General features: G+C 70.7%; 217 protein-coding genes and 1 tRNA gene (1 of these 218 cut by a window edge). 103 read left to right on the forward strand and 115 right to left on the reverse strand.

Annotation, left to right across the window (positions count from 1 at the left end; translation table 11 throughout):
• The 3 genes from OG494_RS31790 to OG494_RS31800 all read left to right on the forward strand — a co-directional run.
• A protein-coding gene (locus OG494_RS31790; protein WP_328444993.1) for a glycosyltransferase family 2 protein crosses the window boundary here: on the forward strand, positions 1-293 show its 3' portion. The gene continues 661 nt to the left of window position 1, outside the view; only the last 293 of its 954 coding nucleotides appear in the window; its start codon lies off the left edge, out of view; the stop codon is at positions 291-293.
• A 114-nt stretch (positions 294-407) separates the two neighbouring features.
• Positions 408-2918: a glycosyltransferase gene (locus OG494_RS31795; RefSeq protein WP_328444994.1), complete on the forward strand. Its 2511-nt coding sequence runs from the start codon at positions 408-410 to the stop codon at positions 2916-2918.
• Positions 2911-3996: a glycosyltransferase family 4 protein gene (locus OG494_RS31800; protein WP_328444996.1), complete on the forward strand. Its 1086-nt coding sequence runs from the start codon at positions 2911-2913 to the stop codon at positions 3994-3996. The genes OG494_RS31795 and OG494_RS31800 overlap by 8 nt, the downstream gene beginning before the upstream one ends.
• Positions 3997-4012: 16 nt before the next feature.
• Here the strand turns inward: OG494_RS31800 and OG494_RS31805 are convergent, their stop codons facing one another.
• The 3 genes from OG494_RS31805 to rfbB form a co-directional block, all read right to left on the reverse strand.
• Positions 4013-6025, reverse strand: a complete 2013-nt coding sequence (locus OG494_RS31805; RefSeq protein ID WP_328444998.1) for a restriction endonuclease — start codon at positions 6023-6025, stop codon at positions 4013-4015.
• Positions 6026-6128: 103 nt separating this feature from the next.
• Positions 6129-7022, reverse strand: coding sequence for a dTDP-4-dehydrorhamnose reductase (gene rfbD, locus OG494_RS31810; protein ID WP_442874302.1), 894 nt, complete (start codon positions 7020-7022; stop codon positions 6129-6131).
• 5 nt (positions 7023-7027) lie between these two features.
• A complete protein-coding gene (gene rfbB, locus OG494_RS31815) occupies positions 7028-8017 on the reverse strand; it encodes a dTDP-glucose 4,6-dehydratase (RefSeq protein WP_328445001.1) in 990 nt (329 codons plus the stop codon).
• A 137-nt stretch (positions 8018-8154) separates the two neighbouring features.
• On the opposite strand from rfbB, the gene OG494_RS31820 reads away from it, so the two are divergent.
• A complete protein-coding gene (locus tag OG494_RS31820) occupies positions 8155-9699 on the forward strand; it encodes an LCP family protein (protein ID WP_328445002.1) in 1545 nt (514 codons plus the stop codon).
• Between the two features lie 37 nt (positions 9700-9736).
• Positions 9737-10993: an LCP family protein gene (locus tag OG494_RS31825; RefSeq protein WP_328445004.1), complete on the forward strand. Its 1257-nt coding sequence runs from the start codon at positions 9737-9739 to the stop codon at positions 10991-10993.
• A gap of 84 nt (positions 10994-11077) precedes the next feature.
• Here OG494_RS31825 and OG494_RS31830 read toward each other — a convergent pair whose 3' ends face one another.
• On the reverse strand, positions 11078-11914 hold the full coding sequence (locus tag OG494_RS31830; RefSeq protein ID WP_328445006.1) for an NAD(P)H-binding protein: 837 nt from the start codon (positions 11912-11914) through the stop codon (positions 11078-11080).
• A gap of 106 nt (positions 11915-12020) precedes the next feature.
• Here OG494_RS31830 and OG494_RS31835 point away from each other — a divergent pair, with 106 nt between their 5' ends.
• Entirely contained in the window at positions 12021-12731 is a 711-nt protein-coding gene (locus OG494_RS31835; protein ID WP_328445008.1) for a TIGR03089 family protein, read from the forward strand.
• 64 nt (positions 12732-12795) lie between these two features.
• Here OG494_RS31835 and OG494_RS31840 read toward each other — a convergent pair whose 3' ends face one another.
• On the reverse strand, positions 12796-13236 hold the full coding sequence (locus tag OG494_RS31840; RefSeq protein WP_328445010.1) for a DoxX family protein: 441 nt from the start codon (positions 13234-13236) through the stop codon (positions 12796-12798).
• Between the two features lie 245 nt (positions 13237-13481).
• On the opposite strand from OG494_RS31840, the gene OG494_RS31845 reads away from it, so the two are divergent.
• The gene (locus OG494_RS31845) at positions 13482-15347 is read left to right on the forward strand and encodes a translation factor GTPase family protein (protein WP_328445011.1); all 1866 of its coding nucleotides are present in this window, start codon (positions 13482-13484) and stop codon (positions 15345-15347) included.
• Here OG494_RS31845 and OG494_RS31850 read toward each other — a convergent pair.
• A complete protein-coding gene (locus tag OG494_RS31850) occupies positions 15344-16159 on the reverse strand; it encodes a DUF1206 domain-containing protein (RefSeq protein ID WP_328445012.1) in 816 nt (271 codons plus the stop codon). The two genes, OG494_RS31845 and OG494_RS31850, sit on opposite strands and share 4 nt — an antisense overlap.
• A gap of 79 nt (positions 16160-16238) precedes the next feature.
• Between OG494_RS31850 and OG494_RS31855 the strand changes: the two genes are divergently transcribed.
• Positions 16239-16640 (forward strand): hypothetical protein, encoded by a 402-nt coding sequence (locus OG494_RS31855; protein WP_328445014.1) that lies wholly within the window; start codon positions 16239-16241, stop codon positions 16638-16640.
• Here the strand turns inward: OG494_RS31855 and OG494_RS31860 are convergent.
• The 4 genes from OG494_RS31860 to OG494_RS31875 form a co-directional block, all read right to left on the reverse strand.
• The gene (locus tag OG494_RS31860) at positions 16637-17062 is read right to left on the reverse strand and encodes a hypothetical protein (protein WP_328445016.1); all 426 of its coding nucleotides are present in this window, start codon (positions 17060-17062) and stop codon (positions 16637-16639) included. The genes OG494_RS31855 and OG494_RS31860 overlap by 4 nt on opposite strands.
• 68 nt (positions 17063-17130) lie before the next feature.
• Positions 17131-18060 (reverse strand): esterase/lipase family protein, encoded by a 930-nt coding sequence (locus OG494_RS31865; protein ID WP_328445018.1) that lies wholly within the window; start codon positions 18058-18060, stop codon positions 17131-17133.
• A gap of 1042 nt (positions 18061-19102) precedes the next feature.
• Positions 19103-19759 (reverse strand): GNAT family N-acetyltransferase, encoded by a 657-nt coding sequence (locus OG494_RS31870; RefSeq protein ID WP_328445019.1) that lies wholly within the window; start codon positions 19757-19759, stop codon positions 19103-19105.
• A 156-nt stretch (positions 19760-19915) separates the two neighbouring features.
• Positions 19916-21073, reverse strand: a complete 1158-nt coding sequence (locus OG494_RS31875; RefSeq protein ID WP_247060937.1) for an acyl-CoA dehydrogenase family protein — start codon at positions 21071-21073, stop codon at positions 19916-19918.
• A 115-nt stretch (positions 21074-21188) separates the two neighbouring features.
• Between OG494_RS31875 and OG494_RS31880 the strand changes: the two genes are divergently transcribed.
• Positions 21189-22862 carry a class I adenylate-forming enzyme family protein gene (locus OG494_RS31880; protein WP_328445020.1) on the forward strand — a complete coding sequence of 558 codons (1674 nt, stop codon included), beginning with the start codon at positions 21189-21191 and terminating at the stop codon, positions 22860-22862.
• A 9-nt stretch (positions 22863-22871) separates the two neighbouring features.
• On the opposite strand, the gene OG494_RS31885 is transcribed toward OG494_RS31880, so the two are convergent.
• Positions 22872-23744 carry an Lrp/AsnC family transcriptional regulator gene (locus tag OG494_RS31885; RefSeq protein WP_328445022.1) on the reverse strand — a complete coding sequence of 291 codons (873 nt, stop codon included), beginning with the start codon at positions 23742-23744 and terminating at the stop codon, positions 22872-22874.
• Between the two features lie 237 nt (positions 23745-23981).
• Between OG494_RS31885 and OG494_RS31890 the strand changes: the two genes are divergently transcribed.
• Positions 23982-24683, forward strand: a complete 702-nt coding sequence (locus tag OG494_RS31890) for an SDR family NAD(P)-dependent oxidoreductase (RefSeq protein WP_328445024.1) — start codon at positions 23982-23984, stop codon at positions 24681-24683.
• A 150-nt stretch (positions 24684-24833) separates the two neighbouring features.
• On the opposite strand, the gene purE is transcribed toward OG494_RS31890, so the two are convergent.
• The 5 genes from purE to OG494_RS31915 form a co-directional block, all read right to left on the reverse strand.
• On the reverse strand, positions 24834-25331 hold the full coding sequence (gene purE, locus OG494_RS31895) for a 5-(carboxyamino)imidazole ribonucleotide mutase (RefSeq protein ID WP_328445025.1): 498 nt from the start codon (positions 25329-25331) through the stop codon (positions 24834-24836).
• 10 nt (positions 25332-25341) lie between these two features.
• Positions 25342-26526 carry a 5-(carboxyamino)imidazole ribonucleotide synthase gene (locus OG494_RS31900; RefSeq protein WP_328445027.1) on the reverse strand — a complete coding sequence of 395 codons (1185 nt, stop codon included), beginning with the start codon at positions 26524-26526 and terminating at the stop codon, positions 25342-25344.
• A gap of 12 nt (positions 26527-26538) precedes the next feature.
• A complete protein-coding gene (locus OG494_RS31905; protein ID WP_328445029.1) occupies positions 26539-27735 on the reverse strand; it encodes a glycosyltransferase 87 family protein in 1197 nt (398 codons plus the stop codon).
• The gene (locus OG494_RS31910) at positions 27710-29062 is read right to left on the reverse strand and encodes a glycosyltransferase 87 family protein (protein ID WP_328445031.1); all 1353 of its coding nucleotides are present in this window, start codon (positions 29060-29062) and stop codon (positions 27710-27712) included. The genes OG494_RS31905 and OG494_RS31910 overlap by 26 nt, the downstream gene beginning before the upstream one ends.
• Before the next feature lie 71 nt (positions 29063-29133).
• Positions 29134-29982 carry a GGDEF domain-containing protein gene (locus OG494_RS31915; protein WP_328445033.1) on the reverse strand — a complete coding sequence of 283 codons (849 nt, stop codon included), beginning with the start codon at positions 29980-29982 and terminating at the stop codon, positions 29134-29136.
• 269 nt (positions 29983-30251) lie between these two features.
• Between OG494_RS31915 and OG494_RS31920 the strand changes: the two genes are divergently transcribed.
• The 5 genes from OG494_RS31920 to OG494_RS31940 all read left to right on the forward strand — a co-directional run bounded on the left by OG494_RS31920 (position 30252) and on the right by OG494_RS31940 (position 35990).
• Positions 30252-32480, forward strand: a complete 2229-nt coding sequence (locus OG494_RS31920; RefSeq protein WP_328445035.1) for a sigma-70 family RNA polymerase sigma factor — start codon at positions 30252-30254, stop codon at positions 32478-32480.
• Between the two features lie 10 nt (positions 32481-32490).
• Entirely contained in the window at positions 32491-33000 is a 510-nt protein-coding gene (locus tag OG494_RS31925) for a GtrA family protein (protein WP_328445037.1), read from the forward strand.
• 38 nt (positions 33001-33038) lie between these two features.
• Positions 33039-33566: a GtrA family protein gene (locus OG494_RS31930; RefSeq protein WP_328445039.1), complete on the forward strand. Its 528-nt coding sequence runs from the start codon at positions 33039-33041 to the stop codon at positions 33564-33566.
• Between the two features lie 239 nt (positions 33567-33805).
• Positions 33806-35125: an MFS transporter gene (locus OG494_RS31935; protein ID WP_328445041.1), complete on the forward strand. Its 1320-nt coding sequence runs from the start codon at positions 33806-33808 to the stop codon at positions 35123-35125.
• A gap of 10 nt (positions 35126-35135) precedes the next feature.
• A complete protein-coding gene (locus tag OG494_RS31940) occupies positions 35136-35990 on the forward strand; it encodes an NAD(P)H-binding protein (RefSeq protein WP_328445044.1) in 855 nt (284 codons plus the stop codon).
• 20 nt (positions 35991-36010) lie between these two features.
• Here OG494_RS31940 and OG494_RS31945 read toward each other — a convergent pair whose 3' ends face one another.
• Positions 36011-37294: an ATP-binding protein gene (locus OG494_RS31945; RefSeq protein WP_328445046.1), complete on the reverse strand. Its 1284-nt coding sequence runs from the start codon at positions 37292-37294 to the stop codon at positions 36011-36013.
• Positions 37295-37297: 3 nt separating this feature from the next.
• Entirely contained in the window at positions 37298-37993 is a 696-nt protein-coding gene (locus tag OG494_RS31950) for a response regulator transcription factor (protein WP_155549497.1), read from the reverse strand.
• 42 nt (positions 37994-38035) lie between these two features.
• Here OG494_RS31950 and hisN point away from each other — a divergent pair, with 42 nt between their 5' ends.
• Both hisN and OG494_RS31960 read left to right on the forward strand, forming a co-directional pair.
• Entirely contained in the window at positions 38036-38821 is a 786-nt protein-coding gene (hisN, locus tag OG494_RS31955) for a histidinol-phosphatase (RefSeq protein WP_328445048.1), read from the forward strand.
• 137 nt (positions 38822-38958) lie between these two features.
• Entirely contained in the window at positions 38959-42204 is a 3246-nt protein-coding gene (locus OG494_RS31960) for a GH92 family glycosyl hydrolase (protein ID WP_328445050.1), read from the forward strand.
• Positions 42205-42265: 61 nt separating this feature from the next.
• Here the strand turns inward: OG494_RS31960 and OG494_RS31965 are convergent, their stop codons facing one another.
• The 5 genes from OG494_RS31965 to OG494_RS31985 form a co-directional block, all read right to left on the reverse strand.
• A complete protein-coding gene (locus tag OG494_RS31965; RefSeq protein WP_247060908.1) occupies positions 42266-42526 on the reverse strand; it encodes a hypothetical protein in 261 nt (86 codons plus the stop codon).
• A complete protein-coding gene (locus OG494_RS31970; RefSeq protein WP_328445052.1) occupies positions 42523-43482 on the reverse strand; it encodes a TNT domain-containing protein in 960 nt (319 codons plus the stop codon). Before OG494_RS31970 ends, OG494_RS31965 begins: the two co-directional genes overlap by 4 nt.
• A 110-nt stretch (positions 43483-43592) precedes the next feature.
• Positions 43593-44522: a hydroxymethylglutaryl-CoA lyase gene (locus OG494_RS31975; RefSeq protein WP_328445054.1), complete on the reverse strand. Its 930-nt coding sequence runs from the start codon at positions 44520-44522 to the stop codon at positions 43593-43595.
• Entirely contained in the window at positions 44522-45088 is a 567-nt protein-coding gene (locus OG494_RS31980) for a PH domain-containing protein (RefSeq protein WP_247060903.1), read from the reverse strand. Before OG494_RS31980 ends, OG494_RS31975 begins: the two co-directional genes overlap by 1 nt.
• Before the next feature lie 85 nt (positions 45089-45173).
• Positions 45174-45983 carry a biotin--[acetyl-CoA-carboxylase] ligase gene (locus tag OG494_RS31985; RefSeq protein ID WP_328445056.1) on the reverse strand — a complete coding sequence of 270 codons (810 nt, stop codon included), beginning with the start codon at positions 45981-45983 and terminating at the stop codon, positions 45174-45176.
• 81 nt (positions 45984-46064) lie between these two features.
• On the opposite strand from OG494_RS31985, the gene OG494_RS31990 reads away from it, so the two are divergent.
• Entirely contained in the window at positions 46065-47102 is a 1038-nt protein-coding gene (locus tag OG494_RS31990) for a C40 family peptidase (RefSeq protein ID WP_328445058.1), read from the forward strand.
• A gap of 1 nt (position 47103) precedes the next feature.
• On the opposite strand, the gene OG494_RS31995 is transcribed toward OG494_RS31990, so the two are convergent.
• Positions 47104-47532, reverse strand: a complete 429-nt coding sequence (locus tag OG494_RS31995; protein WP_328445060.1) for a hypothetical protein — start codon at positions 47530-47532, stop codon at positions 47104-47106.
• A gap of 118 nt (positions 47533-47650) precedes the next feature.
• Here OG494_RS31995 and OG494_RS32000 point away from each other — a divergent pair, with 118 nt between their 5' ends.
• Complete coding sequence (locus tag OG494_RS32000; protein WP_328445062.1) at positions 47651-47986, forward strand: VOC family protein; 336 nt, start codon at positions 47651-47653, stop codon at positions 47984-47986.
• Positions 47987-47991: 5 nt separating this feature from the next.
• On the opposite strand, the gene OG494_RS32005 is transcribed toward OG494_RS32000, so the two are convergent.
• Positions 47992-49050: an alkene reductase gene (locus tag OG494_RS32005; RefSeq protein ID WP_328445063.1), complete on the reverse strand. Its 1059-nt coding sequence runs from the start codon at positions 49048-49050 to the stop codon at positions 47992-47994.
• 64 nt (positions 49051-49114) lie between these two features.
• Here OG494_RS32005 and OG494_RS32010 point away from each other — a divergent pair, with 64 nt between their 5' ends.
• The 3 genes from OG494_RS32010 to OG494_RS32020 all read left to right on the forward strand — a co-directional run bounded on the left by OG494_RS32010 (position 49115) and on the right by OG494_RS32020 (position 51982).
• Positions 49115-49969, forward strand: a complete 855-nt coding sequence (locus tag OG494_RS32010; RefSeq protein ID WP_328445065.1) for a sigma-70 family RNA polymerase sigma factor — start codon at positions 49115-49117, stop codon at positions 49967-49969.
• 70 nt (positions 49970-50039) lie between these two features.
• The gene (locus OG494_RS32015) at positions 50040-50858 is read left to right on the forward strand and encodes a class I SAM-dependent methyltransferase (RefSeq protein WP_328445067.1); all 819 of its coding nucleotides are present in this window, start codon (positions 50040-50042) and stop codon (positions 50856-50858) included.
• 521 nt (positions 50859-51379) lie between these two features.
• A complete protein-coding gene (locus OG494_RS32020; RefSeq protein WP_328445069.1) occupies positions 51380-51982 on the forward strand; it encodes a TetR/AcrR family transcriptional regulator in 603 nt (200 codons plus the stop codon).
• Here OG494_RS32020 and OG494_RS32025 read toward each other — a convergent pair whose 3' ends face one another.
• On the reverse strand, positions 51983-52879 hold the full coding sequence (locus OG494_RS32025; protein WP_328445071.1) for a transglutaminase domain-containing protein: 897 nt from the start codon (positions 52877-52879) through the stop codon (positions 51983-51985).
• 20 nt (positions 52880-52899) lie between these two features.
• Complete coding sequence (locus tag OG494_RS32030) at positions 52900-53898, reverse strand: GlxA family transcriptional regulator (protein WP_328445073.1); 999 nt, start codon at positions 53896-53898, stop codon at positions 52900-52902.
• 71 nt (positions 53899-53969) lie between these two features.
• Between OG494_RS32030 and OG494_RS32035 the strand changes: the two genes are divergently transcribed.
• A complete protein-coding gene (locus tag OG494_RS32035; RefSeq protein WP_328445075.1) occupies positions 53970-54746 on the forward strand; it encodes an NAD(P)H-dependent oxidoreductase in 777 nt (258 codons plus the stop codon).
• A gap of 371 nt (positions 54747-55117) precedes the next feature.
• Here the strand turns inward: OG494_RS32035 and OG494_RS32040 are convergent, their stop codons facing one another.
• Complete coding sequence (locus OG494_RS32040) at positions 55118-55867, reverse strand: SDR family oxidoreductase (protein WP_328445077.1); 750 nt, start codon at positions 55865-55867, stop codon at positions 55118-55120.
• Positions 55864-56721 carry an NAD(P)-dependent oxidoreductase gene (locus tag OG494_RS32045; protein WP_328445079.1) on the reverse strand — a complete coding sequence of 286 codons (858 nt, stop codon included), beginning with the start codon at positions 56719-56721 and terminating at the stop codon, positions 55864-55866. Before OG494_RS32045 ends, OG494_RS32040 begins: the two co-directional genes overlap by 4 nt.
• Positions 56722-56803: 82 nt before the next feature.
• Here OG494_RS32045 and OG494_RS32050 point away from each other — a divergent pair, with 82 nt between their 5' ends.
• A complete protein-coding gene (locus tag OG494_RS32050) occupies positions 56804-57163 on the forward strand; it encodes a winged helix-turn-helix transcriptional regulator (protein WP_328445081.1) in 360 nt (119 codons plus the stop codon).
• Here OG494_RS32050 and OG494_RS32055 read toward each other — a convergent pair.
• Positions 57135-58325, reverse strand: a complete 1191-nt coding sequence (locus OG494_RS32055; RefSeq protein WP_328445083.1) for an FAD-dependent monooxygenase — start codon at positions 58323-58325, stop codon at positions 57135-57137. The genes OG494_RS32050 and OG494_RS32055 overlap by 29 nt on opposite strands.
• A gap of 74 nt (positions 58326-58399) precedes the next feature.
• Here OG494_RS32055 and OG494_RS32060 point away from each other — a divergent pair, with 74 nt between their 5' ends.
• The gene (locus tag OG494_RS32060; RefSeq protein WP_328445084.1) at positions 58400-58972 is read left to right on the forward strand and encodes a TetR/AcrR family transcriptional regulator; all 573 of its coding nucleotides are present in this window, start codon (positions 58400-58402) and stop codon (positions 58970-58972) included.
• On the opposite strand, the gene OG494_RS32065 is transcribed toward OG494_RS32060, so the two are convergent.
• Positions 58969-59532 (reverse strand): flavodoxin family protein, encoded by a 564-nt coding sequence (locus OG494_RS32065; protein ID WP_328445086.1) that lies wholly within the window; start codon positions 59530-59532, stop codon positions 58969-58971. The genes OG494_RS32060 and OG494_RS32065 overlap by 4 nt on opposite strands.
• A gap of 80 nt (positions 59533-59612) precedes the next feature.
• On the opposite strand from OG494_RS32065, the gene OG494_RS32070 reads away from it, so the two are divergent.
• From OG494_RS32070 to OG494_RS32100, 7 genes are all read left to right on the forward strand, one after another.
• Positions 59613-60029, forward strand: coding sequence for a MarR family winged helix-turn-helix transcriptional regulator (locus OG494_RS32070; RefSeq protein WP_328445088.1), 417 nt, complete (start codon positions 59613-59615; stop codon positions 60027-60029).
• Positions 60030-60085: 56 nt separating this feature from the next.
• Positions 60086-60883, forward strand: coding sequence for an SRPBCC family protein (locus OG494_RS32075; RefSeq protein ID WP_328445090.1), 798 nt, complete (start codon positions 60086-60088; stop codon positions 60881-60883).
• Between the two features lie 34 nt (positions 60884-60917).
• Positions 60918-62021, forward strand: a complete 1104-nt coding sequence (locus OG494_RS32080) for a sensor histidine kinase (RefSeq protein ID WP_328445092.1) — start codon at positions 60918-60920, stop codon at positions 62019-62021.
• The gene (locus OG494_RS32085; protein ID WP_328445094.1) at positions 62018-62659 is read left to right on the forward strand and encodes a response regulator transcription factor; all 642 of its coding nucleotides are present in this window, start codon (positions 62018-62020) and stop codon (positions 62657-62659) included. Before OG494_RS32080 ends, OG494_RS32085 begins: the two co-directional genes overlap by 4 nt.
• Before the next feature lie 40 nt (positions 62660-62699).
• Complete coding sequence (locus OG494_RS32090; RefSeq protein ID WP_328445096.1) at positions 62700-63908, forward strand: FAD-dependent monooxygenase; 1209 nt, start codon at positions 62700-62702, stop codon at positions 63906-63908.
• A gap of 162 nt (positions 63909-64070) precedes the next feature.
• Positions 64071-65708, forward strand: a complete 1638-nt coding sequence (locus tag OG494_RS32095) for an acyl-CoA carboxylase subunit beta (protein WP_328445098.1) — start codon at positions 64071-64073, stop codon at positions 65706-65708.
• Complete coding sequence (locus tag OG494_RS32100; protein WP_442874303.1) at positions 65705-65938, forward strand: acyl-CoA carboxylase subunit epsilon; 234 nt, start codon at positions 65705-65707, stop codon at positions 65936-65938. The genes OG494_RS32095 and OG494_RS32100 overlap by 4 nt, the downstream gene beginning before the upstream one ends.
• Here OG494_RS32100 and OG494_RS32105 read toward each other — a convergent pair.
• From OG494_RS32105 to OG494_RS32115, 3 genes are all read right to left on the reverse strand, one after another.
• Positions 65931-67313 (reverse strand): hypothetical protein, encoded by a 1383-nt coding sequence (locus OG494_RS32105; RefSeq protein ID WP_328445100.1) that lies wholly within the window; start codon positions 67311-67313, stop codon positions 65931-65933. The genes OG494_RS32100 and OG494_RS32105 overlap by 8 nt on opposite strands.
• A 133-nt stretch (positions 67314-67446) precedes the next feature.
• A complete protein-coding gene (locus tag OG494_RS32110) occupies positions 67447-67887 on the reverse strand; it encodes a MarR family winged helix-turn-helix transcriptional regulator (RefSeq protein WP_328445102.1) in 441 nt (146 codons plus the stop codon).
• Positions 67888-67896: 9 nt separating this feature from the next.
• On the reverse strand, positions 67897-68790 hold the full coding sequence (locus tag OG494_RS32115; protein WP_328445104.1) for an LLM class flavin-dependent oxidoreductase: 894 nt from the start codon (positions 68788-68790) through the stop codon (positions 67897-67899).
• Between the two features lie 226 nt (positions 68791-69016).
• Here OG494_RS32115 and OG494_RS32120 point away from each other — a divergent pair.
• The 6 genes from OG494_RS32120 to OG494_RS32145 all read left to right on the forward strand — a co-directional run bounded on the left by OG494_RS32120 (position 69017) and on the right by OG494_RS32145 (position 75645).
• Positions 69017-69085: transfer RNA gene (locus tag OG494_RS32120), tRNA-OTHER, on the forward strand.
• Positions 69086-69187: 102 nt separating this feature from the next.
• A complete protein-coding gene (locus OG494_RS32125; RefSeq protein ID WP_328445106.1) occupies positions 69188-70897 on the forward strand; it encodes a TROVE domain-containing protein in 1710 nt (569 codons plus the stop codon).
• Positions 70898-70944: 47 nt separating this feature from the next.
• Entirely contained in the window at positions 70945-71571 is a 627-nt protein-coding gene (locus OG494_RS32130) for a PadR family transcriptional regulator (RefSeq protein WP_328445109.1), read from the forward strand.
• On the forward strand, positions 71552-73171 hold the full coding sequence (locus OG494_RS32135) for a DHA2 family efflux MFS transporter permease subunit (protein WP_328445111.1): 1620 nt from the start codon (positions 71552-71554) through the stop codon (positions 73169-73171). The genes OG494_RS32130 and OG494_RS32135 overlap by 20 nt, the downstream gene beginning before the upstream one ends.
• Positions 73172-73562: 391 nt before the next feature.
• Positions 73563-74192: a Maf family protein gene (locus OG494_RS32140; RefSeq protein WP_328445113.1), complete on the forward strand. Its 630-nt coding sequence runs from the start codon at positions 73563-73565 to the stop codon at positions 74190-74192.
• A 100-nt stretch (positions 74193-74292) separates the two neighbouring features.
• Positions 74293-75645, forward strand: a complete 1353-nt coding sequence (locus OG494_RS32145; protein WP_328445115.1) for a dicarboxylate/amino acid:cation symporter — start codon at positions 74293-74295, stop codon at positions 75643-75645.
• Between the two features lie 11 nt (positions 75646-75656).
• Here the strand turns inward: OG494_RS32145 and OG494_RS32150 are convergent, their stop codons facing one another.
• Positions 75657-76379 carry a hypothetical protein gene (locus OG494_RS32150; protein WP_328445117.1) on the reverse strand — a complete coding sequence of 241 codons (723 nt, stop codon included), beginning with the start codon at positions 76377-76379 and terminating at the stop codon, positions 75657-75659.
• A 168-nt stretch (positions 76380-76547) separates the two neighbouring features.
• Between OG494_RS32150 and OG494_RS32155 the strand changes: the two genes are divergently transcribed.
• The 7 genes from OG494_RS32155 to OG494_RS32185 all read left to right on the forward strand — a co-directional run bounded on the left by OG494_RS32155 (position 76548) and on the right by OG494_RS32185 (position 82395).
• A complete protein-coding gene (locus OG494_RS32155; protein ID WP_328445119.1) occupies positions 76548-76832 on the forward strand; it encodes an SAV_915 family protein in 285 nt (94 codons plus the stop codon).
• A gap of 106 nt (positions 76833-76938) precedes the next feature.
• Positions 76939-78735, forward strand: a complete 1797-nt coding sequence (locus OG494_RS32160; protein ID WP_328445121.1) for an acetyl/propionyl/methylcrotonyl-CoA carboxylase subunit alpha — start codon at positions 76939-76941, stop codon at positions 78733-78735.
• A 58-nt stretch (positions 78736-78793) separates the two neighbouring features.
• Positions 78794-79345 (forward strand): DUF1707 SHOCT-like domain-containing protein, encoded by a 552-nt coding sequence (locus OG494_RS32165; protein ID WP_328445122.1) that lies wholly within the window; start codon positions 78794-78796, stop codon positions 79343-79345.
• Between the two features lie 7 nt (positions 79346-79352).
• Positions 79353-79742, forward strand: coding sequence for a DUF1707 SHOCT-like domain-containing protein (locus OG494_RS32170; RefSeq protein WP_328445124.1), 390 nt, complete (start codon positions 79353-79355; stop codon positions 79740-79742).
• Between the two features lie 18 nt (positions 79743-79760).
• Positions 79761-80951, forward strand: a complete 1191-nt coding sequence (locus tag OG494_RS32175; protein WP_328445126.1) for a sensor histidine kinase — start codon at positions 79761-79763, stop codon at positions 80949-80951.
• Positions 80948-81559, forward strand: coding sequence for a response regulator transcription factor (locus tag OG494_RS32180; protein WP_328445128.1), 612 nt, complete (start codon positions 80948-80950; stop codon positions 81557-81559). Before OG494_RS32175 ends, OG494_RS32180 begins: the two co-directional genes overlap by 4 nt.
• Positions 81560-81864: 305 nt before the next feature.
• Entirely contained in the window at positions 81865-82395 is a 531-nt protein-coding gene (locus OG494_RS32185; protein ID WP_328445130.1) for a GNAT family N-acetyltransferase, read from the forward strand.
• A 107-nt stretch (positions 82396-82502) separates the two neighbouring features.
• On the opposite strand, the gene OG494_RS32190 is transcribed toward OG494_RS32185, so the two are convergent.
• Positions 82503-82724: a hypothetical protein gene (locus OG494_RS32190; protein ID WP_328445132.1), complete on the reverse strand. Its 222-nt coding sequence runs from the start codon at positions 82722-82724 to the stop codon at positions 82503-82505.
• A 213-nt stretch (positions 82725-82937) separates the two neighbouring features.
• Positions 82938-84677 (reverse strand): glycerol-3-phosphate dehydrogenase/oxidase, encoded by a 1740-nt coding sequence (locus OG494_RS32195; RefSeq protein WP_328445134.1) that lies wholly within the window; start codon positions 84675-84677, stop codon positions 82938-82940.
• Between the two features lie 244 nt (positions 84678-84921).
• On the opposite strand from OG494_RS32195, the gene OG494_RS32200 reads away from it, so the two are divergent.
• Together OG494_RS32200 and glpK are read left to right on the forward strand one after the other, a co-directional pair.
• Entirely contained in the window at positions 84922-85671 is a 750-nt protein-coding gene (locus OG494_RS32200; protein ID WP_328445136.1) for an MIP/aquaporin family protein, read from the forward strand.
• Between the two features lie 30 nt (positions 85672-85701).
• Positions 85702-87216 carry a glycerol kinase GlpK gene (glpK, locus tag OG494_RS32205; protein ID WP_328445138.1) on the forward strand — a complete coding sequence of 505 codons (1515 nt, stop codon included), beginning with the start codon at positions 85702-85704 and terminating at the stop codon, positions 87214-87216.
• 50 nt (positions 87217-87266) lie between these two features.
• On the opposite strand, the gene OG494_RS32210 is transcribed toward glpK, so the two are convergent.
• The 5 genes from OG494_RS32210 to OG494_RS32230 all read right to left on the reverse strand — a co-directional run bounded on the left by OG494_RS32210 (position 87267) and on the right by OG494_RS32230 (position 91904).
• The gene (locus tag OG494_RS32210; RefSeq protein WP_328445140.1) at positions 87267-88070 is read right to left on the reverse strand and encodes a VOC family protein; all 804 of its coding nucleotides are present in this window, start codon (positions 88068-88070) and stop codon (positions 87267-87269) included.
• A 79-nt stretch (positions 88071-88149) separates the two neighbouring features.
• Positions 88150-88797 (reverse strand): class F sortase, encoded by a 648-nt coding sequence (locus tag OG494_RS32215; protein WP_328445142.1) that lies wholly within the window; start codon positions 88795-88797, stop codon positions 88150-88152.
• A 352-nt stretch (positions 88798-89149) separates the two neighbouring features.
• A complete protein-coding gene (locus tag OG494_RS32220; RefSeq protein ID WP_328445144.1) occupies positions 89150-89725 on the reverse strand; it encodes a hypothetical protein in 576 nt (191 codons plus the stop codon).
• Between the two features lie 247 nt (positions 89726-89972).
• Complete coding sequence (locus tag OG494_RS32225; RefSeq protein WP_328445146.1) at positions 89973-90428, reverse strand: hypothetical protein; 456 nt, start codon at positions 90426-90428, stop codon at positions 89973-89975.
• A gap of 72 nt (positions 90429-90500) precedes the next feature.
• Complete coding sequence (locus OG494_RS32230; protein ID WP_328445148.1) at positions 90501-91904, reverse strand: NAD(P)H-quinone dehydrogenase; 1404 nt, start codon at positions 91902-91904, stop codon at positions 90501-90503.
• 128 nt (positions 91905-92032) lie between these two features.
• On the opposite strand from OG494_RS32230, the gene OG494_RS32235 reads away from it, so the two are divergent.
• On the forward strand, positions 92033-92485 hold the full coding sequence (locus tag OG494_RS32235; RefSeq protein WP_247060826.1) for a gamma-glutamylcyclotransferase: 453 nt from the start codon (positions 92033-92035) through the stop codon (positions 92483-92485).
• A gap of 71 nt (positions 92486-92556) precedes the next feature.
• Here OG494_RS32235 and OG494_RS32240 read toward each other — a convergent pair whose 3' ends face one another.
• The 6 genes from OG494_RS32240 to OG494_RS32265 form a co-directional block, all read right to left on the reverse strand.
• Complete coding sequence (locus OG494_RS32240; protein ID WP_328459085.1) at positions 92557-93390, reverse strand: DUF559 domain-containing protein; 834 nt, start codon at positions 93388-93390, stop codon at positions 92557-92559.
• Positions 93391-93611: 221 nt separating this feature from the next.
• The gene (locus OG494_RS32245; protein ID WP_328445150.1) at positions 93612-94913 is read right to left on the reverse strand and encodes an amidohydrolase; all 1302 of its coding nucleotides are present in this window, start codon (positions 94911-94913) and stop codon (positions 93612-93614) included.
• Between the two features lie 226 nt (positions 94914-95139).
• Complete coding sequence (locus OG494_RS32250) at positions 95140-95442, reverse strand: hypothetical protein (protein ID WP_328445152.1); 303 nt, start codon at positions 95440-95442, stop codon at positions 95140-95142.
• A 59-nt stretch (positions 95443-95501) separates the two neighbouring features.
• A complete protein-coding gene (meaB, locus tag OG494_RS32255) occupies positions 95502-96497 on the reverse strand; it encodes a methylmalonyl Co-A mutase-associated GTPase MeaB (protein WP_328445154.1) in 996 nt (331 codons plus the stop codon).
• Positions 96498-96500: 3 nt separating this feature from the next.
• On the reverse strand, positions 96501-98669 hold the full coding sequence (scpA, locus tag OG494_RS32260) for a methylmalonyl-CoA mutase (protein ID WP_328445156.1): 2169 nt from the start codon (positions 98667-98669) through the stop codon (positions 96501-96503).
• On the reverse strand, positions 98666-100501 hold the full coding sequence (locus OG494_RS32265; RefSeq protein ID WP_328445158.1) for a methylmalonyl-CoA mutase family protein: 1836 nt from the start codon (positions 100499-100501) through the stop codon (positions 98666-98668). Before OG494_RS32265 ends, scpA begins: the two co-directional genes overlap by 4 nt.
• Positions 100502-100673: 172 nt before the next feature.
• On the opposite strand from OG494_RS32265, the gene OG494_RS32270 reads away from it, so the two are divergent.
• Positions 100674-102341: a serine/threonine-protein kinase gene (locus tag OG494_RS32270; protein ID WP_442874512.1), complete on the forward strand. Its 1668-nt coding sequence runs from the start codon at positions 100674-100676 to the stop codon at positions 102339-102341.
• 52 nt (positions 102342-102393) lie between these two features.
• Here the strand turns inward: OG494_RS32270 and OG494_RS32275 are convergent, their stop codons facing one another.
• A complete protein-coding gene (locus OG494_RS32275) occupies positions 102394-103029 on the reverse strand; it encodes a MerR family transcriptional regulator (protein ID WP_328445162.1) in 636 nt (211 codons plus the stop codon).
• Between the two features lie 136 nt (positions 103030-103165).
• Between OG494_RS32275 and OG494_RS32280 the strand changes: the two genes are divergently transcribed.
• Genes OG494_RS32280 through OG494_RS32290 form a run of 3 tightly spaced genes read left to right on the forward strand, consistent with a single transcriptional unit; the run spans position 103166 to position 105317 of the window.
• Complete coding sequence (locus OG494_RS32280) at positions 103166-104122, forward strand: hypothetical protein (RefSeq protein ID WP_328445164.1); 957 nt, start codon at positions 103166-103168, stop codon at positions 104120-104122.
• Positions 104122-104541 (forward strand): ABA4-like family protein, encoded by a 420-nt coding sequence (locus OG494_RS32285; RefSeq protein WP_328459086.1) that lies wholly within the window; start codon positions 104122-104124, stop codon positions 104539-104541. Before OG494_RS32280 ends, OG494_RS32285 begins: the two co-directional genes overlap by 1 nt.
• Positions 104538-105317, forward strand: a complete 780-nt coding sequence (locus OG494_RS32290) for a purine-nucleoside phosphorylase (RefSeq protein WP_328445166.1) — start codon at positions 104538-104540, stop codon at positions 105315-105317. The genes OG494_RS32285 and OG494_RS32290 overlap by 4 nt, the downstream gene beginning before the upstream one ends.
• 128 nt (positions 105318-105445) lie before the next feature.
• Here the strand turns inward: OG494_RS32290 and OG494_RS32295 are convergent, their stop codons facing one another.
• Positions 105446-106606 (reverse strand): glycosyltransferase, encoded by a 1161-nt coding sequence (locus tag OG494_RS32295; protein WP_328445168.1) that lies wholly within the window; start codon positions 106604-106606, stop codon positions 105446-105448.
• A 30-nt stretch (positions 106607-106636) separates the two neighbouring features.
• Between OG494_RS32295 and OG494_RS32300 the strand changes: the two genes are divergently transcribed.
• The 9 genes from OG494_RS32300 (at position 106637) to OG494_RS32340 (ending at position 115857) form a co-directional block, all read left to right on the forward strand.
• Positions 106637-108271, forward strand: coding sequence for a phospho-sugar mutase (locus OG494_RS32300; protein WP_328445170.1), 1635 nt, complete (start codon positions 106637-106639; stop codon positions 108269-108271).
• Positions 108271-108723 (forward strand): flavodoxin family protein, encoded by a 453-nt coding sequence (locus OG494_RS32305; protein ID WP_328445172.1) that lies wholly within the window; start codon positions 108271-108273, stop codon positions 108721-108723. Before OG494_RS32300 ends, OG494_RS32305 begins: the two co-directional genes overlap by 1 nt.
• Before the next feature lie 301 nt (positions 108724-109024).
• Complete coding sequence (locus OG494_RS32310; protein ID WP_328445173.1) at positions 109025-109432, forward strand: helix-turn-helix transcriptional regulator; 408 nt, start codon at positions 109025-109027, stop codon at positions 109430-109432.
• On the forward strand, positions 109429-109950 hold the full coding sequence (locus OG494_RS32315) for a hypothetical protein (RefSeq protein WP_328445174.1): 522 nt from the start codon (positions 109429-109431) through the stop codon (positions 109948-109950). Before OG494_RS32310 ends, OG494_RS32315 begins: the two co-directional genes overlap by 4 nt.
• Entirely contained in the window at positions 109947-111071 is a 1125-nt protein-coding gene (locus tag OG494_RS32320) for an MAB_1171c family putative transporter (protein ID WP_328445175.1), read from the forward strand. The genes OG494_RS32315 and OG494_RS32320 overlap by 4 nt, the downstream gene beginning before the upstream one ends.
• 1 nt (position 111072) lies before the next feature.
• On the forward strand, positions 111073-112239 hold the full coding sequence (locus OG494_RS32325) for an amidohydrolase family protein (RefSeq protein ID WP_328445177.1): 1167 nt from the start codon (positions 111073-111075) through the stop codon (positions 112237-112239).
• Between the two features lie 571 nt (positions 112240-112810).
• Positions 112811-113200, forward strand: a complete 390-nt coding sequence (locus OG494_RS32330; protein WP_328445179.1) for a hypothetical protein — start codon at positions 112811-112813, stop codon at positions 113198-113200.
• 25 nt (positions 113201-113225) lie between these two features.
• Positions 113226-114515 carry a histidine--tRNA ligase gene (hisS, locus tag OG494_RS32335; protein ID WP_328445180.1) on the forward strand — a complete coding sequence of 430 codons (1290 nt, stop codon included), beginning with the start codon at positions 113226-113228 and terminating at the stop codon, positions 114513-114515.
• Positions 114516-114573: 58 nt separating this feature from the next.
• Positions 114574-115857, forward strand: coding sequence for a hypothetical protein (locus OG494_RS32340; protein ID WP_328445181.1), 1284 nt, complete (start codon positions 114574-114576; stop codon positions 115855-115857).
• Between the two features lie 2 nt (positions 115858-115859).
• On the opposite strand, the gene OG494_RS32345 is transcribed toward OG494_RS32340, so the two are convergent.
• The 6 genes from OG494_RS32345 to OG494_RS32370 all read right to left on the reverse strand — a co-directional run bounded on the left by OG494_RS32345 (position 115860) and on the right by OG494_RS32370 (position 123002).
• Positions 115860-117068 (reverse strand): sensor histidine kinase, encoded by a 1209-nt coding sequence (locus OG494_RS32345; protein ID WP_328445182.1) that lies wholly within the window; start codon positions 117066-117068, stop codon positions 115860-115862.
• The gene (locus OG494_RS32350) at positions 117065-117712 is read right to left on the reverse strand and encodes a response regulator transcription factor (protein ID WP_326946167.1); all 648 of its coding nucleotides are present in this window, start codon (positions 117710-117712) and stop codon (positions 117065-117067) included. The genes OG494_RS32345 and OG494_RS32350 overlap by 4 nt, the downstream gene beginning before the upstream one ends.
• Before the next feature lie 64 nt (positions 117713-117776).
• The gene (locus OG494_RS32355) at positions 117777-119057 is read right to left on the reverse strand and encodes a cation:proton antiporter (protein ID WP_328445185.1); all 1281 of its coding nucleotides are present in this window, start codon (positions 119055-119057) and stop codon (positions 117777-117779) included.
• Positions 119054-120379, reverse strand: coding sequence for a cytochrome P450 (locus OG494_RS32360; protein ID WP_328445187.1), 1326 nt, complete (start codon positions 120377-120379; stop codon positions 119054-119056). Before OG494_RS32360 ends, OG494_RS32355 begins: the two co-directional genes overlap by 4 nt.
• On the reverse strand, positions 120376-121446 hold the full coding sequence (locus OG494_RS32365; RefSeq protein WP_328445189.1) for an alpha-hydroxy acid oxidase: 1071 nt from the start codon (positions 121444-121446) through the stop codon (positions 120376-120378). The genes OG494_RS32360 and OG494_RS32365 overlap by 4 nt, the downstream gene beginning before the upstream one ends.
• Complete coding sequence (locus tag OG494_RS32370; RefSeq protein ID WP_442874304.1) at positions 121446-123002, reverse strand: NAD(P)-binding domain-containing protein; 1557 nt, start codon at positions 123000-123002, stop codon at positions 121446-121448. Before OG494_RS32370 ends, OG494_RS32365 begins: the two co-directional genes overlap by 1 nt.
• A gap of 182 nt (positions 123003-123184) precedes the next feature.
• On the opposite strand from OG494_RS32370, the gene OG494_RS32375 reads away from it, so the two are divergent.
• Both OG494_RS32375 and OG494_RS32380 read left to right on the forward strand, forming a co-directional pair.
• Positions 123185-123949, forward strand: a complete 765-nt coding sequence (locus tag OG494_RS32375) for a DddA-like double-stranded DNA deaminase toxin (RefSeq protein ID WP_328445191.1) — start codon at positions 123185-123187, stop codon at positions 123947-123949.
• Positions 123946-124356: an Imm1 family immunity protein gene (locus tag OG494_RS32380; RefSeq protein ID WP_328445193.1), complete on the forward strand. Its 411-nt coding sequence runs from the start codon at positions 123946-123948 to the stop codon at positions 124354-124356. Before OG494_RS32375 ends, OG494_RS32380 begins: the two co-directional genes overlap by 4 nt.
• A gap of 37 nt (positions 124357-124393) precedes the next feature.
• Here the strand turns inward: OG494_RS32380 and OG494_RS32385 are convergent, their stop codons facing one another.
• Positions 124394-125320, reverse strand: coding sequence for an aldo/keto reductase (locus OG494_RS32385; protein ID WP_328459088.1), 927 nt, complete (start codon positions 125318-125320; stop codon positions 124394-124396).
• 50 nt (positions 125321-125370) lie between these two features.
• Positions 125371-125772: a MerR family transcriptional regulator gene (locus OG494_RS32390; protein WP_247060795.1), complete on the reverse strand. Its 402-nt coding sequence runs from the start codon at positions 125770-125772 to the stop codon at positions 125371-125373.
• Positions 125773-125856: 84 nt separating this feature from the next.
• Between OG494_RS32390 and OG494_RS32395 the strand changes: the two genes are divergently transcribed.
• The gene (locus tag OG494_RS32395; RefSeq protein ID WP_328445196.1) at positions 125857-126471 is read left to right on the forward strand and encodes a TetR/AcrR family transcriptional regulator; all 615 of its coding nucleotides are present in this window, start codon (positions 125857-125859) and stop codon (positions 126469-126471) included.
• Here OG494_RS32395 and OG494_RS32400 read toward each other — a convergent pair.
• Genes OG494_RS32400 through OG494_RS32420 form a run of 5 tightly spaced genes read right to left on the reverse strand, consistent with a single transcriptional unit; the run spans position 126444 to position 130294 of the window.
• Positions 126444-127682 (reverse strand): hypothetical protein, encoded by a 1239-nt coding sequence (locus tag OG494_RS32400; protein WP_328445198.1) that lies wholly within the window; start codon positions 127680-127682, stop codon positions 126444-126446. The genes OG494_RS32395 and OG494_RS32400 overlap by 28 nt on opposite strands.
• A complete protein-coding gene (locus OG494_RS32405; protein WP_328445200.1) occupies positions 127679-128254 on the reverse strand; it encodes an RNA polymerase sigma factor in 576 nt (191 codons plus the stop codon). The genes OG494_RS32400 and OG494_RS32405 overlap by 4 nt, the downstream gene beginning before the upstream one ends.
• Positions 128251-129195 (reverse strand): pentapeptide repeat-containing protein, encoded by a 945-nt coding sequence (locus tag OG494_RS32410; RefSeq protein WP_328445202.1) that lies wholly within the window; start codon positions 129193-129195, stop codon positions 128251-128253. Before OG494_RS32410 ends, OG494_RS32405 begins: the two co-directional genes overlap by 4 nt.
• Positions 129196-129227: 32 nt before the next feature.
• Positions 129228-129851, reverse strand: a complete 624-nt coding sequence (upp, locus tag OG494_RS32415) for a uracil phosphoribosyltransferase (protein ID WP_328445203.1) — start codon at positions 129849-129851, stop codon at positions 129228-129230.
• Positions 129852-129856: 5 nt separating this feature from the next.
• A complete protein-coding gene (locus OG494_RS32420) occupies positions 129857-130294 on the reverse strand; it encodes a protein-tyrosine phosphatase family protein (protein WP_328445205.1) in 438 nt (145 codons plus the stop codon).
• 93 nt (positions 130295-130387) lie between these two features.
• Here OG494_RS32420 and OG494_RS32425 point away from each other — a divergent pair, with 93 nt between their 5' ends.
• The 5 genes from OG494_RS32425 (at position 130388) to OG494_RS32445 (ending at position 135554) form a co-directional block, all read left to right on the forward strand.
• The gene (locus OG494_RS32425) at positions 130388-131002 is read left to right on the forward strand and encodes a DUF1707 SHOCT-like domain-containing protein (protein ID WP_328459089.1); all 615 of its coding nucleotides are present in this window, start codon (positions 130388-130390) and stop codon (positions 131000-131002) included.
• 84 nt (positions 131003-131086) lie between these two features.
• Complete coding sequence (gene deoC, locus OG494_RS32430) at positions 131087-132061, forward strand: deoxyribose-phosphate aldolase (RefSeq protein ID WP_328445207.1); 975 nt, start codon at positions 131087-131089, stop codon at positions 132059-132061.
• Positions 132061-133494, forward strand: a complete 1434-nt coding sequence (locus tag OG494_RS32435; RefSeq protein WP_328445209.1) for an aldehyde dehydrogenase family protein — start codon at positions 132061-132063, stop codon at positions 133492-133494. Before deoC ends, OG494_RS32435 begins: the two co-directional genes overlap by 1 nt.
• Entirely contained in the window at positions 133487-134353 is an 867-nt protein-coding gene (locus OG494_RS32440) for an aldehyde dehydrogenase family protein (protein ID WP_328445211.1), read from the forward strand. The genes OG494_RS32435 and OG494_RS32440 overlap by 8 nt, the downstream gene beginning before the upstream one ends.
• Before the next feature lie 133 nt (positions 134354-134486).
• Complete coding sequence (locus OG494_RS32445; protein WP_328445213.1) at positions 134487-135554, forward strand: beta family protein; 1068 nt, start codon at positions 134487-134489, stop codon at positions 135552-135554.
• Between the two features lie 9 nt (positions 135555-135563).
• Here the strand turns inward: OG494_RS32445 and OG494_RS32450 are convergent, their stop codons facing one another.
• The 3 genes from OG494_RS32450 to OG494_RS32460 all read right to left on the reverse strand — a co-directional run bounded on the left by OG494_RS32450 (position 135564) and on the right by OG494_RS32460 (position 137152).
• Entirely contained in the window at positions 135564-136226 is a 663-nt protein-coding gene (locus OG494_RS32450) for a GH12 family glycosyl hydrolase domain-containing protein (RefSeq protein ID WP_328445215.1), read from the reverse strand.
• A gap of 10 nt (positions 136227-136236) precedes the next feature.
• The gene (locus tag OG494_RS32455) at positions 136237-136392 is read right to left on the reverse strand and encodes a hypothetical protein (protein WP_328445217.1); all 156 of its coding nucleotides are present in this window, start codon (positions 136390-136392) and stop codon (positions 136237-136239) included.
• A 115-nt stretch (positions 136393-136507) separates the two neighbouring features.
• Positions 136508-137152, reverse strand: a complete 645-nt coding sequence (locus OG494_RS32460) for a TetR/AcrR family transcriptional regulator (protein WP_328445219.1) — start codon at positions 137150-137152, stop codon at positions 136508-136510.
• A 180-nt stretch (positions 137153-137332) separates the two neighbouring features.
• Between OG494_RS32460 and OG494_RS32465 the strand changes: the two genes are divergently transcribed.
• The 3 genes from OG494_RS32465 to OG494_RS32475 are packed head-to-tail and all read left to right on the forward strand — an operon-like array spanning position 137333 to position 140018.
• Positions 137333-138565 carry a cytochrome P450 gene (locus tag OG494_RS32465; protein ID WP_328445221.1) on the forward strand — a complete coding sequence of 411 codons (1233 nt, stop codon included), beginning with the start codon at positions 137333-137335 and terminating at the stop codon, positions 138563-138565.
• Positions 138566-138578: 13 nt separating this feature from the next.
• Complete coding sequence (locus OG494_RS32470; RefSeq protein ID WP_328445223.1) at positions 138579-139784, forward strand: cytochrome P450; 1206 nt, start codon at positions 138579-138581, stop codon at positions 139782-139784.
• Positions 139785-139823: 39 nt separating this feature from the next.
• A complete protein-coding gene (locus OG494_RS32475) occupies positions 139824-140018 on the forward strand; it encodes a ferredoxin (protein WP_328445224.1) in 195 nt (64 codons plus the stop codon).
• A 59-nt stretch (positions 140019-140077) separates the two neighbouring features.
• Here OG494_RS32475 and OG494_RS32480 read toward each other — a convergent pair whose 3' ends face one another.
• Genes OG494_RS32480 through OG494_RS32500 form a run of 5 tightly spaced genes read right to left on the reverse strand, consistent with a single transcriptional unit; the run spans position 140078 to position 145286 of the window.
• Entirely contained in the window at positions 140078-141151 is a 1074-nt protein-coding gene (locus OG494_RS32480) for an ABC transporter ATP-binding protein (protein WP_328445225.1), read from the reverse strand.
• A 2-nt stretch (positions 141152-141153) separates the two neighbouring features.
• The gene (locus OG494_RS32485) at positions 141154-142026 is read right to left on the reverse strand and encodes a carbohydrate ABC transporter permease (protein WP_328445226.1); all 873 of its coding nucleotides are present in this window, start codon (positions 142024-142026) and stop codon (positions 141154-141156) included.
• Entirely contained in the window at positions 142023-142955 is a 933-nt protein-coding gene (locus OG494_RS32490) for a carbohydrate ABC transporter permease (RefSeq protein WP_328445228.1), read from the reverse strand. Before OG494_RS32490 ends, OG494_RS32485 begins: the two co-directional genes overlap by 4 nt.
• Positions 142955-144295 carry an ABC transporter substrate-binding protein gene (locus OG494_RS32495; protein ID WP_328445230.1) on the reverse strand — a complete coding sequence of 447 codons (1341 nt, stop codon included), beginning with the start codon at positions 144293-144295 and terminating at the stop codon, positions 142955-142957. The genes OG494_RS32490 and OG494_RS32495 overlap by 1 nt, the downstream gene beginning before the upstream one ends.
• A complete protein-coding gene (locus tag OG494_RS32500; protein WP_328445232.1) occupies positions 144282-145286 on the reverse strand; it encodes a zinc-dependent alcohol dehydrogenase family protein in 1005 nt (334 codons plus the stop codon). Before OG494_RS32500 ends, OG494_RS32495 begins: the two co-directional genes overlap by 14 nt.
• A gap of 128 nt (positions 145287-145414) precedes the next feature.
• Here OG494_RS32500 and OG494_RS32505 point away from each other — a divergent pair, with 128 nt between their 5' ends.
• Together OG494_RS32505 and OG494_RS32510 are read left to right on the forward strand one after the other, a co-directional pair.
• Positions 145415-146395: a sugar-binding transcriptional regulator gene (locus OG494_RS32505; protein ID WP_328445234.1), complete on the forward strand. Its 981-nt coding sequence runs from the start codon at positions 145415-145417 to the stop codon at positions 146393-146395.
• A gap of 185 nt (positions 146396-146580) precedes the next feature.
• Positions 146581-147267 carry a hypothetical protein gene (locus OG494_RS32510; RefSeq protein ID WP_328445236.1) on the forward strand — a complete coding sequence of 229 codons (687 nt, stop codon included), beginning with the start codon at positions 146581-146583 and terminating at the stop codon, positions 147265-147267.
• On the opposite strand, the gene OG494_RS32515 is transcribed toward OG494_RS32510, so the two are convergent.
• A complete protein-coding gene (locus OG494_RS32515) occupies positions 147158-147481 on the reverse strand; it encodes a winged helix-turn-helix transcriptional regulator (protein ID WP_328445238.1) in 324 nt (107 codons plus the stop codon). The two genes, OG494_RS32510 and OG494_RS32515, sit on opposite strands and share 110 nt — an antisense overlap.
• Before the next feature lie 68 nt (positions 147482-147549).
• On the opposite strand from OG494_RS32515, the gene OG494_RS32520 reads away from it, so the two are divergent.
• The gene (locus tag OG494_RS32520; RefSeq protein WP_328445240.1) at positions 147550-148104 is read left to right on the forward strand and encodes an NADPH-dependent F420 reductase; all 555 of its coding nucleotides are present in this window, start codon (positions 147550-147552) and stop codon (positions 148102-148104) included.
• Here the strand turns inward: OG494_RS32520 and OG494_RS32525 are convergent.
• Both OG494_RS32525 and OG494_RS32530 read right to left on the reverse strand, forming a co-directional pair.
• Positions 148090-149133 (reverse strand): C45 family peptidase, encoded by a 1044-nt coding sequence (locus tag OG494_RS32525; protein WP_328445242.1) that lies wholly within the window; start codon positions 149131-149133, stop codon positions 148090-148092. The genes OG494_RS32520 and OG494_RS32525 overlap by 15 nt on opposite strands.
• A 39-nt stretch (positions 149134-149172) precedes the next feature.
• Entirely contained in the window at positions 149173-151683 is a 2511-nt protein-coding gene (locus tag OG494_RS32530; protein ID WP_328445243.1) for a DEAD/DEAH box helicase, read from the reverse strand.
• 151 nt (positions 151684-151834) lie between these two features.
• On the opposite strand from OG494_RS32530, the gene OG494_RS32535 reads away from it, so the two are divergent.
• On the forward strand, positions 151835-153100 hold the full coding sequence (locus OG494_RS32535; protein ID WP_328445244.1) for a primosomal protein: 1266 nt from the start codon (positions 151835-151837) through the stop codon (positions 153098-153100).
• Positions 153101-153316: 216 nt separating this feature from the next.
• Here OG494_RS32535 and OG494_RS32540 read toward each other — a convergent pair whose 3' ends face one another.
• Positions 153317-154528, reverse strand: a complete 1212-nt coding sequence (locus OG494_RS32540; protein ID WP_328459090.1) for an MFS transporter — start codon at positions 154526-154528, stop codon at positions 153317-153319.
• A gap of 110 nt (positions 154529-154638) precedes the next feature.
• Positions 154639-155733 carry an adenosine deaminase gene (locus tag OG494_RS32545; protein ID WP_328445246.1) on the reverse strand — a complete coding sequence of 365 codons (1095 nt, stop codon included), beginning with the start codon at positions 155731-155733 and terminating at the stop codon, positions 154639-154641.
• 212 nt (positions 155734-155945) lie between these two features.
• Between OG494_RS32545 and OG494_RS32550 the strand changes: the two genes are divergently transcribed.
• Positions 155946-157070: a PA containing protein gene (locus OG494_RS32550; protein WP_326955989.1), complete on the forward strand. Its 1125-nt coding sequence runs from the start codon at positions 155946-155948 to the stop codon at positions 157068-157070.
• Between the two features lie 181 nt (positions 157071-157251).
• Here OG494_RS32550 and OG494_RS32555 read toward each other — a convergent pair whose 3' ends face one another.
• From OG494_RS32555 to OG494_RS32580, 6 genes are all read right to left on the reverse strand, one after another.
• Positions 157252-158535, reverse strand: a complete 1284-nt coding sequence (locus OG494_RS32555) for a thymidine phosphorylase (RefSeq protein WP_328459091.1) — start codon at positions 158533-158535, stop codon at positions 157252-157254.
• Between the two features lie 26 nt (positions 158536-158561).
• Entirely contained in the window at positions 158562-158963 is a 402-nt protein-coding gene (locus OG494_RS32560; RefSeq protein WP_442874305.1) for a cytidine deaminase, read from the reverse strand.
• On the reverse strand, positions 158963-160240 hold the full coding sequence (locus OG494_RS32565) for an ABC transporter permease (protein ID WP_328445252.1): 1278 nt from the start codon (positions 160238-160240) through the stop codon (positions 158963-158965). The genes OG494_RS32560 and OG494_RS32565 overlap by 1 nt, the downstream gene beginning before the upstream one ends.
• The gene (locus tag OG494_RS32570) at positions 160240-161328 is read right to left on the reverse strand and encodes an ABC transporter permease (protein WP_328445253.1); all 1089 of its coding nucleotides are present in this window, start codon (positions 161326-161328) and stop codon (positions 160240-160242) included. The genes OG494_RS32565 and OG494_RS32570 overlap by 1 nt, the downstream gene beginning before the upstream one ends.
• Positions 161325-162914, reverse strand: coding sequence for an ABC transporter ATP-binding protein (locus tag OG494_RS32575; protein WP_328445254.1), 1590 nt, complete (start codon positions 162912-162914; stop codon positions 161325-161327). The genes OG494_RS32570 and OG494_RS32575 overlap by 4 nt, the downstream gene beginning before the upstream one ends.
• A gap of 80 nt (positions 162915-162994) precedes the next feature.
• Positions 162995-164137, reverse strand: coding sequence for a BMP family lipoprotein (locus OG494_RS32580; RefSeq protein ID WP_328445255.1), 1143 nt, complete (start codon positions 164135-164137; stop codon positions 162995-162997).
• 1129 nt (positions 164138-165266) lie between these two features.
• Between OG494_RS32580 and sdhC the strand changes: the two genes are divergently transcribed.
• The 5 genes from sdhC (at position 165267) to OG494_RS32605 (ending at position 169805) form a co-directional block, all read left to right on the forward strand.
• On the forward strand, positions 165267-165710 hold the full coding sequence (gene sdhC, locus OG494_RS32585; protein WP_086861784.1) for a succinate dehydrogenase, cytochrome b556 subunit: 444 nt from the start codon (positions 165267-165269) through the stop codon (positions 165708-165710).
• A 1-nt stretch (position 165711) separates the two neighbouring features.
• The gene (locus OG494_RS32590; protein ID WP_247060758.1) at positions 165712-166125 is read left to right on the forward strand and encodes a succinate dehydrogenase hydrophobic membrane anchor subunit; all 414 of its coding nucleotides are present in this window, start codon (positions 165712-165714) and stop codon (positions 166123-166125) included.
• Positions 166126-166144: 19 nt separating this feature from the next.
• Positions 166145-167899, forward strand: a complete 1755-nt coding sequence (gene sdhA / locus OG494_RS32595; protein WP_328445264.1) for a succinate dehydrogenase flavoprotein subunit — start codon at positions 166145-166147, stop codon at positions 167897-167899.
• Positions 167899-168669 (forward strand): succinate dehydrogenase iron-sulfur subunit, encoded by a 771-nt coding sequence (locus OG494_RS32600; RefSeq protein ID WP_328445266.1) that lies wholly within the window; start codon positions 167899-167901, stop codon positions 168667-168669. Before sdhA ends, OG494_RS32600 begins: the two co-directional genes overlap by 1 nt.
• A 254-nt stretch (positions 168670-168923) precedes the next feature.
• Positions 168924-169805, forward strand: a complete 882-nt coding sequence (locus OG494_RS32605; protein ID WP_328445268.1) for a hypothetical protein — start codon at positions 168924-168926, stop codon at positions 169803-169805.
• A gap of 55 nt (positions 169806-169860) precedes the next feature.
• Here OG494_RS32605 and OG494_RS32610 read toward each other — a convergent pair whose 3' ends face one another.
• Both OG494_RS32610 and OG494_RS32615 read right to left on the reverse strand, forming a co-directional pair.
• Positions 169861-171255 (reverse strand): S8 family peptidase, encoded by a 1395-nt coding sequence (locus tag OG494_RS32610; protein ID WP_328445270.1) that lies wholly within the window; start codon positions 171253-171255, stop codon positions 169861-169863.
• Positions 171256-171330: 75 nt separating this feature from the next.
• Positions 171331-171567 (reverse strand): SCO4848 family membrane protein, encoded by a 237-nt coding sequence (locus OG494_RS32615; protein WP_328445272.1) that lies wholly within the window; start codon positions 171565-171567, stop codon positions 171331-171333.
• A 43-nt stretch (positions 171568-171610) separates the two neighbouring features.
• Between OG494_RS32615 and OG494_RS32620 the strand changes: the two genes are divergently transcribed.
• Positions 171611-172861 carry a D-alanyl-D-alanine carboxypeptidase family protein gene (locus tag OG494_RS32620; protein ID WP_328445274.1) on the forward strand — a complete coding sequence of 417 codons (1251 nt, stop codon included), beginning with the start codon at positions 171611-171613 and terminating at the stop codon, positions 172859-172861.
• On the opposite strand, the gene OG494_RS32625 is transcribed toward OG494_RS32620, so the two are convergent.
• The 6 genes from OG494_RS32625 to OG494_RS32650 all read right to left on the reverse strand — a co-directional run bounded on the left by OG494_RS32625 (position 172858) and on the right by OG494_RS32650 (position 178258).
• Positions 172858-173304 carry a winged helix-turn-helix transcriptional regulator gene (locus tag OG494_RS32625; protein WP_328445276.1) on the reverse strand — a complete coding sequence of 149 codons (447 nt, stop codon included), beginning with the start codon at positions 173302-173304 and terminating at the stop codon, positions 172858-172860. The two genes, OG494_RS32620 and OG494_RS32625, sit on opposite strands and share 4 nt — an antisense overlap.
• Entirely contained in the window at positions 173301-174302 is a 1002-nt protein-coding gene (locus OG494_RS32630) for an NADP-dependent oxidoreductase (RefSeq protein ID WP_328445278.1), read from the reverse strand. The genes OG494_RS32625 and OG494_RS32630 overlap by 4 nt, the downstream gene beginning before the upstream one ends.
• Before the next feature lie 8 nt (positions 174303-174310).
• Positions 174311-175417, reverse strand: coding sequence for an acyl-CoA dehydrogenase family protein (locus OG494_RS32635; RefSeq protein ID WP_328445280.1), 1107 nt, complete (start codon positions 175415-175417; stop codon positions 174311-174313).
• A 56-nt stretch (positions 175418-175473) separates the two neighbouring features.
• Complete coding sequence (gene yhjD / locus OG494_RS32640) at positions 175474-176502, reverse strand: inner membrane protein YhjD (RefSeq protein ID WP_328445282.1); 1029 nt, start codon at positions 176500-176502, stop codon at positions 175474-175476.
• Between the two features lie 306 nt (positions 176503-176808).
• Positions 176809-177840: a tryptophan--tRNA ligase gene (gene trpS / locus OG494_RS32645; protein ID WP_328445284.1), complete on the reverse strand. Its 1032-nt coding sequence runs from the start codon at positions 177838-177840 to the stop codon at positions 176809-176811.
• Positions 177841-177886: 46 nt separating this feature from the next.
• Complete coding sequence (locus OG494_RS32650; RefSeq protein ID WP_328445286.1) at positions 177887-178258, reverse strand: hypothetical protein; 372 nt, start codon at positions 178256-178258, stop codon at positions 177887-177889.
• 564 nt (positions 178259-178822) lie between these two features.
• Here OG494_RS32650 and OG494_RS32655 point away from each other — a divergent pair.
• A complete protein-coding gene (locus OG494_RS32655; RefSeq protein ID WP_328445288.1) occupies positions 178823-179560 on the forward strand; it encodes a chitinase in 738 nt (245 codons plus the stop codon).
• Positions 179561-179613: 53 nt separating this feature from the next.
• Here OG494_RS32655 and OG494_RS32660 read toward each other — a convergent pair whose 3' ends face one another.
• Positions 179614-180111: a MarR family winged helix-turn-helix transcriptional regulator gene (locus OG494_RS32660; RefSeq protein WP_328445290.1), complete on the reverse strand. Its 498-nt coding sequence runs from the start codon at positions 180109-180111 to the stop codon at positions 179614-179616.
• Positions 180112-180175: 64 nt separating this feature from the next.
• On the opposite strand from OG494_RS32660, the gene OG494_RS32665 reads away from it, so the two are divergent.
• Positions 180176-180649: a cupin domain-containing protein gene (locus tag OG494_RS32665; protein ID WP_328445292.1), complete on the forward strand. Its 474-nt coding sequence runs from the start codon at positions 180176-180178 to the stop codon at positions 180647-180649.
• Here OG494_RS32665 and OG494_RS32670 read toward each other — a convergent pair.
• Positions 180646-181452 carry an exodeoxyribonuclease III gene (locus tag OG494_RS32670; RefSeq protein ID WP_328445294.1) on the reverse strand — a complete coding sequence of 269 codons (807 nt, stop codon included), beginning with the start codon at positions 181450-181452 and terminating at the stop codon, positions 180646-180648. The genes OG494_RS32665 and OG494_RS32670 overlap by 4 nt on opposite strands.
• 695 nt (positions 181453-182147) lie before the next feature.
• Here OG494_RS32670 and OG494_RS32675 point away from each other — a divergent pair.
• From OG494_RS32675 to OG494_RS32685, 3 genes are all read left to right on the forward strand, one after another.
• Positions 182148-182897, forward strand: coding sequence for an MBL fold metallo-hydrolase (locus tag OG494_RS32675; protein WP_328445296.1), 750 nt, complete (start codon positions 182148-182150; stop codon positions 182895-182897).
• Between the two features lie 745 nt (positions 182898-183642).
• Entirely contained in the window at positions 183643-184227 is a 585-nt protein-coding gene (locus tag OG494_RS32680) for a TetR/AcrR family transcriptional regulator (RefSeq protein WP_328445298.1), read from the forward strand.
• Between the two features lie 79 nt (positions 184228-184306).
• Positions 184307-184858 (forward strand): permease, encoded by a 552-nt coding sequence (locus OG494_RS32685; RefSeq protein WP_328445300.1) that lies wholly within the window; start codon positions 184307-184309, stop codon positions 184856-184858.
• On the opposite strand, the gene OG494_RS32690 is transcribed toward OG494_RS32685, so the two are convergent.
• Positions 184859-185155, reverse strand: coding sequence for an SH3 domain-containing protein (locus OG494_RS32690; protein ID WP_328445302.1), 297 nt, complete (start codon positions 185153-185155; stop codon positions 184859-184861).
• Between the two features lie 202 nt (positions 185156-185357).
• Positions 185358-186581, reverse strand: a complete 1224-nt coding sequence (locus tag OG494_RS32695) for an NADP-dependent isocitrate dehydrogenase (RefSeq protein WP_328445304.1) — start codon at positions 186579-186581, stop codon at positions 185358-185360.
• A 258-nt stretch (positions 186582-186839) separates the two neighbouring features.
• Here OG494_RS32695 and OG494_RS32700 point away from each other — a divergent pair, with 258 nt between their 5' ends.
• Genes OG494_RS32700 through OG494_RS32710 form a run of 3 tightly spaced genes read left to right on the forward strand, consistent with a single transcriptional unit; the run spans position 186840 to position 188364 of the window.
• Entirely contained in the window at positions 186840-187349 is a 510-nt protein-coding gene (locus OG494_RS32700; RefSeq protein WP_328445306.1) for a hypothetical protein, read from the forward strand.
• Positions 187350-187374: 25 nt separating this feature from the next.
• Entirely contained in the window at positions 187375-187755 is a 381-nt protein-coding gene (locus OG494_RS32705) for a DUF2203 domain-containing protein (RefSeq protein ID WP_328445308.1), read from the forward strand.
• Between the two features lie 9 nt (positions 187756-187764).
• On the forward strand, positions 187765-188364 hold the full coding sequence (locus OG494_RS32710; RefSeq protein ID WP_328445310.1) for a class I SAM-dependent methyltransferase: 600 nt from the start codon (positions 187765-187767) through the stop codon (positions 188362-188364).
• A gap of 77 nt (positions 188365-188441) precedes the next feature.
• On the opposite strand, the gene OG494_RS32715 is transcribed toward OG494_RS32710, so the two are convergent.
• Both OG494_RS32715 and OG494_RS32720 read right to left on the reverse strand, forming a co-directional pair.
• Positions 188442-188948, reverse strand: a complete 507-nt coding sequence (locus OG494_RS32715; RefSeq protein WP_328445312.1) for a hypothetical protein — start codon at positions 188946-188948, stop codon at positions 188442-188444.
• Between the two features lie 130 nt (positions 188949-189078).
• Positions 189079-189492, reverse strand: a complete 414-nt coding sequence (locus OG494_RS32720; RefSeq protein WP_328445314.1) for a DUF2000 domain-containing protein — start codon at positions 189490-189492, stop codon at positions 189079-189081.
• Between the two features lie 49 nt (positions 189493-189541).
• Between OG494_RS32720 and OG494_RS32725 the strand changes: the two genes are divergently transcribed.
• Together OG494_RS32725 and OG494_RS32730 are read left to right on the forward strand one after the other, a co-directional pair.
• Positions 189542-190321, forward strand: a complete 780-nt coding sequence (locus OG494_RS32725; RefSeq protein WP_328445316.1) for a helix-turn-helix domain-containing protein — start codon at positions 189542-189544, stop codon at positions 190319-190321.
• Between the two features lie 57 nt (positions 190322-190378).
• Positions 190379-190969, forward strand: coding sequence for an HhH-GPD-type base excision DNA repair protein (locus OG494_RS32730; protein WP_328445318.1), 591 nt, complete (start codon positions 190379-190381; stop codon positions 190967-190969).
• A gap of 291 nt (positions 190970-191260) precedes the next feature.
• On the opposite strand, the gene OG494_RS32735 is transcribed toward OG494_RS32730, so the two are convergent.
• The gene (locus OG494_RS32735) at positions 191261-192439 is read right to left on the reverse strand and encodes an MFS transporter (protein ID WP_328445320.1); all 1179 of its coding nucleotides are present in this window, start codon (positions 192437-192439) and stop codon (positions 191261-191263) included.
• A 110-nt stretch (positions 192440-192549) separates the two neighbouring features.
• On the opposite strand from OG494_RS32735, the gene OG494_RS32740 reads away from it, so the two are divergent.
• On the forward strand, positions 192550-192873 hold the full coding sequence (locus OG494_RS32740) for an ArsR/SmtB family transcription factor (RefSeq protein ID WP_328445322.1): 324 nt from the start codon (positions 192550-192552) through the stop codon (positions 192871-192873).
• 195 nt (positions 192874-193068) lie between these two features.
• Positions 193069-194262 (forward strand): MFS transporter, encoded by a 1194-nt coding sequence (locus OG494_RS32745; protein WP_328445324.1) that lies wholly within the window; start codon positions 193069-193071, stop codon positions 194260-194262.
• 55 nt (positions 194263-194317) lie between these two features.
• Here the strand turns inward: OG494_RS32745 and OG494_RS32750 are convergent, their stop codons facing one another.
• Both OG494_RS32750 and OG494_RS32755 read right to left on the reverse strand, forming a co-directional pair.
• Positions 194318-194641, reverse strand: a complete 324-nt coding sequence (locus OG494_RS32750) for a DUF3017 domain-containing protein (protein ID WP_442874308.1) — start codon at positions 194639-194641, stop codon at positions 194318-194320.
• On the reverse strand, positions 194638-195495 hold the full coding sequence (locus OG494_RS32755; RefSeq protein WP_328445325.1) for a bifunctional methylenetetrahydrofolate dehydrogenase/methenyltetrahydrofolate cyclohydrolase: 858 nt from the start codon (positions 195493-195495) through the stop codon (positions 194638-194640). The genes OG494_RS32750 and OG494_RS32755 overlap by 4 nt, the downstream gene beginning before the upstream one ends.
• Positions 195496-195683: 188 nt before the next feature.
• Between OG494_RS32755 and OG494_RS32760 the strand changes: the two genes are divergently transcribed.
• Positions 195684-198536, forward strand: a complete 2853-nt coding sequence (locus OG494_RS32760; protein ID WP_328445327.1) for a TNT domain-containing protein — start codon at positions 195684-195686, stop codon at positions 198534-198536.
• A gap of 56 nt (positions 198537-198592) precedes the next feature.
• On the opposite strand, the gene OG494_RS32765 is transcribed toward OG494_RS32760, so the two are convergent.
• Together OG494_RS32765 and OG494_RS32770 are read right to left on the reverse strand one after the other, a co-directional pair.
• Positions 198593-199180 carry a pentapeptide repeat-containing protein gene (locus tag OG494_RS32765; protein ID WP_328445329.1) on the reverse strand — a complete coding sequence of 196 codons (588 nt, stop codon included), beginning with the start codon at positions 199178-199180 and terminating at the stop codon, positions 198593-198595.
• A 53-nt stretch (positions 199181-199233) separates the two neighbouring features.
• On the reverse strand, positions 199234-199707 hold the full coding sequence (locus tag OG494_RS32770) for a VOC family protein (RefSeq protein ID WP_328445330.1): 474 nt from the start codon (positions 199705-199707) through the stop codon (positions 199234-199236).
• Between the two features lie 288 nt (positions 199708-199995).
• Here OG494_RS32770 and OG494_RS32775 point away from each other — a divergent pair, with 288 nt between their 5' ends.
• Positions 199996-200718 carry a class I SAM-dependent methyltransferase gene (locus tag OG494_RS32775; RefSeq protein ID WP_328445331.1) on the forward strand — a complete coding sequence of 241 codons (723 nt, stop codon included), beginning with the start codon at positions 199996-199998 and terminating at the stop codon, positions 200716-200718.
• Position 200719: 1 nt separating this feature from the next.
• Here OG494_RS32775 and OG494_RS32780 read toward each other — a convergent pair whose 3' ends face one another.
• The 4 genes from OG494_RS32780 to OG494_RS32795 form a co-directional block, all read right to left on the reverse strand.
• The gene (locus OG494_RS32780; RefSeq protein ID WP_328445332.1) at positions 200720-204040 is read right to left on the reverse strand and encodes an error-prone DNA polymerase; all 3321 of its coding nucleotides are present in this window, start codon (positions 204038-204040) and stop codon (positions 200720-200722) included.
• Complete coding sequence (locus tag OG494_RS32785; protein ID WP_328445334.1) at positions 204041-204691, reverse strand: hypothetical protein; 651 nt, start codon at positions 204689-204691, stop codon at positions 204041-204043.
• 2 nt (positions 204692-204693) lie between these two features.
• Entirely contained in the window at positions 204694-206259 is a 1566-nt protein-coding gene (locus OG494_RS32790) for a DNA polymerase Y family protein (protein ID WP_328459094.1), read from the reverse strand.
• Between the two features lie 415 nt (positions 206260-206674).
• Positions 206675-207385 (reverse strand): hypothetical protein, encoded by a 711-nt coding sequence (locus OG494_RS32795; RefSeq protein ID WP_328445336.1) that lies wholly within the window; start codon positions 207383-207385, stop codon positions 206675-206677.
• Between the two features lie 647 nt (positions 207386-208032).
• Here OG494_RS32795 and OG494_RS32800 point away from each other — a divergent pair.
• Together OG494_RS32800 and OG494_RS32805 are read left to right on the forward strand one after the other, a co-directional pair.
• The gene (locus OG494_RS32800) at positions 208033-208593 is read left to right on the forward strand and encodes a GNAT family N-acetyltransferase (RefSeq protein ID WP_328445338.1); all 561 of its coding nucleotides are present in this window, start codon (positions 208033-208035) and stop codon (positions 208591-208593) included.
• A gap of 45 nt (positions 208594-208638) precedes the next feature.
• The gene (locus OG494_RS32805) at positions 208639-209391 is read left to right on the forward strand and encodes a hypothetical protein (protein ID WP_328445340.1); all 753 of its coding nucleotides are present in this window, start codon (positions 208639-208641) and stop codon (positions 209389-209391) included.
• A gap of 7 nt (positions 209392-209398) precedes the next feature.
• Here the strand turns inward: OG494_RS32805 and OG494_RS32810 are convergent, their stop codons facing one another.
• From OG494_RS32810 to OG494_RS32850, 9 genes are all read right to left on the reverse strand, one after another.
• On the reverse strand, positions 209399-210163 hold the full coding sequence (locus OG494_RS32810; RefSeq protein WP_328445342.1) for a hypothetical protein: 765 nt from the start codon (positions 210161-210163) through the stop codon (positions 209399-209401).
• 27 nt (positions 210164-210190) lie between these two features.
• Positions 210191-211762 (reverse strand): bifunctional phosphoribosylaminoimidazolecarboxamide formyltransferase/IMP cyclohydrolase, encoded by a 1572-nt coding sequence (purH, locus tag OG494_RS32815; protein ID WP_328445344.1) that lies wholly within the window; start codon positions 211760-211762, stop codon positions 210191-210193.
• Positions 211752-212369 (reverse strand): phosphoribosylglycinamide formyltransferase, encoded by a 618-nt coding sequence (gene purN / locus OG494_RS32820; RefSeq protein WP_328445346.1) that lies wholly within the window; start codon positions 212367-212369, stop codon positions 211752-211754. Before purN ends, purH begins: the two co-directional genes overlap by 11 nt.
• Positions 212370-212448: 79 nt before the next feature.
• On the reverse strand, positions 212449-213951 hold the full coding sequence (locus OG494_RS32825; protein ID WP_442874309.1) for a cell division protein PerM: 1503 nt from the start codon (positions 213949-213951) through the stop codon (positions 212449-212451).
• Positions 213952-214097: 146 nt separating this feature from the next.
• Positions 214098-214883 (reverse strand): DUF5336 domain-containing protein, encoded by a 786-nt coding sequence (locus OG494_RS32830; RefSeq protein ID WP_328445349.1) that lies wholly within the window; start codon positions 214881-214883, stop codon positions 214098-214100.
• 207 nt (positions 214884-215090) lie between these two features.
• Positions 215091-215981: a succinate--CoA ligase subunit alpha gene (gene sucD, locus OG494_RS32835; protein ID WP_328445351.1), complete on the reverse strand. Its 891-nt coding sequence runs from the start codon at positions 215979-215981 to the stop codon at positions 215091-215093.
• A 1-nt stretch (position 215982) separates the two neighbouring features.
• Positions 215983-217152, reverse strand: a complete 1170-nt coding sequence (gene sucC, locus OG494_RS32840) for an ADP-forming succinate--CoA ligase subunit beta (protein WP_284745486.1) — start codon at positions 217150-217152, stop codon at positions 215983-215985.
• 119 nt (positions 217153-217271) lie between these two features.
• Positions 217272-217616, reverse strand: a complete 345-nt coding sequence (locus tag OG494_RS32845; protein ID WP_328445356.1) for a hypothetical protein — start codon at positions 217614-217616, stop codon at positions 217272-217274.
• Positions 217613-219436, reverse strand: coding sequence for a hypothetical protein (locus OG494_RS32850; RefSeq protein ID WP_442874513.1), 1824 nt, complete (start codon positions 219434-219436; stop codon positions 217613-217615). The genes OG494_RS32845 and OG494_RS32850 overlap by 4 nt, the downstream gene beginning before the upstream one ends.
• A gap of 1524 nt (positions 219437-220960) precedes the next feature.
• On the opposite strand from OG494_RS32850, the gene OG494_RS32855 reads away from it, so the two are divergent.
• Entirely contained in the window at positions 220961-221641 is a 681-nt protein-coding gene (locus tag OG494_RS32855) for a M23 family metallopeptidase (protein WP_328445360.1), read from the forward strand.
• 1382 nt (positions 221642-223023) lie between these two features.
• Here the strand turns inward: OG494_RS32855 and pcrA are convergent.
• Positions 223024-225441 carry a DNA helicase PcrA gene (pcrA, locus tag OG494_RS32860; RefSeq protein WP_328445362.1) on the reverse strand — a complete coding sequence of 806 codons (2418 nt, stop codon included), beginning with the start codon at positions 225439-225441 and terminating at the stop codon, positions 223024-223026.
• Positions 225442-225646: 205 nt separating this feature from the next.
• Here pcrA and OG494_RS32865 point away from each other — a divergent pair, with 205 nt between their 5' ends.
• The 3 genes from OG494_RS32865 to OG494_RS32875 all read left to right on the forward strand — a co-directional run bounded on the left by OG494_RS32865 (position 225647) and on the right by OG494_RS32875 (position 226910).
• The gene (locus OG494_RS32865; RefSeq protein ID WP_328445363.1) at positions 225647-226072 is read left to right on the forward strand and encodes a DUF1707 SHOCT-like domain-containing protein; all 426 of its coding nucleotides are present in this window, start codon (positions 225647-225649) and stop codon (positions 226070-226072) included.
• Between the two features lie 162 nt (positions 226073-226234).
• The gene (locus OG494_RS32870; protein ID WP_328445366.1) at positions 226235-226531 is read left to right on the forward strand and encodes a chorismate mutase; all 297 of its coding nucleotides are present in this window, start codon (positions 226235-226237) and stop codon (positions 226529-226531) included.
• 64 nt (positions 226532-226595) lie between these two features.
• Positions 226596-226910 carry a hypothetical protein gene (locus OG494_RS32875; RefSeq protein WP_328445368.1) on the forward strand — a complete coding sequence of 105 codons (315 nt, stop codon included), beginning with the start codon at positions 226596-226598 and terminating at the stop codon, positions 226908-226910.
• Positions 226911-227176: the final 266 nt, after the last annotated feature.

A 227176-nucleotide genomic window follows, 5' to 3' on the forward strand; every position in this document is an offset into this window, starting at 1 on the left:
ACCGCTGGAACGAGCGCAACCGGCTGCTCATGCTGCTGCGCTGCGCACCCCGCGGCGTCGCGCTGAACCAGCTGCTCCGGTTCGCCGTGTTGACAGCGGTGCTGCCGCTGCGGCCGGGCCGCCCGGCCGCAGCGAACTTCCGGTTCGGCCTGCGCTGCCGGGTCCTGGCCGAGGTCGGCGCGCGGTTGCCGGCGACGCTGCTGGCCCGGCGCCGGATCGGCCGTCGCGCGGCGCTGGGCCGAGGCGCGGTCTGGGAGGCGTGGGCCGGGGTTTGTCAATCCGGCCGAAAGTAGGCGGAGACGGACCGCAGCCGTCCTGCTTGTGCTGCCGGTTTCCGCCGTGGCTGCCGGTCTGATTGGCAACTACCGGCACAGTAAGCTGAGCGCAATCCGACGAAGGAGCTGGCTTTGGCGCAGGGGGAACAGCAACCGCTCGTCTCGGTGGTCGTGGTCAACTACCACGGCGCCGACGACACGATCACCTGCCTGCGCGCGCTCGCCGACCACGACTACGCCGACCTCGAGCTGATCTGCGTCGAGAACACCCCGGGCAGCGCGGACGCCGCGCGCATCCGCGAGGCCGTCCCCGGCGCGCGGGTCATCGAGGCCGGGCGCAACACCGGGTTCGCGGGCGGCTGCAACCTCGGCGCCCGCCACGCCAAGGGCACGGTCGTCGCCTTCCTCAACAACGACGCGCGCCCGGCGCCCGGCTGGGTCTCCGCCGCCGTCGCCGAGCTGCGCTCGCAGCCGCGTGTCGCTGCCGTGGCCAGCAAGGTCCTCGACTGGGACGGCACCGGCACCGACTTCGTCGACGGCGGCCTGACCTGGTTCGGCATGGGTTACAAGCGCCACGCCGGCAGCCCCCTGGCCGACGTCCCGGCCGCCGAGCACGAAGTCGCGAAGGACGTCCTGTTCGGCACCGGCTCGGCCCTGTTCGTCCGCGCGAGCGTCTTCGCCGAGCTCGGCGGCTTCGACGAGCGGTTCTTCATGTTCTACGAGGACGTCGACCTCGGCTGGCGGCTCAACCTGCGCGGCTGGCGCGTCCGGTACGTGCCGGAGTCGCTGACCTACCACCGCCACCACGGCACGATGACCTCGGTCGACGCGCCGGAGACCGGCCGCGAGACCTTCCTGCTGGAGCGCAACGCCCTGGCCGCGCTGTACAAGAACCTCGCCGACGAGACGCTCGCCCGCGCGCTGCCGGCGGCGCTCGCGCTGGCCGTGCGCCGGGCCACCGCCCGCGGTGACCTCGACGCGACCCAGCTCGACCTCGAGAAGGGCGTCGGCCCGATCGAATCCGGCGACGTCGCGATCCCGCGGACGACGCTGGCCGGGATCCTCGCGATCGACCAGTTCGTCGAACTGCTGCCGTCGCTGGCGGCGTCCCGCGCGGTCGAGCAGGCCGCGCGGGTGCGCACCGACGCCGATCTGCTTCCCTTGCTGCGCAAGGCGTTGGAGCCCGCGTACCCGCTGCCGCGCTACCTCGCCGCGCACGACATCCTCGTCGAGGCGTTCGGCATCGAGAAGGCCTTCGGACAGCGCCGCAAGATCCTGGTGATCACCGGTGACGCGCTCACCGAGCGGATGGCCGGCCCGGCGATCCGGGCCTGGAACATCGCGCTCGCGCTGTCGGCCGAGCACGACGTCCACCTCGTCACGACGAACCCCCTGGCCACGCCGCCGCCCGCGCCGTTCCGGGTCAGCGCCGGCAAGCGCCACGAGCTGGAAGCGCCGATCGTCTGGGCCGACGTCGTCGTGTTGCAGGGGCACGTGCTCGAACTCGCGCCGTCGCTGAAGAAGCAGCACTCGGGCAAGATCGTCGTCGCCGACCTCTACGACCCGATGCACCTCGAACTGCTGGAGCAGGGCAAGGGCGTCGCCGACGACAAGCGCGCGGCGGACCTCGTGGGCGTCACGAAGGTCCTCGACGCGCAGCTCGAACGCGGCGACTTCTTCCTCTGCGCGTCCGAGCGGCAGCGCCACTTCTGGCTCGGCCACCTGGCCGCGCTCGGCCGGCTCTCACCGCGGCTCTACGACGCCGACCCGACCACGCAGTCGCTGCTGGCGGTCGTCCCGTTCGGGCTGTCGCCGGAGGCGCCCGCCCGGACCGGGCCGGGTCTCCGCTCGGCGCTGGGCATCGGCGGCACCGACCACGTCGTGATCTGGGCGGGCGGGGTGTACAGCTGGTTCGACCCGCTGACGCTGGTGCGCGCGATCGACGAGCTGCGCCGCCGCCGCGGCGACGTCCGGCTGGTGTTCCTCGGGATGAAGCACCCGAACCCCGAGGTCGCCGAGATGGACATCGGCGCGCGGACGATCCGGCTGGCGGATTCGCTGGGGCTGACCGACAAGCACGTCTACTTCAACGAGCAGTGGGTGCCCTACCAGGAGCGCCAGAACTGGCTGCTGGACGCGAACTGCGGCGTCACCACGCACTACGAGCACGTCGAGACGACGTTCGCGTTCCGCACCCGGGTGCTCGACTACCTGTGGGCCGGGCTGCCGATCGTCACCACCGACGGCGACTCGTTCGCCGACCTGGTGCGGGCCGAAAAGCTCGGCGTCGTCGTGCCGGCCGAAGACGCCGGGGCACTGGCCGACGCGCTGGAAAAGTCGTTGTACGACGAGGAGTTCGCCGCGGGCTGCGTCGAGCGGATCGCCGCGGTGGCGCAGCGGTACGCCTGGCCGGAGGCGCTGAAGCCGCTGGTCGAGTTCTGCCGCGACCCACGCCCGGCGGCCGACCGGCTGCCCGGCTCGGCCGACCTGGTGACGACGCCGGCGGTGCGCGGCCGGGCGATGCTGCGCCGCGACACCGACCTGATCCGCGAGTACCTGGCCGACGGCGGGCCGTCCGAGCTGGCCCGGCGTGTCGGCGGCCGGGTCATCAAGGTTGCCAGGCAACGGATGCGTCGTGGCTAAACCGCTGCGCGTCCTCCTCGACGGCACGCCGTTGCTCGGTTCCCGCACCGGCATCGGCCGGTACACCGCCGCGCTGAGCGAGGAACTGGCGTCGAACCCCGAGGTGGACACCCGCGCGGTGGCGTTCACGCTGCGCGGCTGGCGGCGGCTGCGGCACGTGCTCCCGCACGGCGTGCGGGCCCGCGGGATGCCGGTGGCGGCGCGGCTGCTGCGGATGACGTGGCTGCGCTCGGACTTCCCGCCGGTGGAGCTGTTCGCCGGCTCGACCGACGTCGTGCACGGCACGAACTTCGTGCTGCCGGGCCGGTTCCGCGCGGCGGGCGTCGTCACGATCCACGATCTGGCCTTTTTTGACCATCCCGCCGAGCTCGCCCCGAGCGACCGCGACCTCCCGGAACTGGTCCGCCGCGGCGCGCGCCGCGCGGACGTCATCTGCACCCCGACCTCGGCGGTCGCGGACGCGGTGGCGACGCGGCTGGACGTCGACCGCGACAAGATCGTCGTGACGCCGCTGGGCGTCAACCCGGCGTGGTTCACCGCACGCCCGCCGGACGACGAGCGCCGCGCACGCCTGGGGCTCCCGGACAAGTACCTGCTGTTCGCCGGGGCGGCCGGCCCGCGCAAGGGCTTGGACTGGCTGGTCCGCACCCATGAGGCGGCCCCGGACCTGCCGGACCTGGTGTTCGCCGGCCCGGGCCCGTTCCCCCGCACGGCCCGGTCGCGCCAGACCGGCTACCTGTCCGATGTGGACCTGCGCACGGTGGTCGCGGGCGCGTCGGCGCTGGTGCTGCCCTCGCGCGACGAGGGTTTCGGGCTGCCGGTGCTGGAGGCGATGGCCTCGGACGTCCCGGTGGTGTGCACGGACATCCCGGCCCTGCGCGAGGTCGCGGGCGACTGCGCGAGCCTGGTCCCGTACGGCGACGTCGACGGCCTGGCCGAAGCCCTGCGCACCGCGGTGATCGACCCGCACGCGGTGGCGACGTCCGCGGCACGGCGCGCCCAGGCGGCGAACTTCACGTGGCACACGTGCGCGGAACTGACGGTGGGCGCGTACCGCCTCGCCTCAGGCCGCCACTGACCCGGCTTCGAATACGTCACTCCTTCGCTGTCACTCCATTTACCGCCGCGCCAAGGAAGCGCAAGCGCGCTGCCACTGACTCTGCAGGGAACCCCGGCAGGTATCCGTTCTTACCGTCGGGCCTGATCCCTTGGACGAGCGGCGAAGCAAGTAGGTTGAGTGCGTCTTGTACTTCAGTCATGTCAGGTGACGGCTCAACCGATCGCCTCAAGGCCCGGTGAATGTCTCGCGTGGAGAAATTTCCTCCGGTTTCCGCGACGTACTCTGACTCATCTTCAACAGCCACGATTACAGCCGCCATGATCTCAGCTCGCCGGTCGGCATCGGACCACAGTTTCTCTTTCATCGCTGGGACGAACATGTTCACGAGTTCAACGGGAGCCAGCGGCTCAACCCGGCAACGCTCGATCACGCCGATGAGTTCATCCACAGTGATCAGGGCTATCCCGGTGGCCGCAGCTCGACTCCTGACGCGCCCGGAGTCGAATCCGATCGCGACCAACGCAGCGTGGTCAGCTTGGTGTTGGCCACGATGCTCAACCAGCGTGGAAAAGTCCACCGCCCCCTCGTGAATAGCCTGGTTCTTGGTGGCTTTGGCGTCAACGATGATCCGGACCAGCTCAGTCGGACTTCGTCGGACCGTGATCAAGATGTCGGTGCGCCCAGAGCCGCCGAGATGCTCCGCATCGAGGCCGATCGACTGGAAAGCAGCCGTCAGTGCGCGTTCGAAGTTCTCGAAATGGGCGGTGTCGACTGCGGCATCGATAAGGTCCTGGACGACAAAGTCCAAAGTCCCACCGCGGCTCTCCTGCACTTCCTCCACCTCGGCAGAAATTTCGGACTCAAGCGGAAGTGTTCGCGCGAAGACGCACCCCCTCGCCGTGGCCCGGTACGAGCTGAACGAAGGCTGCATGACGAGGCCTGCTTCACGGAGCAGTTGAAGGCGGTTGCGCAACACCGGTGTCTTGAGCACCAAGCCGCCGAACCGCACACGCGCCATCTCCGCGAGTTCCCCGACAGTTCGGGTCTCTTCGAGCATGGGGAGCAGCTCACCAACACAACGGATACTGGCATGCACGACTCCGACCAGGTCCAGGACGGCATTCGACGCGCGCCATGCGCGCGCGGCCTCGGTCGCGGCGAAGGTGTCCCGTCCGATCTGAGCAACGAGTCCGGTGTTGCGCACGGTATCTAGCGCGGAACTCGAGGAGCTCGGCTTGGCCGTGAACTCGCGAGAACAGAAGTCCATGAAGTCACTACGCTCGATGGCAGGTGTCGCAGCATCCACCTGCGCAGCCAACGACTCCACCGTGCTGTATTGGCCACCCTTGGGAACGTAGCTCATACCCGCACCTACACGTCCGGCCAAACCTCGTCTCGCGGCGTCTTCGAGCAGTGCAGTAACAACGGGAGACAACTGTTCGAGCATTTCCGAATCCGGCTGGCCATCAACGAGCTCGAACTGGTCGCGCCCGGCGGTCGTGAGCCGAGCGAGAACCTCTCTTCCACGATCGGTGAGCACCACTTTCCCGGTGAAGAGAAGTTCCACAACACCCGTAGCACGCAGCCAGTATGTGCGCCGATTGATCTGATCGAGCGTCGCCCAATCCAGTTGGTAGTGGCGACGTGCTACTTCAGCGATCTCAGCACAGGTCAAACCCTCAACATCGATCTCGCTCAGCAACTCTCCCACGAAGCGGAGGTTGCGATGAAAGATCTCGACCAGAATCGAGGAATCGTCTGTCTCCAACCAGCGACGGGCTTCATCAGCGACTTCGACGGTGTCGTCTGAGTTCCTCAGCACAAGACCCGCCGGTGCAAGGTACTTCATCGCTTCCGAGGCCGGAATCAAGGAATCCGGGCCTCCCCAAGAGATCAAAGACTCCTTGGCGACCGGTGTAGTCATCGTCTTAAGCGCGGTCCGCAGCACCGCCAAGTAGTTCTCGTGTCCACCTGGCAAGAACGGAAAACTCCCCTTTCGACGCCCCCAGGGAGTACCGCCGCCGCTGAACAAATCACCGTCCGCCATGCCGGGTAGCCTACCGATGCCACCCAAGTCTTCATACCCGCCGATCGAGCCCTACGGATAATCGCCGGCGCAGGCCTCATTCACGAATTCGGCATTCAGCCGCTCACTCGGCCGCGAAGTACGCGTCCAGGGCTTCTTCCCACGGGCGCAGCGGCGTCAGCCACGCTTCCTTCCACGAAGCCGGTGACAGCACCGAGTACGCCGGCCGGGGCGCGGGGCGCGGGAACTCCTCCGTCGTACACGGCTTCACCCGCGACGGGTCCGCGCCCAGGTGGGTGAAGACGGCGCGGGCGAAGCCGCACCAGCTCACCGAACCCGCGTTCGTGCAGTGCAGGATCCGCTGCTCCGGGCCGTCGCCGGCGGCCGCGCGGGAGGCCAGTTCCAGCAACCCCGCCGCGAGGTCGGCCGTCCAGGTGGGACCGCCGACCTGATCGTCCACAACGGACAGTTCCGGGTTCGAGGCTTCCAGCCGGGCCATGGTCTTGACGAAGTTCGTGCCCGACTTGCCGTACAGCCAGCCGGTGCGGACGACCCAGGACGACGCGCCCGAGCCGAGGACCGCGTCCTCACCCGCCGCCTTCGTGCGGCCGTACGCGCTGCGCGGGCCCAGCTCGTCCGAAGGCTCGTACGGCGCCGAAGCGTCACCCGGGAACACGTAGTCCGTCGACACGTGGATCAGCGGCACCCGGCGGGACGCGCACGCCGCGGCGAGCACGCGCGGGCCGTCCGCGTTGACCGCGAACGCGCGCTCCTCGTCCGTCTCCGCCGCGTCGACCGCCGTGTACGCCGCCGCGTTGATCACGACCGGCGCCGCTCCCGCTTCGCGTGCCCGGTCGGCGAGCGCGCCGACCGCGGCCAGGACCTGGCCGGTCTGCGTCAGGTCCAGCTCAGCCGACCCCGGCGCGACGACATCCACGTCGCCGCCCGAAAACGCGGCGAGATCCCGGCCGAGCTGTCCGGAACCACCGGGCACGAGCACCGTCAGCCGCACGAGCACATCCTCTACTTCTTGAGCGCGGCCCGCTCCGCCAGGGGCTCCCACCACGCGCGATTGTCCGTGTACCAGGCCACTGTCGCGGCCAGACCGTCCTCGAAGGACACGCGCGGAGCGTACCCCAGCTCCTCACCGATCTTCGTGATGTCCACCGAGTAGCGGCGGTCGTGACCCTTGCGGTCCTCGACCGGCTCGACGCTGTCCCAGCCCGCGCCGACCGCGTCCAGGAGCCGCTCGGTCAGCTCGCGGTTCGTCAGCTCGATGCCGCCGCCGATGTTGTAGATCTCGCCCGCCCGGCCGGACTCGGCGACCAGCTGGATGCCGTGGCAGTGGTCGTCCACGTGCAGCCAGTCACGGACGTTGAGCCCGTCGCCGTAGAGCGGCACCTTCCGGCCGTCGAGCAGGTTCGTCACGAACAGCGGGACGACCTTCTCGGGGAACTGGTACGGACCGTAGTTGTTGGAACACCGGGTGACACACACCGGCAGCCCGTGGGTGCGGAAGAACGAGCGCGCCACCAGGTCGGAGGACGCCTTCGACGCCGAATACGGCGAGTTCGGCTCCAGCAGCTGGTCTTCGCGCCAGGAGCCGGTCTCGATCGAGCCGTACACCTCGTCGGTGGAGACGTGGACGAACTTGCCGACGCCGGCTTCCAGGGCCGCCTGCAGCAGGTTCTGCGTGCCCAGCACGTTCGTCAGCACGAAGTCGGCGGCGCCGAGGATCGAGCGGTCCACATGCGACTCCGCGGCGAAGTGCACCACGAGGTCCACACCACTCATGACCTCGGCGACCAGCGCGGTGTCGCAGATGTCGCCGCGGACGAACCGCAGCCGCGGGTCGTCGGCGACGGGAGCCAGGTTGGCCTCGTTGCCGGCGTAGGTGAGTTTGTCCAGCACGACCACCTCGGCGTCACGCAGCGCCGGGTACGCGCCGCTCAGCGCCTGCCGGACGTAGTGCGACCCGATGAAGCCCGCACCCCCGGTGACCAGGACCCGCATCTTCCCGCCTTTCCTCGGCCCCCATCGGGGGCAACCGGCCCCCAGCCTACGGAGGTCCCACAACACCCTCAGTAGAGTCCGGGGTGGAGCACAGGGGTGCCCTGGGGGAAGCACGGGGTTCACAGGGGAGGAAGCGCGTGACCGATTGGCCTGCGCCGCCCGTCCCGGCGCGCCGCAAGCAGGGCAGTGGCCACGGTGTCGCCATCCTCGCCCGCCGCGGCGCCAAGGTGGTCGTGTCGGTGCTCTCCGTCGCGATCCTGGCGCTGACCTGGTACGGCTGGCACTTCATCGGCGACCCGAACACCGGCCTGACCACCACGGACGTCTTCGCCGACACGTCGGCGCACGCCAAGCCGCTCGACGGCGCGGTCGACATCCTCCTGGTCGGCCAGGACAGCCGCACCGACGCGCAGGGCAACCCGCTGCCGCGCGAAGTGCTGGACATGCTGCACGCCGGCGTCTCCGACGGCGAGCTGAACACCGACACGATGATCCTGGTGCACATCCCCCAGAACGGGAAGCGTGCCGTCGCGATCTCGTTCCCCCGCGACTCCTGGGTCGAGCTGACCGGCGGTTACGGCAAGCACAAGCTCAACAGCGCGTTCGTCTACGCGTACACGGACACTTACAAAACGTTGCAGCGCCAGGGCATGACCGACCTGAAGCAGGCCGACGCGCAAGCGAAGGTCGCCGGGCGGAAGAACCTGATCGCGACGATCGAGAAGTTCATCGGCAAGCCCGGCATGATCGACCGCTACGCCGAAGTGAACCTGGCGAGCTTCTACGAGATCACGAAGTCGATCGGCGGCGTCGAGGTCTGCCTCAAGGGCCCGGTCAAGGAAACGAAGTCCGGCGTGGACCTGCCGGGCGGGCGCCAGACGATCGAGGGTGTGCAAGCGCTCGCTTTCGTCCGCCAGCGCTACGGCCTGCCCAACTACGACCTCGACCGGATCGCGCGCCAGCAGGCGTTCCTGTCCGGGCTCGCCCACAAGGTGATCTCGACCGACGTGCTGACCAGCCCGGGGAAGATCGCCGACCTGGTGTCCGCGGTGAAGAAGTCCGTGGTCCTGTCCCAGGGCTGGGACCTGAGCGAGTTCGCGGAGCAGATGCGCGGGCTGACCGGCGGCAACATCGAGTTCCACACCATCCCGACCCAGGGCAACGCGGTGATCGGCGGCGCCGACGTGCTGCGCGTCGACCCGGCCGCGGTGCAGGCGGAGGTGACGCGCCTGACGTCCGACGGCGACACCCCGGCCACCCCGGCGCCGGCGCAGCTGCCCGGCGCGAACGCCGTCACCGTCGAGCTGTTCGACGGCTCGGGCACGCCGACGCTGGCGTCCCAGACGCACTCGCTGCTGCAGGGCAAGGGTTTCACCCTCCCCGCCGACCAGAAGCTGAGCACCCGCGCCACCACCGTCGTCCGGTACAACCCGGCCGACGACACCGCGCTGGCCCTCGTCAAGCAGGTCCTGGGCACCGGCGTCCAGGCCGAACCGGACAAGGACGTCACCGCCGGGCACGTGCGCGTGCTGCTGGGCAAGGACTTCAAGAGCTCGGCCGCCGGCTCGGGCGGCGCACCCCAGACGACGCCGTCGAAGCCGCCGGTCCAGACCACCACCCCACCGAGTGCTCCCCCCGCCGCGCCGCCGATCACGGCGGGCGACGTCCCCTGCGTCAACTAGACTGAGTACTCAGTGTGCCCGGGGAGGGGAACAAGGGGTGGATGACGCGCAGGAACAGCCGGAACCGGCCGCCGAGGCGGTGACGCAGAGCGACGAAGCCGAGTGGAAGCCTTCGCCGTTCCCGCGCCGGACCGTCCCCGAAGAACCCGCGCCGTCCCGGGCCCGCCGCGCCGGCCGGGTGACTCGCCGGCTTGCCGTCGGCCTGGTCTCCCTGCTCGCCCTGGGCGCGAGCGGCTACGCCTACGTCACGAAGGACCAGCTGCAGAGCACCGTCCCGACGACCGACGCGCTGACCCCGCGGGCCGGCGAGCCCGCTCCCCCGCCGGCCGACGACGGCGCGGACGACATCCTGCTTGTCGGCAGCGACGCGCGGACGGACGCGCAGGGCAACGCGCTGCCGGCGCGGGTGCTGCGCGACCTGCGGACCGAAGCCAACAACGGCGCCGTCAACACCGACACCGTGATCCTGCTGCGGGTGCCGAAGGACGGCGGGAAGCCGTCCGCCGTCTCGATCCCGCGCGACACCTGGACCGAGGTCCCGGGCCGGGGCAAGGCCAAGATCAACTCGGCGTACGGCATCGCGAAGGCGCACTTCGCCCAGACGCTGCGGACACAGGGCGAGCGCGACCAGGCGAAGATCGAGCGCGACTCCGACACCGAGGGCCGCCGGGTCCTGGTGCAGACCGTGCAGGACCTCACGCAGGTGCGCGTCGACCACTACGCCGAGGTCAACCTGCTGGGCTTCTACCTGCTCACCGAGGCGCTCGGCGGCGTCAAGGTGTGCCTGAACCACTCGACCGAGGACAAGGACTCGGGCGCGAACTTCCGCCGCGGCGAGCAGACCGTCTCGGGCGGCGAAGCACTTTCCTTCGTTCGGCAGCGTAAGAACCTGCCGCGCGGCGACCTCGACCGGATCGTCCGGCAGCAGGCGTTCCTGTCCTCCGCGTTGCACCAGGTGCTCTCGGCCGGGACGCTGACGAGCCCGGGGACGCTGAGCAACCTGACGGACGTCGTCCACCGGTCGCTCACCCTCGACCCGGGGCTCGACCTGCTGCAGTTCGCGCAGCAGGCCAAGGGCATCGCGTCGGGTGAGCTGACGTTCGCGACGATCCCGGTGATCACCGCGAACGGCCGCAGCGAAGACGGCCAGAGCATCGTCGAGATCGACCCGCAGGCGGTCCGGCAGTTCGTGGCCGGCCTGGCCGGACGCAGCGCGGCTCAGCCCGCCGGCGGCGGCTCGAGCAGCGGCGCGGCCACCACCACAGCAGCCCCAACCGTCCCATGCGTCAACTAGAGCCCCAAAATCCGCCACTTTCCCTAGGAAAGATGCGTCGCCGGCCCCCGCGGACGCATCTTTCCTAGGGAAAGTGCGGCTTTGTCACGCAAAGTCGGCGCGGTGGTGTTCGGCCCACTGGCGGAAGGTGCGCGGTGCGTTCCCGGTGACGTCGTGGACGACGTCGGTGACCGCCGACGGCTCCCGGGACGTCCGGGCCCAGGCGCGCAGGATCTCCGGCGGCGCCTCGGGCGGCCAGCCCAGCGCGACCATCCGCGCGGCGGCCTGCTCCGCGGTCAGCTCCTCGACCCGCAGCGGCCGGCCGAGGACGTCGGCGAGGACGCCGGCCTGTTCGCGGAAGCTGATCGCTTCCGGCCCGCTCAACCGCAGGGCGGTGCCGACGTGCGAGCCGTCGGCGAGGATCTTCGCCGCGACGTCGGCGATGTCCCGCTCGTGGATCGCGCCGATGCGCGAGTCGGGGTAGGCGGTCCGGACCACGCCGTCGGCGATGTCCGCGCGCCAGCCCAGGGTGTTCGTCGCGAACGCGCCGGGGTTGAGCAGGGTCTCCCCGAACGACGCCGCGATCAGCGCCTCCTCGACCACGCGGTGCAGCTGGGCGATCCGGCTCCGCGCGGACTCCGGTTCGAGCGTCGCGCCCGACGACAGCAGCACGACGTGCCGCACCCCGGCCGCTTCGGCAGCCTTCACGAAGCCCTCGATCCCCTGGCGTTGCGTGTAGAGGAACACCGAGCTGACGCCGTTGAGCGCGGCGTCGAGGGTTTCGGGGCTTTCGAGGTCGGCGCTCACCGTCGCGACGCCGGCCGGGACGTCGAGCGCGGCGGCGTCACGGCTCGACGCTCGTACGTCCTGACCAGCGGAAACGAGCGCGTCGACGACGGCCCGCCCGACGTTTCCGCGCGCGCCGGTGACAAGGATGGTCATGGTCGTCCCCAGTCCGTCAATATATTTGCTTGCAAAGCAAAGTTACTCAGCGGCGTGATCCGGTGTCAACCGGCGAGGTCCGTGGTCCGCGCCTTAGCCTTGGCGCATGAGCCTCACCGACGAGCTGCTGCGGCCGCTGCAGGCCTCGCCCGCCAAGCCGTTGATCACCCACTACGACGACCAGCTCGGCAGCCGCGTCGAGCTGTCCGTGGCGACGACCGTGAACTGGGCCGCGAAGACGGCCAACTGGCTGACCGAGGAGTTCGACGTCGAGCCGGGTGACCCCGTCGCCGTGCAGCTGCCGGCGCACTGGCAGACCGTCGGCGTGCTGCTCGGCGCGTGGTGGTGCGGCGCCCGCGTGGTGACCGAGGGCTCGGGCGCGCGGGTGGCGTTCGTCGGGCCGGACGACCCGGAACCGACCGGCGCGGCCGCGACGGCCGTCGTGACGCTCGACCCGATGGGCCGCGGCCTCGACGAGCCGCCGGGCGGCGGCGCGTTCGACTACCTGACCGAGGCCCGGCTGGCGGGCGACCAGTACCGGCCGCTGTTCCCGATCCCCGGCGACACGGCGGCGCTGTTCGAGTCCACAGTGGACGAAATTCTCGCGGAAGCCCGCACCCGCGCGGCGAAACTCGGTCTGACCGCGGACGACCGCGTGCTGTCCACTCGCGACTGGAGCGGGCCGGAGGGCATCCTCGACGGCCTGCTCGTCCCCTTGGCGGCCGGCGCGCACCTGGTGCACGTCAGCAACGCGGACCCGGCCAAGCTCGCCGCCCGCCGCGACGCCGAGCGCACCACCACCGACCTCCCCGCCTGAAGTCCGTGAAGGCCTCCTTGAGGGACTCTGAGTCCCTCAAGGAGGCCTTCACGGACTTGCGCGGTCAGGCGTTCTGGAGGGTGCCGGCCTCGGCGGTGCGGCGGGCGCGGTTGCGGCCCCACAGCAGGTGGTCCAGCGTGAGGCGGCCGCCGTTGAAGCCCAGCGCCAGGCCGGCGAGCGCGAGCACCAGGACCAGCTCGTAACCGCCTTGGCCGGTGAGCCCGTTGTCGATGTGCACCGAGAGCAGCGCACCGACCGAGATCACGACGTAGCCGACGCCGACCAGCGGCATCAGGAACCCGGCGATGAACGCGATCGAGCCGAGGATCTCGACGGTCATCGCGAAGATCGCGGCGACCGTGGGCAGCGGGATGCCCGTCATCGCGAAGAACTTCGCGGTGCCGTCGACGCCGTTGTTCCACTTCTGGATCCCGTGCGCGAGGAAGACGACCGCGACGCCGATCCTCCCCAGCAACAGGGCCACGTCCTTGAATCGTCCGAACATCCGGTCCCACTCCCAAGTCGGTGAAATTTCAACTGACCCGACCCAAAGTAGGGCACCCGGCACCCGTGATCGAAGCTCCGGAGGGTGATCGACAGGGAACCGACAGGGACCGAATCCGGTTTCGCACGGCCCCTCGCGGAGCTATCGTCCCTTGATCCGCGTCCACGACCGTGAGGAGACCCCGATGCGCCGACAGACCGTCCGACCCGGCCTGTCCACCGCATCCGAGAGGATCTCCCGCACCCGTGAAAACCCTGAACATCGGCATTCTCGCGCACGTCGACGCCGGTAAGACCAGCCTGACCGAGCGCCTGCTCTTCGAAGCCGGCGCCATCGCCCAGCTCGGCAGCGTCGACGGCGGCGACACCCAGACCGACTCCCTCGACCTCGAACGCCGTCGCGGCATCACCATCCGCTCCGCGGTGGTCTCGTTCGTGACCGGCGGCACCCGGATCACGCTGATCGACACCCCGGGCCACTCCGACTTCATCGCCGAGGTCGAGCGCGCCCTGCGGGTGCTCGACGGCGCCGTCCTCGTGGTGTCCGCCGTCGAAGGCGTCCAGGCCCAGACCCGCGTCCTGATGCGGACGCTCCGGCGCCTCGGCATTCCGACGCTCGTCTTCGTGAACAAGATCGACCGGCCGGGCGCACGCGACCTGCTCGACGAGATCCGCGCGAAGCTGGCGCCGCGGGCGATCGCACTGAGCCCCGCCACGTCGGCCGACGAGCTGGCCGAACTGCTGGCCGACGGCGACGACACGTTCTTGGAGTCCTATGTGGACGACCGAGTCGACGCGGCGGCCTGCCGCGCCGAGCTGGCCCGGCAAGTCGCCCGCGGCACGCTGCACCCTGTGCTGTCCGGCTCGGCGATCACCGGCGCCGGCGTCGCGGACCTCGTCACGGCGATGGCCGAGCTGCTCCCGGCCACCGAACGCACCGGCGACGGGCCGCTGTCCGCGACGGTGTTCAAGATCGACCGCGGCCGCGCCGGCGAGAAGATCGCCTACGCGCGCCTGCACTCCGGTTCACTGGCCCCGCGGCAGCGGATCTCCTTCTACCGCGGGGAAACCGAGTTCACCGGACGTGTCTCGGCGATCGAAGTCGCCGGGGGCGGAATGGCGCTCGCCAGCGACGTCACCCGGGTGCGTGGCCTGCGTGACGTCCGGATCGGCGACCGGCTCGGCTCCCCCGGCGCCGCCGGCGACGGAGCGTTCGCGCCGCCCACCCTGGAGACCGTCGTGCGGCCGGTCCGGCCCGAGCAGGCCGCGGCCCTGTTCACCGCGCTGACCCGGCTGTCCGAAGAGGACCCGCTGATCGACGTCCGGCGCCGCGACCACGACGTCTCGGTGCGGCTCTACGGCGAGGTGCAGAAGGAGGTGCTGCGCTCGATGCTGGCCGAGGGCGCCGGGATCGACGCCGAATTCGAGCCGACGAGCACCCTGTACGTCGAGAAGCCGATCGGCACCGGCGCCGCCGTCGAGGAGATGGATCCCGCGCGGCGGCTGTACTTCTTCGCCACGGTCGGGCTGCGGGTCGAGCCGGGGCCGCCGGGCTCGGGCGTCACGTTCGGCCTGTCGGTGGAGCTGGGCTCGTTGCCACTGGCGTTCCACAAGGCGATCGAGGAGACCGTCCACAGCACGCTCGGACAAGGGCTGCACGGCTGGGAGGTGCTCGACTGCGCGGTGACCTTGACGCACACGGCGTACTTCAGCCCGCTCAGCGCCGCGGGCGACTTCCGCAAGATGACGCCGCTCGTGCTGATGGCGGCCCTGCGCGAAGCCGGGACACGGGTGTACGAGCCGGTGCACCGCTTCGAGCTGGAGATCCCCGCCCATGCCGTCAGCGCCGTGCTGCTCAAGCTCGCGGAGCTGCGGGCGGTCCCCGGCGAACCCGTCATGGGCCCGGCGTCGTGCACGCTGCACGGCACCGTCCCGGCGGGCCACGTCGACGAGTTCGCGCAGGCCCTGCCCGCGCTCACCCAGGGCGAAGGCGTCTTCCTGAGCGAGTTCGACGACTACCGGCGCTACCCCGGGAAGCCGCCGGCACGCCCGCGCACGGGCGAGAACCCCTTGGACCGCAAGGAGTATCTCGCCCGGCTGGCGCGGCGTTAGCGCTTGTGCGCCCAGGCCGCGCCGAAGCAGTAGGCGCCGAACGCGGCGAGGCCGAGTGCCACCACGCTGAGCAGCACGGTGCCGAAGGGCTGGGCGGCGAGCGTCTTCAGGGCGGCGTCCAGCCCGCCGGCCTTGTTCGGGTCGGCGTTGAACCCAGCGTAGGCGAGGAGGATCGCGACGATCGCCAGCACGACGCCCTTGGCGAGGTAGCCGGCCTGGCCGAGCCAGGTGACCCAGCGCTTGGTCTTGCCCGGCAGATCGGTCATGTCGAGGTCTTCGAGGAACTTCTTCTTCACGCCCTTGACGCCGGACGCGATCGCGACGCCGAGCACGGCCGCGGCGGCGATGACCACCAGCGCCGGCCCGAACGGGAGCTGGAGCAGCTTGGCGGTGAACTCCTGCTGGGTCTGGTTGCTCGAACCGCCGCTGCCGCTGCCGATGGCGATCTTGAAGGCGGAGAACCCGAGCGCGATCACGACGACCCCGCGGGCGCCGGCGCCGATCCGCTTGCGCGTCCGCTTACCGCCGCTGACCCACGTGTAGCCGACGGCGGCCATCATGAACTGCCACAGGCCGAAGAGCACCAGGCCGAGGGCGAGCACCCAGAGCAGGACCTGCCCGAACGCCGTCGAGCCGATCTCCTGCAGGGCGCCCTTCTGGTCGGCCTGCTCGCCGCTGCCGAACGCGACCTGCAGGGCGAGGTAGGCGAGGACCAGGTGGACCAGGCCGTAACAGGCCATGCCGACCCGGCCGAGCAATTGGGCGGTATCGGTCTTTTCGCCTCGTTGGGCCGTGGCCGCTGTCCGGTTCATGCCTGACGGGTACCCATTGTGAAGCCCGATCGGCTGCGCCATGCGGCCTAATCGCCCACGGTGATGGAACGATGCCCGCATGGATGCGCGACTGGTCGGCTACTGGTCGGAGTCGGCGCTGGATCCGGGCTCGCCCGAGTACACCGAGCTGGGGTTCCGCGCGGACGGCACCGGCTGGCAGTACTGGACGAGCTGGAGCACCGCGTTCGCCGTCCACCGGTTCCACTGGCACACGCCGGGCCCGGGCCGCCTCACCGCGCGGCTGCGGCTGGCGTTCGACGGTGTGTGGTCCCTCGACGGCCCGGACGTCGCGCACCGGATCGAACGCCGGGAGCACGTCGACACCGTCGTCGAACTCGGGTGGGTGCTGGGCCCGGACCGGCAGCTGACGCTGGATCAGCCGTTGGTCGACGTCCTGGGCGGCACGGAGTTCCTGCCCGTCGACGACGGCGGCACCGACCCGACCCTCACCGAGCCCTAGGCGGGCCGGCGGCGCACTTCGTCGAGGCGGGTCCAGCCGCCGTGGACGGCGAGCAGCGTCAGCACCTCTTCCGCTTGCTCGGCGAACCGCGCGAGGTCGTCGTGCAGCAGCGCCGCGCGTTCGCTGTCGAGCTGGTCGAAGTCGTCCCACCAGAGGCCGATCGCGGTGCCGGCGGTGACGACGAGCCCCTGCACGAGGCGCAGGAAGCCGGCCGACGGCGCGTCGGTGGCGGCGCGGTAGGACGTCTCGATCTCGTCGCAGGCCGCGAGGAGGTCGCGCAGCTGGGCGACGGCGCCGGCCGGGGTGCCGTCCCAGGCCGCGGTGGGCCAGGCGCGATCGGCCAGCTCGAGCCACAGCCGCCAGCCGGCGACCAGCTCGGCTTCGTCACGGGGTGTCCAGGACGCGGGGACCGGCCAGTACATGCTTCGAGCGTGACACCGCCGGGACGGAAATCCGCCCCGGCGGTGGGTTATGTCTCATGTGGCGTAGCTCAGCTGATCACCGGCGGCACCAGCACGCAGGGCGGCGTCTTGGCGTGCGCGGGGTCGAGCGCGTTGAGCACCAGTCCCTGGGCGACCGGGTCGTAGGTGATGCCGAGGTGGTCGGTGAAGTCGAGCCCGCAGACGTTCTGCAGCAGGATGTTCTTCACGTTCGGTTTCGCCGGCAGGAACGCGCTGGTGTACGGCGTCACGACGTCGTCGTAGCGGGTCTGGATGACGGTGTACTGGATGCCTTCGACGGTTTCACCACCCGCGTTGAGGTCGGTGAGGAAGGCCGACCCGACGGCCTGTTCGTTGCACGACTGGCACACGGTCCCGAGCACGGCCGGCACCCCCGGGATCATCTCGAGCGTGCTCAGCAGGCCGAAGAGATCGGTGCCGTGGTTGGACGGCGACAGCCCGACGAGCCGGCTGATCTTGCCCGCGCCGCCCAGGTACTTGATCCAGTACCGGATGTTCATCCCGCCCTGCGAGTGCCCGACGACGTCCAGCTTCTGCGCGCCGGTCGCGTTCAGGATCTTGTCCCCGAAGGCGGCAAGCGCTTTCGCGGTGTCGGCGATCGGCCCGACGGTCTGCAGGAACGTCCCGGGCGTACCGCCGAAGTTCCCGGCGAAGACGCAGTACCCGGCGTTGGCGAGCTTCCGGGAGAGGTTCGCCCAGTTCTCGTAGGCGTTGGCGGTGGTCCCGTTGGACAGCAGCACCGGATTCGGGTGCACGGCGCTCGGCTTGCAGTTCCAGTCGTTCGTCCCGGGCGGCGCGATGGTCGGCGCCCCCAGCGAGTAGACGGCGGCGGTGAGGATGTTGGGCTGCACGGGCCCGGTGGGTTCTCGTTCCGCGGCCTGGGCCGTGGTGGCCCCCAGTACGAGCGCGGCTGCCACGGCCAACCCGGCGACCAGCCGGCTGCGCGTCCTCAAGCCCATCCAATTCACCTCTCTGTGAACCGACGGTGACCTGCATCACCACACTCATTAACGCGCGGGTAACTTGTTCGGACACTCCCCCTGGTGAGTGATTTCCTTCCGAGCTCTGACCTGCTACAAGTCCCGCGCCCCGCCCACGCGCCCCGTCGTCCAGGAGACCGGAGGGGGTGGCAGGGTTCCGCGTGGCCGGTTTCCGGCCCCGCGGCTTGCCGGCCACTCCTTTCCGGGAAACGAAGGTGCTTGTGTGACCATCCGGCAGTTTCCGGCAGATCACGCGGCCTCCGGTGCAGATCTTGCCGAGGGCCGTGATCTTTTTCCGGCGGCGTAACAAACCGCGGCCCGCCTGCGACTCGCGTGCATGCAGTTGGCACTGAACGTCGCGCAAGTCGCCGAAACCGTCAAATGGACCGACGTTGTCGAATCCCTCGGTACCGTGGCCGGCGCGACCGGCACACTACTGACCCTGGTGTTCGTGGCACTCCAGCTGAAAAGACAGTCCGAGTCACTGCGAGATCAACGCGATGCGTCAATCCAAAGCTTGGACGCGGTCAGCAAGCAAATCGCCGCACAAGTGGAGCAGACGTCCTACGTGGCCGAACAAACCCGCCTCCAGACCAAGCAGGCGACCCATGTTGCCGAACAGACGGCCATCCTCGCGAAATCCAACAAGTCTCTGCTGTACCAGAACGTGACCCGGGAAATGCAGAACCTGACCACGGTTTTCCTGAATGACCCCGGCATGCGGACCTACTTCTACGACGACACACCTCCCCCGGACTCCGAAGAGCTGGGCCTGAAAGTACGCATCGTGAGTGAGATGTTCGTGGATCTCATGGCGTTCACCCTCAACACCGATGTCTTCTTCGACGAGGACAACCGAACTTCGTGGATCGTTTATTTCGAATACGTAGCGTCCAGAAGCCGGGCGATCCAGGACTACTGGACCGAGCACGGCGAATGGTACGAGCCTGTCGTCCGAAACGTTCTCGACCCCATCGTCGGTGCCGCCGTCGCCACACGGACGGCACCGCCGACACCGGGTCTAACCGCGAACCCGGCCCAGGATGTCGTTGAAAAAGCTCGGATCGGCGTACTGCGAGTACTCACTCTCGTAGATGTCGGACAGAGCATCTCGAAGGCGGTCCGATCCCGGCTGGCCGGCACCGCTCAACGACCGCCAGAGCAGAAGCATCGGCACGCGGCCGGGTGACGCCGAGGAGAAGTCGGCGATGAAGTACTCCTGCATGCGCATTACCGGCTCAGCGCCCCAGCGCAGGTAGAAGGCGTACCTCCGCTCGGTCTGCTGCCCGTCGTCCGGGCCGTCCAGCGGCTCGATCTCGATGTAGACGCCATCCAGCGCATTCCCCGAATCGCACAGGTCGCGTTCGATGCATGCCAGCAGAAGCGACCCGATTCCCGCCGACTGGAATCGCGGGACCACGGCGAGATACTGCAAAAGAGCGGCGTTCGCCGTCGGCAGCAAGGCCGCAGTCGCGAAGCCGGTCACCGTGTCATCGCTCTTCGCAACCCACAGCCAGTCGGACGTGGTCACGACTTCGGCGAGGACGCGCCGCTCGGTCGCCGGAAAGGCGTCTTCGTAAATGGCGCGGATCGCGTCGGCTTCAGCCTCGGTGAGCGAGCTCCAGGCAACGTTCCGGACGGAGCGCGATGCGCTCTTCGCGTCCTCAGGAGAAGTCATCTGTTCCCGACTCCGTCGTCCTCTGCCTCACGGCGAAAAAACCCACGAAGAGATCATCGCCTTCGACGGGACATCCGGGCAACCTGAGGCCGATGACGGCCCGCAAGGACCTGGCCACCGGCCTCAGGCTGCCCGAACTACCGGATCGAGATCGAATCAGCCCTTGAGCAGGGCCCGGGCCATGACGACCTTCTGGATCTGGTTCGTGCCTTCGTAGATCTGCGTGATCTTCGCGTCGCGCATCATGCGCTCCACCGGGAAGTCGCGGGTGTAGCCGGCGCCGCCGAAGAGCTGGACGGCGTCCGTCGTGACCTCCATCGCGATGTCCGACGCGTACATCTTCGCCGCCGAGGCCATGAAGCCCGCGCGCTTGTCGCCTCGCTCGGACGCCGCCGCGGAGGCGTAGACCAGGTGGCGGGCCGCCTCGATCTTGGTGCCCATGTCGGCCAGCATGAACTGGACGCCCTGGAACTCCGCGATCGCCTTGCCGAACTGCTTGCGCTCCTTGACGTACGCGATCGCCGCGTCCAGCGCGCCCTGGGCGATGCCCAGCGCCTGCGCGCCGATCGTCGGACGGGTGTGGTCGAGCGTGCGCAGCGCCGTCTTCAGGCCCGTGCCGGGTTCGCCGATGATGCGGTCCGCCGGGATCGTGCAGTTCTCGAAGTAGATCTCGCGCGTCGGGGAGCCCTTGATGCCGAGCTTCTTCTCCTTCGGGCCCACCGAGAAGCCCGGGTCGTCCTTGTGGACGACGAACGCCGAGATGCCGTTGGCCTTCTTCTCCGCGTCGGGGTCGGTCACGACCATCACGGTGTACCAGGTCGATTCACCCGCGTTGGTGATCCAGCACTTGGTGCCGTTGAGCACCCAGTGGTCACCGTCGAGCCGCGCGCGGGCGCGCATCGACGCGGTGTCCGAGCCCGCTTCGCGCTCCGAGAGCGCGTACGAAGCCGACGCCTCGCCGGACGCGATCGAGGGCAGGACCTGCTTCTTCAGCTCTTCCGAGGCCGACAGGATGATCGGCTGGGTGCCCAGCTTGTTGACCGCCGGGATCAGCGACGCCGACGCGTCGACCCGCGCGACCTCTTCGATCACGATGCAGGCGCCGACGGCGTCGGCACCCTGGCCGTCGTACTCCTCGCCGATGTGGACGGCGTTGAAGCCCGACTTGACCAGCGCGTTGTACGCCTCGATCGGGTAGCGCTCGTTCTCGTCGACCTCGGCCGCGTACGGCGCGATCTCCTTCTCGGCCAGGGCCCGGACCGCGGCCCGCAGCTCCTCGTGCTCTTCGGCAAGCTGGTACAGGCCGTCGGTCACTTCCGGTCACCTTCTCTACGACGTCGGGAGAGTTCCATCGATGTTAGCGCTCGTTCACTGACCGCGTCCGCCGTCGTCCTTGTGTCCTTGGCCGCAGAATTCGTATGGTCGAGTGATGCCGCTCACCGCGCCGACGACGCCGCCCGGTTTGCCCGCCTCCCTCGACTACCCCGAAATCCCGGTCGGTTCGATCCTCACCGCGGGCGCCACCCGCTGGGGCGACCGGACCGCCTTCGCCCAAGACGGCCGCAGCCTCACCTTCACCGAGACGTACCGGGCCGCCTGCCGGTTCGCGAACGCCCTGATCGACCGCGGCATCGGCCGCGGCGACGTCGTGGCGCTGCACCTGCCCAACTGCCTGGCCTTCCCGATCGCCTACTACGGCACACTCATGGCCGGGGCGACCTTCAGCCCGACGAACCCGCTGCTCCCGCCGGACGACCTGGCGTTCCAGCTCGCCGACTGCGAGGCCGCGGCCGTCGTGACGTTCGGGCCGGTCGCGGGCGCGCTGGCGAGCGTCGCCGGCCGGATCCCGGCGAAGTTCACGGTCGTCGTCAACCCCACGGGCGAGCTGCTCGACGGCCAGGTCGAGTTCGAGGCGTTCCACGCCGGCCGGCCGGAGACGCGCCCTGATGTCGCCATCGATGTCCACGCCGACCTCGCGCACCTCGCCTACACCGGCGGCACCACCGGCCGGTCGAAGGGCGTGCGGCTCACCCACCGCAACGTCGTGGTCAACACCCTCCAGCACTCGTGCTGGGGCTCCGGCTCGGTGCCGGCGCTGGACGCGGACGGCGAGATCACGATCGACCAGATCGGCAGCGAGGACGAGTGGCCCTCGCGGCTCGGCACCGGCGTCGCGATCAACCTGACGCCGTGGTTCCACGCGATGGGCATCATCGGCGGGATGAACGCGGCGATCATCGGCGGCACGACGACCGTGCTCCACGCGCGCTTCGACCCGGCCGCCTACATCGCCGACGCCGAACGCCTGCGGGTCACCGGCCTGGGCGGCGCGCCCGCGCTGTTCGCCGCCCTGCTCGCGACGCCGTCCTTCCACACCGCGGACCTGTCTTCGGTGCGGTCGATCGGTTCCGGCGCGGCACCGATGAACCACGCGATGATCAACGCGCTGCGCGAGCGCTTCCCGGGTGTCGTGGTGGCCGAGGGCTACGGCCTCACCGAGGCGACGATGGGCGCGGTGATCTCCCCGACGTACCGCTCGGGCACCCGCAAGGTCGGCTCGGTGGGCGTGCCGATCTTCGACACGCAGGTCAAGGTCGTCCCGGCCGAGGGCGGCGAAGACCCGGTTCCGGCGGGTGAACGCGGCGAGGTCTGCCTGCGCGGCCCGCAGATCATGCAGGGCTACCGCAACCGCCCGGAGGAGACGGCGGCCGCGTTGGTCGACGGCTGGCTCCACACGGGCGACATCGGCATCCTCGACGAGGACGGTTATCTGTCCATCGTGGACCGCAAGAAGGACATGCTGCTGTACAAGGGTTACAACGTCTTCCCCCGCGAGCTGGAGGAGCTGCTGATCACGATGCCGGGCGTCGCGGCGGCCGCCGTCGTCGGCCGCCCGGACACCGAGGTCGGCGAGCTGCCGGTGGCGTTCGTCGTCCCGCACGGCGAGCTCGACGCGGACGAGCTGATGGCCGCGATCAACGAAAAAGTCGTGCCCTACAAGCGGTTGCGGGAGATCCACGTCGTCGAGCAGATCCCGGTGTCCGCCGCCGGGAAGGTGCTCAAACGCCAGCTGCGGGAGCAGCTGCCGGCCAAGCTCGACTGAGGCCGGCTGTCAGGCCAGGCGGTCGCCGGAGAGGAGGGTGCCTGCCTGCTTCACGTGCCGGAGCAGCGGGGAGACCTCCATGCTCTGCAGGCCGGGCAGTGAGCCGACGTGGTCGGAGGTGAACTCGAACAGTTCGTCCAGGTCGCGGCAGTGGGCGACCGCGTGCAGGTTGTGCGGACCGGTCACCGCCGCGGCGAAGGCGATTTCGGGCAGCTGCGCCAGGGCCCGGCCCAGACTCTTGACCGCCGACGGGTGCACGCGCAGCAGGAGGTTCGCCCGCGCGTGATAGCCCAGCGCCGTCGCGGCGATCTCGACGTCGATGTGGACGGCGCGCCGCTCCAGCAGCGTCTGCAGCCGGCGCGACGCGCGCCCGGGCGTGAGGTCCGCCGCCGCGGCGAGGTCGACCAGGCTCGCGCGGCCGTCGTCGGCGAGCACGGCGAGCAGCCGCTCGTCTTCGGGCGTGAGGCGCACCGGCTCGCGGGCCACGACCGGGGCCTCGGTGAACGGCGCGCCGTCGATCCCCAGGGCGGCCTCTTGCTCCGGCGTCAACGTGCCGCGCAGCGCGGCCCAGTAGTGCCCGCGGCCGCCGATGAACTGGCGCAGCATGGCGGACGCCTGGATGTCCAGGACGGCCGCCGTGCGCGGGAGCTGCCGGCCGAGGAGGTCGTCACGCTGTTCCTGGGTGCGGGAGCGGACCGCGCAGGTGATCTCGGAGCCCGCCGCGCACAGCGCCACCCAGCTGACGTCTTCGCGCTTCGCGAGCGCGTCGGCGATCGCCGCGACGCTGCCCGGCCGGCAGCGCAGCCGCACCAGCCACTCGCTCTGCCCCAGCGCGCCCGGGTCGACGATGCCGGCGACCCGCACGACGCCGTCGGCCCGCAACCGCCGGTAGCGCCGGGCGACCGCGGCTTCGGTGAGCCCGAGCGCCCCGGCGATCGAGGCGAACGAAGCCGCGGAGCCACCTGGAGGGCCCGCATGAGACGCACGTCCTCGGGCGACGCGACGACGGATTCGGCCATCAGAACTCCTCCCGTCGAGGCAATCCTACAAATCACCCCGGCGAACACGCCTCGAAGACGTCATCGCGGCGAGACTCGAAGGACAACCCGAGGAGACGGAATGACCGAACCCAGCCCCACTGCCCTCATCGTCGGAGCGTCGCGCGGCCTCGGCCACGCGATCGCCACCGAACTCTTCGACCGCGGGTGGCACGTCATCGGCACGGTCCGGGACGTCACCGCCCGAACGCCCCTGCACGACCTGGCGGGCAAGTCGGACGAGCGCGTCGAGATCGAACACCTCGACATCACCGAACCCGAGCAGCTGCCACCGCTGCGCGAGCGTCTCGCGGACCGCCGGATCGACGTGCTCTTCATCAACGCGGGCACCACCAACAACCCGCAGACGCCGGTCGGCGAGGTCTCGACCGCCGACTTCGTCGACGTGATGGTCACCAACGCGCTCAGCCCGATGCGCGTCATCGAGGCCCTCCAAGACCTCGTGCCACCGGACGGGCTCATCGGCGCGATGTCGTCCGGCCAGGGCAGCATCACGAACAACACGGCCGGCTCGCGCGAGGTCTACCGGAGCAGCAAGGCCGCGCTGAACATGCTCATGCGCAGCTTCGCCGCCCGGCCGTCCGAGGCCGGCCGCGCGCTCGTCGTCGTGGCCCCCGGCTGGATCCGCACGGCCCTCGGCGGGCCGGACGCGCCGTTCACCATGGACGAGACCGTCCCGCTGATCGTCGACGTGCTCCTGGCGAAGCGGGGCAAGCCCGGCCTCGAGTTCCTCGACCGCAACGGCGAAACCGTGCCGTGGTGACCCGCCAGTGGCGCGCGTCGCAAGTTGTCCGACGCTGGAACGGCCGATCGCCGGCGGCCCGCAGTGAAAACGCGTGCAAGGCGGTGAGACGCAACCGAGGCCGCCTCGGGGCGCTGCCGGTCCCTGCCGACGAACCTCGGACGCGCGACTCTAGTGGCCGGCCTTCGCGCGCAGGGCGGCGTCCTTGTCCAGGACCAGCTTCTCCAGGTCCTGCTGGAACGTCACCATCTTCGCGCGCAGGCCTTCGTCGGACGCCGCGAGGATGCGGACCGCCAGCAGGCCCGCGTTGCGCGCGCCGCCCACCGAGACCGTCGCCACCGGGACACCGGCCGGCATCTGGACGATCGACAGCAGCGAGTCCAGGCCGTCCAGGTACTTCAGCGGGACCGGGACGCCGATCACCGGCAGGACGGTCGCCGAGGCGACCATGCCCGGGAGGTGGGCCGCGCCGCCCGCGCCCGCGATGATCACCCGGATGCCGCGGGCCACCGCCGACGTCGCGTAGTCCAGCATGCGCTGCGGGGTGCGGTGCGCCGAGTAGACACCGACCTCGTAGCCGACGCCGAACTCGTCGAGCGCCGCGCCGGCCGCTTCCAGCACCGGCCAGTCCGAGTCGCTGCCCATGATCACGCCCACCTGCGGCGCCATAGCTGTTCTCCTAGTGGATCTCGTGGCCGTCGAGCCAGACGGCGTGGGACAGCCAGTGCGCCGCGAGCAGCGCGCGGTTGCGCAGGTCCTCCATGCGCTCACCGGTGAAGTTCACGTGCCCGAGCTTGCGGCCCGGCCGCTCCTGCTTGCCGTACAGGTGCACCCGGGCTTCCGGGTACCGCGCGAAGAGGTGGTGCAGCCGCTCGTCCGGCCCCATCCCGGGCAGCACCGACGCGCCCAGCACGTTCGCCATCACGCACGCGGGCGCGACCATGTCGGTGCGGCCCAGCGGGTAGTCGAGGACCGCCCGCAGGTGCTGCTCGAACTGCGAGGTGCGCGAGCCGTCCATCGTCCAGTGCCCGGAGTTGTGCGGGCGCATCGCGAGCTCGTTCACCAGCAGGCCGGTGTCGGTCTCGAACAGCTCCACCGCCAGCAGGCCGGTGACGTCCAGTGTCGACGCGACGCGCAGGGCGAGGTCCTGCGCCTCGTGGACCCGGTCCTCCGAAAGGCCCGGCGCCGGCGCGAGGACCTCGGTGTTGATGCCGCCGGTCTGCACGGTCTCGACCACCGGGTACGCCGCGCCCTGGCCGAAGGGCGAGCGGGCGACGAGCGCGGCCAGTTCGCGCCGCATCACCACCTTCTCCTCGACCAGCAGCGGGGTGCCCGCTTCCAGGAGCTGCGGCACGGTCTCGCGGGCCTGCTGCGCGGTGTCGAGCATCCAGACGCCACGGCCGTCGTAACCGCCGCTGGACGCCTTGAGCACCACCGGCCAGCCGTGCTCGCCGCCGAACGCCAGCACGTCGTCCACAGTGGACAATTCGGCGAAGGCGGGGCCCGGCACGCCCATGCCGGCCATCATCTCGCGCATCACCAGCTTGTTCTGCGCGAAGCCGAGCGCGGACGGCGCCGGCCGGATGACGTAACCCTCCATCGCCAGGGTCAGCAGGTGCTCACCGGGCACGTGCTCGTGGTCGAACGTGAGCACGTCGACCGAGGCCGCGAACTGCCGCAGCGCCTCGAGATCAGTGTGGTGCCCCTGTACGACGTCACCCGCGACGAGCCCGGCGGACTCGTTTTCGCCCGCGGCGAGGACGCGCAGTGACTGACCGAGGGAGATCGCCGCCTGGTGGGTCATCCGGGCGAGCTGCCCGCCGCCCACCATGCCCACGACAGGCAGACCGGTGTGTTTGTCCATAGCCCGCTCAGACTAAACGGTGGCGACCTGCGGTGACCGCCGGACCAGCCGTAGCTCCCGCACCGCGAGCCCGACGATCCCGGCCGCCGCCGCGAGCACGTAGACGTTGCCGAGAACCGAGAGGCCCAGGCCCCAGCCGAACTCCGTGTCGCCGCCGTTGGGCACAAACATCACGATCTGCGAGACGAACAGCGCCGCGACCGCCGCCGCGGCCCAGCGCTTGCCCTTCACCAGCAGCAGCGTGAGCAACGGCACGCACCAGACCCAATGGTGCGACCACGACACCGGCGAGAGCAGCAGCCCGTAGAACGCCGTCACGAGTAGCGCCGCCGCGCTCTCCCCGCGCCGGTGCAGCCGCACCACCAGCCACACCGCGGGCACGGCCAGCACCGCCGCCACCCCGACCGCCACCGCCAGCGACCAGGGCGCGAGGTGCGAAGCCCGGCTGACCAGCCCGTTGAGCGACTGGTTGAAGATCCAGTGCACCGACCCGACCCGGCTCGGGTCGGTCGCCGAATCCCGCCAGAACCTCAGCGCGTCGACCGGGATGACCGCGAACATCACCGCTTCCAGCACGACGAACGTGCCCAGCGCGCGCAGCCCGTCCTTCCACCGGCCGGTGAAGAACAGGTGCGGCACGAAGATCAGCGGGGTGAGCTTGATCGCCGCCGCCACGCCGATCAGCACGCCCGCGAAACGCGACCCGCGCGCCGAGAGCACCAGGACGTCCAGCACCACGAACGCCATCAGTATCAAGTTGATCTGGCCCAGGAACAGCGTCTTCCACACCGGTTCCAGCGCCAGAGCGGCGGCCGTTCCCGCCGGCAGCGCCCACCACGCGAGTGAGCGCCCCGGCGACGACGAAACCACCGTGATCACGACCATAAGGGCGACCACCGACAAAAACGCGATCACGCCCCAGACCAGGCCGGACGGCACGAGGGCGAACGGCAGGAAGAGCGGCGCTGCGGCCGGGGTGTAGGTGAACGGCAGGCGCACCCAGTCGGGCAGCGCCGTCAGCACGTCACGGGTGTAGAGCGGGTCGCCGTGGACCAGGGTCAGCGCGCCGGCGCGGTAGACGGCGCTGTCCGCGCCCAGGTGCCAGCCCGCCAGCCAGGCGACCACCCCGAAGGCGAGAACGAGAAGCGCGATACCCCCGGCGAGCACCCGGCCGGTGCGGGCCTCAGACGCCGGTGGGGACGTCGCCATGCTCGCCGGCCGCCGCCTTCTTCTTCCGGGCCCGCCGCTGCAGGCCCCAGCGCAGGCCCAGGGCCAGCGCGAGCACGACCGGCATCAGGATGTACGCGTCGCCCAGGACGTTCTGCCAGACCGTCCAGTGCAGCTCGACGTTGCGCCCGTTGGGCAGGATCAGCAGCACGCAGCTGACGAACACGAACGCCGCCAGGAACGTCCCGACCCAGCGCTTCCACGCCGTCGCCGGGGTCGTCTTCGGCAGCCGCGACACCAGCAGCACGATCAGCGGGACCACCCACACCCAGTGGTGGGTCCACGAGATCGGCGAGATCAGCAGCGTCCAGAACGCGGTCACCAGCAACGCGGCCAGCGCCTGGCCCTTGCGGTGGAACCGCATGAGCAGCCACAGGGCCGGGATGGCGAGCAGGAAGCCGATGCCCATGGCCGCCTTGGACGCCCACGGCGCGAGGTCGGTGGCCCGGTTCATCAGCGCGTTCAGCGACTGGTTGCCCGCCCAGTGCACCGGGCCGATCCGGCCGGTGTCGGGCAGCGTGACGGTCCAGTACTTGGCCGCGTCGTGCGCGTTGATCAGGAACATCAGGCCCTGGAGCAGCACGAACGTCGCCAGCCCGCGCAGCGCGTCCTTGCGGCGGCCGGTGATGAACAGGTGGCCGAGGAAGACCAGCGGCGTGAGCTTGATCGCCGCCGCGACGCCCACCAGCACGCCGCCCCAGCGGCTACCGCGGGCGCCGATGACCAGCATGTCCAGCAGGATCATGGCCATCAGGATCAGGTTGATCTGGCCGAGGAAGATCGTCCGCCACACCGGCTCGAGACCGAGGAAGACCAGGAAGAACACGATGGTCGAGCGGGCGGGCGAGGCCCACCAGCGCGGCCCGTCGTCGGCCGGGCGGGGCAGGGCGCCGATCGCGATCCGGACCGAAAGGGCCATCGCCATCAGCGAGATCGCGGTGATCAGGCCCCAGGAGATCTGCGTCGGGAACGCCGCCAGCGGGACGAAGATCAGCGCCGCCGTCGGCGGGTAGGTGAAGGGCAGCAGCGCCCACCACGGCTCGTTGGCGAGGGTGTTCGCGTCGTAGAGGGAGTCGCCGTGCAGCAGGGTCAGCGCGCCCGCGCGGTAGACCGCGCTGTCGACGCCGAGCACCCAGTCGTGCTGCCAGCCCCAAAGGCCGTACCCGATCGCGACCAGCGGGATCACCGATAGGATCAAGATCGACCGCGGGCGCACGGACAGCCGGGCGAGCGACCTCCGGAGGGCCAGCCGGTGCGTGGATCTGGCCGCGACTTCGCCGTCGACGTCGGTGGATACGGTCCTGGTCACCGCACCAGGAAATCATGGCGGCCCGGGTCCAGGTCAGAAGGGTCCGGGCGGAACCGGACTTTCCGGGTGTTCTACACCCGGGCGAGCCGGGCCAGCAGGTCGCAGGCCGATTCGTGGGTGGCGGGCAGCCGCACCGCCGAGACGCGCGGCTGACCGGCGTCCGCGAGCTGGGCGTCGACCGACAGCCGCTCGTGCAACGCCCTTCGCAGCGCGACGCCGTGCGACGCGACCTTGTCGTCCCGCTGGACGAGCGCGGCGACGACCGACGGCCCGAGCGAAGCGACGCTCTGCCCGCTGTCGAACACCGCCCGCAGCGCGTCCGCGACCAGGATCATCCCGGTCAGCCGCGGGAACCCGGCGACGGTGCTGAGGTCCAGCGAGACGACCAGCAGCATGTGCTCCTCGGCCGCGGGGCGCTCGCGGGCCGCGGCGGCCTGGTAGACCTCGACCAGCCGCGTCCGCAGGTAGGCGGCCGAGGGCAGGCCGGTCAGCGGGTCGGTGACCTCGGTGTGCACGAGCTGGTCGGTGGCGACGTCCGCCCAGGCCAGCGCCGTCATCCGGAGCAGCCGCGACGGCGTCGCGTCGACGTCCGGTGAGACGAACCCGTCACCGCCGTGGTCAAGCACCGCGTGCAGCGCGGCCAGGTCGGCGAGGGTTTCGGCGAGGCCCGCGCCGGCCGCCGCACGCGCCCGGGCCAGCCCGGCCAGCGCGATTTCGGCGGCCTCGACGCGGCCCTTGTTCAGCACGGCCGCGCAGACGGCGTCGACCTCGGGCAACGCCCAGTCGCTCGGGAAGCGCCAGCCGGCGGCGAGGCTCGCCGTGCGCCAGCGGCCGCGCAGGGCCCGGAGGGTGCGGTCGCGCTCGGCGGTGGACGGAACGTCACCGGGGCCGGACCGCATACCGGTTGCCGGAACATCCACAGGCCACCGCCCCTTTCGTCCGGTCCGTGTCGATCTTGCTCGGTGCTTCACGATGAGGACGGTCGACGGAGTACCCCGTGACGGCGTACTCACCAGTTTTGTTAAGAAGCTTTTCTCCGGCGCTCGCCGGAGGCGGGTGATTTTCTTGCGCCGTCGGTGGCTTCACCCCCACCACGACGTGACCGCCCGGGGCGGGTCAGTCACACTTGCCTCGTGCCCCGGGCCCGCCTGTAATGGCAGGTCCAGGCCTTAGCCGACCGAGGAGTGCCGTGTCCACCATTCCCGCCGATCTCAGCGGAAAGAGTGACGCCGAGCTGATCGCGGAGGTCCGCGCCGGGAAGATCGCGTCGTACGGCGGTCTGTACGAACGCCACACCGGCGCGGCGCACAACCTCGCCCGTCAGCTGGCCCGCTCGAGCTCCGAGGCCGACGACCTGGTGTCCGAGGCCTTCGCGAAAGTGCTGGACACGCTCCGTGGTGGCAAGGGGCCGGATACCGCCTTCCGGGCGTACCTGCTGACCGCCCTTCGCCACACCGCGTACGACCGGACGCGCAAGGAACGCCGGATCGATCTCAACGAGGACATGACCGACGTCGGCGGCGCCGCGGGCGAGGCGCTGACCGTCCCGTTCTCCGACACCGCCGTCGCCGGGCTCGAGCGGACGATGGCGGCGAAGGCGTTCGCGCGGCTGCCCGAACGCTGGCAGGCCGTGCTCTGGCACACCGAGATCGAGCAGCAGAGCCCGGCCGAGGTCGCGCCGCTGCTGGGACTGACCGCGAACGGCGTCTCCGCGCTCGCCTACCGCGCCCGCGAAGGGCTGCGGCAGGCGTATCTGCAGGTCCACCTGCAGGAGAACGCCGAGGAACGCTGCCGCGCCTGCGCCGAGCGGCTCGGCGCGTGGACGCGCGACGGGCTGTCCAAGCGGGAGCGCGCCCAGGTGGAGAGCCACCTCGACGAGTGCGACAACTGCCGGGCGCTGGCCGCGGAGCTGGCCGACGTCAACGGCGGCCTGCGCGCGATCATCGCCCCGATCGTCCTCGGCGGCGCCGCGCTGGGTTACCTCGCGACCATCGGCGCGGCCAAGGCGAGCGCGGCCACCGCGGCCGCCGCCGGTGCGGCCGCCGCCGGAGCCGCGGCGGCCGGGGGCAAGGCGGGCGCCGCGGCCGGTGCCGCCGCCGCGGGTCCCCGTCAGTTCGCCGGGGTCGCCGCGTCCGGGACGGCGGTCGTCGCGGCCGTCGTCATCGCGCTGACGGCCGGAGGCGGGGCGCAGGAGGTCCCCGTCGCGGCCCAGGTGCCGCCGCCGGCGGTCGTCCAGCCGGTCCAGCCGCCCGCGCCGCCGAAACCCGCGCCGCCCGCGCCCCCGGCCCCACCGGCGCCTCCGGCCGCGCCGCCGGTCGAACCCCCGCCCGCGCCCGTCGTCCCGCCGCCGGCGCCCGCGCCCGCACCCGCTCCGGAGCCGGCTCCCACGCCGGCCCCGCCCGCCCCGGCGCCCGCGAAGATGTCCGCGACGACCCCGCCGGACGGCGTCGAGCTGCAGCCCGGCGCCGGGCCCGTCAGCCTGCCGATCACCGTGCGCAACGACGGCGGCAGCCCGTCCGAGCCGGTGGCCGTGGCCCTGAAGCTGCCGCCGGGCGTCCACGCCGTCGAGTCGGGCGGCGGCGGTGCGCCGATGGCGTTCGCGCAGGACGCGACGGCCCCGATTTCGGTGAACTGCCCCGGCGGCGAGGGCACGGTGACGTGCAAGACCGGCGCCGGCCTGCAGCCCGGCCAGAGCGCGACGCTCAACTTCCGGCTCGAGGCCGACGAGGACGCCCAGGGCGGCACGGTGACCGGCTCGGTCACCGCCGGTGTGCAGATCAACGTCGACGTCAGCGTCAAGGTCACCGTGAAGCAGCCGCCGGACGCCGTGGTCCTGGAAGCCCAGGGTGACGGCCTCTCGGCGTTCCCCTGGACCCGCAACCCGCTGGTCTACGTGCGCGTCCGCAACACCGGCGAGACGACCCGGCCGGTCACGGTCACCTTCGACCACGCGCTCTGGCAGTGGTGGAGCCTGCGCGGTTTCCCGTGCACGCCGACCGCCGCGGGCGCGAGCTGCACGACGACCGGCTCGGTGGCCCCCGGCCAGCACGTCAACCTGTGGGTGCGGCTGAAGGGCCGGCCCGACGACGGGCAGGTGACGATCGGCGCGCAGCTCGGCAAGGCGTCGGCGGGGCCGGTGACCGTCGACTTCGGCTGCTGGCACCACTGGTGCGGGAAGGACCCGCTGCCACAGCCGCCGACGCCCGGCCCCTCGACGTCGGCCACCACGACGACGCCGTCGAAGCCCAAGCCGTCGCACACTCCGTCCAGCACACCGCCGGTGACGAGCGAGCCGGAACCGACAAAAACCCCACCGTCGCCGTCGACGACCTCAAGCGCTCCACCGGTTCCCGGCAAACCGGGCGACAAGCAGCCGACGGTCACCCCCGAAAGGGCTTTCGGCTGGTTGACCGGGTAGCGTCCGCGCGGTGCGCGAGCTGCTGAAAAAGCATCGCGAGCTCCTCCGCTTCGCCGTTGTCGGCGGGATCAGCTTCGTGATCACGATGTCCGTCAACTACGGCTTGAAGTTCACCGTCCTGCGGACCCACCCGGTCACGGCGCTGATCATCGGTGTCCTGGTCGCGACGATCTTTTCCTACGTCGCCAACCGCGAATGGTCGTTCCGCGCCCGCGGCGGCCGCGAACGCCACCACGAGGCCGCGCTGTTCTTCCTGATCAGCGGCATCGCGCTGGGCCTGAACGCCTTGCCGCAGTGGTTCTCGCGGTACGTCCTCCACCTGCAGGCGCCGCAGCTCTCGCCGTTCGGCGTCGAAGTGGCCGACTTCGTCAGCGGCATCATCATCGGCACCCTGCTCGGCACGGCGTTCCGCTGGTGGGCGTTCAAGAAGTGGGTTTTCCCGGAGGAAGCCGCCCGGTCCGTGGCCGCGGCCGCGGAGACCGCGGACGATCCGGACATTCACGGCAGCAAGGCCGCCTGAGCCACAGGTCACGGCGGTGTGCTCCTAGACTGGGTCGTGTGACCGTTGTGGAGACCGTGCTCAAGCGCACGCCGGAGCCACTGCGTTCGGTGCTGATCAAGCACCGGGAGCTGCTCAAGTTCGCGATCGTGGGCGGTTCGACGTTCGTGGTCGACAACGGGGTCTGGTACTTCCTCAAGCTGAGCGTGCTCGAGTCGAAGCCGACCACCGCCAAGGCCATCGCGATCATCGTCGCGACGATCGTGTCGTACATCCTCAACCGCGAGTGGTCGTTCCGCACCCGCGGCGGCCGGGAACGCACCCACGAGGCCGCGCTGTTCTTCGTGATCAGCGGCATCGCGGTCGTGGTGAACCTGATCCCGCTGTACGTCTCGCGGTACGTGCTGGACCTCGAAGTCCCCCACGTGACGCGGCTGGTGCAGGAGGTCGCGGACTTCGCGAGCGGGTCGATCATCGGCATGCTGCTGGCGATGTTCTTCCGCTTCTGGGGCTTCAAGAAGTGGGTCTTCCCCGACGAGCTGGGCGAGCGCCGGCGCGACAACGGCGACGTGACCCGCCTGCGCTGAGCACTCTTCGAAAAGTGCTTGTCTCCTGACATGTAGTTGTCTACAGTCAACTTCGTCAGTGTTCCTTCGTGAGGACGCCGTCCGGGTTCGGCCGGGCGAGCGGGACGATTCGAGGTGGTTTCCGAGCGCGAAGAGGTCGCACCCGTCCGCGGGTGACGATGGAGCCTTTTCCCGACTCGACGGGACGCGTTTTCCTGCGCGTCCGGACATCTCTCGTCCCTTCTTCACGAGGACATCCCTTGAGCACAACCGCGCCTTCGCGCGCTCAAAAGCCGGCCCTCATCGGCCTGTTCCTGTCCGTTTTCCTGGCGATGCTCGACGCCCAGGTCGTCGCCACCGCGCTGCCGCGGATCGCCGCCGAGTTCGGCGGGACCGGGGCGTACGCCTGGGTCACCACCGCCTACCTGCTCGCCGGGAGCGCTACCGCGCCGCTCTACGGCAAGCTCGGTGACGTCTTCGGGCGCAAACGTGTGCTCCTGGGCGCACTCACCCTCTTCCTGCTCGGTTCGCTCGCCTGCGGCCTGGCGCCGTCGGCCGGCTTGCTGGTCGCCGGACGCGTCCTGCAGGGCGCCGGTTCCGGAGGTCTCTTCGTCTCCGTCGGCGCTTCGCTCGGCGAAATGTTCACGCCTCGCGAAGGCGCGAAGTATTTCGGATGGTTCTCGATCTGCTTCGCCGTCGCCTCCCTCGCGGGTCCGGTCGTCGGCGGGCTGCTCACCGGCCTGGCCGGGTGGCGGTCGATCTTCCTGGTCAACCTGCCGCTCGGGCTGGCCGCCGTCGCCTTGCTGCACCAACTCGACCTGCCGAGACGTCGTCGCGAAGCGCCGTTCGACTTCGCCGGGGTCGTCCTGCTCGGTTCGGCGATCACCGGGTTCACGTTGCTGACGCCGTGGTCGATCGCCTGCGGCGCCGCGGCCGCCGTCACCTTCGTCCTCGTCGAACGACGGGCGAAAGCGCCCGTGCTGCCGTTGCGGCTGTTCCGCGATCGGACCTTCACCGTGGCCGTCGTGCTCAGTGTGCTCACCGGGTTCGCCTTCCTCGGCTCGATCAACTACATCGCGGTCTTCCTGCAGGCCGACGCCGGCCCGGCGGAAGGCGGCCTGCGGCTGGTGCCGATGACGATCGCCGTGGCGGTCTCGTCGGCTGTCGCGAGCCGGATCATCGCCCGCACCGGCCACTATCGCTGGGCGCCGCGGCTGAGCACGGCGCTCGGCCTGCTCGCCGTGCTCGGCCTGACGACGCTCGGCGAACACCGCCCCCTCCCGGCGATCCTCGGCTGCCTCGTCGTCTTCGGTCTCGCGGCCGGACTCAACCTGCAGGTCCTCGCGATGGCCACGCAGAACACGGCGCCGGCCGCGGACCGGGGCGCGGTCGCCGCCGGCGTCAACCTCGCCCGCGCGCTCGGCTCGGCCCTCGGCCCGGTCGCGCTCGGCTTCGCCTACGGCGCCGGATCCTTCAGCGCCGGGACCCACGGCGTGTTCCTCACCCTGCTGCCCGTGCTCGCGCTCGCCCTCGTCACGGCGTTCGCGCTCCCGCACGTGCCGCTCCGCGACCACCACTAGGAGAATTCCGATGATCTTCGTCCTCGGCGCCACCGGCAAAGTCGGCCGCGCCCTCGTTCCCGCCCTGCTCGACGCCGGTGCCGCGGTCCGCGCACTCACGCGTGACCCGGCGAAGGCCCGGATCGACCCGCGCGCCGACGTCGTCCGAGCCGACCTCGACACCGCAGACCTGCCCGCGCTGCTCGACGGCGCGGACCGCGTTTTCGTGCTGACGCAAGGCGACAGCGTGACCCGCGAACGCGCGGTCGCGCACGCCGCCGCCCGTGCGGGTGTCAGCCACCTCGTCAAGCTGTCCACCACCGGTGTCCACTTCGGACAGAAGGATCCGATCACCCGCGCCCACGCCGAAGCCGAGCAGGCCGTCCGCGAAGCCGGTCCGGCATGGACGATCCTGCGGCCCGGCGCGTTCATGGACAACCGCTTCGCGTGGCTGCGCACGATTCGCGAAGAGAACGCTGTGTACGTGCCCGAAGGTGATCCGGCGGCCGCGCTGGTGCACGTCCGGGACATCGCCGCGGTCGCGACCCTCGCACTCACGACGTCCGGCCACGAAGGCGCGACGTACGAACTCACCGGCGGCGAAGCACTCACCACCGAACAGCAGGTCGCCGTCCTTTCCGAAGCGACCGGCCGCACGATCAAGTACGTCGAAGAGCCCGAAGCCACCGCTCGCGAACGCATGACGCGGATGTACGGCTGGCCCGCCGAAGCCGTCGACGGCTTCTTCGGGCTCAAGCGGGAGTCCGCCGCGCACGAGCACGTCGTCTTCGGCACCGTCGCGCGGTTGCTCGGCAGGCCGCCGCGAACGTTCCAGGATTGGGTGCGGGAGAACGCGGCCGCGTTCACCTCCCATTACCGGGAGTGACCGTTGCTGACCGACGTCGACTAACGCGGGACGCGCTCCGCGGGCCACCGCACCTCGGGGACGTCGCTCGGCTTGGGGACCTTGAGGAACAGGCTGAACACGGCCGGGCGGCGGTTCGACAGCTCCAGCCGGCCGCCGTCGGCCTCGACCAGCGCGCGCGCCAGCGCCAGCCCGACACCCGTGGAGCCGCCGCCGGAGAAACCGCGTTCGAAGATGTGCGGGGCGAGCTCGTCGGGGACGCCGGAGCCGGTGTCGCTGACCTCGATCACCACCGTGCCCTCGGCGTCGCCGCGGCGGGCGGCCACGCTCACCGTGCCCGAGCCGTGGCGCAGCGCGTTGTCCAGCAGGACGCCGACGACCTCGCGCAGGCGCCCGGGGGTGGCCCGCGCCATCAGCCCGTCGGCCACCCGCATCCGCAGGTTCCGGCCTTCCGAGCGGAGCAGCTCACGCCACTCCTGGGACATCTGGGGCAGCTGGTTCGGCAGGTCGACGGGTTCGGCGCCGACCTCACGCGCCGCGCGCGCCGCCGCCAGCAGCCCTTCGAGCGCCTCGGCGAGCCGGTCGGCCTGTTCCTGCGCGGCCTTCGACTCGTCGGCCACCTCGTCGTCCGGGTGCATGGTGAGCGGTTCGAGCCGCAGCTGCAGCGCGGTCAGCCGGCTGCGCAGCTGGTGCGAGACGTCGCCGACCAGCTGCCGTTCCCGCTGGACGAGCTGGGCGAGCGCGGTGCCGGAGGCGTCCAAGGCCTCGGCGACCATGTCGAGCTCGCCGACGCCGTAGCGGCTGGGGTCGGGCCGGAAGTCGCCGCCGCCGAGCCGGGACGCGCGTTCGGCGACGTGGCGCAGCGGCTTGGCCAGCCGCCGCGCCGTCACCAGCGCGACCACCGCGCCGGTGCCGATCGACAGCAGCACCAGCAGGATGACGACCAGCGTCACGGTCGTCTGCCGCTCGTGCATCGGGCCGGCCGGGACGGCGATCTCGACCTTGCCGTCGCGGGCCAGGTCGGCCGTCTCGGTGACGGTGTCGGCGCCCGGGTCGCTCCCGTAGCGCTTCTCGATCTGGTTGCTGGCGCGGACGGTCAGCAGCCCGTTGGCCGGGACCGCGGCCCGCACCTGGTCGAGGTCGATGTCCTGGCCGTTCGCGATCTCCGTGTCGAGGATCGCCGCCGCCGCGCGGGCGTTCTCCGCGAGTGTCTCGCGGTAGCTCGACTCGATCTGCCAGCTCGCGACGATGCCCAGCGGGATGCCGAGCACCGCCGCGGTGACCGCGACGGCGAGGAGGATGGCCAGCAGGATGCGGCGGCGCACGGCTTATTCGGCGTTGAAGCGGAAGCCGACGCCGCGGACGGTGGCGATCCGCCGTTCGCCGTCGTGGGTCTTGCTGGTGCGGCCGGCGGCCTCGTCGGCGGCGATGGCGAGCTTCCGCCGCAGCCACGACATGTGCATGTCGAGCGTCTTGGACGTCTTCGACTCGAGGTCGTTCCAGACCTCGGCGAGGATCTCGTCGCGGCTGACGACCTGCCCGGCCCGGCTCATCAGGACGCGCAGCAGCTCGAACTCCTTGTTCGCCAGCTGCACCTCGTGCAGGTCGACGGTCACGAGCCGGGCGCCGAGGTCCATCCGCACCCCGCCGGCCTCGAGCACCTCGGGCACCCGGCGGCGCAGCAGCGCGCGGATCCGGGCGAGGAGCTCGGCCAGCCGGAAGGGCTTGGCGACGTAGTCGTCGGCCCCCGCGTCGAGGCCGACGACGAAGTCGACCTCGTCCGTGCGGGCCGTGAGCATCAGGACGGGCAGCTCGGTGCCGTTGGCCCGGAGGCGCCGGCAGACCTCCAGCCCGTCCATCCCGGGCAGCCCCAGGTCCAGGACGAGCAAGTCGACGCGCTGGGCGGCGGTGGCGTCGAGCACCGAAGGGCCGTCGGTGACGACGTGGATCTCGTATCCCTCACGTTCGAGGGCGCGGGAGAGCGGTTCGGCGATAGCCGGATCGTCTTCGGCGAGTAGGACCATGCTCACCTGGCCAACTCTACGGCGGGGAGGCGTGAAACCATCGTGACCGTGCCTGGCTACGGAGATGATCTGGTCCTCGCCACCCGGCTGGCTGACGCCGCCGACGCGATCACGACGGCGCGCTTCCGCGCCCTGGACCTGAGGGTGGAGCGCAAGCCCGACCGCACCCCGGTGACCGACGCGGACACCGCGGTCGAAGACGCGATCCGCGCGGTTCTGGCGGCGGAGCGGCCGGAAGACGCGGTGCTCGGCGAGGAGCGCGGCGGCTCGGCCGCGACCGGCCGGGCCTGGGTGCTCGACCCGATCGACGGCACCAAGAACTTCCTGCGGGGTGTACCCGTCTGGGCGACCCTGATCGCCCTGGTGGTCGACGGCGACCCGGTCGTCGGCATGATCAGCGCGCCCCTGCTGGGCCGCCGTTGGTGGGCGGCTACGGGTTCGGGGGCGTTCTCTTCGGATTCCGCCGGGACCCGGCAGCTGTCGGTTTCCGGCGTTTCCTCCCTTTCGGACGCCTACGTGTCCACCACAGACATGAACTCGTGGCGCGAGTACCACTCGCGTGAGAAGTACCTGGAGCTGCTCGACGCGTGCTGGGAGTCCCGCGCGTTCGGCGACTTCTGGCAGCACGTCCTGGTCGCGGAGGGCGCGATGGACGTCGCGGCCGAGTGCATCGTGAACCCCTGGGATGTCGCGGCGGCGCAGGTGATCGTCACGGAAGCGGGCGGCCGCTTCTCGGACCTGGACGGCGCGGGCCGGTACGACAACGGGAGCGCGCTGTCGACGAACGGCCTCCTCCACGACGACGTCCTCGGGATCCTCAAGCGTTGACGGGATAGGCCGCTTGGCGGGCACTTCTTGACCGGCCGGAACCGCCGGTGATTCACTCCCAGTGCTCGCCGGGCCACCCCTGCTTTCTGACAACGTTGTCAGGCCCGTGGTGACCCGCTCACCCCGGGAGGAAGAGCATGCGCAGAGTCGTCACCGCGGCTTTGATCGTTCCCCTGGCCACAGCCGTGGCCACCCCCGCCTACGCCGAGCCCGCCCACGTCAAGGACCTCGCCGCCTACGTCAATCCCTTCGTCGGCGCCAAGGCCGGCGACACCCCCGAGACCAACACCTACGCCGGCGACACCTTCCCCGGCGCCGACGTCCCCTTCGGCATGGTCCAGTGGAGTCCCGACACGCCCCTGCAGCCCAAGCCGCCCGCCGGGCAGGGCCGGTACTACGCCCGCGACCGGGACGGCGGCTACGCCTGGGAAGAGAACCGGCTCCGCGGTTTCAGCCTCACCCACTTCAACGGCGCCGGCTGCGGCGGCGCGGCCGGCGACGTCCCGTTCCTGCCGTTCGCCGGGACCATCACGACGTCACCCGCCGTCGACGCCACCAAGTACTTCCCCACCTTCAGCCACGCCGACGAATCCGCGTCGCCCGGCTACTACAAGGTGAAGACCGACTCCGGCATCACCACCGAACTGACCGCGACGCAGCACTCCGGCCTCGGCCGCTTCACCTTCCCGAAGAACTCCCCCGCGACGCTCCTGATCGACGTCGCCCAGTCCGCGATGGGCAGTGACGACGCGTCGGTCACGGTCGACCCGGCCAAGCGGACCGTCGAAGGCTGGGTCTCGAGCGGGCACTTCTGCCGCGGCCCCAACACCTACAAGGTGTACTTCACCGCCTCCTTCGACCAGCCGTTCACGACGTCCGGCACCTGGCAGGACGCCGCCGTGACGCCGGGCGCGACCACCGCCCACGGCGGCGACCTGAGCAAGGCCACCTGGGACAAACAGGTCGTCACCGCCGACGGCGGCTCGGGCGCCTACCTGAGTTTCGACCCGGCCAAGCCGGTCCAGGTCCGCGTCGGCCTGTCCTATGTGGATGCCGCCGGTGCGCGGCTGAACGTCGCCGCGGAGCAACGTCACGACTCCTTCGAGACGGTCAAAGCCCAGGCCCGGCAGACCTGGAACGACCGGCTGAGGCAGATCACCGTCGAAGGCGGCACGGACGCGGCCACGCGCACCTTCTACACCGCGCTCTACCACACCCTCCTGCAGCCGAACGTCTTTTCCGATGTGGACGGTCGCTATCCGGGCTTCGACAAAACGATCCACCGCGCGAAACCGGGACACGCGCAGTACGCGAACTTCTCCGGCTGGGACACCTACCGCGACGAGGTCCAGCTGCTCTCGATGCTCGCCCCGCACGAGGCCGCCGACATGGCGCAGTCCATGCTCAACCAGGCGAACCAGGCCGGCGGCGTCTGGGACCGCTGGTCGCAGAACAACGACTTCATGGGCGTGATGGGCGGCGACCCGTACCACTCGATCATCGCCAGCACGTACGCCTTCGGCGCCACGGATTTCGACGCCGGCCAGGCGCTGAAGTCGATGGTCACCGGCGCCACCCGCGTCCAGCAGGCCGGCGAACGCGCCCTCGAACGCCCGGGCCTGTCCGACTACCAGACACTGGGCTACCACCCCAACAACGTCTCCGACATGCTCGAAGACACGACCGCCGACTTCGGTATCGCGCAGCTGGCGCAACGGCTCGGTCAGAAGAACACCTACCAGCAGTTCATGACCCGCGCGCAGTACTGGGAGAACGTCTACAACCCGGCCACCGGCTACCTGCAGACCCGGATGCGCGACGGGCGGTTCCTGTCGCCGTTCGATCCCGCGGAGTACCAGGAAATGCGTTACCAGGAAGGGAACGCGGCGCAGTACACGTGGATGGTGCCGTACAACGTCCGCGGCCTCTTCGACGCGATGGGTGGCGACGACGCCGTCAAGAAGCGTCTCGACTTCTTCTTCACGAAGCTGAACAGCGACGCGAGTTCGCCGTACGCGTTCATGTCGAACGAGCCGTCGTTCGAGGTGCCGTGGGAGTACGCGTACGCGGGCGCGCCGTCGAAGACGCAGGACATCGTGCGCCGCTCGGCGGAGCTGCTGTTCAAGCCGGGCGAGGACGGCCTGCCCGGCAACGACGACCTCGGCGCGACGTCGGCGTGGTACGTGTTCGCCGCGCTCGGCATGTACCCGGAGGCGCCCGGGCGCGCCGAGATGGTGCTGGCCAGCCCGATGTTCCCGAAGATCACGCTCACCCGGGCGACCGGGCAGCGGATCACGATCACCGCGCCCGGCGCGTCCAGCTCGGTGAAGTACGTGAAGAGCCTGAACGTCAACGGTGAGGCGAGCACGAAGCCGTGGCTGCCGGAGTCGTTCGCGGTGAACGGCGGCCGGCTGGACTTCAGCCTCGGCACGTCGCCGACGTCGTGGGGTTCGGCGAAGGGTGACGTCCCGCCGTCCTTCCGCGACGGCGAGGTGCCGGTGCGCGGCCGCGTCGGCCCGGGCCGGATCGTCGTCGCGCCCGGTGGCTCGACGCCGGCGACCGTGACGGCGGAAGGCATCACCGGCCAGGGCAAGGTGACCTGGCACGCGAAGCCGCCGGCCGGGATCACCGTGACGCCGTCGAGCGGGACGCTCACGGTGGGCGCTCATGGCACGTCTTCGCAGCAGGTTCGCGTTACCGCCGCCGCGGGAACGCCGGACGCGTACACGAGTGTGCCGGTGGAGTTCGGCGGGCAGCTGCCGTCGTACCTGCCGGTGACCGTCGGGAAGCCGGGGACGCTGCAGGCGGCGAACACGAACGTCGGCGTCACGGACGACCGGTTCGTCCAGTACGGCGACTTCGGCGAGACGGACCTCTACCCCGGCCAGTTCGCCTACTCCGCCCAGGGCCTGGCCACGAGCGGGATCAAGCCGGGCGCGAAGGTGCGGGAGTTCACCTGGCCCTCGAGCCCGGCCGGGTCACCGGACAACGTGATCGCCGCGGGGCAAACGCTTGCGGTCCAGGCCCCGGCGGGTGCGACGAAGCTGTCGTTCCTCGGTTCGGCGACCGGCGGTGACGCGCAGGGCGACGTGACCGTCACCTACACCGACGGCTCGGCGCAGCAGGGTTCGCTGGGCCTGTCGGAGTGGCTGCTCCAAGGCGGCACGGAGACCCCGCGGTTCGGGAACACCGTCGTCGCGCAGGTGCCGTACGTGAACTCGGCGTTCCCGCGGTACATGTTCCGGCTGTCGCGGCCGTACACGTCGTACCTGTTCGCCACGGCGCCGATCGCGCTGGACCCGGCCAAGCAGGTCCGCAGCGTCACCCTGCCGGCGTCCACCGGCGCCGGCGCCGCACACGTCTTCACCTACGCCGTGTCCTGAGCCCAAAGCCGTGAAGGCCTCCTTACCGGCTATAAGAGCCGGTAAGGAGGCCTTCACGGCTTTACTTGCCCGGCAGCAGGCCGACGGCGCCGCGGGCGACCTGCGCCCAGGCCAGCCGGCCGAAGAGGTAGTGGCACGCGACCTGTTCGCTGGTGAACCGGGCCCAGTCGTAGCGGTTGCCCTGTTCGCGCCAGAACACCTCCCACGCCCCGTCTTCGCCCTGCATCAGGCACCAGGCGTTGTCGACCTCGGCGCCGAGCGAGACGACCTCGGTCGGCACCCCCAGCACACCGAGCCAGCGCTGGATCGACTGCGTGTTCATGCGTCCTCCCCCTTGGCCTCGGCCAGGTAGCCGAGGGTGACGAGTTCGTCCGCTCCCAGCAGGGCCCGGTACCGGGTGCCACCGCCGACCTGACCGAACCAGTGCGCCGATTCCGAGCGCCACATCGGCACCTTGCGCACGACGACGTACCGCCGGTACTCGGCGTCGCGCGTGCCCGGCGGCAGCGAGCGTTCCCCGAACGGCGTGCCGTCGGCGGCGAAAACCCGCCCGTACGCCGGCCCGAAGCGGTCGAGCACGGTGTCGACCGGGACCATCACCGGCTCGGCGGGGTCCAGGCTGCCGTCGGGGTACTGCTCGCCCGGCGGCCAGGCGTACTCGGGCCCGAGCGGGCCGTCGCCGACGACGAACCGGCGGATCCACACGGCCTGCGTCGCGTGCGCGTACGGCACGTAGTCCACTGTGACGTACCGCGGGACCGGCAGCGGCGCCGCGGTCGGCGACCGGCGGAACCCGGCGGTGACGTTGGTGAGCGCCTGGTCGTCGAAGATCAGCCGGGCGTCCGGGTGGTCGTTCGGCGGGAAGCCGTCCGGGTCGTCGGGCAGCGGCAGCTGCAACGCGGGCCGGTCCATCGCGATCGGCAGGTGCCCGATCGGGAACATGTGGACCAGGAACAGCGCGACGACGCTTTCCCGTTCCGTGCGCGGCGAGCCGAGCGGCGGCAGCGGCGCGGGGGAGCCCGGGCTCATCGGCGGGCCCGCGACCGGCGGAGGCGGCCCGGCGGGCGCCGGCGGCGGTACCGGGGGTGCCGGGGGCAGCGGGAACGGCGGCAGCAGCGGCGACACCGCGTGCGGCCACGCCGAGGGGCTGCCCGAGGGCGGCGTCGGCGCCTCTTCGAACGCGCCGGAGTCCGTCAAGCCGTAACCGGGCAGCCGGATCGGCCCCGTGTCCAGATCGGCCTCGACCGGCTCGGAGCCCGCCTCGGAAGGCTCGGTCACACCCATCCTCCGGCTCGGTCGGTGCCCACGGGCACAGAACTCTTCGACGCGGCCGCGGCGCTGCCGGTCCCCCTTGATACCGCACCCCGCCACGGCCGGGTGAACCGAGGTCAGCTCAACGCGGCGACCACCCGGGACGGGCTCGGGCGACCGAGCTGTCCCGCCATCCACGTGCTGGTCGCCACCAGGGCGGCCAGGTCGACGCCGTGGTCGACGCCGAGCCCGTCCAGCAGCCACACGAGATCCTCGGTGGCGAGGTTGCCCGTGGCCGACTCGGCGTACGGGCAGCCACCGAGGCCGCCCGCCGACGAATCCACAGTAGACACTCCACATCGGAGCGCCGCCAGGGTGTTGGCCAGAGCCTGACCGTAGGTGTCGTGGAAGTGCACGGCCAAAGTACCGACATCGCCGAAGAGCCCGATCAGGGTCTCGACCTGCCCGGCCGTCGCGACGCCGATGGTGTCGCCGAGCGAGAGCTGCGTGCAGCCCAGTTCGAGCAACCGGCGGCCCGCGTCGGCGACCTGCTTCGCCGGCACGACGCCTTCCCACGGGTCACCGAAGCACATCGAGAGATAGCCACGGACGTCCAGGCCCGCCTCGCGAGCCCGCGTGACGACCGGCTCGAACATCGCGAACTGCTCGTCCAGCGACGAGTTGAGGTTCTTGCGCGCGAACGTCTCCGTCGCGCTCGCGAAGATCGCGATGTGCTCGACGCCGGCTTCGAGCGCGCGGTCCAGCCCGCGCTCGTTCGGCACCAGCACCGGGTAGCGGACGCCGTCGCGGCGGTCCAGCCCGGCCAGCAGCTGCTCGGCGTCGGCCAGCTGCGGCACCCACTTCGGGTGCACGAAGCTGGTCGCCTCCAGCGTTGTCAGGCCCGCCGCAGCGAGCCGGTCGAGGAACTCCAGCTTGACCTCGACCGGGACGATCGTCTTCTCGTTCTGCAGGCCGTCCCGCGGGCCGACCTCCCAGATCGTGACCCGCTCCGGTAACTCACCCGTGGCGGGGACCCGTTCCGGCAGGCCCAGTTCGCGCGTGCCCATCAGCGTCGTCGGTCGCCGCGCGGTTGCGGCGGCAACGGCTCGGTCTGCTGGGGCGCCGGCGCGTGGTAGTCGTCGTTCGGGTTGTCGTTGACCTCGCGGTAGATCACCGTGTGCACCCGCTCGACGTGCGGGATGTCCTCGAACCGCAGCGGCTCGTGCGACGCCGACTCGATGATCAGCGTGCCGCAGCCGAAGACCCGGTCGAGCAGGCCGTGCTCGAACTGGACGCTGTTGATGCGGCTCATCGGGATGTCGATGCCGGTGCGCTTCAGCACACCCTCGCGGGCGATCAGGCGATCGGTCGTCACGATGAAGTGGGTGGTGCGCCAGCGCACGAACGGCGTGAGGAACAGCCACACGACCAGCACGAGAGCGACCACCCCGATGGCGATCAGCCCGACCGTGTTCCACGGCGAGCCGGCGTCCCTCGCGAGGATCGCGAGCCAGGTGCCCGCGCCCAGGGTGACCAGCAGCGCGAGCGTCGGGAAGATCAGCATCTTGAAGTGCGGGTGACTGTGCACCACGACGTGCTCTTGCTCGCTGAGCAAATCGTCCGGATAAGCCACGGCGGACGCTCCCAAGGTCGGTGCGGCGGTGTCGTCCCACCGTACCGGCGAGACGCCTGGCCGGTACGTGCAACGCCCCAAACTTTCAGGCCGGGCGGACGTGCACCACGTCACCCGCGAACACGGTGTGCCGCTGACCGCCCGCCATGTCGACCTGGAGCTGCCCGGAGGCGTCGATGTCGGCGGCCCGGCCGACGAGGGACGTGCCGTCCGGCAGCTGCACCTCGACGTCCTGGCCGAGGGTCGCGCAGTGGGCGCGGTAGTCGCCGAGCAGGCCGGCTTCGGTGAGGTCGCCGGCCGCGTAGCGCCAGCGCCGTTCGAGGTCGTCGAACTCCGACAGCAGCGCGATGGCGACGTCGGTGCGGTCGGTGGTCGTGGCGCCGTGCTCGGCGAGCGACGTCGCGGGCAGCCCGCCGGGCCCCGGCCGGACGTCGCCGAGCGGCAGGACGTTGAGCCCGATGCCGAGCACGATCGAGGGGTCGGTGCCGCCTGTGCCGCCCACGGCCTCCGCGAGGATGCCGGCGCACTTCGCGCCGCCGATGAGGACGTCGTTCGGCCACTTCAGCACGGCGTCGACACCCAGACCGGCGGCGGCCGCGCGGACGGCGAGCCCGGCGACGACGGACAGTGACCCGAGGGCCGCGAACGACACGCCGGACGGCCGCAGCGCGACGCTCAGGTACAGCCCCGCGCCCTTCGGCGAACTCCACGATCGCGCGCGCCGGCCGACCCCCGCGGTCTGCGTCTCGGCCAGCAGCACGGTCCGGTCCGCGGCGCCGTCGTCGACGGCTTTGCGCAGGTCGGCGTTGGTGGACCCGGTCGTGTCGACGACGTCGATCTTCGCGTAGCGGTCCTTGAGCGCCGCGCTCAAGCGGGCGGCGTCGATCTCAGGCATGTGCCCACCATATGGGAGTCCCCCTAACGTGCAAGCCGCTCGCTCGTTCACACAGAGGTGCGCTCTTCTAAGTTGGACCCCGTGACGACCAAGCCGACCTCCTGGGCTCGTGGTGCGGTCCTGCGCGGCCTCGTCGCGCTCCCGCTCGTCGCCGGGCTGGTCACGGCGGGCTGGCTGCTGGCGGACCGCACCCCGGAGCCCGCACCGGCCCCCGCGCCGCTGCCGGTGGCCGACGGCGCGGCTTCGGGTCCTTCGGTGCTCGAAGTGAGCGCGCCGGTGAAGGCCCGGGAGCCGGGTCAGGGCGCGTCCGGCGCGGGCGGCAAATCCCCGCTGCAGCAGTGGGCCGACCAGCTGGCCGGGCCCCTCGACATCCCCGCGCCCGCGCTCATCGGCTACGCGAACGGCGAGCTGGCGCTGCGGCAGGAAGACCCGTCGTGCCACCTCTCGTGGGTCACGCTCGCCGGCGTGGGCTCGGCCGCGTCGAACCACGGTCGCGGCGGCGAGAACCTGCTCGGGCTGTCGGCGGCGCAGGCCAGGAAGTACGGCGCGACCCCGGATTCGTCGTCGGTCGCGGCCGGCCGCGCGCTCTGCGCGGGCGGCACCGACCTCGGCGCCGGCCCGGGCTGGTGGAAGGCCATCGCGACCTACCACCCGGGCAGCGAGAGCGAGCTGTTCCGCCAGCGCGTGCTCGGCACGGCCCAGCTGTACGCGACGCTCTCGCTCGACCCGTCCCGCGCGGATACCCCGTCGGTCCGGGCGGCCCGGTTCGCCCTCGGCCAGCTCGGCCTCCCGTACGTCTGGGGCGGCAACGGCCCGGACGCGGGCGCGGCCGGCTTCGACTGCTCCGGCCTGACGAAGGCGTCGTACGACAGCGCGGGCGTGGCCCTGCCGCGGACGGCCGACAGCCAGTTCCGGTCGATCCCGGCGGTCCCGCCTTCGCAGGAGCCGCGACTGGGCGATCTGGTGTTCTACGGCAGCCCGGCGACCCGGATCCACCACGTCGGGCTGTACCTCGGCAACGGCCTGATGATCAACGCGCCGACCGAAGGCCAGGCGATCCAGATCCACACGTACCACTCGAAGGGCGACGACTACGCGGGCGCGGGCCGCCCCGCCTGAGTCACGGCTTCTGCTCGATCGTCTCCGGCTTGTAAGCGAACACCGCGCCGCCGGTGGCGAAGACGTGCCAGTCCTCGCAGATCCGGTCGGTCCGGGTCTCCGCACCGCGCGGCCACCAGTCGGCGGTCAGCGTCGCCGCCGTCTTCGTCGGCGCGCCCAGCACGCAGGTGGCCGGCAATGCCGCCGTCGTGAACTTCAGGAGCCGCTCGGAACCGGTCGTCCGGATGACCTCGGTGACGGCCTTCGCCTGGTCCGGCACCCAGCCCGGCAGCCGCGCGTCCTGGTTCTTCTTGCCTTCCGCGCCACTCTCGTAGCCGACGGTCTTGACGTGCCCGTTCGCGTTCTCGTCGAGGCCTTCCTTCAGACCGCACCCGGTCAGGGTGACCACCAGTGCCGCGCCGACGCCGATCATCTTCGTGCTCGTGTTCATGGGACGAGCTTCGCGGGCCGCCGGCCTCGTCACATCGGTCGTCCGGTCGCGGACGAATGGCCATCCGGCCGATATCGCCGGCCGGTTTTTGTCGGTGGTCGCCGCTAGCGTCGGCGGCGTGTACGAAGTCGACTTCGTCGAGTTCCCGTCCACGTCGTCCGCGGCGTCGGGCCGGTTCTTCGAGCGCGCGTTCGGGTGGGCGGTCACGCCGTACGGCCCGGAGTACGCGGACGTCCGGGCCGCCGGGATCACCTTCGGGTTCCAGGCGGACGCGGCCGCGCAAGCCCCCGCGCCCCTGGTCACGATCCGCACGGACGACCTCGCGGCCGCCCGCACGGCCGTCGAGGAAGCCGGCGGGGTGGTGACGGTCGAACCGTTCGGTTTCCCCGGCGGGCGGCGGTTCCACTTCCGCGAGCCGGGCGGGAGCGAGCTGGCCCTCTGGTGCCCGGAATGACCGTCCTACCCGGACACGGCGGCGACCTCCGGGTGCTCGAGGTAGCCGGCGACCCCGCCGCCGTAGTACGTCGCCGGGTCGCCGGCGGCGAGTTCGCGGCCGAGCGCGAACCGCGTCACCAGGTCCGGGTTGGCGACGAAGTGGCGTGCGTACGAGACGGCGTCGGCGATCCCGGCCTCGACCACGGCGTTCCCCGAGTCCCGGTCGAATCCGTTGTTGACGATCACCGCGCCGTCGAACAGCCGCCGATAGCGGGCGAAGGCGGCGAAGTCCGGGCCGGTGTCCGGGCCGGTGTCCGGGCCTCGCAGGTGCAGGTAGGCGAGCCGGTCCAGGTCGCGGACCAGCTCGTCGAGGTCGGCCCGGAGTGCGTCGTCCACAGTGAACAGCCCGCCGGTCCAGTACGGCGCGAGCCGCACACCCACGGCGATCCCGGTCCCGGCCACGGCGTCGACCACGTCGAGGACCAGTTTCCGCCGGGCCCGCGCCGAACCGCCGTACGCGTCGCGGCGCCGGTTCAGCCGCGGGTGCAGGAACTGCGCGAGCAGGTAGACGCCGTGCGCGGCGACCTCGACCCCGTCGAACCCGGCGCGCCGGGCGTTCCCGGCCGCCGTCCGGTAGTCCTCGACGGTCCGCCGGATCTCGCCGGCGCTCATCTCCCTGGGCGTCACCGTGGGCCGCCGTCCGGTGGCCGTGTGGACGTACTCCTGCGGATCGACCGCGGACGGCCCCGCGGGCCGCGTGCCGAGGAGCTCCGCGTGCGACACGGCGCCGGTGTGCCACAGCTGCAGCACGATCCGCCCGCCGAGCGCGTGCACGACGTCGGTGACCCGCCGCCACCCGGCGACCTGCTCGTCGGTGTGCACGCCGGGGACGTTCGGGAAGCCGACGGCCCGTTCGCTCACCCAGGTCCCCTCGGTGATGACGAGCCCGGCGCCCGCTCGTCGCGCGTAGTACTCGGCCTGCAGGTCGGTGGGCACGCAGCCGCGGGCGCGGGTCGTCGGCGCCAGCACCACGCGGTTCGGCAGGCGCCAGCCGCCCAGGTCTGCGGGGGTCAGCAAGCTCATCGGTCACCTCGGGTCGCGGGGATTCGTCAGGATGGCGACGGCTGACGCGCGCGAAAGGTGACCGATGGACGAACTGGCGGAGCGGTTCGAGGCCGAGCGCGGCCGGCTGCGCGGGCTAGCCGGCCGGATGCTGGGCTCGGCGGCCGAGGCGGACGACGCCGTCCAGGAGGCGTGGCTGCGGCTGAGCCGCGCGGACGGCGTCGACAACGTCGCGGCCTGGCTGACCACGGTCGTCGCCCGCGTCTGCCTCGACGTCCTGCGGTCGCGGAAGGCGCGCCGGGAAGACCCCGCCGACCTCCTGCCCGAGCCGATCGCGGACGCCGACCCGGCGGGCGAGGTGGAGCTGGCCGACTCGGTCGGCCGCGCGCTGCTCGTCGTGCTGGACGCGCTCGGCCCGGCCGAGCGGGTCGCGTTCGTGCTGCACGACCTGTTCGCGGTGCCGTTCGACCGGATCGCACCGGTGCTGGATCGCACGCCGGTGGCGGCCAAGAAGCTCGCGAGCCGCGCGCGGCAACGAGTCCGCGGCACGTCTCCCCTGCCCGACGCCGACCTCACCCGCCACCGCCGGGTCGTCGACGCGTTCTTGGCAGCCGCCCGCGGCGGCGACCTCGACGAGCTGCTCACGGTGCTGGCCCCGGACGTCATCCGCCGCGCCGACGCGGCCGCGTTGCCGGTGGGCGCGGCGCTGGAAGTCCGCGGCGCCCGGGCGGTGGCCGAGGAGACGCAGGTGTTCGGAAAGCGGGCGCACTTCGCGGAACCGGCCCTGATCAACGGCGCTGTCGGCGTAGTCGTGGCCCCACGCGGCCGGCTGCGGCTCGCCTTGGTGGTGGCGATCGAGGGCGAGCAAGTGGCCGGCTACGACGTGATCGCCGACCCGGCACGGCTGGCGGCTCTGCGGATCACCTGTCCGTGGTCTTGACGTCTTCCCGGTGTTCGCGCGACCATGAACGTGTGTTCATGAACGTATGTTCATAACGAAGGGACGGGCGATGACCGAGGTCGTCAACACGGCGCAGGCAGAAGCATGGAACGGCTACGAGGGAGAGCACTGGGCGTCCCACGCCGACCGCTACGACGGCGTGAACGGCGGCTTCAACGCTTCCGTCCTGGACTTGGTAACCCGATCGGACCGAGTACTGGACATCGGCTGCGGCAACGGCCAGCTGACCCGCCTGGCGGCGGCCCGAGCCGCGTCCGCAACGGGCGTCGACTTGTCCGGCCCCATGCTCACGACAGCACGCGCGCGCTCGTCGTCGCTGACGAACATCACCTTCGAGCAGGGTGACGCCCAGATCCACCCCTTCCCGGAGGGCGCATTCGACCTGGCGACAAGCCGTTTCGGCGTGATGTTCTTCGCCGACCCGGTGGCGGCGTTCACGAACATCCACCGAGCGTTGCGCCCAGGAGGCCGCCTGGCGTTCCTGTGCATGACAGCGCTGGCGAACACCGACCTCGGCCGCGTGTTCGGCGCGATGGCGCCATACCTCCCCCAGCCGACCGGCCCGGACGGCAGCGGCCCGACGTCATTCGCGGACCCGTCCCACACCCGGGCGGTCCTGACGGAGGCGGGCTTCGAGGAGGTGGAGTCCACCCACGTCGAAGCGGACCAGATCTGGGGCCGGGACATCCCGGACGCAACAGCCTTCATCACGGACTGGGGCCCGGTCCGCCACCACCTGAGCCAGGTGGACCCGGACACAGCAGCCCAGGCAAGGAGAGCACTCACCGAAGCGCTGAAACCGTTCGCCGGGCCAGACGCGGTCAAACTCCGAGGCCAAGCCTGGCTCGTGACCGCAAGAAGGCCCTGACCCAACCCGGCCCACGCGACCACCCCGACCCGCGCTTCCCACCGCAGCCGCACCACAGCACATCGGCGCTTTCTCCACCGCGGCAGCCCAAATCCCGTCCATCCGACCATCCCGAGCGACGTCCCATCGCGGCCGCACCTACCGCGCATCGCGCACTTTCCTCCGCCGCGGTCGCCCGACCCACTCTCGCTCACACGACCACCTCCACCACGTCCAAGCCTCACTTCCCGCCACAGCCACACCCACGGGGGCATCGCGCGCATTCCTCCACAGCAGGCGCCCAGATCCCGTCCATCCGGCCATCCCGAGCCACTCCCCACCGCGCGTCCGCCCCTTCCCTCACGCAACCGCGCGCCCTCCAACCACCGCTCAACCCCAGATCCCAATCACCATCCGCACCGAAGCGCCTTCCCCGTCGCGGCCATCCCCGCGCGCCCTCCCACCACGCCCGCCCAACCCCAACCACCCGCCCCGGCTCGGCACCGAAAGGAACCCCCGCCCATGCCCCTACGATGGCGGTGATGTCACCGAGGAAAGCCGCGGCTCAGCGGGATGGGCAGTCGCTCCACGACCTGCTGATCGAGACCGCCGAGAAGATGATCGCCACGCACGGCACGACCGGCCTCACCGTGCGCGCGATCGCTCGCCAGGCCGGCGTCGCCGACGGCGTGCTCTACAACCACTTCTCCGACAAGGAGGAGCTGCTGGCCAGGGCCCTCCTGGAGCACGTCCAGCGCACCGAGGCGGACCTCGGCGAACTACCGGTGGCCGGCGAAGGCACTCTCGACGGCAACCTCCGCCGGCACCTGGAGTTCGGCGTCGCCCTGCACCGGGCGATCGTCCCGGCGTTCCGCGGTCTGGCCGGCCGTCCGTCGGTGCTGGAGCGGTTCGCGGAGATCAGCGAGCGCTCCGGTTACTGGCGAGATCGTCTGGTGGCCTACCTGCGTGAGGAGCGCGCCCTCGGCAGGCTGGCGCCGGAGTCCGAAGTGGACGCCGCGGCGGCCGTGCTGGTCGGCTTCTGCCACGAGTCGGTCCTGGGTGCGGTCTTCCCGCACACCGGCCCCCTCGACCCGCCCTCGCTGGAGGCCGTGGTCAAGACCGTCCTGCACGGCATCGCGCCTTAGTCACCGCAGCACGACCTCGACCGGGACCTGCCCCGGCGGGGTGACCGAACGGATCACCGGCGGCACCCGGACGTCGTCGGCTTCGTGCACCACCCGGAGCTGGTCGATGTCCGGGTCGGCCATCAGTTCGGCCAGTTCGTCGGCGCGGGCCAGGTCGGCCGGGGCGAGTTCGGCGGCGTCGTTGTCGATCACGCCCCAGATGTCCCACAGGATCATCTCGTGCTTGTTCAGCGCGGCGAGGTCGAGCACGAGGTTGTGCCGCGCGTACGGGAGGCCCCGCAGGAACGGCACGTCCAGGTCCGGCGAAACGACCACCCGGGCCGGGTCGACGTCGCCGGCGCGGGCGGCGGTCCACGCGTCCGCGCCGACCAGGAAGCGGTCGCGGGGGACGTCGAGGAGGTCGAGGGCCGAGCCGTCGACAGGGTCGCGGAAACCGGCGGGCATCTGCGGCTCCACCAGCCGCCAGGCGCCGTCGAGCCAGACCTCGGCGACGACGTGATCCAGGTACCAGCCGGGCACCAGGTAGCTCGCGAACCCGACGCGGGTGCGCGCCGGGATGCCGTGGTGGCGGGCCATCGAGACGAACAGGAGGGTGAAGTCGCGACAGCAGCCGACGATCCGGTGCAGCGGCCCGCGCGGGCCGCCGGGCGGCGTCGGGTCGAGTTCGCGCAGGCGGGCGAACATGTCCTCGGCGTAGCGCAGGTTGATCTCTTCGCCACGCGAAGCGGGGAAGCCGTGCTGCGTGATGTCGCCCTGGGCCCAGTAGTGGAAGACCAGCTGAGAGGAGGCTTCACGCAGAACCGCTACATCACGCGGGGTTCCGTCGAGCCAGCCCGCCTGCGGGCCCGGGTCGGTGAACCGACTGTGGCTGACGTAGAACTCGTCGCTGACGGACATGGCGGCCACGCTAGCCGGATTCACCCGGCCTGCGCTGCCAGTTCACCGCGGAACGTGCCACGGTAAGCGCTCGGTGAGACGCCGAGCGCCGCCTGGAAGTGCTGGCGCAAGGACGCCGCCGTGCCGAAGCCGGCTTCGGTGGCGACGCGGTCGACCGGCAGGTCGGACTCCTCCAGGAGCTGGCGGGCGCGTTCGACCCGTTGCTGCGTAAGCCATTGCAGCGCCGAAATGCCGACCTCTTCGCGGAACCGGCGGGTGAACGTGCGGGTGCTCATGGCCTCGCGGGCGGCGAGCTCGCGCAGCGTCAGCGGCCGGTGCAGGTTCTCCAGCGCCCACGCGCGGGCGACCTTGGTGGACGACGTCCGGGGCTCGGGCACCGGCCGCCGGACGAACTGGGCCTGGCCGCCTTCGCGGTGCGGAGAGACGACCGTGCCGCGGGCGACGTCGTTGGCGACGGCCGTGCCGTGGTCGCGGCGGATCATGTGCAGCACCAGGTCGATCCCGGAGGCGACGCCGGCGGACGTCAGCACGGTGCCGTCGTCGGTGTAGAGCACGCCGGGGTCGACCTCGACCTCGGGGAACCGGGCCTGGAGCTCCTCGGCGGAGCGCCAGTGCGTGGTGGCCGGGCGGCCGTCGAGCAGACCGGCCGCGGCGAGCACGAACGCGCCCGTGCAGATCGACGCGATCCGCGCGCCCGCCGGGATCAGGTCCAGCGCGGCCTTGAGCGGCGGCGTCAGCACCCGCGCCATCGGCTCGTACTCGGCCAGGGACGCCGGGACGATCACCGTGTCGGCCTCGGCGATGACCTCCGGCCCGCGGTCGACGGGGATGCTGAAATCGGCGTCAGTGCGGATCGGTCCCGGCTCGAGGGTGCAGGTCACGACCTCGTACAGGGGCTCGCCCGACGCCGAGCGAGCCTGCCCGAACAGGCGGTGGACGATGCCGAGTTCCATCACGAGCATGCCGTGCCGGACCAGCACGGCCACGTGGTGACGGTCGGGGTGCACGAATTCGGCCATGGCTCGATTCTTGCACAGGTTGGCCATCGGGCCACTCGATCGCGGCCGCGGGCGGCGTGATGATCGAGGTCATGAACGTCTTGTGGGTATTCGCGCACCCCGAGCCGCGCTCGCTGAGCGGGGTCCTCCGCGACGACGGCCTCCGGACGCTGCGGGCGCTCGGTCACGACGTCCGGGAGTCGGATCTGTACGCGATGAAGTGGAACCCGGTCGTCGACGCCGCCGACTTCGGCACCGCGGCCGGCGGCGATCGGCTGATCGTCGGAGCGACGTCCGCCCGCGCGTACGCCGGCGGCGAGCTGAGCGCGGACATCGTGGCCGAGCACGAAAAGCTGGCATGGGCGGACGCGGTCGTCGTCCAGTTCCCGCTGTGGTGGTACGGCCTGCCGGCGATCCTCAAGGGCTGGTTCGACCGGGTGTTCGTGAAGGGCTTCGGCTACGGCGTCCGCGCCGAGGACGGCCGCACCCTCCGCTACGGCGAAGGCAAACTGGCGGGCAAACGCGCGATGGTGATCCTGAGCGCGGGCGCCCGCGAACCCGCCCTCGGCCCGCGCGGGATCAACGGTCCCCTGAACGACGTCCTGTTCCCACTGCACCACGGGACGCTGTTCTACGCGGGCATGTCGGTACTGCCCCCGGTCGCGGTGTACGGCGCGGATCGTGTGTCGCCGGAGCACTTCGCGGAGGCGCAGGACCTGCTGCGCACACGCCTGAGCACCCTCGAGACAGCAGAACCACTGCCGTTCCGCACCCAAAACGGCGGCGACTACGACGACGACCTCGTCCTCCGCCCCGACCAAGCACCCGGTGCCACCGGCCTAGCCATCCACCTCGGCTACGTGCCATGAGGGGCACCCTCACGGCACGTAGTCCGTGAGGGTGGGCCCTTCCCCGCCGTGACGAGGCCTTCGAGCCGGCTACAGCCGTGAGGGGCACCCTCAGGGCACCTTCCCGCCGCGACGGGGCCTTCAAAGCCGACTAAGGCCGTGAGGGGGCACCCTCACGGCACGCAAGATCGTGAAGGGGCACCCCCACAACACCCAAGATCGTGAAGGGGCACCCCCACAACACCCAAGTCCGTGAAGGGCACCCCACAGCGCCCAAGGTCGTGAGGGGCACCCTCACAGCACCCAAGGTCGTGAGAGGCACCCCCCAACACCCAAGTCCGTGAAGGGCACCCCCACAGCGTCAAAGTCCACGAAGGTGCCCCTCACCGCAACTACGCGGGCAGGGTCAGGCGCTGCCCCAGGCCGCCGTCCACCGGGAGGTCCGCGCCCGTTGTGAAGGTCGCGTCGAACGCCAAGAACAGCACCGCCGCCGCCACCTCCTCCGGCGTCGCGTGGCGCTTCAACGGCGTCACCTCGTCACCGGTTGCCTTGAATGCCGCCAAAACGGAGGCAGGCACGCCCGTCACGCCCATCGTCGGCGTATCCGTGTAACCCGGGCTCACCACGTTCACCCGGATTCCGCGCGGCGCCAACTCGGCCGCGTATGTCCGGGCGAACGATCGCACGGCCGCCTTGGCCGCGGAGTACGGGCCCATTCCCGCTATCCCCGCCTCCGCCGCGACCGATGTCGTGAACACGAACGAACCTCCGCGCCGCACCAGCCCCGCCAACCGCTGGGCCGTGAAGTACGCGCCCTTCGTGTTGACGTCGAACGTGCGGTCGTAGACCTCGGGTGTCGCCGTTTCGTACGGTGTCAGCGTCGCGTAACCGACGTTGACGAACACCAGGTCCAGCTCGCCGAGCGTCTCCGCGGCGACCGTGCCCAGGGTGTCGATGTCGGCCAACCTGGCCGCGTCCGACGAGAGCAGGTGCGCCTTTCCCGGCAGCTTTCCGTGCAACGACGAGACGTCGCGGCCCGTCAGCAGGACTTCCGCGCCGCCGGCCAGCAGGGCGCGGACCACCGCCAGGCCCATTCCGTGCGTGCCGCCCGTGACGACGGCCTTCTTTCCCGGGTACTTCACCGGATCTCCTCGATGACACTGGCGATCGCGTGCGCGCCGTGGCCCGCGTCGACCGCGCGGGTGAACAGGTCCGCGAGCGGCGCCGGGACGTCCGTGCCGATGCCTTGCGCCCGGCTCGTCTCGACCAGCAACTTCAGCCCGGCCGCGTTGATGTCCAGGGCCGAGACGTCCGTGGTGTATTCGCCGCTCGCCACCTGCGCGCCGATGCCGGGCAGGAAACCGCCGACCGCCGAGAGCCACGACAGCGCCATCGGCGTGAACCGCTCCGGCGTGACGCCCTCGGTGCCGACCAGCGCGAGAGCGTGCAGGTAGCCGCTCATCGTCGACCACATGATGCCCAGCAGCGCCAGGTCGTACAAGGCCGCGAGGCCGGCGTCCTCGCCGAGGAACACCGGCTCCCCCAGCACTTCCAGCACATCGCGTTGCGCCTCGAACGCCGTCGGAGATCCGCCGTAGAGGATCCGGGCGCCCGGCGTGCCGATGCCCTGCGGGACGGCCATGATCACGCCGTCCACGTAGTCGATGCCCCGTGAGGCCGCCCACTTCGCGACGCCACGGGCCTGCTCCGGTGTGCCGGACGTCAGATTCACCAGCACAGCCGGAGTCACGGCGTCCAGCACCGGCTGTTGGGTGTCGTATGTGGACAGACAGCTGAGCACGACGTCGGCCGTGGCGACTTCGGCCGGTGTGGCCGCGAGCCGGGCGCCGCGGTCGAGCAGCGGGCCGGCTTTGAGCGGCGATCGGTTCCACACCACGACGTCGTGGCCCGCCCCCAGGAGCGCTCCGGCGAGGGCGGCACCCATCCGCCCCAGGCCGAGCACGCCCACCTTCTTGTTTTCTCTCGTTGAAGCCATGGACGTCATGCTGCTGAAGCGCTTTACACTGGACAAGTACCTACTAAATAGTCAGGTACCCACCAAAACGTAAGGATCCTGCATGCTGACCCGAAGCTACCGGTGCGGGCTGGACGCCGCGATCGACGTCGTCGGCGGCCGCTGGAAGGCCCTGATCCTGTGGGCGCTGCACGCCGAGCCGCTGCGGTTCGGCGAACTGCGGCGGAAGGTCACGGGGATCAGCGAGAAGATGCTGATCCAGGCGCTGCGGGAGCTGGAGGCGGACGAAGTCGTGCACCGCGAGGTGTTCCACGAGATCCCGCCGAAGGTCGAATACTCGCTGACCGGCCTGGGTCAGCGGCTGAACACCGCACTGTTGCCGCTGGGTGACTGGGGTGAGGAGAACATGGCCGGCATCGCGCAGCGCCGGGGCGTCACGCCGGCACCTTCGCATACTTCTTGAGCGTGATCGCGTTGCCGGCCTTGAGCGGCAGCTGCTCGATCACCTTGCGCCACGGCAGGTGCGGCAGCAGCCGCAGGTTGAGGTTGCGCATCCGGATCCACGCGCGGGTCGGCGGCACGAACCACTTCCCGTTGCCCTCCCCCAGTTTCTGGCACACGGCGACGAACTCGCGCATCTCCTCGTGGTAGGAGCCGAACGCCGTCACGTGGTCGCCGCCGGCCGCCGCGAGCTCGCCCGCCAGCACGTACGCGCCGACGATCGCCAGGCTCGTCCCCATGCCCGAGAGCGGCGCGGCGCAGTACGCGGCGTCGCCGACCAGCGCGACGCGGCCGTTCGCGTACGTGTCGAGCTTGATCTGGCTCGCCGAGTCGAAGTAGAAGTCCGGCGCCTCGCGCATCTGTTTGAGCAGCGTCGAGGTCTCCCAGCCGGTGCCCGCGAAGGCTTCCTCGACGATCCCGCGCTGCTGCTCGATGTCGCGGTGGTCGTACGCGAGAGGCTCGGAACCGAACCAGAACAAGGCTTTCGCTTCCGCGTTGTCGCGGGCGCTGTAGACGCCGATCGTGCGGTTCGGCTCGTTGTAGAACCGGCCGACGTGGTCGAGCCCGAGGTGGTTCGGCACCGTGAAGATCGAGACGTAGTAACCGAGGTCGCGGCGATACCGGGACTCGTCGCCGAAGACGAGTGAGCGCACGTTCGAGTGCAGCCCGTCGGCCCCCACGACCAGGTCGAACTCGCGCGGCGCGCCGTGTTCGAAGGTGACCGTGACGCCCGCGCCGTGCTCGGTGACGCCGGTGATCGAGTCGCCGAAGACGTACTCGACGTCGTCCTTCGTGGCGTCGTAAAGGATGCGCGAGAGGTCGCCGCGCAGGATCTCCAGCTCGCCGCTCTGGAACGTCGGTGGCGTGACGACCAGCGTCCGGTCATCGGCGTCCACATAGGACACTTCACCCATGTTGGTAGCCGCAGCTTCGACCTGGCCGAGCAGGCCCATCCGGTCGAGGACGCGCAGGGACGCGCCGCGGAAGTCGACGGCGTAGCCGCCTTCGCGGAGCCGAGGGGCGCGCTCGACCACTGTCGGGGTGAAGCCGTGGCGGCGGAGCCAGAAGGCCAGGGCGGGGCCGGCGACGCTGGCGCCGGAGATGAGGACTCGTCTGTTCTGCATGCCGAGAACGGTAACCCTGATTTGGGCGATCGCGCAAGGCGTTCGCCTAAGACGCTCGTGCTAACCTTTGGGACATGGGCAACAAGGAAGCATTGCTGGCGGGTGCGAAGCGCTGTCTCAACGAAAAGGGCTACGCCCGCACGACCGTGCGAGACCTGGCCTCGGCGGCGAACGTCAGCATGGCCGCGATCGGCTACCACTTCGGCTCACGGGAGGCGCTGCTCAACACCGCACTGATCGAGGCGAACGAGGAGTGGGGCGAGACGCTGGCGAAGACCCTGCAGGTCGAGACGCCGCCGGACGCGTCGCCGGCCGAGCGCTTCGAGCTGATCTGGCAGCGGGTGATCGAGTCGTTCCCCGCGCACCGGCGGATGTGGGCGATGACGTTCGAGGCCTGGTCGCAGCCGGATCTCGACCCGGACGTCCGCGCGCAGCTGGCGAAGGCGCTCGAACTGGCCCGCTTCGGGCTGGCGAACCTCTTCCAGGGCCTCGACGACGGCAGCGCCGAGGCCCGGGCCGTCGGCACCGTGCACCAAGCCCTGCTTTCGGGCGTGGTGCTGCAGTGGCTCGCCGACCCGGACCACGCGCCCTCGGGCGCCGACCTGATCCACGGCCTGCGCCTGCTCGCGACGGACGTATTGACTTAGGCGGTGACGAGGTCCGCGCCGGTGAAGAAGGTCGACGCAGCGGTCATGGCCGAGCCGTCGAGCAGGACGTCGCCCGGGCGGCTGCCGTTGCCCAGCAGGACGCCGCCCCAGTTCATGCCCAGGTACTCCGCGCACAGTTCGAGGGTGCCGATCAGTGGCTGGGCCTCGCGCGCGGTCTCGCTCAGGACGCTCACGCCCCACAGCGACTTGCCGGCCATCCGCGGCTTGAACTCGACCGGCAGGCGCATCCAGCCGGACCAGTAGTCCAGGTACAGCTTCACGCTCGCCGCGACCGAGTACCAGTACACCGGCGACACGATCACGATGTCCGTCGCGGCGAACGTCGCGTCCATCAGCAGCTGCTCGTTCCCACCCGGCGAAGGGTGCTCTCCGGCACCGTGACGCCGGTCTTCGAACGGCGCCAGCGGCACCTCGGGCAGCCGGATCCAGCGCTGGTCCGCCTCGCGCGGCAGTTCCCTCGCGGCCCGCCGGGCCAGCATCTCCGTGTTGCCCCCGGCCCGCGCGGCGCCGACCAGGAACAGGAAGCTGCGGTCACTCATGATCAAGTCCCTCCAGTTACTTGCATGTACATATAAAGAGTGTCCCTGCAGGTATCCTGAAGTCAAGAGGAGGTCGCGAGATGACCGTCGACGAACAGGCCTGGGGCCGCGTGCTCGTGCTGCACGCCCGCATCGAGCAGGAGCTGGGCAAGGCGCTGCACCGCCGCCACGGGCTCGGCCTGTCCGAGTACCGCGCGCTCGGCAAGCTGGCCGCGAACCCCAAGGGCGAACTGCGGATGCAGGAGCTCGCCGAGGCGATCGGGCTCAACCAGAGCTCGGTCAGCCGGATGTGCGCGCGACTCGAGGACGCCGGCCTGACCGTCCGCGACCTGTGCGAAGACGACCGCCGCGGCGTCTACTCCGTGATCACCGAAGCCGGGCGCAAGCGCTACGCCGAGACCGAGCCGACCTACGGCGACGTCCTGCGCACCGCGCTCGACAAGGCCGCGAGCGACCCGGAACTGGCCACCGCGGTCTCGGCCGTCCGCAGCTCTTGACCCTCATATTCCACGGTGGTTATATAACGGCACAGGCAACCTGACGGGAGGACGCCGTGTCCGGACGCGCGAAGCTGCAGACCGTCGACGAACGCCCCGCGCTCAGGCTCGAACGCCGCCTGAAGCACGCGCCGGAGAAGGTCTGGCACGCCCTCACCGACCCGGCCGAGCTGGCGCACTGGTTCCCGGCCGCGGTCGACGTCGACCTGCGGGCCGGCGGCGCGATCCGGTTCACCTTCCCCGGCGCGGACGACTCCACCACCGGGCAGGTGCTCACCGCCGACCCGCCACGCGAGTTCACCTTCGTCTGGAACGACGACACCCTGCGCTGGCTGCTCTCCCCGGACGGCGACGGGTGCCTGCTGGAGTTCACGCACACCTTCGGCCGCGGCGACCCGGCGATCGCGCGGCTCGCCGCGGGCCGCACCGCCACCGGCTGGGACGTCTGCCTCGACACCCTCGACGCCCGCCTCGCCGGGGAGACGCACGAGCCGCCGGAGAACTGGCACGCGCCGATGGCGTCCTATGTGGACGAATTCGGCCTCGGTGACGGCGAAGTCCTCGAAGACGGCACCATCCGCTTCCGCCGCGACCTCGTCTGGAAGCCCGCCGGCGAAGTCCGCGCACTGCTGCCGGACGAACCCGGCTGGCACGTCGTCCACGATCCCCTCGAAGGCACCCGCGTCGAGTTCACCGAGGCCCGCGAAGACGACGTCGCCGCGCAGCTGGCCCGGCGGCACGAGCAGCTCGACCGGCTGTTCGCCGCCGCCCACGGCGTCGACCTGCCGGACTGGCCGGCCGGCCGCGCCGAGGCCATGCGCAAGCACTACGCGGAGCGTCCGACCCAGGGTTGACGCGCGGCGCGGACGTCCGCATTACCTTCGGTGCATGCGAATCCGCGTGGTGCTCGACGTGCTGACGGCCGTCGTGCTGGGTTTCGGCGCGGGTGGCAACCTGGCGGCCGGCGCGTGGGCGCTGCCGCCGTGGCTCCCCGAGTGGCTCGGCTGGACGATCCTCCTGGTCAGCGTGGTCCCGATCGTGCTCCGGCGGTGGTGGCCGCTGGCCAGTTACGTACTGAGCCTGGTGCTGGCCGCGGCCGCCGTCCCGATCGGCGGGCCGGTGTTCGGCGTCGCCGTGGTGGGCGCGGGGTGCGCGCTCTACGTCGTCGTGATCCGGCTGGACAGCCTGATCGTCCGGCTCGGGTTCGCGGCGGGCCTGGTCGAGCTCGGCGTGCTGGCGTTCTCGGTACCGAACCCGAACGCCTCCACGACGGTGAACTTCAGCGCGACCGCGCTGATCGTCGGGTACGCGCTCGGCCTCACCGTGCGCGCCCGGCGCGAACACGCTGCGAGCGAGCGGGAAAGCCATGCGCAGCAAGCGGTTTCGGCGGAACGGCTGCGGATCGCGCGCGAGATGCACGACGTCGTCGCGCACAGCATGAGCCTGATCGCGGTGAAGGCGGCGGTGGGCAACCACGTCGCCCCCGACCAGCCCGGCGAGGCGCGGGAAGCGTTGCGCGTCATCGAAGAGACCAGCCGCGAGTCGCTGGCCGAGCTGCGGCGGATGCTGAGCGTGCTGCGTGATGGCACCGGCGTCCCGGCGCTGGCGCCCGTCCCGACGCTCGCCGACCTGCGCGCGCTCGCCGGACGCGCCGAGCAGGCGGGCCCGGCCGTCGACCTGGTCGTCGAAGGCCTCGACGAGCTGCCGGGCGGCGTCGGCCAGTCGGTGTACCGGATCGTGCAGGAGGCGCTGACCAACGTCGTCAAGCACGCGGGCGCGGCGACGTGCCGGGTCCGCGTCACCGGCGAGGAGGGCGCCGTGCGCATCGAAGTGCTCGACGACGGCCGCGGCGGCTCCGCGACGCCGGGCCACGGCTTGATCGGGATGCGCGAACGCGTGGCCGTCTACGGCGGCGAGTTCAGCGCCGGTCCCGGCGAGCACGGCTTCCGCGTCTTCGCGCGCCTGCCCTACGACCCGGCGGTGGCCGGATGACCCGCGTCCTCATCGCCGACGACCAGGCGTTGCTGCGTGGCAGTTTCCGCGTACTGGTGGACAGCGCGCCCGGGCTGACGGTGGTCGGCGAGGCGTCCGACGGCGTCGAAGCCGTCGCTCTCGCCCGGCACGAAAAGCCGGATGTCGTGCTGATGGACGTCCGGATGCCCGAGATGGACGGCATCGAGGCGACCCGCCGCATCTGCGCCGAAACCGAGGTGCGGGTGCTGATGCTGACGACGTTCGACCTCGACGAGTACGTCTACGCGGCCTTGCGCGCGGGCGCGAGCGGCTTCCTGCTGAAGGACACGCGCCCGGCGGACCTGCTGGCCGCGATCGAGATCATCGCGAACGGCGACGCGCTGCTGGCGCCGTCGGTGACCCGACGGCTGGTGGCGGAGTTCGCGCGGCTGCCGTCCGGCCCGGTGACGCGCCTGGCGGGGGTGACGGCTCGCGAGCAGGAGGTCCTGACGCTGATCGCGCGCGGCCTGTCGAACGACGAGATCGCGGAGCGGCTGCACCTGGGCATCGCGACGGTCAAGACCCACATCGGCCGCTTGCTGCACAAACTCGCGGCCCGGGACCGGGCCCAGCTGGTGATCGCGGCGTACGAGTCGGGCCTGGTCCACCCCGGCTGAAGCCCGCGAACGGCTACGGTGGGTTCAAGGGAGGTACACCTTGAGTCGTCGCAACATCCTGATCTCCGGTGCCAGCATCGCCGGTCCCACCTTGGCTTCGTGGCTTTCGCGGGCCGGCTGGGAGGTGACCGTCGTCGAACGGTTCGACCACGTGCGTGAACAGGGCCAGAACATCGACGTCCGCGGCGTCGGACGCCAGGTCATCCGCCGGATGGGCCTGGAGGACGCCGTCCGCGCCGCCCACACCGGGGAGACCGGCACGGACTTCGTCGACGAGCACGGGCGCGCGATCGCGTCCTTCGCCGGCGGCGAAGACGACACTTCCGGCGGAACGGCCGAGCTGGAGATCCTGCGCGGCCAGTTCGCCAAGATCCTCTACGAGCACTCGAAAGACGGCGCGGAGTACGTCTTCGGCGACCAGATCACCGCGCTGCACGACGACGGCTCCGGCGTGGACGTCGAGTTCCAGCGGGGTCCGAGCCGCCGGTTCGACGCGGTCGTCCTCGCCGAGGGCCTGCGCTCACGCAGCCGCGCGCTGATCATGCCCGACGCGCACATCCACGAACTGGGCCTCTACGACGCGTTCCTCGCGATCCCGCGCGCCGCCGACGACACCGACCGGTGGCGCGTACTGGCCTGCGGGCGCGGGCGGATGCTCTCGCTGCGCCCGGACAACCTCGGCACCACCCAGGCGTCCCTGAGCTTCATCTCCGACGTGCGCGGCCTGGACCGGCTCGGCCGCGACGACGTCGTCGCGGTCCTGCGGGCGACCTTCGCCGACGTCGGCTGGGCGGCCCCGCGGGTGCTGGCCGAGCTGGACAACGGCTCCCTGTACTTCGAGGACATCGGGCAGGCGAAGCTCGCCACGTGGAGCCGCGGCCGAGTCGCGCTGCTCGGCGACGCCGCGCACTGCGCGTCCCCGGTCAGCGGCATGGGCACCACCCTGGCGCTCGCCGGCGCCTACGTCCTGGCCGGGGAACTCGCCGGGCACGACGATCCGCGCGACGCCTTCGCCCGCTACGAGCAGGTGCTGCGTCCGCTGGTCACGAAGGCCCAGCAGCTCCCGCCGGGGGCGCCGCAGATCGCCCACCCGCGCGGCCGGCTGCAGCTCGCCGCGTTCCGGACCGCCGTGCGCGTGGCGTCGTCGCCACTGCTCGGCCGGGTCTCGGGACTGGCGGGCAAGTTCATGACACCCCCGGCCGAGGCGATCACGCTGCCGGAGTACCCGATCCCGGCGGCGGCCGGGTAGGTCAGCCCACCGCCCGGGTGAACCGAGGCGCGACCAGCACCATCGAGATCGACGTCACGCGATCGCGCGTCACCAGGAAGGTGGACACGGATCGGCGGGAAGGTCATGGACGTTGCCTACGCCACACGCGAAGTGACCGGCAAGTAGCTAAGCTCCCGTGGCATGAGCAGTGCGACGGAGCCGCTCGGGACGCCGCCCGAGGATGAACCGGACATCCACACCACGGCCGGCAAGCTGGCCGACCTGTATCGCCGGTACGACGAGGCGGTGCACGCGGGCTCGGCCCGTGCGGTGGAGAAGCAGCACGCCAAGGGCAAGAAAACCGCCCGCGAGCGCATCGAGCTGCTGCTGGACGAGAACTCGTTCGTCGAGCTCGACGAGCTGGCCCGGCACCGCTCGACCAACTTCGGCCAGGAGAAGAACCGGCCGTACGGCGACGGCGTCGTCACCGGTTACGGGACCGTCGACGGCCGGCCGGTGTGCGTGTTCAGCCAGGACGTGACGATCTTCGGCGGCAGCCTCGGCGAGGTGTACGGCGAGAAGATCGTCAAGGTGATGGACCTCGCGATCAAGACCGGCCGCCCGATCGTCGGCATCAACGAGGGCGGCGGCGCGCGCATCCAGGAGGGTGTCGTCTCGCTCGGCCTCTACGGCGAGATCTTCCGCCGCAACGTGCAGGCGTCCGGCGTGATCCCGCAGATCTCGCTGATCATGGGCGCGAACGCGGGCGGGCACGTCTACTCCCCCGCGCTGACCGACTTCGTCGTGATGGTCGATGAGACGTCGCAGATGTTCATCACCGGCCCGGACGTCGTCAAGACGGTCACCGGCGAGGACGTCACCTTCGAGGAGCTCGGCGGCGGCCGCACCCACAACACGAAGTCGGGTGTCGCGCACTACCTCGGTTCCGACGACGAGGACGCGATCGCCTACGTCAAGGAACTGCTCTCCTACCTGCCGCAGAACAACCTGTCGGACGCGCCGGTCTTCGAGCCGTCGGACACGCCGCCTGGGTTCTTCGAAGACGTCACCGACGCCGACCGCGAGCTCGACACGCTGATCCCGGACTCGCCGAACACGCCGTACGACATGCACGAGGTGATCAACCGCGTCGTCGACGACGGCGAGTTCCTCGAGGTCCACGAGCTGTTCGCGCCGAACATCATCGTCGGCTTCGGCCGCGTCGACGGCCAGAGCGTCGGCGTCGTGGCGAACCAGCCGACGCAGTTCGCCGGCTGCCTCGACATCGACGCGTCCGAGAAGGCCGCGCGGTTCGTCCGCACCTGCGACGCGTTCAACATCCCGGTGCTCACCTTCGTCGACGTCCCGGGCTTCCTGCCGGGCACCGACCAGGAGTGGAACGGCATCATCCGCCGCGGCGCGAAGCTGATCTACGCCTACGCGGAGGCCACGGTCCCGCTGGTCACGATCATCACGCGCAAGGCGTTCGGCGGCGCGTACGACGTGATGGGCTCCAAGCACCTCGGCGCCGACATCAACCTCGCCTGGCCGACCGCGCAGGTCGCGGTGATGGGCGGGCAGGGCGCGGTGAACATCGTGCACCGCAAGACACTGGCCAACGCGGCGAACGAGGGCAAGGACGTCGACGAGCTGCGTGCCGAGCTGCTCCAGGAGTACGAGGACACACTGCTCAACCCGTACGCGGCGGCCGAGCGGGGGTACGTCGACTCGGTGATCGTGCCGGCGCACACGCGCGGGCACGTCGCGCGGGCGTTGTCGCTGCTGCGCAACAAACGCGAGTCGCTGCCGCCCAAGAAGCACGGGAACATCCCGCTGTGAGCGAAGCGGTGAACGACGAAAAGCAGCGTCCCTTGCTGCGCGTGGTCCGGGGCAACCCGAGCGACGCCGAGCTGGCGGCGCTGACGGCGGTCGTCGCGGCCGCGTCGGCCGCCCGCGCTCCGGAGAAGCCGAAGCCGCGCACGTCGTGGTGGGGCGACCACGCAGCTTCACTGCGTAGGCCGCACCACCCCGGCGAAGGCGCTTGGCGCGCCTCGGGTCTGCCTAGCTGACGTTCAGCGCGGTGTCGTCCACGATGAACGACGTCTGCAGCTGCGAGCCCTCGACGCCGCTGAAGGCGAGTGTCACGGACTGACCCGCGTACGCGGACAGCGAGAAGCTTCGCTGCTGGTACCCGCCGGCCGCGTTGAGGTTGCTGTACGTCGCCAGCGTCGTGCTGCCCGCCTTCACGGTCAGCTTGTCGTACGCCGTCGTGCCCGTCTCGGCGGTGGTGATGCTGAGCCAGAACGAGAACGTGTACGACGAGCAGCCGGCCGGCAGCGTGACGGTCTGGCTCAGCGTGTCCGTGTGGGCGGTGCCGTAGCCGTCGAGCCAGGCGTTCCACGAGCCGCTGCGGGCGGGCGCGTCGGAGGCGTGCTGGCCGATGACGCTCGCCGACGCCGTCCAGCCGGTGTTGCCCGATTCGAAGCCGGGGTTGACGAGCAGCTGGCCGGCGCTGCAGCCGGTCGGCGGTGGGGTGGTCGTGCCACTGCCCGCGAGCCACGCCGTCGCGTTGAGGCCGAGAGCGGCGTTGTTGGCCGTGGAGTCGGTCCAGCCGTTGTAGAGCGTGTTGCCGGACTGGCCGGTGCCGTCGTCGATCGTCGAGCTGTCACCCCAGATCGCGACGCGGCCCGAGCCGAACGTGCTCGTCACGAAGAAAGCGTTGGTGTTGCCCGGGGACGACGTGCTCAGGTACGCGAGGCCCTTGACGTCCGGGTTGTCGGCGGGCTTGAGCGTGAACGTCGTGCCGTTGGCGATCAGGCTCTTCTTGACCGCGCCGAACGAACCGTTGAGCACCGGGTTCGAGGAGTCGGTGATGGCCACCGGATGGTCGCTGGCGACGTTCTTCAGGTCGACCGAAAAGCCGAACGGGTCGGTGTTGTCGACGCCGTTGTTCGTCATCAGGTCGTTGATGATCTTCGGCGAGTCCCAGCCGTCGTTGTTGCGGTCGCTGCCGGTGTGGTCCGAGATCAGGAACAAGCCGCCACCGTTCTGCACGAACTTCAGCACGGCCGTCTTTTCGGCGGCGCTCAAGACGACGTTCGGCTCCGGCAGCACGAATTCGTCGAAGTTCTTGAGGTCCAGCGCGTTCGACGTGCCGTAGGTGATCGTGTTGCCCGCGGGCAACGTCTTCAGGCTGTACTGCCCGGTCTTCTGCAGCGCGACGCCCCACGCCGAGAGCGCGCCGGTCCAGTCGCTTTCCTTCTGTGGCGCGGAGTTCTGCCCGGTCGGGTCGGGCTGCGACGTGCCGATGATCCAGTCGGCGTTGCCGGCGGTCTCGGCTTTGGTGTTGTCGAAGAGGATCCGGTGGGTGACGGCGGCGTGCGCGGGAGTGCTCAGCAAACCCGCGGCGAGCGTGGCGACAGCGAGCGGAATGAGGCGCTTCATAGGGGCTCCTCGGCGATGGGACCTGGGCGACATCACTGTGACGAGCGAAGAAGAGGTCCTCCCGGCGGTAGGTGCGAACCAGCCGGTGAACTTCCGGCAACGTACCCCCGCCACGCCCCGACGAAAGTCGGGATCAGCGCGCGTCGAGGAACACCGTCGGGACCTCGTTGTCCTGGACCACGCGCCCCAGCAGCGTCGCCAGCAGGTCGCGGTCCGCCGCCGGCAGGCCGGTCGCGAGTTCTTCGACCCGGCGGCACGTCGCCGCGTAGAAGTCCTCCGCCAGCTCGCGGCCTTCGCCGGTCAGGACCACCTGCACCGCGCGGCGGTCGTCCGGGACGGGCTCGCGGCGCACGAGCCCGCGCCGGACCGCGCGGTCGATCAGGCCGGTGAGGCTGGACTTCTCGAGGCCGAGGGTCGCGCCGAGGTCACCCATGCCGTACGGCTGCGCCATCAGCACGCACAGCAGCTGGCCCTGCTGCACGGTGAGCCCGTACGCGCGCGCGGACTCGGCGTAGACGGCGTTCACCAGGAACGACGACCGCACGAGTCCGGCCACCACACCGAGAGCCTCCATCAGGCCAGCCTACTTCGCGACGGCCTCGCGCACGGCGGGCGCGATCTCTTCCGCCCAGCGCGCGACGTCGTCGTCGGTGGGCGGCCGGCCACCGGGCCCGAACAGCACGAACCCTTCGGCGTGGTGCTCCAGAACCGCGCCGGTCAGCTCCTCGACCCACTGCGCCGGCGAGCCGCCGATCCACCGGCCGTCGTCACCACGGGTCTTCGTGAGCGGCTCGGCCGTGATGCGCCCGGGAAAGTTGTAGACGGTGACGACGTCCGCGGGATCGCGGCCCGCGTCCTGCGCGGCCTGATCGATCACCGGCCTCGACGTCTGGTAGCGCTCGCTGAGCCAGTCCGCGGCGTGGCCGGGCATCCACCCGTCGGCGACCCGCCCGGTGACGGCGAGCGACTTCGGCCCGACCGAGCCGGTCCACACCGGCGGAATCTTTTCTCCTGCGGGCGCCAGAGCGGTGACCTGGTAGAACTCGCCGTCGAAGGTCACCGGTTCCCCGCCGCCGCCGAGCGCTTTGACGAGCCGGATCCCCTCTTCGAACGCGCGCACGGCATCTCCCGGACCGAGCTTGGTCACGCCGAGCCGCGCGATGTCGTCCCAGAGCCCGCCGGCACCCATCCCCAGCACGATCCGCCCACCGCTCAGCGCGGACAGCGACGTGACGGTGCGAGCGAGCATCGGCGCGGGCCGCGTCGGCAGGTTGGTGACGCTGACCAGCCCGGAGATCCGTTCGGTGCGCCCGAGAACAACCCCGATCTCGGCGTAGGCGTCGAGGCGATCGGCGTTGTAGGGGTGATCGGAGACGGTGAACAGGTCGAGCCCGCTCCGGTCCGCGGCGACGGCCTGGCGCAGCGTCGCTGCCGCCGCGGATACCGCCGTCGAGCCGCCGATGCCGAAGAGCACCATGATTCCTCCCAGTTGTTAGTTCGTGCTACGAACTGACTATATGTAGTTCTTACCACGAATTACACGGCCGAGGCCACCGGTGGAGGCTCGCCGAAAAACCGGTCGCGCCCGCCGGGGCGGCCCGGTAACTTGGGTTTCGCCCGGTGCGAGGCCCACGGTTACTTCTTGCTGTAAACGAGAAACCGCGAGCCACACCAGATCTCGGGAGCCACGACTTCACCAGTGCCCGGTGCGCAGGCGAGGGTTACTTCCACTCCTAATGGGCAGGTTGGGGGTTCGAATCCCTCCCGGACCACTTCACGGTCCGGTAGCTCAACGGCAGAGCAGCAACCGTACCTTCACCGACTTCGATCTCGGGCACTGCTGTGTCGTGGCTCCCACCACAAAGGGGGGAGAAATGACCAAGTTCAACACCGCACGCGCGCCCGCCGCGACCTCGCCGGTCCGTGGCGAGGCCACGCCTTCCGGCGTCACCCACCAGGGCGGCGCCGGGTACGCGCGCGACACGCGGTCCGAGCTCTTCCTGCTCGCCGTGACCAACTTCGTCGGCGAGCACACCTTCTACGAGACCGCGACCACGCGCGACACCCGGTACGCCGAGCTCGTGCAGCGCGCCACCCTCGAGGATCCACAGTGGACGGCGCGGTTCCTGTGCTGGCTGCGCACCGAGGCGAACCTGCGCACCGCGGCGCTCGTCGGCGCGGCCGAGTTCGCCAAGGCGCGCCGGGACGCGGGACTCGAGGGGCTGGCCCGCCAGGTCGTCGACAGCGTGCTGCAGCGGGCCGACGAGCCCGGTGAGCTGCTCGCGTACTGGACTTCCGTGCACGGCAAGAACGTGCCGAAGCCGGTCAAGCGCGGCATCGCCGACGCGGCCGCGCGGCTGTTCGACGAGCGCGCCTTCGTCAAGTGGGACTCCGCGACGCGGGCGTTCCGCTTCGCCGACGTCCTCGAGCTGACCCACCCGGTCAAGCGCGACGACGCCCAGGGCGCGCTGTTCCGGCACGTCCTCGACGAGCGGCACGGCCGCGGCAACGCCGTCCCCGAAAGCCTCGCTGTGCTACGTGCGCGGGCCGAACTGCTGTCGTGGGACGCCGGCCGCCGCCGGGCGCTGTTCGACCGGCCGGACGCGGCGGACGTGCTGCGGAGCGCGGGCATGACGTGGGAGTCGGTCGCCGGCTGGCTGCAGGGTCCGCTCGGCGCGCGGGTCTGGGAGGCGCTGATTCCGTCGATGGGGTACATGGCCCAGCTGCGGAACCTGCGCAACTTCGACGAGGCGGGTGTCTCGGACGACGTCGCGCTGCGGGTCGCGCGGCGGCTGGCCGCGCCGGCGCAGGTCGCGAAGTCGCGGCAGCTGCCGATGCGGTTCCTGTCGGCCTACCGGGCGGCGCCGTCGCTGCGGTGGGCGTGGGCGCTGGAGCAGGCGATCTCGCACTCGCTGGCGAACGTGCCGGAGCTGCGGGGCCGCACGCTGATCCTCGTCGACACGTCGGCGTCGATGAACGCGGGCTTCAGCAAGGACGGCAGCCTGATGCGCTGGGACGCCGCCGCGGTGTTCGGGCTGGCGCTCGCGCGGCGGTGCGCGGACGCGGACGTCGTGTCGTTCTCGAGCCGCTTCGGGCCGCGGCCGGGCTCGAAGGTGTTCAAGCTGCGCAAGGGCGGTTCGCTGCTGTCCGACGTCGAGAGCTGGAAGTCCGGTGGTTACTTCATCGGCAACGGCACCGACACCGAGGCCGCAGTGAAGAAGTACTTCGCGCGGCACGACCGCGTGGTCATCCTCACCGACGAGCAGGCCTCGTACGGCGACGTCGGGCCGGCGTTGCCCGCCCAGGTGCCGCTGTACACGTGGAACCTGGCCGGGTACCGGCTCGGCCACGCGCCGTCCGGGACCGCGCACCGGCACACGTTCGGGGGCCTGACCGACCAGGCGTTCCGGATGATCCCGCTGCTCGAGGCGGGCCGGAACGCCGACTGGCCCCTTCTGAGAGAAGCCGTGAGGGGCACCTTCAGGGACGCTGAGTCCCTGAAGGTGCCCCTCACGGCATTTTCACGCCGTGTACGCACGGTCACAGAAATCGCCGTGGACTGCCGGATAGTCTGCGCCGTATAGTCCACGTGGAATAAACGACTCGGAGTCACCCGGAGGGACCAACGATCATGGCTTCGGCCAAGCTGACCCCCCTCGGCCTCGCCGTGCTGGAGCTGCTGCACGAGAAGCCCATGCACCCGTACGAGATGGCCCAGCTCATGCGCGAGCGGTACGTGAGCACCCGCGTCAACGTGAAGGCGGGCTCGCTCTACCACACCGTGGAGCGCCTCCAACGCGACAACTACATCCAGGTCGTCGACACGCAGCGCGACGGCCGGCGGCCCGAACGGACCGTCTACGGGATGACGCCGACCGGACTCGACGTGTTCAACCAGCGCGGCCGCGAACTGCTCGGCGACCTCGCCCAGGAGTTCCCCGCGTACCTCTCCGGGCTCGCCGTGATCGACGAACTGGGGCGCGAGACGTCACTCGTCGAGCTGGAGAACCGGATGGTGCGCCTGCGCGCCGCGGTCGCCGCCGACGACGCGGTCGTGCGGAGCCTCATCGAGGACAAGACGCCGGAGATCTACTGGCTGGACTGGCGGTTCAGCTGCGACCGCCGCAAGTTCGAGCTCGCGTGGACCGAGCGGCTCCACGAAGACCTGCGCTCCGGGCGGATCCCGTTCCAGGAGTGCGACCCACCGCACCTCACGCTCATCACCAGGGAAGACGACGATGAACGCAAGACAAGCTAACCCGTGGGCGGCGCTCAGCGCGCTGTGCCTCGGTTTCTTCATGATCCTGCTCGACACGACCATCGTGTCGATCGCGATCCCGACCATGCTGCGCGAGCTGAACGCCGGGCTGAACGCCGTGGTCTGGGTGATCAGCGTCTACCTGCTCACCTACGCCGTGCCGATGCTGTTCACCAGCCGCCTCGGGGACCGCTTCGGCCCGAAGCGCGTGTTCCTCGCCGGGCTGGTCGTGTTCACCGGCGCGTCGCTGTGGTGCGGCCTGTCCGGCAACGTTGAGATGCTGATCGCCGCGCGCGCCGTGCAGGGTCTCGGCGCCGCGCTGATGACGCCGCAGACGCTCGCGTTCATCACGCACCTGTTCCCGCCGGCCAAGCGCGGCCCGGCGATGGGCATGTGGGGCGGCGTCGCCGGGCTGGCGACGATCGCGGGCCCGCTGCTCGGCGGTGTGCTGGTGGACCACCTCGGCTGGGAGTGGATCTTCTTCGTCAACGTGCCGATCGGCGTGATCGCCATCGTCCTGACGGTGCTGCTGGTGCCGGACTGGCAGCCGAAGCACTCGCACGCGTTCGACGTCGTGGGCATCGTGCTCTCGAGCCTGGCGCTGCTCTTGATCGTGTTCGGCGTCCAGAACGGCCAGCAGTACGACTGGGGCACGGTCTGGGGCGGGATCACCGTGTTCGAGATCATCGGCGCCGGCGTGCTGCTGCTGGCGGCTTTCGTGGTGTGGCAACGGTTCAACAAGCGAGAGCCGCTCCTGCCGCTGCAGGTGTTCTCGAACCGGAACTTCTCGGCCGGGACACTGACCGCGACGACGGTCGGCTTCGCGATGACCGGCATGTTCCTGCCGCTGGTCATCTACATCCAGTCGGTGCTCGGGCTGACCCCGACCATGGCCGGCCTGCTGACCGCGCCGATGTCGCTGCTGTCCGGGATCGCGGCGCCGTTCGTCGGTCGCGCCTCGGACAGGGTCAACGGCAAGTACCTGGTGATGTTCGGGCTCGCCGCGCTCGCGGCCGGGCTGGGGATCATCGCGCTGCAGGCGTCGCCGGACAGCAGCCCGTGGTCGTTCATCCCGGCGCTGCTGGTGTGCGGCCTGGGCATCGGCTGCATCTTCTCGCCGATGAGCAACATGACGATGGGCTCGGTCGAGCCGCGGCTGGCCGGGACGGCGTCGGGCATCTTCAACACGTCACGCCAGGTGGGCGGTGTGCTCGGCAGCGCCGCGATCGGCGTGATGCTGCAGGCGCAGGTGAGCTCGTCCATCGCGGACGAAGCCACGAAGGCGGCTTCGCAGCTGCCGGAGCAGTACCGGGCGCCGTTCGCGGAGGGCATCGCCAAGGCCGCGGCGAGCACGGGTGAGTTCGGTTCGTCGGGCGGTCCGGCGCCGATGCCCGGGCTGCCGGCGGAGATCGCCGCGCAGGCCGGCCGGCTGGCCACCGAAGCGGTCCACAGTGGACTGACGGACGCGGCCCGCGCGACGATGCTGCTGCCGATGGGCGTGCTGCTGCTGGGCGTCATCTCGGCGGCGATGCTGCGGAAGGTCAAGCCGCGCTGGGAAACCGCGGCTCCGGCGGCTCCGGAAGCCGCTACCGCCACCTGAGGCTCGGAACGTTCGAAGGCCGGCATCCCGTGGGGTGCCGGCCTTCGTCGTCTCCGGTGGGTCTCGGAGAAACCGTGCGGACCCCCGGCCCGGGTGTCGGGTACCGGCCGGGGGTCCGCACGAACCGCGGGAGCGGTGGCTTGGTCCTCAGCTCGTCGCGGGTGGCGCCGCCGCGGGGGCCGAACCGGACGACGGGCGAGCCGCGGCCCGGGTCTTCGGCGTCCGGCGCTTCGTCCACCACGGGGATCGCGACGTCGCGGGCGAATCCGTCACACGCACGGTCATGAGCCACCTCCGCGCCATATGTTGCGAGCCACAACAAAATAACTCGCCCGGCGGTGTGGCGCCGGTCACAATTCGGTCACGACAGGCGTCCCGGTACGTTCCGGGGGTGCATTTCGTCCTCGCTTCGCAGTCCCCCGCCCGGCTCGCCCTCCTGCGCTCCGCCGGCCTCGACCCGGCCGTGTTCGTCTCCGGCGTCGACGAGGACGCCGTCGCCGCCTCGCTGCCCGATCCCACGCCCGCCGAGCTGGTCATGGCGCTCGCCGCGGCCAAGGCCGACGCGGTGCTCGACCAGGTCGCCGCGGCGCACCCGGACGCCGTCGTCGTCGCCTGCGACTCGATGCTGAACATCCACGGCGCCATGGTCGGCAAGCCGGGCGATCCGGACACCGCGCGGCGGCGCTGGGCGGCGATGGCGGGGACAACCGGTGAGCTCTTCACCGGGCACACCGTCATCCGGCTCGACGGTGGCGCGCGCTCGAAGGAGGCGTCCGGCTCGATGTCGACGACCGTCCGGTTCGGCACGCCGAGCGAGGCGGAGATCGACGCCTACGTCGGCACCGGCGAGCCGCTGCGGGTGGCCGGCGGGTTCACGATCGACGGCCTGGGCGGCTGGTTCATCGAAGGCCTCGACGGCGACCACACCAGCGTCATCGGCCTCAGCCTCCCGTTGACGCGCCGCCTGCTGGCCGAGGTCGGCGTGAGTGTCGTGGATCTCTGGCGGCCTCCCGCATCCTGAGAAACGCGCCACACGATGGGGTGATTTGGAAGAGTTCACTCCTGCCTGACGTCGGCTTTACCAGGCAGGCCAGGAAACTTTCGAACACCGGAGTCGCCCCGTGTCTTTCGTACGGACCTACACCAAACCGCGGGTGTTCGCGGCCGCGGTTCTCGGCTCGCTCGTCGTCGGCGCCCTCCTGGGCGTCGTCGCACGGCAGACCGAGGCCGGCTGGCTGACCGATCTCCTCGACCAGATCGGCACCATCTTCACCACGCTGCTGCAGGTCGCGGTGATCCCGCTGGTCTTCACGGCGATCGTGGTCGGCATCACCAGCCTGCGCGGGCTGGGCGGCGGCCGGACGGCCGCGCGCCTGGGCGGCAAGACGGTGCTGTGGTTCGCGATCACCTCGTTCATCGCGTCGCTGATCGGCATCGCCGTCGGCCGGATCTTCAACCCCGGCGCGGGTGGCCTCGGCGGCGCCGAGGCGACCGCGAAGAACGCCGACCGGGCCGCGAAGAGCGTCGACAGCTGGGGCTCGTGGAGCGCGTTCGTCAAGGGCCTGCTGCCGGAGAACTTCTTCAAGGCCTTCGCCGACGGCGAGACGCTGCAGGTGCTGTTCCTCGCACTGGTGCTCGGCGCCGCCGCGTACAGCCTGGGTGACCGCGCGAAGCCGTTCGTGGACTTCACGACGAGCGTCTTCGAAATCATCCAGCGCTACCTCGGCTGGATCGTCCGGCTCGCCCCGCTCGGCATCATCGGCCTGATCGGCGCGGCCGTGTCCAACTACGGCGACGCGCTGTTCCGCCCGCTGTTCTCGACGACGCTCGCGGTGTACGTCGGCTGCCTGCTCGTGCTGTTCGTCGTCTACCCGATCCTGCTGCGGTTCGTGGCGAAGGTCAGCCCGGTGAAGTTCTTCGCGAAGGCGGGCACGGCGATCCAGTTCGCGTTCGCTTCGCAGTCGTCCGCCGCGACGCTGCCGCTGACCCGCCAGTCCGCGGTGAACCTCGGCGTCCAGCCCGCGTACGCGGCCTTCGCGACGCCGCTCGGCAGCGCCACGAAGATGGACGGCTGCGCGGCGGTCTTCCCGGCGATCGCGGCGATCTTCGTCGCGAACCTGGCCGGGGTGTCGCTCAACTTCTGGCAGTACGCCGGGATCGTCGTGGTCGCGGTGGTCGGCGCGCTGGCGACGGCCGGGACCACCGGCTGGCTGACGGCGTTCACGCTGACGACGTCGTTCATCGGCCTCGACGCCAAGCAGGTGGCGATCGGCCTGGCGCTGATCTACTCGGTCAACCCGATCATGGACATGATGCGGACGGCCACGAACGTCGCCGGCCAGATCGCGGTGCCGGTGATCGTGGCGCGCGGTGAAGGCCTCCTCGACGACGAGGTCCTCAACGCGCCGACGGACAACCCGGAGCACAGCGACGACGGCACCGCGGCCCGCCAGACCGAGCCCGCCCACGCCTGACCCCGCTCGGGTCAGGGGCAGGCGCGCAGGTCGGCGCGGGTGAGGCGGACGTCCGGCCAGCCGCGCAGGTCCGACGGGGCCGTCACCTGGCGGGTGCAGCCGAGCGACGTGCCCGCCAGGTCGTACACCTCGCCCAGCACCTTCGACGCCTGGCACTGGGGCGTGCCCGACGCCGCGTCCGGGCAGTTGTGGCGGACCACGATCACGTCGGGCCGGCCGTCGGCCGTGACGTCGTAGAGCGAGAGGGTCCCGGCGTCGGCGAAGTACGGCTTGCCCGGGTCGCGCCACACGCCCCCGCCGCGCACCAGCAGCTCGCCGTAGGCCCCGGTGCCGTCGTCGCCGACGTCGCCGCGGATCAGGCACGCGGGCGCGGCGCCGTCGATGCAGGTCAGCGAGTTCGCGTCGAGCCGGGCGCCCAGCTGCGCGAGCGACAGGTCGAACACCGTGCCGGGCTCCGGGCCGACGCGCACCTGCGCCGAACCACCCGACGCGTCGGTCAGCAGCACCACCGGCGTCCCGCCGACGGTCATCGCCGCGAGCTGGCGGCACGGGCCGCCGCCGCAGGTCACGGCCGGGGGCGTGGTGCCGGCCGCGGGCTCGGTGACGGTGTCCGCGGGCGCGTCCGGGCGCGGGCGCAGCAGGAACACGGCGCCGATCGCGCCGAGGGTGACCACCGCGGCGAGCACGGCGGTGAGCAGCGCCGACCGAGGCGTCCGCACTGCCGAAGTCCGCATGAGACAGAGCGTAAGCCGCTTCGCCACCGTGCGTGGGCAGCGCCCCGGCGGGTGTGGCTGAAATCCCCCAGGGGTGGATCCCCGGGGCCCGCCACCCCGCGGCTCCACCAAAGGGTGACGCCCCGACGGGGCCACCGGTAGCGGAGAGTACCGGGTTATGTTGTCCGGGTGACGAACCCCAGCCTGCCTCCCGCTCTGTACCTCCCCACCGGCCCCGCCAGCCGCGCGGCCGGAGGCGCGTCGATCGAGCTGCGCCGCACGCCGGACGGCCGGACCGCGCTGGTCGCCTTCACCGCGCTGGACCGGCTGATCGACTGCTGCGGCGAGCACCAGCCGTGGGTGCTGGTCAGCACCGAGCACCTGCCGAAGGTCCACGCCGCGAACCCGTACGACGTGATCGTGCTCGACTCGCCGCTGCCGGCCGGGCTGCGGCACAGCCCGGCCCCCGTCTGAGCGTGGTTCAGCTCTCACTCAAGAGACTCGCGACGTCCTGTCCGTAGACTCCCCCGTACCGCGTGAGCGGTCAGCAATGCAGCTGTCGGGACGCAGGAGGTGCGGGGTGGCCGAGCAGGTCGGCGAATCCACCGGTGGTCCGGTGACCAAGATCCTGGTCGCCAACCGGGGCGAGATCGCGGTACGCGTGATCAGAGCCGCCAAGGACGCTGGCCTCGCCAGCGTCGCGGTGTACGCCGATCCGGACCGCGACGCACCACACGTGCGTCTGGCCGACGAGGCCTTCGCCCTGGGCGGCACCACGGCGGCCGAGAGCTACCTGTCCGTCGACAAGCTCCTCGACGCGGCGAAGCACTCCGGCGCCGACTCCGTGCACCCGGGCTACGGCTTCCTCTCCGAGAACGCGGACTTCGCCCAGGCGGTCATCGACGCCGGGCTGACCTGGATCGGGCCGAGCCCGCAGGCCATCCGCGACCTCGGTGACAAGGTCACCGCGCGGCACATCGCGACCCGCGCGGGCGCGCCGCTGGTGCCGGGCACCAAGGAGCCGGTGAAGGACGCGAGCGAGATCGTCGCGTTCGCCGACGAGCACGGGCTGCCGGTGGCCATCAAGGCCGCGTTCGGCGGCGGCGGGCGTGGCCTGAAGGTCGCGCGCACCCGCGAAGAGATCCCGGAGCTGTTCGAATCGGCGACGCGCGAGGCCGTCGCGGCGTTCGGCCGCGGCGAATGCTTCGTCGAGCGCTACCTGGACAAGCCGCGCCACGTCGAGGCGCAGGTGCTGGCCGACCAGCACGGCAACGCGATCGTCGTCGGCACCCGCGACTGCTCGCTGCAGCGGCGGCACCAGAAGCTCGTCGAGGAAGCGCCCGCGCCGTTCCTGTCGGACGACCAGCGCGCCCGGATCCACGAGTCGGCGAAGGCGATCTGCAAGGAAGCCGGTTACTACGGCGCCGGCACGGTCGAGTACCTCGTCGCCACCGACGGCACCATCTCGTTCCTCGAGGTCAACACCCGGCTGCAGGTCGAGCACCCGGTCTCCGAGGAGACCACCGGCCTCGACCTGGTCCGCGAGATGTTCCGCATCGCGCGCGGCGAGAAGCTCCGGATCACCGAGGACCCCGAGCCCCGCGGTCACTCGATCGAGTTCCGCATCAACGGTGAGGACGCCGGCCGCGGCTTCCTGCCCGCGCCGGGCACGGTGACGAAGTTCCTCGCGCCGAGCGGGCCCGGCGTGCGCGTCGACTCCGGCGTCGAGTCCGGCAGCGTGATCGGCGGCCAGTTCGACTCGATGCTGGCGAAGCTGATCGTCACCGGCTCGGACCGGAACAACGCCCTGGAACGCAGCCGTCGCGCCCTGGCCGAGATGGTCGTCGAAGGCATGGCCACGGTGCTGCCGTTCGACCGCGTGATCGTCGACGACCCGGCGTTCATCGGCGACGAGAACGGCTTCAGCGTGCACACCCGCTGGATCGAGACGGAGTTCGACAACAAGATCGAGCCGTTCGTCGCGCCCGACGTCGAGGCGCCCGAGGAGGAGCCCCGCCACAACGTCGTCGTCGAGGTCGGCGGGCGCCGCCTCGAGGTGTCGCTGCCCGGCGGGTTCGCGCTCGAAGGCGGCAGTGGCGGTGGCGGTACGGCCGTCAAGGCGAAGCCGCGCAAGCGCGCCGGCGGCGGCAAGGCCGCGGTGAGCGGTGACGCGGTCACCGCGCCGATGCAGGGCACCATCGTCAAGGTCGCCGTCGAAGAGGGCCAGTCGGTCGAGGCCGGCGAGCTGATCGTCGTCCTCGAAGCGATGAAGATGGAGAACCCGGTCACCGCGCACAAAGCGGGCACCGTCACCGGCCTTTCGGTCGAAGTCGGCGCCGCCGTGACGCAGGGCACGCAGCTTCTCGAGATCAAGTAGGACAGTTCGTTACAGATGTCGTGGTGGGCCGCCCCCCAGGCGGCCTACCATCGGCAAGGTGACCGAAGTCCCGTCTCCGCAGCTGCGGATCAGCGACCAGAACCGCGAGTCCGCGTTGACCGCGCTCGGTGAGCACATGACCGCGGGGCGGATCGACATCGACGAGTACGGCGAACGCTCGGCCCGCATCACCGCGGCCAAGACGCGCGGCGAGCTCACCGAGATCTTCGCGGATCTGCCCACCCCCCACCCCCGCTACGACGAAACGCCGCAGGCCGCCGTCGCCGCGTCCGAGCCGGACCAGCCGGCCGCGCCCGCGCGGCGGGGCTCCGGCTCGCCCGAGAACTGGGCACCGGCGCAGCGGTTCCTCGCCGCGATCGTGCCGCTGGCCTTCATCGCGGCGATCGCGCTGATCGCCACCGGCACGCTGGCCTGGCCGATCATCTTCGTCCCGATCGGGCTCACCGTGATCGGCAAGTCGATGTGGGGCCACGGCTGGAACCACGACCAGAACCACCACGACCACCACGAGCGGCACCTGCACGACCGGGAGCGCCGCCGCGAGATGCGGGACTCCTACCGCGACCGCCGGCGCGAACTGGGCCGCTGACCCAGCCGTGAGCGACATGCGCCTGAGCGACGAGGAGCGGCAAGACGCCCTCGACGTCCTCGAAGAACACGTCCGCACCGGGCGCCTCGACATCGACGAGTACGGCACCCGCTCCGCGAAGGTCACCGCGGCCAAGCGGGTCAGCGAACTCATCCCGCTGTTCGACGACCTGCCCTCACCCCGGCCCAGCGCCCTGGTGGGGGGCGCCGCCGCGCCCGGGGTCCCGGTCGTGACCGGCGAAAGCAACGTGACGCGCTTCCTGAACGCGAGCGCGGTGCCGATCGCCATCGTCGTCGCGATCGCGGTGCTCATCCTCAGCCGCGGGCGGCTGCTGATCATCTCGATCGCGCTGCCGCTGGTGATCGCGATGCTCGCGGGGCTCCGCCGCCGGCGCTGAACCTGCGAGAATCGGCCCATGATGGGCGTGGTGCCCGGCGCGCTCGACGCCCGGGGCGAGCGGCTGGCCGGGCCGATCTTCACCGGTGTCGGCCTCGTGGGGCTCGCCGTGTGCGCGTTCTTCGCGGCGGGTCGGGACGCGGACTGGGGTACCACGCTGGTCGTCGTCCTGCTCACCGCGGCGTGGCTGCCGCTGCTGATCCCGCTGTTCCCGCACCGGACGGCGCACCCGTGGCTGACCGCCGGCTACTACGCCGGGGTCCTCGCCGCCGCGCTCGTGCTGGTCGCGCGCAACGACGTGTTCACCGGCTTCGCGTCGTTCGGCTATCCGCTCGCGTTCGTGCTGTTCCCGGCCCGCTGGGGGTTCTTCGCGGTGGCCGCGACCGCCGTGCTGCCGATGCTCGTCACCGGCTCCGACCGGCAGAGCCCGGTGTGGGTGCTGGTCGCTTCGGTCGCCGGGCCGCTGCTGTACGCAGCCTGGTTCGTGGGCGCGGAAAGCGAAAAGCGGCGCAAGACGAACACCCGGCTGGAGGCCGCGCTGGCGGAGAACGCGGGCCTGCACGCGCAGCTGCTGACCCGGGCGCGCGAAGCCGGCGTGCTCGACGAACGGCAGCGGATGGCCCGCGAAATCCACGACACGCTGGCCCAGGGCCTGACCGGGATCGTCACGCAGCTGCAGGCCGCCGATCGCGAGGACGGCCCGGACCGCGACCGGCGGCTCGCGCAGGTGCGCACCCTGGCCCGCGACAGCCTCAGCGAAGCGCGGCGCGCGGTGCAGGCGTTGCGGCCCGAACCACTGGCCGGCTCCCGGCTGCTGCCGGAAGCGCTTTCCGACCTGGCGGACCGCGTCGCCGAGACGTCCGGAGTGGTGGTGCGCGCCGAAACCACCGGCGACGTCCGGCCGCTGCTGCCCGAAGTGGAGGTCACGCTCTACCGCGTCGCGCAGGAAGCGCTGGCCAACGCGGAGAAGCACGCGAAGGCATCCCGGATCGGGCTGACACTGTCCTATTCGGACGAAGTGGTGCTGCTCGACGTCGTCGACGACGGCGTCGGCTTCAGTCCCGGTGACCGCGGTGAGGGCACCGGCTTCGGGCTGGAGACGATGCGCCACCGCGTCCAGCGGGTGGCCGGGACGTTGTCGGTCGAGAGCGCACCGGGTAGCGGCACAGCGGTCAACGCCCAGGTCCCGGCCCTCCCTGCCATACCGTGATCCGGGTCCTCGTCACCGACGACCACCCGGTCGTCCGCGACGGCCTGCGCGGCGCGTTCACCGGCGAGCCGGACATCGAGGTCGTCGGCGAGGCGGCGTCCGGGCTGGAGGCGCTGGCCCTCGTGGCCCGGCACCACCCCGACGTCGTGCTGATGGACCTGCGCATGCCGGAACTGGACGGCGTCGGCGCGATCCGCCGGCTCGCCGTCTCCCACCCCGCGGTGCGCGTCCTGGTCCTGACGACGTACGACGCGGAGACCGACGTCCTCCCGGCGATCGAGGCCGGCGCGACGGGCTACCTGCTGAAGGACGCCCCGGTCGCGGACCTGCTGAACGCCGTCCGCGCCGCCGCCCGCGGGGAGCCGGTGCTGGCGCCGAGCGTCGCCGGCCGGGTGCTGGGTGGCTTTCGCCGGGCCGGCCCGCTGACCCGCCGTGAGCTGGAGGTCCTGCGGCTGGTGGCGGAAGGAGCCACGAACCGCGCGGCGGCGAGCCGGCTGTTCATCAGCGAGGCGAGCGTGAAGACCCACCTGCTGAACGCGTACGCCAAGCTCGGCGTGAACGACCGCGCGGCGGCGGTCGGCGAGGCCTACCGCCGCGGCTTGCTCTGACTCCGGCCGAACCACGTCTCGTTCCGCCGGTCCTCGCGGCGCTGACCCGTTTCGGCAGATTGCCGGTTCCGGTGCGGGCCGTGGCGCCTGTCGTGGTCCGGGCCCCGAGCGGCTACACCGTGCTCGAACCCCGCGTCGCGGCCGACGACGGCTCGCCGGTTTCGCGACGACGGATCGCGGGACCTGGGCGGGGTGCCGTGATCCGGCGCTCGCTGCCTGCGCAACCGGGCACGGTTCCTGCCTGGACAGCGCCTTGACCACCGGGCCGGGAGCACCGTGCTCCCGGCCTGGCTAGGCTGGATCGAGTGGAACCGGTGGAGATCAACGCGGGGACGTACTACCTGCGCCAGCTGCGCGCCGACCGGCACATCGACGATCGCGCGGTCCTGATGGAGGCGTTCGCCGATCCGACGCACCGCAAGTACGTCCTGAACTATCGCCTGCGCACCCTCGATGAAGCGACGGAGTACGTCACCCTGCGCGCGGCGCAGTGGGCGGGCGACGAGCGCTGTTCGTGGGCGATCGCGGAGCCGACGTCGGGACGGCTCCTGGGCGAAGTGGGCCTGCGCGAGCTGAACCTGGACACGGCCTACGCCGAGGCGACGATCTGGGTCCACCCGGCCGAGCGAGGCAAGGGCATCGCGACAACGGCGTTGAACGCGGCCCTGCGCTTCGGTTTCGGCGGCTTGGGGCTGACGGAGGTCAGCTACCGCTACGAGGAGAGCAACGCGGCATCGGCAATCGTCGCGGAGCGCTGCGGCTTCACATTGCTGGGCCCCGAAGACCACCCGGCCCCGACGGGCGAGCGCCTGATCCGCTGGCACCGCACATCCTGAGCCACGGCGGCCACACCTGCCGACAGCTGGGACCATCGCACGCCGCTGGCGATCGCCTACTGCCACCATCGCCGATCAGCGCCGTCGGCGATCGCCTGCCGCCACCATCACCGATCAGCGCCGCCAGCGACCACCTGCCGCCGGCCACCGTCGATCGCTGCGGCCATCACCATCGCCGCCAGCTGCCGCCAGCGCCGATCAGCGGCGCCACCGCCGATCACCAGCGACCGCTCGCCGCCAGGGCCGATCAGCGTCGCCAGCGATCGCTCGCCGCCAGCACCAACCAGCGTCGCCAGCGACCGCCCGCCGCCAGCAGCAACCGGCGTCACCGGCGATCGCCATCGCCACCCATCGCCGCCGCCCGGCCGAAACTCCCCCACCCATCCCTGGGGGGCGGCCCCTAGGCCAGTCTATCGGCGCCCTCGGACGAAACCGGGCCGAAAGGACGCCGGCGCCGGAGTTGTCCACAAGCCGACGGGCCTGTGGACAACGACGGGGCGTCAGGCAGCGGGCGATCGGGCCACGCCGAGACGAGCCGCCGGTCAGCTGATCGGGGGCACGATGCCCGAGCGGGCCTCCGGGGCCGCGATCCGCAACGCGTCCGCCGCTTCGTCGTTCGGCTGGGACTGGGACTCGCGTTCCGCTTCGACCCTCGCCCGGTAGACCTCCACCTCGCGCTTCACCGTTTCGGGGGCCCAGCCGAGGACCTCGCCCACCAGGTCCGCGACCTGCTCCGCGCAGTCGACGCCGCGGTGGGCGTACTCGATCGAGATGCGCGTGCGGCGGGCCAGGACGTCCTCCAGGTGCAGCGCGCCCTCGTGCGCGGCCGCGTACACCACCTCGACGCCCAGGTAGTCCGGTGCGTGCTCGATCGGCTTGAGCAGTTCCGGGCGGCCCTCGGCGAGACCCAGCACTTCGTGCACCAGCGAGCCGTAGCGGTCCAGCAGGTGCCTCACCCGATAGGGGTGCAGGCCGTGCTCCGCGGCCAGGTGGTCGGCCTGGTTCACCAGCGCGTGGTAGCCGTCCGCGCCGATCAGCGGGACCTTGTCCGTGATCGACGGCTGCGAGCGGCCCGGCAGGTCGACCGCCGCCGCGTCGACGGCGTCCGCCGCCATCACCCGGTAGGTCGTGTACTTGCCGCCCGCGATCGCGACCAGGCCCGGCGCCACCCGCGCCACCGCGTGCTCGCGCGAAAGCTTCGACGTCTCTTCGCTCTCCCCCGCCAGCAGCGGGCGAAGCCCCGCGTACACACCTTCGATGTCGTCGTGCGTCAACGGCGTCGCCAGGACGCTGTTGACGTGCTCCAGCAGGTAGTCGATGTCGTGCTTGGTCGCCGCCGGGTGCGCGAGGTCGAGGTTCCAGTCCGTGTCCGTAGTGCCCACGATCCAGTGATTGCGCCACGGGATGACGAACAGCACCGACTTCTCGGTGCGCAGGATCATCCCCGACTCCGACACGATCCGGTCGCGCGGGACGACGATGTGCACGCCCTTGCTCGCCCGCACGCGGAACCGCCCGCGGCCGCCCGACAGGCGTTGCAGCTCGTCGGTCCAGACGCCGGTGCAGTTGATCACGACGGCCGCCGAGATCTCCGTCTCGCGCCCGTCTTCGACGTCGCGCACGCGCACGCCGGACACCCGGTCGGCCTCGCGTAGGAAGCCGACGACCTGGGTCGACGTCCGCACGATCGCGCCGTAGTGCGCCGCCGTCCGCGCCACCGTCATGGTGTGGCGGGCGTCGTCGGACTGGGCGTCGTAGTAGCGGATCCCGCCGATCAGCGCGGACCGCTTGAGGGCCGGCACCATCCGCAGCGCGCCCGCGCGGGTCAGGTGCTTCTGGCCCGGGACGCTCTTGGCGCCGCCCATCGTGTCGTACATCAGCAGGCCGGCGGCGGTGTAGGGCCGTTCCCAGACGCGGTGTGTCAGCGGGTAGAGAAAACTGACCGGTTTCACCAGATGGGGTGCGATCGTCGTCAGCATCAGCTCGCGTTCGCGAAGCGCTTCCCGGACGAGCCCGAATTCGAGCTGTTCCAGGTAACGCAGGCCGCCGTGGAAGAGCTTGCTCGACCGGCTCGACGTGCCCGAAGCGAGATCCCGCGCCTCGACGAGCGCGACCCGCAGCCCGCGGGTGGCGGCGTCCAGCGCCGTGCCCGCGCCGACCACGCCGCCGCCGATCACGACGACGTCGAAGGTCTCCTTGCCCAGCCGCTGCCAGGTCTCCTCCCGCTTGCGCGGGCCCAGTCGAGCCGGGTTCGTCTCCGCTGCGTGCTGCGCGCTTGCCACGTGACAGTCCTCCTCGAGCCGGCGAGGCTTCCAGCATCGCACGACCTGGTGATCCTCCGCCCGTTCGCGGAGGACACATGTGGCGTAACCCTCCGCGATCTTGAAAAGATTGCGCTAGCCGGTCCTTGGACCAGGCTTCTACGCCCGGGTAACGTCGCCCGGACGTGGGTCGGCAACGGTGCCGTGGCACGCCGTGATCGACCTTGCGCAGAGTGTCCAGTGTGGCCAGTGTGGAGGTACAGCGGTGAGTGCTGGAGCAATAATCGTCTGGGAACTACTGGGAACAGCGGCGCTGATCCTGCTCGGCAACGGTGTGGTCGCGAACCACGTGCTGCGCAAGACCAACGGCAACAACGGCGGAATCCTGTTCATCAACTTCGGCTGGGCGTTCGCCGTCTTCACCGGCGCCAGCATCGCCGCGCCGAGTGGCGCGCACCTGAACCCGGCGGTGACCCTCGGGCTCGCCATCGCGGACAAGACCAAGTGGGCCGACGTGCCCTTCTACTTCATCGGGCAGATGGCCGGCGCCATCATCGGCGCGCTGCTGTGCTGGGCGACCTACAAGCTCCAGTTCGACGACCACCCCGAGCCGGAGAACACGCTCGGCATCTTCTCCACCGCGCCGCAGATCCCGAACCGGGTCTGGAACCTCGTCACCGAGATCATCGGCACCTTCGTCCTGGTGGCCTGGATCCTGCTCAGCCCGACGTTCGCCGCCGGCGACGGCGGGACCCCGAACTTCGGCAACGCCGCCCTGGGCTACGCGGGCGTCTCGTTCGTGGTCCTCGTGATCGGTACCTCCCTCGGCGGACCGACGGGCTACGCCATCAACCCGGCTCGTGACCTCGGCCCCCGGATCGCGTACGCGTTCCTGATGCCGATCCGGAACAAGGCGAACGCCAACTGGGGCTACTCGTGGATCCCGGTCGTCGGCCCGCTCGTCGGTGGCGCCCTCGCCGCGCTCCTGTACCTCCTCGTGCACAACCTGACCTGATCGCCCGCCCGAGAATTTCCTGGAGCACACATGACTTCGTACGTAGCAGCGATCGACCAGGGCACCACTTCGACACGGTGCATGATCTTCAACCACGAAGGCCGGGTCGTCGCCGTCGACCAGAAGGAACACGAGCAGATCTTCCCGAAGGCGGGCTGGGTCGAGCACAACGCCGAGGAGATCTGGGAGAACACCCGCGCGGTCGCCGCGGGCGCCATCGCCAAGGCCGACCTGCACACCAAGGACATCGTCGCCGTCGGCATCACCAACCAGCGCGAGACCGCGCTGGTCTGGGACAAGACGACCGGCAAGCCGGTGTACAACGCGATCGTCTGGCAGGACACCCGCACCGACCGGATCGTCACCGAACTCGGCAACCTCGGCGGCGGTCAGGAGCGCTACCGCGACAAGGTCGGCCTCCCGCTCGCGACGTACTTCTCCGGGCCGAAGGTCAAGTGGATCCTCGACAACGTCGAAGGGGCGCGAGAGAAGGCCGAAGCCGGTGACCTGATCTTCGGCAACATGGACACCTGGGTGCTGTGGAACATGACCGGCGGGCCCGACGGCGGCGTGCACGTCACCGACCCGACCAACGCCTCCCGCACCATGCTGATGGACCTCGACACGCTGCAGTGGGACCCCGAGATCGCCGCCGAGATGACGATCCCGCTGTCCATGCTGCCGGAGATCCGCTCCTCGTCCGAGGAGTACGGCAAGGTCCGCGAGAAGGGCGCGCTGGCCGGCGTGCCGATCGCGGGCATCCTGGGCGACCAGCAGGCCGCGACGTTCGGCCAGGCCTGCCTCTCCCCCGGCGAGGCCAAGAACACCTACGGCACCGGCAACTTCATGCTGCTCAACACCGGTACCGAAAAGGTGATGTCGCAGAACGGGCTGCTCACCACGGTCTGCTACAAGATCGGCTCGAACGACACGATCTACGCGCTGGAAGGCTCCATCGCCGTCACCGGTTCGCTGGTGCAGTGGCTGCGTGACAACCTCGGCATGATCGGGACCGCGGCCGAGATCGAGGAGCACGCGCGCAGCGTCGAAGACAACGGCGGCGCGTACTTCGTCCCGGCGTTCTCGGGTCTGTTCGCTCCTTACTGGCGATCCGACGCTCGCGGCGCGATCGTCGGGCTCACCCGGTTCGTCAACAAGGGACACCTGGCCCGCGCGGTGCTGGAGGCGACCGCCTTCCAGTCACGCGAAGTGATCGACGCGATGAACGCCGACTCCGGCGTCCCGCTGAAGTCGCTCAAGGTGGACGGCGGCATGGTCGTCAACGAGCTGCTCATGCAGTTCCAGGCCGACATCCTGGGCGTGCCGGTGATCCGCCCGGTGGTCAACGAGACCACGGCGCTGGGTGCCGCCTACGCCGCCGGGCTGGCGGTCGGGTTCTGGAAGTCCGAAGACGACATCCGCACCAACTGGGCCCAGGACAAGCAGTGGGACCCGGCGATGGACGACTCCCGCCGCGAATCCGAGTACCGCAACTGGAAGAAGGCCGTCACCAAGACCTTCGACTGGGTCGACGACGAAGACTGACCGTCAGGGCCGGGGGCACCGCGTCGAAACGGTGCCCTCGGCCCGCCCGCTCAGTCGTCCCAGCCCTCCGGCTTGCCGGATTGTTCGTTCGGCGCGATGACCAGGAACGGCACGCCCTGGTCGTCCACCAGGCGCACCTGCCTGCCGTGTGGTGAGTCGAAGGGCTCGCCCACGGCCTGGCCGCCGAGCTCGACCGCCTTGGCCGCGCTCGCGTCGGCGTCCGCCACCCAGAAGTACGCCGACCAGTTCGACGGCACCTCCGCCGGCACTTCGGCGGGCATTCCGCCGAGACCGCCGATCGGACGGCCGTCCACCAGCAGCACCGAGTACGTGAAGTCGCCGCTGGAGATGTCTTCGAAGCCGTAACCGAAGACCCGCTCGTAGAACGCCTTGGCCGCCGGGTAGTCGCGGCTCATGCACTCGTTCCAGGCCGAGGTGCCCGGCCCGGCCGTCACCTGCGTGCCCGTGTGGTTGCCGGGCTCCCAGAGGCCGAACGCCGCGCCGCCGGGGTCGACCGCGACGGCCATCCGGCCCTCCTTCATCACCTCCATCACCGGCATGACGACCTGACCGCCGGCTTCGGCGATCGCCGACACCGCCTTGTCCACATCGGACACCGCCAGGTAGGTCGTCCACACCGCGGGCGTCTCCTGGCCCGGTGGAGTCCGGCCGATCCCGGCGACCGGCCGCCCCCGCAGCATCGCCATGCCGTAGAAGCCGGTCTCCTCACCGCCCGCTTGCACGTCCCAGCCGAACAGGCCGCCGTAGAAGGCGACCGCCTTCGCCTGGTCGGGCACCATCAGGTCCACCCAGCTGGGTGTCCCGTCGGGCCATGGCTCGTCGCGGAACAACATGTCGGCTCCCTACCCTCGTCTGCGCCGCCTCGGGTGACGGCCGACACAGTGTGGCACCGGGGTCCGACAAAAACGGAAATCAGCCCTGGACCAGGTGTGCGTAGACGACGATGTTGTCGACGTAGTTGTGCGCGCCGCGGTCGAAGACGCCGCCGCAGGTGATCAGCCGCAGTTCCGGACCGGCCGTGTCGTCGTAGACACCTTCGGCTTCGAAGTCCTTTTTGGGCACCTGGTGCACTTTGGTCACCTCGAAGAGCGCCGTGGAGCCGTCCTTGCGGGCGACCGAGACCCGGTCGCCGGCGGCCAACTCCTTGAGGCGGAAGAAAATCCCTTTCTGGTGGTTCCCGTCGACGTGCCCGAGGACGACGGCCGGGCCGACCTCGCCGGGCGTCGGCGCGTACGTGTACCAGCCCGCCTGCAACGGCGTCGTCACCGGCGGGACCTGGATGGTGTCGTCCGGGTTGAGGCCGAGCGGGACCAGCGACGAATGCGCGCCGATCTTCGGGATGTCGATCGAGACGGGCTCCGACTTGGGCAGCGCCGCGACGGCGTCCTGGGCCGCGCTCGTGGGCTGCGGTTGCACCGCGACCGGACGGGCGGCCGGCGGCTGCGCCGTCGAGGGCCCCGGCCCGCCGCCGAGCGTCAGCGCGAGCACCGCCAACGCGGCCAGCAGCGCCACGACCAACGCGATCAGGACGCTCCGCCTGCGGGTGATCTTCGTGGTCATGTTCTCCCCCGGAATGGTGGTGCGCCGGACGGTCACCCGCCCGGCGCGTACCTGCGCACCGGACACACGCCCGGCACCCCCGCCGGGTTTGGCCGGCGGGGTCACGAACCCGTCGCGATCGGCGGCGGCGCGTCGGGGCGCGTCGCCGCCCCGACGGTACCGCCGCTCTCGACGTGAAAGCACCCGGCCGGGTGAACTTCACGGCCGGGTGCTCACCTTCGGCGCCCCACCCCCGGAGCGCCGAAGGGTTCACGCGGCCGGACGCCCAGCTTCCCCTGGGGCGCCGACGCGACCGGTGAACCTCGCTCAGCGTCGGCTCCTCATCCCCGGAGTGCCGACGCGGCGCACGTCGTCAGTCGCGACGGGTCCGGCGGGCCAGCACGAGACCGCCACCGCCGAGCGCGAGCACCCCCATGGCCCCGGCGGCCGCGAGCGGGCCGGCCGGCGAACCGTCCACCGGGCCGTCGGTACCGCCGGTCTGCGGCGCCCCCGCCGGCACCTTGGCCACCTGCTTCTTCGCCCCCAGCACCTCCAGGTACGCCGTCGACTTCTCCGGGCCGCAGTGCAGCGTCACCGCGTACTTGCCCGGCTTGACCTGGTTGACCTTCGCCGTCGCCGACTTGCCGTGGACGTCGTAGGTGATCGCCGCCGAAGCGACCGATACCTTCTCCTCCGGCCCGCGGGTCCGGCACGCGAAGTCGAGCTTCACGAGCGAGCCCGGAGCCGCGCGGCCCGGCACCACGGTCAGCTGCCGGGTGATCCGGGTCATCGGACCGTCCGGGTACTCCGGGGCCGACGTGGCCGGCTTGCTCGGCTCGATTGTCGGGGTGCCGGTCGGGGTGCCGGTGGGCGTGGCCGCGAGCGCCGCGGCCGGCGTCAGCACCAGGAAAGCCGCGGCGGCACCGGCGGCGAGCAACGTGTTCTTCATTCTTTTCTCCCCTGTGGAAAACACTTCGGGCACGACGAAGACGCCCCCGAAACAATGGATTGACCCGGCGCCTTTCGCAGTTCCCCCTGCGTCGGCCGTGCCGTTCACCTACATCCCCAAAGACGCCTCTGGCCAGCGAAGGTTGCGCCAGAAGGTCACAGAACCATCGCGGAACACGACGCTCGTGAACTCACGAAAAAACCGCCCCGGAGCGAATGCTCCGAGGCGGTTTTCCGTGGTTTGGGGTTCAGCCGGCCATACTGCCGTCGCCCGCTTTCGCGGCACCGGACGGCACCTTCGACACCTGAGCGGCCGGTACCGAGAACTGGGTGCTGTACGACTTGTCGCCGCACCTCACGGTCAGCGGGTACGTCCCGGCCGCGGTGCCCGGCTTCAGGGTGGCGTCGGCGCTGATGTTCGCGTCCGCGCCCATGAACGGGCCCGGCGTGTAGTTGGCGAACGTCAGCACGGGCGAGGAGAACGCGGGCGCCGCGCCTTCGCACTTCGCGAGCGCGACGTTCGGCGCGTCGCGGACGTACTTGTCGACCAGCGTCCGGTTGATCGCGGTGTTGACGTTGAGCTGGACGCTGCCGGCGCCCGGCGCCGGCGCGGGGGACGGACCGGTGCTCTGCGCTGTCGCCGGCGCCGCCAGCGCCGTCGCCCCGATCACCGCTGCCGCAACAAAAACCAACGTCTTGCGCACCTTCGCACCCTTCGCGTCCTTCAGACTTACAACCGACAAGACGCGACGGGCGCGCAGGGGTTGCGTCGTGGATCAGTCGAGATCGTCGTGGCGCATGAGCTGGCGCCCGGCCTCGGTGATCGAGCCCGACAGCGACGGGTACACCGAAAATGTCAGTGCCAGGTGGTCCACTGTGAGCTGGTTCTGGACGGCGAGCGCGATGGGAAGGATGAGCTCGCTCGCCTGCGGCGCCACGACGACACCACCGACGACCACGCCGGTGGCGGGGCGGCAGAACAGCTTCACGAAGCCTCGGCGGAGGCCCTCCATCTTCGCGCGCGCGTTGGTGGCCAGGGGCAGCATGATGGTGCGCGCGGGCACCTCGCCGGAGTCGATCGCGTGCTGGCTGATGCCGACGGTCGCGATCTCCGGGTGGGTGAACACGTTGGCGGCGACGGTCTTGAGCTTGATCGGCGCGACACCCTCGCCCAGCGCGTGCCACATCGCGATGCGGCCCTGCATGCTCGCCACCGAGGCGAGCATGAGCACGCCGGTGCAGTCGCCGGCGGCGTAGATCCCGGGAACGGAGGTGCGTGACACGCGGTCGACGGTGATGAACCCGCCGGGGCCGGGCGAGATGCCGACCTTGTCGAGGCCGAGGTCGGCGGTGTTCGGGATCGACCCCACAGTCATCAGGGCGTGGCTGGCTTCGATCACGCGGCCGTCGGCGAGGTGGATCTCGACGCCCTTTTCGGTGCGCTCGACGCGATCGGCGCGCGCCTGCTTCGCGACGGTCGTCCCGCGCTGCGAGAAGACCTCCTCGAGCACGGCGGCGGCGTCGGCGTCCTCGTGCGGCAGCACGCGGTCGCGGCTGGAGACGACGGTGACCTTGACGCCCATCTCGGTGTAGGCGGACGCGAACTCGGCGCCGGTGACGCCCGAGCCGATCACGGCGAGGTGCTCGGGCAGCTCCTGGAGCTCGTAGAGCTGACGCCAGTCGAGGATGCGCTCGCCGTCCGGGACGGCACCGGGCAGCACGCGCGGGGTGGCGCCGGTGGCGATCAGGACGACGTCGGCCGGGAGCTTCTCGGTCTCGCCGTCCTGCTTGGTCACGGAGACCTTGTGCGTGGCGAGGCCGGGCTCTTCGTCGCAGAAGCGCGCCTGGCCGATGATCACGCGGACGCCCTCGCGCTGGACGCGCGCGCGGATGTCGGCGGACTGGGCCAGCGCGAGGCCCTTGACGCGGCCGTGGACGGTCGGCAGGTCGATGCTCGTGTCGGCCATGTCGGTGTTGATGCCGAGCTCGCCGAGGTCGTGCATCTTCGCCAGCGCGCCCGAGCTCGCGATGAACGTCTTCGAGGGGACGCAGTCGTAGAGGACGCAGGCGCCGCCCAGGCCGTCCCGCTCGACGATCGTGACGTCGGCGCCGTGCTGGGCTGCGACCAGCGCGGCTTCGTAGCCGGCCGGGCCCCCGCCCATGATCACGATCCTGGTCACCTGGGTCCTCCTCGAAGTGCGTGATAACGGTGGTCTCACCGTACGCGGCGAAGGTGACCGGACACTGAAGTGGGCGAACACGCCGAGTGCGTCCACTCGGGTGAGCTGTGGGTCGCTACGCTGTCGGCGTGCCGTTGTATGCCGCTTACGGATCCAACATGGAGCCCGCCCAGATGCTGGAGCGCGCGCCGCACTCACCGATGGCCGGCTCCGGCTGGCTGGAGGGGTGGCGCCTGACCTTCGGCGGCGAGGACCTCGGCTGGGAAGGGGCCCTGGCCACGATCGTCGAAGACGCGGGTTCCCGCGTCTTCGTCGTCCTCTACGACGTGACGTCGCTGGACGAGACGGGCCTGGACCGCTGGGAAGGCGGCGAGCTGGGGATGCACAGCAAAATCCGCCTGAGAGTCCAGACCATGGACGGCTCGGTCCTGGCCTGGCTCTACGTCCTGGACGCCTACGAAGGCGGCCTGCCTTCAGCCCGCTACCTGGGCGTCTTGGCCGACGCCGCGGAAGCGGCGGGCGCCCCCGCCGACTACGTCGACGACCTCCGCACCCGCCCCTGCTCAGGCATCACCGGCTAACCCCGTGTCGTCCAATCAGGTACGCGTGTCGTCCTTCTGAGTACGCGTGTCGTCCGTCCAGGTCCGGCTGATCAAGCTGATCGACGTCGAAACGCGTCCTGCAGTTCCTTCAGCAACCGGCCTGGATCACGAAGATCCGCCGCCACGGCGCGGATCGTGATCCAGCCGCGGGCCGCCATTCGAGCATCTCGCTCGGTGTCACGGTCTTGTCGCTCTTCGTGCGCGACGTACCCGTCGTACTCCAGCGCGATACGCCGAGACGGCCACGCCATGTCGAGCCGATAGACGACCCGGCCGTCGATGGCCGTGATCTCGTACTGCGGCTCGGGGACCGGGAAACCCGACTCGACCACGACCAACCGCAGGATGCTCTCCGGAGGAGATTCGGCCTTGCCGGTGGCGAGGTCCAGCAGGGTGGATGCCCTGTGGATACCTCGGCGGTCCCTACGGTCCGCGAGTCGCTCACGGACATTCTCTTGAAGCCTGCGGCAGTGGTCGGGCGGCAGCCCCCGCATCGCTTCGTCCATCGCCGCGAACAACGTTCGCCGGTCGCCGTCACAGAGGAACTCGGCCAAGGCGAGATCGATCGGGAAAGTCTCGAGGCCGTCGATCTCCAGCACGTCGGTCGGCCGGTAGCAGCCCTGGTGCACGACCAGCCCAGGCTTCGACTTGATCCTCCGCTCGTACGGCACAGTGACGTGAATGTTCGAACTCTCAGCCGCCGTGATCCCTTGCAAGGCAAGAGAAGTCGGGCCCGACAGCACAACGGGCCGACCGACGACGAGCAGCGCCGCCTCAGCCCTCGTAGACAATTTGAGCGCATCTTCGGCGCGCATCACAACGCCTCGCCACGGCTGTGAAAGCAGGCCGCCGGCCAAGGCTTCCCGCACCGCGCGCTGTCCCATTTCCTCGACGGCACGACGACGCGTGGCCGCGCCGTACCGTCCTCGCCAATCCGTCATGACGCCAAGAATCCGGCCCTTCCGGTGATCATCGGAAGGGCCGGATTCAACACCTGTGGATAACTACCCGCCTGTGGATAACCCTGGGGATAGCCAGCCCGTACTCAGACGGACGACACGCGTACCTGGATGGACGACACGCGTACGCAGGTGGACGACACGGGTTAGGCGAGGGTGGCTAGGGCGGTATGGACCAGGGTGCGGACTCCGCAGGCCAGGGCCCGCTCGTCGAGGATGAAGGTCGGGCGGTGGATGTCCGACTGGGGCGACGGGTCGCCGGGCCAGACGCCCAGGCGGGCGAAGGCTCCCTGGACGTGCTCCAGGTACCAGCCGAAGTCTTCGCCGCCCGAGGACTGCTCGGTGCCGGCCACCGCGTTTTCGCCCAGGGCCGCCTCGACGCCCGCGCGCATCAGGGCCGTGGAGTCCGCGTCGGACACCACCGGGGGGACCCCGCGGCGGTAGTCCAGGTGGAAGCCGACGCCCGTGGGGGCCAGCAGGGACTCCACCGACGACGCGACCAGCGGTTCCAGCGCCGTCCAGACCTGGTGGTCGGCCGTGCGCAGGGTGCCGCGCAGGACGCCGTCCTGGGGGACGGCGTTGGCCGCCTGGCCCGCGTGGACCGCGCCCCAGACCAGCACCGTGCCGGACCGGGGGTCGACGCGGCGGGACAGCACCGACGGCAGAGACGTGATCACCGTGCCGAGCGCGTGCACCAGGTCGGCGGTCAGGTGGGGGCGGGACGTGTGCCCGCCCGGCGACGTCAGCCGGAGCTCGATCAGGTCCGCGGCCGACGTCAGAGCGCCGACGCGCATGCCCACCAGCCCGACCTCGAGCCGCGGGTCGACGTGCAGGCCGTAGATCCGGTCGACGCCGTCCAGCGCGCCCGCCGCGATCATGTCCAGCGCGCCGCCGGGCATGACCTCCTCGGCGGCCTGGAAGATCAGCCGGACGCGGCCGGGCAGTTCCGGCGCGCCGGCCAGGGCACGGGCCGCGCCGAGCAGGATCGCCGTGTGGGCGTCGTGGCCGCACATGTGCGCCGCGCCTTCGACGGTCGACGCGTAGGGCAGCCCGGTCGCCTCGGTGAGCGGCAGCGCGTCCATGTCCGCGCGCAGCGCCACGCAGCGGTCACCGCTGCCGATGTCGCAGACGACGCCGGTGCCGCCGGGCAGCACCCACGGCTTGAGGCCGACGGCGCGCAGCAGCGTGACGACCAGTTCGGTGGTCGCGAACTCGTGCCGCGACAGCTCCGGGTGCGCGTGGATGTGCCGGCGCCAGGCCAGCACGTCGGTCGCGTTGGCGCGAAGCCAGTCGTCAAGCCAGAACGGGCCACGGCCCGCACCAAGGTCCTCCACGGGAGCCATGGTTACGCCGGCTTCGGAAATGAGCGCCTCCGGCCCCTCGATAGGGGTGATGATGCGCCCGTGGGGGTCGCCTGGAACGTCCGGTCGTGAGTCGAGCACCGTCACGCCGCACCTCCTCCCGCAACACGGGTAACCCGCGCAGCGGCTGGGGTCACGCAACGTGCCGATCGTTCTTTCGTACGCATTTGCAGACGATCGTGCACCATGCAGGAGGCAAGCCGCGCCTCGAAACGAGGCGTCCTAGACGGCCGGTAGCTGATCTGCGTTGAACGGTGTGCAGTAGTTCGGCCAAGACGAACGCCGAGCGCTGCTCACCCGTCCGGACGCAGGGTTACGACCCTTTGGCCTTCTTCGACCGGATCCGGCGGCCCCAGACGACGATGCCGAGCAGGACCGCCGCGACGAGGCCGGCGACCAGCTTGGTCTTGGTCTTTTCGGCGTTCGCCTTGTCGGTCTGGGCCGGGTCGAGCACCGGTCCGGGCGCCTGGGTCTGCGCGAGCACGGGCCCGGCGCCGGCATGGGCCACCGTGACCGTGACGGCCACCGGACGCACCGGTGAGGCCTGCGCCGGCGACGCGGTGAACAGCACCGCCCCCAGCAGGCCGGCAACGACCAGAGCACGCAGTATCGCCATGTCATCCCTTCGCCACGACCGGCGGTCAACCGGCATTGTGCCCGCGCGGCGCCCCGCGGTCAGCCGCCACGTGGTGGACCGAACGCGTCGAGGATCCGCTGTGCACCGAGGGTAGCGGTCAGTTCACCGTCGCGCACCGCCCGTTCGACGTCGGGAACGACCGTTCGCACGTCCGGATGCGCCGCCAGCCGACTAAGCAGGTTTTCGCGCACCATCGTCCACGTCCAGTCGACCTGCTGCTGCCGGCGCCGGGCGGCCAGCTCGCCGGACGCCGAGAGCGTGTCGCGGTGCTGCTCGATCGCGCCCCACACCTCGTCGAGCCGCAGGTTGTGCAGGCCGCTGCAGGTCAGCACGGGGGGCGTCCACGTCGCGTCGGGCCCGTAGATCATCCGCAGGGCGCCCGAAAGCTCCCGCGCCGCCCGCTTGGCGTCGCGCTCGTGGTCGCCGTCGGCCTTGTTGACGGCGATGACGTCGGCGAGCTCCAGCACGCCCTTCTTGATGCCCTGCAGCTGGTCGCCGGTGCGGGCCAGCGTCAGGAACATGAAGCAGTCGACCATGTTCGCGACGGCCACTTCGGACTGTCCCACCCCGACGGTCTCGACCAGGACGGTGTCGTAACCGGCCGCTTCCATCAGCACGATCGTCTCGCGGGTCGCGCGGGCGACGCCGCCGAGCGTCCCGGACGTCGGTGACGGCCGGATGAACGCCCGGTCGTCGACGGCCAGGCGTGCCATCCGGGTCTTGTCGCCGAGGATCGACCCGCCGGTGCGCGTCGACGACGGGTCGACGGCCAGCACGGCCACGCGGTGCCCGGCCGCGGTCAGGTCCGTGCCCAGCTGGTCGATGAATGTCGACTTGCCGACACCGGGGACGCCGGTGATGCCGATCCGCCGCGCGCCACCCGCCGACGGCAGCAGCTCGACGAGCAGTTCCTGCGCCTGCGCCCGGTGGTCCTCGCGCTGGGACTCGACCAGCGTGATCGCCTTGGACAGCGTGCCGCGGTCACCCGCCAGCACGCCCTTGGCGTAGGCCGGGACGTCGATCTTGCGCGGCAACGCTCAGGACTCCTGCGCCGACAGCTGGCCGAGCAGGTCGATGGCCGCGTCCGCGAGCACCGTGCCCGGCCCGAAGATCGCCGCTGCCCCGGCTTCGCGCAGCGCCGGGTAGTCCTGCGGCGGGATGACGCCGCCGACCACGACCATGATGTCCGCGCGGCCCAGCTCGGCGAGCTCGTGGCGCAGCGCCGGCACCAGCGAGAGGTGCCCGGCGGCCAGCGAGGACACCCCGACGATGTGGACGTCCGCCTCGATCGCCTGGCGGGCGACCTCGGCCGGGGTGGAGAACAACGGGCCGACGTCGACGTCGAAGCCGATGTCGGCGAAGCCGGTGGCGATCACCTTCTGGCCGCGGTCGTGACCGTCCTGGCCCATCTTCGCGACCAGGATCCGCGGCCGGCGCCCCTCCTCCGCGGCGAACTCCTCGACCAGCGAGCGGGCCTTCTCGACGTTCTGCGACTTCCCCACCTCTTCGCGGTAGACGCCCGAGATCGTGCGGATCTGACCGGAGTGCCGGCCCCAGAGCTTCTCCAGCGCGTCGGAGATCTCGCCGACGGTCGCCTTCGCGCGGGCCGCGTTGATACCCAGCTCCAGCAGGTTGCCACCGTTTCCGGCGCCCTCGGTCAGCCGCCGCAACGCGTCCTCGGTGGCCGCGGGGTCGCGTTCGGAGCGCAGCCGCCGCAGCTTCTCGAGCTGCTGCGTCCGGACGCCGGCGTTGTCGACCTTCAGGACTTCGATGTCTTCATCGCTGGTGACCTGGTACTTGTTGACGCCGATCACCGGCTGCCGGCCCGAGTCGATCCGGGCCTGGGTGCGGGCCGCGGCCTCCTCGATGCGCAGCTTCGGGATGCCCGCGTCGATCGCCTTGGCCATGCCGCCGGCCTGCTCGACCTCGCTGATGTGGCCCCACGCCTTGCGCGCGAGGTCGTAGGTCAACTTCTCCACGAAGGCACTGCCGCCCCACGGGTCGATCACCCGCGTGGTGCCGGATTCCTGCTGCAGCAGCAGCTGCGTGTTGCGGGCGATGCGCGCGGAGAAGTCGGTCGGCAGCGCGAGCGCCTCGTCGAGGGCGTTGGTGTGCAGCGACTGCGTGTGCCCCTGGGTCGCGGCCATCGCCTCGACGCAGGTGCGCACGACGTTGTTGTAGACGTCCTGCGCGGTCAGCGACCAGCCGGACGTCTGGGAGTGCGTCCGCAGTGACAGCGACTTCTGCGACTTCGGGTCGAAGCCTTTCACGAGCTTCGCCCAGATCAGCCGGGCCGCGCGCAGCTTCGCGACCTCCATGAAGAAGTTCATCCCGATCGCCCAGAAGAACGACAGCCGCGGCGCGAACTTGTCGACGTCCAGCCCGGCTTCGGTGCCCGCGCGGATGTACTCGACGCCGTCGGCCAGGGTGTAGGCCAGCTCGAGGTCGGCGGTCGCCCCGGCTTCCTGCATGTGGTAGCCGGAGATGGAGATCGAGTTGTACTTCGGCATGTGCTGCGAGGTGTAGGAGAAGATGTCGGAGATGACCCGCATCGACGGCTGCGGCGGGTAGATGTAGGTGTTGCGGACCATGAACTCCTTGAGGATGTCGTTCTGGATGGTCCCCGCGAGCTGCTCGGGCTTCACCCCCTGCTCCTCGGCCGCGACGACGTAGAGCGCCAGCACCGGCAGCACCGCGCCGTTCATCGTCATCGACACGGACATCTTGTCCAGGGGGATGCCGTCGAAGAGCTGGCGCATGTCGTAGATGGAGTCGATCGCGACGCCCGCCATGCCGACGTCGCCGGAGACGCGCGGGTGGTCGGAGTCGTACCCGCGGTGGGTGGCCAGGTCGAAAGCGACCGACAGGCCCTTCTGCCCGGCCGCGAGGTTGCGGCGGTAGAAGGCGTTCGACTCCTCGGCGGTGGAGAACCCGGCGTACTGGCGGATGGTCCAGGGCTGGTTGACGTACATCGTCGGGTACGGCCCGCGCAGGTAGGGCGCGATGCCGGGGTACGTGCCGAGGAAGTCCACATCGGACAGGTCGGCCGCGGTGTAGACCGGTTTGACGCCGATGCCCTCGGGCGTCTCCCAGGCCAGCGCGTCCGGGCCCTTGCCGGTGGCGTCCTGCACGGCCTTGGCCCAGGCCTCGCGGTCGCCCGGCTCGGGCGAGCCGAGTTCGACGTCGGCGAAGTTCGGGATAGTCATCGCGCAACTCCCAGCTGAGTGTGCAGACCGGTGAGGACTTCCAAGGCGTCGCAGCCGGCGAAGACGTTGCCGTCCACGCCGTCGAACTTGCCCTTTCCGGCCAGTAGTACGTACTCGGCGCCCAAAGATGCCGCGACTTCGGCGGCCTGGGCCGCGTAGGCGTCGTCGGTGCCGCAGATGCAGGCGACCTTCGCGCCGCTCTCACGGAACGCGCCGGGCAGGTCGTCGGTCGCGCCCGGGTTGACCACCTCGAGCCCGCCCGCCTGGAACAGGTTGGCGGCGAACCCGGCCCGCGTGGTGTGCGCGGCGACCGGGCCGAGCGTGGCCAGGAAGACCTTCGGCCGCTCGCCGTGCTCGGCGAGGTACGCGTCCGACGCGTCGCGCAGGGCTTCGAAGTCCTCGGCGTACCGGTGCCGCGGCAGGCCACCGTCCACAGGGGACTCCAGCGGCTCCCGTTTCACCGGCTTCTCGGTCAGGTTCGGGAACTCGCTGACGCCGGTGAGCGGGTCGCGCCGGGTGGCGAGCCGCTTCGCCCGCTTGTCCCACGTCTCGGCGAGGCGGCCGGCAAGCGCGCCGGACGACAGCTCCGCGACCAGGCCGCCCGCCGCTTCGATCGCGGTGAACTCGGCCCAGGCGACGCGGGCCAGGTCTTCGGTGAGCTTCTCGACGTACCAGGAGCCGCCCGCCGGGTCGACCACGCCGGCCAGCTTGGACTCCTCCAGCAGCACCGCGTGCGTGTTGCGGGCGATCCGCGCGGAAAACGCGTCGGGCCGGCCGATCGCGGCGTCGAACGGCAGCACGGTGACGGCGTCCGCGCCGCCGACACCGGCGCCGAAGCAGGCGACGGTCGTGCGCAGCATGTTCACCCACGGGTCGCGCTGGGTCAGCATCGCCGGCGACGTCACGGCGTGCTGGCGCATCGGCGACGAGAAGCCGCACACCTCGGCGACGCGCGCCCACAGGCGGCGGGCCGCGCGCAGCTTGGCGATGGTCGAGAACTGGTCCGCGGTCGCGGCGATCCGGAACTCCAGCTGCCCGGCCGCGGTTTCGGCGTCCAGGCCGGCGTCGGTGAGGGCGCGCAGGTAGGTGACGCCGGCGGCGACCAGCGCGCCCAGCTCCTGCGCGTCCGACCCGCCCGCTTCGTGGAACGGCAGGCCGTCGGCGACGATCGTGCGCACCTTCGGGTACTTCGCGGCGACACGCGCGGCCAGCGCGGCGGCCGGTTCCAGCGCGACGCCGGCGCCGGTGCGGGCGGCGAGCCCGATCGGGTCGGCCCCCAGCACGGCGGTGGCTTCGCTCGCCGGGACCTCGCGCTCGTCGAACACGTCGAACAGGGCGTCCGCGGCGGCTTCGTACCCGGCACCGGCGTCGAGGACGACCGGCGCGAGATCGACGTAGACCTCGTTCAGCGCGTCGGCGACCGCCGCGGGCGGCACGGACAGCCAGATCGACGTCACGCCGCCTTCGAGGTCGGCGAGGATCGCCTTGTTGACGGCGCGGGCGTCGGTGCCGGCGAACCGGGCCCGGACGTCCCAGCCGGTGGCGACCTGCCCCTCCGGGCGCGCCCCGCGCACGAACGGCGACAGGCCGGGGAAACCGGCGTCACCCGCTACGTCGTCGGCGGTGTAGAGCGGCTGGATCTCGATGCCGTCGTAGGTCCGGGTGACGAGCTTGCTCTCGGGGGCGCCTGTGAAGTCCTCCGGCAGCCTGCCGCTCTTGCGCAGCACGCCGGCCACGAGCTCCTGCCACTGCTCGCGCGTCGCCTGCGGAAACTCGGCCGCCAGGTCGAGTTCGGAGATCGGCGCTGACTCCGGACCGGCCAGTTCAGTCATACCCAGTGATGGTAGAGGCACTCGACACGGACGACCTGTGAGTCTGGTCGCCCCTGGGGGTGGTAGGGGTCGGAGCGGGGTACGACACAATTGGCGCGTGCCCCCCTCCAGCGAAGAGACACGACTGGTCGCCGGTCGCTACCGGCTGCGCTCGGTGCTGGGCTCCGGGTCGATGGGCACCGTCTGGTCGGCCTACGACGAGTTCCTGCACCGCCAGGTGGCCGTCAAGGAGATGAAGGTCCCGCCGGGCATCCCGTCGTCACAGGCGGACGAGCTGCGGGAACGCACGTTGCGCGAAGCCCGCGCGATCGCCGTGCTGTCGCACCCGAACGTGATCATCCTGCACGACGTCGCCCGCGAGAACGATCAGCCGTTCGTGGTGATGGAGCTGCTGCCCTCGCGCAGCCTGGCGCACATCCTGCGCGACCACGGGCCGCTGACCGTCGAGCAGGCCGCCGCGATGGGCATCGCCGTCGCCTCCGCGCTGGAGGCCGCGCACGCCGCCGGCATCACCCACCGCGACGTCAAGCCGGGCAACGTCCTCGTGGCCAGCGACGGCCGGATCAAGCTGACCGACTTCGGCATCGCCCGCAACGTCTCCGAAGCGACCATGACGCGTACCGGGATCATGCTCGGCTCCCCCGCCTACATCGCGCCGGAGGTCGCCTCGGGCGGTCCCGTCACACCCGCCGCGGACCTGTGGGGCCTCGGCGCGACACTGTTCGCCGCGGTCGAGGGCGCGCCGCCGTACGACGCCGACGGCGACCCGCTGGAGACCGTCGGCCGGGTCGTCAACGGGAAGGTGCCCAAGCCGAAGGCCGGGCCGCTGGCCGACGTCATCTCGGCGCTGATGAAGAAGGAGCCGAACAAGCGGATCACGCTGCGCGACGTCCGGCACCGGCTGTACCCGTTGCAGACGAAGACCGCGCTCGACCTGTTCGGACCCGAGCTGTTCCGCACGCCGGACGGCAAGAAGACGTCGGCCCAGCCGGACGCCACCGACACGCAGGTGATCAAGACCGTCCTGCCGGAGAAGGTGGAGAAGAAGGCCGAGAAGAGCGCCGAGCTCGCGTCCGACCCGGGCCCGCTGCCGTTCTTGAAGCCGCCGGCCGCCGCGCCGGCTCCGACACCGACACCGCCGGCCGCCACCGTGTTCGTCCCGCCGCCGCCCCTGCCGCGGCCGGGACGGCGGACCGGGCGGGCCACCGCCGTGCTCATCGGCGTCGCGATCCTGCTCTTCCTCGTCGCCGCCGGCGGCGGGTTCGCGCTGGCCAGGACGGTCGGTGGCGAGTCGCTGCTGCCGCCGGCGGCCGAGCCGCGGGCGACGTCGAACGGGCCCACCGAGCTGCCGCCGCCCGAGCTGGTCACCCAGTCCGGCGACGCGAACGTGGCGACCGGGGAGAAGGGCGGCGAGTTCGGCCTCGGCGTGCCGAAGGGCTGGCAGAAGTTCGTCGCCCCGCACGACACCCGGTTCGGGGTGAGCACGGTCGTCCAGTTCGTCTCGGAGGACGGCCGCCGCGCGATCCGGCTCGAACGGCTGGCGAACTACTTCGGCGACTACCCGAACGACCAGCCGTACATCGACCAGCTGAAGCAGCTCTACCCCTCCGACGGGTTCCAGCCCTTCCCCTCGGCCCCGCTGGCGAACGGGACCACGCTGACCTTCCGCACGACCGACACCGGCGCCTCGAAGAGCGTCACCCGCGTGACGTTCATGAACCTGCTCAAGGCGGGCTCGAGCCTGTGGGTCTTCTCGGTCACCGCGCCGAGCGAGCAGGAGGACGCGACCCGCAAGGACGTCTTCGAGCCCGTCGCCCGGTCGCTGACCATCTCCGACTGACGACCCGGTACGTCTTCGTCGGCGCGGACCTCCGGCGGCTTTGGGGCCTCGATCAGTCGGGAACGTCGCCGAGGACTTCGCGGGACAGCACTTCCTGGCCGAGGTGGCGCAGGCCCGCGAAGATCCGGTCGCCCAGGACCGTCACCACCAGGCCCGCCTCGATGATCTTGTCGAACGACGTCAGGCCGGTCACGGTGTCGACGTCCAGCTCCGCCACCCGCAGCGCCAGGTGCGCGTACTCCTCGAGGTGCTCCGCCAGCTTGTCGTGGCCCAGCTCCTTCGCCGTGGCCAGCGCCGCGACGACGTTCGCCACCGCGGCCTCCTTGCGCTTCAGCTCGCCCCAGCCGTTGCGGCGGACGATCCCGTCGAGCAGCTCCCACGCCCATTGCGCGGCCTCTTCGGACACCTCGGGCGGGGTGCCGGCCAGCTCCTCCTGGACCACGCCCATCGTGCGGTGCGGGGTCTTGTCGCCGTCGATCGCTTCGAGCACCGTGCCGACCGAGGCCAGCGACATCCCGCCGACCTCGGTGAGGGCCTTGATCAGCCGCAACCGCTGGACGTGCGTCGCCGAATACCGTGCCTGGTTGGGGCTGGTGCGCTCGCCCGGCGGCAGCAGACCTTCGCGCAGGTAGTACTTGACGGTCGCGACCGGCACCCCCGACTCGGCGCTCAGTTCGGCCATCCGCATGCGTTCCGCTCCGATTCTGCTTTCGATTCTGCTTTCGATTCCAGGGTCGGGCTCCGGGGCAACCCTGAAGACTTCTCAGCATGGATAGCTTAACTTCCCATAACGGAGAGCTTGACTATCCATTCTGGGAGGAACCATGACCATCCTTGCCGATCTCCGGACGAGAACCCGCGGGTGGCACCCGCCATCGCGATACGCCGGCGCCGCCTACGGCGTGGTGGCCGTGCTCTGCGTCGCCGCGCTGCTCGTCGACCACCGGACCCTCGAAGGCGCGCCGATCTGGGTCAAGCCGCTCAAGTTCGCGATCTCCGGCAGCCTCTACTTCCTGACGTGGAGCTGGCTGGTCTCGCTGCTGCCGCGGTTCCGCCGCACCGCCGACTGGCTGACGAACGCGCTCGTGGTGATCTTCACCGGCGAGTACGTCCTGCTGGCGCTCCAGGCCGCCCGCGGCCGGGCGAGCCACTTCAACAACGCCACCCCGCTGGACGCCACGATCTACGACGTCATGGGCAAGATGATCATCGGCCTCTGGACGGCGACGCTCGCGCTGACCGTCCTGGTCATGTTCACGAAGGTCGCCGACCGCGCGAGCTTCCGGGCCGTGCGCGCTGGCGCCGTCCTGTCGCTCGTCGGGATCTCGCTCGGCATGCTGATGACGAGCCCGACCGCGCGTCAGCTCGCGCAGTGGAAAGCCGGCGGCGCGCAGGACGTGGTGGGCGCGCACACCGTCGGCCTCGCCGACGGCGGCCCCGGCCTGCCGATCCTCGGCTGGAGCACGGTCGGCGGCGACCTGCGGATCCCGCACTTCGTCGGGATGCACGCACTGCAGGCGTTGCCACTGCTGGCGATCGCGCTGCTCGCGCTGACCTCGCGGTTCCCGCGGCTGCGCGACGACGTCGTCCGCGCGCGGCTCGTCCTGATCGGCGCCGCCGGCTACGCGGGCCTGATCGCGCTGGTCACCTGGCAGGCGTTGCGGGCGCAGTCGATCGTGCACCCGGACGCCGTGACATCGGGCGCGGCCGCGGCGCTCGTGGCCGCCGTCGGGCTGGCCTCATGGGCCGTCGTGCGAGCCCCGGCCCGAGTGGCCGCGTGATGGCCCTGTTCACCTGGGCGTTCCCGCTCGCGACGCCGTTCTGGGCGCTGATGATCCTGCTGCCGAAGTGGCGCTGGACGGCGCGGATCATGCGGTCGCCGTGGGTCCCGCTGCTGCCGCTGGTCTGCTACTTCGGGCTCGTCCTGCCGCACTTCGGGGAGTGGGGGCGGGCGATGCTCCGGCCCGACCTCGGCGTGCTGCAGACACTGCTGGCCACGCCCTGGGGCGCCGGGCTCGTCTGGGCGCACCTCATCGCGTTCGACCTGTTCATCGCCCGGTGGGTGTACTTCGAGGCGCGCTCCCTGGAGATCTCGCCGTGGATCGTCAGCCCGATCCTGCTGCTCACGATCTTCCTGTCGCCGTTCGGGCTGGTGGCTTTCCTGGTGGTGCGGAGCGTCCGGATACGCTCGGCGGCATGAGCGCACAGGAAGCCGCGGCCGTCATCGCCGACCGCACTGGGGTGGACAAGCACGACATCGCCGTCGTGCTCGGTTCGGGCTGGCGCCCGGCCGCGGACGTCATCGGGGAGCCCGAAGCGGAGATCCCGCTGGGCGACCTGCCCGGGTTCGAAGCGCCGAGCGCGGTCGGCCACGGCGGGACGGTGCGCTCGGTGCGCGTCGGCGACCGCCGGGCGCTGATCCTGCTCGGCCGCACGCACTTCTACGAGGGCAAGGGCATCGACCCGGTGGTGCACAACGTGCGCACCGCCGCGGCCGCCGGCGCCCGGACGGTGCTGCTGACCAACGCGGCGGGCGGACTGCGCCAAGGGTTCCAGGTCGGGCAGCCGGTGCTGATCTCCGACCACCTCAACCTGACGGCCCGCTCCCCGATCGTCGGCGCGAACTTCGTCGACCTCACGGACCTGTACTCGGCGCGACTGCGGGCGATCGCCCGCGAAATCGACCCGTCGCTGCAGGAAGGCGTCTACGCGGGCCTGACCGGGCCGCACTTCGAGACGCCGGCGGAGATCCACATGCTGCGCACGCTGGGCGCGGACCTGGTCGGCATGTCGACGGTCCTGGAGGCCATCGCGGCCCGCGCCGCCGGCGTCGAGGTCTTCGGCCTCTCGCTGGTGACGAACCTGGCCGCGGGCATGACGGGCCAGCCGCTCAACCACGAAGAGGTGCTGGAAGCCGGCCGCGCGGCCGCAACCCGCATGGGCTCGCTCCTACGCGACCTCGTCGCCCGCGCCTGACCCGAACCCGTCACTTTCGTCGAGAAAGATGCGCCAGAGGGCCCTCAAAACGCATCTTTCTCGGCGAAAGCTCGGTCTTGAAACGTTCCAGGCGTCGCTTTTCCGATGAACGTAACCCTTGGTGGGGGTTAGGCGAACGACGGGAGTTCGGCGGCTACTTCGGCCGGGGACGGCATTGCCGCGACCTCCGCGGCCAGGGTGGTGGCCGCGGAGCGGACCGACGGGTCCGTCAGCAGGTGGTGGGCCTTCTCCGCGACGGCGTCCGCGGTGACCTCGGCGCCGAGCAGGCGGTCGCCGACGCCCGCCGCGAGCACCGCGTCGGCGTTGCTGAACTGGTCGGCGCCCTGCGGCAGGAGCAGCTGCGGGAGACCCGCGCCGAACGCGCCGAGCGTCGTGCCGCTGCCGCCGTGGTGCACGACCAGGTCGACGTGCGGGAGCAGCGCCGCCTGCGGCACCCACGTCTCGAGCCGGACGTTCGCCGGCACCTCGCCCAGCGCGGCCGGGTCGACGGTCGGACCGGTGGTGACCAGCACGTCGACGTCCAACGCGGACAGCCCGGCGATCGCCGCGCCGAGCACACCGGCGTGGCCCATCGCGGTGCCGAGCGTCAGGTAGACGAGCGGGCGCCGCTTGTCCAGCACCCCCGCGGGCAGCTCGCCCGGCTCGCTCCAGCCGACCGGCCGCAGCGGCACGCGGTGCGCCCGCGCCAGGAAACCCGGTTCCTGCACCGATTCCGGGCAGATGTCGACGAACGGGCCGCCGAACGACAGGTCTTCGCCGACGGTGATGCCCAGGCCGGCGGCGTGCGCGCGGATCGCGTCCCGGATGTGCGTGACCATCGGGTCGTCGGCGGACACGCGGCCGAAACCGTGCGCCACCACGGGAATCCCGGCCTTCATCGCGGCGAACGCGCCGCCGGAGTTGCCGGACTCGCTCACCACCAGGTCGGGCCGGGCGTGCTCGAACAGCGGCAGCAGGTCGGCGACGAACCGCTTCGGCATGAGCTCGCCGAAGACCTTCGCGACGATCGGGCCGAGGACCTCCGGCGGGATCTCACCCGGCGGCCGCCGCGGGCCGGCCGGACCCGCTTCGGCGAACGCCTGACCGAAGGCGTCCTTGATGGCGAGCCCGGCGGCGGCCGTCTCGAGCCCGGCTTTCGTCAGCTGGGGCAGGAAGTCTTCCGAGGTGGCGAAGACGACGTCGTGGCCCGCGTCCCGCGCGGCGAGCGCCAGCGGGACGAGCGGGAACGTGTGACCGAAGGACCCCAGTGAGGTGAAGAGCAAGCGCACCGCCCCGACCCTAGCCCGTAGGCTGTCGCGGTGACTTTGACCTCCACGCTGCGGGACGCCGCGTTCCGCTGGATCGCCGACGACCCCGACGAAGCTTCCCGCGCCGAACTGCAGGCGGTCGTCGCCCGCGCGTTGGGCGGCGACGCCGCGGCCGCCGACGAGGTGGCCGACCGGCTGGCCGGGCCGCTGGAGTTCGGCACGGCCGGGCTGCGCGGGCCGGTGCGCGCCGGGCCGAACGGGATGAACGTGGCGGTCGTCACGCGCACCACGGCGGGAGTGGCGGCCTGGCTGACCGCGCAGGGGCACGCCGGCGCGCTGGTCGTCGTCGGCCGGGACGCGCGCCACGGCTCGGAGGACTTCGCCACGGCCGCCGCGGAGGTGCTGACCGCTGCCGGGTTCACCGTCCAGGCGCCGCCCCGGCCGCTGCCGACGCCGTTGCTCGCCTACGCCGTGAAGCACCTCGGCGCGGTGGCCGGGATCCAGATCACGGCGTCGCACAACCCCCCGGCGGACAACGGGTACAAGCTCTACGACGCGACCGGCGGGCAGATCGTGCCGCCGTCCGACGGCGAGATCGAGCGCGCCATCCAGGCCGCGCCGGCCGCGGTGGACGTGCCGCGCGAGCCGGGCGCCGGGGTGGTCGACCTGCTCGGCAGCTACCTCGACGAGGTCGCCGCACTCCCGCTGGGCGCCGAGCGCATCGTGCGGGTGGCCGCGACCGCGTTGCACGGCGTCGGCGCCGAGACGCTGCGCGCGGCCTTCGAGCGGGTCGGGTTCACCGACCTGCACCTGGTCGAGGCGCAGTCCACCCCGGACCCGGACTTCCCGACGGTGTCGTTCCCGAACCCGGAGGAGCCGGGCGCCACCGACCTGCTGCTGGCGCTGGCGTCCGAAGTGGACGCCGATCTGGCCGTCGCGCTCGACCCGGACGCCGACCGCTGCGCACTGGGCGTGCGCGATCGGGACGGCTCGTGGCGGATGCTGCGCGGCGACGAGACGGGGGTACTGCTGGGCTCGGCCATCCTGTCCACTGTGGACCGCACGATGATGCCGGATCCCTTGGTGGCCACGACGATCGTCTCGTCGTCGTTGCTGGGCGAAATCGCGAAGGCCGAGGGTGCCCGTTACGCGGAGACGCTCACCGGGTTCAAGTGGCTGGTCCGCGCGGGCGACGACCTCGTCTTCGCCTACGAAGAGGCGCTCGGCCTCTGCGTGAACCCGGGGTTCGTGCGGGACAAGGACGGCATCGCCGCCGCGACGCTGGCGGCCGGGCTGATCGCGCGGCTGCGGGCCGAGGGCCGTACGCCCCTGGACGTGCTGGACGAGCTGGCCGAGCGGCACGGCGTGTACGTCACGGACCAGGTTTCGCTGCGGGTCACGGACCTGTCCGTCCGCGGCCGGCTGATGGGCAAGCTGCGCGAGGCGCCTCCGGCCGAGGTCGGTGGCGTCGCCGTGACGCTGGAGGACCTGCTCCCCGGCGCGGACGTCCTGCGTCTCACCGGTGACGGCGTGCGGATCGTGGTCCGCCCGTCCGGCACGGAACCGAAGCTGAAGGCGTACCTGCAGGTCGTCGAGCCGGTGTCCGGATCGCTGGCGGACGCGCGCACGGCGGCGGCCACGCGGCTGGCGGCGTTGCGGACCGACGTGGAGGCGTTGCTGTCCTGATGCCGAAGCTGCTGATCGTGCACCACACGCCGTCGCCGTCGACCCAGGCGATGTTCGAGGCCGTGCTGGCGGGCGCGGCCCACCCGGACATCGAGGGGGTGGAGGTGGTCCGCCGCGCGGCGCTGGCGGCCACCGTCCCGGACGTCCTCGAGGCGGACGGCTACCTGCTGGGGACGCCGGCGAACCTGGGCAGCATGAGCGGCGCGCTGAAGCACTTCTTCGACACGGTGTACTACCCGTGCCTCGACGCGACGCGGGGCCGCCCGTTCGGCTACTGGATCCACGGGAACAGCGACACGTCGGGCACCGAGCGCCAGCTGCTGGCCATCACGACGGGGCTGGCCTGGACGAAGGCGGCGGACCCGGTGATCGCGACGGGCGAGCCGGGCAAGGAGCTGCTGGCGGCGTGCACCGAGTTGGGCGGCACGCTGGCCGCGACGCTGATGGCCTGACCGGGGAAAGTAAGAGGCCTGTCACCGGAAGCCCTGGGGGTCGACCTCCGGCAACAGGCCGTGCCAAGGGTTCGCCGCGAGGCGATCAACCTTGGTGCTATGAAGCGTACTACAGACGGCCGATCATGACGAGTCGGAGGCATGATCGCCTCTCGCCTTGTGGTTCTGTACACCCCCAGGGTACGGAAGAGCAAGGCGAGAGGCGAAGCCAACTGTAAACCACTGCATACGATAGCTGTCAACATGTGCGTACAGTGGTTTCCCGGCTAGAATTTTCACGGTGGAAACCTAGGGGGCTGGGATGGCACAAGAGCGCACCTTCGCGGAACGCCTGACCGCCCTGATCGAGGCGGCCCGCCTCGACGGCCGGGCACCGCACAGCTACCGCGAGATCTCCGCGGCGGTCGAGCGGGCCGGCGGGCCGGCGATGTCGCCCGCCTACCTGCAGCAGCTCGCGACCGGCAAGCGCGTGAACCCGAAGATCCACTACGTCGAGGCGCTGGCCAGGCTGTTCGGCGTGCCCGTCACCTACTTCTTCGACGCGGAGGCCACCGGCCCGGCCCCGGCCGGCGAGGTCCAGCTGATGGCGATGCGCGCGCAGGAGCTGTCGCCGCAGGGCCGCCGTCAGGTGATGGACCTGCTGGAGCTGGTCGAACGCTACGAACGGGCCGAACGTGACGGCCGGAACCCGGAGGACGCGCCGCGATGAAGGAACGCGAGCTGCGCCGCCGGTGCCGGAAGCTGCTGAAGCAGCTGGACATCGGGCCGCCCCTCGACGTCGAGCAGCTGTGCGCGCGGCTGGGTGAGCAGCGGGGCAAGCCGATCCGGCTGATGCCCTACCCGCTGGAGGTCCCCGGCCCGTTCGGCTGCTGGATCGCGACGTCGGCGGCCGACTACATCTTCTACCAGGCCGAAACGACGAAATCCCACCAAGATCACATCATCCTGCACGAGCTCGGCCACATGCTCGCCGACCACCACCCGCAGGGTGACGCCGAGCCGGCGGACTTCCTGCGCGGCCCGGCGCCGGATCTTGACCCGGATGCAGTACACCGCGCCCTGCGCCGGACGTCCTACGATGACGCCCACGAGTGGGAAGCCGAGACCGTCGCGACCATCATCCTCGAGTGGGCGTCGGTCCTGAACTACACGATCCCGCGGCGCGCTGCGGACCGGGATCTTCGCCGGATCCAGGGGGCGCTCGGCGATCACCAAGGGTGGTTGTGAGCACACTTTTCAGCCCCGTGAACGTTCTCGCGATGGCGCTGTTCGCCGCGGCTCTGGCCTGGCGGATCTACCAGCTGGTCCGGGCGCCGACCCTGCCGAACTGGTCCGTCACCGCGTGCATCGCCGGGTTCGCGGCCGCGTTCCTCCTGCAGCAACCAGTGATTTCGGACGACTTCGACGACGTCTTCGGCCTCGGCGGCGCACGGGTGGCGAACAACGCGCTGCTCGCGTGCGCCGTCTGCGCGCTGGTCCTGTTCTTCCTCGGCTCGGCGCTGGGGCCGGTCCGCCGCTACGGGCGGGTGGTCGTCGAGCTGGTGCCGCTGGCCGCGGCGATCACGCTGATGATCGTCGCGATGGACCTGACGCCGCCGGAGCTGCGCGGCGCCCCGCTCGGGCCGGCGACGATCCACGACAGCGGCGTCGCGCTGTTCTACCTGGGTGCCGGGCTGTACCTGATCTACGGCCTGATCGCCTGCACCGCGTGGATCGTGCGCTACCTGCGCGTCGCCGACCGGAACCTGCGGATCGGCCTGCGGCTGAGCGCGGTCGGCCTCGCGAGCGCGGCGGTCGGCAGCATCTTCCGCGCGCTGTACATCGTGGTGGCGTGGGCGTTCGGGCCGGTGGTGCGGATCCTGCTGCTGCTCGGCGTGCCGTTCGTGATCCTCGGCGGGACGCTGTTCCTGGCCGGCGTGACCTACCCCGGCGTCCGGGCGCGCCTGTCCTCGATGCGGCGGCGGCGACGTCACCGCATCGAGCACCAAGCCCTCGATCCACTGTGGACGGTCCTGGTCGGCGCATTCCCCAGCATCGTGCTGCGGACGCCGCCGCGCGGGCCGGCCGCCCGGCTGTCGCCGCGCGGCGTGCACCGCGTCTACTACCGCCGGGTGATCGAGATCCGCGACGGCCTGGTGCAGCTTTCGCCGTACCTGGACGCGGACTTCGGCGAGGTCGTCGCGTCCGACCCCGGCGCCGCCGCGACCGCGTTGAAGACGGCGCTGCGGCGGCACGCGGCCGGCGAGGAGAGCGACGGCCGCGCGAAGCAGGTGCTGCCCGCGGTGGCGGACGACATCGAGTCCGACGTCCGGCCGCTGCTCGCGCTCTCGGCGGCGATGGGGGCGTGACGTGGACACCCTGATCACCGCCGGCCGGGTGCTGCCGAGGCCGTCGGCGCCGGTTCCCGACGGCGCGGTCCTGGTGCGCGACGGCGTCATCGTGGCGGCGGGCCCGCGCGCGGAGGTGCAGGCACAGGCCGCGCCCGGCGCCGCGCGGCACGACTTCCCGACCGGCACGGCGCTGGCGGGATTGTTCAACGTCCACGTGCACCTGGCGTTCGACGCGTCCCGCGAGATGCTGGCCCACTTCCTGGCGGGCTCCGTCGTGGCGGACGCCCGCTCGCGGCTCGCGTCGATGCTGCGCAGCGGCGTGACGACGGTGCGGGACCTCGGCGACCGCGGCCACCTCGGCGCGGCCGTCCGCCGCTCACTGGACGGCGAGGCGGCGCCGAGGCTGCTGGTGTCCGGCCCGCCGATCACGGTGCCGGACGGGCACTGCCACTTCTTCGGCGGCGCGACAACGTCCGACGCGTCGATCCGGTCCCTGATCGACGAGAACGCGGCGGCGGGCGCGGACGTGATCAAGGTGATGGCCAGCGGCGGCCAGATCACCGAGGGCGGCGCGGACATGTGGGAGTCGCAGTTCGACGCCCGGCAGCTGGCGCTGATCGTCACGCACGCGGCTTCGCACGGCCTGCCGGTCGCGGCGCACGCCCACGGCGCCGACGCCATTGAGGCCGCGGTCGAGGCCGGCGTGTCGACGATCGAGCACTGCAGCTTCCTGACCGGCCCCCGTTCGTTCGACCGGCGGGATCCGGTGGCCGAGCGGATGGCCGCTCGGGGGATTTCGGCGTGTTCGACGAGCAGCCGCAACTGGCGGACGATCGTCGAGAAGCTGGGCGACGAGGCCGCGCAGGCGATGTACGGCCGGTTGCCGTGGCTGGAGGAACACGGGGTCCGGCTGCTGGCGGGTACCGATGCGGGGTTGCCGGGCTCGGTGTTCGACGATCCGGTCGGCGCGCTGGAGTTGTACGAGTGGCTCGGATTCGGCCGTCGGCGGATCTTGGAGATCGCGACGGAGGACAGCGCGGCGGGACTCGGCCTTTCGGCGGTGACCGGACGGCTTGAAGCCGGGCTGGCGGCTGACGTGCTGGTGGTCGAGGGTGATCCGCTGGCTTCGCTCGCGGCGCTGCGGAACCCGTTGCTGGTGCTGGCCCGGGGGCGGGCCGCCGGGTAGGTGGGTCGCGGGCCGGTCGTGCTCTTTTCGGTACGAACGGGCCACTCGCGCTGGGTCGCGGAGCGCGCGAAAGGGCCAGTCGTGCCCTTTGCGGCGCCGACGGGCCGCTCGCGCCCTTCGCCGGCTGAAAGTGCCACTCGCGGCTGACAGCCCGTGCGAAAGGGCCACTCGCACCTTTCGTGGCACGAACGGGCCACTCGCGCCGGTCCCCCAGGCGCACGAAAGGGCCAGTCGCGCCCCTGCAGCACCAACGGACCGCTCGCGCCCTTCGCGGCACGAACGGGCCACTCGCGCCGGTCCCCAGGCGCACGAAGGGGCCAGTCGCGCCCATTGCGGCACGAACGGGCCGCTCGTGCCGATCCTCCGAGCGTGCGAAAGGGCCACTCGCGCCCCCGCCGCGTCACCCACCCGGCTGGATCCACCCCAAGCCCCCGCGTCATCACCCCCAGCCAGCTCCTCCGTCCGGCAAAGTCACCCCCATCGGCGGTCCCGATCAGGGCACGCCAAATTTTGTGACACCGTTTTAAAACAGTGTTACAGTGACTCCACCCCACCTCGAAGGAGTCCTCCGATGCACGGACCCGTCCAGCTCTTCACGGTGATCGCGCTGGTCTCGCTGCCGACCGTGATGTACGGCGGCTACGCGCTGATGGGCGTCATGCGCGACCGAAAACTTACCGAGCACCAGCGGGCGATGTTCCGCGCCGGCCACGCGCATGCCGGTGTTCTGCTGATCCTCGCCCTGGTCGCGTTGCAGATCCTGAGCCGCACCACCTTCTCCGACACCACCCTCTGGATCGGGAGTTTCCTGCTGCTGTTCGGGATCCTCGCCCAGTCCGGCGGGTTCTTCCTGCACCTGATCCCGAACCGGGGCAAGCTCGGTGGGCGCGTGACTTCCGTCGGCGCGCTGCTCCTCGGCGCGGCGACGTTGCTCACCGCGTACGGGGTCGCCTTCGCCTGACAAAACCGGTCGTTAAGCTGGTCACGTGCCTGAATACCTGCCGACCGCGCCCTACAAGGGGACCCGGGACTTCCTGCCCGCCGAGATGTCCGTGCGCACGCAGGTGTTCGGTCATCTCTACGACGTCCTCGAGCGCCGCGGCTTCCTCCGCTATGACGGCCCGATCCTCGAATCCGCCGAGATCTACGAGCGCAAGTCCGGCCAGGAGCTCGCCGACAAGCAGCTGTACACGCTCACCGACAAGGGCGGGCGGCGTCTCGCGCTGCGGCCGGAGATGACGCCGTCGGTCGCGCGGATGATCGCCGGGAGCGCGAAGTCCCTTTCCTTCCCCGTGCGGTGGTACAGCCACCCGAACTGCCACCGGTACGAGGCGCCGCAGCGCGGCCGCGTGCGGGAGCACTGGCAGATCAACGCGGACATCTTCGGCTCGGACAGCGCCAACTGCGAGATCGAGATCTTCGAGCTGGTGCACGACATGATGGCCGCGCTGGGCGCGACACCGGACATGTTCGTGCTGCGCGTCAACGACCGGAACCTGCTGACGTCGGCGCTGACCGACGTCGCCGGCGTCTCCGAGGACCACCTCTCCCAGGTGTTCGCGCTGGTCGACCGCTGGGAGAAGTACCCCCGCGAGAAGCTGGCGGAGGGCGCCGGCGAGATCGGCCTGTCGGACAAGCAGTTCGACAAGCTGGCCGAGACGCTCGACAAGGGTGAGGCGCTCCTGGAGGAGCTGCCGGCGGCGGTGCGCGAGCAGTCGAACCTGGTGAAGGTCCTGAACAGCAGCGCGGGTTCGCTGGTGAAGTACGAGCCGATCATCGTGCGCGGGCTGGCGTACTACACGTCGACCGTGTTCGAGGTCTTCGACACCTCGCCGGAGAACCGCCGCGCCCTGTTCGGCGGCGGCCGCTACAGCGACCTCGCGTCGATGTTCACCGCGCAGCAGATCCCGGGCATCGGCTTCGGCATGGGTGACGTCACGCTGATCGACTTCCTCGAGACGCACGGCCTCACCCCGGCGCCGCGCAGCGAGGTCGACGTCATGGTCATCCCGGTCACCGAGGACCTCTCGGACGCGGCCCGCTCGGTGGCGCAGTCGCTGCGCCAGGCCGGGCTGCGGACGTCGACGCCGATCGAGCACCGCAAGCTGGGCAAGGAACTCACCCGCGCGGACAAGGCGGGCGCGGTCGCGGTGGTGATCGTCGGCCAGGAGGACTGGGCGGCCGGGAACGTGACGGTCCGCAGCCTCGCCACGCGCGAGCAGAACCCGGTCGCGATCGCCGACGCGCCCGCGGCGGTCACCGCGCTGCTGGCCTGAAATCGGTTCGACTCCCCCTCGGCGCCCGGGCATCCTGGGCGCCGAGGGGGAATGCCGGATGCTGGAAACCGAGCTGACCGTCGAGGATCTCGACGCGTTCGCCGCGGGTGACGCCGCCCGCTGGGCGGACTTCGACCTGGCGTACCGGCGGTACTGGTGGACCGGACGCGACGCACAGCTGAGCCGCCGTCCTTCGCGGGCCGAACTGGCCGCGGCCGCGTGCCACGGGAACGGGCGGCTGCGGGAGGCCGCCGTCGAGCGGCTCGCGGTCCGCACCGATCCCGAAGTACTGCCCCTGTTGCTGATCCGCTGCGTCGACTGGGTGCGGCCGATCCGGGATCTCGCACGGCCGCTGACACTGTCCAAACTGGACGAAGCGGCGTTCCGCGCGATGCTGCCGCTGATCGGCGTGCTGCGACGGCGGCAGGTCGACGACTGGATGACCGCACTGTTCCGCCAGGCGCTGACCCCTCGGCTGCTCGACGACGCGCTGGCGCTGCAGGACAACGAAAGCCGCCGCTTCGCCCACCACGAGGCGATCGGGCTGCTCCCGGCCGGACGGCTGCTCGACATCGCCGCCGGGGACCGGGACGTCCGGATCCGGACGTTGTGCGGTTCCGCGTTGCTCGACCGCGGTGAGGCCGTCGAGGAGCTGCTCGCCGCCGGGACGCCGAAGATCCGGATGCGCGCCCTGACCCTTCTCGGCGAAGACACCGCGGTGGCGCACCTCGCCGACCGGGCGTCGGCCGTGCGCTCCATGGCCCAGGCGTTGGTGCTGAAGGCGGGCGGCGCCCCGGTCGCGCACTACCGCACCCTGCCGGTGACGCCCGGGGTGCTCGCGGGACTCGGCGAGACCGGCACCGCGGCCGACGCCGAACCGCTGGAGCGGCACCTCGCCGACGAGCGGCCGCGGTTCCGGGCCCTGGCCGTCCGCGGCCTGCGCCGGGTGGCGCCGGAGTCGACGGCGGTGCGGCCGTTGCTGACCGACCTCTCCCCCGCCGTGACCCGGCAGGTGGTCGAGTTCCTGCGCGGCAAGCCCGCGTTGGTCGACGTGCCCGGGCTCCGGGCTCTGCTGAGCCCGGAGCACCCGGTCCACACGCGACGGGCGGCCGCGGCCCTGCTGCGCGACCGGGACAGCTGGCTGCGGCTGCACACCGACCTCCGCCTGCTGCACGACCCGGACCTGGGCGAAGACGCCCACCAGGACCTGCGGGCCTGCCGCGACCACCTGACGAACGTCTACACGAAACCGTCCGCGGAGGTGCGCGCGGACATCGAGGCGATCTACGCCGACCTCGACCCCGCACTGGCCCGAAGCATCCGGTTGACCATCGGCACCTGAAGTCAGGCGAGATCCGCGCGCAGCAGGCGGAGGGTGAACGTCGCCCCCGCGCCGGGGCGGGCGACGGCGGCGATCGTGCCGCCGTGGCCCGTCACCACCTCGCGGACCAGCGCCAGGCCCAGGCCGAAGCGGCGGCCGTCGCCCTCGGTTCCCCGCGCGAAACGCTCGAAGATGCGGTCCGAATCCGCCTGCGGGAAGCCGACGCCCGTGTCGCGGACCCGCAGTTCCACATAACGGTCGTCCGAAAGCCCGAGCCACACCTCGATCGAACCGCCCGGCGGGGTGTGGCCCAGGGCGTTGTCCAGCAACGCCGAAAGCACGCGCCGCAACGCCGTCGGGACGCCCTGGACGACGTACGGTCCGCGCTCGCGCGTCACCGCGATCCGGACCTGGCCCGCCCCCGCGCGCACCGCCTCCGCCGCGACCGCTTCCTCGGCCAGCACGGCCAGCTCCACCGGCACCAGCTCCGGCCGGCCCCCGCACGCCTGCGCGGACAGCAGGAGGTCTTCGACGACTTCGCCGAGCTCGCGCGTCCCCCGCACGAGCTGCTCCAGACCCTCGCGATCCCGCTCCGACGACCGCCGGGCCAGCAGCTGCGCCCGCGTGTGCAGCCGGGTCAGCGGAGCGCGCAGCTCGTGCGAGGCGTCCGAGACGAAGGTGCGCTGGCGGCGCAGCGCGTCGGCCAGCGGGCGGATCGCGCGGCACGCCAGGACCCGGCCGCAGACGAGGGCCGCCAGCAGCGCCAGCAGCTCGGCGACCCCGAGCCCGAACAGCAGCGACGAGCGGTCCTGGATCTGGTACCGCTCCTCGAAGTACGCCTGCGAGACGACGCCGCCGTGGTTCTCCACCCGGATCGTGTACGTCATGCCGCCGAGCGACCGGCGTTCCGTGTGGACGTCGCCCGAGGCCGGCGCCAGCGCGGCCAGCCCGGCGACCGGCACCCCGGCCGGGGACGGCCCGGCCGGCGTGTGCAACGCCGGGGTGAACAGCCAGACGCAGCCGGGCGGGGTCGCGGCCGGGCCGAGCTCGATCGTGCGGGCCAGCGTCCGGTCGGCGTCGGCGTGCTGACCGGACAGCAGCATCCCGTAGGCGATCCCGCCCGCGACGGCCACCAGCAGCGACACCACCACCGCGATCTGCGTGGTGATCACCCACCGCGCCCGGCGCAGGGCGCGGGCTTCGGGGTCGCCGGGGTCGCCGCGGGGTCTCACACCGCGCCGATCTGGTATCCGAGCCCGTGCACGGTGCGCACGACGTCCCGGCCGAGCTTGCGCCGCAGGTAGTAGACATAAGTGTCCACAATGGACTCGCCGGTCGAGTCGGCGAACACGCGGGTGCGCAGCGCCGCCCGCGGGTGGATCGCCTTCGGCCGCTGCGCCAGCGCCCGGAGCAGCTCGAACTCGCGCCCGGACAACGTGATCCGCTCGCCGCGCGGCAGCACGACCTCGTGGCGCTGCAGGTCGAGCGCGGCGGTACCGAGCGGGATGCACTCGGCGCCGTCGAGGTCACGGCGGCCCAGTGCGCGCAGCCGGGCCAGCAGCTCCTCGGTCTCGAACGGCTTGACGAGGTAGTCGTCGGCGCCGGCGTCGAGCCCGCCGACGCGGTCGGCGAGCGTGCTCAGCGCCGACAGCATCAGGACGCGCGTCGTCACCGCCCGGGCCCGGAGCCGGGCGAGCAGCTCCAGGCCGTCGAGCACCGGCAGCCGGCGGTCGATGATCATCACGTCGTACCGCCCGGTGAGGCCGAGGTGCAGCCCCCGCTGGCCGTCGTAGGCCGCATCGGTCTCGTAACCTTCGTCCGCGAGCAACTCGGCGAGCAGGCCCGCCAGTTCCCGGTCGTCCTCGACGAGAAGCACTCTCGGTTTTTCCGCCGCATCGTGCACAACCCCATACTGGCAGTTATTTTCTGGTATTGAACCCTCAACTTTTCCCGGTTAGCGGTACTGGTTCCGCCATCAGGACCACTTCGGTGGTCCCTCTGCGGGCATCACGGCGGTCGAGCCAGCTGAGCACCGGCGCGGTCATGACGGTGGTCACCAAGGCGACGAGGACCAGCACGGTGAACAGAGCGGGCGAAACGATCCCCGCCGCGAGCCCGACGTTGAGCGCGATCAGCTGCATCAGCCCGCGGGCGTTGATCAGCGCGCCGACCCGCAGCGCGACCGGCTGCGACTCCCCCACCAGCCGGGCCGCGCCCCAGCACGCGCCGAACTTGCCGATGATCGCGACCACGACGCAGAGCACCGCGAACAGCAGCAGCTTCGGGTCGGCGAGCAGGGCGAACCGGGTGTTCAGGCCGGAATAGGTGAAGAACAGCGGGAGGAACACGATCCGCCCGATCGGCATGATCTTCGCGAGCACGGCGTCCGCGGCGGGCACCCGCGGGAACACGATCCCGACGCAGAACGCGCCGAACACCGCGTACAGGCCGATGATGTCGGTGAACCACGCGGCCGCGAACAGCGTCAACGCCGTGATCAGCATCTTCTGGTCGGCGGAGATCCGTTCGCTGCCCATCGCTTTCGCGAGCACCCGTCGGCCGACGAGCACCAGCAGCAGCGCGAACAGCAGCCCGCCGCCGACGGCGAGGGCCACCGGCCCGGCCGAGTCGGCGTGCATGCCGAGCACGACGGCCAGCAGGACCCACGCCAGGACGTCGTCGAGGGCACCGCAGGCCAGCGCGAGCGAGCCGAACCGCGTCCCGCCGAGGCCGCGTTCGGTGATGATCCGCGCGAGCATCGGGAACGCCGTGATGGCCAGCGCGACGCCGACGAAGGCCGCCGACGTCACCAGCGAAACGCCGTCCTTGCCGATGCCGGCCCAACTCGACCCGAACACCGCGACCCCGACGCCGAGCGCCAGCGGGACGACCGTGCCGGCCGCCGAGATCGCGCCGACCGACTTCACCGAGCCGCGGATGCTGCGCAGGCTGAACTCGTACCCCGCGCCGAACATGTAGATGACCAGGCCGATCTGGCCGCCGACGTAGAGCAGCGGGCGGACGCCGTCCGGGAACAGCCCCGTCTGCACGGCCGGCAGGACCAGCCCGAGCAGTGACGGGCCGAGCAGCACGCCGGCGATCATCTCGCCGACCACCGGCGGCTGACCCAGCCGCACCGCGACCATGCAGACGACCCGGCAGACCACGAGGATGACCGCGACGGCGAGGAAGAACGCCGGCGCCGCTTCGGTGGGGGTCATGACTTTCCTCCGGCGAAGTAGGTCGAGCAGAGGGCTTGGCGACGGGCGTCGATGACCATGTACGTGCCGAACACGAGCTGGGCGAGGCTGCGCCAGACGTCTTCCCAGCGGTCGCGCACCGCGAGCCACACCAGCGGCGCGCGCTTGCGGCGGGCGCCGACCGGGGTGAGCAGCGCGGGACCGCGGTTGGGGATCGAGCGCGTGTGCCCGGCGGTCGAGGCGAGGCTGAACCGGCGCAGCACCTCCCGCGCCACGACGCGCATGGTCAGCGGCGCCAGCCCGCGTGCCGGGCAGGCGCGGTTCTGCGCGATGCCGAACGGGACGAAGTTGACGTCCTTCTTGGCCTGGACGGCGTGCGAGCACCAGCGTTCCGGGTCGAACTCCTCCGGGTGCTCGAAGCCGGCGTGGTGGAAGTCGGGGTAGCTGAAGCAGAGCACGGTACCGGCCGGGATCGTCAGGTTCGCCAGCTCGATGTCGGCCGTCGAGATCCGGTGCGCGATGCCGAAGAGCGGGTACGTCCGCAGGCCTTCGTCGATGACACGGTCGAAGTAGGCGTCGTCGTCCGGGTTTTCGGCGAGGCGACGCTGCACGTCCGGGTGCTGCGCGACGATCATCAGCAGGTGCGCCATCGCCTCGGACATCTGCACGACGGCGGTGTTGAAGAACGTGCCCTGCAGGTAGTAGACCTGCTCCTGCGGTGTCAGCGACTCCGGCAGCGGGTGCGGGACGTCGTCGAGGCGCCGCCGCAGGTACTTCGTCAGCCGGGCCCGGCGGCGCATGTTTCGCGGCCGCACGCACTTCAGGGCCGAGACGACGTCGTCGGCGTTCGCCACGATCAGGTCGCGCGCCTCCGGCGGGCAGGGTTCTTCGAAGACCAGCTCGTAGTACAGCTCGGCCCAGATCGGCATCATCTCGTCGCGCAGCCGGATCAAGCCGCCGTCCAGCTGGTCCAGCACGTGCGTCGCGACCCGCTGCGTCAGCTCTTCGGAGTCCTTTTTGGACTTGACCAGGATGTGCCGGGTGCACTTGGCGACCTCGTCGTAGCGCGGCCCCGGTTCGAGGTGCTCCTGGTGCACCTCCGGCCCCGGCGCGAGCCAGTACCAGAACAGGTCCGACAGCGCGGCACCCCGGCTGCGGCCGTTCGCCGCCGGGTCGGCGTAGACGCGCCGGAAGTCCTCGGCGCCGACCTGCTCGCCCGGGATCGTCACCGTGTCCTCGCCGTTGACCAGCGAGAAGATCTTCACCCGCAGCGCGACGACCCGGCCGGGCAGCCACGCGGGCGCCGTCGCCAACGCGGCGGCGGCAAGCGCTTTCCCGATCATCGCCGCACCTGGTCCGGAGTCAGGTCACCCGGGTGCCGGCCGCCGCACATCGCCAGGGCCTGGTCGAAGTCCTCCCGCAGCAGTTCGAGCACCTTCGAGACGCCCTCGCGCCCGCCCGCCGCGAGTCCCCACACCACGGGACGGCCGACGCCGACCGCGTCCGCACCCAGGGCGAGGGCCTTGACGACGTCGGTGCCGCGGCGAATGCCGCCGTCGAGCAGCACCGGCATCGCGCCGCCGACGGCCGCCGCGATCTCCGGGAGGACGTCGATCGTGGCCGGGACGGTGTCGAGCTGACGGCCGCCGTGGTTGGACACGACGATCCCGGCGACGCCGTGGTGCACCGCGAGGCGCGCGTCCTCGGGGTGCAGCACGCCCTTGATCAGCACCGGTAGCTTCGTCTTCGAGCGCAGCCAGGCGATGTGCTCCCAGTTCAGCCCGGCGGACATGACGATCTCGCGGACGTGGCTGGCGTTGCCGCCGCTGCGGTTCTCGCCGATGTTTCGGAGGTTTTCCACGACCAGCCCCGACGGCAGGTCGTGGAAGTCGTTGCGGTCGTCGCGCTCGCGGCGGCCGAGCACCGGCGAGTCCACGGTGACGACGAAGGCCTTGACGCCGGCGGCTTCGGCGCGGCGCACGATCGCCTCGGTGAACTCGAGGTCCGGTTGCAGGTAGAGCTGGAACCACAGGGCCGGGTCGGGCGCGACCTCCCGCGCCGCCGCGGCGACGTCCTCGATCGCCGTGGTCGAGGCCATGCTGACGATCATGATCGTGCCCGCGAGCGCCGCGGCCCGGGCCGTCGCCAGCTCGCCGTCGGCGTGGGCGAGCCGGTGGAACGCCGTCGGCGCGATCAGGATCGGCATGGACGCCTGGGAGCCGAGCAGCTCGATGCTCAGGTCCCGTTTGTCGCTGCCGCGCAGGACGCGGGGCAGCAGCTTCAGCTTCCGGAACGCGGATTCGTTCTCGGCGAGGGTGATCTCGTCCTGCGCGCCGCCCGCGTAGTAGTCGTAGTGCGCCGGTTCGAGCCGTTGCCGCGCCACCGCCTCGAACTCCGCGATCGTGCGCATCACAGTTCCTTGGTGAAGAACGCGGTCAGCGGTCCGATGTGGACTTCCCGGTCCCACTCGTTCTCGAGGTTCTCGGTCACGTGGTGGGTGGCGACCAGCTCGCCGCGGCGGTAGTGCCGGACGATCGGGTGCAGGTAGTGGCCCTCGCCGTGGTCGTTGGCCTGGTCCTGGCTGGCGCGCGCGACGAAGTCGAACGGGTCGATCTTGTCGTGGTCCGGGCCGTAGTCGAGGGTGACGACGAAAGCGTTCTCCGGCGGGTCGTCCAGCACCCGCGCCACCGGCACCTCTTCGAGGTAGCGCGCGGTGTCGCCGTCGATCGTGAGGACGTCGCCGAGGAAGCCGAACTGCTGGTACAGCGCGGAAGTCCGGTTGATCCGGGTGATCACGGCCTCGGTCAGCGCGTCCGGTTTCGCGGGCAGCTCGGTGCTCGGCCACGGCGTCTCGTGGTAGCGCTCGCCGAGGACCTTGGCCAGCGCGCGGACGCCGTAGCGGAAGCCGTGGATGAACGCGCTGGTGGCCTTCTTGAAGTCGCGGACCTGCGTGATCGTGCCGGCGAAGTAGAGGCCGGGCACGTTGACCGACTCCCAGCTGGACGTCTGCGCCGGGAAGCGGTCGTTGATGGTGAGCTGCGGGCGGGTGTCGTCGTCGAAGACGTCGGCGTCGAACCGGAAGCCGGTGCAGATGATCACGCGGTCGTAGCGGATCTCCTTGACGATCTCGTCGACCCGGGCGAAGGCGTACTTGACGTGGTAGCCGTCGGCGTCCTTGCGGATCTCGCGGACGTCGCCGTCGAGGATCGCGTGCTGCAGCTTGAGCTGGTACATGTCGAGGATGCCCGCGTTGTACGCTCGCAGGTGGCCGACGAAGTGCGTGCGCCAGGCCAGTTTCACCGGCCGCGGGCCGCCGACGTGCACGATCGCGGCCGTCTCGATCAGGTTGTCCGCCGTCTCGAACGCGGAGTTCCCCTTGCCCAGCACCAGGACCCGCTGGTTCTTGAACTCCTGCGGATCGACCGAGACGTCGGAGTACTGGTCAGCGAGCTCGATCCCCGGGATGTCCGGGGTGTAGGACTTGCTGACCCCGGTGGCCATGACCAGCCGTCGCGCGCGGAACTCGGTGTCCCCGGCGGTGACGACGAAAGTTTCGCCGTCACGTCCGATACGCGTCACGCGCGTGTCGTAGCGGACGTCGATCTGGTACTTCGCGGTGTAGTCGGCGAGGTAGCGGAGCAGATCCTCGGCGACCGGGAAGAGCTTTTCGCTGTAGTCGGTGAAGAGCACCGGATCGTCGTCGCCGTCGGCGAGGATCGAGTTCCAGTCCATCCGGAGGTTCAGCTCCGGGTCGGTCCAGCCGGTGTACTTCTTGTTGATCGAGATGAGCGTCCGGTGCCGCGGGTAGGTGCCGAAGAACGTGCCGGGCGCGGACCCGGCCTCCAGCACCAGGTACCGGCGCCCGGCGTGGCCGAGGAACTGCCCCAGCTGCAGCCCGGCCGGCCCCGCGCCGACGACCAGATAGTCGAGAACTTCCTCGGACACGAAGACCTCCAGGCTCGGCACCGACCGCATGATCGGGACCGAGCCTTCCCCGGAGATCTCAGAAAACCTTCAGAGGCAACTCCCAGCGTGCCCGGTTCCGGCTTTCGCTGGTCGCGGTCTCACCGGGTGAGGATGCCGGTCAACGGAGTGGTCGAGTGGCCTGATCGTTCCCCTGCTTGGCAGCCGTCCTTGATGATCGATCCGTGAGTGATCTCGACGACCTCGCCGACGCGGTCTCCCAGGGGATTTCCGCGATCGATGCTGCGCAGCGAGCAGCCGCTGATGCTGCAGGAAGCTGCGACGCAGCGTCCACCACATTGGCTGCTCTGACGACCGGAAGCGCCATCGCGGGCCTTCCGGCGATGTTCGATCAAGCTCGGCAAGCCCTGGAGACACAGACTGAACAGATCGGCCGGATAGCTGATGGACTCCGCACCTACCTGGTCGGTCTCGGGCGGGTCTTGAGCGCTCCACACCCGGGACAGAGCAGTCCCGATCGTGGCCGTCCTCGAGTAGACGCCACAAGACACCAAGGCGGTCCGCCGAAAGATGCGCGAGCGGAGGCCCTGCGGGACGAGCTACCGCCGCCGATACAGAAGAACGGCTCGGGACAGAAAACGCACGGCCGTTGGCTGACACTCACACCCGACGCCGAGGCAAAGACGATCGTGAGCGGCAAGGACGAGATGTCCGAGGCAGTGGAGCGGTACCTCCGTGAACACGACTTGGTGAAACGCGGGATGCCGTCGGCTGTGTACGACGTCGAAATGAAGCTGGCCGTCCACATGGCTACGAACGGGATTACGCACGCGGCCGTTACGATCAACAACACCCCGCGCAAAGGACCGTTCAGCTGTGACCGCCTGGTGCCAAGGATCCTGCCACCGGGAAGCACGATCGACGTGCACGGGACAACCGCGGACGGCAGCAAGACCTACCAGCGCTACGGAGGGAACGGCGAAACGTGATCGAAGCCTGGTACGACGAAGAAGCCAACGAGCCGGTCGTGATCGAGACGGCCGCCGAGCTTGATCCGGTCTTGGACGACATCGCCGCCATGAGCGGCCCCACGCTGGTGAACCTCCATTTCGACGGCGAGTACCCATGGCTGGAGGTCGGGCTGAACGACAACCGAGGCACTCTTCGCTACGTCGGCGACGACGCTCCGGAGGGTGCGTTCAGCCGGAACACCGAAGCTCCGTTTCCGCTCCCCGAGACAGGCGAAGTCACCTATTACTACATGCGCAACGAACGGCCCTACCCCGACGACGCGGAGATCCCCGCGGAGATCGTGAGGAGGGCCGCGCACGAGTTCGTGGCCAGTGGCGGATCTCGGCCTTCCGGCGTGTGCTGGACGGAACAGGCGGGGTCGTGAGGGGGACACCGTGTTCCCACTCACGATCCACCGGCCCTTACTTGCCGGCGGCCTTCGCCATCCGCTCCGGGTAGCGCTCTCCAGCGACCGCGTCGGCGGGGGCCGCGTCGGCGATGGCCTGGAGGTCCGGCGTCGTCAGCTCCAGGGAAGCCGCCGCGACGTTCTCCTCCAGGTACTTGCGCCGCTTCGTCCCCGGGATCGGCACGACGTCCTCGCCGTGGGACTGCACCCACGCCAGCGCCAGCTGCCCGGCCGTGACGCCCTTCTCCTCGGCAAGCTTGCGCAGCGCGTCCACGATCGCCATGTTGCGCTCGAAGTTGCCCTCGGCGAACCGCGGCAGGCCGCGACGCATGTCGTCCTCCGGCAGGTCCTTCACCGACGTCACCGCGCCGGTCAGGAAACCGCGGCCCAGCGGCGAGAACGGCACGATCCCGATCCCCAGCTCACGGCACGTGCCGAGGATTTCGCCCTCGATGCCGCGCGTCCACAGGGACCACTCGCTCTGCAGCGCGGTCACCGGGTACACGGCGTGCGCGGCGCGGATCGTCGCGGCGCTCGCCTCGGAGATGCCCGCGTAGCGGATCTTGCCCGCCTCCACCAGGGACGCCAGCGCGCCCCAGGTCTCCTCGATCGGGGTGTCCGGGTCGACGCGGTGCTGGTAGTAGAGGTCGATGTGGTCGACCCCGAGACGGCGTAGCGAGTCGTCGCAGTTCTGCTTCACGTACTCGGCGTCGCCGCGGGCGCCCACCGCGCCGTCTTCGCCCCAGACGATGCCGAACTTCGTAGCGAGCACGACCTCGTCCCGGCGGCCGGCGATCGCGCGGCCGACCAGCTCCTCGTTGGCGCCTTGGCCGTAGACGTTCGCCGTGTCCAGCAGGGTGACGCCGAGGTCGAGCGCCCGGTGGACGGTCGCGATCGACTCCGCTTCGTCGTCGCGGACGCCGTAGGCCTGGCTCATCCCCATGCAGCCCAGCCCCTGGGCACCGACTTCCAGTTCGCCGAGCTTCCTCGTCTTCACGCGGAAATTCCCTCCATGTCGGGTTCGACGCCGAACGCCTTGCGCTCGATCTGCGCGTAGTTGTCGATCTTGTAGTCGAGGACGTCGAGGCAGCCCTGCAGCTCGGCGATCCGCTCGGCGACCGACCGGCGCTGCTCCACCAGGAGCGCCTTGCGGCGGCCCGCGCTGGCGACGCCGTGGCGGCGCAGCGACGCGTACTCGCGCATGCTCTTGATCGGCATCCCGGTGGTGCGGAGCTTGGTCAGGAACCCCAGCCAGCTGAGGTCGTCGTCGGAGTACGCCCGGCGGCCCGCGGTGTCGCGGGCGGGCGGGTCGAGCAGTTTGATGCGCTCGTAGTACCGGAGGGTGTCGATGGACAGCCCGCTACGTCGAGCGGCTTCCGCTATCGAGTAGCTCATGACCTCGACACTACGACCTGGAGTGCACTCCAGGTCAACTCCGAGCTCTGGTCATTCATAACAGCGTTCCGATACGCTGCGTAGATGGCTCGACCACGCACGCACGACGAAGCGCTCCGGCTGAAGCTCCTCGACCGCGCCGGTGAGCTGATCGCCGCCGACGGGCCGAAGGCGCTTTCCCTGCGCAAGCTGGCCGCCGACGCCGGGACGTCGACCACCGCCGTGTACTCCCTGTTCGGCAGCAAACCCGATCTGGTGAACGCGCTCTACACGGAGGGCTTCCGCCGCTTCGGCGCCCGGATGGCCGGGACGCCCCTGTCCGGCGACGCGGTCGAGGACCTCGTGACGCTCGGCAGCGCCTACCGCGCGAGCGCGCTGGCCGACCCGAACCTCTACGGGATCATGTTCACCAGGTCCGTCCCCGGGTTCGAGCCCAACGAGGACGCCGAAGAGCTCGCCCGCGAGACGCTCAAGCCGTTGGAACGCATCATCCGCCAGGCCATCGAGGACGGCGTCTTCGTCGACGTCCCGCCGGAGACGGTCGCGGTCGCCTGCTGGGCGTTCGTGCACGGGCTCGTCTCGCTGGAGCTGACCGGCAACCTGCCGGACGAGTTCGACGTCACGAGCACGTACGAGACCGCCCTGCGCGCGAACGCCTCCGGCTGGCTGGCTCACACCAGCGGCAGCATCCCGTCGTAGACGACCCCGTCGTGCGCGTCGAACGCCCGGACGCGCACCTTCGCGTCCGGCGTCACGGCGATGTTCTTCGGCACCCAGACGACGGCCATCCCGTCGGTGACCGGCGTGTCGGCGCCATCGCCGTTGCCGAACCCGAAGCCGGCCGAGGTCGCCGAAGCGGGCAACACCACGGCGAGCGGTACGCGGGCTCGGCCCGGCGCCGCCCCCGCTTCGGGGCTGCCGAGCGTGTCGACGCGCAGGGTGCGGGCCGGAGCCTGCCGATTGCCGGCCAGGTCGGGGTAGGCGTGGGCCCGGGTCCCCGGCCGCCCGTAGTCCGGCTCCCGGGTGCAGACGATCACCCGGTCACCCCGGCGCCCCATGACGACCTGGTAGTCACCCTCCTTCAGCAACGGTCCCGGCCGGTAGGCCGCGGCATCCGGGATCACCACGTCGGCGTCGGTGAGGCACTCGCCCAGGGCCCGGCCCGCGGCGGAGGTGCGGTCGGCCGGTTCCGGGCGGTCGGTCACCGCGAGCAGGGGCGCCGGCGCGTCCGGCAGCGCATTCGCCCGCCGGTCCCCGACGGCCACTTCCGACTTCGCCGGCAGCGCCCCGGTGAACGCCACGAACTGACGGCTGACCGGGGAAAAACGGAGCCGCCACGAACTCACCGAACCACCGCCCGTCTTCACGATGAAGTCCGCCCGCGGCAAGGCCGGATCGACGACGCCGGCCGCCAGCCCGGTCGCGCTGCGCAGCAGCAGCCCGGTCCGCGTGCCGGGCCCGTACGCGGGCGTGGCTCCCGGATCCGACAGCGTCACGGTCGTCCCGGTCGTCTCGCAGAACACCGGCTTGCCGGCGGCGGTCGCCGCGACCACCGCGTCGCCCTCCTGTTCCGCGGTGAACAGCGGGACCCAGTCGGCGCGCGGCGGCACACGATCGGTCTTGCCCGCCGCTTCGACCGCGGCCCAGCAGCGGTCCAGCGACGCGGTCGCCAGCTGCGCGTCGAGCGTCAAGCCACCGCCGGTGACCGCCGGCGCGGTGTCGGCGGGCGGCCGCACCTGCCGCGTCACGACCACGGCCCCGGCGACCAGGACGAGCACCGCGGCCGCCGCGGCGTACCAGACGTGGGGCTTCCGACGTGGTTTCGCGATGCCTTCGCGGACTTCGGTGCGCAGCCGGTCGCGGACGTCGTCCGGCAGCGCACGCCGCGCCGGGAGGCCTTCGGTGCTCATTTCTCCTCCAGCAGGGCACGCAACCGAGCGCGGGCCCGGGACAGGTGGGAGCGGACGGTGCCCTCGGCGACGGTCAGCAACGCGGCCGCGTCCCCGATGCTCAGGTCCCCGAGCAGGCACAGTTCGACGACCTCACGCTGCGCCTTCGGCAGCGTCCGGACGGCCTCGACGACGTGGCGCAGCCGCTGTTCGCCGTCGAGCTGCTCGGCGACGGCGTCGGCGTGGTCGGACACCACCGGCGGGTCCGGGATCCGCCGGAGCAATCGCAACCGCCGTTTCGCGCCGCGGTATTCGTCGCGGGCGGCGTTGCCCGCGACCGTGTAGAGCCACGGCAACGCGCTGTCGCGCACCAGGGTGACGTCGGCGCGGCGGCGCCAGGCGGTCAGGAACGTCGTGGACGTCAGGTCTTCGGCGCCGGACCACGAGCCGGTCAGCCGGTACGCGTGGTTCCAGACGGCCTCGGCGTGCCGCTCGAAGAGCTCGCTGAACGCGCCTTCGTCACCGCCCGCCGCCCGGTCCCACAGTTCCCGGTCGCCGGCCTGGTCCACCGGTACCCCCGGATGGCTGCTCACACCTCGTCTGTGGCCGGCACCGCCGCGGGTGTTGCACCGAACCGCGCGTCGCCGAGGTCGATGTCCGCGTGCTCGCCGCCGTCGAAGAGGACTTCGGCGTCGAAAGCCGTGTGGGAGAACTGGAACCGGCCACCCGAGCGCGTCCGGGTGAAGCGGACCTCACGGGCGAAGTGCGCCCAGGAGAAGAACGCGCCTTCCGCGAAGACCGACCGGTCGAAGTTCGCGGTCGAGGTGAACTCCGTGCCGTAGAACCCGGCCTGGCGCGTGAAGTTCGTGCCGCGGATGTGGACCGCACCGAGGAACTTCGCGCGGCTGAAGTCCGCCGCGCCGACGGTGCAGCCGCTCAGCCGGAAGTCGACGAGAACGGCCCGCTGCAGGTCGATCGCCAGCCCCGGCCAGTAGCCCGGTTCGCCGTGGCTCAGGTGCGTCTTGAGCAGTTCCTGGGCGGCCAGCCGGACCTGCAGCTCGGCGTCGTCGTACTCGGGCGTCCTGCTGAGTTCCGCGGCGGACCGGCCGCGCAGACCGTCGGGCGGGCCGGCGAAGGGCATCCGCAGGTAGGCGCACAGCACGTTGAGGATCGTCTGGCGCTGCTTGGGGTTGTCCTGCCCGAGCCGCTCCAGGGCGTACAGCCCGCCGAGCCGGACCGGCGCCTTGTCGCTGCCGAGCTGCTCCACGGCTTTCGTGTACAGCTCGGTGACGCGCCGTTCTTCGAGGTCCCGTTCGGTCACGCCCGCGACGCGGGTCGTCTCGGCCAGCTGCAGCTCCATCGTGCGCTGGCGGCGCGTGGCCAGCCAGAGCGCGAACACCCCGCCGGCCCCCGCGCCGACGCCGAACGCCGTCTTCACCGCGTCGATCCGCACCGGCGCGTCGGGCCGCCCGGACCAGGCCAGGAACAGCCAGAGCAACGCGCCGGTGACGACCACGACGGCGGCGGCGGCCACCGCGATCCACCGCCACCTCAGGACCGGCAAAGCTAGACGGCGCCGTACTGGCGGTCGCCGGCGTCGCCGAGGCCCGGGACGATGAAGCCCGAGTCGTTGAGCCGCTCGTCGATGCTGGCCGTGACCACGCGGACCGGCAGGCCGGTCCGCTCCAGGTGGGCGAGGCCCTCGGGGGCGGCCAGCGCGCAGATCGCCGTGACGTCGTCGGCGCCGCGGTCGGTCAGCAGCCGGATCGTGTACTCCATCGAGCCGCCGGTGGCGAGCATCGGGTCGAGCACCAGCACCGGCCGGTTCGCGAGCGACTCGGGCAGCGACTCGAGGTACGGCGTCGGCTTCAGCGTCTCCTCGTCGCGCGCGAGGCCGACGAAGCCCATCTGCGCGTCCGGGATCAGCTTGTGCGCCTGGTCGGCCATGCCCAGCCCGGCGCGCAGCACCGGGACGAGCAGCGGCGGGCGGGCGAGCGTGTAGCCCTCGGTGCGCGCGACCGGTGTGTGGATCGGCGTGGTCTGCACCGGCACGTCGCGCGTGGCTTCGTAGACCAGCATGACGGTCAGCTCGTGCAGCGCGGCCCGGAACGCGGCGCTGTCCGTGCGCGCGTCGCGCATCGTGGAGAGCCGGGCCTTCGCGAGGGGGTGATCGACGACGTGCACATCCATGCGGGTCAACTTAGCCGGTCGGCGAACCGTTTCACCCAGCCGCGCTGCCAGGGGGTTTCGACGGCGCGTTCGTTGTAGTTCGCGCGCACCCACGCCACGGCTTCTTCGGCCGGGATGCCGGAGAGCGTCGCGAGGCACGCCATCACCGTCCCGGTCCGGCCCGCACCGCCGTAACACGCGACTTCGACGTTTTCGCCCGCCTTCGCCCGCTCGTGCAGCGCGACGATCGACGCCTGCGCGGCCTTCGGGTGCAGTGGCAGCAGGAAGTCCGGCCAGGTGACCCACTCCTGCGGCCAGGTGACGCCACCGCCGTGCTTGCGCCGCAACCGGCGCGTCCCCAGGTACAGCCCGAAATCCGGGTCCGGCCCGCCCGGCGCGGAGCGGGCGAGACCGCGTCCGCGGACCTTGGTGCCGTCCGGGAATTCGACCGTCGGTGCTCCCATCGCCCTATCGTGCCCGTGTCCGCCGGAAGATGGACACGCAGCGTCGCGTTCGCCGCTAGGCTCCCCCGGGTGAGCGAACTGACGCCCGACCAGATGCGGGCCTCCGACGCCGACCGTGAGCGCGTCGCCCAGGTGCTGCACAACGCCCTCTCGGAAGGGCGAATCACGGTGAACGAACTCGAAGAGCGGCTCACCACGGTCTACGCGGCGAAGACGCTGGGGGAACTGAAACCGGTGACGGCGGACCTCCCGTCGACCGGCGCCGCGATGGAGCAGGCGACCACACGCGCGCTGGGCTTCCCGGACCAGCGGATCGGCGGCCACCCGGGCTCCCCGGTGTCGATCGGCGTCATGTCCGGCGCGATCCGCAAGGGCAGCTGGGTCCTGCCCCCGCAGCACAACAGCTTCGCGTTCTGGGGCGGCGCGGAGATCGACCTCCGCCAAGCGCGTTTCGCCGAGAAGCACTGCACGATCACGGCGGTCGCCATCATGGGCGGCATCACGATCACGGTGCCCGACGACATCAACGTCGACGTGACGGGCATCGGCTTCATGGGCGGGTTCCTGCTGGAGGACAAGTCGGGAGCACCCCCGGCCCCGCCGACGGCCCCGACGGTGAAGATCAACGGCCTCGGCTTCTGGGGCGGCGTGGTCGTCTACCGGAAACCGGCTCAGCGCAGCGAACCACCACAGATCGAAGGCGCCTGACCTCGACGATGTGACGCGTCATGCACCCAGCGTCACACCCAACGGGGGCTCGCGTTGCCGGACCCGCCGCCTAGACTCAGGCCCATGACAGCCACGACCAGCACGTCAGCGGCGCCGGCCACCCCGGCACCGCTGGCGGACGCGACTCGCGACGAAGCGAGCCTGCGCCGCTTCCTGCTCGGGCTGCCCGGTGTCGACCAGGTCGGCGTCGAGCAGCGCGCGGCGGGCCTCGGCACGCGCAGCATCAAGAAGGACGCCAAGCGGTGGGCCATCGACACCGCCATCTCCATGGTCGACCTGACCACGCTGGAGGGCGCCGACACCCGCGGCAAGGTCCGGGCGCTCGCCGCGAAGGCGGTCCGCCCCGACCCCGAGCGGCAGGACACCCCGCGCGTCGCCGCCGTCTGCGTGTACCCGGACATGGTCGAGACGGCCGTCGAGGCGCTGAAGGGCAGCGGCGTGCACGTCGCGAGCGTCGCGACCGGCTTCCCCGCGGGCCGCACCAGCCGCGAGATCAAGCTGGCCGACACGAAGATCGCCGTCGACGCGGGCGCGCACGAGGTCGACATGGTGATCGACCGCGGTGCCTTCCTCGAAGGCCGCTACATGGACGTCTTCGCGGAGATCCAGGCGATCAAGGCCGCCTGCGGTGACGCCCACCTGAAGGTCATCCTCGAGACCGGCGAGCTGGCGACCTACGACAACGTGCGGCGCGCGTCGTGGCTGGCGCTGCTGGCCGGCGGCGACTTCATCAAGACGTCCACCGGCAAGGTCTCCCCCGCCGCGACGCTGCCGGTCACGCACATCATGCTGCAGGCGGTCCACGACTGGCACGTGACGACGGGCGAACTGCGCGGCGTCAAGCCCGCGGGCGGCATCCGGACCACGAAGGACGCCATCAAGTACCTGGTCGCGGTGCACGAAGTCGCCGGCGAGCAGTGGCTGACCCCGGACCTGTTCCGCTTCGGCGCGTCCAGCCTGCTCAACGACCTGCTGCTGCAGCGCCGCACCCAGGTGGACGGTCATTACAGCGGCCCCGACTACGTGACGGTGGATTGATGCCTGTTTTCGAGTACGCACCGGCGCCGGAGTCGCGCGCCATCGCGAACCTGAAGGACCACTACAAGCCGTTCGTCAACGGCGAATTCGTCGACGGCTCGGGTGAGCCGCTCAAGACGATCAACCCGGCCACCGAAGAGGTCCTGGCCGAGGTCGGCACCGCGTCGAAGTCCGATGTGGACACCGCGGTCAAGGCCGCGCGCAAGGCGTACAACGGTGTCTGGTCGAAGATGCCGGGCACCGAGCGCGCGAAGTACCTGTTCCGCATCGCGCGGCTGATCCAGGAACGCTCGCGCGAGCTGGCGGTGCTGGAGAGCCTGGACAACGGCAAGCCGATCAAGGAGTCACGCGACTCCGACGTCCCCACAGCGGCGGCGCACTTCTTCTACCACGCGGGCTGGGCCGACAAGCTGGAGTACGCCGGCTACGGGCCGAACCCCCAGCCACTGGGCGTTGCCGGCCAGATCATCCCGTGGAACTTCCCGCTGCTGATGCTGGCGTGGAAGATCGCACCGGCGCTGGCCACCGGCAACACCGTGGTGCTGAAGCCGGCGGAGACGACGCCGTTGACCGCGTTGGTGTTCGCCGAGATCTGCCAGCAGGCCGAGCTGCCGCCGGGCGTGGTGAACATCCTCCCGGGCGCCGGCGACATCGGTGCGTCCATTGTGGAGCACGCCGACATCAACAAGATCGCGTTCACCGGCTCGACCGAGGTCGGCAAGGCGATCCAGCGCGAAGTCGCGGGTACGGCGAAGAAGCTGACGCTGGAGCTGGGCGGCAAGGCGGCGAATATCGTCTTCGAGGACGCACCGCTGGACCAGGCGATCGAGGGCATCGTCAACGGCATCTTCTTCAACCAGGGCCACGTCTGCTGCGCGGGCTCGCGGTTGCTGGTGCAGGAGTCCATCGCCGAAGAGGTGCTGGAGAAGCTCCGCTACCGCGTCTCGACGCTGCGCCTCGGCGACCCGCTGGACAAGAACACCGACATCGGCGCGATCAACTCGGCCGAGCAGCTGGCGAAGATCCGCGGGCTCGTCGAAGCGGGGGACGCCGAGGGCGCGCAGCGCTGGACCAGCCCGTGCCCGGTGCCGGACCGCGGGTTCTTCTTCGCTCCCACGGTGTTCGCGAACGTCCACCAGTCGATGCGGATCGCGCGCGAGGAGATCTTCGGCCCGGTGCTGTCGGTGCTGACGTTCCGCACGCCGGACGAGGCCGTCGCGAAGGCCAACAACACGCCGTACGGCCTTTCCGCGGGCATCTGGACCGAGAAGGGCTCGCGCATCCTGTGGATGGCGAACCAGCTGCGGGCCGGCGTCGTCTGGGCCAACACCTTCAACCGCTTCGACCCCGCCGCCCCGTTCGGCGGTTACCAGGAATCCGGTTTCGGGCGCGAAGGCGGCCGCACCGGGCTGGAGGCGTATCTGAATGTCTGACCGAATCTCCGTCGCCAAGACGTACAAGCTGTACGTGGGCGGCAAGTTCCCGCGCTCGGAGTCCGGCCGGGTCTACCCGGTGACGGACGCGAAGGGCAAGTTCCTGGCGAACGCCGCGCACGCGTCCCGCAAGGACGTCCGCGACGCGGTGGTCGCGGCCCGCAAGGCGTTCCCCGGCTGGTCAGCGGCAACGGCGTACAACCGCGGCCAGGTGCTCTACCGGGTGGCCGAAGTCCTGGAAGGCCGCCGCGACCAGTTCATCGCCGAAGTGTCCACTTCGGAGGGTCTGGCGGCGAAGAAGGCGGAGTCCCTTGTGGACGCGGCGATCGACCGCTGGGTCTGGTACGCGGGCTGGACGGACAAGATCGCCACGGTCCTCGGCGCGGCCAACCCGGTGGCGGGCCCGTACTTCTCTTTCACCGTCCCGGAACCGACGGGCGTGGTGGGCATCCTGGCGCCGCAGCAGTCGTCGTTGCTGGGCCTGGTCAGCGTCCTGGCCCCGGTCCTGGCCACCGGCTCGACGGCGGTGGTGGTCTCGAGCGCGGAGCGTCCCCTGCCGGCGATCACGTTGTCGGAGGTCCTGGCAACCTCGGACGTCCCGGGCGGAGTGGCGAACATCCTGACGGGCCAGGCGTCGGAACTGGGCTCCTGGCTGGCTTCCCACGGCGACGTGAACGCCCTGGACCCGACAGGAGCCGCGGCTTCGGACCGCCCGGGCCTGGCTCGTGAAGCGGCGAACACGGTGAAGCGGGTGCTGACGGTCCCGGACGCCGAGCCGGATTGGACGGTCGCCCCGGACCTCTCGCGGCTGCGCCGCTACCTGGAGGCCAAGACGGTCTGGCACCCACTGGGCGTCTGAGTTTCGCTGGTGAAAGCCACCACTCGGTCGCCGGGTGGTGGCTTTTCCAACTTGTGGTGGATTCTCGAACGGGACATCTCGATCTATCGTTGATGAGTAACCGGACTCTCACTTGGCGTGATCGAGGGGTGTCGTGGACGCTCATGACAGCTTCGCAACCCTGGTCGCGTTGCGCGCGAAAGCCGGCGAGCTGACCGCGTTACGAGCACTTTCGCGCCCCGAACAGGTCCGGCAGGTCCAGCCGTTGCTCCAGTTCGATCCCCACGGCAGCGCTCCGGCGAGCCAGCTGGGCGCGATCGAAGCTGCCGTCCGCGACCTGCGACGCCTCGGCCGGCGCGTCATGCTGGATGCGTCCGAGGTCGCGGGCCTGCCGGCGTTCGGGACCGGGCCGACCGGCGCGCTCGGCCAGATGACCGACCGCCTGGCCGACCCGGTGGACCTCCTCGACGGGCCGGGTCCGATCGCGTTCATCCCCGTGGTCCGCAGCGATGCCGCGGAACAGCCGGCCGTCGCACTGGGCCGCCTGTGCCACGAGCTCGGGGCCGGCTGCGCGTTCCGCGTCCGGTCGGCCACAGCGGGGCGCGACAACATCGAACGGATCATCGAGCGGCTCGACCTCGATACCGACCGGATCGACCTGATCCTCGATCTGCAGTACCTCGACAAGGCGACAACGTCACAGCTCGACGAAGCCGCGGCCATCCTGGCCGCGTTCGCGGAACTCGGCGAGTTCCGATCCGTGAGTTTGCTGAGCGGTTCGATCCCACGGACTCTCGCACAGACCTCGACGTGGGAGCAGCCCCGAACCGAGGAAACCCTCTGGGCGAACCTGGTCCGAGCGGCCGCCGCGGACCTTCGGCTGGGTGACTACGGCACAGTGCACCCGATTCCTGGCGGCGGCTTCCGCAGCAACCACGTCGCCATGAAGTACACCTGTCCGGACCACTGGCTCTATTCGCGGGAGCGGATGCCGGAGCCGGATGACCGCGCCGCCGATTCACCACGTGCCGGTGCGTTCCGGATCGTGTGCCGGCACCTGATCGAGTCGGACAACTTCGCCGGGCCGGACTTCTCGTGGGGCGACCGCGAGATCCACGAGGCCGCCACCGGCCGGGGTCGAGGCTTCGGTGACAGCAGCAAGCCCGTCGCGCTGGCGACCTCGCACCACCTGGCCTACCTGGCCGGCCGCAGTGCGGCTTGACCCAGCCTGCTAACTCATCGTCACCGAGAAGTCCGTCAGCGTGAACCTCGCCTTGCCGCCGCCTGTGGAACAGAACTCGATGCCGTAGCCGATCTGGTTGACCGTGGGGTTCGGCGGGATGAAGCCCTTGCCGATGCCCCAGGCGATCATCGCCTTCAGGTCCACCGCGCCCGAGTACTGCGTCGCCTGGGACACGAACGCGATGTAGCCGTCGTCGTCCGCCCAGACGTCGTACGTGTGGCCGCCCGCCGAGTACGTCCCGACCTTGTCGCCCGACGGCTGCTGCTTGAGGTTCTCCGTCCAGACCATCACCTCGGTCACGCCCTTGCCGTCGCCGACGCCGTTGAGCCAGAGGTCGTACGCGACGTCGTAGATGCCCGTGCCCGGGCCGCGGCCGGCGAACTTCGAGCTGATCACCGAATAGTCGTTGAACGGCTTTCCGTTCTGGTCGTTGATGTCCTTGTGCACGTTCGGATAGGTTTTCACCGACGTCGTCGACGGCTGGGTGGAATCCACATACCAATTGTTGTACGCGCACGCACGCAGCGTTTCCGGGCCGGCCTCGTCGGAGTTCCACATGTTGTTGTGGACGTAGTAGCCGCCCGTCGACCAGCCGCCGTCGGGGTCGCTCGTGGTGAAATCCGGGCTGCCGCAGTTGCGGACCGGCGTCACCGACGGCGCACTAGGCGCAGGTCGGGAGGCACTTTTCGGGACCGACGCCGGCGGCGCGACAGTGCCACTGGTCGTCACCGGCGATGACGCCGGAGGTGACGACCACGACGACGACGCGACGGGCGATACCGCGGCCGGAGCCGCCGAGCCGCCGTCCTGCCCGCACGCGGCGAGCACGAAGAAGGGAACTACCGACAAAACAGCCAGGGTTCTTCGTCGCATTTTCCCGCCTCATCAACAATGGCAGAACGAGGCGGAACCCTAACACGGGGAAATGACGATCAGCCGCTTTCGGGATCCAGGTCGTGCGACGTGATCGGGCGGCCCGGCAGCGGCGTTCCCGGCCGCGCGCTCAGCCCGTCGATCATGATGCCCACGCAGCGGCTCGCCGCCATCGCCGCGACCTCGTCCGTCTTCGCGTGCATCTGACGCAGCATCGTCGCGAACAGGATCGCGACGTCGCCCGCGCCGACGTCCGCGCGGAGCTTGCCCTCGGCCTGGGCGCCGCGGACGAAGTCGTCGAGGACCACGAGGATCTCGTCACGGAGGCGGTGGATCTCCGGGTCGCCCTTCAGGATCACCAGGGCCCGGTGCGACACCATCGCGAGCTGGACGACCAGTTGCAGCTCGACCGACTGCCGCAGCAGCCGCTCGAGCCCGTTCCACGGCGACGTCTCCTCCGCGGCGATCCGGCGCGCGTCGATCAGCACCCGCTCGAAGTTGTCCAGCGCGACCGCGCGGACCAGGGCGTCGCGGTCCGGGAACCGCCGGTAGAGCGTGCCGACGCCGACGCCGGCCGCCCGGGCGATCTCCTCCATCGGCACTTCGGCACCGGACGCGGCGAAGATGCTCTTCGCGGCGGCCAGGATCTGGTCGCGGTTGCGCCGCGCGTCCGCCCGCAGGCTGGTCTCGGGGTCTGCCGTCATGCCGTTCGCCTCTCGCTGAATCTGGCGCGGGGTGATTCTCGCACGGTCAGGCGGCCACATAGTGCATCCGCAAGATGTCACCCGTTAGCTAGTGGACGATGTCCTTCCGCTTCGGTACGTTGGGATCTAGAACCGGAATGTAATCCTCCACATACTTTCCGTCCGATTTGGGGATCCGAAATGACCGAAGTCGCCGAACCCACCACGAGCGCGACCGGGGAAGAGGTCTTCCCGCTCGTGCGCAGCTGCCCGTTCGCGCCGCCACCGGCGTACGGGAAGCTGCGCGAAGCAGGCCCCGTCCAGCGCGTCGGGCTGCAGTCCGGTCAGGAGGCCTGGGCGATCACCCGGCTCGAGGACGTCCGGCAGATGCTGACCGACCCGCGGTTCAGCTCCGACCGGTTCAACCCGGGCTTCCCGATCCTGACCAAGCAGGGGCGCCCGGTGCGGCGGAGCAACTTCACCGCGTCGCTGATCAACATGGACCCGCCGCGGCACGGCGCGGCCCGGCGCGAGGTCGTGGGCGAGTTCACGGTCAAGCGGATGAAGGCGCTCCAGCCGCGCATCCAGCAGATCGTCGACGAGCACATCGACGCGATCCTGGCCGGCTCGAAGCCCGCCGACCTGGTCACCGCGCTGTCGCTGCCGGTGCCGTCGCTGGTCATCTGCGAGCTGCTCGGTGTCCCGTACGCCGACCACGACTTCTTCCAGGTCCGCAGCTCGACGCTGCTCAACCGGGACGTCGAGCAGGACGAGCGGATCAAGGCCCTCGACGAGCTGCAGAGCTACCTCGACCAGCTGGTCACCAAGAAGGAGACCGAGCCGGCCGACGACCTGCTCAGCCGCCAGATCGCCAAGCAGCGCGAGGAGCACGGCGAAGCCGACCACGACTCGCTCGTCTCCCTGGCGTTCCTGCTGCTCATCGCCGGGCACGAGACGACGGCGAACATGATCTCGCTCGGCACCGTCGCGCTGCTGGAGAACCCGGACCAGCTCGAGCTGATCAAGAACGACCCGGGCAAGACGCTCGACGCCGTCGAGGAGCTGCTCCGGTACTTCACGATCGCCGAGTTCGCGACGTCGCGCGTCGCCACCGAGGACCTCGAGATCGGCGGCCAGCTGATCCGCGAGGGCGAGGGCGTGCTCGGCCTCAGCTACTCCGGCAACCGCGACCCGGAGGCGTTCGACAACCCGGACGAGCTGGACCTGGAGCGCGGCGCGCGCCACCACGTCGCGTTCGGCTTCGGGCCGCACCAGTGCCTCGGCCAGAACCTGGCCCGGATGGAGCTGCAGATCGTGTTCGACACGCTCTTCCGCCGCATCCCGGAGCTGAAGCTGGCCGTGCCGGTCGAGCAGCTGCCGTTCAAGCACGACTCGTCGATCTTCGGTCTGTACTGCCTGCCCGTGACCTGGTGAAAGAGGGGAAATCATGACGACAGTCGAGGAGCCGGTCCACCAGTTCCCGATGACCCGCACGTGCCCGTTCTCGCCGCCGCCCGCCTACCAGGAGATCCGCGACGAGGAGCCGATCACCCGCGTCGGGCTCCCCGACGGCGGCCGGGCCTGGGTCGTCAGCCGGCACGAGGACGTCCGGACCGTGCTGAACGACCGGCGGTTCAGCGCCGACCGGCAGCACCCGGACTTCCCGCAGCTCGTGGTCGGCGGGTTCCGCCGCCGAGGCGACGAACGCACCATGATCACCATGGACGCGCCCGAGCACGGGCCGGCCCGCAAGGCCGTGCTCGGCGAGTTCACCGTGCGCCGGATGGAGGCGCTGCGGCCGCGGATCCAGGAGATCGTGGACGGGCGGATCGACGCGCTGCTGGCCGGGCCGAACCCCGGCGACCTCGTCGAGGCTCTGTCGCTGCCGGTGCCGTCGCTGGTGATCTGCGAGATGCTCGGGGTGCCCTACTCCCAGCACGACTTCTTCCAGACCCACACGGCGAAGCTGATCAAGCGCTCGACGTCGCCCGAGGAGCGGCGGGCGGCGTTCGACACCGTCCGCGGCTACATGGAAGAGCTCATCGCGGAGAAGGAGGCGAACCCGCCGGACGACCTGCTCGGCCGGCAGATCGTCAAGCTCCGCGAAGACGGCACCTACCGGCGTGCTTCGCTGGCCGCGACCGGCTTCCTGCTGCTGGTGGCCGGGCACGAGACGACGGCGAACATGATCTCGCTGTCGACGGTGGCGCTGCTCCGGAACCCGGAGCAGCTCGCGATGTTGGAAGCCGACCCGGGCAAGACGCTCGACGCCGTCGAGGAGTTGCTGCGCTACTGGACGATCGTCGACGCGGCCACCGCGCGGCTGTGCGTCGAGGACGTCGAGCTCGGCGGGCAGCTGATCCGGGCCGGCGAGGGTGTGCTCGCGCTGGGCTACGCGGCCAACCGCGACCCCGGAGCGTTCGAGAACCCGGACGAGCTGGACATCGACCGCGGCGCGCGCCACCACGTCGCGTTCGGCTTCGGGCCGCACCAGTGCCTCGGCCAGAACCTGGCGCGGATGGAACTGCAGATCGTCTTCGACACGCTGTTCCGGCGGATTCCGTCGCTGAAACTGGCAGTTCCCGTGGAAGAACTGCCGTTCAAGGACGACGCGAACATCTACGGGCTGTACCGGCTGCCGGTCACCTGGTAGAGATCGACCGGACGGCCCTCCCACCACAGGAGAAGAACCATGAAGATCATCGCGGACACCGGCAAGTGCGTCGGCGCGGGTCAGTGCGTGCTCACCGAGCCCGCGCTGTTCGATCAGAGCGAGGACGACGGCACGGTCATCGTGCTCGACGACCAGCCGCAGGGTGAGCTGATCGAGAAGGCCCGTGAAGCGGTGCACGTCTGCCCCAGCCAGGCCCTCTCCCTGGAGGAGTGACGTTCCGTGAAGGCCTCCTTCAGGGACTCAGAGTCCCTCAAGGAGGCCTTCACGGACATCTAGCTCAGGCGCAGGGTCGTTTCCGGGTTGAAGGCGTGGGTCTCGCCTTCGCCGCGCAATGCCACGCGGACGTTGTCGCCCATGCGGGGTGGCCGGCGGCCGTCGACGCGGACCACGAAACGGTCGTCGCCGACCTTGCCGTGCAGGTAGGCGTCCGCGCCCAGTTCCTCGACCAGCTCCACCACCAGCTCGAAGCCGCCTTCGGCGACCAGTTCCAGGGACTCCGGGCGGACGCCGAACGTGACCTCGCGCAACCCGGCGGCCGCGGTGAGCACCGACCGCGGCAGCGGCAGGACGACGTCGCCCAGCCGGACGCCGCCGTCCGTCAGCGGCAGCAGAGCCAGGTTCATCGCCGGCGAGCCGATGAAACCCGCCACGAACGAATTCGTCGGGTTGTCGTACAGCTCCCGCGGCGAAGCGCACTGCTGCAACCGGCCGTCGCGCAGGACCGCCACCCGATCGCCCATCGTCATCGCCTCGACCTGGTCGTGCGTGACGTAGATGGTCGTCGTGCCGAGGCGCCGCTGCAGCTGAGCGATGTTCGCGCGGGTCTCCACCCGCAACTTCGCGTCCAAATTGGACAGTGGCTCGTCCATCAGGAACACGCTCGGCTCGCGCACGATCGCCCGGCCCATCGCGACGCGCTGCCGCTGCCCGCCGGACAACGCTTTCGGCTTGCGGTCGAGAAACCGCGTCAGGTCCAGCATCGCGGCGGCCTCGCCCACCCGAGCCGCGATGTCCTCTTTGGACATCCCTCGCAGCTCCAGCGCGAAGCCCATGTTGCCGGCCACCGTCATGTGCGGGTACAGCGCGTAGGACTGGAACACCATCGCGATGTCCCGGTCCTTCGGCGGCAGGCCCGTGACGTCGCGATCGCCGATGCGGACGGCACCTTCGTCGACGTCCTCCAGCCCGGCCAGCATCCGCAACGCCGTCGACTTGCCCGAACCGGACGGCCCGACCAGCACGAGGAACTCGCCGTCCGGCACCGAAAGGTCGAGCTGGTCGACCGCCTTCACCGACGACACACCCGGGTAGATCCGCGACGCCTTCTCGTAGCTGACTGCTGCCATGACTACTTCACCGCTCCCATCGACAGGCCCCGGACGAGGTGGTTCTGCGCGAACCAGCCGACGATCATCACCGGCAGCGAAGCCAGCAGCGCGGCCGCGGACAGCTGGGCCCAGTACAGGCCCTCGCTCGTGATGAACCCGACGAGGAACACCGGCACGGTGCCGGCGCGCGCCGCCGTCAGGTTGACCGCGTAGAAGAACTCGGTCCAGGAGAAGATCACGCAGATCAGCGCGGTCGCCGCGATCCCCGGCGCGACCACCGGCATGATGATCCGGCGCAGCAGCGTCGGCAGGTTCGCGCCGTCGATCCGGCCGGCCTCGATCATCTCGTGCGGCACTTCGAGGAAGAACGACCGCATCATCCAGATGGCCAGCGGCAGGTTCATCGACGTGTAGAGGATGATCAACGCCCACACCGTGTCCAGCAGCTCGGTGTTCTGGGAGATGATGTACAGCGGGATGATCGCCGCGACGATCGGCAGCATCTTCGTCGAGAGGAAGAAGCCCAGCGCGTTCGACGTCTTCTTCACCGGCGCCAGCGACAGCGCGTACGCCGCCGGGATGCCGAGCAGCAGCACCAAGAGCGTCGAGATCACCGTGACGAACGCGGAGTTCGCCACGTAGGGCAGGAACCCGCCCTTCAGGACGTTCGCGATCTGGTCGAACGTCGGGCTGAAGAACAGCTTCGGCGGGTCGGTGTAGGCGTCGGACTCCTGCTTGAACGCCGTGAGGATCATCCACAGCAGCGGGAAGACGAACAGGATCGCGATCACCCAGGTGACGACGGTGAGCGCGCCCGGGCCGAGTTTGCGCTTCGGCTTGCGGGCGGGAGCCGCGGTGCCGGCCGCCGACGGGCGCGTGGCGAGCGTGGTCATTTGATGCCTCCGTCCACCGAGAACGTGCGGAACATCAAGCGCAGGGCGAAGGTCGCGACGATCATCGTCAGGATCACGACGATCACGCCCATCGCCGACGACTGGCCGACGTCGAAGCCTTCGAACGCGCGCTGGTAGATGTAGTACGGCAGGTTGGTGCTGGACACGCCCGGGCCGCCCTGCGTCATCAGGAAGATCGCGTCGAAGCTGTTCACGATGTAGATCGCGCCCAGCAGCGTCGCCAGCTGCAGGAACCGCGACAGGTGCGGCAGCGTGATGGAGACGAACGTCCGCCAGCGGCTCGCGCCGTCGACCGAAGCGGCTTCCAGGACCTCTTTGGACTGGCTCTGCAGCCCGGCCAGGATCAGCAGCATCATGAACGGCGTCCACTGCCACACGATCTGGGCCATCACCGAAGCCAGCGGGAACTGCGAAAGCCAGTAGGTGTCGGTGCCGAAGACGAAGTGCAGCAACCCGTAGGTCGGGTCGAACATCGTCGTCTTCCACAGCAGCGCGCCGGCCGCCGGCAGGATCAGGAACGGCGTGATCAGCAGCGTGCGGACGAAACCGCGGCCCAGGAACTTCCGGTCCAGCAGGATCGCCAGGCCGAGGCCGAGCAGCAGCGCGACGAGCACGCAGACCACGGTCAGCAGCACCGTGTTCAGCAGCGCGACCAGGAACGTCGTGTCACTGAAGACGTCGATGTAGTTGTCCAGGCCGACGAAGTGCCGCGAACCCGGCCGGACCAGGTTCCAGGACTGGAACGAGTAGAACACGGTCAGCAGGAACGGCAGCTGCGTCACGGCGACGACGAAGAGCAACGCCGGCAGCAGCGGCAGGCGCCGCTTGGCCGCGGTGCTCAGGCCCTTCTTTTCCGCGGCCTTCGCGTGGGTGTGAGAGGTGGGGGTTTCTACGGAGAGGGTGGACATCACTGCACCGCCTTGTAGGAGTCGCCCACTGTCCGGGCGTAATCCTGGGACTGCTTCAGGGCGTCGTCGACCGACTCGCGGCCGGCGATCGCCGCCGAAAGCTGCTGACTCACCCGGGTGCCCAGGTCCTGGAACTCGGGGATGCCGACGAACTGGATGCCGGGGTAGGGCACCGGGTTCGCCATGGCCTTCTCCTGGTTCGCGTCCGCGATGCCGTCGAGTGTCGGTTTCGCGTAGGCCTGCGCGGCCTTGGCGTAGTCGGGGATGTCGTAAGTGGACTGACGCACGCCCGGCGGGACGCGGTTCCAGCCGTAGGTCGCCCCGACCTTCTGCACGTACGCCTTGTCGGTCATCCAGGCCATGAACTTCCAGGCCGCGTCCTTGTCCTTGGCCACCTTGGGGATGCCGAGGGCCCAGGTGTAGAGCCAGCCGCTGGCCTGCGTCTTGACGACCGGCGCCGGCGCGTACCCCGACTTGCCGACGATCTTGCTGCTCGACGGGTCCTCGTTGGTGCCCGCCATGACCGTGGCGTCGTACCACATCGCCGCGTTGCCCTGCGTGTAGCGCGTGCCGCACTCGGAGAACCCGGCACTGGAGGCGCCGACCTCACCGTGGTCGCGGATCAGGTTGACGTAGAAGTTCGCGGCGTCCTTGAACTCCGGCGACGTCAGCTTGGCGTTCCAGTCCTTGTCGAAGTACTGCGCGCCGAAGGTGTTGGCCACCGTGGAAAACGGCGCGAGGCTCTCGCCCCAGCCCGGCTTGCCGCGCAGGCAGATGCCGGCGACGCCGTTGGCCTTGTCGTCCAGCTTCGCGGCGAAGTCCGCGACCTGCTGCCACGTCGGTTTGGCCGGCATGGTCAGCCCGGCCTTCTGGAAGAGATCCTTGCGGTAGGCCAGGAACGACGACTCGCCGTAGAACGGGACGGCGTACATCTGGTTCTGGTACGACAGCGACTGCTTGATGCTGGGGATGAAGTCGCCTTCGTCGTAACCCGGGGTGGCCGCCATGTGCGGTTCGAGGTTCTCGAGCCAGCCGTTGGCCGCCCACTGCGGGGCCTCGTAGTTGCTGATCATCACGACGTCGAACTCGCCGCCCTCGGTGGCGGTCGACGCGGTGATCTTGGCGCGGGCCTGGTTTTCCGGCAGCGAGACGAACTTGAGGGTGATCCCGGTGGCCTTCTCGAACTCGGGGGCGAGCGAGATCGCGTCCTTCATCTGCGGGTTGGACACGATCGCGATGACGAGCGTCGAGTTACCGGTGCCGACCGAGCCGGCGCCGGCACAGCCGGTGGCCAGCAGGGACGTCGCGGCGAGGAGGGTGAGCAGCTTACGCACGGCCACCTCCCGGGAGTACCTGCACCTTGAGGCCGGCGCCGCTGCGCATCTTGGCGAGCGCGTCCGGGTACTGCTCCAGTGGCAGCCGGTCCGTGAGCAGCTCGCCGGTGTTGATGGCGCCGCCGGCCACGAGGTCGAGCGCGGTGCCGTAGCTGTTCAGCACGGCCATCGAGCCGACGACGGTGATCTCGTCGTTGTAGATGCGGAACGGCGAAAGCGCGACGCGGGCTTCGGCCGGTGCGACGCCGAAGACGAGCAGCCGGCCGCCGCGGCGGATCGAGTCGAAAGCGGCTTCGATGGCCGGGGCGGCACCGGTGCAGTCGACGGCGACGTCGAACTTCTCGCCGTTCAGCTCGCCGACGTCGGCCGCGGTGGCGACGGCGCCCAGCCGGCTCGCCCGCGGCAGCCGGTCCTTGTTGCGGTCGACCACGGTGACGTGGGCGCCGGCGCGCTGCAGCAGCTGCTGCATGATCAGGCCCATGGTGCCGGCGCCGACGACGAGGAAGCGCTCTCCGGCTTCGACGCCGACGCGGCGCACGCCGTGCACCGCGCAGGAAACGGGCTCGACCAGCGCGCCCTGCTCCCAGGTCATCGTGTCGGGCATCCGGTAGCAGTTGGCCGACGGGACGGCGACGAACTCCGCGAAGGCGCCGTCGACGGTGTCACCGGTGGCGTTCCAGTTCGCGCAGAGGTTGCCGTGGCCGGAGCGGCACGGGCCGCAGTAGCCGCAGAACAGGGACGGGTCGACGGCGACGCGGTCGCCGATCTCCCACCCGCCCGGCACGTCGTCGCCGAGCTCGACGATCTCCCCGGCGAACTCGTGACCGGGGACGATCGGGTACGGCGTCGGCGGGAAGTGGCCGTCGGCGATGTGCAGGTCGGTGCCGCAGATGCCGCACGCGCCCACCTTGATGACGACCTGTCGTTCCCCTGGTTTCGGATCGGGCACCTCGCCGACCCTGATCTCGCCGGGCCGGTCGATGATGGCGGCACGCATGCCTTGCCCCTTCCTCGCGCTCATATGAGCAACGTTGACCTGAAGCGTCGAGAGTTTGTTAAGGCATTACAGGTCTGACGTCGGTGTTACGTCAACCTTTCGGGCAGATTTCGCGTTATAGTGCTCATATGAGCACGTCAAAGAAGCAGCCGTCGCTGACCGACGCCATGCTGCTCGCTACCGTCGCCCGGCGCTTCTACGTGCAAGGACGCTCCAAGCTGGAGATCGCCGACGAGTTCGGCGTCAGCCGGTTCAAGGTCGCGCGGATGCTCGACACCGCAAGGGAGTCCGGACTGGTCCGGGTGGAGTTCGACCTGCCCGCACCGGTGGACCTGGCCCTGTCGGACGAGATCCGCTCGGCGTACGGCCTGGACCGGGCCCTCGTGCTCGAACGCTCAACCGAGCGGGAGCCGAAAGAAGTCGTCCGGGCCAGGATCGGTGCACTGGCCGCCCGGCTGCTCGAAGAGATCGTGACGACCGACGACATCCTCGGGCTTTCCTGGGCGCGTTCGGTGAACGCGCTGGCCGAGGCGATCCGGGCCCTGGCGCGCTGCCCGGTCGTCCAGCTCTGCGGCGTGCAGGCCGGGATGGACATGCGCGGCCGCTCGGTCGAGACGGTCAGCCGCGTGACGGCGGTGTCCGGCGGCGACGCCTACCCGATCTTCGGCCCGCTCGTGCTCCCGGACCGCCGCACGACCGAGACCCTGCGACGCCAGCCGGGCATCACCGAGACGTTCGGCCAGTTCCGGAACCTGACCAAAGCCGTGGTCAGCATCGGCGCGTGGCAGCCGGGCGAGTCGACCGTCTACGACGCGCTGGACGAGGCGGAGCGAGCGGCGATCGCGGCCCGCGGCGCGACGGCGGAGGTCGCGGCGCGCCTGTTCGACGCGTCCGGCAACGCGCTGTCGACCGGCTTGGCCCACCACGTGCTGGCGATCAGCCACGAGGAGCTGATGGCGGTGCCGGAGGTGATCGCTTTGGGTTACAGCAAGCCGAAAGCGTCGGCGGTGGACGCCGTGCTGCGGTCGGGCATGGTCTCGACCCTGATCACCGACGCCGCCGCGGCGGTCCCGCTCCTGGCCTTGGCCGCGAAGAACCCGCCGCGCTGAGCCCAAGACGCAGCTTTCGTAGGGAAAGATGCGTCTTTTGGGACGAGAGTTTCAGAATATGGGAAGGTACTCCCCTGGGTGTAGGCCGCGCCCCGCATGCTGACCCAGTGGGCGTAGATCGTGTGCCGCGGGCTCCGGGGTTACGCCTGATGTGCCCGGGCCCCGCGCAGGCGAGCCTTGAAGCCGTGACCCGAACCAAGACTTCGCCGCGCTGGCGGCAGGCCGTCGTCTGGCTGCACGTCGTGTCGTCGGTCGCCTGGATGAGCCAGGCCCTCGCGCTCGTCGTGCTGATGTCGCTCGCCCTCACGCGGCCCGCGCAAGCCGGCGCCGCGACCTCGATGGCCGACCGGCTCGACTCCGTGCTCCTGGCCCCGATGGCGAACGTCTCCGCCTTCACCGGCCTCGTGCTCGCCGGCGCGACCGCGTGGGGCTACACCCGACACTGGTGGGTGCTCACGAAGCTCGTCCTGACGCTCATCCAGCTCTACGCCGGGATCTTCCTGCTCTCCCCCGCGCTCCGCGACGCCGCGGACACCGCCACCGTCGCCTGGCCGCAGATCGCCGGAGCCTCGCTGATGGCGAGCGCGTTGTCCTTCCAGGCGTGGCTTTCGATCGCGAAGCCGTGGAAGAAAACGCCGTGGTCACCCGCCGCGAAACCGCCGACCGCGCCGACCTGGGTGTTCGTCGCCGGGGTGGCCGCGCCCGCGTTCGACGTCGGCGCCGGGCTCCTCGCCGGCTACCCGCTGCCCGCGTTGTCGCTGGTCACGCTGGTCGTGCTCGGTTTTGAGCGGCGACGACGTCGTCGCCGTGCTCAGCCGCCCACCGCCCGAAGCCCTCGATCGGCTCCAGCAGTGTCTCCCCCAGCGGTGTGAGGACGTAGGCGCCGTCGCGGCGCTCGAGGAGGCCGTCGGTCTCCAGGCGCCGCACGGTTTCCGTGAGCACCTTGGCGCTGATCCCGCCGATCGCGCGACGCAGTTCGCCGTGCCGGCGCGGTCCGCGCCGCAGCGCCCACAGCACCACCGGGTTCCACGTGTTGGCCACCAGGTCGAACGCGAGCCGCGTGCGGCAGTCGGCGAGAAAGTCCATGGTTACCTTTCGGTTCCTGCCGGGGCTCCTACCGTCGTGCTGGTACCAGCCAAGCACAAGGAGGACGGATGCGGATCGGGATCTTCGGCACGGGCGCGATGGCGACAGCCTTGGGCACGCGCTGGGCGGACGCCGGCCACGAGCTGCGAGTGGCCGGTCGTGGCAGGTGGGCGGAGGTGGCGGCGTTCGCGGACGCGCTGCTCCTGGCGATCCCCGCGGACGCCGTCTTCGAAGTCCTGCCGAAAGCGGGGCCCCTGGGCGGAAAGGTCCTGGTGGACTGCACCAACCAGCCCGGCCCGACCGGCACCGAGCCCCCGCCCGGCACCCCGGTGGCGACCCGGATCGCGGCCGCCGCGCCGGACGCGCACGTCGTCAAGGCGTTCAACCTGGCCCCGGCCGACGTCTGGCGCGAGCCGCCCGCGACGCTCACGGTTCCGCTCTGCGGCGACGACCCGGCGGCCCTCGACGCGGTCCGCACGCTGGTCCGCGACGTCGGCTGCACCCCGGTCCTCGGCGGCGGCCTGGACCGCGCGCACCTGCTGGAGGCGACGGCGGCGTTCGCCATCGGCCTGTGGTTCGCGGGCGAAGACGCCCAGGCGATCCTGGTTTCAGCCGACGGCTGAGACGTTGCCGGCCGCGAGGTCCGAAGCCCGGGCCCGCAGGGGTGCGCCGCCGCGCGGGATGAGCGTCACCGTGCCGTCGGCCAGGTCCGTGACCAGCGTGCTCAACGTCAGCAGCGGGTCGCCGCCGGTGGTGTCGCGGTGCACGTCGGTCGTCAGCGTGTCCGCCAGCCACTTCGCGTCCGGGGCGACCGGCGTCAGGTGCGCGCAGACCTCGGCACGGTTCAGGCTCTCCTCGTCGGCCGCGTCGAGGTTCGGCGGCAGCTGGCGGAAGTGGTTGGTGTGCCAGGAAAGCCCACTGCCCACAGTGGTCACGGCCGTCTCGTGGCCCGCCTTCTCGACCACCGTCACCCCGGCCGAACCGAGCTGGCCCATCGTGTACGCGAACCCGCCGGCGGAAGCGTGCGAGCGCAGCAGCGACACCGCTTCCGCCACGGTGGCGGCCCGTTGCGCCGACCGCGCCAGGAAGTGCCGCCCGGCGCACGGCGACGGCGCGACGACGTTGACGCTGTCGATCCCCCACACCAGTCCGTGCGTGGTGAGCGTGAACGTGTTGGCCGGCAGGAAACCCGGGTACCACCAGACGCAGACGCCGGGTTCGCCGTCGATCAGCAGGGTGAGCAGGCGCCCGAGGCCGTCGAACACCGGCGCGCCGTCTTCGTTGTGGCCGAGCAGGCTCCGGGCGCCGACCCACGCGAAGTCGGTGCAGCCGGTGCCGTCGCCGGTGCCCAGGTCGCCACGCAGGTTGGCCAGCAGCAGGTCGTCGAACGGCACCCCGGCGCCGAGAGCCAACGCGGTCAGTTCGGCGTAGGCGTCCGGGTGCTCGACCTGCGACGCCGATTCGATCGCCCGGAACAGCACCGGCGACCGCCGTGCCCGCCCGGCGACCGGCCAGGACGGCAGTCCGTCGAGGACGGTCCGGATGTCGTCGGCCGCATACGCGCCCAGTTCACGGAAGGCGGCGTCGCGGGGGCCGCGGACGATCGTCCAGCGCACGTCACCGACCTGGTGCTCCACGACCGTCGCCGCCATGCGCTCACGATGCCTGAGCAGTCAGGAAAAGGCAACGCTCTAGTGCGCGCCCACCGCGACCACGCGGACCACCGCCGAGCCGGCTTCGTCGGACGCGGCCAGGTCGATCTCCGCGCTGATGCCCCAGTCGTGGTCGCCCGCCGGGTCGTCGAAGATCTGGCGGACCTTCCAGACGTCCGGCAGTTGCTCGATGATGATCAGCGCCGGGCCGCGCGCGTCCGGGCCGGTGCCCAGCGCGTCGTACTCCTCGAAGTAGTCCTCGATCGCGTCTTCCCAGGCCTCGGCGTCCCAGCCCGACGCCGCGTCCAGCTCGCCGAGCACGTTCCACGCCCGGCGCCCGAACAGCTCGACCCGGCGGAACAGCTCGTTGCGCACCAGGACGCGGAACGCGCGCTCGTTGCGTGTGACGGCGGGCGGTTCGGCCGGCGGCCGGCTGGATAGGCCCTCTGCTGTGACGTCTCCGGGGTGCCGCAAGGCTTCCCACTCGTCGAGCAGGCTGGAGTCGACCTGCCGGACGAGCTCGCCGAGCCATTCGATGAGGTCCTGCAGCGGCTCGGTCTTCGCCTCGTCGGGGACCGTGTGGCGCAGCGCGTCGTAGGTGTCCGCGAGGTAGCGCAGCACCAGGCCTTCGGACCGGGCGAGCTGGTAGAAGCCGATGTACTCGACGAAGTTCATCGCGCGCTCGTACATGTCGCGCACGACCGATTTCGGCGACAGCTCGTAGTCGTCGACCCACGGGTGGCCCTGCCGGTAGCTGTGGAACGCGCCCTGCAGCAGCTCTTCCAGCGGCTTCGGGTACGAGACGTTCTCGAGCAGCTCCATCCGCTCGTCGTACTCGATGCCCTCGGCCTTCATGGCGTTCACGGCCTCGCCGCGTGCCTTGAACTGCTGCTGCGACAGCACCGGCCGCGGGTTGTCCACAGTGGATTCCACAGTGGACACGACGTCGAGCGGGTAGCTCGGGGACTCCAGGTCGAACAGCTCGATCGCGGCCAGCGCGAACGGCGAAAGCGGCTGGTTGAGCGCGAAGTCGAACTGCAGGTCGACGGTGAGCCGGACGATCCGGCCCTGCTCGTCGGGCTCGGGCAGCCGCTCGACGACGCCGGCGGACAGCAGCGCGCGGTAGATCGCGATGGCGCGCAGGATGAGCTTGCGCTGCGACGCGCGGTCCTCGTGGTTGTCCTCCAGCAGGTGCCGCATGGAGTCGAACGCGTTGCCCGGTCGCGAGATCACGTTCAGCAGCATCGAGTGCGTGACCTTGAAGCTGGACGTCAGCGGCTCGGGCTCGGCCGCGATCAGCCGGTCGAACGTGCTCTCGGTCCAGTTGACGAAGCCCTCCGGCGCCTTCTTCCGGACGATCTTCTTTTTCTTCTTCGGGTCGTCGCCCGCCTTCTCCAGCGCCTTCGCGTTCTCGACGACGTGGTCGGGCGCCTGGACGACGACGTAGCCGTCGGTGTCGTAGCCCGCCCGGCCGGCGCGGCCGGCGATCTGGTGGAACTCGCGCGCCTTGAGGTGGCGCTGGCGGACGCCGTCGTACTTCGTCAGCGCGGAGAAGACCACTGTCCTGATCGGTACGTTGATGCCGACGCCGAGGGTGTCGGTCCCGCAGATCACCTTGAGCAGCCCGGACTGCGCCAAGGTCTCGACCAATCGGCGGTACTTCGGCAGCATGCCGGCGTGGTGCACGCCGATGCCGTGGCGGACCAGCCGCGAGAGCGTCTTGCCGAAGCCGGCGGAGAACCGGAAGTCGCCGAGCAGTTCGGCGATGGCCTCCTTCTCCGCCTTGGTCGTGACGTTGATGCTCATCAGCGTCTGCGCCCGCTCGATGGCCGCGGCCTGCGAGAAGTGCACGACGTAGACCGGCGCCTGGCCGCCGTTGAGCAGCTCGGACATGGTCTCGTGCAGCGGGGTCAGGGCGTACCGGAAGGTCAGCGGCACCGGGCGCTGCACCGACGTGACCACGGCCGTCGGCTTGCCGGTGCGGCGGGTGAGGTCCTTCTCGAAGAAGGACACGTCGCCCAGGGTCGCCGACATCAGGACGAACTGGGCCTTGGGCAGTTCGAGGATCGGCACCTGCCACGCCCAGCCGCGGTCGGGCTCGGAGTAGAAGTGGAACTCGTCGGCCACGACCTGCCCGACGGGGGCGTCGGCCCCGAACCGCAACGCGATGTTCGCCAGGATTTCGGCCGTGCAGCAGATGATCGGCGCGTCCGGGTTGACGGCGGAGTCGCCGGTCATCATCCCGACGTTGTCCGCCCCGAAGATCTCGATGAGCTGGAAGAACTTCTCCGACACCAGGGCTTTGATGGGCGCGGTGTAGTAGCTGCGGCGGCCCTGGGCGAGCGCGGTGAAGTGCGCGCCGACGGCGACGAGGCTCTTCCCGGAGCCGGTCGGCGTCGAGAGGATGACGTTCGATCCGGAGACGACCTCCATCACCGCCTCCTCCTGCGCCGGGTACAGCTCGATGCCCCGTTCGGCCGTCCAGGTCGTGAAGGCTTCGAAGAGGGTGTCGGGGTCGGGATCCGCAGGCAGGAGGTCTGTGAGAGTCATCAGACGTCCATCGTGCCATCCGCTCGTCGCAAAGTCGGCAGGGGCGATCGCATCACGAGTGGTAAACCCGTAGGCTTCGCGGTACCGCGCATCGACCGGGGGATACTTTCGGTCTCGCGCGCACACGGGCGGTAATCCGGAGGGCTTAGGAATGGCACAGGACATCATCCCGATCGAACTCGGCCTGCCGCAGGGTGACGTCGTCACCTTGTGGGCGCCGCGCTGGCGGGAGGACGGCGAGGAGTGGGAAGCGTTCCTCGGCGACGAGGACGACCTGTACGCGTTCCCGGACGCCGCCCACCTGGCGGCGTTCGTGCGCACCTCCGAGCGGCACGACCTGCTGGATCACCCGGCGTGGGACGCGGTTCCGTCGCTGAACGTCCCGGAGCTGATCCCGGACGAGGACCACACGTACGACCTCGTCGGAGTGCCCGAGCTCGTCGCCGAAGAGCCGGACATCTGGCACATCGCGGAGCTCGCCGAGATCATCGGCATCGTGCGGTCGCTCGCCGACGTCTGCGACCTCGAAGAGGTCCACGAGATCCTCGACTCGACCGAGGGCTTCTCGCTGCTCGACCAGGGCACCCTCCCGTTCACCGGGAGCGTCGGCGTCCAGGTGTGGAACGACCTGTCCGAGACGGTGTCGCAGAAGTGGGACACCGTGCTGGACGCGATCGACGGCCTGGTGACCGCGCCCGACGTCGACGAGAAGGTCCTGGAGCAGACCGCCGAGGAGCTGGCGGCGTTCCACGAGGAGTCCGCGGAGGCCGAGGCCGGCGCCGAGGGTGAAGAGGACCTCGAGGCGATCGACTCCGCCGACGCGGATGACGACGCCGAAGACGAAGAGGACGAAGGTCCGGTCGGCTTCTGGGCCGAGGTCGGCATCGACCCGATCAAGATCATCACCTCCGGCGCGGAGTACTACACGCTGCGCTGCTACCTCGACGACTCGCCGGTGTTCCTCGGCAGCGAGGGCGAGATCGACGTCTACACGTCCGAGAAGGCGCTGGCGCGGGCCCTGGCCGACGGCAAGGACCTCGCCGACACCGACCTCGCCGACGTGTCCACGTGGGAAGAGGTGCTGGCGAAGGCCACGGCCGGCGAGCTCGAGATCGAGGTCGACCAGGAGAACACCTACGTCCTGTCCGGCATCGACGCCGACATCGCGGAAGGCCCGGAGGCGATCGACCCGACCCAGCTCGAGCTGGCCGTCGAGCTGATCACCGACGCGGCCGACTGGGCGGGCGACGACACGGCCGAGACCGCACTGGCGAGCAACGAAAGCCTGGGCTGGCTGGTCTCGTTCGTCCTGCGCCCGGACCCGACGCGCCTCGAGCCGAGCGCCCCGTTCGACGCGGAGCAGGGCTCGTGGCGCAAGCTGGTGGAGACGTTCGAAAACCGCCTCACCGTCGCCTGATCTTCCGACCTCACGAAGGCCACCTCCCGTCCGGGAGGTGGCCTTCGTCGTGTCGTCCATCCAGGTACGCGAGTCGTCCCTCCAGGTACGCGAGTCGTCCATCCAGGTACGGGCGACACACCGGACTCGCGTGATCCGAGGGTCGACTCGCGTACTCAGGCGGACGACACGCGTACCCAGCCGGACGACACGCGTACCCGGGCGGACGACACGGGGTCAGTCCTCTGTGGTGCGCTCCGCGCGGACCGGGACCACCGCTATCGCCAGGGCCGGGAAGATCGCCGCGACGCAGAAGGCCAGCGCGTAGCGGCTGTCGCCGATCACCAGGCCCAGCAGGGGCGGGGTCAGGGACGCCGCGATGTTCTGGCCCGTGTTCTGCGTGCCCATCGCGCGGCCCGACCACGCCAGGCCGGCCAGCTCGGCCGACGCGGTGAAGCCGAGGCCGTTGTCGGCGACCGTGATGATCCCGGCCAGCGCCACCGCGAGCAGCACCAGCCACGGCCACGTCGCGTCGCCCAGTGCCACCAGCAGCATCACCGCGCAGCTGGCGAACGCGAGCTGCCGCATCGGGCGCAACCGGCTGCCGACGCGGTCGGACCACCAGCCCGACCCGAGCCGGCCCGCCGCCCCCAGGATCTGGACCACCGCCAGGTACCAGCCCGCGGACAGCGCGCTCCAGTGCTGCACCGCGACCAGGTACACCGGCGCGAAGGCCGAGACTGCGAACTGCGGGACCACCAGCAACGCGCTCGCGCCGTGCACCCGCCACAGCGTCGCGTGCCGGTACGGCGAAGGCGGCTTCTCCCCCGTTGCCGGCTTGGGCGGCCGCGGCGGGTCCGTGACGAGCCAGGCCACGAGCAGCGCGACGACGATCGCCAGCCCGGCCGGCAGCAGCACCGCCGCGCGGAACCCGAAGTGCGCGGCCAGGGGCGGCAGCCCGAGCGCGGCGACGCCGACCCCCAGCGGCTGGGCCGTCTGGCGGATCCCCATCGCGACCCCGCGCTCGGACTTCGCGAACCAGCCCATGACGACCCGGCCGCTCGCCGCGTTCACCGACGCCGAACACGCTCCGGCAGCAAGGAACACCCCGAAGAGCAGCCCGACGGAGTGAGCGCCGAGCCCGGCGTACACCAGGAGTAACCCTGAAGCCCCCAGGCCGAGGGCCATGATCAGGCGCTCTCCGTAACGGTCCGCAGCCGCGCCCCACACGATCAGGGTGAACAACAACCCGATGCTGGGGGCCGCGACGACCGTGCCGGCCTGGGCCAGCGTCAGCCCCTCGGCCGCCCGCATCGCCGGGACCAGGAACGGGATGCCGTAGAGGAACGAACAGCTCGCGGTCTGGGCGGCAAGACCGAGCGCAAGGATGAGCCACCGTCGTGAACTCGCCTGCACCTGCTCGATCGACCCGCCCTTGACCTGCGCCATCGTCTTCACCGTCTCAAATATTGAGAACAACTTCCTACATAGTGAACGATAGTTGTCGTGCCTAAGGACCGCAACCACCATCCGGCGGTCGCGGTCCGAAGGCGCCGGGGTCAGCGCAGGGCGGCGTACCCGGGCTTGATCACGTCGTCGATCAGCGCGAGCCGGGAGTCGAAATCTATGAAGGCGGATTTCATCGCATTGATCGTGAACCAGCGCAGCTCGTCCAGGTCATAGCCGAAGGTCTCGTGCAGCGCAGCGAATTCGCTGGTCATCGTGCATCCGCTCATCAGCCGGTTGTCCGTGTTGACGGTCACCCGGAAGCGCAGCTTCGCCAGCAGGCCGATGGGGTGCTCGGCGATCGAGCGCGCGGCGCCTGTTTGGACGTTCGACGTCGGGCAGATCTCCAGCGGGATGCGGCGGTCGCGGACATAGGCGGCCAACCGTCCAAGGTGGACCGTGCCGTCGGCGTCACTCTTGATGTCCTCGATGATCCGCACGCCGTGCCCGAGCCGTTCGGCACCGCAGTGCTGAATCGCCTCCCAAATGGACGGAAGACCGAACGCTTCACCGGCGTGAATGGTGAAATGCGCATTGTTCTGCCGCAAATACTCGAAAGCGTCGAGATTGCGGGTCGGCGGGAATCCGTCTTCCGGGCCGGCGATGTCGAACCCGACGACGCCGGCGTCGCGGTAGCGGACGGCCAGGTTCGCGATCTCGAGGGCCCGGGCGTGCTGGCGCATCGCGCAGAGCAACGTCCCGATCCGGATCGAACCGCCGGCCGCGGCCACACGCTGTGTGCCCTCCGTGAACCCCGCCTGGACAGCCTCGACCACCGTATCGAGTGACAGACCGCGTTCGACGAACAACTCCGGTGCGTAGCGCACCTCGGCGTAGACGACGCCGTCGGCGGCCAGGTCTTCGACAGCTTCCGCGGCGACTCTGACCAGGGCTTCCTCCGTTTGCATCACCCCGCAGGTGTGCGCGAACGTCTCGAGGTAGGAGACGAGTGAGCCGGAGTCCGCCGCTTGGCGGAACCAGCTGCCCAGCTCGGCGGGGTCGCTGGTGGGCAGGCCGGCATAACCGGTGGCGTCGGCGAGCTCGGCCACGGTGGCGGGCCGCAGCCCGCCGTCCAGGTGGTCGTGCAGCAGCACCTTGGGCGCGCGGCGGAGCGTCTCGATGGGCAGAACAGGGGTTTCGTCGGACATCCCCCAACGGTAACCTCGTTGTCATTCCCCTACATGGCCGTAACTCTCAGCCTCGGGCTAACCCTCAGCGTCGAGGATCGGGTAACGAATCGGCCATCCGGGGGCAGCCTCCGCAATACCCGCTTCACGGGGGCCATACACAGAGCAATTTCGCAATCGTTAAGCTTCGTGGCACGTCCCTCCATTTCCCCGCCGACGAAGGACACACAGCAGTGACCACTGACAACCACATTGCCGCCCCGTCCTTCGACCGGATGCGCAACATGCTGGTGCGCGCGGCCGAAGTGCGTGAGAGCGAGCAGCAGCAGATCTTCGACGCGCTCGACGACATCTACGCCCGCCTCGCGCCGGTGGACTCGCTGGGCGCGGTCCGCAAGCGGCTCTCCGAGATGCCCGACCGCACCGAGGTCAGCGTCCTGGCCGAGCGCCTCGACGAGACGATGTCCCGGCTGGAGGCCCAGGACAACGCCATCGCCGCGCTGACCCGCGCCGTCGAGAGCATCGTCGACAAGCTGGCCAAGCCGTTCGCGCAGCTCGACGGCCGCCTCGACGGCATGGCCTCGCGCTTCGAGGGCGTCGCGGGCCGGATGGACGGACTCGAGGACAAGCTCCAGAACATCCACCGCCGGATCGACGAGGTCGGCGGCCACCTCGACAAGCAGGACGCGAAGCTCGACTCGATCCCGCAGTCGGTGCTCGGCCCGGTCCGCGAGCGGATCGAGCAGAGCGAGGCGTCGCTGCGCGACCGCGTCGACCACGCCGACCACGAGCTGCGGAACAAGGTCGACGAGCTGAGCCGCGTCACGCAGGAGCGGATCGGCGAGCTGGACCGCGTCACTGGCGAGCGGATCGGCGCGAACACCGAGGCGCTCAAGGTCGCGCTGACCGAGACCGGCGAGATGATCGACGCCTCGGACCGCCTGGAGAAGCTCGGCAACCGCCTCGAGACGGTCACCACCCGCCTCGACGACCTGGCCGGCCGCCTCGACAAGGTGGAAGACGGCTTCCTGTCCGGCATCGGCGACCTCGACGGCGCGCTCAAGGCCGGGCTGTCCAAGGTCGAGGGCACGCTGTCCAAGCAGCCGGACACCGACTCGCTCGACTCGCTGGTGCGCAAGAGCAACGACGAGAGCGTCCGCCGCATCGGCGGCCAGCTCGACGAAGCGATGGCGACGTTCGCGGAGCTCATGCTCGGCGGCGGCCCCGCCGTGCAGCAGATCTCGCCCCCGCCGCCGGCCCCGCGCCAGCCGCGTCGCAGCTCCCGCAACGGCCGCGCCCCGAAGCCGGCCGACGCCAAGGCCAAGCCGGGCGAAGGCCCGGAAGAGCCCACAGAGTAAGCAAGCCCCACGAAGAGGCCCCCGCCGGGTACACCCGGTGGGGGCCTCTTTCATTTTCGGAGTAACCACTCCGGAACACTTTCATAGAGAAAGTGACGCTTCGAGGGCCCCAAGGCTGAGCTTTCGTAGGGAAAGATGCGCGTGGGGTCACTCGGTCGGGTGATCATCTTCGCGATGATCCTCACACCGTGCCGTGGATCGTCGCCCGGACGATCGGCGACGGGGCGGGGGCCGCGGAGGCCACCGTGAAGCCGCCTTCGAGGGCCGCCAGGGCCGCGGGGACCGCGGAAGGCGTGTCCGTGTGCAGTTCCAGCAGCGGCTCACCCTCGGTGACGGGCTCGCCGGGCTTGGCCAGGCACAGCACGCCCGCCGCGGCCTGGACCGGATCCTCCTTGCGGGCCCGGCCCGCGCCCAGCCGCCACGACGCGACGCCCACCGCGTACGCGTCCAGCGAAGCCAGCACCCCGGAAGCCGGGGCGACCACCGTGTGGACGTGCGACGGCTTCGGCAACGGCGCCGACGGGTCGCCGCCCTGGGCCGAGATCATCCGGCACCACGTCTCGTACGCCTCGCCCGACGCCAGCACCGCCGCCGGATCCGCGGAAATACCGGCCAGCGCCAGCATCTCCCGGGCCAGCGCCAGGGTCAGCTCGACGACGTCCGACGGGCCACCACCCTGCAAGACGGAAACCGACTCCGCGACCTCGACCGCGTTGCCGACCGCGCGGCCCAGCGGGACGTTCATGTCGGTCAGCAGCGCCGTCGTCGGCACACCGTGCGCGACGCCGATCGAGGTCAACGTCGAGGCAAGCGTGCGCGCCTGGTCGAGCGTCTTCATGAACGCGCCGGACCCGAACTTCACGTCCAGGACCAGCCCGGACGCGCCTTCGGCGATCTTCTTGCTCATGATCGAGCTGGCGATCAGCGGGATCGACTCGACCGTCGAGGTGACGTCCCGCAGCGCGTACAGCTTCTTGTCCGCCGGAGCCAGCCCGGACGTCGCCGCGCAGACCACCGCGCCGACGTCCTCCAGCTGGGCCTGGATCTCCGCTGTGGTCAGGGAAGCGCGCCAGCCGGGGATGGACTCCAGCTTGTCGAGCGTGCCGCCGGTGTGCCCGAGCCCACGCCCGGACAGCTGCGGCACCGCCGCACCGCACGCGGCCACCAGCGGCGCGAGCGGCAGCGTGATCTTGTCGCCGACACCGCCCGTCGAGTGCTTGTCGACGGTCGGCCGCGAGACGGAGAGCGACAGCCGCTCCCCCGACGCGATCATCGCGCCGGTCCAGCGCGAGATCTCCGCGGAGTCCATACCCCGCAGGAAGATCGCCATCGCCAGCGCCGACATCTGCTCCTCGGCGACCACACCGTGGGTGTAGGCGTCGACGACCCAGTCGATCTGCTCGTCGGACAGCCGGCCGCCGTCCCGCTTCGCACGAATCACGTCTACTGCCGAGAACGCGCGCAGTGCTGATGGTTCGCTAGCAAGCTCGCTCACGGCAGGTCTTCCGGGCCGAAGGCGTCCGGCAGCACGTCCGACATCGGCAGGATGCCGCTGGGCGTGTCCACCAAACAAAGAGAACCGCCCAGCTCGAACAGGATCTGACGGCAGCGCCCGCACGGCATCAGCAGGTCACCCGCGCCGCTGCGGCACGCGACGGCGACGAGCTTGCCGCCGCCGGACAACCGCAGCTGGCCGGCCATCGTGCACTCCGCGCAGAGCCCGAGCCCGTACGACGCGTTCTCGACGTTGCAGCCGATGACCACGCGGCCGTCGTCGACGATCCCGGCGACCCCGACGTGCAGGCCCGAATAAGGCGCGTACGCATGGGAAGCCGCTTCGATGGCCTTCGAACGCAGCGCGTCCCAGTCCACAGAGGACACAGTGGAAGTCATCAGTCCTCACCTCGCCGATAAGGCTGCCCGTCGGCCTTCGGCGGCCGCAGCCGCTGCGAAGCGACGGCGAGCACGATCAGCGTCACGAAGTGCGCGGTGTACGGGATCAGGTCCGACGGCAGCGTGTCGTTGGCCCAGTAGATCAGGTACAGGATCCCGGCGCCGACGACGCCGAGCCCGGCCGCGATCCACTGCTTGCGGAACAGCTGCACGACGACGATCACGGCGACCAGGATCACCGCGCCGTACAGCAGCGCGAGCACCGCTTCACCGCCGCCGGAAAGCTGCAGGCCGTCGGCGTAGCCGAACAGCGCCGCGCCGCCGAGGAGGCCGCCCGGGCGCCAGTTGCCGAAGATCATCGCCGCGAGGCCGATGTAGCCGCGGCCGTTGGTCTGGTTCTCCAGGTAGTCCGCGCCGCCGCGCAGGAGCACCAGCGACGCGCCGCCCATCCCGGCGAACGCGCCCGAGATCAGCATCGCGACGTACTTGTGCCGGTAGACGTTGACCCCGAGGGATTCCGCGGCCACCGGGTTCTCGCCGCACGAGCGCAGCCGCAGGCCGAAGCGCGTGCGCCACAGGATCCAGAAGCTCACCGGTACCAGGACGATCGCGATCATCGTCAGCGGCGCCACCTCGGTGACGAGCCCGCGCAGGATGCCGGCGACGTCGGAGATCCCGACACGCTGCTCCTTTTCGAGGTCACCGAGCCAGTCGGAGAGGCCGCTCGCGGAGTAGGTGTCGAACTTCGGCACCACCGGCGACTGCCGCGGGTTGCCGGAGATCGGCTCGAAGATCAGGTTCGCCAGGTACTTCGTGACGCCGAGGCCCAGCAGGTTGATCGCGACGCCGGAGACGATGTGGTTGACGTTGAACGTCACCGTCGCGACCGCGTGCAGCAGGCCGCCCAGCGCGCCGAACGCGATCGCGGCCAGCAGGCCGGCCCACACCCCGCCGTTGTACGAACCCCAGGCGGCGCCCCAGGTCCCGAGGATCATCATGCCCTCGAGACCGATGTTGACGACGCCGGCGCGTTCGGCCCAGAGGCCGCCGAGCGCGCACAGCAGGATCGGCAGCGCCAGGCGCAAGGCCGTCGACGCGGTGTTGGACGACGTCAGCGCGGAGACGCCGGTGGAGTACGACGCCGTCGAGATGACGGCGATGGCGATCACGGCCCAGATGACCCCGCGGAGCCAGCCGGGGATGCGGGATCGCTTGCGGTGCACCGGCATCGCGCCGGGGCTGCCCGCGTCGGGCCGGGAAACGTCGGTGACGGCCATCAGACGGCACCTCCCCCGGCGACCGAAGCGCTCTTGCCGCTCAGTGCGCGGCCCACTCTGCGTTGTTCGGCCGCCAGATCGGCACGCCGCACGATCTCGTACGCCACGACGACCGACAGCACGATGATGCCCTGCATGATCGTCGCGATCTCCTTGGACACGTTGATCTGCTCCAGCGACACCGCCGAGGTGTCGAGGAACGCCCACAGCAGCGCGCCGAGCGCGATGCCGCCGGGGTGGTTGCGGCCCAGCAGCGCGACCGCGATGCCGGTGAAGCCGTACATCTGGGTCGAGGTGATGCCGTAGGTGTAGTCGCGGCCGAGCAGCTCGGGCATCGCGACCAGGCCGGCGACACCGCCCGAGAGCACCATCGCGATCAGCGTCATCTTCTTGGCGTTGACGCCACCCGCGGCGGCCGCGGTGGTCGACTCGCCGGACGCCTTGAGCTCGAAGCCGAACCGCGTGCGGTTGAGCATGAACCAGTAGGCGGCACCGATGATCGCCGCGATGATCACGAACCCGAAGAGCGTGCCGGAGCCGAGCGGGATGCCGGGGATCCGGCCGGACGGCGCGATCTCCTTCGTCCCGATGTTGTTGCCGGTCTGCACGCCGAACTGGTCGGCGTTGATGAGGAAGGCGATGATCCCGCCGACGATCGAGTTCAGCATGATCGTCGCGATCACCTCGCTCACCCCGCGGGTTACCTTCAAGACCGCCGGAATGGCCGCGTAGAAGGCGCCGGCGACGACCGCGACGATGATGATGACCAGCGTGTGGATCACCGGCGGCAGGTTCAGCGCGCCGCCGACGATGGCCGCGACGACCGCGGCGAACCGGTACTGGCCCTCGACACCGATGTTGAAGAGGTTCATCTGGAAGCCGATGGCGACCGCGAGCCCGGACAGGTAGTACACGGTCGCGAGGTTCACGGTGTCGACCGAGGTCGAGCCCTTGAACATCTGGCCGATCATCGTGCCGTACGCCTGGAGCGGGTCGGCCCCCGAGATGATCAGCGCGATGGCCGACAGCAGCACGGCGAACACGATCGCCAGCAACGGTGGCAGCAGTTTGGTACGCCAGGAAGTCATTCTGTGTCACCCGCCGTGTCGTCTTCGGCGCCGGTCATCGCCGAGCCCAGTTCCTGCGGCGTCACGGTGGCGGGGTCGGCCTCGCTGACGAGCCGCCCGCGCAGCATGACGCGGATCGTGTCGGACAGGCCGATGAGCTCGTCGAGGTCGGCCGAGATCAGCAGCACGGCGAGGCCGGCGGCGCGCGCCTGGCGGATGTTCTCCCAGATCAGCGCCTGCGCGCCGACGTCGACACCGCGGGTCGGGTGCGAGGCGATGAGCAGCACCGGGTTGCCGGACAGCTCCCGCCCGACGATCAGCTTCTGCTGGTTGCCGCCGGAGAGCGCCGCGGCGGGGACGTCGATCCCCGGCGTGCGGACGTCGTACTCGCGCACGATCCGCTCGGTGTCCGCGCGCGTGCCCGCGATGTCGAGCAACTGTCCTTTGGAGACCGGTTCGCGGGTCTGGTACCCGAGGATCCGGTTGACCCACAACGGTTGGGTGAGCAGCAGGCTGTGGCGAGTGCGGTCCTCGGCGATGTAGCCGATGCCCGCTTCGCGGCGCGCCAGCGTGCCGGCCTTCGTCAGGTCGCGCGCCTTGGCGCCTGTGTCAGTCTCATGAATGAGCTCGATGGTGCCACCGGACGCCTTGCGCATGCCCATGATGGTCTCGACGAGCTCGGTCTGGCCGTTGCCCTCGACGCCGGCGACACCGAGCACCTCGCCCGCGTGCACGGTGAAGGAGACGTCGTCGAGCGCGTTGCGGTCGGAGCCCTCGGCCCCCAGCGTCAGCCCGGTCAGGCGCAGCACGGCCCGGTCGGTGACGGTGGACTCGCGGGTCTCCGGGCTGGGCAGCTCGGAGCCGACCATCATCTCGGCGAGCTGGCGCGAGGTGATGGTCTTGGGGTCGGCCGTGCCGACGGTGGTGCCGCGCCGGATCACCGTGACGGTGTCGGCGATCGCGCGCACCTCGTCGAGCTTGTGCGAGATGAAGAGGAAGGTGTACCCGTCGGCCTTCATCTCCCGGACCGTCGCGAAGAGCGCGTCGACCTCCTGCGGCACGAGCACCGCGGTCGGCTCGTCCAGGATGATGATCTTGGCGCCGCGGTAGAGCACCTTGACGATCTCGACGCGCTGGCGGTCGGCCACGCCGAGCTCTTCGAGCAGCGTGTCCGGCTTGGCGTGCAGGCCGGTCCGCTGCGCGAGCTCGGCCAGCCGCGCGCGGGCGGCGCGGCCGATGCCGTGCAGGCCCTCGGCGCCGAGGAAGACGTTCTCGCCGACGGTGAGGTTGTCGGCGAGCATGAAGTGCTGGTGCACCATGCCGATGCCGGCGCGGATGGCGTCCTGCGGGTTGCGCAGTTTCACCTCGTCGCCGTTGATCGCGATGGTGCCCTCGTCCGGCGGCTGCATGCCGTAGAGGATCTTCATCAGGGTGGACTTGCCGGCGCCGTTCTCACCACAGATGGCGTGCACCTCGCCGGCGGCGACGGTGAGGTTGACGTCGGAGTTGGCCACCACGCCAGGGAAACGTTTGGTGATCCCGGTCAGCTGGACGGCGGGCACGCCCCGGTCGGGGACGGCCGCGGCCGGGGCCTCGGCAGTGCTCATGGGCGGGAGAGTTCCATCTCTGTCAAAACACGTGAGGGCTCGGAGGGCACCTGCCCTCCGAGCCCTGCCCGCGTTGTCAGTTACTTCTGCGGCTTGTCCGAAACGGTGATCGCGCCCGAGATGATCTGGGCCTTGTAGCCGTCCAGGACGTCCTTGATGTCGTCGACCTTGCCACCGGAGGTGGAGTAACCGACGCCGTCGACCTTGAGGTCGAACCGCTTCGGCAGGGTCGTCAGGTCGCCCTTGGCGACGGCCGTGATGTAGTCGAACACCGCGACGTCGACCCGCTTGAGCATGGACGTGATGATGACGTCCTTGTCGGCCTCGACGGTCTTCTGGTTGTACTGGTCGGAGTCGACGCCGATGGCCAGCGCGTTGCCCGACTTGGCGGCGTCGAAGACACCCTTACCGGAGGCGCCGGCGGCGTGGTAGATGACGTCCGCGCCCTTGGCGATCTCGGCCTGCGCCTTCGCGTTGCCCTTCGGCGGGTCCTGGAACCCGGAGAAGTCACCGGCCGGCGTGAGGTACTCGTCCTCGATCTTGATCTTGCTGGAAACGGTCTTCGCGCCCTGCAGGAAGCCCGCCTCGAACTTCTGGATCAGCGGGGTGTTGACACCACCGACGAAGCCGATGTGGCAGCTCTTGCTCTTGTACGCGGCGGCGACGCCGGCCAGGAACGAACCCTGCTCCTCGGCGAAGACCAGCGGCGTCACGTTCGGCAGCGTGATCGAGTCGTCGTCGACGATGGCGAACTTGGTGTTCGGGTACTTCGCGGCGATGATCTTGACCGACGGCGCGTAGGCGAACCCGACCGCGACGATCGGGTTCAGGCCCGAGGAGGCCATCTGGTCGAGACGCTGCTGCTTGGCCGACTCGGCCTCGCTGGCGGACGCGGTGCTCTCGCTGACCGTCGTCACGCCCAGGTCGGACTTCGCCTTGTCGGTGCCCGCGGCGGCGGCGTCGTTGAAGGACGCGTCACCCCGGCCGCCGACGTCGAAGGCCAGGCCGATCTTCAGCTGGCTGCCGTCGACCTTGCCGGTGGCGGCGGTGCTGCTGGAGGCGGCGGCGGGCGCCGCGGGCGGCTTCTGCGCGGTCACGCAGTCCGAACCGCCCGACGAAGGCGCGGCACTGTTGTTACTGCTGCCACCGCTCGAGTCCTTGGCGCACCCGGCCAGGGTGAGCACCCCGGCCATGGCCACGGCGGCCAGCGCGGTTCCACGCATGCGACGCAACGTGTGTCTCCCTCCCCGCTGATCCAGCGGATGGTCAAGGGCGCGTCCCGGCCCAACTGCCGGGTCGACCGCCAGACCGTACCCAACGGACAGGAAAGCGCCATAGGAAAGGCACGCTACGTAACACAAACGTTTACTCACGAGTCGCACGCGCGACGAGATGTGCACCCAACGTGATCATCGGGCTTACCGCTCGCCACTTTCGCCGGGTTCGCGGGGGTCGGGACGGCCAAAATGCCGCCGGACGTCACCGATTGTGCCGGGCGTCCGTGATCGACGGCCAGCACGGTCACCCACTGAGACGATAGGCCCAAGGACCGGACGCGGCGCTCGGCCGCGGGGCCTGGACCACGGTCGGTGATCGCCGCGCGGGGCACCGCCGCGGCTTTCACGGCAGATGGAACCACTCGCGCACCCGGCACCGGCTCGCCCGCTGGAACCACCCGCGCCTCCCTCGGCACCCGGCACCCAGCCATCCGCCGACACCTGGCGCCACCCTCCGCTGCCCCGCGCTCACCACCCCCAGCTCGCCGCAAAACGGGTCACCGCCCGAACCACTCGCGCCTTGATTCGCGCCCGGCCCGACTGCCCGCCGACACCTGCGCATCCGGCGACCTCTGCCCGGGCCGCCCCGCGCTCACCAACCCCAGCCCTCCGCAGACCCGGGTCACCACGCAGCCCGCCGAAACCTCGTGCGTGTTCGTGCGCGGCACGCGACTCGCGACCATCACCCGACCGGGCGTCCATCGAGCGAGCGAACCGGCCGCGCCCCGGCCACCCAGCGTCCACAGTGGACCTCGATCGGCTGTGACGGCGCCCACATCGCGACCCGAGCGTCGCAGGTAGAGCCGATACCCGCTGTGGCGCCCGGAAAGCCGTCATCCGTGTGCTCCAGACCACACCTCCGGGTGGCTCCGCGCCACTCCGGTGTCTGGTCCATCACAGAGGGGAACCCGGAGGTGAGCCGTCCGTCCGAAGCGGGTCTAGCATCCCTTGCATCCACGCTCGATGACCTTTGATCTCGGCATTGCCGCCGTAGTTGGCCCAGTGGACCAGCGACGATCAGTGCGGACCTCACCGGTCACCCGGGCACAAGTCAGACGTTGGAGGCCGTTCACCGATGTCCACCACGGCGAGCACTGCCACTGAGGCAGGAGCGAGCGATCGGGCGGGTGCCTCACGCCGGCAGGGGACCTTCTACCGGGGCGACCCCGGCATGTGGTCCTGGGTGCTGCACCGCATCACCGGCGTGCTCACATTCTTCTTCCTGTTCGTGCACGTGCTCGACACCGCGCTGGTGCGCGTGTCGCCGAACACGTACGACCAGGTCATCGAGACCTACAAGACCCCGATCGTCAACCTCCTGGAAGTCGGCCTGGTCGGCGCGGTGCTGTTCCACGCGCTCAACGGCATCCGCGTCATGCTGGTCGACTTCTGGTCGAAGGGCCCGAAGCTGCAGAAGGCGATGCTGTGGGTGATCGGCGTGGTCTGGGTCGTCGTGATGGTCCCCGGTGCGTTCTTCATGCTGAAGCGCACCGTCGAAACGCTCTTCGGGGGTAACTGACATGGCCGACCTCGCCCTCGCGAACCCCCGCGCCCCGAAGCGCCCCGCCGCCCGCCGCAGCAACTTCGAGCTCTACAGCTGGCTGTTCATGCGGATCTCCGGCCTGGCGCTGATCATCCTGGTGCTCGGCCACCTGCTGATCATGAACATCCTCGACGGCGGGGTGCACCGGATCAACTGGGGCTTCGTCGCCGGCCGCTGGGCGTCCCCGTTCTGGCAGTTCTGGGACCTGGCGATGCTCTGGCTCGCCGAGATCCACGGCGGCAACGGGCTGCGCACCATCATCGACGACTACGCCCGCAAGGACAGCACGCGGTTCTGGCTGAAGATCCTGCTGTACGTGTCCATGGTCCTGATCCTGGCCGTCGGCACCATGGTGATCTTCACGTTCGACCCGAACATGCCCGCGAACTGAAGCCCGGAGAGCTCCCACCATGCAGTTCCACAAGTACGACGTGGTGATCGTCGGCGCCGGCGGCGCCGGGATGCGCGCGGCCATCGAGTCCGGCCAGCGCACCCGTACGGCGGTCCTCACCAAGCTCTACCCGACCCGGTCCCACACCGGCGCGGCCCAGGGCGGCATGTGCGCCGCGCTGGCGAACGTCGAAGAGGACAACTGGGAGTGGCACACCTTCGACACGATCAAGGGCGGCGACTACCTGGTCGACCAGGACGCCGCGGAGATCATGGCGAAGGAGGCCATCGACGCGGTCCTCGACCTCGAGAAGATGGGCCTGCCGTTCAACCGCACGCCCGAGGGCAAGATCGACCAGCGCCGCTTCGGCGGGCACACCCGTGACCACGGCAAGGCCGCGGTCCGCCGCGCCTGCTACGCCGCGGACCGCACCGGGCACATGATCCTGCAGACGCTGTACCAGAACTGCGTCAAGTACGGCACGGAGTTCTTCAACGAGTTCTACGTGCTCGACCTCGTCACCAGCCCGGACGAGGACGGCAACCCGGTCGCGTCCGGCGTCGTCGCCTACGAGCTGGCCACCGGCGAGCTGCACGTCTTCCAGGCGAAGTCGATCGTGATGGCCACCGGCGGCGCGGGCAAGATCTTCAAGACGACGTCGAACGCGCACACCCTCACCGGTGACGGCCTCGGCATCATCTTCCGCAAGGGCCTGCCGCTGGAGGACATGGAGTTCTTCCAGTTCCACCCGACCGGCCTCGCCGGCCTGGGCATCCTGATCTCCGAAGCCGTCCGCGGCGAGGGAGGGATCCTGCGCAACGCGTCCGGCGAGCGGTTCATGGAGCGCTACGCCCCCACCATCAAGGACCTCGCGCCGCGCGACATCGTGGCGCGCTCGATGGTGCAGGAAGTGCTGCAGGGGCGCGGGTGCGGGCCGAACAAGGACTACGTCGTCCTGGACGTCACGCACATCCCCGAGGAGACGCTGAACGCGAAACTCCCGGACATCATGGAGTTCTCCCGGACCTACCTGGGCGTCGACCCGGTCAAGGAGCCGGTGCCGGTGTTCCCGACCTGTCACTACGTGATGGGCGGCATCCCGACCAACATCCACGGCGAAGCGCTGCGGGACAACGAGAACGTCATCCCCGGCCTGTACGCCGCCGGCGAGGTCGCGTGCGTGTCCGTGCACGGCTCGAACCGCCTGGGCACGAACTCGCTGCTGGACATCAACGTCTTCGGCCGCCGCGCCGGCATCGCCGCCGCGGAGTACGCGCTGGCGCACGAGCACGTCGAGCTGCCGGAGAACCCGACCACGATGGTCGAAGAGCAGCTGGCGGGCCTGCTGTCGGAGCACGGCGACGAGCGCGTCGCCGACATCCGCAAGGAAATGCAGCAGACGATGGACTCGCACGCGTCGGTGTACCGGACCGAGGACACGCTGAAGCAGGCGCTGACCGACATCCAGGCGCTGAAGGCGCGCTACGAGCGGATCACCGTGTCGGACAAGGGCAAGCGGTACAACACCGACCTGCTCGAGGCCGTCGAGCTGGGCTTCCTGCTGGAGCTGGCCGAGGTGCTGATCGTCGGCGCGATCGCGCGCAAGGAGTCCCGCGGCGGCCACGCGCGCGAGGACTACCCGACCCGCGACGACACGAACTTCATGCGGCACACGATGGCCTACAAGCAGGGTTCCGATCTTGCTTCCGACATCCGGCTCGACTACAAGCCGGTCACCTTCACCCGCTACGAACCGATGGAGCGGAAGTACTGATGACTGCCATTGCCGAAGCTCCCTCGTCTTCCGCTTCCGACGAGCACACCCCGATCACGGTCACGCTGAAGATCCTCCGGTTCAACCCGGAGGTGGATTCGGAGCCGCACTGGGAGTCCTACGAGGTCCCGGCGCAGCGCACCGACCGCCTGCTGAACCTGCTGTTCTACGTCAAGGACTACCTCGACGGCACGTTCTCGTTCCGCCGCTCGTGCGCTCACGGCGTGTGTGGTTCGGACGCGATGCAGATCAACGGCATCAACCGCTTGGCCTGCAAGGTCCTGATGAAGGACCTGCTGTCGTCGTCGGGCAAGCCGACGACGATCACGATCGCCCCGATCAAGGGCCTGACGACGTTGAAGGACCTCTACGTCGACATGGACCCGTTCTTCGAGGCGTACCGCGCGATCAAGCCGTACCTGATCACGTACGGCAACGAGCCGACGCGCGAGCGCATCCAGTCGCAGGCCGACCGCGACCGGTTCGACGACACCACGAAGTGCATCCTGTGCGCGTGCTGCACGTCTTCGTGCCCGGTGTACTGGAACGACGGCTCGTACTTCGGCCCGGCGGCGATCGTGAACGCCCACCGCTTCATCTTCGACTCCCGCGACGAGGGGGCGGAGGAGCGCCTGGACATCCTGAACGACGGCGAAGGTGTGTGGCGCTGCCGCACGACGTTCAACTGCACGGACGCCTGCCCCCGGGGTATCCAGGTGACAAAGGCAATCCAGGAAGTAAAACGAGCCCTGCTCTTCAAGCGCGTCTGAGCCCTGCCGTCCAACGTCCGTGAAGGCCTCCTTGAGGGACTTAGAGTCCCTCAAGGAGGCCTTCACGGATTTCTGGAGTTATCCACAACAGGTGGGTTATCCACAGGGGCGTCGAGCAGCTCTGGCGTCGAGCCACGCACTTGACTCACCATCGGAATGTGCCTAAAAGGGGAAGATGGGCTGAGTACCCCGAACTGCTCAGACACCAAAGTCGCGAGGGCGTGGTCCGGGCACTCACCCTCGAATCACTTGAGATGAGCAGCAAGGTCATCTACAGGAGGTGCCTACCCGGAGGCCCCTGGCAACGGTTACTGCCAGGGATCATCCTGCTGCACAACACGGAGCCGACCAGACGAGAACTGGTCATCGCAGCGTTGCTCTACGGCGGACCGCAATCAGTGGTCACCGGCGTTGAAGCGTGCCGCCGGTACGGTCTCCATATGCCCAGTGAGTTCCCGGCTGGCGATGTGCACGTCCTCATCCCGCATCAGGTCAAGGTTCGCAGCAGCGAGTTCGTCACGATTGAACGAACAGTCAGGTTGCCGAGTCCTTGGGTCCGAGAAGGCATTCCTCTCGCACCACTCGCCCGCGCGACCACTGACGCGGCCCGGCGGGTTCGTGCCGAGGAACCGATCGGCAAACTTTTGGTCGAAGCAGTCCAGCGTGGTCGCTGTTCCCCGGATTCGATCGGTACCGAGCTGAATCATGGGAGCAAACGTGGAACCGCTATGCCTCGCCGCCTGCTGGCCGAATGGGCGGACCTCAGATCGATTGCCGAGGCACGAGCGAAGAAGCTGAGCAGCCAGCTGCCGGTGCCTCCGAGCCATTGGAACGCCGAAGTCCGCGACGAAGCGGGCTGCTATGTCGGCCGACCGGACGGCTGGTGGGATGAGGTCGCGCTGGCCTGGGAGATCGATTCGGTCGACTTTCACTTCTATCGAGACGGCTACGCGCGGACCCTCCAGCGGAACAACCGCTACACGGCGGCCGGCATCACCGTCGTCCAGACACTTCCCTCGCAACTTCGGGACGAGCCCGGCCGCGTACTGGAGGAACTTCGCTCTGCTCACCGCGTGGCCTCGGCGCGCACCCGCCCCACCGTCTCGTTGATCGAGAAATCACCCGACTGTCCGTGAAGGCCTCCTTGAGGGACATAGAGTCCCTCAAGGAGGCCTTCACGGCTATGGAGGGTTAGCGGACGGCGTCTAGGGCGTTGACCAGGCCGTGGCCGTAGTACGAGTTGTCTCGGGTCGGGCCCGAGCACGTTGCTTCGGCCGTGGGGCAGGCCACCGGGTCCGCCTCGCCCGTCAGGAAACGGGACAGCAGCTGCGGTGGGATGCCGCGGAAGCGCGAAGCCAGCAAGGCCGCGACGCCCGCCGCGTGCGGGGAGGCCATCGATGTGCCGCACTTCGAGCCGTACTGGCCGCCGAAGACCGTTGAAGACAGCGGGCAGGACGGGCCCTCGCCGGTGGGCGGGGTCTGCGAGAAGTCGCCGCCGGGGGCCGTGACGTCGATCGAGCCGTAGTTGCTGAACGACGACTTCGTGCCCGCGTAGCCCACCGACGACACCGTCACCACCCCGTCGATCGCCTTGGGCAAGATGCCGCACGACTTGTCCACCGGGTGGGGGCGGTTCGGGTCCGTGGTCTGCGACGTCGTGTCGAAGCCCGAGTTGCCCGCCGCCGAGACGTTCAGGACCCCGTGGTGCGTCGAGTAGGTGATCGCGCGGCGGACCGCTTCGTACGCCGCCGCGTCGCCCGGTTCGCGGGAGCAGAAGAACATGCCCGGGTCGATGTAGTAGCTGTTGTTCGTCACCGGGAAGCCGTGCTTCGCCGCCCAGACGAAGCCGCAGACCGCCGACTCCGGGAAGATATAGCCGTCGTCGTTGACCACCTTCACCGACGCCAGACGAACACCCGGCGCGATGCCCGTGAAGCCCGCCGCCGGGTCCTTGCCCGCGATCGTGCCCGCCACGTGCGTGCCGTGGTCGGACGTCGTCGGGGCCCACGACGCCGGCGTCAGGTCCGGCGCGCCCGTGATGCAGCCCGCCGACTCCGAGGGGGAAACCGCGGCGCGAAGGGCCGGGTGCGTGGCGTCGATGCCCGAGTCCAGGACGCCGACCGTCACCGAACGGCTGCCCTGGTACTTCTTGTTCGCCTCCGGCGCGTGGATCGCCTTCATGTCCCACTGCTGCGCCGACAGGTCACCCGCGGCGGCCACCGACTGGGTGTCCTCCAGCGTCCGGACCGCCCCCAACGAGGACCGGGCGGCACCGGCCGAAGCCACGTCCTTGCCGCCCGAGTAAGCCCGGTAGACGCCGATCTTCTGCTGGAAGTCCGCGTTGCGCGAGCTCGCGATCGCGACGCCGATCTCGCCGTAGTACGCCACCTTGGTGCCGCACTTCGCGGCCAGCTCCTTGTCGACGGCCGACGCGCGCGTGCCCGGCTGGTAGGTCACGACGTACGTGTAGGCCGTGCTCGTGGTGTCACAGGCGACCGGGGCGGCCTCGGCGGCCGGCGCGGCGGCCAGCAGGCCACCTCCGACGACCAGCGCCAGCGGAGCCGCCATTCGGCGTAAACGGGACATTCCACCTCCATGATTCGGTGGCGCCAACCTAAGCCAGCCCGAAACCGGGCGCCACCGACCAAAGGTGGACAACCCTCAGGCGGCGACCCGCGACGCCCGGACGCCGCGCCAGCCCAGGATCCCGATGAGCGTGCCCAGCACGAACGACACGACCGTCAGCACCGCGTGCACCACGAAGTACGCGGTCGGCGAGCCGTCCGGCGTCCAGGACTGGTCGCTCGCCCACAGGTTCTTGGCGAAGGTGATCCAGATGATCCACGACCACACGCCGAAGGCCAGCAGGAACATCGAGGTGCGCTTGGAAATCCGCATGCCCCTGAGTATGCGCGGGCCGCATCGGCGCTAGATTGCGTGGGTGCACTCTGTTGTCTCCCGGTCGCTCAAGGTCTTCACGACGACGCTCACCGCCGGTCTGCTGGCCCTGAGCACGCCGGTCCTCGCGGCCGCCGCGCCGCCGCAGGGCGCGCAGTGCGCGAACCACCAAGCGCCGCCGCCCGCGGTCGACACGTCCGAGAAACCGGCGCCCGGACGGGTGGCGCCACAGCCGCTCGCCGTGCCCGCCGCCCCCGTCGGCGGCCCGCGGCTGGCCGAGTGCGGCCTCATCACCCCGGACGGCGCGCTCAACCCGCCGGACGGCAACACCGCGGCGTCCTGGCTGGTGCAGGACCTCGACACCGGCGCGGTCATCGCGGCGAAGGACCCGCACGCCCGGCAGCGGCCGGCGTCGCTGATCAAGACGCTGCTCGCGCTCGTCGTCGTCACCCAGCTCAAGCCGGAGCAGGTGCTCGTCGCGACGAAGGAGGACGCCGAGCAGGAGTGCACCTGCGTCGGCATCGTCGCCGGCGGGAGCTACACCGTCGACCAGCTGCTGCACGGCCTGCTGATGCACTCCGGCAACGACGCCGCCCACGCGTTCGCCACGGCGCTCGGCGGGGTCGACGCCGCGGTGACGAAGATGAACGCGATGGCCGTCCGCGTCGGCGCCCTCGACACCCGCGCGGCGACGCCGTCGGGGCTGGACGGGCCGGGCATGTCGACGTCGGCCTACGACCTGAGCCTGATCTTCCACTACGCGATGAAGCAGCCGGAGTTCGCGAAGGCCGTCGCGACGAAGAACTTCGAGATCCCGGCGACCGGCGGCAAGCCGGCCATCCCGGTCTTCAACGACAACAAGCTGCTCGGCGTCTACCCGGGTTTCCTCGGCGGCAAGACCGGCTTCACCGACGACGCCCGCCACACCTACGTCGGCGCGGCGCAGCAGAAGGGCAAGCGGCTCGCCGTCGTCATGCTGCGGGCCGAGCAGAAGCCGACCAAGGTCGTCGACCAGGCCGGGAAGCTGCTCGACTACGGCTTCGCGCTGGAAGCCGACCACGCCCAGCCGGTCGGCCAGATCACCTACCAGGCCCCCGCCGCGACGCCCGAGGGCGGCGAACCGACGATCCTCCCGGACGGCAGCACCGCGACCAACAGCGGCACGTCCACCTCGGCGGCCGCCAAGGACGACCCGTTCGGCGTCACCGGCTGGATCATCACGCTCGTGGTGTTCCTGATCATCGTCGGCGCGTTCGTGGTCGGGCACCAGCGCAAGAAGGCCGCCGGGAACTAGCGGAACGCGGGCCCGGGCTCGGGGGTCACCTTGTCGGTGGTGATCGCGCCACCGCAGTGCCCGCAGGCGACGTACGTCTCGGCGATTTCGCCGCAGTCGTTGTGCCGCAACAGGATTGGCGGCCCGTCCGGCCCGGCGAGGTGCTTGTCGCCCCACTGCATGAGCGTGACGACGGCGCCGAACAGGTCCCGGCCGGCCTGCGTCAGGTGGTACTCCGGCCGGTCCGGTACTTCTTCGACACGCGCCAGCACGCCCGCCTCGGCCAGCGTCTTCAGCCGCGCGGACAACGTCGGGCGCGGGATCGACAGGTTGCGCGCGAACTCGCCGTAGCGCCGCACGCCGAAGAAGGACTCGCGCAGGATCAGCAGGCTCCACCGCTCGCCGACCAGGTCGAGCGCCCGGCCGACCGAGTCCGCCGTGAACCGGTGCCGGAGATCCGTCACAGCGCCAGCACCAGCTTGCCGGTGTTCTCGCCGCGGAACAGCTTGAGCAGCGTCTCCGGGAACTTCGCGATCCCGCCGGTGACGACGTCTTCGCGCGCCTTCAGCTTGCCTTCGCGCACCCACCCGGCCAGCGCTTCGATCGCTTCGGGGTACCGGTCGGCGTAGTCGGAGAAAACGAACCCGGTCATGGACGCGCGCTGCACCAGCAGCTGCATGTAGTTGGCCGGACCACGCGGGCCCTCGGTGCTGTTGTACTGCGAAACCGCGCCGCTCAGCACGATCCGGGCGCCGCGCGCGAGCCGGGCGAGGGCCGCTTCGAGGACTTCGCCGCCGACGTTGTCGAAGAAGACGTCGATCCCGCCGGGCGCGTGTTCCTTCAGGTCCGCGCGGAGGTTCCCGGCTCGGTGGTCGACGGCGGCGTCGAAGCCGTACTCCTCGACCAGCGTCCGGCACTTCTCCGTCCCGCCGGCGATGCCGACGACGCGGCAGCCGTGGATCTTCGCGAGCTGGCCGGTGACGATGCCGACCGACCCGGCCGCGGCCGACACCACGACGGTCTGGCCCGGCTCCGGGCGGCCGACGTCGAAAAGCCCGAAGTACGCGGTGATCCCGCTGATGCCGAGCGTCCCGAGGAACGTCGGCGCCGGGGCGAGTGACGTGTCGACGACCTGGACGCCCTTGCCGTCCGAGACGGCGAAGTTCTGCACGCCGAACGTGCCGAACACACTCTGCCCGGCCTTGAACCCGGGGTGGTTCGACTCGACGACCTCCGCGATCCCGGCCGCGCGCATGACCTCGCCGATCCCGACCGGCGGCACGTACGACCGGCCCGGGTTCATCCAGGTGCGCATCGCCGGGTCCAGCGAGAGGTACCGGACCTCGACGAGGAACTCGCCGTCACCGGGCGACGGGACGGCGTCCTCGGTGTACTGCCAGTCTTCGTCCTTCGGCAGGCCGGACGGGCGGGCGGCGAGGCGGTACTGGGCGTTGACGGGCACGGGGCTCCTCAGAACTGTTCGGTGCGGGCCGGGACGCCCAGCAGCAGCTTGCCGGACAGCTCGAAACTGGCCGGGTTGACCTGGAAGTGCGCGGTGGCCGTGTGCGCGTCGCGGAACCGGCGCTGCAGCGGTGACGTCTCGTAGATCGCCGCGCCGCCGGCGAGGTCGTACATGCTGTCGGCGACCTTCGCGGCGGTGCGCGTGGTGTGCGTGGCGGCCAGCCGGAGGCCGAGCTTGAGCTGGTCCGACACGGGGTCGGTGCCCTGCGCGGCCTGCCAGGCGTCGTCGATGCTGGTGTAGAAGAGCAGCCGCGCCGCGCGCAGACCGGCCTCGGCCTCCGCGACGGCGGCCTGCGTCTGCGACCGCTCGGCCAGCGACCGGCTGGAGCCGAGCGGCTTGCGCGTCGAGGCGAGCTCGACCAGGTCGTCGATCGCGCCGCGCGCGTTGCCCAGCGCGGCCGCGGCGACGGACAGCGCGAAGTAGCCGAAGAGCGGGAACCGGTGCAGCGCAACGGCTTCCTCCGGCGGCCCGCCCAGCACCGAGAAGACGCGGTGTTCGGGGACGAACAGTTCGTCGGCCACGCAGTCGTGGCTGCCGGTGCCGCGCAGGCCGTTGGTGTGCCAGGTGTCGAGGACTTCGATCTCGGCCTTCGGCAACGCCGCCACGTACAGCTCGCTTTCGTGCACGAAACCGGCGAAAAGCCAGTCGCAGTGCGGGATGCCGCTGCAGAACGGCCAGCGCCCGGAGACGACGTAACCGCCGTCGGTCTTCTTGCCGGCCCCGCGCGGCGCCCAGACACCGGCCGCGACGGTTCGAGGGTCGCCGAAGACCTCCTCGGCGCACTTACGCGGCGCGTACGCCGAGAGCAGGCTGCTCGTCACGGCGATCGAGACGCACCAGCCGGCCGACGCGTCGCCGCGCGCGACCGTCTCCGCCGTCTCGAGGCTGAGGGCGGGCGACGCTTCGGGGCCGCCGAGGTAACCGGGGACGCCGCTGCGCAGGAGCTGCGCGTCGGTCAGCTTCGCGACGAGCTCGGCCGGCAGCGCGCGGTTCCGCTCGGTGACCGGCGCGAGCGTCTTGGCGAGGGCGGCACACTCGCGGGCGGCGTCCAGCATGAAACCTCCGGTTCAGAATTCTTACCGGTTCAGTTTCTTTACCGCACGAGTCGCTGTCAAGACTTGCGACGGCCACCCAGCCACGCGAGCAGCGCACCCGCGCTGAACGCGCCCGCGACGGCGCCGAGGCCCGGCCCGCGCTGCACGGTGACGTTCTGCTCGAGCCGCACCGGCACCGGCGGCGCGATGACCTTGCGCTGGTTCTCCTTGGCCGTCGCGGTCCACGCCGTGACGAGCAGCAGGAAGCGCGAGACGAAGTTGGCGAACACGAGCAGGCCGATGACCGGGCCGAACAGCGCGAACGCCGGCGACTTCGTGACGCTGGCCAGGTAGAACGTGGCGGCCTGCTGCAGGATGACGAACCCGATGGAGGCGAACACCGCGCCCTTGACGGCGCTGCGCAGCGCGACACGTTCGCGCGGCAGGCGGGCGATGACCCAGAGGAAAACGAGGGTGTTGGCGGCCAGGCCGAGCACGATGGTCGCGATGCGGAGCAGGACCTTCGCCCAGGTCTCGTCCGCCAGCCCGACGAGCCCGAGCAGGAAGTTCCCGACACCGCCGCCGATCGCGGTCAGCGCGAACGAGACGACGAGCGCGACACCCAGCCCGACCAGCGCGACGAGGTCCTTGAGCGTCTGCTTGACGAACGGCTGCGGCTGCTTCTCCTGGCCCCACTGCGCGGTGAGCGCGTCACGCAGGTTCGCCATCCAGCCGATGCCGGAGTAGAGGGCGATCAGCAGGCCGAAGATCCCGATGCCGCTGCCGGCGCCGATCGCGGCGTCCACGATGCCCTGGACGAGGCTGCGCAGACCTGAGGGCACCGAGTTGTTGATGCTGTCCTTGATCTGGTTGATGACGGCCGGGTCGTGGTTGACGACCAGCCCGACCACGGCGAAGGCGACCATCAGGATCGGGATGACCGACAGGACGCTGAAGTAGGTGATGGCGGCCGCGTAGTGGTTGCCGTACCGCTCGGTGAAGGCCTCGTTCGCCCGGATCAGGTGATCGAGCCACGGGTACTTCCGCCGCAGCCGCGGCAGGAGCTTTTCCTTCTCTTCTTTGGTCGCCACTGTCTCGTTCGCCACCGTGAAACGCTAACCACGCCCGGTGACTCCCGCAACGCGAGCGGTTCATGTGAGGGAGGCGAGAAGGGCCTGGTAAGTCCGATCTTGATCACCGGCGGGCTTGCGCGTCCTGCCGCTCGGCGCGGAACTCGATCACGGCGTCGTACGCGGCGGAGCCTTTCGTCGGTGAGGTCGGCCGCCGATTCGATCTCCGACGTGCCCCTCGGAGGGCGACGCTGAATCGCCATGCCTGGCCGAACCCGGGCAGCGCATCATCGGCTCGGGAGACCGGCGAGTCGAACCGTCCTTCGGGTGGCGAGCCGGCGGCTATCGCACCGGCGGCAGGAACCCGATCCGCTGGTACGTCTTGGCCAGCGTCTTCGACGCGACCTCGCGCGCGCGTTCGGCGCCGGCGGCGAGGACCTTGTCCAGCTCGGCCACATCGTCCAAATAGGACTTGACCCGCTCTTGGATGGGCGTGACCCACTCGACGAAGACCTCGCCGAGGTCCTTCTTCAGGTCGCCGTAACCCTTGCCTTCGTAGGCAGCTTCGAGGTCGGGGATCGTGCGCTCGGTGAGCGCCGAGAAGATCGTCAGCAGGTTCGAGACGCCCGCCTTGTTCTCGGTGTCGAACACGACCTCGCGGCCGGTGTCGGTGACCGCCGAGCGGATCTTCTTCGCCGAGCGCTTCGGGTCTTCGAGCAGCTCGACGAGACCGTTCGCGGTGGACGCCGACTTGCTCATCTTGCTCGTCGGGTCCTGCAGGTCGTAGATCTTCGCCGTGTCCTTGATGATGTACGGCTCGGGCACGACGAACGTCTTGCCCAGCCGGTTGTTGAAGCGCTGTGCGAGGTCACGCGTCAGCTCGAGGTGCTGGCGCTGGTCCTCGCCGACCGGGACGGCGTCCGCCTGGTAGAGCAGGATGTCCGCGGCCTGCAGGATCGGGTACGTGAACAGGCCGACGCTGGAGCGGTCGGAGCCCTGCTTGGCCGACTTGTCCTTGAACTGCGTCATCCGGCCGGCCTCGCCGAACCCGGTCTGGCACTCCATGACCCAGCTCAGCTGGGCGTGCTCCGGCACGTGGCTCTGCACGAACAGGGCACTTCGCCGCGGGTCAATGCCGATGGCGAGCAGCTGCGCGGCCGAGACGCGGGTGCGCTGGCGCAGCACCTTCGGGTCCTGCTCGACGGTGATCGCGTGGAGGTCGACCACGCAGTAGAACGGCTCGTGCGTGTCCTGCAGCCGCACCCACTGGCGCAGCGCGCCGAGGTAGTTGCCGAGGTGGAACGAGTCGGCGGTCGGCTGGATCCCGGACAGGACCCGCGGGCGGCGGGCGGCTGCGATCTGCTCTTCGGACACGCGTGGATTCTTTCAGGCCGCGACGCGCTGACGGCGCCGAGGGGCCTCAGGCGTGCGGGTGCGGGGTCAGGAACGGGCGAGTCGGCACGGCGTCGGGCTCGGCCAGGACGGCCTCCGCCAGCGCCGTGACCGGGCCGGTGACCTCCGGGACGACCGGAACGGCCTCGACGATCTCGGCCGTGGAACGGGTCTTGCGGCGCTGGCGCAGCACACCCAGCGTCATGCCGACGATGCCGAGCGCGACGGCGACCAGGCCGACCGGGCCCAGCACGCCGAAGCTGTCGGAGTTGGAGTCGGCCTGCACGGTCGTGCCGTCGGCCAGTGCCGTGGCCGCGCCGGCGGCCAGCACGCTGGCCGGGACGAGCACGAGGACCGCACCTGCCCTGGCCGCGCGGACCCCGCGCAGCGTGGACCGCATCAGGAGTTGACCTGGGTTGCGCACCGGAGTGCCTCCCGCGAGTGACGAGCGAAACGCTCACCCAAACGAGTGAGACGCTGCGTGCTACTGGTCAAAAAACTACCGAGCGTGTCAAGGCCTGAAGACCCACTTGGCTCGGTGGCCGAGACTAGCGCTCAACCAGGAACACGATCCGGGCACCCCCAGGGTTCACAGCGATCACCCGAACGGTGTTGCGGAAGACGGAACGCTCATACCCAAAGTAGACACTGACCGATCGTTGTCCGGCCGCTGGTCACCCGTTCATCGCAACACCACCTCACGTACTGCCATTCGTAGCAGTTCACACTGCTCCGATCGCGGCCTCTTGGCTTCGACCCCGTTTCACTCGTTGGTGATTGGTCTATACCTCTTGGCGTAGCTCCGAAATTCGGAGTGACATCCGGGGCGCCGCCCCGGGCCCCCGAAATCCACCGTGACATCCGGGGCGCCGCCCCGGGCCGGGGGCTCCGCCACCCGGACCCCCGAAGTCCATCGGCTTGGTCGGACCGCGCACGACCGGGCATGACAGCAGAGGAGTCCCGCATGTCGTTCCCCCGGTTCCTGAAGCGCGCCGGAGTGGCGGTGGGCGCGCTCGCCGCCACCGCCGCGGCCGTCGTGCTCCCCACCACGACCGCGTCCGCCGCACCGGCCACTTCGGCCGCCGCGTTCGTCGTCAGCGAGGCCCAGTTCGACCAGATCTTCCCGGGCCGCAACAGCTTCTACACCTACAGCGGCCTGACCGCGGCGCTCGACGCGTACCCCGGCTTCGCGAACACCGGTGACGACACGGTGAAGAAGCAGGAAGCGGCCGCGTTCCTGGCGAACGTCAACCACGAGACCGGCGGCCTCGTCTACGTCGTCGAGCAGAACACCGCGAACTACCCGCACTACTGCGACACCAGCCAGTCCTACGGCTGCCCGGCGGGCACCGCGGCCTACTACGGCCGCGGCCCGATCCAGCTGAGCTGGAACTTCAACTACAAGGCCGCGGGCGACTCGCTCGGCATCGACCTGCTGAACAACCCGTACCTGGTCGAGCAGGACGCGGCCGTCGCGTGGAAGACCGGTCTTTGGTACTGGAACACGCAGAGCGGGCCGGGCACGATGACCCCGCACGACGCGATGGTGAACCAGCGCGGCTTCGGCGAGACCATCCGCAGCATCAACGGCTCGATCGAGTGCAACGGCGGCAACCCGGCGCAGGTCCAGAGCCGGATCGACAAGTACACGCAGATCACCGGGATCCTCGGCGTGCCGACGGGTGACAACCTGTCCTGCTGACGTCCGGCGCTGGCGGGCAGGGCCTTCCCTCGCGGGGAGGCCCTGTCCGCGTTTCACGGGGTGTCGTACTCCCGGAGGAGCTTGCGCAGGACGTCGTCGAGGAGGCCAAGTTCCTTGCCCCGCAACGAAGAGAGCAGCTCGGTGACGTTCGCGGTGTGCTCGGTCATCGCGGCGTCGACGACCTCGAAACCCCGGTCGGTCAAGCGGATGCGGAAGCTGCGGCGGTCGTTCGGGTCGAGCGTGCGCTCGACGAACCCGGCTGCTTCGAGACGATCGAGGCGGCTCGTCATGCCCGCGCGGGACATCATCAGCGTCGCGGACAGCTCCGACGGGATCAGCGTGTAGGGCTCCCCCGAGCGGCGCAGCGCGGCCAGGACGTCGAACTCCCCGCGTTGCAGGCCGAACTTGCCGAAGACGCGCTCCTGCGCCGGGCCGAGCACGAGGCTCAGCCGGCCGAGCCGGCCGGCGACGCCGATGGCGGTCAGGTCGAGGTCGGGGCGTTCACGGGCCCACGCCGACACCACGGCGTCGACGGCGTCTTCGTCAGTCACGCGCGCAGTCTATTCGATCCCGGATAGTTTGACAGCGAACTATCAGTCGTGGAACCATCCTGGCATGACGACATTGCTGGTACGCCACGACGAAGCCGAGCAGCTCGGCACGACACCCGACACGATGACGCTGCTCGCCGACGTCTCCCAGACGGGCGGGCACCTGAGCACGAACCGCGCGGCACTGGGCCGCGGACGCGACGGCGCGACGCCGCACTTCCACACGGCGTCGGCGGAGATGTTCTTCATGCTCGACGGCGAGCTGGAGGTCCTTCAGGACGAGGAGGTCGTGACGGTGCGGACCGGCGACATGCTGTTCGTGCCGCCGCACACGACGCACGCCTTCGGCGCGACTTCGCGCTCGGCCGCGGACGTGCTGATCGTGTTCACACCCGGCGTCGAGCGCTTCGAGTACTTCCGGATGATCGACCGGATCCGGCGCGGCGAGGCGTCGCCAGCGGAGATCCTGGCGTCGCAGGACCGGTTCGACAACCACTTCGTGGACAGCGAGGCCTGGCGCGCCGTCCGCGCGGCCTAGATGTCGTAGGTGGCGGTGACCGGCGCGTGGTCGGACCAGCGCTGGTCGTAGGCGGCGGCGCGTTCGACGACGACGTCCACGACCTTCTCGGCGAGCCCGGGGGTGGCGAGCTGGCAGTCGATGCGCCAGCCGGAGTCGTTGTCGAAGGCCTGGCCGCGGTAGGACCACCAGGTGTAGGGGCCGGGGCCTTCGGGGTCGAGGCGGCGCTGGACGTCGGTGTAGCCGGCCTCGGTGTAGACGCGGCCGAGCCACTCGCGTTCCCCGGGCAGGAAGCCGGAGTTCTTGCGGTTGCCGCGCCAGTTCTTGAGGTCGGCGTTGTCGTAGGCGATGTTCCAGTCCCCCACGACGACCACTTCCCGCCCATCGGCGGCGGCCTTCGCCCGCAGCTCGACGAGGTAGGGCAGGAACGCGGCCATGAAGCGTTCCTTTTCGTCCTGGCGCTCGGTGCCGACATCCCCGCTGGGCAGGTAGAGACTCGCGACGACGACCTTCGGCAGGTGGACTTCGAGGTAGCGCCCGCTGTCCTCGAACTCGGGCTCCCCGAAGCCGATCCGCACTTCACCGGGCTCGACCCGGCTGTAGACGGCGACACCGTTGCGCCCCTTGGCGGAGGAGGGAGCGTGCACCGCGAACCAGCCTTCGGGTGCAACGACGTCGGCGGGAAGCTGCTCCGCCGTGGCGCGCACCTCCTGGCAGCAGACGACCTCGGCCTTCGTGGTGGCGAGCCACTCGACGAAGCCCTTCTTGGCGGCGGCGCGAAGGCCGTTGACGTTCACGGTGGAGACGGTCAGCACGCACTGCACGTTACCGGCCGGGGATGGGGAGACCGTGGTGCCGGGGTCGTTGCGTCGGGGGTCGGTTGTATCCGGGGTCGGCCCTGCGGCGCGGGCTCAGCTTGACGGCGGTCGGCTCACCGGCCGCGGACTCGACCCGGCGGCTGTGGCTTGGCGGATGCAGGCACGGCCTCCACGATTGCGGACTCGACCCGGCGGCCGTGGGGGCGGTGGGTGCAGGCATGGCTCCGCGACTGAGACTCCGCGGCCACAGTCTCGGCTGACGACTGCGGACTCGGCCCAGGGGCTCCGGCTCGCTGGCTGCAGAGCTCGGTGGCTGCGGGGCTCGGTTAACCGCCGGGCTCGGTGGACTGCGGACTTGGCCCGGCGGCTCTGGCTCGCTCACTGCGGGGCTCAATAGGGGGACTGCCGGGCTCGGCGGGCAGCGGACTCGGCCCAGCAGCTCCGGCTCGCTGGCTGCGGAGCTGGGTGGGCTGCGGAGCTGGGTGGGCTGCGGAGCTGGGTGGACTGCGGAGCTGGGTGGACTGCGGAGCTCGGTGGACTGCGGAGCTCGGTGGACTGCGGGGCCGGGTGGGCTGCGGGGCCGGGTGGGCTGCGGGGCTCGGTGGGCTGCGGGGCTCGGTGGGCTGCGGGGCTCGGTGGGGGCTGCGGGGGCCGGCGAAATCGGGGCGGGTGGCCGCCGTCGTTCTGTCAGACTGCCGGGCATGAGCCAGCTGACCGTGCTCGGTAGTTGCGGGGCCTTTCCGGAGCCCGGGCGCGCTTGCGCCGGGTTTCTGCTCGAACACGACGGATTCCGCGTCGTGCTCGATCTCGGGTACGGCGCCGCCTCGCGGTTGTTCGCGCACAGCCGGGATCGGCTGCCCGATGCCGTCGTCGTGACGCACGAGCATCCCGACCACTGCGCGGACGTGAGCGCGCTCGGGCGGGCCTGGCACTACACGGTCCAGGAGCCGTCCCAGGATCGGCCGCGGCTGCCGTTGCACTGCACGCCCGGCACCGTCCGGCGCCTCGAAGCGCTGGAGCCGCGGCCGGCGCCGGCCGAGCTGTTCGAGGTGCACGACCTCGGCTCGCCGACGACGCTCGGACCGTTCCGGCTCACGCCGTACCCGCTGCCGCACTTCCTGCCCAACTTCGGGGTACGGCTCAGCGCGCCCGGGCTGACGGTGGCCTACACCGGCGACACGGGACCGTCGCCGGCGCTGGCGGACCTCGGCCGCGACGCGGACCTGGTCATCAGCGACGCCACCCTCCGCACCCCGCCGCCGGAGGGACAACCCCGCTTCCTGATGACCGCCGCGGAGGCGGGCCACTGGGCCGCCCGAGCCGGCGCGCGCCGGCTCCTGCTGACCCACTTCTGGCCCGGCACCGACCGGGACGCGTCCGCAGCCGAGGCCCGCGCCGAGTTCGACGGCGAAGTGCTGGTCGCGGAGGAAGATCTCACCGTCGTGCTCTGACCCCCGTCACAGCACGGTCCCCTGGCTCGATCTCCTCCGGACGACGCACATCCGTCGCCACCCTCGACGCGGGCTCCCCAGCGCCGCGCAGCCCACGCGCGCTCCCCAGCGTCGCGCCAGACCCCCGCTCGGCTCCCACGTGCGATCCCAGACCTCCGCTCAACCTCCGCACGCGCTCCCCAGGGCCGCGCCAGACCTCCGCCCAGCCCCGAGGGCGCTCCTCACGTCGCGCTCGACCGCCAGCCTCCGCACGCGCTCCCCAGCGCCGTGCCCGACCACCGCTCGGCCCAACATGCGCCCCGTCGCGCCGACCGCCGCTCAGCCATCACGTGCGCTCCCCAGCGCCGTGCGCGACCGCCGCCCAGCCCCACATGTGCTCCCCAGCGCGCCGCGCCTGACCGCCGCCCAGCCCCCACGTGCCTCCCCAGCGCCGCCAGACCTCCGCTCGGCTCCCACGTGCGGTCCCAGACCTCCGCTCAGCCTCCGCACGCGCTCCCCAGCGCCGTGCTCAGCCGTCGTCCGGTCGACCCCGCCTGCCCGCGAAACTCCCCCTGGAGACCCCGCGGACAACCGCCGCCGCTCGTGGCGCGCCCAGCTCCCAAACACCCTCCTCCCCCGGCGAACCACTCACCGACCTGCGGGTTTTCGTCGAGGTCAGTTCTAACACCCACCACCGACAAAAAACGCGCCTTGACCCCGAAAGCTATGAGTCGTAGCTTTAAAGCTATGCTAAGTAACCAGAGTCATGTCGCCTAGGGCCGGGCTCACCACCCACGGCGTCGTCGACCTCGCGCTCGCCGTCATCGACGAGAGCGGGCCCGGTGAGCTGAGCCTCGCCAGGATCGCCGAGCGGGCCGGGGTCTCCGCGCCCTCGCTCTACAAGCACGTCAAGAACCTCGCCGACCTGCGGCGGCTCGTCGATCTGCGGGTGGTCCAGGAGATGGCCGGCGTCCTGCGCGCCGCCGCCACCGGGCGCGCGGGGAGCCAAGCCGTCGGCGCGGTCGCCGACGCCTATCGGGACTACCTGCGGCAGCACCCGCACCGGACCGGGGCGCTCGCCACGGATCCGGATCGGGGGGACGCCGAACTGAGCACCGCGACCCACGCCGTCGCCGAGGTCGTCTTCGCCGTGCTCCGGCCCTACGGCTTCGACCACGCGCGGTCCGTGCACGCGACGCGCTGTCTTCGCGCGGCCGTCCACGGCTTCGCCGGGCTCGAGGCCTCCGGGGGCTTCGGGCGGCCCGAAGACGTCGGCGAGAGCTTCGAAGTCCTCAAGACCATGCTCGTCCAAGGTCTCAAAACCTATGCAGAGAAAGAGAACCCACGATGACCTTCATCATCGCCGTGCTGCTCTTCACGGTCGGGCTGGGCGTGCTCGACGCCCGCTTCCCCTGGACGGAGGCCCGCAGATGATCGCCGGGCACTTCGGGCTGGCGGCCGCGGTCAAGGCCGGCCGCCCGGCCATTCCCGTGTGGACACTCATGCTCGCCGGCGCGTGGCTGGACGTCGTGTTCGTCCCGCTCTACCTGTCCGGCGTCGAGACGATCGACGGCGCGGGCGGCTACGGCGCGGGCGTCATCCACGCCGACTACACGCACTCCCTCGTCGGTGCGCTCGTGCTCGCCGCGCTGTTCGGCGCCGTCGCCGCGTGGCGGCTCGGCCGGGAAGCCGGGCTGGTCCTCGGCGCCGTCGTGTTCTCGCACTGGCTGCTCGACCTCGTCGTGCACCGCGCGGACCTGCCGATCCTGCCCGGCAACGCCGGCGACCTGCCGACGTTCGGCTTCGGGCTCTGGCGGCTGCCCGCCGTCTCGGCTGTCGTCGAGCTGCTGATGCTGGTCATCGGCATCGGCCTCTACTGGCGCGCGGCGGCCAAGCGCGACCCGAAACGCGCGCGGGTCCTGGGGCTGACCGCCGCGCTGTGCGGCGTCATCACCCTCGGTACCGATCTGCTGGGAGTCTGATCAGCAGGCGGACCCCGCGACCGGCTCGGTGAACGCGGCGGCGACCCACTTGTCGTCGGCGATCTTGCGGAAGCCGTTCTGCACCCCCGGCAGGGCGTCGAACTGGGCGTCCCGCAAGTACTTGCCGACGATCTTCGCGTTGCCGTCGGCGGTTTCGCGGGCGTTGAGGACGTCCGCGATCACCGTGACCTTGCACCCGGTGGCCGACGCTCCGGACGCCTGCTTGTTCGTGTTCAACGCGTAGATGACGATGACCGCGACGATGGCACCGACGATGATCAGCGTTTTCTTCGACATACGAGGACCACGCCTTCCTTCACCACGAATCCCGTCCTACGCCAAGGGTAGGCAATCCTTTACCCGAACGAATAGCGCCGGGCGGCGTAACCACCCGGAGGCGCCAATCAAGGCCCTCCGGCGGTGACGCAGGGTGCTCGCCGAACCACGCGAAAGCCCCCTTCCCGGCATTCCGGGAAGGGGGCTTCACAGCACGGAGCAATCAGCCCTGGGCGATCTTCTTGGCCAGGTTGTCGTCCAGCGTCGCGAGGAACTCCTCGGTGGTCTGGAACGGCTGGTCCTTGCTGATGAGCAGCGCCAGGTCCTTCGTCATCTGGCCGGACTCGACCGTCTCGACGACGACCTCTTCCAGCTTGTTGGCGAAGCCGATGAGCTCCTGGTTGCCGTCCAGCTTGCCGCGGTGCTCGAGGCCGCGGGTCCAGGCGTAGATCGACGCGATCGGGTTCGTCGACGTCGGCTTGCCCTGCTGGTGCTGGCGGTAGTGCCGGGTGACCGTGCCGTGCGCGGCCTCGGCCTCGACGGTCCGGCCGTCCGGCGTGCGCAGCACCGACGTCATCAGGCCGAGCGAGCCGAAGCCCTGCGCGACCGTGTCGGACTGGACGTCACCGTCGTAGTTCTTGCACGCCCAGACGTAGCCGCCCTCCCACTTCATCGCCGCGGCGACCATGTCGTCGATCAGGCGGTGCTCGTAGGAGATGCCCTTGGCGTCGAACTCGGCCTTGAACTCGGCCTGGAAGATCTCCTCGAAGACGTCCTTGAACTGGCCGTCGTAGGCCTTCAGGATCGTGTTCTTGGTGGAGAGGTACACCGGCAGGCCGCGGTCGAGACCGTACTGGAGCGAGGCGCGCGCGAAGTCCTCGATCGACTTCTTGTAGTTGTACATCCCCATCGCGACGCCGCCGCCCTCGGGGAACTTCGCGACCTCGAACTCCATCGGCTCGGAGCCGTCGTCCGGGGTGTAGCTGATGGTCAGCGTGCCCGGGCCGGGGACCTTGAAGTTGGTCGCCTTGTACTGGTCGCCGTGGGCGTGGCGGCCGATGATGATCGGCTTCGTCCACGTCGGCACCAGCCGCGGGATGTTCTGGATGACGATCGGCTCGCGGAAGATCACGCCACCGAGGATGTTGCGGATGGTCCCGTTCGGGGACAGCCACATCTTCTTGAGGCCGAACTCTTCGACGCGCGCTTCGTCCGGGGTGATCGTGGCGCACTTGACGCCGACGCCGTGCTTCTTGATGGCGTTCGCGGAGTCGATGGTGACCTGGTCGTCGGTGCGGTCCCGCTCCTCGATACCCAGGTCGTAGTAGTCCAGGTTCACGTCCAGGTACGGGTGGATCAGCTTGTCCTTGATGAACTGCCAGATAATGCGGGTCATCTCATCGCCGTCGAGTTCGACGACGGTGCCCTGGACCTTGATCTTGGCCATGAGCAGCGGTGCTCCTTCCGCGGATCTTCGCGTTCTTCTTTTAAGTCTCGCCGGTAGCGGTACAAGCGTACTGCTTGACGCAGCTGGATGGTTCAAGTAGTGGTCGGCATCAAGTCTCCACCCGTGGATTGTGGCCGGGATCACCGGGCACGACCTGCCGGTCACCCGATCCGACCGCTCGCCGAGCGATCGTCGCGCCGATGGGGTGAACCAGGGCACGATGCCATCCGTGAACTCATCATGCGGGAGGTGACGGCCATGTCGACCCATCGGTACGCCGAATACGAAGACGAATACGACGACTACGACGACACCCCGGACGTGCCAGAAGAACGGCCGCGCCGAGGCGTCGCCCATCTGGTGAGCGCGCTGGGCGGGCTCCTGCTGACCCCGGTCGCGCTGGGCCTGCTGAGCTGGGGCGGGCTGCGGCAGCAGCAGCTGATCCAGGCCACGCTGAGCACCAACCGCGACCCGCTCGGCATCGCACTGCTGGCCGGCGGGGCGATCCTGCTGCTGGTCGTCGCCGCGCTCGGCGCGCTGTCCGCCACCGGCCCGATCCTGGGCGGGCTGATCTACGGCGTGCTGCCCGGCGTCGCCGCGATGGCCGTCCCCGAATGGGGCTTCAAGCTGGTCAACCTGATGCCGAAGAGCGACATCGCCTACGGCGTCATGGACTTCCTGTTCATCGGCGGGCTGCTGGGCGTGGGCTTCCTGCTCGTCGGCAGCGGCCTGGCCAACGCGCTGGTCCGGCGGCGCCGCGAAGCCTGACGCGCGCCGGTGGCAAACTCGGCGGATGGGACTGTTCACCGTCGCGGAGGCATGTGACGAACTGGCGCGGCTGCGGCCGGTCCTCGACGAACTGGTGCGCGTCCGCGCCGACGCCGCCGAGCTCGCCGCGTCGCTGCGGCCCGGTGGCCGGGCGACGGAACTGGGCGGGCTGCCCGAGTGGAAGGCCGCGCAGGCCCGGCTCGACGACTTGATGACGACGGTCCAGCGCACCGGCGCCGAGCTGAAGGGCTTCGCGCCGCTGCTGGTCGACTTCCCGGCCGAACTGGACGGCGTCGACGTCCTGCTGTGCTGGCTCGAAGGCGACCCCGAGCTGCGGTGGTACCACCGCACCGACCTCGGCTTCGCGGGTCGCCGTCCGCTGAAAACGGCTGGTCGGCCCGGCTAGGTTGGTGTCGTGGACCACGACACCAGAGCCGATTTCTTCGACAGCACAGCCGAGAACTACGACGAAGACACTTTTCACCCTTCGGTGGCGGAAGCGCTGGTCTCGCCCCTGCCGGACAGTCCGGAGCTGGTCCTCGACGTCGCGTGCGGAACGGGCTTCGCGGCGTACGCGGCGTTGCGGCTGAAGCCCTCGCGAGTGCTGGCCGTCGACCTGTCGCCGGCGATGGTCGCGCGGGCCGAGGCGAAGGCGCCTTCGCAGGACCCGTCGGGAGTGATCACGTGGCAGGTCGGGCCGGCGGTGCCGATGCCGGCCGAAGACCACTCGGCGGACGTCGTGCTGTGCGCGTCCTCGCTGCACTTCCTGGGCGCGGTGGCGTTCGCCGACTGGCTCCGCGTGCTGCGACCGGGCGGGCGGCTGGCGTTCTCGGTGGTGTCCGGGCTGCGGTTCCGGCCGTCCGGGCCGTTCGGGGCCTTCGTCCCGCGGGATCTCACGTTCCCGGCGGACGAGGCCGAGGCCGGGGCGCTGGCAGCCGGGTTCGTGGACGTTTCGGCGAAGACTTTCACGGCCGGGACGCGGAGCGTCTTCGTGGTGCACGCGACGGCTCCGTGAACCTCGACCTGGCGCGGCTCAGGCCGTGAGGGACACCCTCAGGGACCTGAGCGCCGTGAGGGTGCCCTTCACGCGCGTCAGGCGTGGAAGTGCGCCTCGCCGTGGGTGGCCGGACCGTCCGGCGTGCCGCAGTGCTGGACGAACGTCGCGTCGAGGTCTGTCACCTTGCCGTCGGCCGCCCGGTCGAGGCGGTCGATCGTGAAGTCGGCGTAGTCGTCGCCGCAGCCGAAGTTGCCGGTCACGGTGAAAAAGCCCGGGTTCGCCGTGGCCGGCTCCGACGACTCGCGGTGCCGAGCACCCGGGTAGGCGCCCGGGTGCAGCGTCTCGCCCGCCGGCGCACTCAGCTCGACCCGCAGGTCGTCGAAACCGGACTGGACGTCGATCTTCAGGATGCCTTCGTTCACCCAGACGCGGATCTCGTCGCCGGGTCCGCTGTAGCTCGCACTGCCTTCCAGCGGCCAGGCGCCGTCTTCCGAGGTGTACACGACCGTCTGGACCGGATCCGCCGAAGCGACCGGCGCCACGGCCAAGCCCAGCGCCAGCGTGGACGCGGCGAGAACACCGTTACGCAGCAAGGATTTCATCAACAACCTCCCCAGTCGGAGCCGCCTCCCGCGGCACTGAAGCGATGATGGCACCGGCCGCGCTCTCCGCACCCGGTTTGCGCCGTTCACCACTTTTCGCCGGGCCTTGCAACCGTTTCCGGCGTTCCGCTCACCGGTGCAGCGACGCGCCCTTGAGGATCTTGTCGACGGCGTTCTTCGGGCCGTGCACCGCAAGGCCCGCCAGGGCGAGCTTCTCCCCCGGGACCACGCGGACGGCGGCTCGGTTGTCGTCGTCGTTGCCCGTGTGGAACAGCTCGTCGGTGAAGATCGAGAAACGGAGGCCGCGGCCGAGGGCGCGGCCGTGCGCCGCGGTCAGGACGTCGCCGGTGCCGGAGAAGACCAGCACCGGCTGACCGAACATCGGCAGGTACGCCGTGCCGTCGGCGTCTTCGTAGGGCTCGCCCATCAGCTCGGGCGTGACGTGCGCGATCCCGCTGACCAGGAACGCCGTGACGTTCAGCCGTTGCCAGGACGCCAGGTCGTCCCGCAGCAGGACGGCGATCTTCGTGTCGAAGGAACTCATGCGAAAAGCGTCGCCCGCCGCCCACGCCTGCGTCTTGTACGTTCTTGACATGGAGGCGCGCGTCTCGGCTTGGCGGCCGGCGGTCCCGGGGATCGCCGAGGTCTTCCACGCGCGGTTCATCACCCACGCCTACCCGCTGCACACGCACGACACGTGGACGCTGCTGATCGTCGACGACGGCGTCATCCGCTACGACCTCGACCGCCACCACCACGGCGCGCTCGGCCCGGCGGTGACGCTGCTGCCGCCGAACGTCGCGCACGACGGGCGCGCCGCGACCAGCCACGGCTTCCGCAAACGCGTGCTCTACCTCGACGCGTCGGTGCTGGGCGAGGACCTGATCGGCGCCGCGGTCGACCGCCCGAGCCTCGCCGACAGCCTGCTGCGCACCCGGATCCACCAGCTGCACGAGTCCCTCACCGACGCGGGCGACGCGTTCGAGGCCGAAAGCCGGCTCGCGCTGGTCGCCGACCGGTTGCGCGCCCACCTCGGGCGGCCCGCGTCCCACGAACCGAAACGCGGGCTCGCCGACGACCTGCGAGACCTGCTCGACGCGAAGCTGCCCGAAGCGATGACGCTCGCCGAAGCCGCGGACACCCTCGGCGCGCACCCCGCGTACCTCGTGCGCTGCTTCGGCGCGCGGTTCGGCCTGCCGCCGCACCGCTACCTGACCGGCCGCCGCGTCGACCGCGCGCGACGGCTGCTGCTCGACGGCGCCCCCGCCGCCGACGTCGCCGCGGCCGCCGGGTTCACCGACCAGGCCCACCTGACGCGGCACTTCAAGCGCTACCTCGGCACGACGCCGGCCCGGTACTCCAAACCCCGCTGACGCCGACCCCGCACGATGGAGCACGTTCGGAGGCGCGTCTTGTGTCAAGATGGCGACATGCTGCGTGAACTGCACCTGACCGGCGACCCCGCGGCCGACAAGCTGCTCAACGACGATCCCTTCGCCCTGCTCGTCGGCATGCTCCTGGACCAGCAGTACCCCATGGAGCACGCGTTCGCGGGCCCGCGGAAGATCGCCGACCGCATGGACGGCTTCGACATGGCGAAGATCGCCGCGACCGACGTCGAGACGTTCGTCGAGATGTGCGTCGTACCGCCCGCCATCCACCGCTACGGCGGTTCGATGGCGCGGCGTGTCCACGCGCTCGCCGAGCACATCATCGAGACCTACGACGGCCGCACGGAAGGGCTCTGGACCGCCGGCCGCCCGAAGCCCGACGGCCCCGAGGTCCTCAGGCGGCTGCGGGCCCTGCCCGGCTTCGGCGAGCAGAAGGCGAAGATCTTCCTCGCCCTCCTCGGCAAGCAGCGCGGGGTCGCGCCGAAGGGCTGGCGCGAAGCGGCCGGCGCCTACGGTGACCGCGGCTCCCGCCGGTCCATCGCGGACGTCACCAACGCCCAGACGCTCGCCCAGGTCCGCGCGTTCAAGAAGGCCGCCAAGGCCGCGGCCGAACCCGCCTCACCCGCGTAACCACACCCGCAACGGCCCGAGCGGCTCCGCGCCGTGGCCGAGCGCGGTCGCCAGCGCGTCGCGAACGCCGGGGCCAGGCCCGCGCTCCACACTGCCAGCGCAGCCACGAGACCAGCTCCGTCTCCAGCACCCGGACGCGGGGACCGGCGAGCGCGTCGCCGCAAACCGTCCTAAGTGGACCGATACGGCAGGCCGGCGAGTTCGTCCAGCACGAGACAGGCTTGCGCCGGTGCCCACCAGGGGAATTCGACGACGGTGTCGAACAGGTCCAGCACCTCGGGCGGGGCGCGTTCAGCCGACGGCGACCTCTTCGCGGCGTTCGCGCACCCGGCCCCAAGCCAGGCTCACCAGCAGCAGCGCGACGAGCGTCAGCGCGGCCGCGACCTCCGGCAGCACCAGCGGGCCGGCGGAGTCGAGGACCGCGCCGCCGACGACGCCCGACAGGCCGACGCCCAGGTAGATCGCCGACGCGTTGAGCGAGAGCACCAGGCCCGCGTGGCCCGGGGCCAGCTCGATCAGGCGGTGCTGCACCGGCGGGCTGAACGACCACGTCGCCACGCCCCACACGAACAGCGTGACGCCGGCCGCGATCGGCGTCGTCGTCGCGATCGGCAGCAGCGCCAGCACGACGGTGATCCCGGCCGTCACGACGAGCAGCGGCGCGCGTGAACCCCAGCGGTCGGCCGCCCGGCCACCGGCGAAGTTGCCGACCGCCCCGCCGACGCCGTAGCAGAAGAGCAGCACCGTGACCGCCGTGCCGTGGACACCCGCGGTCGCGGCCAGCAGCGGGGACACGAACGTGTAGACCATGAACGCGGCGAGGCACCCGAGGACCGTCACGGCCAGCATGACGAGCACGCGCGGGTCACGGCCGGCCGCGAACCGCTCGCTCAGGCTCACCCGCGGCGGCGCGGCGACCGACGGCAGCGCCAGCCGCACCGCCAGCGCGCTCGCCAGGGAGAACGCGGCAACCAGCGCGAACGCCGGCCGGTAGCCGAGGTGCTGCGAAATGAGGCTGCCCAGCGGCACGCCGAAGATGAGCGCGACGGTCAGGCCGCCGAACACGAGCGCGATCGCGCGGCCCCGGCGTTCGGGGCTGGTCAGCTGGGCCGCGACAGCACTCGCCGCCGGGGTGAACACCGCGGCACCGATCGCGGTCACCACCCGGGCGACCAGGAGCGTGCCGTAGCCGGGCGCGAGCGCGGCGAACAGGTTGCCGGCCGCGGTGACGACGAGCGCGGCGACCAGAAGCGTGCGCCGTTCCCAGGTGCCGGTGACGGCGGCGAACAACGGCGAGCCGATCGCGTACGCGATAGCGAACGCGGTCACGAGCTGCGCCGCGGCGGTGGCCGAGACGTGCAGCTCGCCGGTCAGCGCGGGCAGCAGCCCGGCGACGATGTAACCGCTGGTCCCGACGCCGAACGCGCCGAAGGCGAGGACCGAGATCCTCGAGGACGAGGGTGCGGACATGGGTGGAGCCCCCAAAGCGGAACGGGTGATTGGTTCGACGAACGTCGTAGTTCGACGACTACCGTACTACGCGGTGGCGACAATTTCGACCGGCGTCGTACTATGAACTCATGGCCAAGTCCGTGACGCTGCCGCCGCTCGTCCACCCCGAGCAGGACGAGATCACCATCGAAGGCGTGCTCCGCGCCCTCGCCGACCCCGTGCGCCTGGGGATCGTCCGGCAGCTGGCGGCGGAAGGCCGCGAGATCGCGTGCGGCGGGCTGACCGTGCCGGTGACGAAGTCCACAATCACCCACCACCTGAGCATCCTGCGCCAGGCCGGCGTCGTCGCCGGCCGCCAGGAAGGCACGACGCGGTTCAACTCGTTGCGCCGCAAGGATCTTGACGCCCTGTTCCCGGGCCTGCTGGACGGCGTCCTCGCGGCGCCTCGCTGACCGGCGCGCCCCGGGTGTGGATCGTCACCCGATATCGGGATGACAACGACCCCCCTCGTCGGTTGGACTGTGGGCAGGGCAGCTCACGGCGTCGATGCCGGGTAGCTGTCTTCCTTTTTGCCCCCGGACTGAACCGATCCAGCACCTGAGATCGGGACGGCCGGGTAATCGATTTCTCACCTTGGAAGGAGTGCCGTGCCCGTCGCGCTGCTCGCGCTCGCCATCGGAGCTTTCGGCATCGGGACCACCGAGTTCGTCATGATGGGCGTGCTGCCCCAGACGGCCGCCGACTTCGGCGTCGACATCCCGACCGCCGGCTACCTGATCTCCGGCTACGCCCTGGGCGTCGTCGTCGGCGCCCCGCTGCTCACGGCAGCCGCCGTCCGATTGCCGCGCAAGACCATGCTGCTGGCCATGATGGGCCTGTTCACGCTGGGCAACGCCCTCTTCGCGCTCTCGCCGAACCAGGAGTTCGGCGTCGCGTTCCGGTTCCTCGCCGGGCTGCCCCACGGCGCGTTCTTCGGCGCCGGCGCGGTCGTCGCGTCCGGTCTCGTCGGCCCCGGCCAGCGCGCCAAGGCCGTCTCGATGATGTTCCTCGGGCTGACCCTGGCGAACGTCATCGGCGTGCCGCTGGGCACGCTGCTCGGCCAGCAGGTCGGCTGGCGCGCCACCTTCGGCGTCGTCGCCGTGATCGGGCTGGTCGCCGCGGCCGCCATCGCGAAACTGGTGCCACACCAGGGCAAGCCCGCCGAAGCGTCGCTGCGCACGGAGCTCAGCGCGTTCAAGCGGCCGCAGGTGCACCTGGCGCTGGCGATCGTCACGTTCGGGCTGGGCGGCGTGTTCGCCTGCCTGAGCTACATCACGCCGATGCTGACCGACGTCGCCGGCTACTCGCCGTCGAACGTCACGCTGCTGCTGTCCCTGGCCGGCGTCGGCATGACGATCGGCAACCTGCTCGGCGGCCGCCTGGCCGACAAGGCCCTGATGCCGGGCCTGTACGCGGCGCTGCTCGCGCTGGCCTGCGTGCTGGGCATCTTCACGATCACCGCACAGGGCAAGGTCGGCGCCGCGATCACGATCTTCTTCGTCGGCGTCGCCGGCTTCATGATCGGCCCGATGATGCAGGCGCGGATCATGGAGAAGGCCGGCGGCACGCCGTCGCTCGTCTCGGCGGCGGTCCAGTCGGCGTTCAACATCGCCAACTCGATCGGCGCGTACCTGGGCGGCCTGGTCATCGCCGGCGGCCTCGGCCTGGTCGCCCCCAACTGGGTCGGCGCCCTCCTGGCCGTCTTCGGACTCTCACTGGCCATCGTCTCGGGCACCTTGGACCGCCGCGAAGCCAAAGCCGAGCGCCGCGGAGCGCACCGGGACTTGGCTCTCACATCTTGAGAGCCTCGTCCCAAACGACGCATCTTTCCCTACGAAAGCTGCGCTTGGGGACGTCCTAAGAGGAGCTGAGCGGGCCGCCGATGATCGTCAAGGCGACGAACAGGATCAAGGCGGCCAGGCCCACGTAGGTGACGATGTCGACGGCCTTGCCGCGGATGGCCAGCAGCCCGGCCTTCTCCGTCGACAGCACCGCCCGCAGCACCGCGGCGACGAGGAGCGCGGCGCCGATCAGCGCCGCGCCCTCGCGCCAGTGGTACTGGAAGATCCGCAGGGCGGCGACCGCCACGACCACCAGGACCGCCGCGAACGGCAGCTGCGTGAACCGCGGCTGCCGTGGCCGGCGGTCCCGCTGGTCCTGCCGGTCTTCGGTCATGGTCATCGGGCCTGGACCGAGCGCTCCGCCGCTTCGACGACGTTGCTCACGAGCATCGCCCGGGTCATCGGGCCGACGCCGCCGGGGTTCGGCGAGATCCAGGCGGCCACCTCCGCCACGTCCGGGTGAACATCGCCGGTGAGCTTGCCGTCCACGTGGGACACGCCGACGTCGAGCACCGCGGCGCCCGGGGCGACCATGTCCGGCGTGATGATCCCCGGCACGCCGGCCGCGGCGACCACGATGTCCGCGCGGCGGACCTCGGCCGCGAGGTCGCGGGTGCCCGTGTGGCACAAGGTGACGGTGGCGTTCTCGCTGCGGCGGGTCAGCAGCAGGCCCAGCGTGCGGCCGACGGTGATGCCGCGGCCGACGACGGTGACGCGCGCGCCGTTCAGCTCGACGCCGTGGCGCCTGAGCAGCTCGATGATCCCGTACGGCGTGCACGGCAGGGCGCCGCGCTGACCCAGCACCAGGCGGCCGAGGCTGACCGGCGCGAGGCCGTCGGCGTCCTTCTCCGGGTCGATGCGCTCGAGGACGCGGTTGGCGTCGAGGTGCTTCGGCAGCGGCAGCTGGACGATGTAGCCGTGACAGGCCGGGTCGGCGTTCAGGTCGTCGACGACGGCCTCGAGCTTCTCCTGGGTGATGTCGGCCGGCAGGTCGCGGCGGATCGAGTTGACGCCGATCTTGCCGCTGTCGGCGTGCTTCATCCGCACGTACGAGTGCGACCCCGGGTCGTCTCCCACCAGGACGGTGCCCAAGCCCGGCGTCACCCCCTTCGCGGCCAGCGCCGCGACGCGCGGCTCGAGCTCCGCGAAAATGGCGTTCTTGGTGGCTTTGCCGTCGAGAATCTTCGCCGTCACGAGGTCCATTCTGGCAAAGGGGCGCCCGCGCGTCGCTTCCAGGCGTACGCGGTCGCAGCCCGTAAACTCATCGCCACTCCCGGAGCGCCCGTCCGTGATCTTGTCCGCGACCAACCTGTGATCTATGGCACGTCGCATCACGCGAGGTCAGACCGGGTGTCGCGGGGTAGCCGAGCGGCAAAACCCACATGCGGGGTGCACTCGCGCGCGCGAACAGTCAAAATGTCCCCGTGGCACAACCGACGACGCAGCTGAACGCGACGGAGCAGGACACCCTGGTCAAGCAGATCGGGCTGGCACTGCTGCGCGCCGCCCCCCGCGACTGGCGCAAGGTCAGCGCGGAGTACCGAGCCGTCGGGAGGTACCACGAGCTGACCGGCGAGATCGTCACCGAGGACGGCACGGTGCACGAATGGCTCGCCACCCACGACATCGCGACCCTCTTCGGGCGGTTGCGCGGGGGGATGTACCGCGACGGCCGGGGTACCTGGTTCAACGCGCGGTACCAGCTGGACCACCCGTCCAGCTACAACCTCGAGTACAACCGCGACGAACCCGTGTGGAACCTCGCGCCGCCCCCACAGGCCTATTCGGACGAACTGCGCATGTTCCCCCGCACGGAGGAGAACGTGCCCGAGTGGCTGATCCGGCGGATGTCCGGGCTCGGCCCGGAGCAGCCGGGGCCGCACTTCCGGATCGCCCGGATCTTCGACACGATCGGCCCCGCGGGCCGGCCGGTGATCAACCGGCCCGACCTCGAGGTCGACGAGCAGGACCGGATGCTCGAGTACCTCGACCGGGCTCCCCTGGTCGTCACCGAGCGCGGCTACGACATCGACCGGCTGGCTCAGACGCCCGAAGCCACCGTGCCGGTCGCGTTCCACAGCGACGGCCAGTGGATCTGGCCCGCCGCCGTCAACTTCTACCTGCAGAAGTACGGCGTCTCGCCGGAGCCGGACCTGGTCGAGCACGTCCGCGCGGTCGGCTTCAAGCTGCCGCCGGTGGACGAGCCGACGCTGCAGGCCGCCGGGGCGTACCTGACCCGGGGCAACCCGCAGCAGCAGCGTCCCGCCGGGCCGCCGCCGCAGGGACCGCCCCCGCAGCAACCGCAGGGACCGCCGCCCCAGCAGCAGGCCCCCGCGGGCCCGCCGCCGGCCGCCATGGCCGCGCAAGCTCCCCCGGCCCCGCCGGTGCCGCCCGTGGCGCCGCCGCAGCAGCACCAGGAGCCGCCCGCACAGGTCGAGCCGCCGCTCCTGACCCACGCGCCCGTGGAGCCCGAGGCCCCGGCCGAGGAGCACTACGAGGATGACGCGTACCCCGCCGCGGGCGAGCCGCAGCAGGAGTACTCCGAAGAGGGCTACGACGACCAGGAGTTCGACGACCGCTTCGCCGAGGACGACCAGTACGCCGAAGACGGCCACTACGAGCCGGCCGGGCACGCCGCCGGGTCGAACGGCACGACGCCGGAGCCCGGCCGCGTGCCGGACCTCGACGAGACCGCGGAGTACGTCCCCGACCAGCCGATCGGGCAGGAGGAACCGGCGCACGACGGCGTCGCGTTCGACTCCGGTCGGCCGGAGCCGGAAGACGCCTTCCCTGCAGGCCGCCACGAAGAGGCCCAGCCGGACGACGAGCCGGCCCACGCCGTGTTCGAGCCCACACAGGACGCCGCCGGGCGGACCGTGTTCCAGCCGCCGGTGCGGGACGACGACGGGTTCGACGCCCACGACGACCACGACGCACCCGACGACGAGACCGCGCGCTCCGCGTTCGAGGCCGGGCAGCCCCGGCGGGAGGACGAGCCGGCGCACGCGGCCGCGTTCGACCCCGGCCCGCCGACCATGATCACCCAGCCCGAGGTGCCCGGCGTGCTGCCGGTGCCGGAACCGCCGGCCCCCCAGCCGGCCGTCCAGGCGCCGCCGCAGGCCGAGCCCGCACCGCCGGTGGCCCCCCGGTCGGGGCGGCGGGCGCTGCGCCGCGAGACGCCGGACCACCCGGTGCTCGCCGGGCTGCAGTCCAAACTGGACGAACTCGACGTCCCGGAGAGCGGCTACAAGCTGGGCGAGCCGGCCGAGCACGGCTGGAGCGTCGAGGAAGTCGACGACGGCTGGCGCGTCGGCTGGTACGACGGCAAGCTCAGCAACCCCGCGGTGTTCGGCGACGCCGAGGACGCGGCCGCGTTCATGCTCGGCAAGCTGCTGCTCCACCCGGAGGGCCACGTGCCCGCCGAGGAGCCGCCCGCGCCGGAGCCCGAACCGGAACCCGAGCCCGAGCCGGAACCCGCGCCGCAGCGGGTCGTCGCGACGCTGTCGCCGGAGATCGCGACCGGCTCGTACCCGGTCCGCAAGCCCGAGCCGGTGCCGCCGCAGGAGCAGACGGCGTTCACCAGCGCCGAGGAGCTGTTCGGCGACCTCGAGGACGACGAGCCGCCGACGCCGGTGCGTCAGCCCGGCCCGCCCGCGCCGGTGCCCGCCGGCCCGGGAGGTCCGGGTGGTCCGCCGCCGATGGCGCAGCAGCAGGCCGGACCGCCGCCCGGGGCGCTGGCCCCGCCGCGTCGTGAGCCGCCGCAGTCGGCGCCGACGGTCCTGGCGCCGGTGCCCCAGGGCGCCCCGCTGGTCCCGCCGGGACAGGGGCGGCCGGAACCGGCCCGCCCGGCCGTCAACGGCGGTGGTGGTGGCGGTAACCAGCAGTGGCCGATCGGGCCGATGTCCGGTGAGCCGCCGCTGACGCTGTTCCGCGGCAAGGAGCTGCGCGAGCTGCCCGCGGGCAGCGAGCTGGACCGCTTCGGCGGCCCGAACGGCAACCTGACGTACGCGGCGGGCACGCCGTTCGCCGAGCGGTCGCTGGTGCCGGAGTGGATCAACCGCACGTACCACGTGTACCGGGTGCAGCGGCCGCTGGAGACGCTCGCCGGCGTCGCGATCCCGTGGTTCAACCAGCCCGGCGGCGGGTCGGCGTACCTGCTCCCGGCGTCGATCGAGGAACTGGTCGCCGACGGCGCCCTGCTCGAGCTCGACCCGGGCGAACCGCCGATCGACTGAGTCCGTCCACGAAGCCGGCGGCGAGCACCCTGTGCTCGCCGCCGGTTTTTGTTTGTCTAGCGGACGACCAGGCCGTGGGCCGCGGCGAAGGAAATCGCGGTCTCCATGTCGACCTGCGCGCCCCGCAAGTCGGCCTGCACCAGGGCGTTCGCGTCGAGACGCGCGCCGCGCAGGTCCGCGCCGTCGAGCTTCGCGCCCTGCAGCCGGGCGCCCGTCAGGTCGCTGCCGCGCAGGTCGGCGCCGGTGAGGTCGGCCTCCATCAGGTTGGCTTCGCGCAGCCGCAACCCGGACAGCCCGAGCCGGCGTAGGCGCGCCTTCGCGAGCGACGCCAGCGAAAGGTCGCACTCGGTGAGCGCGATGCCGCCGAAGCCGCTGTCACCGAACGACGAACCCAGTAGTGAGCACGAGGACCAGCGGCTGTCGACGAGGACCGTCCGGTCGAACGTGCACGAGCGGAACGCCGAGGCCTCGTGCCGCGAGCGGGACAGATCGGCCCGGCTGAAGTCGCAGTCGTCGAACGTGCAGCCGCGGGTCTGCAGCCCGCTCAGGTCCGCCCCGGTGAAGTCGCAGCCGGTGAACCGGCGCTTTTCCCACCATTGGCCGGACAACCCCGCTTCGCGGTAGTCCTCCCCGGTTTCCAGCACGGCCCCAGGGTGCCACACGCCCGCGACCCGGCCGCAACCGTCCACTGTGGACGTCAGTTGACCAGGTCCGCGCCCTGGACGTAGTTCATCGCCGCGACGTACTCAGGCAGCTGCGAGCGGCGCATCAGCTCTGGTTCATCGAGGTCCTCCAGTCGCGTCTGGATCCACCAGAGGTTGCCGAACGGGTCGCGCACGCGTCCGACGCGGTCGCCGAAGAACAGTTCCGTCTGCCGCGTCACCTCGGTCGCGCCCGCTGCCAGGGCCTTCCGCTGCGTCTGTTCGCTGTCCGGGACGTAAAGCCGCAGGTACGCCGGGGTGGCGGGCCAGTCGTCGCGGGAGTCGAAGGCCAGCACGACCGCGTTGCCGACGCGGACCTCGGCGTGCCCGATCTTCCCGTCCTCGCCGACGACCCGGGCGATCTCCTCGGCGTCGAAGGCGCGCTTCAGGAAGTCGAGCAGGCCGGCGGTGTCGCGGCCGATGATCCACGGGGTGACCGTCGTGTAGCCGTCGGGAACGGGGTTGACCATGGTGCCTCCTTGGTTGTGCGGACGACGCTAGAGGCGAAATAGGACGGGTCCTGACCGCTGCATACCGGCGTCATGGGAGTTCCGCTGCGGCCGCCGGCGGTCACCGCGCGTGCTTCGAGAACTTCCCGTTGCAGTTGGACGTGCGCCCAGGCCGCCGGGATCGACCCGGCCGAGCTGACCGCGCGCCGGACGGCACGCTCGTCGCCGAGGTCGAGAGTGTCTCGGGCCTGCTGGGCCTGACGCCGAAAACCGGGTGAGTTCTCCCCCGCCGGTCATTAGCGTGACGACGTGCCCGATCACGCCTTCGCCGACCCCGGCCTCGCCTCGCTGTACGACACCCTCAACCCGCGGGAGAGCTCCGGCGACTTCGAGTTCTACCTGCCGATGATCATGGCCGCGGAGTCGGTGCTGGACGTCGGCTGCGGCACCGGCTCGCTGCTGCACTGGGCGCGTGAGTCCGGCCACACCGGCCGGCTGGTCGGCCTCGACCCGGCCGAGGGCATGCTCGCGCAGGCCCGCCGCCGCGACGACGTCGAATGGGTGCTCGGCGATTTGTCGACCGCGCGGTGGGACAGCGAGTTCGACTTCGCGGTGATGACCGGGCACGCGTTCCAGGTGCTGCTGACCGACGACGAGCTGCGGACGGCGTTCGCGGCGATCCGGCGCGCGCTCAAGCCCGGCGGCCGGTTCGGGTTCGACACGCGCAACCCCGCGCGCCGCGCCTGGGAGCGCTGGACGCCGGATCACGTGTGGCAAGCGGGCACGGTGCGTTCGTGGAACGACGCCGGGCCGTTGGTGGACGGCCGCGTGACCTTCAAAACGACCTTCGAGAGCCCGGACTGGGACGCGCCGAAGTACAGCGAGTCCACGCTGCGTTTCCTCGACGTAGCCTCGCTTTCCGCCTTCGTGGAGGAGGCCGGCCTGGTCGTCGACGAGCAGTTCGGTTTCTGGGACCGCACGCCCGTGACCGACGCGAGCCCGGAGATCATCACGATCGTCCGCCGCCCCTGACTCACTGGAAGTCGCGCGACTTCGCCTTGATCCGCATCGGCAGCGCCTCGACCCGATCGGCGAGGACGCTGACCACGCCGTCGGCCTTCTCGACGACGCCGCGGATCAGCAGCGCCGAGCTGCCGCGCGCGACGCGGTGGTAGCGCTGCCACAGGCCGAGCGTGCAGATCACGTTGACCATCCCCGTCTCGTCCTCGATGTTGAGGAACGTGATCCCGCCCGCCGTCGCCGGACGCTGCCGGTGGGTGACCGCGCCGCCGATGAGCACGCGCGCGCCGTCGTCGTGGTCGGCCAGCCGGCCGGCCGGGACGACGCCGAGCGCGTCGAGGCGGTCGCGGATGAACTCGGTCGGGTAGCTGCCCGGCGAGACGCCGGTCGCCCAGACGTCCGCGGCCGCGACGTCGAGGCCGTCCATCCCGGGCAGCGTCGGCGCCTGCGTGCTGATCAGGCCCGGCAGCTTTTCCGCGCGTTCCCCGGCGACCGCGCCGGCCGTCCACAGCGCCTGCCGGCGGTCGCCGCCGAAGCTCTCGAACGCTCCCGCCGTGGCCAGCGCCTCGATCTGCGGCGTGCTGAGCCGGACGCGGCGGGCGACGTCGGCCATGTCGGTGAAGTCGCCCTTCGCGCGCTCGGCCACGATCTTCTTCGCCAGCTCCTCGCCGATCAACCGGATCGTGCCCAGACCGGTGCGTACGGCGTGCAGCTTTCCCTTGTCCGGCAACACTTCCAGCGTCGCGTGCGGCAGGCTGCGGTTGATGTCGGGGCCGTGCACGGTGACGCCGTGGCGGCGCGCGTCGGCGACCAGCGACTGCGGTGAGTAGAAGCCCATCGGCTGCGCGCGCAGCAGGCCCGCCAGGAACGCGTCCGGGTGGTAGAGCTTGAAGTAGGCGCTGGAGAACACCAGGTGCGCGAAACTCAGCGCGTGGCTCTCGGGGAAGCCGAAGTTCGCGAACGCCTTGAGCTTCAGGAAGATCTTCTTCGCGAGGTCTTCTTCAACGCCGTTCGTGGCAGCGCCCTCGAGGAACCGCTGCCGCAGCTGGTCCATCTTCCGCTCGGAGCGTTTCGACCCCATCGCGTGCCGCAGCTGGTCGGCCTCCGCCGCGGTGAAGTTCGCGACATCCAGCGCGATCTGCATCATCTGCTCCTGGAACAGCGGCACACCCTTGGTCTTGTGCAGGGCCTTTTCCAGCAGCGGATGGTCGTAGGTCCAGGTTTCCTTCTTCTGCTTGCGGCGGATGTAGGGGTGCACCGAACCGCCCTGGATCGGGCCGGGGCGGATCAGCGCCACCTCGACGGCGAGGTCGTAGAACTCGTCGGGCTTCAGGCGCGGCAGCGTCGCGAGCTGCGCCCGGCTCTCCACCTGGAAGACGCCGACCGCGTCGGCGCGGCCCAGCATCTCGTAGACGTTCTGGTCGGTGAGGTCCAGCTCGGCGAGGTCGATCTTCTCGTCCTTGTACTCCTCGACGAGGTCGAGCATGTAGTGCAGCGCCGAGAGCATGCCGAGGCCGAGCAGGTCGAACTTCACCAGGCCGGCGGCGGCGCAGTCCTCCTTCTCCCACTGGATCACGCTGCGGTCGGCCATCCGCGCCCACTCGACCGGCACGACCTGGCTGACCGGCTCCTGGCACATGACCATCCCGCCGGAGTGGATGCCCAGGTGGCGCGGGAAGTCCTCGAGCGCGAAGGCGAGCTGCACGACCTCGTCCGGGATGTCGTGGTCGTGGTCCTTTTCGGTGTCGCGCAACGAGCCCCAGCGGTCGATCTGCTTGCTCCAGGCGTCCTGCTGGCCCGGCGAATACCCCAGCGCCCGTGCGGCGTCGCGGACCGCGGACCGGGCGCGGTAGGTGATCACGTTCGCCACCTGGGCGGTGTTGAGCCGCCCGTGTTTCGCGAAGACGTACTGGATGGCCTCCTCGCGGCGGTCGGACTCGATGTCGAGGTCGATGTCCGGATAGCCGTCGCGGTCCGGGGCGAGGAAGCGTTCGAAGAGCAGCTCGTAGGCGACGGAGTCGACCTTGGTGATGCCGAGCGCGTAGCAGACGGCCGAGTTCGCGGCCGAGCCCCGGCCCTGGCAGAGGATGTTGTGCTGGTTGCAGAACCGCACGATGTCCCAGACGATCAGGAAGTAGCCGGGGAAACCGAGCTCTTCGATGATGGCGAGTTCGTGCTTGATCTGTTCCCGGGCTTTTTCTTCGTGGTCCTTGCCACCGAAGTGTTTCTTGGCGCCCTCTTCGGTGAGCTCCCGCAGGTAGGTCGTCTCGGTGTGGCCCTCGGGCACGTCGAAGGGCGGCAGCTTCGGCGCGATGAGCTTGAGCGGGAACGCGCATTCGATGCCCAGCAACGCCGAACGCCGTACCGCGCCGGGATAACGCCGGAACATCACGTCCATCTCCGCGCCCGAGCGGAGGAAGGCGGCGCCGGCCGCGGGCAGCCAGCCTTCGAGGTCGTCGATCGCCCGCCGGGCCCGGATCGCGGCGAGCGCGTCGGCCAGCCGGGCCCGCTCCGGCCGGGCGTAGTGCGCGGCGGTGGTGGCGACGGTCGGCAGGCCCAGGTCGTCGGCCATCTTGGCGAGCAGGTCGTTGTGCGTGCTGTCGAGCGGCTGGCGGTGATCGGTCAGCTCGACGTAGACGTTGTCGCGGCCGAATCGCTCGACGAGGTCTTTGAGCTTCTCCGCGGCGGCCGCCGGGCCGTGCGTGACGAGGGCCGAGCGCACCGCGCCCTTGCGGCAGCCCGTCAGCACCACGCACTGCCCGGCGACCTCCTCGGCGACCGCACCGAGGTCGTAGCGGGGCCTGCCCTTCTCGGCCTTGTCACCCGCGCCGTCGAACCCGGCCAGCTGCCCGGCGGTGATGGCACGGCAGAGGGCCCGGTAGCCCTGGTCGCCGCGCGCCAGCAGCAGGAGGTGCTCGCCTTCGGGATCGGCGACGCCGTTCTGCGGGCCCTGGAGCCCGAAGCTCAGCTCGGTCCCGAAGACCGTGTTCACGCCGAGTTCCCGCGCGGCCTCGGCAAAGCGCACGACGCCGTACATCCCGTCGTGATCGGTGAGGGCGATGGCGTCGAGGTTCAGCCGCGCGGCCTCTTCGACCAGCTCCTCGGGATGGCTGGCGCCGTCGAGAAAGCTGAAGTTGGAATGGCAGTGCAGCTCGGCGTAGGGCACCCGGACGGCCTCCCCGCCGTCGTCGGTACCGCGCCCGGACAGGTCGTCCGGGCGCTGGTAGCCCTCACGGTGCCGGCTCCAGGCGGGGCTGTCCCCGTGGTCGCCGGGCACGCCGTCCAGCCGCCTCGCGAGGTCCTTCCAGGGGACGGGCGGGTTGTTCCAGCCCATCTAGCGGCTCCGGTTCCCGGGATCGTCGTTGTCGTTGTTCCGGTTGTCGTTGTTCCCGTTGTCGTTGTTCCGGTTGTCGCGGTTCCAATTCGACGGATGGTTGCGACGGCAGCGTTCGCGGGCCGCCTCGAGCTCTTGACGGCGGCTTCGCTCGATGGCGTCGTCGAGTTCTCGCCACGGCCTCTGCTCGTCGAGCGGACGCCGGCGGCTCGGCGGCTCGGCCTGGTCGTCGGGATCGCGCAGCGGCCAACGCGGCTCCTCGGGCTCGGCCACGCGGTCGCCGATCTCCGCTCGCTCCGCCGCTTTCCGACGGTGCCAGTTGGCCGGGTGGTTCCAGCGGCTCCGCTCCTCGGCCGCGGTCCGGCTCTCCTGATCGGTTCGCTCTTCGGTCTCCCCCAGGTCCTCCGGATCGCGAGGCAGCGCCAGGCCACCTCGGTCTTCGGCTGTCGTGCGGCGTGCCGGTTCCCGCGGCTGCCCCGAGTCACCTCCGTCCGCGGGCACGGTCCGGTCCCCGGCCTTGCCCCGGCGGCGGTTCTCGTCGGACAGCCGGGGTGCCGGGATCTCCACGTCGTCGGATTCCCCGCGGGGCCGCGGCGCCCCCGGGGTGGCGCGTAGCCAGTCGCGCAGCAGGCGTGCGTAGTCCTCGTCCATGCTCAGTCGTACACTCCCTCAACCGTCCACAAAGGATTCTCGGTGCCCGCGCAGTGCACCAGCACCGCTTCGGGTGGCTCGTCCGGACCGTCGCTCGCGAGGAGCAGCTGGAGCCGGGCACGCTGCGGCCCCGGCTGCCGCCGGTTGCCCGCGAGCGGCCACGGGCCGGCCCAGCCCACGACGTCTCGCTGCGCGCCACCGGTGACGCTCAGCCGGCGCGGGGCCGCCGTGACCCACTCGCGGGCGGTGATCCCGACGGCCCGGCCTTCGGCGTCGAAGACCTGGGCGGGGACCGGCCGGTCGAGGACCGTCGCCGGGGAAGGCGCGGGGAGGCGTCCCGGCCAGGTGGCCTCCGCCGGCGTCGTCCGCTCGCGCGGGTCGCCCCAGGGCACGAGCCGGATCCGGGCCACCGGGTCGCGGCCGCCGTCGAGCAGCGGGGTGAGCACGCCTTCGGGCCCGAGCAGGCCCTGGACCCGCACGAACGCCCGCGCCGCGCGTTCGTTGTCCTCCTCCAGGCCGCCTTCGCCGCCCAGTTCGAGCTGCAGCGACCGCCCTTCGACGGTCTCCTCCGGTTCCAGCCGCAGCCGCACCACGCCGGACCTCGGACGGTGCCCGGGCGCGGCCCGCAGCCAGCCCTCGAACTGCCAGCGCACACGATCGGCGACCCCCGCGGGTGTCAGCGGTTCCGCGCAGCGCCACACCCGGCCGAGCTGTTCGCCGTCTTCGGTGACGGCGTGGATGCCGAGCCGGGTGCAGGCCAGGCCGTGGCCCGCCAGCCCGGCGCAGAACCGCGTCGCGAGGCCTTTGGCGAGGAACGCCGCGACGTCCACGCGCTCGATGACGGGGTCGAACTCCTCGGTGAGCGTCAGTTCCGGCGGTGGACGCCGCCGCAGCGGCGGACGTTCCGAGCGCCCCCGCGCCAGCCGGTGCGCGAGCAGCCCGTCGGCACCGAAGCGGTTGACGACGTCGCGCTCGGGCAGGGCCGCGAAGGCGCCGAGCGTCCGCAACCCGAGCCGTCGCAACAGGTTCACGAGCTCCGCGCGGTCGGCGTCCGGCTGGTCGAGCTCGGTGACGGGCAGCGGAGCGAGGAACTCGGCGACCTGCCCGGGCTCGACGAACTCACTTCGCCGAGCGGCGAGCGTCGCGGCGAAGAGCCCTTCGGCCACGCCGACCTGACACTCGACCCCCGCGGCGGCGGACACCTCGTCGACAAGCCGTTCGACGAGCGCGTGTTCACCCCCGAAGTACCCCGCGGCCCCGGCAACCGGCACGGCGACGAGCCCGGGCCGCACCACCTCCACCCCGACCACCAGCGCCTCGACCGCCCGCGCGACGGCCTCGAACAGCCGAGCGTCACGCCCGTCATCGGCCCCGAAGACGGCCAGGTCCGGACACCGCGACTGCGCCTCCCGCCGCCGCATCCCCCGCCGCACCCCATCCCGCCGCGCGACGGCGTTACAGGCGACAACCCGGTTGGCATTGAAGACGGCAGCGGCCCGGGTAACGGCAACCCCACCAACAGCCGCCGCGGCGACAGCGGGCCAGTCCGGGCACCAGAGGACGAGCATCCGGGTGGGGAGAGCGGAGGAGCCGCGTTGGCTGGGGACGGTCATGTGCCCTCCCGCAGCGGGCCGTCGATGTCGCCGCTCGTGACGCTGCCCCGGCCGTGCCGGTCTCGACAGAGCCTCGGCGCGCGGACGAGCCCGCCCGCCACGTGGTTGGCAGGTCGACACGGGTGATTGAGGAGTCGACTCGCGTGATTGAAGGGTCGACACACGTGCCCGCCGGGGCAAGACGCGGAGGTGGACGGCCGCCTCACGCATGCCAACGGCCGGCTCGCGTACCCGCAAGGTCGGCTCGCGTACCTGAAGGGTCGGCTCGCGTACCTGGAGGGTCGGATTGCGGAGTTGACGGGTTGGCTTGCGAGGTTGGGTGGGTGGTGCTTGGCGGGGACGGCCAGGCGAGCGTCCATTGTGGACTGGGTCATGCGGTCTCCTCGCGCAGCGGGGAGACCGGGGCGAGACGGGGTGCGGCGGCAGCGCGGAGCGAGCCAGTGGGGGTGGGGAGGTGGACGTGCGCCGAGACCGGGCGGGCCGCCGCGCCGCGGCCGCGGGAACGGATCAGCGCACGGCGTTCGCGGAGGTGGCCGTAGCCGTCCTCGAGGCCTGACCAGGCGTCCAGGCGGCACGACAGCTCGACGTCCGCGGCCGGCCAGGCACCGAACGCCAGCAGGACCGCGCCGCGGTGGCGGGCCCGCGCCGACAGCCGCCGCGCCACGGACGGCTGGATCGTCGACGTCGAGGCGACCACCAGGTCGACGCCGTCGAGCAGGGCCGCCACCACCGCCGGCAGTTCCGCGCCCGGACGCGGGACCAGCGCCAGCCGGGCGAGGTCCACGCCGTACTCGGCCGCCGCCGCGAGGCCCAGTGACGGCAGGCCGACCACCGCCGCCCACGACCCGGCGGCGGTGGCTTCGGCCAGCAGGGCGAGGAGCAGTGAACTCGCCCCGTGGACCGCCACGGTGGTTCCGCGCCGGAGGCCGGCGTCGGGCAGCAACCCGGCCAGCGCCGGGACGACCGGGAGCACCCCTCCCGTCGCCCCCGCCTGGCCGGCCTGGGCCGCGACCCGGCTCGCCGTGCTGACCCCGGGCAGGGCCGCCAGCCGGGCCACCGGCGGCTCCACCACAGCGGTCACCGCACGCACCTCCCCACCAACGGACCAGCGACGACGGCCGCGCCTCTCCCAAAACACGACCGGCGGCACTGGCACGCCGCGGGGAAGGCGGCGGATCCATTACCATCATCGAACACCTGTTCGATGCATTCAGTCAACCGCGAACGGCCGACCCTGTCAAGTCACCCACAAGTGGGGTACGACGACGGGAACACCAGCCGCCCGCGGCGACCCGGTCGAGCAGGTCGTCCAGGGCCGTGAACACCTGCCGAACCGGCTCGCCACCGATCGCCACAAGCTGCTCGGTCACCCCCGTTGCCGCAGTTCAGAGCCGCCCTGTTCGGGGGCGGCCATGCACGACACCGGCAGGATCCGGCACCCGGAGGAACTGTCGGCCAGGCTCGGCGCACGAGGGTGGCCGGCTACGAACCGCTCCCGCGCAAGGCGTCGAAGAGGCACTGGCCCGATTCGCGCGGACGCACCAGGACCTGCCGGTCAGGGTGACGGCGAAGCCGTGCACCGCCCGCGGGGTGCGCGGCCGGTCGCGCGGCGCGACCGGCGATTCCCACGGCGCCGGGAGCCGGGCCGACGACGTCGAACGGGCCGGAAGTCACCCCGCCGCCGTAATGAAGTTGCCCGCGGCCGGGCCGCGTCATAGACAGACCGCCGTGGACATCATCGAAGCCCGGTCCGACGACGGCCCCGAACTGCTGGTCCTGCAGCGCTGCTGCTGGGTCCAGGAGGCGATCCTCAACGACACCCTCGACATCCCCGCGCTGCACGAGACCCTCGAAGACCTGCGGGACTGGACGAAGAAGTGGTCGGTGTGGACGCTGCGGGACGGCCACCGCCTGGTCGGCGCGGTCCGCGCCCGGCTCGACGGCGGCCGCTGGGAGCTCGGCCGGCTGATGGTCGCGCCCGACCTCGCCGGCCGCGGGCTGGGCCGGCGGCTGCTCGAGCACGCCGAGGCGCAGGCGCCCGCGCACGTGCGCACGTTCGTCCTGTTCACCGGGGCCCGCAGCGCCCGGAACATCCGGATGTACGAGCGGGCCGGCTACCGGCTCACCGACGCCCCGGGCGCGCCGGGCCACATCCGGGGTGCCGTCCATCTCGAAAAGAACGTCCCAGAGAACGGCCCAGAGAACGGCACGGAGGACGGCACGGAGAACGGCACGGAGGACGGCACGGAGAACGTCACAGAGCGCGAAAAGCCCGGTCCACCCGTCTGACGCTGCGGGGTCGGCTAGATTCCCCGGTGACTTCCGGGGGTGGCGATGGCGAAGAGACCGATCCTGTGGGCGGCCGGGGTGCTGGTCGTGGCGGGCGTGGTGCTGGCCGTCGTGCTCGCGTCCGGCGGCAGCGGCCTGCCCGGCGCGAAGGCCGCGGCTCCCGGGCCGACGACCATCGGCCCGGAGTGGCGCTCGTTCCGCGCCGACGTCACCGGCATCCGTCCCGGTCCCGACCCGTTCAGCCTGTTCGTCCAGGTCGCGCTGCCCGGCCCGGACCCCGGCTGTGTCCGGGAGCCGCGGATCGAGCAGGTCACCGAGGCCAAGACCGACATCCGCGCGGACGTCGTCTACTCGACGCGGCCCGCGGCGGGCGGCTGCGAGGACAAGGTGCCCGCCGAGCTGCGGCTGGCCACGACCGGGCCGATCGCGGACCGGACGGTGATCTTCAACGCCGACAACGGCAACGCCTGGCACAAGCTCGGCGCCGGCTGGGGCCACTGCGCCCCGCAGGGCACCTGCGCCCCACCGGCCGACCACTGCGACCCCGCCTGGATCGGCGCGGCGGTGTCCGCGACGGGCGCCGAGAGCAGCGGCGCCACCCGCGCCTGCGACTCGAACTGGCTGGTCCTCGACCTGCTGACGCACCAGACCGACCCGCCGTCCCGCACGGCCTTCCGCTGGAGCGACGCCGGCTGGACGGCGTTCGCGCAGGCGAAGTCCGCGGGCTGCGCGGAGATCCGGGCGGCCGACCCGAAGTTCCCGGCAGCGCTGTGCAAGGCGCTGCCGGCACCCTCGTGAGCCGCTCCTAGCGCGGCAGTTTCTTGACGACCTCGGCGCCGACGGTCTTCACCGCGTCGTCGGCTTCCTGCTGGGGAATCGGCGAGTTCGAGAAGAACCCCTTGTCCCAGCCGGACACCTCGACCGTGAAGACGCTCGTCCCCTTGAGCACGTGCAGTTCGGCGCCGCTGAACGCGCTCTGGGTGATCAGGCGGACCAGCGCCGCTTTGTCACCGAGGCCGCGCACCTCGATCGGCGGCACCTCCGGCTTGGTCGGCATGAAGTTGTTCTTCGCCTGCTGCTGCGCGCCTTCGCCGGAGTACTCGACGACCCGGATGTTCAGCGTGGCGTCACGGACGTTCTCGTCCGGCCCCGGCTTGAAGCCGCAACCGATCTGCTTCAGGCCCGGCACGGCCGCGGCGGCGCCGGGGTTGCCGCTGACGAAGCTCGGGAAGCCGGCTTTTTCCAGTGCCGGCGCGGGGATCTGGCACTCGGTGGGCACCGGCGACGACACCGGGTCCGCGCCGGTGCTCGCGTAGTAGTCGCCCGCGAAGATGCCGAGCGGGATGCCGGCGCCGAGCAGCACGACGACACCGCCGACGATGCCGAGGATCAGCCCGGTCTTCCTTTTCTTGGGCGGCGGCACCGGACCGCCGTACCCGGGCGGCGGATATCCCTGCTGCGGCGGATAACCGGGCTGCTGGGGGTAACCCGGCTGCGGTGGGTACCCGGGCTGCTGCTGATGACCCGGGTACCCCTGCTGACCTCGACCGTACTGCGGTGGTTGCTGCATCGAGCCCTCCCTCTCGAAGCGCGCGGGTCAGTGCGCGAAGTGCCGCGTCCCCGTCAGGTACATCGTGACGCCCGCCTTCTCCGCGGCCGCGATCACCTCGGGGTCGCGGACCGAACCGCCGGGCTGCACGATAGCGCGGACGCCCGCCTCGACCAGCACTTCCAGGCCGTCCGGGAACGGGAAGAACGCGTCCGACGCGCCTACCGAGCCCTTGGCGCGATCACCCGCGCGCGAGACGGCCAGCCGCGACGAGTCGACCCGGTTGACCTGGCCCATGCCGACGCCGACGGTCGCGCCGTCGGCGGCCAGCAGGATCGCGTTCGACTTCACCGCGCGCAGCGAGCGCCACGCGAACTCGAGGTCGCGCAGGGTCTGCTCGTCGGCCGCGGTGCCGGTGGCCAGCGTCCACGACGCCGGGTCGTCGCCCGGCGCGTCGATCGCGTCGACGGTCTGCACCAGCACGCCGCCGGAGATCGGGCGGAACTCGATCGGCGACGGCCGGTCGATCGCCGGCAGCTTGAGCAGCCGGATGTTCTTCTTGCGCTGCAGGATCTCCAGCGCCTCGGCGTCGAAGTCCGGCGCGAGCACGACCTCGGTGAAGACGTCGGCGATCTGCTCGGCCGCCTCGCGGCTGACCGGCCGGTTCGTCGCGATGACACCGCCGTACGCCGAAACCGGGTCGCAGGCGTGCGCCTTGCGATGCGCCTCGGCGATGTCGGTACCGACCGCGATGCCGCACGGGTTGGCGTGCTTGATGATCGCGACGGCGGGCTCGGCGAAGTCGAACGCGGCGCGCCGGGCGGCGTCGGTGTCGACGAAGTTGTTGTAGGACATGGCCTTGCCGTGCAACTGCTCGGCGTGCGCCAGGCCCGGGGCCTGGCTCTTGTACAGCGCGGCCTTCTGGTGCGGGTTCTCGCCGTAGCGCAGGACGTCGGCGCGCTCCCAGGTGGCGCCGGTGAAGTCCGGGAAGCCGGAGTCGACACTGTCCTCATCGGGGGCGTAGACGTTGGCGAACCACGACGCGACGGCCGTGTCGTAGGCCGCCGTGTGCGCGTACGCCTGGGCCGCGAGCCGCTTGCGGTCGGCGAAGTCGAACCCGCCGTCGGCGACGCGCTCGAGCACCCAGCCGTAGCGGGCGGGGTCGACGACGACCGCGACGCTGCCGTGGTTCTTCGCCGCCGCGCGGACCATCGCCGGGCCGCCGATGTCGATGTTCTCGACGCAGTCCTCGGGGCTCGCGCCGGACGCGACGGTCTGGGTGAACGGGTACAGGTTGACGACCAGCAGGTCGAACGCCGCGATCCCGAGCGTGCTCAGCTGCTCGACGTGGCCGGGGTTGCCCTGGTCGGCGAGCAGCCCGGCGTGCACGTTCGGGTGCAGCGTCTTGACGCGGCCGTCCAGCGACTCCGGGAACCCGGTGACCTGCTCGACCGGCGTGACCGGGACACCCGCGTCGGCGATGGCCTTCGCCGTGCCGCCGGTGGACACGATCTCGACGCCGGCCGCGTGCAGGCCGGCCGCGAGGTCCAGGAGGCCGGCCTTGTCCGAGACGCCGATCAGCGCCCGGCGGACCGGACGCCGTCCCAGGTCAGTGCTCACGAAATGTCACCTTTCGTCCGTCCACGGTGCAGCCACCGCGGCCGAGTCGCTCGATCGTTTCCACCAGCAGCCTGCGTTCGACGGCCTTGATCCGTTCGTGCAGGACGTCTTCGTCGTCGTCGTTGTCCACGACGACCGCCTCCTGGGCGATGATCGGCCCGGTGTCGACGCCGGCGTCCGCGAAGTGCACGGTCGAGCCGGTGACCTTCACGCCGGCGGCGAGCGCGTCGCGGACCGCGTGCATCCCGGGGAACGACGGCAGCAGCGCCGGGTGTGTGTTGAGCACCGTGAACCGGCCGAGGAACTCCTCGCCGAGGATCTTCATGAACCCGGCCGAGACGACCAGGTCGGGCTGGTAGGCCGCGACGGCCTCGGCCAGCGCCTTGTCCCAGGCGGCGCGGTCGGGGTGGTCGGCGACGCGGACGGTGAACGCCGGGATGCTCAGGCGTTCCGCGCGGGTCAGGGCCTCGATGCCGGTGCGGTCGGCGCCGACGGCGACGACCTTGGCCGGGAAACCCGACCGGCCGGTGGCGTCCAGCAGCGCCTGCAGGAGGGTGCCGGAGCCCGACGCGAGCACGACGAGCTTCACCGGAGTGGGCAGCTCCAACCGTTGAGACAGAGCAGGCTCCTTGCCGCCGAGCGGTGCGCAGCCAGGGCGCACGGCGCTTCACCAGGTCGTCTCAACCCTAACGGTCGGCCTCGCCCGGCTCGACGTCGCCGCAGGTCTCGGTGCCTCCGGTCACAGCCTCGTCGTGCTCGGCGGCACTTTCCCGGGAAAGCGACGGGTCCTCGGAGGCGTCACTTTCACGTGAAAGCGCCGCTTCGTCCAAGCCGAGTTCGGCGTCCGCCTCGGCTTCGAACTCGGCGTCTTCCTCGTCCGGACCTTCTTCGTCCTCTTCGGACTCTTCGACGTCTTCGAAGTCTTCGAGCGCTTCGGCTGCTTCGTCGGCGTCGACGTCTTCGGCGTCCTCGAACGCTTCGTTGTCTTCGAGGGCTTCCGGCGGCGCGGGCGGCTCGTGCTCGCCCGCGAAGAACGCCGTGAAGGCGCCCGGGATGACGATCCAGCAGAACGCGACCACCGAGGCGACCCCGACCGGCACATTCACCGGGTCGAACGGGCCGTCGCCGAGCCGGCCGCCGGACAACGTGCCCAGCAGGACGCAGCCGAGCGCGACCACCGCGCCGGCGACCGCGACCGTGCGGATGCGCTGGGCCGGATCGGCGTCGACCTTGCGCAGCGACCAGCCGACCAGCACCCCGGTCGCGGCCGGCAGCACCAGCAGAGCCGGCCACCAGGCACTCGCGTGCTCGGGCAGCCCGCCGAGGATCGGGACGCCGGGGACGGTGCCGCCGCGGTAGCCGAACATCCCGACGTTCAGAGGGCCGATCGAAAACCCGGGGCCGGTGACGAACGAGAGCGACGCCGTCACGGCGTTGGGCAGGTACAGCGCGGAAAGCAGGAAGAGCCCGAAGCTGTTGCCGAGGCCTGGCTCGTACATGTCGGCCACGGTCGACCAGGACGCCGCGGTCGCGACGGTGAAGACCGCGGCCCCGCAGGCCAGCAGCAGCGCGAGGCCCAGCGCGCCGGCCCGGATCCCGCGCAGCGCCATCGGGTCGAGGCGCTCGGCGACGAAGTCCGGCAGCCCGCAGGACGCGGCGATGCCCACGGCCGAGGCCGCGGCGGCGAGCAGCCCGGGCACGGCGCAGGCGACCAGCGGGTTCGCCGTCACCGGCGAGCCCTGCGCGCAGAGCGCGATGACGAGCCCGAACACCGCGTGCGCGCCGGTGATCGTGACGAACACCGGCAGCGCCTCACGCGGCGAGCGGCAGCCCAGCCGCTGGGCGGCGCCGGACGCCGTCCGCGCGGCCAGCGCGACCGCGCCGAGGGTCGGCAGCAGCGGCAGCAGGCCGAGCGGGTGCCCGCCGATGCCGAGGCGCACCTGGTGCGCGGCGAGCCAGCCGGGCGCGGCGGCCAGCAGCACGCCGAAGCCGGAGAAGACGGTGCGCTCGGCGGTGAGCGTGACCAGGGTCAGCACGGTGGCGACGACGGCGTAGCCGGTGACCAGCGGGCCGAGCGCGGCCGCGAGCAACACCCGCACCCGCGCCGCACCGGTGGGTACTACGTCGGCTTCGAAGTCGCTCACCGGCTCTTCGCGGGGGTCGCGGGTGAGCAGGTCCATGATCCGCACCCTGACATCCGGGCTGGTCCGGACGGGTGAGCCACGCCGCCTCCGGCCTGCGTGGCGAAACTAACCCACCCGGTCGGGTAACCCCCGGGTGCAAAACACCCGCTGTGACACGGAGCGTCACAGCGGGTGTTTTCGAGCGGTTCGCGTCAGCTCGACTTGCCAAATCCCCCCGGCGGTGTGCCCGGGTTGTCCGACGGCGGCTGCTGGAAGAACTGGCCCTGCATCGGGGCGTACGTCGTGGCCTGCGGCGGCGGTGTGGTGGACGGCGGGTTCGGCGAGCCGTACTGGCCCGGCTGCGGGAACGGCGCCGACGGCTCACCCGTCGAAGAGACCGGGCCCGGCTGCTGCTGGCCGTACTGGGGCCCGCCCTGCGGTCCGCCCTGGCCGAACTGCTGCTGCCCGCCCGGCTGGCCGTACTGGCCGCCGTAGGACGGCGCGGCGGGCTTCGGCGCCGGCGGCTTGACGACGTCGTACTCGATGAGCAGCGCGCCGACCGCGCCGAGCATCTGCAGGATCGCCAGGATCAGCACGACGATGACGAGGCCCGGCGTGTTCTGCAGCGAGACCAGCGTGTCCAGGACCTCGAGGGTGCCGAGAACGCTGAACAACGCGGCGAACGGCAGGGTCCGCGGCCCCCTCGGCAGGGCGTGCATCCCGGCGAGCAGGCCGCCGGCCAGCAGGAACGTCGTGCCGAGCCCGAGGTCGGCGTTGTCGGAGAAGCCCAGGAAGTACTGGACGAGGCCGAGGACCGCGACGACGAGCGCGAGCAGCAGCGGCAGGTTCTGCGGGAGGCCGGAGAGGCCCGACGCCGCCTGGTGCGAGTGCGGCGGCTGGTGTTGCTGCTGCTGGAAGCCGCCGGGAGGCGGGGGTCCGGGGGGCTGCTGGCCGCCACCCTGCTGGGGGTAGCCAGGCCCACCGCTGGGGAAGGTCATCGGGATGCACTCCTGTCGGTTCGACCGGCACTCCGGGGCACGAGGGCGCCCGGGAAAGACGAGGCGGCTTGTGTGCGCAGAACGCTAGCGCACTCGCAGGCCACCAGCCCATCAGACGCGTGAATACCTCGGGAGGTTTCGTCCGGAAACCAGGAAAGGCCGGACACCCGGAGGGTGCCCGGCCTCACCAGGAGTTACTCCTCGGAATCAGCCGAGGTTGTTGTACAGCTCACGCGCCAGGACGGCGGTCTCGCTCGGGGTCTTCCCGACCTTGACGCCGGCGGCCTCGAGGGCCTCCTTCTTGGCGGCGGCCGTGCCGGAGGAACCGGAGACGATGGCGCCCGCGTGGCCCATCGTCTTGCCCTCGGGCGCGGTGAAGCCCGCGACGTAACCGACGACCGGCTTCGTCACGTGGTCCTTGATGTAGGCCGCGGCGCGCTCTTCGGCGTCGCCACCGATCTCGCCGATCATCACGATGACCTTGGTGTCGGGGTCCGCCTCGAACGCCTCGAGGGCGTCGATGTGCGTGGTGCCGATGATCGGGTCACCGCCGATGCCGACCGCGGTGGAGAAGCCGATGTCCCGCAGCTCGTACATCATCTGGTAGGTCAGCGTGCCGGACTTCGACACGAGGCCGATCTGGCCCGGGCCGGAGATGTCGGCCGGGATGATGCCGGCGTTCGACTTGCCGGGGCTGATCACGCCGGGGCAGTTCGGCCCGATGATCCGGGTCGTGCCGCCCTTCGCGACCGCGTGCGCCCAGAAGTAGGCCGAGTCGTGCACCGGGATGCCCTCGGTGATGACGACGGCCAGCGGGATCTCGGCGTCGATCGCCTCGAGGACCGCGTCCTTGGCGAACTTCGGCGGCACGAAGATGACCGACACGTCGGCGCCGGTCTCCTTGATGGCCTCTTCGACCGTGCCGAAGACCTTGAGGTCCTTGCCCTCGATGGTGACGGTCTGGCCGGCCTTGCGGGCGTTGACGCCACCCACGATGTTCGTGCCGGACTTCAGCATCTTGGTCGCGTGCTTCATGCCCTCGGAGCCGGTGAGCCCCTGCACGATGACCTTGCTGTTCTCGTTCAGGAAGATCGACATCTCACGCACCTGCCGCGGCGAGCTCGGCAGCCTTGTCGGCCGCGTTGTCCATTGTGTCCACCACGGTGACCAGCGGGTGGTTCGCGTCGGCCAGGATCTTGCGACCCTCGACGACGTTGTTGCCGTCCAGCCGGACGACCAGCGGCTTGCTGGCCTCGTCGCCCAGGATCTTCAGGGCCTCGACGATGCCGGTCGCCACCGCGTCGCAGGCGGTGATGCCGCCGAAGACGTTGACGAAGACGCTCTTCACGTCGGTGTCGTTGAGGATGACGTCCAGCCCGGCCGCCATGACCTCGGCCGACGCGCCGCCGCCGATGTCGAGGAAGTTCGCCGGCTTCACGCCGCCGTGCTTCTCGCCCGCGTACGCCACGACGTCCAAAGTGGACATGACGAGGCCCGCGCCGTTGCCGATGATGCCGACCTGACCGTCGAGCTTGACGTAGTTCAGGTTCTTGGCCTTGGCCTTGGCCTCGAGCGGGTTCTCCGCGTCCTTGTCGACCAGGGCCTCGTGGCCCGGCTGACGGAAGTCCGCGTTCTCGTCGAGGGTGACCTTGCCGTCGAGGGCGATGATCTTGTCCTGCGGGTCCCGGACCAGCGGGTTGACCTCGACCAGCGTGGCGTCCTCGGAGACGAAGGTCTCCCAGAGCTTCACGACGACGTCGGCCGCCTCGTCGATGATGTCGGCCGGGAAGTTGCCGGCCTTCAGGATCTCGAGCGCCTTCGCCTTGTCGACACCGGTGATCGAGTCGACCGGGATCTTGGCGAGCGCCTCGGGGCGCTCGACCGCGAGCTGCTCGATCTCCATGCCGCCCTCGGAGGACGCCATCGCCAGGAAGGTCCGGTTGGACCGGTCCAGCAGGAAGGAGAAGTAGTACTCGGACGAGATGTCCGAGGCTTCGGCCACGAGCACGCGACGCGTGATGTGGCCCTTGATGTCGAGGCCGAGAATGGCTTCCGCCTTCTCCTTCGCCTCGTCCGGCGTCTGGGCCAGCTTGACGCCGCCCGCCTTCCCGCGGCCGCCGACCTTCACCTGCGCCTTGACGACGACCTGGTTACCGATCTGCTCCGCGGCGGCCTTGGCTTCTTCGGGGGTGCTAGCCACCGAGCCCGGCAGAACCGGTACTCCGTGGGCGGCGAAGAGATCCCTCGCCTGGTACTCGTAGAGGTCCACTACTCCAGTCTCCTGACGACACGCCACTGTGGTGGTCCGCACTACCGGACCGCGCTGTCGGACCAGTCGAGGTTAGCGACCTGCGTGAACGGCGGGGACTCCGCACCTGGTGAAGTCGGTCACCGTACGCGGTCAGACGGTGTTCCCGAGGTGTGAGACCGCCCACCGCGCAACCATTCCACGGCTTCTTCGGGGGTTTCGAAGACGCCGTTCGCCGGGTCCGCCGTCTCCCCGAGGCAGAAGACGCGAACATCTTTCAGGCCCGTCCGCAGCTCGCCGCCGAGCACGCCCACGGCGTCCGGGTCCTCCTGCTCGGCGATGCGGAGGACCTGCTCGGCCGTGTCCAGGGGCCCGGCGTGGACGACCTCCATGCCGTCGTCACGCAGCACGCGGCCCAGCGCGACGGCGCGCGGGTCGGGCCCGCCGAGCTCGACGAGGAGCACCCGCGGCATCGCCCGGCTCACGCCTCCCGCCGGCCACCGGCGGCCGACATGGCCGCCGCGATCAACAGCGCGACGGCCGCGGCGAGCGCGACCCAGAACCCGGTCGCCGGGCTCGCGCCCCCGAGCGAACCGCCGACGAGCGGCAGCTCCGTGGCGTGGAGCAGGACGAGCAGCGCGGCCCCGGCCAGCAGTGCGGACGCCGGTTTCGGCCGCGACCGCAGGGCGAGAACGGCCGCGCCGACGACCACCGCGGCCGCCGTCAGCAGCCCCCACGAAGGCGTGTCGAAGTCCGACCAGAGCCCGGGCGCGACGTAACCGGGCACGCTGAAGACGGGCAGCCCGAACGCCGCGACGGCCAGCACGGCCCCGGCCACGACCGGCGTGAGGACACCGCCGTCGGCCTGGCCGGCGTCACCGGCGTCCTCCCGTTCGACGACCCCGGTCCCGACGGCGGCGAGCGCGGCCAGGACGGCGAGCACGAGCGCGGCGAACGTCCACGCGGCACCGGCCCCGAGGTCGTAGGTGAAGGCGGGCTTGGCGCCGGAAGCGCCGTTCAGGTCGGCCCCGCCGAACCCGGCGAGGTTGCCGGCCTGGGTGGCGGTGAGCGCGGTGTTCAGCACGGCGGTGCCGGCCAGGACGATCCCCGCCCAGGCGAGCCCGAGCACCGCCCGCGCGGCCGGTGCCGTCTTGGGTGTCAGCACGCCGAGGCTCAGGACCGCGACCACGATCGCGGCGGTGAGCAGGAACCACCGGGCCGGGCTTTCGGCGGCCGCGCTGACCGGCGTCGCGGCGGCCGGGTTCAGCGCGGTCACGGCCACCTGCGGCGCGAGGGTGCCGATCACCGCGGCGAGCGCGGTGGCCAGGCCGAGCAGGCCGGTCGTCAGCCGCCACCAGAAGAGGCCGGGCAGTTTCGCCCCGCCGGCCAGGTTCTCCGCGTCGTCCCGCGAGGTTTCGGTCAGCCGGGTACCCGCGAGCCCGGCGACGGCCGCCATCGCGACGAGGACCAGGACCGGCCCCCAGGTGACGTGCAGGTCGTCCCGGACGAGGCCGGCCACCACCGGCGGCCCGGCGACGCCGAACGCGGCGGCGGCGAGCCCGCCGAGGGCCCCACGGGCCACGCGTTCGGACGGAGCGGCAAGCGCCAGCACCCCGGCGAACGGCAGCGCGGCGGCGAGCAGGAGGTACCCGCCGAGAGCGGGCCACGGCCCTTCGAACGCGGAGCGGGCGAGCAGGAAACCGTTGTCCGACAACACCGGCGCGGTCAGCAGCCCGACGGAAGCGGTGACGGCGAGCAGCGGAACGAGCAGCCGCCACCGGCGCCGTTCGGGTTCTTCGTCCGGCGCCCGGACGGCCCGCCAGGCGAGCACCCCGGCGACGCCGGTGAGGACGTCACCGCCGACGAGCAGCCAGAACCCGGCCCCGACGGCCGAACCGCTCACGAACCGGTCGGGCAGGTAGAGCTCGGGCCGGATGGTGAGCGGCCCGTTGACGGCGAACTGCAGGTCGAGCACCAGCCGCCCGGGAGCGAGCGCGGCCAGCCCGACGACGATCCCGGCGGCCAGCCCGGGCTTCCGCCTCGTCGCGAGGGCGGCGGCGACGGGCCCGAGCGCGAAGACGGCCAGCCAGGGCCAGCTGGTGAACCCGGGCCCGGCGGCCGGCGAGACGGCCACGAAGGCCGCGGCGGTGAGAGCGACCGCACCGAGAGCGACCAGCACGAGCGCGACGGCGAGCTGCGGGGTGGGGCGGAGGTCGTCGGCCCAAGGATCGAGCGGAGGTTCGACGGGCGGCTCGGCCGGTTTGCCGGGTCTCTTGGTGGCGGGGGTTCGTGAGGCGGTGGCCACTGTGGATGTCGGCTTTGCTGCGGGCTTTCGCGGCTTCGCGGCTTCGCCGCTACGCGCGGTGGGCTCCGTCTGGGACCGCGTGGGTGCTGGGGGATCAGCGGAACTCGGCGCCGTTTCCCGGGCAGGATCGGTCGGCTCGTCGGATTCCCGTGTGGCAGCGAAACCCAGTGCGGGTGTCTCCGCGGAGTCCGGGGTCGACGAGGCGGAGTCCTGCTGCCCGGCCTGCCCGCGGCTGGCCGGCTGCGCGGAGCCGCTCGCGGCCGGCTGACCGAGCGCGGATGCGTCCGCAGAGTCCGGGGCCGGCGCGGCGGAGGCCTGCTGCGCGGATCCGCTCGTGGCCGAGAAACCGAGCGCGGATGCGTTCGCGGAACCCGGAGCCGACGCGGCGGAAGCCTGCTGCGCGGATCCGCTCGCGGCCGGCTGGCCGAGCGCGGATGCGTCCGCGGAGACCGGAGCCGACGCGGCGGAAGCCTGCTGCACCGCCTCTCGATGGCCGGGCTGCCGCGCGGATCCGCTCGCGGCCGGCTGGCCGAGCGCGGGTGTGTCCGCCGAGTCCGGTGCCGAGGCCTGCGCGGCGGAAGCCCGCTGCACGGCCTCTCCACGACCGGCCGGCTGCGCGGATCTGCTCGCGGCCGGTTGGCCGAGCGCGGATGCGTCCGCGGAGACCGGGCCCGACGCGGCGGAGTCCTGCTGCACGGCCGGCCGCGGGGATCCGCTCGCGGACGAGAAACCGAGTGCGGGTGTGTCCGCGGAGTCCGGCGCCGAGGCCTGCGCGGCAGGGAAACCCACCGTCGGAGGTTCCGGTGCAGGACTGGTCGCCGACGGCTTCGGGGGTGAGCCGGTGTCGGCCGTCCGGGGGTTCGGGCTCGCTTTGGGGCGCGTCCTGTTGGCCGTGGGACGGGGCGCCGCGGGGGCGGGGTCTTGCGGGGTGCCCGGGGAGGCGGGGGCGCTCCCGGCTGGGGGCTCTGAGCGTGGGGGCATTGCCCGCGAACCTAGCAAGTCCGGGCCGATCCGGACGGGCCGCCGGGGCTCCAGTCGTCGAGCGGCGTTGAACGCCGGTCCGCGAATCCTTATTCCGGCGTGCTCCGCCCGCCGGACGCCTCGGCGGCCTCCAACCAACCGGTGACCTTGTAAGCCAAGTCACACCGAACGCCGTAAACCCCCTCTAACTTTGCGTAATTACCACAGGTGAACGCAAGATCGACGCCACCCGATCGGCCGACGCACGGGGCAGATCTTGCCTACAGCGGTGCCCCTTCGTTACTGTCCCCCGGTCCCCATTACAGTCAGGTCACGAAGTAGGACACCGAGCAAACCACCCCCGAGGTTGGCTCACCGGGTTCCCCCGCCCGAGGTCCTAGGCCCGGCTCCCCGACGATGGAAGGCCCTGTCTTGGCTTCACACCGCTCCCCCGGCGGCCAAGCTCCTTCCCCGGCATTGAAGGACGCACTGGAAGGTGCGGTCGTTCGTGTCCGGGGTGCGCACCGCATCGCCCCGCCCTCCTCGGCCCTTCGCGGCCGTGTTGTGGTCGCGGCTGTCGCGGCCGGTGCGTTTGCAGCTGCCGCTGCGGGCTCGACCCTCAAGACAGTCACCGATTCGGACACTGCTGTCACGCCCCTGGCCAGCAGTCAGGACGCCAGCGCTTCGTTCACCGCGGGAGGTGCGGGCACCGGGGGCGCTCCGGAACTCCTGCCGACCGGCCACACCGTCGACGCGTCCGCCGAAGCCGCGAAGCTCGCCGACAGCGCCTCGATCACGCAGGCCCGCGAGCAGCGCGAAGCCGACGCCGCGAAGAAGGCCGCCGAAGAAGCCTCCCGCCCCAAGACCTGCCTGCCCGCGCACGGCACCTTCACCTCGGGCTTCGGTGCCCGGTGGGGCACGAGCCACCTCGGCATCGACATCGCCAACTCGATCGGCACCCCGATCTACGCCGCCTCCGACGGCACTGTGATCGACGCCGGCCCGGCCAGCGGCTTCGGCCTCTGGGTGCGTGTCCAGCTCGACGACGGCACGATCCAGGTCTACGGCCACATGAACAGCTTCTCCGTCAAGGAGGGCCAGAAGGTCAAGTGCGGTCAGCAGATCGCCGAGATCGGCAACCGCGGCCAGAGCACCGGCCCTCACCTGCACTTCGAGGTCTGGCAGGACGGCACGAAGAAGATCGACCCCCGGCCCTGGCTGGCCGCGCGCGGCATCGTCGTCTGAACCGCCTGATCTGTTCGCATCACACCTGACGGCCGCGCGAGAGCTGCCCAGCAGCCGCGCGGCCGAGGTGCCAGCTCGTTCGGACGCCGACGACCGTGTGCGCCTACCCGCCGCGGATGTCGTCGCCGGTTCGTGGCGGAGCGCATCCAGCAGCGTCTGATCCGCCGGTGACGGCAGGCCACGGCTCGCACCTGGCGTGACCATCACCGGTGCACGGCGCAGGACGTTCGGTCGCACCGAATCCCCCGGTGACTGCAGGCCGAAATCTTCCTGCTCACGGCTCCGCGCATCCGGCAGCGCCTGACCCGCCGCAGAACGCCGGTCACACCCGACATCTCGCGCGGCCACCGCCGGTTCACGGCACAGAACATCCGTCACCAGCCACAGACCGCGATCGGCACCTTGCGCCGCCGCCGGCAGTTCGCAGCGGAGCAAGCCCGACAACGCCGGATCCGTCGCCGAGCGCAGGCCAAAGAGATCTTGCGCCGCCGATTCGCGAGGTAGTACGTCTGGCAGCGCTTGGTCTGCCGCCGACCGCAGGCCATGATCGGCACCCGCCGCCGACACTTCATGCGACAGCACATCCCCCAGCGCCTGACCTGCCGCAGACCACAGGCCACGACCGGAACCCGCCGCAGACCGTCCGTGCGACACCACCTGCGCTCGGGCCGGACGACACGGGACACGGTTGCCGACCGCAAGACTCTTCGCCCGCCTGACCGCCGAGCGCCAAAAACCCCGCAACGCCTCAGAACGCCGCCAGACGTCCACGGTGGTCCGGACCACCGCTCGCACCTCAACGCCCGCCCAGCGGCTTTTCAGCCCCTGGAACCACCTACCGGTGGCCGCCCGGTAACCGGCGGATGAAGTAGCCCACCGCGACCTGCCACACCGTGCACAGCTCCGCCGGTCTTCGCACCGGCAGCCAGCCCCACGCCACCTCCGCCCCTTCGGGCGGCTCGGTCTTCGCGGAGCGGACACGCGCGGCCCTCCGGGCCCTGGTCGTCCAGCGGCGTCCCCGGCCGCAGGTGACACAGTGCCCGTCCGCGCCCAGCTCGTGCTGCTTGAGCAGCGCTCGCCAGGCGGCGGCCAGCCGGCACGCCTCCGCTCCCGCACGCGAGGTGTTTCCCGAAGCCCCCGATGGCTCCCGACCCCGATCCGGAACCGTCGTCTCCAGGACTCCTCGCAAGTATTTTCGTACCCCCTCGGCCAGCAGACCAAACAGCACCGCGTCCACACCACGTTCCCCCTTCGTCGAACTCGTGTTCGATCACGGGGTCAGTTCTACCGGTGGGGTACGACGATTCCGGCGGCGATCGCGGGGATCGCCGCCGGAATCACTCGAACGGGTGGGGCGGCCCTGACCAGGGCCGTTGGACGGCTTAGAGCTTCACCATCGGGACGCTGCCGATCAGCATCAGCCGGACCTTGCCGGCCGCGCCGAAGTCGATCGTCGCTGTCGCGCGGGGGCCGACGCCGTCGCACGAAACCACCGTGCCCAGGCCGTACTTGTCGTGGCTGACGCGGTCGCCGACGTCCAGCTTCAGGGCCACCGTGTCCTTCCAGCCCTTGCCGAAGGAACTCACGCCAGGAGAGGACGAAGGCGCGGACGACGACCGGTTGCCCCACGTGGTCGCCGCTCGCGGTGTGCCGCGGGAACCGCTGCCGAACGAACCGAAACCGCGGTGGGACGGCTCCAGGCGCCGCCAGTCGACGAGGTCCGGCGGCAGCTCGTCCAGGAACCGCGACGCCGGGTTCATCGACGGCTGGCCCCACGCCGACCGCGTGATCGCGCGCGAGACGTACAACCGCTTGCGGGCGCGCGTGATCGCGACGTACGCGAGCCGCCGTTCCTCGGCCAGCTCCGTCGGGTCGCCCAATGCACGCATGTGCGGGAAAACGCCGTCTTCCCAGCCGGTGCAGAACACCACCGGGTACTCCAGGCCCTTCGCGGTGTGCACGGTCATCAGCGTGACCACACCCGCGCCGCCGTCGCCTTCTTCGCCGCCGTCGGGCGATGGCACCGAGTCGGCGTCCGCGACCAGCGAGACGCGCTCGAGGAACGCGGGCAGCGAACCCGGCGCCGGGACACCTTCGTCCACGATCAGCTCGGCGTTCTCGTCCGCGACGATCTCGGCGGTCAGCTCGGTGAACTCCCGCGCGACCGTGACGAGCTCGGTCAGGTTCTCCACCCGCGACGCGTCCTGCGGGTCTTCCGACTCCTCGAGCTCGACGCGGTAGCCGGTCTTGTCCATCACGGCTTCGAGCACGTCGTGCACCTCGGCGCCGTCCGCGATCATCGTGCCCAGTTCGTCGAGGATCGCGACGAACCCGCCGATCGCCTTGACCGAGCGCGGGTTCAGCAGCGGCACCTTGTCCTCGACGGCGTCCCGCAGCGCCTGCGCGAACGAGACCCGCTCGCGCTCGGCGTGCGTCGCCACGACGGCTTCGGCGCGGTCGCCGATGCCGCGCTTGGGCACGTTCAGCACGCGCCGCAGGCTGACCGTGTCCTCCGGGTTCGCCAGCACGCGCAGGTACGCGATCATGTCGCGGACTTCGCGGCGCTCGTAGAACCGCACGCCGCCGACCACCTTGTACGGCAGGCCGAGCCGGATGAAGATCTCTTCGAAGACCCGGGACTGGTTGTTGGTGCGGTAGAAGACGGCGACGTCGGAGTAGTCGGCTTCGCCCTTCTCCGCCAGCGCGTCGATCTCGTTCGCGACGAACGCGGCTTCGTCGTGGTCGTTGTCCGAGACGTAGCCGACGATCTTCTCGCCGTCGCCCGAATCGGTCCACAGCCGCTTCGCCCGGCGGTTCGGGTTCCGCTCGATGACGGCGTTGGCCGCGGACAGGATCGTCTGCGTGGAGCGGTAGTTCTGCTCCAGCAGGATGGTGTGCGCGTTCGGGAAGTCCCGTTCGAACTCTTCGATGTTCCGGATCGTCGCGCCGCGGAAGGCGTAGATCGACTGGTCCGCGTCACCGACGACGACCAGCTCGGCCGGGGGGACGCCCGACTCGTTCGGCGCGGTCCCGGCCAGCTCGCGCACGAGGGTGTACTGCGCGTGGTTCGTGTCCTGGTACTCGTCGACCAGCACGTGGCGGAACCGCCGCCGGTAGTACTCGGCGACGGCCGGGAACGCCTGCAGCAGCGAGACCGTGCGCATGATGAGGTCGTCGAAGTCGAAGGCGTTGGCCTGGTTCAGCCGCCGCTGGTACTCGACGTAGACCTCGGCGACGCGCCGTTCGAGGTCGTTGGCCGCGTTGGCCGCCGCCTCGTCCGGGTCGACGAGCTCGTTCTTCAGGTTCGAGATGTGGATGGCGAGCGTGCGCGCCGCGTAACGCTTCGGGTCGATGTCGAGGTCGCGCGCCACGAGCGTGATGAGCCGCTTGGTGTCGTCCGAGTCGTAGATGGAGAAGCTCGACGACATGTCCAGCGTCTTGGCTTCGCGGCGCAGGATCCGCACGCACATCGAGTGGAACGTGGAGACCCACATCGCGTTCGCGCGGCGCCCGACGAGCGCGGCGACACGCTCGCGCATCTCGGCGGCGGCCTTGTTGGTGAAGGTGATCGCCATGATCTCGCCCGGGTGCACGTGGCGTTGCCCGAGGAGGTAGGCGATCCGGCGGGTCAGCACCCGGGTCTTGCCCGACCCCGCACCCGCGACGACCAGCAGCGGGCCACCGGCGTGGGTGACGGCTTCGCGCTGGGCGGGGTTCAGGTCGTCGAGCAGATCGGCCTGCCCGCCGGAGGCGGGCTTGCGCGCGGGGGTCTCGGCGGGGAGATCGAAGAGGGTGTCCATCGCCTGTCCACGCTACCCCGGGCGGGCAGGACCCCGGCGGAAGCGGTGCTACTGCCGCGCGGTCGTGAGTGGTTAGGGCGGTTCTAACCGCCCTAACCACTCACGACTGCGTGCGGAACAGAGGTGGGCTACCGCGCCAGGCGTAGCGGGAGATGTCGCCTGGCGTCCGACGCGCCGGCGGCCCGCGGCGCGGAGCATCGGCTGCATGGAAGACATCCGCCCCGCCCGCATCCGGGCCGCCGACGCCGATCGCGAGCGCGTCGCCACCACCGTCCAGTCCGCCGGCGCCGAAGGCCGGCTCACCCTCGAAGAGGTCGAAGAGCGCCTCACCCACGTCTATTCCGCGCGCTTCACCGACGAACTGACCGCGCTCACCGCCGATCTGCCGCGGCCGGCGCCGCAGTGGCCCGGTTTTCCCCTTTCCCGGGCCGCGCTTCGCCGTCACCCGGCGTTGCGGCTGCACCTCGCCGTGGTGGTCGCCATCGCGGTGGTGGCGATCGTCCGGTGGGCCGTGCTGGGCGCCGGGTTCTTCTGGCCCGCGTTCCCGATGTTCTGGCTCGCGGCGAGTCTCTTCATTCATGCCGGGGTCCGCGCGGCCCGGGAACGCGCCCGGACGCCTGTGCCATACTGAGCGCATGCGGCACCACGCAGAGCGATTTTTTTACGGGACCCGGACTCCGGCTCCCGTGATCGCGTAGTGCCCGAACCCGCCATCACGCCAGCCCCGGAGTCCACGGACCCGGGGCTGTCGCCGTCCCTGGGGCCGGATCCGGGCTTCAAGGAAGAGGTCCCGATGAACGCACAAGCGACGAACGCCGACGGCCAGCCCGCCGAGCACACCCCCGCCGGTGACGACATCGCGTCGCTCCGGCAGGAGATCGACTGGCTCGACAAGGAGATCCTGCGGCTGGTGAAACGCCGGGTCGAGGTGTCCAAGACGATCGGGGCGGCGCGGATGGCCGCCGGCGGCACGCGCATCGTCTACAACCGCGAGATGGACGTCCTCGCGCGCTACCGCGAGCTGGGTCCCGAGGGCCGTCAGCTGGCCATGGCGCTGCTGAACCTGGGCCGCGGGCGGCTCGGCCGGTAACGGTTGGCCGAATTCGGGGTCTTCCCCGAGGCACCGGTGGCCCCGGTACGGGCAGACTGGGGCCATGGACTGGATCGTGAACCTCATCGCCGTCATCGTCGCTCTCGCGAGCGTGCTGGCCGCGCTGGGCCATGTGGGTTATCTGGCCCTGCTCAACAATGCGGCGGGTAAGCGTGCCGGCGGGGCTCCGGTCGCGCAGTACGTCCGCGGCCGCTGGGCGGTTGCCGGCGGTACCACTGCGGCGTCATTGTTCGCCTGGCTGCTCACGAGCGGGGGAACGACGCTCGACATCGTCGCCATTCTTCTCGCTGCGGGTAGCGGCGCGGTGGCCACGAAGGCGCTGCAGTCGACCCGGGATCGCTACCGCACCGGCGGCTGAATTCCCCTTGAGCTGCGGTGATCGCGCTGCGTGAAATTTCGTGGCGTCTGTTTCCCCCTTTCGGTCGCGCCCGACCGAGTGAAACCTCTGCAACTTGCAGGTTTGGGGGCGACTTTCTACGCCGGATGCTCCTAGGGTTGACGCCGTGAGGACCCTTGCGCCTGGGTCGGGCGACGCCCGGAAGGCGCGCGGGGGCACTGGCCCCGCGCGTCCATCTTCGCATGCGCGTGCATCTGCGCAGGATTCCGAACAGGATTCCGCTCGTG

Origin of the sequence: Amycolatopsis sp. NBC_00438 (assembly GCF_036026695.1) — a bacterium.
Lineage (GTDB): Bacteria > Actinomycetota > Actinomycetes > Mycobacteriales > Pseudonocardiaceae > Amycolatopsis.

What these genes read in the sequence shown, in the direction of transcription:
- OG494_RS31805 (WP_328444998.1), bottom strand. Translation starts at nt 6,025, where the DNA reads ATGGCGGACGGTGATTTGTTCAGCGGCGGCGGTACTCCCTGGGGGCGT.
- rfbB (WP_328445001.1), bottom strand. Translation starts at nt 8,017, where the DNA reads ATGCGGGTCCTGGTCACCGGGGGTGCGGGCTTCATCGGGTCGCACTAC.
- OG494_RS31830 (WP_328445006.1), bottom strand. Translation starts at nt 11,914, where the DNA reads ATGACCATCCTTGTCACCGGCGCGCGCGGAAACGTCGGGCGGGCCGTC.
- OG494_RS31835 (WP_328445008.1), top strand. Translation starts at nt 12,021, where the DNA reads ATGAGCCTCACCGACGAGCTGCTGCGGCCGCTGCAGGCCTCGCCCGCC.
- OG494_RS31840 (WP_328445010.1), bottom strand. Translation starts at nt 13,236, where the DNA reads ATGTTCGGACGATTCAAGGACGTGGCCCTGTTGCTGGGGAGGATCGGC.
- OG494_RS31850 (WP_328445012.1), bottom strand. Translation starts at nt 16,159, where the DNA reads ATGAACCGGACAGCGGCCACGGCCCAACGAGGCGAAAAGACCGATACC.
- OG494_RS31855 (WP_328445014.1), top strand. Translation starts at nt 16,239, where the DNA reads ATGGATGCGCGACTGGTCGGCTACTGGTCGGAGTCGGCGCTGGATCCG.
- OG494_RS31860 (WP_328445016.1), bottom strand. Translation starts at nt 17,062, where the DNA reads ATGTACTGGCCGGTCCCCGCGTCCTGGACACCCCGTGACGAAGCCGAG.
- OG494_RS31865 (WP_328445018.1), bottom strand. Translation starts at nt 18,060, where the DNA reads ATGGGCTTGAGGACGCGCAGCCGGCTGGTCGCCGGGTTGGCCGTGGCA.
- OG494_RS31870 (WP_328445019.1), bottom strand. Translation starts at nt 19,759, where the DNA reads ATGACTTCTCCTGAGGACGCGAAGAGCGCATCGCGCTCCGTCCGGAAC.
- OG494_RS31880 (WP_328445020.1), top strand. Translation starts at nt 21,189, where the DNA reads ATGCCGCTCACCGCGCCGACGACGCCGCCCGGTTTGCCCGCCTCCCTC.
- OG494_RS31890 (WP_328445024.1), top strand. Translation starts at nt 23,982, where the DNA reads ATGACCGAACCCAGCCCCACTGCCCTCATCGTCGGAGCGTCGCGCGGC.
- purE (WP_328445025.1), bottom strand. Translation starts at nt 25,331, where the DNA reads ATGGCGCCGCAGGTGGGCGTGATCATGGGCAGCGACTCGGACTGGCCG.
- OG494_RS31900 (WP_328445027.1), bottom strand. Translation starts at nt 26,526, where the DNA reads ATGGACAAACACACCGGTCTGCCTGTCGTGGGCATGGTGGGCGGCGGG.
- OG494_RS31905 (WP_328445029.1), bottom strand. Translation starts at nt 27,735, where the DNA reads ATGGCGACGTCCCCACCGGCGTCTGAGGCCCGCACCGGCCGGGTGCTC.
- OG494_RS31940 (WP_328445044.1), top strand. Translation starts at nt 35,136, where the DNA reads ATGATCTTCGTCCTCGGCGCCACCGGCAAAGTCGGCCGCGCCCTCGTT.
- OG494_RS31950 (WP_155549497.1), bottom strand. Translation starts at nt 37,993, where the DNA reads ATGGTCCTACTCGCCGAAGACGATCCGGCTATCGCCGAACCGCTCTCC.
- OG494_RS31960 (WP_328445050.1), top strand. Translation starts at nt 38,959, where the DNA reads ATGCGCAGAGTCGTCACCGCGGCTTTGATCGTTCCCCTGGCCACAGCC.
- OG494_RS31965 (WP_247060908.1), bottom strand. Translation starts at nt 42,526, where the DNA reads ATGAACACGCAGTCGATCCAGCGCTGGCTCGGTGTGCTGGGGGTGCCG.
- OG494_RS31975 (WP_328445054.1), bottom strand. Translation starts at nt 44,522, where the DNA reads ATGGGCACGCGCGAACTGGGCCTGCCGGAACGGGTCCCCGCCACGGGT.
- OG494_RS31985 (WP_328445056.1), bottom strand. Translation starts at nt 45,983, where the DNA reads ATGCCTGAGATCGACGCCGCCCGCTTGAGCGCGGCGCTCAAGGACCGC.
- OG494_RS31995 (WP_328445060.1), bottom strand. Translation starts at nt 47,532, where the DNA reads ATGAACACGAGCACGAAGATGATCGGCGTCGGCGCGGCACTGGTGGTC.
- OG494_RS32005 (WP_328445063.1), bottom strand. Translation starts at nt 49,050, where the DNA reads ATGAGCTTGCTGACCCCCGCAGACCTGGGCGGCTGGCGCCTGCCGAAC.
- OG494_RS32010 (WP_328445065.1), top strand. Translation starts at nt 49,115, where the DNA reads ATGGACGAACTGGCGGAGCGGTTCGAGGCCGAGCGCGGCCGGCTGCGC.
- OG494_RS32015 (WP_328445067.1), top strand. Translation starts at nt 50,040, where the DNA reads ATGACCGAGGTCGTCAACACGGCGCAGGCAGAAGCATGGAACGGCTAC.
- OG494_RS32020 (WP_328445069.1), top strand. Translation starts at nt 51,380, where the DNA reads ATGTCACCGAGGAAAGCCGCGGCTCAGCGGGATGGGCAGTCGCTCCAC.
- OG494_RS32025 (WP_328445071.1), bottom strand. Translation starts at nt 52,879, where the DNA reads ATGTCCGTCAGCGACGAGTTCTACGTCAGCCACAGTCGGTTCACCGAC.
- OG494_RS32030 (WP_328445073.1), bottom strand. Translation starts at nt 53,898, where the DNA reads ATGGCCGAATTCGTGCACCCCGACCGTCACCACGTGGCCGTGCTGGTC.
- OG494_RS32035 (WP_328445075.1), top strand. Translation starts at nt 53,970, where the DNA reads ATGAACGTCTTGTGGGTATTCGCGCACCCCGAGCCGCGCTCGCTGAGC.
- OG494_RS32045 (WP_328445079.1), bottom strand. Translation starts at nt 56,721, where the DNA reads ATGGCTTCAACGAGAGAAAACAAGAAGGTGGGCGTGCTCGGCCTGGGG.
- OG494_RS32050 (WP_328445081.1), top strand. Translation starts at nt 56,804, where the DNA reads ATGCTGACCCGAAGCTACCGGTGCGGGCTGGACGCCGCGATCGACGTC.
- OG494_RS32055 (WP_328445083.1), bottom strand. Translation starts at nt 58,325, where the DNA reads ATGCAGAACAGACGAGTCCTCATCTCCGGCGCCAGCGTCGCCGGCCCC.
- OG494_RS32060 (WP_328445084.1), top strand. Translation starts at nt 58,400, where the DNA reads ATGGGCAACAAGGAAGCATTGCTGGCGGGTGCGAAGCGCTGTCTCAAC.
- OG494_RS32065 (WP_328445086.1), bottom strand. Translation starts at nt 59,532, where the DNA reads ATGAGTGACCGCAGCTTCCTGTTCCTGGTCGGCGCCGCGCGGGCCGGG.
- OG494_RS32070 (WP_328445088.1), top strand. Translation starts at nt 59,613, where the DNA reads ATGACCGTCGACGAACAGGCCTGGGGCCGCGTGCTCGTGCTGCACGCC.
- OG494_RS32080 (WP_328445092.1), top strand. Translation starts at nt 60,918, where the DNA reads ATGCGAATCCGCGTGGTGCTCGACGTGCTGACGGCCGTCGTGCTGGGT.
- OG494_RS32085 (WP_328445094.1), top strand. Translation starts at nt 62,018, where the DNA reads ATGACCCGCGTCCTCATCGCCGACGACCAGGCGTTGCTGCGTGGCAGT.
- OG494_RS32095 (WP_328445098.1), top strand. Translation starts at nt 64,071, where the DNA reads ATGAGCAGTGCGACGGAGCCGCTCGGGACGCCGCCCGAGGATGAACCG.
- OG494_RS32105 (WP_328445100.1), bottom strand. Translation starts at nt 67,313, where the DNA reads ATGAAGCGCCTCATTCCGCTCGCTGTCGCCACGCTCGCCGCGGGTTTG.
- OG494_RS32110 (WP_328445102.1), bottom strand. Translation starts at nt 67,887, where the DNA reads ATGGAGGCTCTCGGTGTGGTGGCCGGACTCGTGCGGTCGTCGTTCCTG.
- OG494_RS32115 (WP_328445104.1), bottom strand. Translation starts at nt 68,790, where the DNA reads ATGGTGCTCTTCGGCATCGGCGGCTCGACGGCGGTATCCGCGGCGGCA.
- OG494_RS32125 (WP_328445106.1), top strand. Translation starts at nt 69,188, where the DNA reads ATGACCAAGTTCAACACCGCACGCGCGCCCGCCGCGACCTCGCCGGTC.
- OG494_RS32130 (WP_328445109.1), top strand. Translation starts at nt 70,945, where the DNA reads ATGGCTTCGGCCAAGCTGACCCCCCTCGGCCTCGCCGTGCTGGAGCTG.
- OG494_RS32135 (WP_328445111.1), top strand. Translation starts at nt 71,552, where the DNA reads ATGAACGCAAGACAAGCTAACCCGTGGGCGGCGCTCAGCGCGCTGTGC.
- OG494_RS32150 (WP_328445117.1), bottom strand. Translation starts at nt 76,379, where the DNA reads ATGCGGACTTCGGCAGTGCGGACGCCTCGGTCGGCGCTGCTCACCGCC.
- OG494_RS32175 (WP_328445126.1), top strand. Translation starts at nt 79,761, where the DNA reads ATGATGGGCGTGGTGCCCGGCGCGCTCGACGCCCGGGGCGAGCGGCTG.
- glpK (WP_328445138.1), top strand. Translation starts at nt 85,702, where the DNA reads ATGACTTCGTACGTAGCAGCGATCGACCAGGGCACCACTTCGACACGG.
- OG494_RS32210 (WP_328445140.1), bottom strand. Translation starts at nt 88,070, where the DNA reads ATGTTGTTCCGCGACGAGCCATGGCCCGACGGGACACCCAGCTGGGTG.
- OG494_RS32215 (WP_328445142.1), bottom strand. Translation starts at nt 88,797, where the DNA reads ATGACCACGAAGATCACCCGCAGGCGGAGCGTCCTGATCGCGTTGGTC.
- OG494_RS32220 (WP_328445144.1), bottom strand. Translation starts at nt 89,725, where the DNA reads ATGAAGAACACGTTGCTCGCCGCCGGTGCCGCCGCGGCTTTCCTGGTG.
- OG494_RS32240 (WP_328459085.1), bottom strand. Translation starts at nt 93,390, where the DNA reads ATGGGACAGCGCGCGGTGCGGGAAGCCTTGGCCGGCGGCCTGCTTTCA.
- OG494_RS32250 (WP_328445152.1), bottom strand. Translation starts at nt 95,442, where the DNA reads ATGGCGATACTGCGTGCTCTGGTCGTTGCCGGCCTGCTGGGGGCGGTG.
- scpA (WP_328445156.1), bottom strand. Translation starts at nt 98,669, where the DNA reads ATGACTATCCCGAACTTCGCCGACGTCGAACTCGGCTCGCCCGAGCCG.
- OG494_RS32265 (WP_328445158.1), bottom strand. Translation starts at nt 100,501, where the DNA reads ATGACTGAACTGGCCGGTCCGGAGTCAGCGCCGATCTCCGAACTCGAC.
- OG494_RS32270 (WP_442874512.1), top strand. Translation starts at nt 100,674, where the DNA reads ATGGGCACCGTCTGGTCGGCCTACGACGAGTTCCTGCACCGCCAGGTG.
- OG494_RS32275 (WP_328445162.1), bottom strand. Translation starts at nt 103,029, where the DNA reads ATGCGGATGGCCGAACTGAGCGCCGAGTCGGGGGTGCCGGTCGCGACC.
- OG494_RS32280 (WP_328445164.1), top strand. Translation starts at nt 103,166, where the DNA reads ATGACCATCCTTGCCGATCTCCGGACGAGAACCCGCGGGTGGCACCCG.
- OG494_RS32285 (WP_328459086.1), top strand. Translation starts at nt 104,122, where the DNA reads ATGGCCCTGTTCACCTGGGCGTTCCCGCTCGCGACGCCGTTCTGGGCG.
- OG494_RS32290 (WP_328445166.1), top strand. Translation starts at nt 104,538, where the DNA reads ATGAGCGCACAGGAAGCCGCGGCCGTCATCGCCGACCGCACTGGGGTG.
- OG494_RS32305 (WP_328445172.1), top strand. Translation starts at nt 108,271, where the DNA reads ATGCCGAAGCTGCTGATCGTGCACCACACGCCGTCGCCGTCGACCCAG.
- OG494_RS32310 (WP_328445173.1), top strand. Translation starts at nt 109,025, where the DNA reads ATGGCACAAGAGCGCACCTTCGCGGAACGCCTGACCGCCCTGATCGAG.
- OG494_RS32315 (WP_328445174.1), top strand. Translation starts at nt 109,429, where the DNA reads ATGAAGGAACGCGAGCTGCGCCGCCGGTGCCGGAAGCTGCTGAAGCAG.
- OG494_RS32330 (WP_328445179.1), top strand. Translation starts at nt 112,811, where the DNA reads ATGCACGGACCCGTCCAGCTCTTCACGGTGATCGCGCTGGTCTCGCTG.
- OG494_RS32340 (WP_328445181.1), top strand. Translation starts at nt 114,574, where the DNA reads ATGCTGGAAACCGAGCTGACCGTCGAGGATCTCGACGCGTTCGCCGCG.
- OG494_RS32355 (WP_328445185.1), bottom strand. Translation starts at nt 119,057, where the DNA reads ATGACCCCCACCGAAGCGGCGCCGGCGTTCTTCCTCGCCGTCGCGGTC.
- OG494_RS32360 (WP_328445187.1), bottom strand. Translation starts at nt 120,379, where the DNA reads ATGATCGGGAAAGCGCTTGCCGCCGCCGCGTTGGCGACGGCGCCCGCG.
- OG494_RS32365 (WP_328445189.1), bottom strand. Translation starts at nt 121,446, where the DNA reads ATGCGCACGATCGCGGAGTTCGAGGCGGTGGCGCGGCAACGGCTCGAA.
- OG494_RS32385 (WP_328459088.1), bottom strand. Translation starts at nt 125,320, where the DNA reads ATGGGGATGAGCCAGGCCTACGGCGTCCGCGACGACGAAGCGGAGTCG.
- OG494_RS32390 (WP_247060795.1), bottom strand. Translation starts at nt 125,772, where the DNA reads ATGAGCTACTCGATAGCGGAAGCCGCTCGACGTAGCGGGCTGTCCATC.
- OG494_RS32395 (WP_328445196.1), top strand. Translation starts at nt 125,857, where the DNA reads ATGGCTCGACCACGCACGCACGACGAAGCGCTCCGGCTGAAGCTCCTC.
- OG494_RS32400 (WP_328445198.1), bottom strand. Translation starts at nt 127,682, where the DNA reads ATGAGCACCGAAGGCCTCCCGGCGCGGCGTGCGCTGCCGGACGACGTC.
- upp (WP_328445203.1), bottom strand. Translation starts at nt 129,851, where the DNA reads ATGGATGTGCACGTCGTCGATCACCCCCTCGCGAAGGCCCGGCTCTCC.
- OG494_RS32420 (WP_328445205.1), bottom strand. Translation starts at nt 130,294, where the DNA reads ATGGGAGCACCGACGGTCGAATTCCCGGACGGCACCAAGGTCCGCGGA.
- OG494_RS32425 (WP_328459089.1), top strand. Translation starts at nt 130,388, where the DNA reads ATGCGGGCCTCCGACGCCGACCGTGAGCGCGTCGCCCAGGTGCTGCAC.
- deoC (WP_328445207.1), top strand. Translation starts at nt 131,087, where the DNA reads ATGACAGCCACGACCAGCACGTCAGCGGCGCCGGCCACCCCGGCACCG.
- OG494_RS32435 (WP_328445209.1), top strand. Translation starts at nt 132,061, where the DNA reads ATGCCTGTTTTCGAGTACGCACCGGCGCCGGAGTCGCGCGCCATCGCG.
- OG494_RS32440 (WP_328445211.1), top strand. Translation starts at nt 133,487, where the DNA reads ATGTCTGACCGAATCTCCGTCGCCAAGACGTACAAGCTGTACGTGGGC.
- OG494_RS32460 (WP_328445219.1), bottom strand. Translation starts at nt 137,152, where the DNA reads ATGACGGCAGACCCCGAGACCAGCCTGCGGGCGGACGCGCGGCGCAAC.
- OG494_RS32465 (WP_328445221.1), top strand. Translation starts at nt 137,333, where the DNA reads ATGACCGAAGTCGCCGAACCCACCACGAGCGCGACCGGGGAAGAGGTC.
- OG494_RS32470 (WP_328445223.1), top strand. Translation starts at nt 138,579, where the DNA reads ATGACGACAGTCGAGGAGCCGGTCCACCAGTTCCCGATGACCCGCACG.
- OG494_RS32475 (WP_328445224.1), top strand. Translation starts at nt 139,824, where the DNA reads ATGAAGATCATCGCGGACACCGGCAAGTGCGTCGGCGCGGGTCAGTGC.
- OG494_RS32480 (WP_328445225.1), bottom strand. Translation starts at nt 141,151, where the DNA reads ATGGCAGCAGTCAGCTACGAGAAGGCGTCGCGGATCTACCCGGGTGTG.
- OG494_RS32485 (WP_328445226.1), bottom strand. Translation starts at nt 142,026, where the DNA reads ATGACCACGCTCGCCACGCGCCCGTCGGCGGCCGGCACCGCGGCTCCC.
- OG494_RS32490 (WP_328445228.1), bottom strand. Translation starts at nt 142,955, where the DNA reads ATGTCCACCCTCTCCGTAGAAACCCCCACCTCTCACACCCACGCGAAG.
- OG494_RS32500 (WP_328445232.1), bottom strand. Translation starts at nt 145,286, where the DNA reads ATGCGTGCCGCCATCATCGACCGGCCCGGCGAGATCAGGGTCGGCGAG.
- OG494_RS32505 (WP_328445234.1), top strand. Translation starts at nt 145,415, where the DNA reads ATGAGCACGTCAAAGAAGCAGCCGTCGCTGACCGACGCCATGCTGCTC.
- OG494_RS32515 (WP_328445238.1), bottom strand. Translation starts at nt 147,481, where the DNA reads ATGGACTTTCTCGCCGACTGCCGCACGCGGCTCGCGTTCGACCTGGTG.
- OG494_RS32520 (WP_328445240.1), top strand. Translation starts at nt 147,550, where the DNA reads ATGCGGATCGGGATCTTCGGCACGGGCGCGATGGCGACAGCCTTGGGC.
- OG494_RS32525 (WP_328445242.1), bottom strand. Translation starts at nt 149,133, where the DNA reads ATGGCGGCGACGGTCGTGGAGCACCAGGTCGGTGACGTGCGCTGGACG.
- OG494_RS32530 (WP_328445243.1), bottom strand. Translation starts at nt 151,683, where the DNA reads ATGACTCTCACAGACCTCCTGCCTGCGGATCCCGACCCCGACACCCTC.
- OG494_RS32535 (WP_328445244.1), top strand. Translation starts at nt 151,835, where the DNA reads ATGGCACAGGACATCATCCCGATCGAACTCGGCCTGCCGCAGGGTGAC.
- OG494_RS32540 (WP_328459090.1), bottom strand. Translation starts at nt 154,528, where the DNA reads ATGGCGCAGGTCAAGGGCGGGTCGATCGAGCAGGTGCAGGCGAGTTCA.
- OG494_RS32545 (WP_328445246.1), bottom strand. Translation starts at nt 155,733, where the DNA reads ATGTCCGACGAAACCCCTGTTCTGCCCATCGAGACGCTCCGCCGCGCG.
- OG494_RS32560 (WP_442874305.1), bottom strand. Translation starts at nt 158,963, where the DNA reads ATGACTTCCACTGTGTCCTCTGTGGACTGGGACGCGCTGCGTTCGAAG.
- OG494_RS32565 (WP_328445252.1), bottom strand. Translation starts at nt 160,240, where the DNA reads ATGGCCGTCACCGACGTTTCCCGGCCCGACGCGGGCAGCCCCGGCGCG.
- OG494_RS32570 (WP_328445253.1), bottom strand. Translation starts at nt 161,328, where the DNA reads ATGACTTCCTGGCGTACCAAACTGCTGCCACCGTTGCTGGCGATCGTG.
- OG494_RS32575 (WP_328445254.1), bottom strand. Translation starts at nt 162,914, where the DNA reads ATGAGCACTGCCGAGGCCCCGGCCGCGGCCGTCCCCGACCGGGGCGTG.
- OG494_RS32580 (WP_328445255.1), bottom strand. Translation starts at nt 164,137, where the DNA reads ATGCGTGGAACCGCGCTGGCCGCCGTGGCCATGGCCGGGGTGCTCACC.
- sdhC (WP_086861784.1), top strand. Translation starts at nt 165,267, where the DNA reads ATGTCCACCACGGCGAGCACTGCCACTGAGGCAGGAGCGAGCGATCGG.
- OG494_RS32590 (WP_247060758.1), top strand. Translation starts at nt 165,712, where the DNA reads ATGGCCGACCTCGCCCTCGCGAACCCCCGCGCCCCGAAGCGCCCCGCC.
- sdhA (WP_328445264.1), top strand. Translation starts at nt 166,145, where the DNA reads ATGCAGTTCCACAAGTACGACGTGGTGATCGTCGGCGCCGGCGGCGCC.
- OG494_RS32600 (WP_328445266.1), top strand. Translation starts at nt 167,899, where the DNA reads ATGACTGCCATTGCCGAAGCTCCCTCGTCTTCCGCTTCCGACGAGCAC.
- OG494_RS32605 (WP_328445268.1), top strand. Translation starts at nt 168,924, where the DNA reads ATGAGCAGCAAGGTCATCTACAGGAGGTGCCTACCCGGAGGCCCCTGG.
- OG494_RS32610 (WP_328445270.1), bottom strand. Translation starts at nt 171,255, where the DNA reads ATGTCCCGTTTACGCCGAATGGCGGCTCCGCTGGCGCTGGTCGTCGGA.
- OG494_RS32615 (WP_328445272.1), bottom strand. Translation starts at nt 171,567, where the DNA reads ATGCGGATTTCCAAGCGCACCTCGATGTTCCTGCTGGCCTTCGGCGTG.
- OG494_RS32635 (WP_328445280.1), bottom strand. Translation starts at nt 175,417, where the DNA reads ATGCTGGACGCCGCCCGCGAGTGTGCCGCCCTCGCCAAGACGCTCGCG.
- OG494_RS32650 (WP_328445286.1), bottom strand. Translation starts at nt 178,258, where the DNA reads ATGCGGTCCACGCTGCGCGGGGTCCGCGCGGCCAGGGCAGGTGCGGTC.
- OG494_RS32655 (WP_328445288.1), top strand. Translation starts at nt 178,823, where the DNA reads ATGTCGTTCCCCCGGTTCCTGAAGCGCGCCGGAGTGGCGGTGGGCGCG.
- OG494_RS32665 (WP_328445292.1), top strand. Translation starts at nt 180,176, where the DNA reads ATGACGACATTGCTGGTACGCCACGACGAAGCCGAGCAGCTCGGCACG.
- OG494_RS32675 (WP_328445296.1), top strand. Translation starts at nt 182,148, where the DNA reads ATGAGCCAGCTGACCGTGCTCGGTAGTTGCGGGGCCTTTCCGGAGCCC.
- OG494_RS32680 (WP_328445298.1), top strand. Translation starts at nt 183,643, where the DNA reads ATGTCGCCTAGGGCCGGGCTCACCACCCACGGCGTCGTCGACCTCGCG.
- OG494_RS32685 (WP_328445300.1), top strand. Translation starts at nt 184,307, where the DNA reads ATGATCGCCGGGCACTTCGGGCTGGCGGCCGCGGTCAAGGCCGGCCGC.
- OG494_RS32690 (WP_328445302.1), bottom strand. Translation starts at nt 185,155, where the DNA reads ATGTCGAAGAAAACGCTGATCATCGTCGGTGCCATCGTCGCGGTCATC.
- OG494_RS32695 (WP_328445304.1), bottom strand. Translation starts at nt 186,581, where the DNA reads ATGGCCAAGATCAAGGTCCAGGGCACCGTCGTCGAACTCGACGGCGAT.
- OG494_RS32700 (WP_328445306.1), top strand. Translation starts at nt 186,840, where the DNA reads ATGTCGACCCATCGGTACGCCGAATACGAAGACGAATACGACGACTAC.
- OG494_RS32705 (WP_328445308.1), top strand. Translation starts at nt 187,375, where the DNA reads ATGGGACTGTTCACCGTCGCGGAGGCATGTGACGAACTGGCGCGGCTG.
- OG494_RS32715 (WP_328445312.1), bottom strand. Translation starts at nt 188,948, where the DNA reads ATGAAATCCTTGCTGCGTAACGGTGTTCTCGCCGCGTCCACGCTGGCG.
- OG494_RS32720 (WP_328445314.1), bottom strand. Translation starts at nt 189,492, where the DNA reads ATGAGTTCCTTCGACACGAAGATCGCCGTCCTGCTGCGGGACGACCTG.
- OG494_RS32725 (WP_328445316.1), top strand. Translation starts at nt 189,542, where the DNA reads ATGGAGGCGCGCGTCTCGGCTTGGCGGCCGGCGGTCCCGGGGATCGCC.
- OG494_RS32730 (WP_328445318.1), top strand. Translation starts at nt 190,379, where the DNA reads ATGCTGCGTGAACTGCACCTGACCGGCGACCCCGCGGCCGACAAGCTG.
- OG494_RS32735 (WP_328445320.1), bottom strand. Translation starts at nt 192,439, where the DNA reads ATGTCCGCACCCTCGTCCTCGAGGATCTCGGTCCTCGCCTTCGGCGCG.
- OG494_RS32740 (WP_328445322.1), top strand. Translation starts at nt 192,550, where the DNA reads ATGGCCAAGTCCGTGACGCTGCCGCCGCTCGTCCACCCCGAGCAGGAC.
- OG494_RS32750 (WP_442874308.1), bottom strand. Translation starts at nt 194,641, where the DNA reads ATGACCATGACCGAAGACCGGCAGGACCAGCGGGACCGCCGGCCACGG.
- OG494_RS32760 (WP_328445327.1), top strand. Translation starts at nt 195,684, where the DNA reads ATGCGGGGTGCACTCGCGCGCGCGAACAGTCAAAATGTCCCCGTGGCA.
- OG494_RS32770 (WP_328445330.1), bottom strand. Translation starts at nt 199,707, where the DNA reads ATGGTCAACCCCGTTCCCGACGGCTACACGACGGTCACCCCGTGGATC.
- OG494_RS32780 (WP_328445332.1), bottom strand. Translation starts at nt 204,040, where the DNA reads ATGGGCTGGAACAACCCGCCCGTCCCCTGGAAGGACCTCGCGAGGCGG.
- OG494_RS32785 (WP_328445334.1), bottom strand. Translation starts at nt 204,691, where the DNA reads ATGGACGAGGACTACGCACGCCTGCTGCGCGACTGGCTACGCGCCACC.
- OG494_RS32790 (WP_328459094.1), bottom strand. Translation starts at nt 206,259, where the DNA reads ATGCTCGTCCTCTGGTGCCCGGACTGGCCCGCTGTCGCCGCGGCGGCT.
- OG494_RS32805 (WP_328445340.1), top strand. Translation starts at nt 208,639, where the DNA reads ATGGCGAAGAGACCGATCCTGTGGGCGGCCGGGGTGCTGGTCGTGGCG.
- OG494_RS32810 (WP_328445342.1), bottom strand. Translation starts at nt 210,163, where the DNA reads ATGCAGCAACCACCGCAGTACGGTCGAGGTCAGCAGGGGTACCCGGGT.
- OG494_RS32830 (WP_328445349.1), bottom strand. Translation starts at nt 214,883, where the DNA reads ATGACCTTCCCCAGCGGTGGGCCTGGCTACCCCCAGCAGGGTGGCGGC.
- sucD (WP_328445351.1), bottom strand. Translation starts at nt 215,981, where the DNA reads ATGTCGATCTTCCTGAACGAGAACAGCAAGGTCATCGTGCAGGGGCTC.
- pcrA (WP_328445362.1), bottom strand. Translation starts at nt 225,441, where the DNA reads ATGGACACCCTCTTCGATCTCCCCGCCGAGACCCCCGCGCGCAAGCCC.
- OG494_RS32865 (WP_328445363.1), top strand. Translation starts at nt 225,647, where the DNA reads ATGGAAGACATCCGCCCCGCCCGCATCCGGGCCGCCGACGCCGATCGC.
- OG494_RS32870 (WP_328445366.1), top strand. Translation starts at nt 226,235, where the DNA reads ATGAACGCACAAGCGACGAACGCCGACGGCCAGCCCGCCGAGCACACC.
- OG494_RS32875 (WP_328445368.1), top strand. Translation starts at nt 226,596, where the DNA reads ATGGACTGGATCGTGAACCTCATCGCCGTCATCGTCGCTCTCGCGAGC.